216 protein-coding genes, 3 tRNA genes and 2 pseudogenes (1 of these 221 cut by a window edge) are annotated in these 230,686 nt (G+C 32.9%); 119 read left to right on the forward strand and 102 right to left on the reverse strand.

Going from position 1 to position 230,686, the window contains the following annotated elements; genetic code table 11:
• Positions 1 to 142 (forward strand): annotated as a pseudogene (locus EB819_RS09990) (SanA/YdcF family protein) (it extends 501 nt beyond the left edge of the window).
• 42 nt (positions 143 to 184) lie between these two features.
• Here EB819_RS09990 and EB819_RS09995 read toward each other — a convergent pair.
• On the reverse strand, positions 185 to 859 hold the full coding sequence (locus EB819_RS09995) for an NYN domain-containing protein (protein ID WP_069800245.1): 675 nt from the start codon (positions 857 to 859) through the stop codon (positions 185 to 187).
• A gap of 397 nt (positions 860 to 1,256) precedes the next feature.
• Between EB819_RS09995 and trpS the strand changes: the two genes are divergently transcribed.
• Positions 1,257 to 2,225: a tryptophan--tRNA ligase gene (gene trpS, locus EB819_RS10000; protein WP_069800494.1), complete on the forward strand. Its 969-nt coding sequence runs from the start codon at positions 1,257 to 1,259 to the stop codon at positions 2,223 to 2,225.
• A gap of 54 nt (positions 2,226 to 2,279) precedes the next feature.
• Here trpS and EB819_RS10005 read toward each other — a convergent pair whose 3' ends face one another.
• The 6 genes from EB819_RS10005 to EB819_RS10025 form a co-directional block, all read right to left on the reverse strand.
• Positions 2,280 to 2,978 (reverse strand): YjjG family noncanonical pyrimidine nucleotidase, encoded by a 699-nt coding sequence (locus EB819_RS10005; RefSeq protein WP_069800247.1) that lies wholly within the window; start codon positions 2,976 to 2,978, stop codon positions 2,280 to 2,282.
• Positions 2,979 to 3,011: 33 nt separating this feature from the next.
• On the reverse strand, positions 3,012 to 3,146 hold the full coding sequence (locus tag EB819_RS12940; protein ID WP_260199818.1) for a hypothetical protein: 135 nt from the start codon (positions 3,144 to 3,146) through the stop codon (positions 3,012 to 3,014).
• A 55-nt stretch (positions 3,147 to 3,201) separates the two neighbouring features.
• Entirely contained in the window at positions 3,202 to 3,792 is a 591-nt protein-coding gene (locus tag EB819_RS10010) for an RNA polymerase sigma factor (protein WP_069800249.1), read from the reverse strand.
• A 175-nt stretch (positions 3,793 to 3,967) separates the two neighbouring features.
• Positions 3,968 to 4,462 carry a hypothetical protein gene (locus tag EB819_RS10015; RefSeq protein ID WP_069800496.1) on the reverse strand — a complete coding sequence of 165 codons (495 nt, stop codon included), beginning with the start codon at positions 4,460 to 4,462 and terminating at the stop codon, positions 3,968 to 3,970.
• Positions 4,463 to 4,516: 54 nt separating this feature from the next.
• On the reverse strand, positions 4,517 to 5,794 hold the full coding sequence (metK, locus tag EB819_RS10020) for a methionine adenosyltransferase (protein ID WP_069800251.1): 1,278 nt from the start codon (positions 5,792 to 5,794) through the stop codon (positions 4,517 to 4,519).
• Between the two features lie 219 nt (positions 5,795 to 6,013).
• The gene (locus EB819_RS10025) at positions 6,014 to 6,967 is read right to left on the reverse strand and encodes a hydrogen peroxide-inducible genes activator (protein WP_069800253.1); all 954 of its coding nucleotides are present in this window, start codon (positions 6,965 to 6,967) and stop codon (positions 6,014 to 6,016) included.
• 194 nt (positions 6,968 to 7,161) lie between these two features.
• On the opposite strand from EB819_RS10025, the gene EB819_RS10030 reads away from it, so the two are divergent.
• The 5 genes from EB819_RS10030 to EB819_RS10050 all read left to right on the forward strand — a co-directional run bounded on the left by EB819_RS10030 (position 7,162) and on the right by EB819_RS10050 (position 11,475).
• Entirely contained in the window at positions 7,162 to 8,646 is a 1,485-nt protein-coding gene (locus tag EB819_RS10030) for a catalase (RefSeq protein WP_221403291.1), read from the forward strand.
• Between the two features lie 123 nt (positions 8,647 to 8,769).
• On the forward strand, positions 8,770 to 9,537 hold the full coding sequence (locus tag EB819_RS10035; protein ID WP_069800255.1) for an enoyl-CoA hydratase-related protein: 768 nt from the start codon (positions 8,770 to 8,772) through the stop codon (positions 9,535 to 9,537).
• A gap of 40 nt (positions 9,538 to 9,577) precedes the next feature.
• The gene (locus EB819_RS10040) at positions 9,578 to 10,003 is read left to right on the forward strand and encodes a deoxycytidylate deaminase (protein WP_069800257.1); all 426 of its coding nucleotides are present in this window, start codon (positions 9,578 to 9,580) and stop codon (positions 10,001 to 10,003) included.
• 63 nt (positions 10,004 to 10,066) lie between these two features.
• Entirely contained in the window at positions 10,067 to 10,969 is a 903-nt protein-coding gene (gene xerD / locus EB819_RS10045; RefSeq protein ID WP_069800259.1) for a site-specific tyrosine recombinase XerD, read from the forward strand.
• Complete coding sequence (locus tag EB819_RS10050; RefSeq protein WP_069800261.1) at positions 10,966 to 11,475, forward strand: NUDIX hydrolase; 510 nt, start codon at positions 10,966 to 10,968, stop codon at positions 11,473 to 11,475. Before xerD ends, EB819_RS10050 begins: the two co-directional genes overlap by 4 nt.
• 31 nt (positions 11,476 to 11,506) lie before the next feature.
• Here EB819_RS10050 and EB819_RS10055 read toward each other — a convergent pair whose 3' ends face one another.
• The 9 genes and pseudogenes from EB819_RS10055 to EB819_RS13045 form a co-directional block, all read right to left on the reverse strand.
• A complete protein-coding gene (locus EB819_RS10055; RefSeq protein WP_069800263.1) occupies positions 11,507 to 11,956 on the reverse strand; it encodes a heme-binding domain-containing protein in 450 nt (149 codons plus the stop codon).
• A gap of 43 nt (positions 11,957 to 11,999) precedes the next feature.
• The gene (locus EB819_RS10060) at positions 12,000 to 13,619 is read right to left on the reverse strand and encodes an Ig-like domain-containing domain (protein WP_069800264.1); all 1,620 of its coding nucleotides are present in this window, start codon (positions 13,617 to 13,619) and stop codon (positions 12,000 to 12,002) included.
• 37 nt (positions 13,620 to 13,656) lie between these two features.
• The gene (locus EB819_RS10065) at positions 13,657 to 14,910 is read right to left on the reverse strand and encodes a serine hydrolase domain-containing protein (protein WP_069800266.1); all 1,254 of its coding nucleotides are present in this window, start codon (positions 14,908 to 14,910) and stop codon (positions 13,657 to 13,659) included.
• An 81-nt stretch (positions 14,911 to 14,991) separates the two neighbouring features.
• Complete coding sequence (locus tag EB819_RS10070) at positions 14,992 to 15,942, reverse strand: 2-hydroxyacid dehydrogenase (RefSeq protein WP_069800268.1); 951 nt, start codon at positions 15,940 to 15,942, stop codon at positions 14,992 to 14,994.
• A 128-nt stretch (positions 15,943 to 16,070) separates the two neighbouring features.
• Positions 16,071 to 16,585 (reverse strand): annotated as a pseudogene (locus EB819_RS10075) (acyl-CoA thioesterase).
• A gap of 5 nt (positions 16,586 to 16,590) precedes the next feature.
• Positions 16,591 to 17,277, reverse strand: a complete 687-nt coding sequence (locus tag EB819_RS10080) for a hypothetical protein (RefSeq protein WP_069800272.1) — start codon at positions 17,275 to 17,277, stop codon at positions 16,591 to 16,593.
• An 89-nt stretch (positions 17,278 to 17,366) separates the two neighbouring features.
• Positions 17,367 to 18,485, reverse strand: a complete 1,119-nt coding sequence (locus EB819_RS10085; protein ID WP_069800274.1) for a T9SS type A sorting domain-containing protein — start codon at positions 18,483 to 18,485, stop codon at positions 17,367 to 17,369.
• Between the two features lie 208 nt (positions 18,486 to 18,693).
• Complete coding sequence (locus tag EB819_RS10090; RefSeq protein ID WP_069800276.1) at positions 18,694 to 20,799, reverse strand: TonB-dependent receptor; 2,106 nt, start codon at positions 20,797 to 20,799, stop codon at positions 18,694 to 18,696.
• Positions 20,800 to 20,961: 162 nt separating this feature from the next.
• A complete protein-coding gene (locus EB819_RS13045; protein ID WP_069800278.1) occupies positions 20,962 to 21,330 on the reverse strand; it encodes a DUF2752 domain-containing protein in 369 nt (122 codons plus the stop codon).
• A gap of 208 nt (positions 21,331 to 21,538) precedes the next feature.
• Here EB819_RS13045 and EB819_RS10100 point away from each other — a divergent pair, with 208 nt between their 5' ends.
• The 8 genes from EB819_RS10100 (at position 21,539) to EB819_RS10135 (ending at position 32,678) form a co-directional block, all read left to right on the forward strand.
• The gene (locus EB819_RS10100; protein WP_124878754.1) at positions 21,539 to 24,322 is read left to right on the forward strand and encodes a bifunctional aconitate hydratase 2/2-methylisocitrate dehydratase; all 2,784 of its coding nucleotides are present in this window, start codon (positions 21,539 to 21,541) and stop codon (positions 24,320 to 24,322) included.
• A gap of 291 nt (positions 24,323 to 24,613) precedes the next feature.
• Complete coding sequence (locus EB819_RS10105) at positions 24,614 to 26,887, forward strand: aconitate hydratase (RefSeq protein ID WP_069800283.1); 2,274 nt, start codon at positions 24,614 to 24,616, stop codon at positions 26,885 to 26,887.
• 187 nt (positions 26,888 to 27,074) lie between these two features.
• Complete coding sequence (locus tag EB819_RS10110; RefSeq protein ID WP_069800500.1) at positions 27,075 to 29,291, forward strand: TonB-dependent receptor domain-containing protein; 2,217 nt, start codon at positions 27,075 to 27,077, stop codon at positions 29,289 to 29,291.
• A gap of 95 nt (positions 29,292 to 29,386) precedes the next feature.
• A complete protein-coding gene (locus EB819_RS10115; RefSeq protein ID WP_069800285.1) occupies positions 29,387 to 29,797 on the forward strand; it encodes a hypothetical protein in 411 nt (136 codons plus the stop codon).
• A 4-nt stretch (positions 29,798 to 29,801) separates the two neighbouring features.
• The gene (locus EB819_RS10120) at positions 29,802 to 30,212 is read left to right on the forward strand and encodes a hypothetical protein (RefSeq protein ID WP_069800287.1); all 411 of its coding nucleotides are present in this window, start codon (positions 29,802 to 29,804) and stop codon (positions 30,210 to 30,212) included.
• 33 nt (positions 30,213 to 30,245) lie between these two features.
• Entirely contained in the window at positions 30,246 to 30,791 is a 546-nt protein-coding gene (locus EB819_RS10125) for an RNA polymerase sigma factor (RefSeq protein WP_069800289.1), read from the forward strand.
• A complete protein-coding gene (locus EB819_RS10130; RefSeq protein WP_069800291.1) occupies positions 30,781 to 32,235 on the forward strand; it encodes a hypothetical protein in 1,455 nt (484 codons plus the stop codon). The genes EB819_RS10125 and EB819_RS10130 overlap by 11 nt, the downstream gene beginning before the upstream one ends.
• Before the next feature lie 11 nt (positions 32,236 to 32,246).
• Positions 32,247 to 32,678: a hypothetical protein gene (locus EB819_RS10135; RefSeq protein ID WP_069800293.1), complete on the forward strand. Its 432-nt coding sequence runs from the start codon at positions 32,247 to 32,249 to the stop codon at positions 32,676 to 32,678.
• Here EB819_RS10135 and EB819_RS10140 read toward each other — a convergent pair.
• The 3 genes from EB819_RS10140 to EB819_RS10150 form a co-directional block, all read right to left on the reverse strand.
• Positions 32,642 to 33,340: an RluA family pseudouridine synthase gene (locus tag EB819_RS10140; protein ID WP_069800295.1), complete on the reverse strand. Its 699-nt coding sequence runs from the start codon at positions 33,338 to 33,340 to the stop codon at positions 32,642 to 32,644. The genes EB819_RS10135 and EB819_RS10140 overlap by 37 nt on opposite strands.
• Positions 33,341 to 33,407: 67 nt before the next feature.
• Positions 33,408 to 34,223, reverse strand: coding sequence for a 3-methyl-2-oxobutanoate hydroxymethyltransferase (panB, locus tag EB819_RS10145; RefSeq protein ID WP_069800297.1), 816 nt, complete (start codon positions 34,221 to 34,223; stop codon positions 33,408 to 33,410).
• Positions 34,224 to 34,287: 64 nt separating this feature from the next.
• Positions 34,288 to 35,001, reverse strand: coding sequence for a Crp/Fnr family transcriptional regulator (locus EB819_RS10150; protein WP_074650861.1), 714 nt, complete (start codon positions 34,999 to 35,001; stop codon positions 34,288 to 34,290).
• Positions 35,002 to 35,098: 97 nt separating this feature from the next.
• Between EB819_RS10150 and EB819_RS10155 the strand changes: the two genes are divergently transcribed.
• The 8 genes from EB819_RS10155 (at position 35,099) to EB819_RS10195 (ending at position 44,704) form a co-directional block, all read left to right on the forward strand.
• Complete coding sequence (locus EB819_RS10155; RefSeq protein ID WP_069800301.1) at positions 35,099 to 37,477, forward strand: heavy metal translocating P-type ATPase; 2,379 nt, start codon at positions 35,099 to 35,101, stop codon at positions 37,475 to 37,477.
• A 122-nt stretch (positions 37,478 to 37,599) separates the two neighbouring features.
• Positions 37,600 to 37,779, forward strand: a complete 180-nt coding sequence (gene ccoS, locus EB819_RS10160) for a cbb3-type cytochrome oxidase assembly protein CcoS (RefSeq protein ID WP_069800303.1) — start codon at positions 37,600 to 37,602, stop codon at positions 37,777 to 37,779.
• A 14-nt stretch (positions 37,780 to 37,793) separates the two neighbouring features.
• Positions 37,794 to 40,067, forward strand: coding sequence for a cytochrome-c oxidase, cbb3-type subunit I (ccoN, locus tag EB819_RS10165; RefSeq protein WP_069800305.1), 2,274 nt, complete (start codon positions 37,794 to 37,796; stop codon positions 40,065 to 40,067).
• A 231-nt stretch (positions 40,068 to 40,298) separates the two neighbouring features.
• Positions 40,299 to 41,168: a cbb3-type cytochrome c oxidase N-terminal domain-containing protein gene (locus EB819_RS10175; RefSeq protein ID WP_069800307.1), complete on the forward strand. Its 870-nt coding sequence runs from the start codon at positions 40,299 to 40,301 to the stop codon at positions 41,166 to 41,168.
• 70 nt (positions 41,169 to 41,238) lie between these two features.
• On the forward strand, positions 41,239 to 42,684 hold the full coding sequence (gene ccoG, locus EB819_RS10180; RefSeq protein WP_069800309.1) for a cytochrome c oxidase accessory protein CcoG: 1,446 nt from the start codon (positions 41,239 to 41,241) through the stop codon (positions 42,682 to 42,684).
• A gap of 20 nt (positions 42,685 to 42,704) precedes the next feature.
• Positions 42,705 to 43,154: a FixH family protein gene (locus EB819_RS10185; protein ID WP_069800310.1), complete on the forward strand. Its 450-nt coding sequence runs from the start codon at positions 42,705 to 42,707 to the stop codon at positions 43,152 to 43,154.
• The gene (locus EB819_RS10190) at positions 43,145 to 43,879 is read left to right on the forward strand and encodes a sulfite exporter TauE/SafE family protein (protein WP_069800312.1); all 735 of its coding nucleotides are present in this window, start codon (positions 43,145 to 43,147) and stop codon (positions 43,877 to 43,879) included. Before EB819_RS10185 ends, EB819_RS10190 begins: the two co-directional genes overlap by 10 nt.
• Before the next feature lie 39 nt (positions 43,880 to 43,918).
• A complete protein-coding gene (locus EB819_RS10195; RefSeq protein WP_069800314.1) occupies positions 43,919 to 44,704 on the forward strand; it encodes a hypothetical protein in 786 nt (261 codons plus the stop codon).
• 67 nt (positions 44,705 to 44,771) lie between these two features.
• On the opposite strand, the gene serS is transcribed toward EB819_RS10195, so the two are convergent.
• The 10 genes from serS to EB819_RS10245 form a co-directional block, all read right to left on the reverse strand.
• The gene (gene serS / locus EB819_RS10200; protein ID WP_069800316.1) at positions 44,772 to 46,040 is read right to left on the reverse strand and encodes a serine--tRNA ligase; all 1,269 of its coding nucleotides are present in this window, start codon (positions 46,038 to 46,040) and stop codon (positions 44,772 to 44,774) included.
• A 74-nt stretch (positions 46,041 to 46,114) separates the two neighbouring features.
• The gene (locus EB819_RS10205) at positions 46,115 to 46,621 is read right to left on the reverse strand and encodes a hypothetical protein (protein WP_069800318.1); all 507 of its coding nucleotides are present in this window, start codon (positions 46,619 to 46,621) and stop codon (positions 46,115 to 46,117) included.
• Positions 46,622 to 46,639: 18 nt separating this feature from the next.
• Complete coding sequence (locus tag EB819_RS10210) at positions 46,640 to 47,884, reverse strand: oligosaccharide flippase family protein (RefSeq protein WP_069800319.1); 1,245 nt, start codon at positions 47,882 to 47,884, stop codon at positions 46,640 to 46,642.
• The gene (locus EB819_RS10215; RefSeq protein ID WP_069800321.1) at positions 47,885 to 49,534 is read right to left on the reverse strand and encodes an asparagine synthase-related protein; all 1,650 of its coding nucleotides are present in this window, start codon (positions 49,532 to 49,534) and stop codon (positions 47,885 to 47,887) included.
• A complete protein-coding gene (locus EB819_RS10220) occupies positions 49,531 to 50,667 on the reverse strand; it encodes a glycosyltransferase (protein WP_069800323.1) in 1,137 nt (378 codons plus the stop codon). Before EB819_RS10220 ends, EB819_RS10215 begins: the two co-directional genes overlap by 4 nt.
• Before the next feature lie 112 nt (positions 50,668 to 50,779).
• Positions 50,780 to 51,268: a hypothetical protein gene (locus tag EB819_RS10225; RefSeq protein WP_069800325.1), complete on the reverse strand. Its 489-nt coding sequence runs from the start codon at positions 51,266 to 51,268 to the stop codon at positions 50,780 to 50,782.
• Positions 51,269 to 51,347: 79 nt separating this feature from the next.
• Positions 51,348 to 52,133, reverse strand: coding sequence for a (Fe-S)-binding protein (locus EB819_RS10230; protein WP_069800327.1), 786 nt, complete (start codon positions 52,131 to 52,133; stop codon positions 51,348 to 51,350).
• Positions 52,134 to 52,205: 72 nt separating this feature from the next.
• Positions 52,206 to 53,537 carry a 4Fe-4S dicluster domain-containing protein gene (locus EB819_RS10235; protein WP_069800329.1) on the reverse strand — a complete coding sequence of 444 codons (1,332 nt, stop codon included), beginning with the start codon at positions 53,535 to 53,537 and terminating at the stop codon, positions 52,206 to 52,208.
• Positions 53,538 to 53,571: 34 nt separating this feature from the next.
• On the reverse strand, positions 53,572 to 54,516 hold the full coding sequence (locus tag EB819_RS10240) for an MlaD family protein (protein ID WP_069800331.1): 945 nt from the start codon (positions 54,514 to 54,516) through the stop codon (positions 53,572 to 53,574).
• Positions 54,517 to 54,645: 129 nt separating this feature from the next.
• On the reverse strand, positions 54,646 to 56,787 hold the full coding sequence (locus tag EB819_RS10245) for a peptidylprolyl isomerase (RefSeq protein ID WP_069800333.1): 2,142 nt from the start codon (positions 56,785 to 56,787) through the stop codon (positions 54,646 to 54,648).
• A gap of 331 nt (positions 56,788 to 57,118) precedes the next feature.
• On the opposite strand from EB819_RS10245, the gene lon reads away from it, so the two are divergent.
• From lon to EB819_RS10265, 4 genes are all read left to right on the forward strand, one after another.
• Positions 57,119 to 59,509, forward strand: coding sequence for an endopeptidase La (gene lon, locus EB819_RS10250; RefSeq protein WP_069800335.1), 2,391 nt, complete (start codon positions 57,119 to 57,121; stop codon positions 59,507 to 59,509).
• 99 nt (positions 59,510 to 59,608) lie between these two features.
• Positions 59,609 to 59,842 carry a hypothetical protein gene (locus EB819_RS10255; RefSeq protein WP_069800337.1) on the forward strand — a complete coding sequence of 78 codons (234 nt, stop codon included), beginning with the start codon at positions 59,609 to 59,611 and terminating at the stop codon, positions 59,840 to 59,842.
• Positions 59,827 to 60,123: a type II toxin-antitoxin system RelE/ParE family toxin gene (locus EB819_RS10260; protein WP_245993137.1), complete on the forward strand. Its 297-nt coding sequence runs from the start codon at positions 59,827 to 59,829 to the stop codon at positions 60,121 to 60,123. Before EB819_RS10255 ends, EB819_RS10260 begins: the two co-directional genes overlap by 16 nt.
• Positions 60,124 to 60,314: 191 nt before the next feature.
• Positions 60,315 to 61,244, forward strand: coding sequence for a DUF4349 domain-containing protein (locus EB819_RS10265; RefSeq protein WP_069800341.1), 930 nt, complete (start codon positions 60,315 to 60,317; stop codon positions 61,242 to 61,244).
• 2 nt (positions 61,245 to 61,246) lie between these two features.
• On the opposite strand, the gene EB819_RS12760 is transcribed toward EB819_RS10265, so the two are convergent.
• Positions 61,247 to 61,411, reverse strand: coding sequence for a hypothetical protein (locus EB819_RS12760; protein WP_158005965.1), 165 nt, complete (start codon positions 61,409 to 61,411; stop codon positions 61,247 to 61,249).
• Between the two features lie 414 nt (positions 61,412 to 61,825).
• Between EB819_RS12760 and pgi the strand changes: the two genes are divergently transcribed.
• The 7 genes from pgi to EB819_RS10300 are packed head-to-tail and all read left to right on the forward strand — an operon-like array spanning position 61,826 to position 68,667.
• Positions 61,826 to 63,466 carry a glucose-6-phosphate isomerase gene (gene pgi, locus EB819_RS10270; RefSeq protein ID WP_069800345.1) on the forward strand — a complete coding sequence of 547 codons (1,641 nt, stop codon included), beginning with the start codon at positions 61,826 to 61,828 and terminating at the stop codon, positions 63,464 to 63,466.
• A gap of 38 nt (positions 63,467 to 63,504) precedes the next feature.
• The gene (gene folD / locus EB819_RS10275; RefSeq protein WP_069800347.1) at positions 63,505 to 64,389 is read left to right on the forward strand and encodes a bifunctional methylenetetrahydrofolate dehydrogenase/methenyltetrahydrofolate cyclohydrolase FolD; all 885 of its coding nucleotides are present in this window, start codon (positions 63,505 to 63,507) and stop codon (positions 64,387 to 64,389) included.
• A gap of 42 nt (positions 64,390 to 64,431) precedes the next feature.
• The gene (locus EB819_RS10280; RefSeq protein ID WP_185097653.1) at positions 64,432 to 65,022 is read left to right on the forward strand and encodes a 7-carboxy-7-deazaguanine synthase QueE; all 591 of its coding nucleotides are present in this window, start codon (positions 64,432 to 64,434) and stop codon (positions 65,020 to 65,022) included.
• A 37-nt stretch (positions 65,023 to 65,059) separates the two neighbouring features.
• On the forward strand, positions 65,060 to 66,427 hold the full coding sequence (locus tag EB819_RS10285) for an exopolysaccharide biosynthesis polyprenyl glycosylphosphotransferase (RefSeq protein WP_069800351.1): 1,368 nt from the start codon (positions 65,060 to 65,062) through the stop codon (positions 66,425 to 66,427).
• 59 nt (positions 66,428 to 66,486) lie between these two features.
• On the forward strand, positions 66,487 to 67,236 hold the full coding sequence (locus tag EB819_RS10290; protein WP_069800353.1) for an MlaE family ABC transporter permease: 750 nt from the start codon (positions 66,487 to 66,489) through the stop codon (positions 67,234 to 67,236).
• Positions 67,236 to 68,060, forward strand: coding sequence for an ABC transporter ATP-binding protein (locus EB819_RS10295; protein WP_069800355.1), 825 nt, complete (start codon positions 67,236 to 67,238; stop codon positions 68,058 to 68,060). Before EB819_RS10290 ends, EB819_RS10295 begins: the two co-directional genes overlap by 1 nt.
• Complete coding sequence (locus EB819_RS10300) at positions 68,035 to 68,667, forward strand: porin family protein (RefSeq protein ID WP_245993139.1); 633 nt, start codon at positions 68,035 to 68,037, stop codon at positions 68,665 to 68,667. The genes EB819_RS10295 and EB819_RS10300 overlap by 26 nt, the downstream gene beginning before the upstream one ends.
• A 64-nt stretch (positions 68,668 to 68,731) precedes the next feature.
• Here the strand turns inward: EB819_RS10300 and EB819_RS10305 are convergent, their stop codons facing one another.
• Positions 68,732 to 69,046, reverse strand: a complete 315-nt coding sequence (locus EB819_RS10305) for a hypothetical protein (RefSeq protein ID WP_069800357.1) — start codon at positions 69,044 to 69,046, stop codon at positions 68,732 to 68,734.
• 76 nt (positions 69,047 to 69,122) lie between these two features.
• Complete coding sequence (locus EB819_RS10310) at positions 69,123 to 69,932, reverse strand: M48 family metallopeptidase (RefSeq protein ID WP_069800359.1); 810 nt, start codon at positions 69,930 to 69,932, stop codon at positions 69,123 to 69,125.
• Between the two features lie 151 nt (positions 69,933 to 70,083).
• Here EB819_RS10310 and EB819_RS10315 point away from each other — a divergent pair, with 151 nt between their 5' ends.
• On the forward strand, positions 70,084 to 70,614 hold the full coding sequence (locus EB819_RS10315) for a DUF4251 domain-containing protein (RefSeq protein WP_069800361.1): 531 nt from the start codon (positions 70,084 to 70,086) through the stop codon (positions 70,612 to 70,614).
• 1 nt (position 70,615) lies between these two features.
• On the opposite strand, the gene meaB is transcribed toward EB819_RS10315, so the two are convergent.
• The 3 genes from meaB to scpA all read right to left on the reverse strand — a co-directional run bounded on the left by meaB (position 70,616) and on the right by scpA (position 74,332).
• Positions 70,616 to 71,602 carry a methylmalonyl Co-A mutase-associated GTPase MeaB gene (meaB, locus tag EB819_RS10320; protein WP_069800363.1) on the reverse strand — a complete coding sequence of 329 codons (987 nt, stop codon included), beginning with the start codon at positions 71,600 to 71,602 and terminating at the stop codon, positions 70,616 to 70,618.
• A 180-nt stretch (positions 71,603 to 71,782) separates the two neighbouring features.
• Positions 71,783 to 71,995: a DUF2281 domain-containing protein gene (locus tag EB819_RS10325; RefSeq protein ID WP_069800367.1), complete on the reverse strand. Its 213-nt coding sequence runs from the start codon at positions 71,993 to 71,995 to the stop codon at positions 71,783 to 71,785.
• Positions 71,996 to 72,208: 213 nt separating this feature from the next.
• Positions 72,209 to 74,332, reverse strand: coding sequence for a methylmalonyl-CoA mutase (gene scpA / locus EB819_RS10330; RefSeq protein ID WP_069800369.1), 2,124 nt, complete (start codon positions 74,330 to 74,332; stop codon positions 72,209 to 72,211).
• A 416-nt stretch (positions 74,333 to 74,748) separates the two neighbouring features.
• Between scpA and pflB the strand changes: the two genes are divergently transcribed.
• Together pflB and pflA are read left to right on the forward strand one after the other, a co-directional pair.
• A complete protein-coding gene (pflB, locus tag EB819_RS10335; protein WP_069800371.1) occupies positions 74,749 to 76,974 on the forward strand; it encodes a formate C-acetyltransferase in 2,226 nt (741 codons plus the stop codon).
• Between the two features lie 230 nt (positions 76,975 to 77,204).
• On the forward strand, positions 77,205 to 77,942 hold the full coding sequence (pflA, locus tag EB819_RS10340) for a pyruvate formate-lyase-activating protein (protein WP_069800373.1): 738 nt from the start codon (positions 77,205 to 77,207) through the stop codon (positions 77,940 to 77,942).
• 59 nt (positions 77,943 to 78,001) lie between these two features.
• Here the strand turns inward: pflA and prfA are convergent, their stop codons facing one another.
• The 11 genes from prfA to EB819_RS10395 form a co-directional block, all read right to left on the reverse strand.
• A complete protein-coding gene (gene prfA / locus EB819_RS10345; RefSeq protein WP_069800375.1) occupies positions 78,002 to 79,084 on the reverse strand; it encodes a peptide chain release factor 1 in 1,083 nt (360 codons plus the stop codon).
• Between the two features lie 372 nt (positions 79,085 to 79,456).
• Complete coding sequence (locus EB819_RS10350) at positions 79,457 to 79,729, reverse strand: hypothetical protein (RefSeq protein ID WP_069800377.1); 273 nt, start codon at positions 79,727 to 79,729, stop codon at positions 79,457 to 79,459.
• A gap of 111 nt (positions 79,730 to 79,840) precedes the next feature.
• Positions 79,841 to 81,448, reverse strand: coding sequence for a fumarate hydratase (locus EB819_RS10355; protein ID WP_069800379.1), 1,608 nt, complete (start codon positions 81,446 to 81,448; stop codon positions 79,841 to 79,843).
• 202 nt (positions 81,449 to 81,650) lie between these two features.
• Positions 81,651 to 82,358 carry an ABC transporter ATP-binding protein gene (locus EB819_RS10360; RefSeq protein ID WP_069800381.1) on the reverse strand — a complete coding sequence of 236 codons (708 nt, stop codon included), beginning with the start codon at positions 82,356 to 82,358 and terminating at the stop codon, positions 81,651 to 81,653.
• A gap of 195 nt (positions 82,359 to 82,553) precedes the next feature.
• Positions 82,554 to 84,014, reverse strand: a complete 1,461-nt coding sequence (locus EB819_RS10365) for a DUF5687 family protein (RefSeq protein WP_069800383.1) — start codon at positions 84,012 to 84,014, stop codon at positions 82,554 to 82,556.
• 49 nt (positions 84,015 to 84,063) lie between these two features.
• Complete coding sequence (gene recN, locus EB819_RS10370) at positions 84,064 to 85,713, reverse strand: DNA repair protein RecN (RefSeq protein WP_069800385.1); 1,650 nt, start codon at positions 85,711 to 85,713, stop codon at positions 84,064 to 84,066.
• Between the two features lie 100 nt (positions 85,714 to 85,813).
• Positions 85,814 to 86,716 (reverse strand): type IX secretion system protein PorD, encoded by a 903-nt coding sequence (gene porD / locus EB819_RS10375; protein ID WP_069800387.1) that lies wholly within the window; start codon positions 86,714 to 86,716, stop codon positions 85,814 to 85,816.
• 27 nt (positions 86,717 to 86,743) lie between these two features.
• Positions 86,744 to 87,952, reverse strand: coding sequence for a bifunctional phosphopantothenoylcysteine decarboxylase/phosphopantothenate--cysteine ligase CoaBC (coaBC, locus tag EB819_RS10380; protein WP_069800389.1), 1,209 nt, complete (start codon positions 87,950 to 87,952; stop codon positions 86,744 to 86,746).
• Positions 87,953 to 88,060: 108 nt separating this feature from the next.
• Positions 88,061 to 88,381: a DNA-directed RNA polymerase subunit omega gene (locus tag EB819_RS10385; RefSeq protein ID WP_069800390.1), complete on the reverse strand. Its 321-nt coding sequence runs from the start codon at positions 88,379 to 88,381 to the stop codon at positions 88,061 to 88,063.
• Between the two features lie 38 nt (positions 88,382 to 88,419).
• The gene (locus tag EB819_RS10390) at positions 88,420 to 89,394 is read right to left on the reverse strand and encodes an outer membrane protein assembly factor BamD (RefSeq protein ID WP_069800392.1); all 975 of its coding nucleotides are present in this window, start codon (positions 89,392 to 89,394) and stop codon (positions 88,420 to 88,422) included.
• Positions 89,395 to 89,500: 106 nt separating this feature from the next.
• Positions 89,501 to 90,124, reverse strand: a complete 624-nt coding sequence (locus EB819_RS10395) for a TetR/AcrR family transcriptional regulator (protein WP_069800394.1) — start codon at positions 90,122 to 90,124, stop codon at positions 89,501 to 89,503.
• Positions 90,125 to 90,225: 101 nt separating this feature from the next.
• On the opposite strand from EB819_RS10395, the gene EB819_RS10400 reads away from it, so the two are divergent.
• From EB819_RS10400 to EB819_RS10415, 4 genes are read left to right on the forward strand one after another with little or no spacing between them, the layout of a single operon-like run.
• Positions 90,226 to 90,855, forward strand: a complete 630-nt coding sequence (locus EB819_RS10400) for a TatD family hydrolase (protein ID WP_069800396.1) — start codon at positions 90,226 to 90,228, stop codon at positions 90,853 to 90,855.
• A 54-nt stretch (positions 90,856 to 90,909) separates the two neighbouring features.
• A complete protein-coding gene (locus EB819_RS10405) occupies positions 90,910 to 91,656 on the forward strand; it encodes a tRNA threonylcarbamoyladenosine dehydratase (RefSeq protein ID WP_069800398.1) in 747 nt (248 codons plus the stop codon).
• Positions 91,657 to 91,672: 16 nt separating this feature from the next.
• On the forward strand, positions 91,673 to 92,041 hold the full coding sequence (gene rnpA / locus EB819_RS10410) for a ribonuclease P protein component (protein WP_069800400.1): 369 nt from the start codon (positions 91,673 to 91,675) through the stop codon (positions 92,039 to 92,041).
• A gap of 58 nt (positions 92,042 to 92,099) precedes the next feature.
• Positions 92,100 to 92,708, forward strand: a complete 609-nt coding sequence (locus EB819_RS10415; RefSeq protein ID WP_069800402.1) for a DUF4126 domain-containing protein — start codon at positions 92,100 to 92,102, stop codon at positions 92,706 to 92,708.
• Positions 92,709 to 92,765: 57 nt separating this feature from the next.
• On the opposite strand, the gene EB819_RS10420 is transcribed toward EB819_RS10415, so the two are convergent.
• The 9 genes from EB819_RS10420 to EB819_RS10460 form a co-directional block, all read right to left on the reverse strand.
• Positions 92,766 to 94,433, reverse strand: a complete 1,668-nt coding sequence (locus EB819_RS10420; protein WP_069800404.1) for a DUF8458 domain-containing protein — start codon at positions 94,431 to 94,433, stop codon at positions 92,766 to 92,768.
• Between the two features lie 3 nt (positions 94,434 to 94,436).
• Positions 94,437 to 95,018, reverse strand: coding sequence for an LptE family protein (locus tag EB819_RS10425; protein WP_083250200.1), 582 nt, complete (start codon positions 95,016 to 95,018; stop codon positions 94,437 to 94,439).
• Between the two features lie 9 nt (positions 95,019 to 95,027).
• Positions 95,028 to 96,311, reverse strand: a complete 1,284-nt coding sequence (locus tag EB819_RS10430) for a sigma-54 interaction domain-containing protein (protein ID WP_069800406.1) — start codon at positions 96,309 to 96,311, stop codon at positions 95,028 to 95,030.
• 56 nt (positions 96,312 to 96,367) lie between these two features.
• A complete protein-coding gene (miaB, locus tag EB819_RS10435; protein WP_069800408.1) occupies positions 96,368 to 97,801 on the reverse strand; it encodes a tRNA (N6-isopentenyl adenosine(37)-C2)-methylthiotransferase MiaB in 1,434 nt (477 codons plus the stop codon).
• 48 nt (positions 97,802 to 97,849) lie between these two features.
• Positions 97,850 to 98,563: an energy transducer TonB gene (locus EB819_RS10440; RefSeq protein ID WP_069800410.1), complete on the reverse strand. Its 714-nt coding sequence runs from the start codon at positions 98,561 to 98,563 to the stop codon at positions 97,850 to 97,852.
• 64 nt (positions 98,564 to 98,627) lie between these two features.
• Positions 98,628 to 99,116: a hypothetical protein gene (locus EB819_RS10445; RefSeq protein ID WP_069800412.1), complete on the reverse strand. Its 489-nt coding sequence runs from the start codon at positions 99,114 to 99,116 to the stop codon at positions 98,628 to 98,630.
• A gap of 67 nt (positions 99,117 to 99,183) precedes the next feature.
• Positions 99,184 to 100,383, reverse strand: a complete 1,200-nt coding sequence (lysA, locus tag EB819_RS10450) for a diaminopimelate decarboxylase (RefSeq protein ID WP_185097650.1) — start codon at positions 100,381 to 100,383, stop codon at positions 99,184 to 99,186.
• A gap of 98 nt (positions 100,384 to 100,481) precedes the next feature.
• Positions 100,482 to 101,702: a 3'-5' exonuclease gene (locus EB819_RS10455; RefSeq protein ID WP_069800415.1), complete on the reverse strand. Its 1,221-nt coding sequence runs from the start codon at positions 101,700 to 101,702 to the stop codon at positions 100,482 to 100,484.
• Between the two features lie 70 nt (positions 101,703 to 101,772).
• On the reverse strand, positions 101,773 to 103,308 hold the full coding sequence (locus EB819_RS10460; protein ID WP_069800417.1) for a helicase HerA-like domain-containing protein: 1,536 nt from the start codon (positions 103,306 to 103,308) through the stop codon (positions 101,773 to 101,775).
• 132 nt (positions 103,309 to 103,440) lie between these two features.
• Between EB819_RS10460 and EB819_RS10465 the strand changes: the two genes are divergently transcribed.
• The 16 genes from EB819_RS10465 (at position 103,441) to EB819_RS10540 (ending at position 114,389) form a co-directional block, all read left to right on the forward strand.
• Entirely contained in the window at positions 103,441 to 103,809 is a 369-nt protein-coding gene (locus EB819_RS10465; RefSeq protein ID WP_069800419.1) for a hypothetical protein, read from the forward strand.
• 92 nt (positions 103,810 to 103,901) lie between these two features.
• Positions 103,902 to 105,902 carry a TonB-dependent receptor domain-containing protein gene (locus EB819_RS10470; RefSeq protein WP_069800421.1) on the forward strand — a complete coding sequence of 667 codons (2,001 nt, stop codon included), beginning with the start codon at positions 103,902 to 103,904 and terminating at the stop codon, positions 105,900 to 105,902.
• A 182-nt stretch (positions 105,903 to 106,084) separates the two neighbouring features.
• Complete coding sequence (locus tag EB819_RS10475; protein ID WP_069800506.1) at positions 106,085 to 106,528, forward strand: hypothetical protein; 444 nt, start codon at positions 106,085 to 106,087, stop codon at positions 106,526 to 106,528.
• A complete protein-coding gene (locus EB819_RS10480) occupies positions 106,529 to 107,146 on the forward strand; it encodes a Crp/Fnr family transcriptional regulator (protein ID WP_069800423.1) in 618 nt (205 codons plus the stop codon).
• Positions 107,147 to 107,208: 62 nt separating this feature from the next.
• Positions 107,209 to 107,994, forward strand: coding sequence for a sulfite exporter TauE/SafE family protein (locus EB819_RS10485; protein ID WP_069800425.1), 786 nt, complete (start codon positions 107,209 to 107,211; stop codon positions 107,992 to 107,994).
• Positions 107,995 to 108,148: 154 nt separating this feature from the next.
• Positions 108,149 to 109,561, forward strand: a complete 1,413-nt coding sequence (locus EB819_RS10490; RefSeq protein ID WP_069800427.1) for an MBL fold metallo-hydrolase — start codon at positions 108,149 to 108,151, stop codon at positions 109,559 to 109,561.
• Positions 109,561 to 109,857, forward strand: coding sequence for a cupin domain-containing protein (locus EB819_RS10495; RefSeq protein ID WP_069800429.1), 297 nt, complete (start codon positions 109,561 to 109,563; stop codon positions 109,855 to 109,857). The genes EB819_RS10490 and EB819_RS10495 overlap by 1 nt, the downstream gene beginning before the upstream one ends.
• A 2-nt stretch (positions 109,858 to 109,859) precedes the next feature.
• Positions 109,860 to 110,441, forward strand: a complete 582-nt coding sequence (locus EB819_RS10500; protein ID WP_069800431.1) for a methyltransferase — start codon at positions 109,860 to 109,862, stop codon at positions 110,439 to 110,441.
• Between the two features lie 22 nt (positions 110,442 to 110,463).
• Positions 110,464 to 110,667 (forward strand): YgaP family membrane protein, encoded by a 204-nt coding sequence (locus tag EB819_RS10505; RefSeq protein WP_069800433.1) that lies wholly within the window; start codon positions 110,464 to 110,466, stop codon positions 110,665 to 110,667.
• A gap of 59 nt (positions 110,668 to 110,726) precedes the next feature.
• A complete protein-coding gene (locus EB819_RS10510) occupies positions 110,727 to 110,930 on the forward strand; it encodes a DUF6132 family protein (protein WP_069800435.1) in 204 nt (67 codons plus the stop codon).
• Positions 110,931 to 110,934: 4 nt separating this feature from the next.
• Complete coding sequence (locus EB819_RS10515; RefSeq protein WP_069800437.1) at positions 110,935 to 111,246, forward strand: rhodanese-like domain-containing protein; 312 nt, start codon at positions 110,935 to 110,937, stop codon at positions 111,244 to 111,246.
• A 1-nt stretch (position 111,247) separates the two neighbouring features.
• Positions 111,248 to 111,445: a hypothetical protein gene (locus EB819_RS10520; protein ID WP_069800439.1), complete on the forward strand. Its 198-nt coding sequence runs from the start codon at positions 111,248 to 111,250 to the stop codon at positions 111,443 to 111,445.
• 54 nt (positions 111,446 to 111,499) lie between these two features.
• Positions 111,500 to 111,799 (forward strand): thioredoxin family protein, encoded by a 300-nt coding sequence (locus EB819_RS10525; RefSeq protein ID WP_069800441.1) that lies wholly within the window; start codon positions 111,500 to 111,502, stop codon positions 111,797 to 111,799.
• A gap of 8 nt (positions 111,800 to 111,807) precedes the next feature.
• On the forward strand, positions 111,808 to 112,689 hold the full coding sequence (locus EB819_RS10530) for a helix-turn-helix domain-containing protein (protein WP_069800443.1): 882 nt from the start codon (positions 111,808 to 111,810) through the stop codon (positions 112,687 to 112,689).
• A gap of 283 nt (positions 112,690 to 112,972) precedes the next feature.
• A complete protein-coding gene (locus EB819_RS10535) occupies positions 112,973 to 113,878 on the forward strand; it encodes a proline and serine-rich protein 1 family protein (RefSeq protein ID WP_083250201.1) in 906 nt (301 codons plus the stop codon).
• Positions 113,859 to 114,389, forward strand: a complete 531-nt coding sequence (locus EB819_RS10540; protein WP_221403292.1) for a YybH family protein — start codon at positions 113,859 to 113,861, stop codon at positions 114,387 to 114,389. The genes EB819_RS10535 and EB819_RS10540 overlap by 20 nt, the downstream gene beginning before the upstream one ends.
• A gap of 42 nt (positions 114,390 to 114,431) precedes the next feature.
• On the opposite strand, the gene EB819_RS10545 is transcribed toward EB819_RS10540, so the two are convergent.
• The gene (locus EB819_RS10545; RefSeq protein ID WP_069800445.1) at positions 114,432 to 115,187 is read right to left on the reverse strand and encodes a nitrilase-related carbon-nitrogen hydrolase; all 756 of its coding nucleotides are present in this window, start codon (positions 115,185 to 115,187) and stop codon (positions 114,432 to 114,434) included.
• A 131-nt stretch (positions 115,188 to 115,318) separates the two neighbouring features.
• Here EB819_RS10545 and EB819_RS10550 point away from each other — a divergent pair, with 131 nt between their 5' ends.
• From EB819_RS10550 to menD, 4 genes are all read left to right on the forward strand, one after another.
• Entirely contained in the window at positions 115,319 to 115,759 is a 441-nt protein-coding gene (locus EB819_RS10550; RefSeq protein WP_069800447.1) for a DUF6646 family protein, read from the forward strand.
• A 118-nt stretch (positions 115,760 to 115,877) separates the two neighbouring features.
• Positions 115,878 to 117,221 (forward strand): RIP metalloprotease RseP, encoded by a 1,344-nt coding sequence (rseP, locus tag EB819_RS10555; RefSeq protein WP_069800449.1) that lies wholly within the window; start codon positions 115,878 to 115,880, stop codon positions 117,219 to 117,221.
• 77 nt (positions 117,222 to 117,298) lie between these two features.
• Positions 117,299 to 117,375 (forward strand) — tRNA-Asn (locus EB819_RS10560).
• Positions 117,376 to 117,632: 257 nt separating this feature from the next.
• Positions 117,633 to 119,300: a 2-succinyl-5-enolpyruvyl-6-hydroxy-3-cyclohexene-1-carboxylic-acid synthase gene (menD, locus tag EB819_RS10565; RefSeq protein WP_069800450.1), complete on the forward strand. Its 1,668-nt coding sequence runs from the start codon at positions 117,633 to 117,635 to the stop codon at positions 119,298 to 119,300.
• Positions 119,301 to 119,988: 688 nt separating this feature from the next.
• On the opposite strand, the gene EB819_RS10570 is transcribed toward menD, so the two are convergent.
• Positions 119,989 to 120,615 carry an aminotransferase class IV gene (locus tag EB819_RS10570; RefSeq protein ID WP_069800453.1) on the reverse strand — a complete coding sequence of 209 codons (627 nt, stop codon included), beginning with the start codon at positions 120,613 to 120,615 and terminating at the stop codon, positions 119,989 to 119,991.
• Positions 120,599 to 121,576, reverse strand: a complete 978-nt coding sequence (locus EB819_RS10575; protein WP_069800455.1) for an aminodeoxychorismate synthase component I — start codon at positions 121,574 to 121,576, stop codon at positions 120,599 to 120,601. The genes EB819_RS10570 and EB819_RS10575 overlap by 17 nt, the downstream gene beginning before the upstream one ends.
• Positions 121,577 to 121,694: 118 nt before the next feature.
• On the opposite strand from EB819_RS10575, the gene EB819_RS10580 reads away from it, so the two are divergent.
• The 5 genes from EB819_RS10580 to EB819_RS10600 all read left to right on the forward strand — a co-directional run bounded on the left by EB819_RS10580 (position 121,695) and on the right by EB819_RS10600 (position 125,200).
• Positions 121,695 to 122,426 (forward strand): YciC family protein, encoded by a 732-nt coding sequence (locus EB819_RS10580; RefSeq protein WP_069800457.1) that lies wholly within the window; start codon positions 121,695 to 121,697, stop codon positions 122,424 to 122,426.
• A gap of 59 nt (positions 122,427 to 122,485) precedes the next feature.
• The gene (locus EB819_RS10585; RefSeq protein WP_069800459.1) at positions 122,486 to 123,271 is read left to right on the forward strand and encodes a DUF2189 domain-containing protein; all 786 of its coding nucleotides are present in this window, start codon (positions 122,486 to 122,488) and stop codon (positions 123,269 to 123,271) included.
• 77 nt (positions 123,272 to 123,348) lie between these two features.
• On the forward strand, positions 123,349 to 124,440 hold the full coding sequence (locus EB819_RS10590) for an AI-2E family transporter (RefSeq protein WP_124878756.1): 1,092 nt from the start codon (positions 123,349 to 123,351) through the stop codon (positions 124,438 to 124,440).
• Between the two features lie 13 nt (positions 124,441 to 124,453).
• Positions 124,454 to 124,705 carry a DUF3820 family protein gene (locus EB819_RS10595; protein ID WP_069800511.1) on the forward strand — a complete coding sequence of 84 codons (252 nt, stop codon included), beginning with the start codon at positions 124,454 to 124,456 and terminating at the stop codon, positions 124,703 to 124,705.
• 3 nt (positions 124,706 to 124,708) lie between these two features.
• Complete coding sequence (locus EB819_RS10600; protein WP_069800463.1) at positions 124,709 to 125,200, forward strand: hypothetical protein; 492 nt, start codon at positions 124,709 to 124,711, stop codon at positions 125,198 to 125,200.
• Here the strand turns inward: EB819_RS10600 and uvrB are convergent.
• From uvrB to EB819_RS10620, 4 genes are all read right to left on the reverse strand, one after another.
• Complete coding sequence (uvrB, locus tag EB819_RS10605) at positions 125,197 to 127,188, reverse strand: excinuclease ABC subunit UvrB (protein ID WP_069800465.1); 1,992 nt, start codon at positions 127,186 to 127,188, stop codon at positions 125,197 to 125,199. The two genes, EB819_RS10600 and uvrB, sit on opposite strands and share 4 nt — an antisense overlap.
• A gap of 72 nt (positions 127,189 to 127,260) precedes the next feature.
• Entirely contained in the window at positions 127,261 to 128,637 is a 1,377-nt protein-coding gene (locus EB819_RS10610; RefSeq protein WP_069800468.1) for a M56 family metallopeptidase, read from the reverse strand.
• Entirely contained in the window at positions 128,637 to 129,011 is a 375-nt protein-coding gene (locus EB819_RS10615; protein WP_069800469.1) for a BlaI/MecI/CopY family transcriptional regulator, read from the reverse strand. The genes EB819_RS10610 and EB819_RS10615 overlap by 1 nt, the downstream gene beginning before the upstream one ends.
• Before the next feature lie 126 nt (positions 129,012 to 129,137).
• Entirely contained in the window at positions 129,138 to 130,619 is a 1,482-nt protein-coding gene (locus EB819_RS10620) for a S41 family peptidase (RefSeq protein WP_069800471.1), read from the reverse strand.
• Positions 130,620 to 130,658: 39 nt separating this feature from the next.
• Between EB819_RS10620 and EB819_RS10625 the strand changes: the two genes are divergently transcribed.
• Both EB819_RS10625 and EB819_RS10630 read left to right on the forward strand, forming a co-directional pair.
• Positions 130,659 to 131,033 (forward strand): hypothetical protein, encoded by a 375-nt coding sequence (locus EB819_RS10625; protein ID WP_069800473.1) that lies wholly within the window; start codon positions 130,659 to 130,661, stop codon positions 131,031 to 131,033.
• Between the two features lie 44 nt (positions 131,034 to 131,077).
• Positions 131,078 to 131,584: a DUF6646 family protein gene (locus EB819_RS10630; protein ID WP_069800475.1), complete on the forward strand. Its 507-nt coding sequence runs from the start codon at positions 131,078 to 131,080 to the stop codon at positions 131,582 to 131,584.
• 48 nt (positions 131,585 to 131,632) lie between these two features.
• Here EB819_RS10630 and EB819_RS10635 read toward each other — a convergent pair whose 3' ends face one another.
• The gene (locus EB819_RS10635) at positions 131,633 to 133,009 is read right to left on the reverse strand and encodes a tryptophanase TnaA (RefSeq protein WP_069800477.1); all 1,377 of its coding nucleotides are present in this window, start codon (positions 133,007 to 133,009) and stop codon (positions 131,633 to 131,635) included.
• A 92-nt stretch (positions 133,010 to 133,101) separates the two neighbouring features.
• The gene (locus tag EB819_RS10640; protein WP_069800513.1) at positions 133,102 to 133,731 is read right to left on the reverse strand and encodes a DUF502 domain-containing protein; all 630 of its coding nucleotides are present in this window, start codon (positions 133,729 to 133,731) and stop codon (positions 133,102 to 133,104) included.
• 135 nt (positions 133,732 to 133,866) lie between these two features.
• On the opposite strand from EB819_RS10640, the gene EB819_RS10645 reads away from it, so the two are divergent.
• Positions 133,867 to 134,073: a hypothetical protein gene (locus EB819_RS10645; protein ID WP_124878758.1), complete on the forward strand. Its 207-nt coding sequence runs from the start codon at positions 133,867 to 133,869 to the stop codon at positions 134,071 to 134,073.
• Positions 134,074 to 134,126: 53 nt separating this feature from the next.
• On the opposite strand, the gene miaE is transcribed toward EB819_RS10645, so the two are convergent.
• Positions 134,127 to 134,705, reverse strand: coding sequence for a MiaE family protein (miaE, locus tag EB819_RS10650; protein ID WP_069800481.1), 579 nt, complete (start codon positions 134,703 to 134,705; stop codon positions 134,127 to 134,129).
• A 28-nt stretch (positions 134,706 to 134,733) separates the two neighbouring features.
• A complete protein-coding gene (locus tag EB819_RS10655; RefSeq protein ID WP_069800484.1) occupies positions 134,734 to 135,846 on the reverse strand; it encodes an acyltransferase family protein in 1,113 nt (370 codons plus the stop codon).
• 126 nt (positions 135,847 to 135,972) lie between these two features.
• On the opposite strand from EB819_RS10655, the gene rplU reads away from it, so the two are divergent.
• From rplU to EB819_RS10670, 3 genes are all read left to right on the forward strand, one after another.
• Positions 135,973 to 136,401, forward strand: coding sequence for a 50S ribosomal protein L21 (gene rplU / locus EB819_RS10660; protein ID WP_069800486.1), 429 nt, complete (start codon positions 135,973 to 135,975; stop codon positions 136,399 to 136,401).
• 29 nt (positions 136,402 to 136,430) lie between these two features.
• Positions 136,431 to 136,688, forward strand: a complete 258-nt coding sequence (gene rpmA, locus EB819_RS10665; protein WP_069800488.1) for a 50S ribosomal protein L27 — start codon at positions 136,431 to 136,433, stop codon at positions 136,686 to 136,688.
• A 131-nt stretch (positions 136,689 to 136,819) separates the two neighbouring features.
• A complete protein-coding gene (locus tag EB819_RS10670) occupies positions 136,820 to 137,998 on the forward strand; it encodes a T9SS type A sorting domain-containing protein (protein ID WP_069800490.1) in 1,179 nt (392 codons plus the stop codon).
• 218 nt (positions 137,999 to 138,216) lie between these two features.
• Here EB819_RS10670 and EB819_RS10675 read toward each other — a convergent pair whose 3' ends face one another.
• Both EB819_RS10675 and EB819_RS10680 read right to left on the reverse strand, forming a co-directional pair.
• Positions 138,217 to 139,119, reverse strand: coding sequence for an IS3 family transposase (locus tag EB819_RS10675; protein ID WP_069798746.1), 903 nt, complete (start codon positions 139,117 to 139,119; stop codon positions 138,217 to 138,219).
• A 2-nt stretch (positions 139,120 to 139,121) separates the two neighbouring features.
• Positions 139,122 to 139,664, reverse strand: a complete 543-nt coding sequence (locus EB819_RS10680) for a helix-turn-helix domain-containing protein (RefSeq protein ID WP_083250170.1) — start codon at positions 139,662 to 139,664, stop codon at positions 139,122 to 139,124.
• Here EB819_RS10680 and EB819_RS10685 point away from each other — a divergent pair.
• A complete protein-coding gene (locus EB819_RS10685) occupies positions 139,655 to 141,748 on the forward strand; it encodes a prolyl oligopeptidase family serine peptidase (protein ID WP_069797438.1) in 2,094 nt (697 codons plus the stop codon). The two genes, EB819_RS10680 and EB819_RS10685, sit on opposite strands and share 10 nt — an antisense overlap.
• 42 nt (positions 141,749 to 141,790) lie before the next feature.
• On the opposite strand, the gene EB819_RS10690 is transcribed toward EB819_RS10685, so the two are convergent.
• Both EB819_RS10690 and EB819_RS10695 read right to left on the reverse strand, forming a co-directional pair.
• Complete coding sequence (locus EB819_RS10690) at positions 141,791 to 143,908, reverse strand: hypothetical protein (RefSeq protein ID WP_069797359.1); 2,118 nt, start codon at positions 143,906 to 143,908, stop codon at positions 141,791 to 141,793.
• 87 nt (positions 143,909 to 143,995) lie between these two features.
• Positions 143,996 to 144,790 carry a DUF2797 domain-containing protein gene (locus tag EB819_RS10695; protein ID WP_069797361.1) on the reverse strand — a complete coding sequence of 265 codons (795 nt, stop codon included), beginning with the start codon at positions 144,788 to 144,790 and terminating at the stop codon, positions 143,996 to 143,998.
• A 178-nt stretch (positions 144,791 to 144,968) separates the two neighbouring features.
• On the opposite strand from EB819_RS10695, the gene EB819_RS10700 reads away from it, so the two are divergent.
• From EB819_RS10700 to msrA, 5 genes are all read left to right on the forward strand, one after another.
• The gene (locus EB819_RS10700; RefSeq protein WP_069797363.1) at positions 144,969 to 145,994 is read left to right on the forward strand and encodes a GDP-mannose 4,6-dehydratase; all 1,026 of its coding nucleotides are present in this window, start codon (positions 144,969 to 144,971) and stop codon (positions 145,992 to 145,994) included.
• A 120-nt stretch (positions 145,995 to 146,114) separates the two neighbouring features.
• On the forward strand, positions 146,115 to 146,336 hold the full coding sequence (locus EB819_RS10705) for a DUF2795 domain-containing protein (RefSeq protein ID WP_002662059.1): 222 nt from the start codon (positions 146,115 to 146,117) through the stop codon (positions 146,334 to 146,336).
• Positions 146,337 to 146,443: 107 nt separating this feature from the next.
• A complete protein-coding gene (gene secA, locus EB819_RS10710; protein WP_069797365.1) occupies positions 146,444 to 149,518 on the forward strand; it encodes a preprotein translocase subunit SecA in 3,075 nt (1,024 codons plus the stop codon).
• A gap of 127 nt (positions 149,519 to 149,645) precedes the next feature.
• Positions 149,646 to 150,149 carry a DUF3575 domain-containing protein gene (locus EB819_RS10715; protein ID WP_069797367.1) on the forward strand — a complete coding sequence of 168 codons (504 nt, stop codon included), beginning with the start codon at positions 149,646 to 149,648 and terminating at the stop codon, positions 150,147 to 150,149.
• A 42-nt stretch (positions 150,150 to 150,191) separates the two neighbouring features.
• Complete coding sequence (msrA, locus tag EB819_RS10720) at positions 150,192 to 150,830, forward strand: peptide-methionine (S)-S-oxide reductase MsrA (protein WP_069797369.1); 639 nt, start codon at positions 150,192 to 150,194, stop codon at positions 150,828 to 150,830.
• Positions 150,831 to 150,856: 26 nt separating this feature from the next.
• Here msrA and EB819_RS10725 read toward each other — a convergent pair whose 3' ends face one another.
• A complete protein-coding gene (locus EB819_RS10725; protein ID WP_124878760.1) occupies positions 150,857 to 151,771 on the reverse strand; it encodes a hypothetical protein in 915 nt (304 codons plus the stop codon).
• 387 nt (positions 151,772 to 152,158) lie between these two features.
• Here EB819_RS10725 and EB819_RS12765 point away from each other — a divergent pair, with 387 nt between their 5' ends.
• The 4 genes from EB819_RS12765 to EB819_RS10740 all read left to right on the forward strand — a co-directional run bounded on the left by EB819_RS12765 (position 152,159) and on the right by EB819_RS10740 (position 155,050).
• On the forward strand, positions 152,159 to 152,329 hold the full coding sequence (locus tag EB819_RS12765) for a hypothetical protein (protein WP_158005946.1): 171 nt from the start codon (positions 152,159 to 152,161) through the stop codon (positions 152,327 to 152,329).
• 60 nt (positions 152,330 to 152,389) lie between these two features.
• Positions 152,390 to 154,033, forward strand: a complete 1,644-nt coding sequence (locus EB819_RS10730) for a tetratricopeptide repeat-containing sensor histidine kinase (protein WP_083250143.1) — start codon at positions 152,390 to 152,392, stop codon at positions 154,031 to 154,033.
• Positions 154,034 to 154,036: 3 nt separating this feature from the next.
• Positions 154,037 to 154,702 carry a response regulator gene (locus tag EB819_RS10735; RefSeq protein WP_245993142.1) on the forward strand — a complete coding sequence of 222 codons (666 nt, stop codon included), beginning with the start codon at positions 154,037 to 154,039 and terminating at the stop codon, positions 154,700 to 154,702.
• Between the two features lie 135 nt (positions 154,703 to 154,837).
• On the forward strand, positions 154,838 to 155,050 hold the full coding sequence (locus tag EB819_RS10740) for a hypothetical protein (protein ID WP_069797375.1): 213 nt from the start codon (positions 154,838 to 154,840) through the stop codon (positions 155,048 to 155,050).
• A 318-nt stretch (positions 155,051 to 155,368) separates the two neighbouring features.
• Here EB819_RS10740 and EB819_RS10745 read toward each other — a convergent pair whose 3' ends face one another.
• From EB819_RS10745 to EB819_RS10755, 3 genes are read right to left on the reverse strand one after another with little or no spacing between them, the layout of a single operon-like run.
• Complete coding sequence (locus tag EB819_RS10745; protein ID WP_069797377.1) at positions 155,369 to 155,818, reverse strand: GNAT family N-acetyltransferase; 450 nt, start codon at positions 155,816 to 155,818, stop codon at positions 155,369 to 155,371.
• Between the two features lie 33 nt (positions 155,819 to 155,851).
• Positions 155,852 to 156,472 (reverse strand): ribosome biogenesis GTP-binding protein YihA/YsxC, encoded by a 621-nt coding sequence (yihA, locus tag EB819_RS10750; protein WP_069797379.1) that lies wholly within the window; start codon positions 156,470 to 156,472, stop codon positions 155,852 to 155,854.
• Between the two features lie 51 nt (positions 156,473 to 156,523).
• The gene (locus tag EB819_RS10755) at positions 156,524 to 157,285 is read right to left on the reverse strand and encodes an alpha/beta fold hydrolase (RefSeq protein ID WP_069797381.1); all 762 of its coding nucleotides are present in this window, start codon (positions 157,283 to 157,285) and stop codon (positions 156,524 to 156,526) included.
• A 245-nt stretch (positions 157,286 to 157,530) separates the two neighbouring features.
• Between EB819_RS10755 and mraZ the strand changes: the two genes are divergently transcribed.
• The 19 genes from mraZ (at position 157,531) to EB819_RS10850 (ending at position 177,773) form a co-directional block, all read left to right on the forward strand.
• Entirely contained in the window at positions 157,531 to 157,995 is a 465-nt protein-coding gene (gene mraZ, locus EB819_RS10760) for a division/cell wall cluster transcriptional repressor MraZ (RefSeq protein WP_069797383.1), read from the forward strand.
• A 41-nt stretch (positions 157,996 to 158,036) separates the two neighbouring features.
• Entirely contained in the window at positions 158,037 to 158,930 is an 894-nt protein-coding gene (rsmH, locus tag EB819_RS10765) for a 16S rRNA (cytosine(1402)-N(4))-methyltransferase RsmH (protein ID WP_069797385.1), read from the forward strand.
• Between the two features lie 20 nt (positions 158,931 to 158,950).
• Positions 158,951 to 159,319, forward strand: a complete 369-nt coding sequence (locus tag EB819_RS10770; protein ID WP_069797387.1) for an FtsL-like putative cell division protein — start codon at positions 158,951 to 158,953, stop codon at positions 159,317 to 159,319.
• Entirely contained in the window at positions 159,306 to 161,321 is a 2,016-nt protein-coding gene (locus EB819_RS10775) for a penicillin-binding transpeptidase domain-containing protein (protein WP_069797389.1), read from the forward strand. Before EB819_RS10770 ends, EB819_RS10775 begins: the two co-directional genes overlap by 14 nt.
• A 1-nt stretch (position 161,322) precedes the next feature.
• Positions 161,323 to 162,783, forward strand: coding sequence for a UDP-N-acetylmuramoyl-L-alanyl-D-glutamate--2,6-diaminopimelate ligase (locus EB819_RS10780; RefSeq protein ID WP_069797391.1), 1,461 nt, complete (start codon positions 161,323 to 161,325; stop codon positions 162,781 to 162,783).
• Between the two features lie 69 nt (positions 162,784 to 162,852).
• The gene (mraY, locus tag EB819_RS10785) at positions 162,853 to 164,091 is read left to right on the forward strand and encodes a phospho-N-acetylmuramoyl-pentapeptide-transferase (RefSeq protein WP_069797393.1); all 1,239 of its coding nucleotides are present in this window, start codon (positions 162,853 to 162,855) and stop codon (positions 164,089 to 164,091) included.
• 92 nt (positions 164,092 to 164,183) lie between these two features.
• Positions 164,184 to 165,515 carry a UDP-N-acetylmuramoyl-L-alanine--D-glutamate ligase gene (gene murD / locus EB819_RS10790; protein WP_069797441.1) on the forward strand — a complete coding sequence of 444 codons (1,332 nt, stop codon included), beginning with the start codon at positions 164,184 to 164,186 and terminating at the stop codon, positions 165,513 to 165,515.
• A gap of 60 nt (positions 165,516 to 165,575) precedes the next feature.
• Positions 165,576 to 166,805, forward strand: a complete 1,230-nt coding sequence (locus EB819_RS10795; protein WP_069797395.1) for an FtsW/RodA/SpoVE family cell cycle protein — start codon at positions 165,576 to 165,578, stop codon at positions 166,803 to 166,805.
• Positions 166,806 to 166,841: 36 nt separating this feature from the next.
• Positions 166,842 to 167,954 carry an undecaprenyldiphospho-muramoylpentapeptide beta-N-acetylglucosaminyltransferase gene (murG, locus tag EB819_RS10800; protein ID WP_069797397.1) on the forward strand — a complete coding sequence of 371 codons (1,113 nt, stop codon included), beginning with the start codon at positions 166,842 to 166,844 and terminating at the stop codon, positions 167,952 to 167,954.
• A 105-nt stretch (positions 167,955 to 168,059) separates the two neighbouring features.
• Positions 168,060 to 169,412: a UDP-N-acetylmuramate--L-alanine ligase gene (murC, locus tag EB819_RS10805; RefSeq protein ID WP_069797399.1), complete on the forward strand. Its 1,353-nt coding sequence runs from the start codon at positions 168,060 to 168,062 to the stop codon at positions 169,410 to 169,412.
• Positions 169,388 to 170,260 carry a cell division protein FtsQ/DivIB gene (locus EB819_RS10810; RefSeq protein ID WP_245993143.1) on the forward strand — a complete coding sequence of 291 codons (873 nt, stop codon included), beginning with the start codon at positions 169,388 to 169,390 and terminating at the stop codon, positions 170,258 to 170,260. The genes murC and EB819_RS10810 overlap by 25 nt, the downstream gene beginning before the upstream one ends.
• Before the next feature lie 19 nt (positions 170,261 to 170,279).
• Positions 170,280 to 171,635, forward strand: a complete 1,356-nt coding sequence (gene ftsA / locus EB819_RS10815; protein ID WP_069797401.1) for a cell division protein FtsA — start codon at positions 170,280 to 170,282, stop codon at positions 171,633 to 171,635.
• A 52-nt stretch (positions 171,636 to 171,687) separates the two neighbouring features.
• Positions 171,688 to 173,607 (forward strand): cell division protein FtsZ, encoded by a 1,920-nt coding sequence (ftsZ, locus tag EB819_RS10820; RefSeq protein ID WP_069797403.1) that lies wholly within the window; start codon positions 171,688 to 171,690, stop codon positions 173,605 to 173,607.
• A 22-nt stretch (positions 173,608 to 173,629) separates the two neighbouring features.
• On the forward strand, positions 173,630 to 174,076 hold the full coding sequence (locus EB819_RS10825; protein WP_069797405.1) for a GatB/YqeY domain-containing protein: 447 nt from the start codon (positions 173,630 to 173,632) through the stop codon (positions 174,074 to 174,076).
• 192 nt (positions 174,077 to 174,268) lie between these two features.
• Complete coding sequence (locus EB819_RS10830) at positions 174,269 to 174,679, forward strand: BrxA/BrxB family bacilliredoxin (protein WP_069797407.1); 411 nt, start codon at positions 174,269 to 174,271, stop codon at positions 174,677 to 174,679.
• A 101-nt stretch (positions 174,680 to 174,780) separates the two neighbouring features.
• Positions 174,781 to 176,298, forward strand: a complete 1,518-nt coding sequence (locus EB819_RS10835) for a GH3 auxin-responsive promoter family protein (protein ID WP_069797409.1) — start codon at positions 174,781 to 174,783, stop codon at positions 176,296 to 176,298.
• A gap of 177 nt (positions 176,299 to 176,475) precedes the next feature.
• Positions 176,476 to 176,721, forward strand: coding sequence for an AbrB/MazE/SpoVT family DNA-binding domain-containing protein (locus tag EB819_RS10840; RefSeq protein WP_069797411.1), 246 nt, complete (start codon positions 176,476 to 176,478; stop codon positions 176,719 to 176,721).
• Complete coding sequence (locus tag EB819_RS10845; protein ID WP_069797413.1) at positions 176,712 to 177,035, forward strand: type II toxin-antitoxin system PemK/MazF family toxin; 324 nt, start codon at positions 176,712 to 176,714, stop codon at positions 177,033 to 177,035. The genes EB819_RS10840 and EB819_RS10845 overlap by 10 nt, the downstream gene beginning before the upstream one ends.
• Positions 177,036 to 177,140: 105 nt before the next feature.
• Positions 177,141 to 177,773 (forward strand): nitroreductase family protein, encoded by a 633-nt coding sequence (locus tag EB819_RS10850; RefSeq protein ID WP_069797415.1) that lies wholly within the window; start codon positions 177,141 to 177,143, stop codon positions 177,771 to 177,773.
• A gap of 54 nt (positions 177,774 to 177,827) precedes the next feature.
• On the opposite strand, the gene hemE is transcribed toward EB819_RS10850, so the two are convergent.
• The 5 genes from hemE to EB819_RS10875 all read right to left on the reverse strand — a co-directional run bounded on the left by hemE (position 177,828) and on the right by EB819_RS10875 (position 182,389).
• Positions 177,828 to 178,853, reverse strand: coding sequence for a uroporphyrinogen decarboxylase (hemE, locus tag EB819_RS10855; protein WP_069797417.1), 1,026 nt, complete (start codon positions 178,851 to 178,853; stop codon positions 177,828 to 177,830).
• Between the two features lie 130 nt (positions 178,854 to 178,983).
• Positions 178,984 to 179,655 (reverse strand): uroporphyrinogen-III synthase, encoded by a 672-nt coding sequence (locus tag EB819_RS10860; RefSeq protein WP_069797420.1) that lies wholly within the window; start codon positions 179,653 to 179,655, stop codon positions 178,984 to 178,986.
• 7 nt (positions 179,656 to 179,662) lie between these two features.
• Positions 179,663 to 180,571, reverse strand: a complete 909-nt coding sequence (hemC, locus tag EB819_RS10865) for a hydroxymethylbilane synthase (protein WP_069797422.1) — start codon at positions 180,569 to 180,571, stop codon at positions 179,663 to 179,665.
• 55 nt (positions 180,572 to 180,626) lie between these two features.
• Positions 180,627 to 181,904: a glutamyl-tRNA reductase gene (hemA, locus tag EB819_RS10870; protein WP_069797424.1), complete on the reverse strand. Its 1,278-nt coding sequence runs from the start codon at positions 181,902 to 181,904 to the stop codon at positions 180,627 to 180,629.
• Positions 181,905 to 181,972: 68 nt separating this feature from the next.
• Positions 181,973 to 182,389, reverse strand: a complete 417-nt coding sequence (locus EB819_RS10875; RefSeq protein WP_069797426.1) for a GNAT family N-acetyltransferase — start codon at positions 182,387 to 182,389, stop codon at positions 181,973 to 181,975.
• 201 nt (positions 182,390 to 182,590) lie between these two features.
• Here EB819_RS10875 and EB819_RS10880 point away from each other — a divergent pair, with 201 nt between their 5' ends.
• The 6 genes from EB819_RS10880 to EB819_RS10905 all read left to right on the forward strand — a co-directional run bounded on the left by EB819_RS10880 (position 182,591) and on the right by EB819_RS10905 (position 189,560).
• Positions 182,591 to 183,616, forward strand: coding sequence for a rod shape-determining protein (locus tag EB819_RS10880; protein ID WP_069797428.1), 1,026 nt, complete (start codon positions 182,591 to 182,593; stop codon positions 183,614 to 183,616).
• A 19-nt stretch (positions 183,617 to 183,635) separates the two neighbouring features.
• Positions 183,636 to 184,487 (forward strand): rod shape-determining protein MreC, encoded by an 852-nt coding sequence (mreC, locus tag EB819_RS10885; protein ID WP_069797430.1) that lies wholly within the window; start codon positions 183,636 to 183,638, stop codon positions 184,485 to 184,487.
• A complete protein-coding gene (locus EB819_RS10890) occupies positions 184,477 to 184,983 on the forward strand; it encodes a rod shape-determining protein MreD (RefSeq protein ID WP_069797432.1) in 507 nt (168 codons plus the stop codon). Before mreC ends, EB819_RS10890 begins: the two co-directional genes overlap by 11 nt.
• On the forward strand, positions 184,980 to 186,977 hold the full coding sequence (locus EB819_RS10895; protein WP_069797434.1) for a peptidoglycan D,D-transpeptidase FtsI family protein: 1,998 nt from the start codon (positions 184,980 to 184,982) through the stop codon (positions 186,975 to 186,977). The genes EB819_RS10890 and EB819_RS10895 overlap by 4 nt, the downstream gene beginning before the upstream one ends.
• Before the next feature lie 3 nt (positions 186,978 to 186,980).
• A complete protein-coding gene (gene rodA / locus EB819_RS10900; protein WP_069797436.1) occupies positions 186,981 to 188,210 on the forward strand; it encodes a rod shape-determining protein RodA in 1,230 nt (409 codons plus the stop codon).
• Positions 188,211 to 188,292: 82 nt separating this feature from the next.
• Positions 188,293 to 189,560, forward strand: a protein-coding gene (locus EB819_RS10905) for an IS3 family transposase (RefSeq protein WP_124878729.1) whose coding sequence is annotated in 2 segments (ribosomal slippage) — positions 188,293 to 188,632 and positions 188,632 to 189,560 — 1,269 coding nt in all. Because the reading frame shifts where the segments join, the coding sequence is not laid out codon by codon here.
• Positions 189,561 to 189,629: 69 nt separating this feature from the next.
• Here EB819_RS10905 and EB819_RS10910 read toward each other — a convergent pair.
• The 3 genes from EB819_RS10910 to EB819_RS10920 form a co-directional block, all read right to left on the reverse strand.
• Entirely contained in the window at positions 189,630 to 190,292 is a 663-nt protein-coding gene (locus tag EB819_RS10910; protein ID WP_069797488.1) for a C40 family peptidase, read from the reverse strand.
• A gap of 304 nt (positions 190,293 to 190,596) precedes the next feature.
• On the reverse strand, positions 190,597 to 191,055 hold the full coding sequence (locus EB819_RS10915) for a GNAT family N-acetyltransferase (protein ID WP_069797478.1): 459 nt from the start codon (positions 191,053 to 191,055) through the stop codon (positions 190,597 to 190,599).
• Positions 191,056 to 191,104: 49 nt separating this feature from the next.
• A complete protein-coding gene (locus tag EB819_RS10920) occupies positions 191,105 to 193,300 on the reverse strand; it encodes a glutamine synthetase III family protein (protein WP_069797486.1) in 2,196 nt (731 codons plus the stop codon).
• Positions 193,301 to 193,606: 306 nt separating this feature from the next.
• Between EB819_RS10920 and EB819_RS10925 the strand changes: the two genes are divergently transcribed.
• The 5 genes from EB819_RS10925 to EB819_RS10945 all read left to right on the forward strand — a co-directional run bounded on the left by EB819_RS10925 (position 193,607) and on the right by EB819_RS10945 (position 201,581).
• A complete protein-coding gene (locus EB819_RS10925; RefSeq protein WP_069797476.1) occupies positions 193,607 to 195,295 on the forward strand; it encodes a DUF6909 family protein in 1,689 nt (562 codons plus the stop codon).
• 88 nt (positions 195,296 to 195,383) lie between these two features.
• Positions 195,384 to 198,551, forward strand: coding sequence for an N-6 DNA methylase (locus EB819_RS10930; RefSeq protein WP_069797474.1), 3,168 nt, complete (start codon positions 195,384 to 195,386; stop codon positions 198,549 to 198,551).
• Complete coding sequence (locus tag EB819_RS10935) at positions 198,544 to 198,798, forward strand: hypothetical protein (protein ID WP_069797472.1); 255 nt, start codon at positions 198,544 to 198,546, stop codon at positions 198,796 to 198,798. The genes EB819_RS10930 and EB819_RS10935 overlap by 8 nt, the downstream gene beginning before the upstream one ends.
• A 107-nt stretch (positions 198,799 to 198,905) precedes the next feature.
• Positions 198,906 to 200,747: a M1 family metallopeptidase gene (locus EB819_RS10940; protein WP_069797470.1), complete on the forward strand. Its 1,842-nt coding sequence runs from the start codon at positions 198,906 to 198,908 to the stop codon at positions 200,745 to 200,747.
• A 75-nt stretch (positions 200,748 to 200,822) separates the two neighbouring features.
• Complete coding sequence (locus EB819_RS10945; RefSeq protein WP_069797468.1) at positions 200,823 to 201,581, forward strand: type III pantothenate kinase; 759 nt, start codon at positions 200,823 to 200,825, stop codon at positions 201,579 to 201,581.
• Between the two features lie 143 nt (positions 201,582 to 201,724).
• On the opposite strand, the gene EB819_RS10950 is transcribed toward EB819_RS10945, so the two are convergent.
• The 15 genes from EB819_RS10950 to EB819_RS11020 all read right to left on the reverse strand — a co-directional run bounded on the left by EB819_RS10950 (position 201,725) and on the right by EB819_RS11020 (position 213,911).
• Entirely contained in the window at positions 201,725 to 202,156 is a 432-nt protein-coding gene (locus EB819_RS10950; RefSeq protein WP_069797466.1) for a nucleoside deaminase, read from the reverse strand.
• Positions 202,156 to 202,758, reverse strand: a complete 603-nt coding sequence (locus EB819_RS10955; protein ID WP_124878762.1) for a hypothetical protein — start codon at positions 202,756 to 202,758, stop codon at positions 202,156 to 202,158. The genes EB819_RS10950 and EB819_RS10955 overlap by 1 nt, the downstream gene beginning before the upstream one ends.
• A 5-nt stretch (positions 202,759 to 202,763) precedes the next feature.
• On the reverse strand, positions 202,764 to 203,372 hold the full coding sequence (locus tag EB819_RS10960) for a hypothetical protein (RefSeq protein ID WP_069797462.1): 609 nt from the start codon (positions 203,370 to 203,372) through the stop codon (positions 202,764 to 202,766).
• Positions 203,373 to 203,461: 89 nt separating this feature from the next.
• Positions 203,462 to 204,370: an AEC family transporter gene (locus EB819_RS10965; protein WP_069797461.1), complete on the reverse strand. Its 909-nt coding sequence runs from the start codon at positions 204,368 to 204,370 to the stop codon at positions 203,462 to 203,464.
• Positions 204,371 to 204,483: 113 nt separating this feature from the next.
• A tRNA-Val gene (locus EB819_RS10970) sits at positions 204,484 to 204,558 on the reverse strand.
• 113 nt (positions 204,559 to 204,671) lie between these two features.
• Positions 204,672 to 204,746: transfer RNA gene (locus tag EB819_RS10975), tRNA-Val, on the reverse strand.
• Positions 204,747 to 204,799: 53 nt separating this feature from the next.
• Positions 204,800 to 205,984, reverse strand: a complete 1,185-nt coding sequence (locus tag EB819_RS10980) for a bifunctional folylpolyglutamate synthase/dihydrofolate synthase (protein ID WP_069797484.1) — start codon at positions 205,982 to 205,984, stop codon at positions 204,800 to 204,802.
• Positions 205,985 to 206,237: 253 nt separating this feature from the next.
• Positions 206,238 to 207,107: a ferric siderophore ABC transporter substrate-binding protein gene (locus tag EB819_RS10985; RefSeq protein WP_124878764.1), complete on the reverse strand. Its 870-nt coding sequence runs from the start codon at positions 207,105 to 207,107 to the stop codon at positions 206,238 to 206,240.
• A 60-nt stretch (positions 207,108 to 207,167) separates the two neighbouring features.
• Positions 207,168 to 207,563, reverse strand: coding sequence for an ExbD/TolR family protein (locus EB819_RS10990; RefSeq protein ID WP_069797459.1), 396 nt, complete (start codon positions 207,561 to 207,563; stop codon positions 207,168 to 207,170).
• Positions 207,564 to 207,596: 33 nt separating this feature from the next.
• On the reverse strand, positions 207,597 to 208,280 hold the full coding sequence (locus EB819_RS10995) for a MotA/TolQ/ExbB proton channel family protein (protein WP_069797457.1): 684 nt from the start codon (positions 208,278 to 208,280) through the stop codon (positions 207,597 to 207,599).
• Positions 208,281 to 208,441: 161 nt separating this feature from the next.
• The gene (locus EB819_RS11000; protein ID WP_069797455.1) at positions 208,442 to 208,900 is read right to left on the reverse strand and encodes a hypothetical protein; all 459 of its coding nucleotides are present in this window, start codon (positions 208,898 to 208,900) and stop codon (positions 208,442 to 208,444) included.
• Positions 208,901 to 209,054: 154 nt separating this feature from the next.
• The gene (locus EB819_RS11005; protein WP_069797452.1) at positions 209,055 to 211,748 is read right to left on the reverse strand and encodes a TonB-dependent receptor; all 2,694 of its coding nucleotides are present in this window, start codon (positions 211,746 to 211,748) and stop codon (positions 209,055 to 209,057) included.
• A 284-nt stretch (positions 211,749 to 212,032) separates the two neighbouring features.
• Complete coding sequence (locus EB819_RS11010; RefSeq protein ID WP_074650979.1) at positions 212,033 to 212,893, reverse strand: GLPGLI family protein; 861 nt, start codon at positions 212,891 to 212,893, stop codon at positions 212,033 to 212,035.
• Entirely contained in the window at positions 212,862 to 213,605 is a 744-nt protein-coding gene (locus EB819_RS11015) for a GLPGLI family protein (RefSeq protein ID WP_069797449.1), read from the reverse strand. The genes EB819_RS11010 and EB819_RS11015 overlap by 32 nt, the downstream gene beginning before the upstream one ends.
• An 84-nt stretch (positions 213,606 to 213,689) precedes the next feature.
• Positions 213,690 to 213,911, reverse strand: coding sequence for a hypothetical protein (locus EB819_RS11020; RefSeq protein WP_069797447.1), 222 nt, complete (start codon positions 213,909 to 213,911; stop codon positions 213,690 to 213,692).
• Between the two features lie 344 nt (positions 213,912 to 214,255).
• Here EB819_RS11020 and glmM point away from each other — a divergent pair, with 344 nt between their 5' ends.
• The 3 genes from glmM to EB819_RS13050 all read left to right on the forward strand — a co-directional run bounded on the left by glmM (position 214,256) and on the right by EB819_RS13050 (position 218,626).
• Positions 214,256 to 215,656, forward strand: a complete 1,401-nt coding sequence (gene glmM / locus EB819_RS11025; protein ID WP_069797445.1) for a phosphoglucosamine mutase — start codon at positions 214,256 to 214,258, stop codon at positions 215,654 to 215,656.
• Positions 215,657 to 215,842: 186 nt separating this feature from the next.
• Positions 215,843 to 217,213, forward strand: a complete 1,371-nt coding sequence (locus EB819_RS11030) for a tetratricopeptide repeat protein (protein ID WP_069797480.1) — start codon at positions 215,843 to 215,845, stop codon at positions 217,211 to 217,213.
• Positions 217,214 to 217,271: 58 nt separating this feature from the next.
• Positions 217,272 to 218,626, forward strand: a protein-coding gene (locus tag EB819_RS13050; protein WP_394337960.1) for an IS3 family transposase whose coding sequence is annotated in 2 segments (ribosomal slippage) — positions 217,272 to 217,746 and positions 217,746 to 218,626 — 1,356 coding nt in all. Because the reading frame shifts where the segments join, the coding sequence is not laid out codon by codon here.
• A gap of 45 nt (positions 218,627 to 218,671) precedes the next feature.
• On the opposite strand, the gene EB819_RS11045 is transcribed toward EB819_RS13050, so the two are convergent.
• The 5 genes from EB819_RS11045 to EB819_RS11065 form a co-directional block, all read right to left on the reverse strand.
• Positions 218,672 to 219,937, reverse strand: a complete 1,266-nt coding sequence (locus EB819_RS11045) for a DUF6080 domain-containing protein (protein ID WP_069799943.1) — start codon at positions 219,935 to 219,937, stop codon at positions 218,672 to 218,674.
• A 167-nt stretch (positions 219,938 to 220,104) separates the two neighbouring features.
• Positions 220,105 to 221,649: a protein adenylyltransferase SelO gene (locus tag EB819_RS11050; protein WP_069799941.1), complete on the reverse strand. Its 1,545-nt coding sequence runs from the start codon at positions 221,647 to 221,649 to the stop codon at positions 220,105 to 220,107.
• 65 nt (positions 221,650 to 221,714) lie between these two features.
• Positions 221,715 to 224,078: a penicillin-binding protein 1A gene (locus tag EB819_RS11055; protein ID WP_069799939.1), complete on the reverse strand. Its 2,364-nt coding sequence runs from the start codon at positions 224,076 to 224,078 to the stop codon at positions 221,715 to 221,717.
• A 7-nt stretch (positions 224,079 to 224,085) separates the two neighbouring features.
• A complete protein-coding gene (locus EB819_RS11060; RefSeq protein ID WP_069799937.1) occupies positions 224,086 to 224,553 on the reverse strand; it encodes a gliding motility lipoprotein GldH in 468 nt (155 codons plus the stop codon).
• On the reverse strand, positions 224,546 to 225,805 hold the full coding sequence (locus EB819_RS11065; protein WP_069799934.1) for a PSP1 domain-containing protein: 1,260 nt from the start codon (positions 225,803 to 225,805) through the stop codon (positions 224,546 to 224,548). The genes EB819_RS11060 and EB819_RS11065 overlap by 8 nt, the downstream gene beginning before the upstream one ends.
• Positions 225,806 to 226,212: 407 nt before the next feature.
• On the opposite strand from EB819_RS11065, the gene EB819_RS11070 reads away from it, so the two are divergent.
• The 4 genes from EB819_RS11070 (at position 226,213) to EB819_RS11085 (ending at position 230,664) form a co-directional block, all read left to right on the forward strand.
• Positions 226,213 to 227,454, forward strand: a complete 1,242-nt coding sequence (locus tag EB819_RS11070) for an OmpP1/FadL family transporter (RefSeq protein ID WP_069799932.1) — start codon at positions 226,213 to 226,215, stop codon at positions 227,452 to 227,454.
• A gap of 11 nt (positions 227,455 to 227,465) precedes the next feature.
• Positions 227,466 to 228,941 (forward strand): SGNH/GDSL hydrolase family protein, encoded by a 1,476-nt coding sequence (locus EB819_RS11075; RefSeq protein WP_069799930.1) that lies wholly within the window; start codon positions 227,466 to 227,468, stop codon positions 228,939 to 228,941.
• Positions 228,942 to 229,028: 87 nt separating this feature from the next.
• Positions 229,029 to 229,967, forward strand: coding sequence for a ribose-phosphate pyrophosphokinase (locus EB819_RS11080; protein ID WP_069799928.1), 939 nt, complete (start codon positions 229,029 to 229,031; stop codon positions 229,965 to 229,967).
• A gap of 55 nt (positions 229,968 to 230,022) precedes the next feature.
• Positions 230,023 to 230,664, forward strand: coding sequence for a 50S ribosomal protein L25/general stress protein Ctc (locus tag EB819_RS11085; RefSeq protein ID WP_069799926.1), 642 nt, complete (start codon positions 230,023 to 230,025; stop codon positions 230,662 to 230,664).
• The last annotated feature ends 22 nt before the right edge of the window (positions 230,665 to 230,686 follow it).

The raw sequence follows: 230,686 nt of genomic DNA on the forward strand, positions 1-230,686 counted from the left end.
TGGTTTTAATGCAAAAGATGTGAATAAATACTTCGGTTTTAAAACTAAAGTAAGAGAATATTTTGCCAGAGCTAAAGTTTTTGTAGATTTTCTTTTAGGAGTAGAACCTAAATTTGGTGGGGAGAAAGTGGAGATTTCTTGAAAATCTAAATTAACAATTTATTTTTTACCCCGAATATTATAATTATTTTTTTGTTGATTTATACTGTTTAAATGTTGAATGTAATCCATCAATATGTTCAAAAAGATGTGGTTTGATTGGATTCCACATCGGATCAAGTAAAAAATCAATCCCCTCTCGTCTTGCTAATTTAGCTGCAGGAACAAAATCACTATCCCCAGCTATTAAGATAATTTGATCAACTTGTTTTTTTAATGTAATTGATGCAATGTCCAATCCGATTTTCATATCAACCATCTTTTGAGTAAAATCAAATTGAACATCGTTTTCAGTTAAGTCACTTATTACAATTTTTCCATTCAAAAGGTCTTTAGTTTTAGATGGCTTAATTATCCACTTATTTTTATCTTCTAAAACACCTAATCTTAAAGCTACTTTCCTTTTTTTTCTAAGTTCTTCAAAAAAAGCGACTTGAAATTTATATTGGTCAGTCTTAGAGAAGTCTAAAGCTTTTCCAGTAACAGGATTGTGTTGTTTTTTATCATATGGCAAACAATCATAATAAAATATTCTATATAAATCATACTTCTCACTTTTTGCTTGCTCTAAATGTTTTATACACATTGTCCATAAATCATTCGCGGTTCTAATAGGGTCTAAACTCGTGGCTCTAATAATACTTCTGTATCTTTTAATAAAAAATCCACCATCTACTAAAATTGCTGTTTTCTTTTTCATAAATTAAACTATAAAAAAAGCTCTAGGGTAGGCATTCTCGCTATATGTTTGAAAATGAGAATACTTTGCCAAGAGCACTATTATATTTACAAATTTACAACTTGTTTTTAAATTTGCAAATTTCTTGCCATCTTTTTTGTTTAATTAAGTAAATACTTGTTAATGATTTTAAAAATCAACATGTGCAAATATATTGCCAGAACAATAATTTTTCTTAAACTAGCTTTCCGTAAAAAGCCAAAACACCAAAAATCTTTAGAAAGAATGTAATGATTTTCTAAGCTGGAAAACCATTTCTTTTCCGTATTTTTGCAAAACTTTGTCAAAGATTCCTTTGCTTCACAAAAACTTTGACAAAGTAATCATTTATCAATCATCATTTATCAATCATAGAAAAATGTCAAGAATTTTAACCGGAATACAAGCAACAGGAACTCCACATTTAGGAAATCTTTTGGGAGCCATCATTCCTGCTATAGAATTATCTAAAAAATCTGAAAACGAATCGTTTTTGTTTATCGCAAACATGCACTCTTTAACGCAGATTAAAAATGCAGAAGAACTTAGACAAAACACTTACGAAATCGCAGCAGCGTGGTTAGCTTGTGGTTTAGACACCGAAAAAACTTATTTCTATAGACAAAGTGATATTCCTGAAGTTTGTGAACTTTCTTGGTATTTATCTTGCTTTTTTCCTTTTTCCAGATTGCAATTAGCGCATTCTTTCAAAGATAAAGCAGACCGTTTAGAAGATGTAAATGCAGGACTTTTCACCTATCCTATGTTGATGGCGGCAGATATTTTATTGTATGACGCAGAAATCGTTCCTGTAGGAAAAGACCAGTTACAGCATTTGGAAATGGCGAGAGATGTAGGTGCGAGATTCAACAATCAAATGGGAGAAATTTTCGTACTTCCACAAGCTGAATTGCAAGAAAACACGAAATACGTTCCGGGAATTGACGGACATAAAATGTCTAAATCTAGAGGAAATATCATCAATATTTTCCTTCCAGAAAAGCAATTAAAAAAACAAGTGATGGCTATCGAAACGGATTCTACTCCTCTAGAAGAGCCGAAAAACCCTGACACTTGTAAAGTTTTTGCCATTTATTCTTTACTCACAAATGAAACGCAAATCGCAGAAATGCGTGCTAAATATTTGGCAGGAAATTACGGTTATGGTCATGCTAAAACAGAATTACTCAATCTAATTCTAGAAAATTTCAAAACGGAAAGAGAGAAATTCGATTATTACATGAACAATCTTTCTGAATTGGACGCTAAATTGCAAGAAGGCGCAGAAAAAACCAGAAAAATTGCCGCAGAAACTTTAAAAAGAGTAAGATTAAGCTTAGGAATGTAATTTCTAATGAATCATAAATTAAAAAACCTTTCAGAAGTCTGAAAGGTTTTTGTTTTATAAATAGTTTTTAATTTCCTCCAAATTTTGAATGGTTTTCAGACCTTCCTCAGATTTATCTTCTTTTAGCGCATCAAAGAAAATAATATCTAAACCAAAATTCTGAGCTCCTTTTACATCTGCCACCCAATCATCGCCAATAAATATTGACTCAGATTTCTCTGCATTGGCTAAATTCAAGGAATATTCGAAAATTCTTTCATCTGGTTTCATGGCATGAGCATCTTCAGCGCTCGTTACCGTTTCAAAATATTTTTTAAGTCCAGATTTTTCTACTTTTCTGTTCGTCACTTCATGGAAACCGTTAGAAACTACGTGAAGTTGATAACCTTTCTCTTTTAAATATTCTAAAACTTCAATAGTTTGCGGAATCAATTCATTGAAATTGATGATTTCGTCTAAGAAATGCTTTTCAAAATATTGCGCTAACTGTTCGTCATCTATTCCGAAATGTAGAAAAGTATCATAAAATCTATGTTTTCTTAGGAAATCTTTATCTATTATTCCGTCTCTAATTTTCACCCATAAATCTTCATTGATTTCATCATATTTAGCATGAAATTCGTGAAAAAGGATGTTGTATTTTTCTGAAATTTCTTTTCTTTGGAACAATTCTTCTAAGGTAAGAACTGCATTTTTGCGGTGATCCCAAAGTGTATTATCGAGGTCAAAAAAAATGTGCCTTATGTTTTTCATAGGGCACAAATTTAAGTAAAATAAGCGGTTTATTTAATTTTTAGAAATGATAAATTTCTTTTCATTTGAAGTTAAAACTGCTATACTTTTAGAATAATTTAATAAAAAATTTACTGTTGATTTTTTAGGATTCAAAACAGGTGTTTTAAGAGAGTAATTATTTTTCATAGGCTAAAAAAGTTTGTATTTTTAATCAAAACGAAACCTTTTTAGCTTTATTGTATTACCTCGTTAAAATTATTTGATTTTCTTCCATAATTTTCCTCATGTTAATCAGTGCATAACGCACTCTACCTAGCGTAGTATTGATACTCGTATTGGTTTGCTCTGCAATTTCTTTGAAACTTAATCCATCAAAAAATCTTAATTTGATGACTTCTTGTTGGTTTTCGGGTAAGAAAACGAGCATTTTCATCAGGTCATCATAAATTTGATTTGTAATTAACCTTTCTTCTATGTTTTCCTCTGTTTCTTTAAGCAAATCAAAAATAGAAAACTCTTCGTTTTCATAAGTTGTTTCAGAAACTTTTATGTGCTTAGATTTAAGTCGATAATGGTCTATAATAAGATTGTGCGAAATTCTTTTTGCCCAAAGAATAAATTTACCATCATCATTATATCTTCCTTCTTTTAGGGAAACAATGATTTTCATGAAGGTATCTTGAAAAACATCATTAGCGAGTTCTTCATCCATCAATTTATAGAAAATAAAAGAGAAAAGTTCTTTTTGGTGTCTTGAAATAAGAATAGAAAGTGCGTTTTCGTCGCCTTTTTGATATCTCGAAATCAGCAAACTATCAGTATGTGTTTCCATAACTTTAACTTCATTATTATGAAACAGACTAACAAAAGCTAGCTATTTCTGGTTTTTACAGTTTATTAAATGAAGTAAAGTTTGCTCAATAGGCGATTCGATTTACGTTTTGTATGACAAATTTATAAAAAATGTTAAATATTCAAAATAATTTTTCAAAAAAATCGTTATTTGATTATTTATTTTTCTTTGATTTACTGAAAACAACTAACGGAATATTAACCGTGAAATTTAAATTAAGTCCTTCCATTACTCTATCATTCAACTGGCTATTTCCTAGCTTAAATGCGTAACCACCAGTAAAATCTATAATTCCGAAAAGGGAGATTCCTGCTTTTGGTGCAACAAATTGAGGCGTAATTTCTGTACCTGCAAGAAAATAATAAGAATGCTGTATATCTACGTTTTTTTCGAAGTTCAATAAAATATCTCCTTGAAACTTAGGCAAAATCGCAAATTCACCGTTTACTTTTCCCATCAAAGCAGAACCAGAAACTCTGTAAAGAACATTATCGTTCTTTAGAAAAATGAATCTTGCTCCAACTTCTCCAAAGTTTGAGTTTTGATATTCGTAACCTGCAAAAACCATAGGATGAACCGTAACCTGCGATTGCGCACGAAATCCAATGAAGAAAATACCGAAGAAAAATATATGTTTAAGAGCTTTCATTCTGAAAATTTTTGTAAAAATAAGAAAACCGTTCATTTCTGAACGGTTTATTGATTATAAGTTGAAGGCTTTCTTAATATCTTCTACTCTGTCTAGCTTTTCCCAAGTAAAGAATTCTAGATTATCGAGTGTAATTTCATTTTTTTGACCTTTATTGAAAGTCTTGCTTCCTACGTAGTAATCTCTTCCCATGTGTCCGTAAGCTGCAGTTTCTTGATAGATTGGATTTCTCAACTTCAAGTTATGCTCAATTGCGTAAGGTCTTAAATCAAATAATTCTTGAACTTTTTTTGCTAATTCACCATCATTGACTCCTACTTTAGAAGTTCCGTAAGTATTAATAAACAAACCACAAGGTTCTGCTACACCAATTGCGTAAGAAACCTGAACCAAAACTTCATCTGCGACTCCTGCAGCTACTAAGTTTTTAGCAATGTGTCTTGTTGCATAAGCAGCACTTCTGTCTACTTTTGATGGATCTTTTCCAGAAAAAGCACCACCACCGTGAGCTCCTTTTCCGCCGTATGTATCTACGATAATTTTTCTACCAGTTAAACCAGTGTCACCGTGAGGTCCACCAATTACAAATTTTCCAGTTGGGTTAATGTGGTATTTAATTTGGTCATTAAACAATGCTTGGATTTCTGGCTTTTGTTGAGCGATTACTCTAGGCATTAGAATTTCGATGATATCTTTTCTAATTTTCGCTAACATTTCTTCATCTTCTGCAAAATCATCATGCTGTGTAGAAACTACAATAGCGTCTATTCTTTGTGGTTTATGATCATCTGAATATTCAATTGTTACTTGAGACTTCGCGTCTGGACGAAGATATTTAATCTCTGTTCCTTCCCTTCTGATTGCTGAAAGTTCTCTTAAAATAGAATGTGCTAAATCTAATGCAAGTGGCATATAATTTTCGGTTTCATTGGTTGCATAACCGAACATCATTCCTTGGTCTCCTGCTCCTTGAGCATTTGCTTTTTCTTCAAAAGATTCTCCAGATTTTCTATCAACTCCTTGATTAATATCTGAAGATTGCTCGTGAATTGCAGAAATTACACCACAAGAATCACCATTAAACATATATTCACCTTTGGTATAACCTATTCCATTGATGACTTCTCTAGCGATGGTCTGTACATCTAGATAAGCTTCTGATTTCACTTCTCCTGCTAGTACAACTTGTCCTGTAGTGACTAAAGTTTCACAAGCGACCTTAGAATTTCTATCATGAGCTAAAAAATTATCAATAAGCGCATCAGAAATTTGGTCTGCTACTTTGTCTGGATGTCCTTCTGAAACAGATTCAGATGTAAATAAATAAGGCATATTATTATTTTCTTTTTAAGGATTAAAATAGAAAAAAATGGAAGGCAAACCTTATGAGAACTAAAAAGAAGAAATCTGTTTTAGCATTTTTTATTGAGGTTGCAATCAGTCCAAATTTTTCCTCTAAAATTTGTTGGGCAAAATTACAGAGTATTTTATTAATATCAAAATACTTAGAAAAAAAGCTCCTCAAAAATTTGAAGAGCTTCTTGACAAAAATTATTGTGGTTTTATTTTTACAAAATCTTGTGGGAATTGGGTATAATTCAGCTTCGGTTCTAGTGAAGTTTTAATAGATTTCACCAATTCGTCTAGAATTTTTTGTTTGTAAGTAGGTTTGTAATAAATCATGCTGATTTCTCTACTTGGGAAAGGCTTTTTGAAACGGTGAATTTTATCTTTTTGATTTTCCTGAAGCTGTGATACTGCTAATTCTGGTAAAACGGTTAAACCGCCTACTTTATCTACCATTTGCACTAAAGTATTAATGTTAGAGGCCATGAAATCAAGATTTTTAGGCTTCAGAGAGTTTTCTTTAAGGTTGCAGATATTTTCGAATTGTGTTCTTAAGCAGTTTCCTTCTTCTAAAAGCCAAACTTTATTCACATCTACATCTTCTGGCAAGATGAATTCATCTTTATTATCATTCGCAATTTTATCCGCTGAATACACCATCAACTCTTCATTGAACAAAAAGTCGCTGAAAAACTCTTCTGCATCAGAATAAGGTGTAGAAATAATTCCCGCGTCTAATTCTCCTGATTTCAGTGCTTTAATAATGTTTTCAGTGGTCATTTCTTTTACATTCAACTCAATTTTTGGGTTTTTAGAAAGAAAATCAAAAATTTCTGTTGGCAAAATAAAACTTGAAACGGTAGGAATAATCCCTAAATTAATTCTCCCAGCAAGAACATTGTTTAAAATACTTGCTTTGTTTTTCAGTTCCATTACAGAATCTACTACTACTTTTGCTTGATCTATGATTTGCGCACCAATATCTGTAGTTCTAATAGGATGGGTAGTTCTATCAAAGATTTTTACTTCCATCTCATCTTCAAACTTCTGAATCATTGCACTTAAAGTAGGTTGGGTAATAAAACAAGCTTGAGCAGCTTTTCCGAAGTGTTTATATTTATCTACTGCGATAAGATATTCTAATTGTTGAATATTCATATGTAGGGTACTTATTTATAAATTCTATTACAAATATAGAGAAGATATGCGAGAAAAAATAATATTTCTGCATGATAGACGTCATGTGTTGGATTCTAATTTTTAATTGATGTTATATATAATTAGACTTGAAATTTTTCGCTCTAAAATTTAATTTTTATTTGTTACTTTGTTATCCAGAAAAAACAACCATCATGAGTAAGAAGCTAACCAATTCATCAGGAATACCGTATTTTGAACATCAAGATTCTCAAACGGTTGGAGCAAGAGGACCTGTTTTGCTGCAAGATTTTATTCTACAAGAGAATCTAGCGCATTTTGTAAGAGAAAGAATTCCAGAAAGAATCGTTCACGCAAAAGGAACAGGCGCTTACGGAAAATTTACCGTAACTCACGATATTACTAAATATACCAGAGCCAAATTATTCTCTAAAGTAGGAAACACATGTAGAATGTTTGCTAGATTTTCTACTGTAGGCGGAGAAAAAGGAAGCGCAGATACAGCAAGAGATCCTAGAGGTTTTGCACTAAAATTTTATACAGAAGATGGAAATTGGGATTTGGTAGGAAATAACACACCGGTATTTTTCATCAAAGACGCTAAAAAATTCCCAGATTTTATTCATACTCAAAAAAGACACCCAAAAACCAACTTGAAATCTCATACCATGATGTGGGATTTTTGGAGCTTAAATCCAGAAAGTTTACATCAAGTTTTGATTTTAATGAGCGACAGAGGAACTCCTTATGGTTACAGACACATGCACGGTTTTGGCTCTCATACTTTTTCGATGATTAACGATAAGAATGAGAGAATTTGGGTGAAATTTCATCTAAAAACTAAACAAGGCATTAAAAACTTCACCGATGCAGAGGCAACTCAAATGGCAGGAGAAAATCCAGATTTTGCACAAGAAGATCTTTGCAATGCTATAGAAAATGGAGATTTCCCGAAATGGACCATGTACATCCAAGTAATGACCGAAGAAGAATCTAGAGAATTTAAATGGAATCCTTTTGACATTACTAAAGTTTGGCCTCAATCAGAATTTCCACTGATTGAAGTCGGTGAAATGGAACTCAATGAAATTCCAAAAAATTATTTTGCACATGTAGAACAATCTACTTTTTCGCCAAGTAATTTGGTTGATGGAATTAGTTTTTCGCCTGATAAAATGCTTCAAGGAAGATTATTTTCTTATCCAGATGCTCACAGATATAGAGTGGGCGTAAATGCACATCAACTAGAAGTTAACAGATGTCCTTTTGCAACTCATAATTATCAAAGAGACGGATTTATGGCAGATTCTAGAGACTATGAAGACGCACCGAACTACCATCCTAATAGTTTTGACGAAATAAAACCAGACCCTTCTTACAAAAAATTTGAAGAGGAACTAGACAGCAATCGTGTAGCGCATTTCGATAGAAATGAAAATGATAACGACCATTATACACAGCCAGGCCTACTCTACACCAAAGCGATGAACCAAGAAGACAGAACCAATTTGGTGAATAACATCATTGGTCACATGAAAAAAATTGACGGACCGAAAAGAGATGAAATCATCAACAGACAATTGTGTCATTTCTTTAGAGCGAATGTAGAAATGGGAATGAGAATTGTGGCAGGACTTCAAGTAAAACTAGACGATGGAATTATGAACCACGCCAAATAAAAACAAACTTATACCAAACTTAAAAGAGTCAAGCATATAAGTGCTTGGCTTTTTTGTATTTTAGGCCAAAAATTAGTTATTTTGCACTTATCCTTAAAATCGTAAAATTAATACTACTCTACCATGAATTTCCAAAATATTCTCTTAGAAAACGAAGGTCAGATTTCTACAATTACCATTAATAGACCACAGAGTTTAAACGCTTTAAATGGCGCTACCATCAGTGAATTGAGCGAAGCTTTATCTCAGCTAGAACAAGATTCTAATTGCAGAGTCATCATCATTACAGGAAGTGGCGAAAAATCATTTGTAGCAGGAGCAGACATTAAAGAATTTTCTGATTTCGGTCAAGACAAAGCAGAAGAATTAGCCAGAAACGGACAAAATTCACTATTCAATAAAATCGAAAATTTAAGAAAACCCGTTATTGCCGCTGTAAATGGATTTGCATTGGGTGGTGGTTTAGAACTTGCGATGGCTTGTCACATAAGATATGCTTCAGAAAACGCAAAGTTAGGTTTGCCAGAAGTTACTTTAGGTCTTATTCCAGGATATGGAGGCACGCAAAGACTACCAAAATTAGTAGGAAAAGGACTTGCAAATGAATTGATTTTCTCTGCTAAAATGATTTCGGCGGCTAGAGCAAAAGAAATTGGTTTGGTAAACGAAGTTTTTAGTTTAGAAGAATTATTATCAAAAACTAAAGAATTAGCAACCCTTATTTCTAAAAATTCACCGCAAGGAATTTCTAAAGCAATTGCTGCGGTGAATGCATCAGATTCTGCTGAGGGTTATGAATTAGAAATCAAATCTTTCGGAAAATTATTCGAAATGGAAGATAAAAAAGAAGGCGTTTCTGCATTTTTAGAAAAAAGAAAGCCTAATTTCTAAAAACTTAGAAAGAGTAAGAAGCTAATTTTAAAATTTTAAAATGAATCACAATAAATTTGACTTAGCCTATCTTAAAATGGCTAAAGAATGGGCAAAACTTTCTTACTGCGAAAGAAAAAAAGTAGGAGCACTCATTGTAAAAGACAGAATGATTATTTCTGACGGATATAACGGAACTCCTTCTGGTGCAGAAAATTGTTGTGAAGACGAAGACGGAAAAACGCATTGGTACGTGCTTCATGCAGAAGCAAATGCCATTTTAAAATTAGCTTCTAGCACCCAGTCTGCAAAAGGAGCTACTCTTTACCTTACACTTTCGCCGTGTAAAGAATGCAGCAAACTTATATTACAATCTGGCATCAAAAGGCTCGTTTATATAGACCAATACTCAGATACAGAAGGATTAGAATTTTTAGAAAATTCTCAAGTAGAAGTTCTTCAAATCTCTGAGGAAAATCTAAAATAAGACAGTTTAGCATGATATTTGCATGCTCATCTGCACTTAAAAACACAATAAAAACAAACACAAATGACTTGGAATGAAACGATTGAGAATTTTTCACATTTTCTCAAATTCGAGAGGAATTTCTCTGATAATACTTTAGATGCATACATACGAGATGTGAAGAAACTAAAAGCTTTCTCAGAGGAGAAACTAGACAACACTACTCCCGACAAAATAACTTTTGAAAACTTACAAGAATTTCTCCTTTATCTTACCAGAGAAAAAATAAGCGAAAGAACTCAAGCAAGAGGTATATCCTCTATTAAATCTTTTTTTAAATATCTTATCGAAGAAGAAATTAGAGAAGACAATCCTTCCACACTTCTTGAAGGTCCAAAATTAGGATTATATTTACCTGATACGCTAAGCTTCGAAGATGTAGAAAAAATCATTAAAGCCATCGATTTAAGCACTGATTTAGGCGTGAGAAATCACTGCATCATAGAAGTATTGTATGGTTGCGGTCTTAGAGTTTCTGAATTAATAGAACTTAAAATTTCTGATATTAATTTCAAAGAAAATTTCATAAAAGTAGAGGGAAAAGGTAAAAAGGTGAGATACGTTCCGCTTGCTAATTACACGGCAAATCTTATTTTGAACTACATCAATAACGTAAGAGCCAATAATAAAATAGGCAAAAAATATGAAGACCACATTTTCCTAAACAGTAGAGGTTCTTCAATGTCTAGAGTGATTGTATTTATCATCATCAAAGAATTGGTAGAAAAAGCGGGAATCAGAAAAAGCATTTCTCCTCACACTTTCCGTCATTCTTTTGCTACGCATCTTTTGCAAAACGGTGTAGATTTAAGGTTTATCCAAGAAATGTTGGGACATTCTAGCATTACCACCACAGAAATTTATACCCATTTAAAAACCGAAGAATTGCATGATGTAATTCTGAAATACCACCCAAGAAACAAATGAAACACTTAAAATATTGCCCAAAGTGCGGCCAAGAAACGCTCATTTTTGATGGAGAAAAGAAATTTTCTTGTTCACAATGTGATTTTGTGATGTATCATAATTGCGCCGCCGCAGTTGCAGTATTAATAAGATGCGAAGATGAATTATTATTGACCAAGAGAAACCAAAATCCTAAAATCGGGAAATTAGATTTAGCTGGCGGTTTCACAGACCCAAAAGAAAGCGCCGAAGAAACTTGTGCTAGAGAATTAAAAGAAGAATTGGGAATAGAAATAGACCTCAAAAATTTAAAATTCGTAGGAAGTCTGCCCAATGTTTATCATTACAAAGAAGTAGACTATAATACTTTGGACTTATTCTTTGAATATCAAGTAGAAGAAAAAATAGCAATCAAAAAACTAGAAGCTCACGAAATTTCAGAAACCATTTGGGTGAAAATTTCCGAACTCAATCTTGAAGAAATTGCTTTCGATTCGCAAAGAAAATTTTTAGAAAATTATCAATAAAAAAAGCTCCTTTTCGGAGCTTTTTTAGTTTTTAGTACTGACCAGATTTTTGTAATCCTTTAAAATAATCAATCAATATTTTTCTTTGAGCATCAGTAAGGTCTGCTTCTGGATGCATCGGAATATAGCCTTTAAATGGCATTTCTTTACGCTCTATCGTTTCGATGACCTCATCTAAAACATGCTCTTTTTGGTCTTTATTATACGTCATCCATTCAGAGAAATTCACATTTTCTTTGCCTTCATTTACGTGATGCTTAATCGACCAAGAAATAGGAGCAATGTAAGCATAACTAGGATATTTCACCTCGTTGCTATGACAATCGTAACACGCATTTTTCAGCATTTCGGTTACATCTTTCGGAGTTTTGAGCACCTCTACAAAATTCTGTTTCGGGTCTACAGGTTTATTGGTTCTGTCGATAGGAATAAGTTGTATTAAAACCAAGAAAACAACGATTCCGATGAGTACTTTTTTCATTTGAATATATTTATGAGTTCAAAATATTCTAAAATTTTACTTTTTAACGATTGGTAAGTTCCCAATCTTCTTTTATTTCCCAAAGTGGTCTTACATTAATTTCTTTCTCAAAAATGTATACATCTTCGGCAGCGATATTTTGCGCAAAATCTGCTTCGTCCCAGAATCCATTTCCATTATTGTCTACTCTAATTCTGGCAATATAAGTCGCTGGTTTCAAATTTTTAAAGGAAACTTCTGAGGCATTGGTGAACTGAGAATACAAGATTTCGCCTTTTTCATTGGTCAATTCTACCCAAAATTTAGCCGTAGGTTTATTTTTAATCACAGCCGTGAAAGAACCATAATTTTCTGGTTTATCAATCTCAAATTGAAATTGGAACGACTTATCATTACTGCTGTAATAAGAAGAAACGGTTTCTTTTGGTATGGTTAAAACATATTTTTTCGTCGGTTTAAAACTAGAATTCACTAGAATTTTAAACGGATTTTTCTCTGAAATTTTCGCAGTGAAATCTTGTGCAATGCTATCGCTTTCCAATTTCCAAGAAAAAGTGTTAAGATTTTCTATGGGCAACGATGTGTTAATCACAAAATTATTTTCTGGCGCGATTAAATTCCCGGCTTCATTAGAGAGTTTAAACTCATCTTTCACTGCTTTATAACTCACGGAAATGGTATCGCTAATCGTAGGCGTGAAATAACTTAATTTCACTTGCTTAGAAATATTCCCGCCCAAATTACTTTTTTCTGCATCAAACCATATATTCACAGAATCCGAACGTTTTGCATGTGTCACCTTGAAATCTTTCAGTTCTTCTGAAAGTGATTTTACATCTACCGTTTCTGGATTTCCTTCAAAAGTCATCAACAAACCGCCATTAATGGCTTTACTTTCTTTATATTTTACCACTTTTTTAGAAGGGTAAAGTTTCAATTTTAGACCTCTAACACTCGTGCTGTCTAAAGTGATTTTTTCTTTCAAAAAAGAGACTTTTTCTTTTCCTGCATCGTAAACAGAGTTTTGATTTTCGTCATCAAAAGCTATAATTACAAATTCCCCTTTTGGTAAAAAATTGAGTTCAAAATAATTTTCTTCGTCTACTTTGGTAATATAATCGGGTTTCTGTTTGTAGTCTAGATTTTCGCCTGCTTTATAGAGTCCCACTACCATTTTATTGTCTTTTGCCGTTTGATTTTCTTTGATGAGCGTCATGGCATCTTTCACGGTTCCGCTCACGAAAAGGTCATCTATTTTATCTCCAGTAGAAAACGCAAAATTAAAATAAGGCAAAGGATTAGACTCATTATTGTCTACAATGGCATTTCCAAAATTAAAATTATAGGTAGTATTCGCTTGAAGCGTATCTTCCCACTGTATCAAAACATATTTATTCGCCAGATTAGAAGGAATGACTTTTTTAATTTTCTTAATCGGTGGCGATACATTGAAATTTTTATTAAAATCCTTCAGCATCACGTATTCATCAAAATCCAGTCTCAATTCTTTTACCGTTCTAGAAACATTTAATCGAGTAGTATCTATATTAGAGCCTAAAAATTTAGGAGCCAAAGAATCTCTAGTACCGCCATTTGGTGCGCCAACTCTAGCACACGAAAAAAGCAAAAGGTTAAGCAAAAGGAGAAAAATTATTTTTTTCATTGATGAAATTTGAGCAAAATTAAGAAATATGCGTTAATTATTCGGTAGATTCTGCCGCAGCATCGTGATTCTCTTTTGTAGTGTCTATTTCCTTGTTCATGAGTTTATTCAATTTCTCTCTTTCTAAAGGAAAATCTTCAAACAATGAAGAAAGCGTGAGAGCAGAATACACTCTTCTAGAAAATTTATTTCCAAGAGCAATAATCGTGACTTTAGATTTTTGTAAATGAACAAAAGCGGTATTGCTTCCATGCCACCAACCATTATGAAACGTAAGTTTTTCTCCATTGTCAAAAACTTTCATTCTAAAACCAATTCCATAATTGTTTACACCTCTTCTTTCATTGCTGTAAGGTGTAAAAATAGAATCTTTAAGGCTTTTTCTCAAGAAATTTTCGGCGTACATCGCTTTTGAAAACTTAAATAAATCTCTTGGCGTGGTGTAGCAGTTTTTGTCACCATAAATCCCATCTAATTTATCTGTAGGATACAATCTGCTTCCTTGATAGTAAAAAGATTGAGCAGCTCTGAGAGAATCTTTTTGCTGAAAAATATACGTATGCTCCATACCCAAAGGTTTGAAAACGATTTTCTGCATCGCCAAAGGAAAAGGATGTGCGGTAACTTTTTCTACAATCAGTGCAAGAAGCGCATAATTGGTATTGCAATACATAAAGCCAGTGTTGGTATTTCTTGCCAAATCTGGTTTGTACTGGATAAGCAAATCGAGAACTTCTTGGTTGGTAAAATATTTATTTTGGGGTTTAAGCCCTAGTTTTTCGATGAAATATTCATATTTCGGTAACCCACTTCTGTGATTAAGCAAGTGAATCACTTCTACTTCTTTGTAAGGGAATTTCGGAAAAAAATGGGTGACTTTATCGTGAAGATTTATTTTTCTGGCTTCTACCAATTTAAGAACTGCCATCGCAGTAAGCGATTTAGAAATAGAAGCGATATGAAGCGGAACATCTTTATTGATGGGAACTTGATTATTTTCTTTGGCAAAACCTCTATAGCTTTCGAAGAGAATTTTATCACCTTTTGCTACGAGAAAACCACCACTTAAATCCCCTTTTTCCCAAACTTTATCATAGTATTGCTGAATGGTATTAACTACATTTTGTTTATCTTGAAGCTTAGAATCTTCTGCAGTAAAGACATTTTCTACATCTACATTTCCGTAATTAGGCAAACCATTTTCATTCTCTTGCTGAAAAAAATTAAATTCTTTTTTACAAGAAATCAAAGTCAATAAAAGGATAAGAATTACTACAATTTTCTGCTTCATCTTCTGATTAATTATTTAGGCGGGGCAATTTAGCATTTTTTTGAAGCAGTGTTTTATGATTGCGTTAACATTAAGATTTTTTTAACAGAATTGCTGTACGATTTTATCTACGATAAATTGCGCCAGTTTTTCCTTGCTTTGATGCGTCCAACCTGCAATGTGCGGTGTAACAATGACTTGATTTGATTCCAAAAGAAATTGCAAATCTTCTTTGTTTCTTGCGCTGAGCGAAGTCGAAGTATCTAGGTTTTCGAAGGAAGATTTTTCGTATTCTAAAACGTCTAATGCTGCGGCTTTTACTTTGCCAGATTTCAGCGCATCTACTATTGCAGAAGTTTTCACATTTTTTCCTCTTGCCGTATTGACCAAATAGAAATTTTTCTTCATCTTCGAGATGAAATTTTCATCAACTAAATATTCCGTTGAAGCATCTAAAGGAATATGCAAACTAAGAATATCTGCGCGTTCTTGCAATTCTTCTAAGGAAACTTGTTTGGCAAACTCATCTTCTAAATTCGGTAAAATATCATAGAAAATAACTTCCACTCCAAAACCAGAAAGTCTTTTGGCCGTTGCTTTTCCCATGTTTCCGTAGCCAATAATTCCAAACGTTTTTCCTAATAATTCATCACCTCTGTTTTCCTCACGTTTCCAGACTCCGTTTTTCACCTCTTCTGAGGCAATGAACAGACGATTCATGAGAATCAATAACATCGCCACTACATGTTCTGCTACTGCATCTCTATTTCCTTCTGGGGAATTAATCAAAGAAATTCCTAGATTTTTGGCGGTTTCTAGGTCTATGTTTTCCATTCCTGCTCCTACTCTCGCAATGAATTTGAGATTTTGGGCATTTTCTAGAAAATTTTTGTTGAGAGGAATTCTGCTCCTGATGATAATTCCATCATATTGATTGATTTTCTGCAAAACCTCATCATAAGACGAAGTAAAATCTTCTTCCAAAACAAAACCTTTTGCTAAAAGTTGCTCGGTTATTAATGGATGATTGCTATCGAGAAGGAGAATTTTCATTTTTTTGAAATGGTAAAATTGTTGATTTGTAAACCGTAAAATCGCTTATTGCCAAATTCTTAAAAACTTTAAAACTGCAATTTCACAGTTTTACAACTTAACGAATCAACGACTTTACAATAAATATTCTAACCAAATAACTTTTTAAGTTCTATAGAATCTTGAGCTTTCATTTTCCCAGAAAGAATTAGAGAAAGTTCTTTTCTACGAAGTGCCGCATCAAATCTTGCTTTTTCAACATCAGATTGCGGAATAAGCTCAGGAATAGGAACTGGATGGTTATTTTTATCTACCGCTACGAAAGTATAAATTCCTTCGTTGGTATGAATTTTTTCTTTGGTGATGGGGTTATCTAACCACACATCGCAATAAATTTCCATAGACGTAGAAAACGCTCTAGAAACTTTAGCTTCTACCACTACCACTCCACCTTGTGGAATAGGATATTTAAACGAAACATGGTTTACAGAAGCGGTAACAACGGTAGATTCACTATGTCTTTGCGCAGCAATAGCAGCAGCTCTGTCCATTCTAGAAAGAAGTTCACCACCAAACATATTTCCTAATGCATTGGTTTCATTGGAAGTACAATATTGGTCATAATAGTCCTGGTTTCTGCAGGAGTTTTCGCATTTTTTTCCATAGAAATTATTTAGAAATTCTTGATGAATCTTTTTTTGAAGTTTGTAATGAATCTTTTTGTATAGTAGGATTTACCTTTGGCTTTTCAGGAATTCTATGGGTAGAAGTTTTCACTGAAATATCATCAAAAGACTTTTTTCCAAAAATTTGGTCTTGATAATTAATCGCCAAATAAATGATGGCTCCTACAGGTAAAATGAATAGGAAAATCCAAAGAATAGAGTTATTAAAAACGTATTGATTGTCTGATTCTGGTAAGTCTTCAGAGTTTTCACTATTTTGAATTTGCTCTAAACTAATTTCTTCGAGGCCAAAAAATTTAGGTGTATTGGTGTATTTTTTTTGATCTAAAAGCTTTATAACATTTTCCTCTTGTGAAAATTCACCTATTTCGTCTATTGTAATTTTTTGTTCTGCAGACAATGTTTCCAGCCAAGAAGAAACTTCTTCTTTTATTAGAGACTGCACTACAAATAAATTTTCGCCTGTTTTTTCAAAAATATATTTAGCAAAATCTGCATTGAAAACATTTTTATTTTCTACGAAAGAAATTTCATAGGTTGGTGGCAAGATTTTAGAGGATTGCTCATCTAAAGTAGCCGATTTTTTCTTGAGGGTAAAAACGCCAAAACCAGGAAGTTCTGCACTTCCTTTTTCTTGCAAATAATTGTATAGATGTAATCCTAAATTCATTTGGCACAAATTTAATATTTTTTGTTGAGTTGAGTTACAAAAAAAGGTTGCTAAAAAGCAACCTTCTATAAAAACATTTTTTCTTTTGATTAATAGGCGAATTTAATGACCTCATCATTAAGTTTAAGAATATAATTTCCTTTTTTTGGAAGATTTAGTTCTATACCATTGCTAGAAGCTTTTGCCGAAATAGTTTTAATCACTCTTCCAGAGTAATCTACTACTTGTACGCTTAGATTTCCTTGTTTATTGGTATACAATTTCCCTTCAGAAACGAATGATTTTGCTTTCTTAACAGTTTCGCCAGTTGCTAAAGTACTGACTGTAAATGCATATTCTCCTGTTAAACGGTTAAAAGTCACATCATAGGTTCCTGGAGTTGTAGGAATATTATTATTACTATTTAAAGCACCTGTTCCTGAAGGGAAGGTTGTGCCACCCCAACTCGTTACCCAAGCATTATTTACTCTAAACTTAACTCCTCCTGTAACAAGTTGCAATCCAGATTTAGTAAAAGTTTTACCTCCGTCTGTAGAAGTAAGAGCCACATCTGTTGTCCAACTACCACCAGAAATACCATTTCCAATTAAAGTAACAGGAGCTACTTGAAATGAATAAGCAAGAGTATTTTTGTTAAAGGTTATATTGTAATATCCTGATGTCAAAGGAATATCACCTCCATTTTCTACAGCAGTACCAGAAGGAAAAGTAGTTCCTCCCCATGTTGTAATTGGAGCATTTGACTTATAAAACTTAACATTAGCAGCATTGAAATAAAAATCAGTTTTAGAATAAGTAATACCGTCTGGTGTAGAAAGAGATTCACCTGGAGTTGCATTGCTATTAAACCCTCCATAGAAACTAATATTATCAGAAACAATAGTTGATGCGAAATTATAGGCACCTGTTGTTCTATTAAAAGTGATATTGTATGTCCCTGGAGTAACTGGTATATTTGATCCATTTTGAGTACCTGTTCCACTAGGAAAAGCGTTTGCCCCCCAGCTCGTAGTCCAATTGCCATTTTGTCTAAACTTCACTCCTCCATTTGCAGTAAAAGTATGAGTAAGAGTATAATTTACATTATCTGTAGTAGCCATAACTACATCTCCTGACCACGAATTAAAGTCACCAATCAGACCAATTGATTGCGAACTAAATAGGCCAAAAACAACGGAAAATAAGAAAGAAAATAAAAGTTTTTTCATAATAATTTTTTTTAGGATTAATAACTTAAAATTAACAAAAATTTAAAATAAAAAAATTTTTTTTCAAAAAAAAATCAAAATTCATTGATTTTCAATTAATTACCAACCTGAAATAATTTTTATTTTCTCATTTATAAGACAATACAAATTACTGATTAACAGTATTTTAAACAAAATTGAGAAAAATCAGGGAATTCACTAATAATCACTAATTTATCCTAAAATTAAGCCCTAACATAAAATTTCTGCCAGCTTGTGCATAATAGTAAGGTCCATTATATACAAACCCATTATTTACATACTTTTTGTCAAAAATATTATTCAGCAAAAATTGTAAACTCACCTCTTGTTTTGCAATTTTAAACTCATATTGTGCATTAAAATCAGTCAAGAAATAATCATTCAGTTGTAGTGATTGGGTTTCTGTGTTGTCCAAATATTGCTTTCCAATATATTGATTATTAAGATTTAACTGTAAATTTTTAATAGGCTTATACTGAATTATAGCATTGGCAATAATATTAGGAGAGAATGAAATGTCGGTATTGCCCAAATTGGTTACTGTAGAATTTTCTTCAATTTTGAAATCTACATTTTTATTTTGGCTCAGAGTAATATTTCCTAATACGTTCAGTTTTTCTGAAACTTTAGCCAAAGTTCCAAATTCTAAACCTAATCTGTAAGATTTTCCAGAATTAATTTTAATGAATTCTCCCACCATATTGATTTCTCCACTTAGTACCAATTGATTCACATAATTCATGTAATAAGCGTTTGCAGTAAAAGAAACATTACCAAACGTTTTTTCTAAACCGAGTTCAAAATCATGTAATTTTTCTGGCTTCGTATTAGGATTGGCAAATAAATCATCACGGTTGGGTTCTCTGTGAGCATGAGCATAAGAGAAAAATAATTTTCCGTTTTCTATCTGATAATTCACCCCGAATTTTGGATTAAAAAACGTCCATTTCTGACTTAAATCTGCTCCTTCTTCTGCATTTTCATCTAAAATATATGTTTTATAGTCAATGTTTCTAAGTTGTAAATCTCCAAAAAATTCAAGTTTTTCCATTTTGTAAATGGCTTTCGCAAAACCTGAAACTTCATTTTTCAAAGCATTATTTCTGTAGTATTCATGCTCGAAAATATCAGTATATTTCACTCCCGTCACGTTCCCAAAATGTCTCCCGAAATATTGATTGGCAGCCACTCCGAAATTCAAATTCACATTTTCAAAATTCCCATAAAGACTAGAAACTACGCCGTAAAAATCATTATCTAGCCATTTTTTTCTAATGAAATCTGTTCTGGTAATGGTATTTCCGTTTTCTACGATATTGGGCAAATCATATTTTGAAAATTTAGCATCTTGCTTATAATTTTCATAGTAACCTTCTCCGTGAGTAAGATGAAAAGTGGTTTCTAGATTCCAAATTTTACCGAGTTTTTGTTCCCAAAGTAAATGATAATGGTTTTGTCGGTAATTATCGGTTTCATTATCATAAAAACCAATAATATTTTCCCAACTAGCATCATAAATTGCTCCAGAATAATTAAATTTCGGGTTAGATTCATAGGTAGCTTTATCAATTCCATTCCACGCTTGATACGTTTTTTCTTTACCACCGAAAGTTAAAAATCTCAGTTTCGTATTGCCTTTTTCGAAGAGCGCATTGATATTGTAAGAATTGAGTTTAGAAAAAGCTCTATCAATGTAACCATCTGAATTAATGATAGAATATCTTGCCGAAACCGACAGTAAATTGTTCAAAAATTTTCCTGTTCCTGCTTCAAAGGAATGTTTAAAGGTGTTAAAACTTCCTGCGCTTTGATTGGTCAAAAAATAAGGTTTCTCCTCTGGATTCTTGGTCAAAATATTCACACTTGCTCCGAAACTTGCTGTTCCATTGCTAGAAGTTCCTACTCCTCTCTGGATGACAATCTGCGATGCAGAACTTGCCATGTCTGGAATATTCACAAAAAAAGTTCCCTGACTTTCTGAATCGTTATACGGAACACCATTCAGCATTACATTAATACTTGTTCCAGCGCTTCCTCTAATCCTAAAACCAGTGTAACCCACTCCGTTTCCAGCATCGGAAGTCGCGACTACAGACATTTGATTTTTGAGCAAAATAGGCAAATCCTGACCTAGATTTTTAGCTCCTAAATCTTTTTGTACGTTAATAATTTCTTTGGAAACTGGCAGCCTTTTCGTAAAGCTAACCTCTTGAATTTCTTTTACTTGCGCCGTATCTATTTGCGCAGAGAGAACAGAGCTCATTCCTAGCCCTAAAATAATAAATCCTTTCATTCTGATGTTGTAAAAAATTAAACAAATCGAATAAAAGGATGCCACGTGTGAAAAATACATCAAAGACGTTTCCATAAACAGCATTACCTGTTCTATGTTCTTTGGGTATAATCTCAGCTTTTTACAGCACCCCTTTTTCTTGAGTGCAAATGTATAAAATTTTTATAAATTTCTAAAAATCCCGAAAAGAATTATGAAAATGAACAAAATTAGTATTGTTTTCTTGCCGATGAGAAACTGTCTTAGCTTAGCAAATTTTTCTTGGCAAAAACTGGTAAAGAAAATCAATGAAAAATAAGGAATTCCTAATAGTACAAGTGCATTTTGGTGAAACGCTTCTTCGAAGTTCAGATGTAAAATTTCGTGAAATGCTCTTTGTGAACCACAACCTGAACACTGGTAACCCGAAATCTTATAAAAGGGACAAGAAATAAAAAAATACTCTTGTTCATAAGGATTTAGAAAAAAATAATAACCTGTTATAAGCAGTATTATAACTACAAAAATCCATTTTTTTTCACCCTTGTACATAAAACAAATGTAATTCTAAACTTTATATTTTACAAGATTGATTTAAATAATATGCTTCATCTATAAAATTTTAAAAAAAGATATCCTCTGCAAATTAAATTTTCTTACTTTTGAGCATCATTATAAAAAGATTGATGATTATAAAAATTTTAACTACTAAAGTACAGTAAATCATCTAATTATTAAGTTTAAAAAGACTTCAAAAATTATGAATATTTATCAGGATTACATCCAGGAAATCGAAGAAAGAAAAGCACAGGGGCTTCACCCAAAACCTATTGACAGTGCAGAATTGCTAAGCGCAATTATTGAGCAAATTAAAGATACAGCAAATGAGTACAGAGCTGATTCTCTTAACTTTTTCATCTATAATATTTTACCAGGCACAACTAGTGCAGCTGGTGTAAAAGCTAAGTTTTTAAAGGAAATAATCCTTGGTGAATCTATAGTGGCAGAAATCACTCCTACTTTCGCTTTTGAATTGCTATCTCACATGAAAGGAGGTCCTTCAATCGAAGTTCTTCTTGATTTGGCTTTAGGAAATAATGAAGCTATCGCAAAACAAGCTGCTGAAGTTCTTAAAACTCAGGTTTTCTTGTACGATGCTGATACAGCGCGTTTAAAAGAAGCTTATGAAACGGGAAATGTAATCGCTAAGGATATTTTGGAAAGCTATGCAAAAGCAGAGTTTTTTACTAAACTTCCAGAAGTTCCAGAAGAAATTAAAGTTGTGACTTATATCGCTGCAGAAGGTGATATTTCAACTGATTTATTATCTCCGGGAAATCAGGCACACTCACGTTCTGACCGTGAATTGCACGGAAAATGTATGATGTCTCCTGCTCAGCAGGAAGAAATAAAGGCTTTACAGGCTCAACATCCTGATGCAAGCGTGATGTTGATCGCTGAAAAAGGAACAATGGGAGTTGGTTCTTCTCGTATGTCGGGTGTAAATAACGTTGCACTTTGGACTGGGAAACAAGCAAGTCCTTACGTACCATTCGTAAACATCGCTCCAATTGTAGCAGGAACAAACGGTATTTCTCCAATTTTCTTAACTACAGTTGATGTAACCGGTGGTATCGGAATCGACCTTCAAAACTGGGTAAAAAAAGTGGACGAAAACGGAAACCCTGTTAGAAATGAAAATGGCGATATTGTTTTAGAAGAAAAATATTCAGTTGCTACAGGAACTGTTCTTACCATCAATACGAAAGAGAAAAAATTATACAATGGAGATGTTGAATTGAAAGATATTTCAAAATCATTTACTCCGCAAAAATTAGAATTTATAAGAGCTGGTGGTTCTTACGCCATCGTTTTTGGTAAAAAAATCCAAACTTTCGCTGCTAAAACTTTAGGAATTACAGCTCCTACAGTCTTTGCGCCTTCTAAAGAAATTTCTATTGAAGGACAAGGACTTACCGCTGTTGAAAAAATCTTCAACAGAAATGCAGTAGGCGTTCCAGATGGTAAATTGTTACACGCTGGTTCTGATGTGAGAGTTGAAGTAAACATCGTTGGTTCTCAGGACACAACAGGTTTGATGACCGCTCAAGAACTAGAATCTATGGCAGCAACCGTGATTTCTCCAATCGTAGATGGAGCGTATCAGTCAGGTTGTCACACCGCATCAGTTTGGGATAAAAAAGCGCAGGCTAATATTCCTAAATTAATGAAATTTATGAACGATTTCGGGGTTATCACAGCTCGTGACCCGAAAGGTGAATACCACGCCATGACCGATGTTATTCACAAAGTTCTGAATGACATTACCGTGGACGAGTGGGCCATTATTATTGGAGGAGATTCGCACACAAGGATGTCTAAAGGTGTTGCTTTCGGTGCCGACTCTGGAACTGTAGCATTGGCTTTGGCAACAGGTGAAGCGTCTATGCCAATTCCTGAATCTGTAAAAGTGACTTTCAAAGGCGAAATGAAAAAGCATATGGATTTCCGTGATGTAGTTCACGCAACTCAGGCTCAGATGTTGAAGCAATTTGACGGAGAAAACGTTTTCCAAGGTAGAATTATTGAGGTTCATATCGGAACGCTTCCTGCCGACCAAGCATTTACCTTTACAGACTGGACTGCAGAAATGAAAGCTAAAGCTTCAATTTGTATCTCAGAAGACGATACTTTGATTGAATCATTGGAAATTGCAAAAAGCAGAATCCAGATTATGATTGATAAAGGAATGGACAATAAAAATCACGTTCTACAAGGTTTAATCAACAAAGCAAATAAGAGAATTGAGGAAATCAGAACGGGTGACAAACCAGCTTTAACTCCAGATGCTAATGCTAAATATTACGCTGAAGTTGTGGTAGATTTAGATCAAATCGTTGAACCAATGATTGCAGACCCAGATGTAAACAACGAAGACGTTTCTAAAAGATATACGCACGATACCATAAGAGACCTTACTTATTATGGAGGTGAGAAAAAAGTTGACCTTGGTTTCGTAGGTTCTTGTATGGTTCACAAAGGTGACCTTAAAATCGTTTCTCAAATGTTGAGAAATCTTGAAAAACAAAATGGTAAAGTAGAATTCCAAGCGCCATTGGTTGTAGCTGCTCCTACTTATAACATCATCGATGAATTAAAAGCTGAAGGTGACTGGGAATTACTTGAAAAATATTCAGGTTTTGAATTTAACGATGCAGCTCCAAAAAGCGAAGCTCGTACACAGTATGAAAATATGATGTACTTAGAGCGCCCAGGTTGTAATCTTTGTATGGGTAACCAAGAAAAAGCGGAAAAAGGAGACACTGTTTTGGCAACTTCCACCCGTCTTTTCCAAGGAAGAGTAGTTGAAGATTCTGATCGTAAAAAAGGAGAATCTCTATTGGCTTCTACTCCAGTCGTAGTATTGTCTGCAATCTTAGGTCGTATTCCAAGTATTGACGAGTACAAAACAGCTGTTGAAGGAATCAACTTAACTACTTTCGTTCCATCTATTAAAGAACTGGTAACTGTTGGTCATTTTTAATACATTGTAAACTAAAGTCGAAAGGCTTTTTAAATATAAATTGGAAGATTTCTTGAGAAGTCTTCCAATTTTTTTTATCATAAAATATTACATTTCATAAAATAATATTAATTTTAGCCTTACATAAAATTCAATTTCAAAAATGGATTAATAGGTATTAAAAATTCAAAACATAGACTATTTTAATATCTTATCAATCATGTAGGAATAGAATTTGATGGAGAATAATAACATCATTATCCTATCATTTGATTCCCAAATGCAAACTTTAAACAAAAAAATAAAATAGATATGACATTCGACATTAACATGATCAAAAAAGTGTATGAGCGCTACCCTGAAAGAATTGCTGCGGCAAGACAAGTAGTACAAAAACCTCTTACACTCGCTGAAAAAATTCTTTACGCTCATCTTTGGCAAGGTAATGCTACAGAAGCTTACGAAAGAGGAAATTCTTATGTAGATTTCGCTCCGGATAGAGTTGCAATGCAAGATGCAACTGCGCAAATGGCACTTTTACAGTTTATGCAAGCAGGAAAAGCTAAAGTTGCAGTTCCTTCAACAGTTCACGCAGATCACTTAATTCAAGCTAAAATTGGCGCTGATAAAGATTTACAAGAAGCACTGAATAAAAATAACGAAGTTTTCAACTTCCTTTCTTCTATTTGTAACAAATATGGTATCGGTTTCTGGAAACCAGGAGCAGGTATTATTCACCAAGTAGTTTTAGAAAATTATGCTTTCCCTGGTGGAATGATGATTGGTACCGACTCTCACACTGTAAATGCAGGTGGATTAGGAATGGTGGCAGTTGGAGTTGGAGGAGCAGATGCTGTTGACGTAATGGCAGGAATGGCTTGGGAATTAAAAATGCCAAAACTAATTGGTGTTAAATTAACTGGTAAGCTAAACGGTTGGACTTCAGCAAAAGATGTAATCCTAAAAGTCGCAGGAATTCTTACTGTAAAAGGTGGAACTGGTGCTATTGTAGAATATTTCGGAGAAGGAGCGGTATCCCTTTCTGCAACAGGAAAAGGAACTATTTGTAACATGGGTGCAGAAATTGGTGCTACCACGTCTACTTTCGGTTATGATGATTCTATGAGAAGATATCTTGCTGCAACAGGAAGACAAGAAGTAGTAGATGCTGCTGATAAAATTGCTGAACACTTAACTGGTGATGCTGAAGTGTACGCAGAACCAGAAAAATATTTCGACCAAGTAATTGAAATTAATTTAGACGAATTAACTCCACACCTTAATGGACCTTTCACTCCAGACTTAGCAACTCCAGTTGCTGAAATGAGAGATAAAGCTATTGCAAATGATTGGCCTCTAGATATAGAATGGGCATTAATTGGTTCTTGTACCAACTCTTCTTATGAAGATTTATCTAGAGCCGCTTCTATTGTAGAAGACGCGGTAGCAAAAGGGGTAAAACCAAAAGCTATTTTAGGAATTAACCCAGGTTCTGAACAAGTAAGATATACTGCAGAGAGAGACGGATTGATAGACACTTTCAAAAAATTTGAAAATGCGAGAATCTTTACCAACGCTTGTGGACCATGTATCGGACAATGGGACAGAGAAGGCGCTGAAAAACAAGAGAAAAACTCTATCATTCACTCATTCAATAGAAACTTTGCAAAAAGAGCAGATGGTAATCCAAATACTCACGCATTCGTAGCTTCTCCTGAGATGGTAGCTGCTGTAGCAATTTCTGGAAGATTAGATTTCAACCCAATTACTGATACATTAACCAACCAAAATGGTGAACAAGTAAAACTAGACGAACCTAAAGGTTCTGAACTTCCAGCAAAAGGATTTGACGTAGAAGATAACGGCTACCAAGCTCCTGCAGAAGACGGTTCTGCTGTTCAAGTAATTGTTTCTCCTACTTCAGACAGATTACAATTATTAGAACCTTTCTCACCTTGGGATGGTAAAAATATTACGGGCGCTAAACTTCTCATTAAAGCGGAAGGAAAATGTACTACTGACCACATTTCTATGGCTGGTCCTTGGTTAAAATACAGAGGTCACTTAGATAATATTTCTAACAACATGTTAATAGGTGCTGTAAACTTCTTTAACAAAGAAACCAACAGAGTTAAAAACCAATTAACTGGAGAATACGGTGAAGTTCCTGCAGTACAAAGAGTTTACAAAGCAGCAGGCGTTCCTTCAATTGTAGTAGGAGACCAAAACTACGGTGAAGGTTCTTCTAGAGAACATGCTGCAATGGAACCAAGACATCTTGGTGTAAAAGCAGTTTTAGTAAAATCTTTCGCGAGAATTCACGAAACGAACCTTAAGAAACAAGGTATGCTTGCATTAACTTTCGTAAATGCTGAGGATTATGATAAAATCCAAGAAGATGATACTTTTGATTTCTTAAACCTTGATAGTTTCGCACCGAATACTCCACTTCAAATTTTAATAACACACGCAGATGGAACTACGGATACTATTCTTGCTAATCACACGTATAATGAACAGCAAATCGGATGGTTTAGAGCTGGTTCTGCGCTTAATCTAATCGCTGAAGAAGCTAAAAAAGCATAAGCTTTTTTTCATAAATACTAAAAAACCACTCGAAAATTCGGGTGGTTTTCTTATTTGGTTAAAATTTAAAAAATGTTTAAAAAACTTACTTATCGCAAATTTAATTAAAGTTCATTTTCTTTATTTATAACAACTTTTGTAACAAAATAAAGTTTAGGCAGTCTTATAGAAGAATTTAAAAATGAATATGAAAAAAAATTATATCATCGCTATTGGATTTCTTTTTACCACAACTTTCGTTTTTTCTCAAAACACTAAAAATGAAACACTAAAAGAGAAACAAATAGACGGTGTAACCCTTACCAAAACCAAAAAAGCAGTAGAACAGAAAGCAGACAGAACTATTTTTGATTTTTCAGAACAAGCTCATCTCAATACTGGTAATGTAAGTGAAGGCCTCAAAAAATTGCCAGGTCTTATCGTTTCTGATGTTGCAGGGATGATGTACCAAGGGAAGCAATTAGATGTTTATATGGACGGAAGACCGCTAAATATTGGCGGTAATCAGTTGCAAGCTTTTCTCGAAGGAATGCCTGCCAATTCTGTAGAACGTGTAGAAATTGTAACGCAACCAGGTTCTGAATTTCCTGCCACTTCTGGTGGTGCAATCATTAACATTATCACCAATAAAAACGCACAAAAATATCTTTCTGCAACTTACACCGGGAGATACGCTTTCACTAATTACGAAAAATACAGAAACAGAACCAATAATTCTATTTTGTTAAATGCCAAAAATAAATATTTCGGGTGGCAATTAAATTTCGGGCAAAATTATAGAGAAGCTTACAGAGAATCAATCATAGACAAGGTTTCTAACGTATTTTCGGAGCAAGTGAATAGAGGTTATTTTGTGAAATCTGCACTTACTTTTAACATTGGGAAAGATAGATTATTGGTAAATTATGACATCAACCATAATAATAATGACACCGAAAATAGCAGTTCTGGTTTCATAGCCAATAGAACGGGAACCGCGCCTAATTACATTTACAGTATAGACGATTACACAACCAAAGATTTCGGGGAGACAGAAAACTGGAGAAAAGATTTAAGCGCAACGTATCAAATAAAATTTGACGATAAAAACAAAAAATTAGATTTGAACGCCAGTTATAACACTTTTGATTCAAACTATAATCTTGATGGTAAAAAATTCATCAACTCTACTACTCAAAACAATAACATAGAAACCACTTCTCATCAAAACGTAGCGACCTTCAGAATTGATTATTCGCAACCTATTAAAATTTTAGACGAAGGGAAAATTTCTTTCGGTGGTTTGTTTGAAAAATTAAACTACGACACAGATTTTTTCGGCATTACCAATTTAGAATACCAAAGACAAACTACTTCTACGTATGCAGAACTTCAAGCAAAGAAAAAGAATTTTGATTTTATTTTAGGAACCAGAGCAGAAGCGTATGATATTTCTGGAAAAACCATAGATTTAACCACCGGAAAACTTACTAAAGATCTAATTCCTTTTAAAAAATTCAGCCTTTTCCCGAATGCAAGCATTCAATATAACTTTGGGAAACAAGTCTATTTTGCACTGAATTACAACAGAAAAATTCAACTGCCTAATATTTCTTGGCTTAACCCAAATAACACCAATTACCAAAACGGAAACATCAGTTTCGGAGGAAATCCTAATCTACAACCTACTATTTTTAATAATCTCGAAGCAAAATTTTCAGTCTTTGATTATGCTTTTATTGGCTATAATCTAAGTATCGCCGAAAATCAATCTATACAATTTGCAGAAAAGAAATATTTCTTTGCAGAGAAACCCATCATAGAAAATAGAGAAGCTTATGGAGTAAGTAATGGTTTTATAAACGTTTCTTCTATGAAAGTTCATAATTTTAATTTCGGTTTACCTATTCCTTTTATGCTTTTTACTAAAGGATTAAAGGAAACAATGAAATTTAATATCAATCCAGATAAAATGAACTTCTTATACGTTTACACAGGTTATCAACTTCATCAGTTGCCAGATAATGACAATAAAGGATTCTGGATTTTTAACATCATGGCTCAATTTATTTTGCCAAAAGACATTAAACTAGTTGCTAATTACGGAACCATGACCAAAGGAAACTGGTACTACTACAGAATGGAAAAACCTTGGATGAATAGCTTTGACCTTACTGCTACTAAAAAATTCTTGAATGATAGACTTACCGTATCTGTTTTTGCAAATGACTTGTTTAGAAGCAACGTAAATGCGGTAACCTCGCTTTATAACAATTCTAATCTTTATTTAGGAAATAATTTTGATTCTCAAAATTTTGGAATTTCTATCAATTATAAACTTCCTACTAAGAATAAATTGGTAAAAGAAGATCCGAACTTATTGAAACAAGACAAAAAAGAAGATTCTGGATTACCGAATCAGTAAATACGAAAAAGATTTCTAAAATTTAGAAATCTTTTTTTGTTTTAAGACGCAACCAATTGAATGTTTTTACCTCTTAATAGTAAAATATAAAAATTATGAAACTTTTAAAACTCATTTTATTGGTTATCTTGTTTATTGGTTGCAGACAAGACTTAGATGAAACCAATATCATCGGAACATGGAAACTAAGTGCACAATTAATGGATCCAGGCGATGGAAGTGGTAAATTCTTACCTGTTAACAGTAGCAGAACTGTAACTTTTAGAAATGATGGAACATATATCTCTAACGGAAGTTTTTGTAACATGAATATTGAAGCCAATCAAAACACAGACGGAAATTATATTTATTCTTCTACAGAAAAAAAATTAACGCCAAAATGTTTTACCATAGGATTGTTATTACCTACCGTTTTATCAATAAATATTGAAAACGGCAACCTCATTATTTCTAATTATGGTTGTGACGAACCTTGTGCACAAAAATTTACCAAAATAAAAGATTAAGATTATGAAAAAATTATTTTTTACTACAATGGCTTTATGCACTCTTGGATTTCTATTTTCTTGTGATACTAGAGAAGAAAACAACATTAGTATTTCTAGAATTAAAATAGATAGTGTGAAAATCCCTCAAGAGAAGATGGATTTATTTACTACTCAAACCATTAAAACTTACTCTACTTATGCTTCTGGTTGTGATAGATTTTATGATTATGATTATAGAATTGATAATCTGAATAGATTTGTAACTTCTTACACCTACAAAGAAAATAATGCTTGCACACAAGCTACTTATGTAGGTGCTAATCAATTTAACTTTAAACCTGTAGAAAAAGGAACCTACACTTTTAAGTTTTGGAACGGAAAAGACAATGCTGGAAATGATTTATGGATTACTAAAACCATAGTTGTAGAATAAAATCACTATTTTCGGTATTGTAAGTTGTATTACATGAATTTTAAAGAACTAATCTCTTCTTGTTTACAAAAAAACGCACAATCACAACGTGAATTGTATGATTATCTTGCACCAAGACTTTTTGGTACTTGTTTAAAATACGCTCAAAATCAAGATGATGCCAAAGATTATTTTCAGGAAAGTTTTATTTTAATTTTCAAAAATTTACATCAATTTAACTTTAAAAGTGATTTGTTTTTTTGGGCAAAAAAAATCACTATTAATCATTGTATTTCTCAACTCAAAAAAAACAAGAATTTAGCTTTTACAGACTTAGAAACTATAGAAACCCATGAAGAAATAAATGAAGAAGAGGAATTCTCTATAGACCAACTTCTAAAATTGGTACAAGAACTACCTACTCAATACAAAATGGTGTTTAATCTCTATGTTTTAGACCATTATAGCCATCGTGAAATCGCAGAAATGCTTAATATTTCTGAAGGAACCAGCAAATCTAATTTGAGCAGAGCCAAAATGATTTTGAAACAAAAAATTACATCACAACAGAAAAATACGCTTTATTACCATGAAAAATAAAAAAGATATAGAGCACATTTTTCAGGAAAAACTCGGAGATTTTGAAGCCAATCCGCCACAAGAATCTTGGGATTTTATTTCCGAAAAAATTAATGAAAAAGAAGAGAAAAGAAGGATAATTCCTCTATTTTGGTTGAAATCTGCAATTGTTTCTACAAGTGTAGCTGCGATTTTATTGATAAGTTATTTCTTATTTAATGATAAGATTGACAGCAATTTACCAAAAAACAACACCGAAATCGCTCATCAAAGTCCTGAAATTCAGAATCAAAAAATTACAGAAAACAACTTACATAATCATTCAAAAATAGATGCAAAGACTGCTGAAATCATTAACCATCAAAACAATATTACTGATTCTAAAAACACAAATTTTTCTGTTAATACAATTACTAAAGAAAGTTCTTTGCCTAAAAGCAATACTTCAAAAAATATAAAATTAACAAACAATACCCTAAATTCTGTAGAAAAAAATAAGACAAATCTTGAAAATCCATCTTCAGAGGAAAAAAACTTGGCGAAAAATCTTCAACCAGAAATTACACCAAATCAACAAAATATAGAAGAAAAATCGCCAATTGTTTTAGCTGAAAACAATCTCGAAAATTCGGCTAAAAAAGAACAAGAAGTTTTGAAAAAAGAAGAAAATATTTTAGCTCAAAATAATTCAGAAGAAAGTATTTTTAAAACAAAACTAGAAAAAGAAACACAAAAAGAAACGCAAAAAAAATCTAAAAAACTATCCGTTTTTGCTAATTATACTCCACTTTTTGCTTCTTCTACAAAAGGTTCTGCGATAAGTAATTCCTTTGATAACAATACTAAAACTTTTGATGATAATAACAGCTTTGGAGCAGGAATTCAGTATGCTATTAATGATAAAATTTCTGTAAGAACGGGTGTAAGCAATTATAGCCTTAGTCATAAAACCGAAAATGTAATTTTCTTTAAAGCCAACAGTACGGCTTCTATTAGTTACAACAATAGCTACAAAACGTTGTCTTTAAATGAAAACGGACAGAATATGGTTATCCTTAATAATAATGCTTCTTTTTACAATGCATATGTAGTAGGTTCTGTAAATTCAGGGACACTGAACCAAGAGATGAGTTTTATAGAAATTCCTATTGAACTTTCGTACAATTTACTCAATAAAAAATTGAAAATCAACACTATAACAGGTTTCAGTTCTGTCATTTTAAATAAAAATGCAGTTTCCGTTTCATCTAATAATACGAAAACAGAAATAGGTAAGTCTAACAATATCAACGATGTACATTTTACAGGAAATGTAGGACTCGGTTTTTCTTATCCTTTTTCTAAAAATTTAGACTTGAAATTAGAACCTACTTTTAAATATCATTTTAATACATTCAAAGACAAACAAAACTCGTTTTCGCCATATTTCATTGGCGTTTATACTGGTTTTGTTTATAAATTTTAAATTAAATCACCATGAAAAAATTATTTTTACTTCTAGTTCTTGTTTGGGCAATATCATGCGAAAGACAAGATGAAAATTCTGCTAAAGAATCATTAATAGGAAACTGGGAATGGATTTCTTCTACAGGTGGAATTGATGGCAGAACAGAAACGCCTGCTTCTACAGGAAAACAAGTGAAAATTGTCATAACAAAAGATTCTGTAAAAGTTTATGAGAATAGCGTTTTAAAACAAAAAAACAGTTATAAAATTTCACGAGAAAAATCTGTTCTCGACAATAAAATTAAAGACATGATTATTTACAATAGTGGTTTTAGAGACAGTTTTATGATAGATTCACAAAACCAACTGCATCTAATTGGTGATTGTTTTGATTGTTTTGCAAGTCTTTATAAAAAAGCAGAAAATCAACCTTCGCAAGCACGCCAAATTGCATCATTCTGAGGAACTGGAGCTGTAATTTCTATATTTTCTTTAGTTACTGGGTGAATAAATTCTAATTTTCTGGCGTGTAAATGAATTCCACCATCAGGATTAGAACGTGGCGAACCGTATTTTAAATCTCCTTTTATGGGCGTTCCGTTTTTAGATAATTGTGCTCTGATTTGGTGATGTCTTCCCGTTTCCAAATCGATTTCTAAAAGAAGATAATTATCTAAAGATTTAACAATATTATAAGTAAGAATCGCTTCTTTTGCACCTTCAGTTGGTTTTGGGAAAACAATTGCTTTGTTATTTTTCTCATTTTTTTTGAGATAATGAACCAATCTTTGAGAAGGCGGAATCATTTCCTTGGCTACCACTGCCCAATATGTTTTCTTAATCTCACGATTTTTCACCATTTGTGTGAGACGAGAAAGCGCTTTAGAAGTTTTGGCATAAATCACCAAACCAGAAGTAGGCCTATCAATTCTATGAACCAAACCTAGAAAAACATTTCCAGGTTTATTATCTCTTATTTTGATAAAATTTTTAATGGAATCTAGCAGAGATTCGTCGCCAGTTTTATCACCTTGAACCAATTGTCCCACTTTTTTATTGATGACTAAAAGGTGATTGTCTTCATAGATGATTTGAGAAGCGATATTTGAGTTTATGTTTTGCATTTTCAGTTGAAAGTTGCAAAGTTAGAAAATAAAAAAAGTTGAGCAAAAAACTCAACTTTTTATTTATCTAGTAACTTTCGTTCTTATTCGGGAAGGAAACGTCTTTCACATCTTTTACATATTGTGAAACGGCGCCTGTAATTTCTGTATAAAGGTCTAAATATCTTCTTAAAAATTTCGGCGAAAATCCTTTATTCATTCCTACCATATCATGATAAACCAGAACTTGACCATCACAATCTGGTCCCGCTCCAATTCCTATCGTTGGGATAGAAATACTTTCTGAAACTTTCTTCGCTAAGTCAGCAGGAATTTTTTCTAAAACTAAAGCAAAACAACCCAGTTCTTCTAAAATTTTAGCGTCTTTTATTAGTTTTTCGGCTTCTGCATCTTCTTTAGCACGAACTTTATAAGTTCCAAATTGATAAATAGATTGGGGTGTTAAACCTAAATGTCCCATTACTGGAATTCCTGCATTAATTAATCTAGAAACAGAATCTGCGATTTCTTCGCCACCTTCTATTTTCACAGCATGCGCTCCAGATTCTTTCATCATTCTTACCCCAGATTCTAACGCTTTTTGTGGGTCTGACTGATACGTTCCGAATGGTAAATCTGCAACTACTAATGCTCTATCTACTCCTCTTACTACGCACTGAGCGTGATAAATCATTTGATCTAAAGTAATAGGCAAAGTAGTTTCGTGACCTGCCATTACATTCGCCGCCGAATCTCCTATTAAAATAGCATCTACTCCACCTGCATCTACCATTTTGGCAGTGGTATAATCATAAGCAGTAAGCATTGTGATTTTTTCCTTATCGAATTTCATTTTTCGTAAGGTTTCGGTCGTTACTTTTTTAATTTCGGAATGTACTGACATGGGAATAAATTTTAAAAAGTAAATGTATAAAAAAATGCCGACTCGCGGTCGACATTTTTAATTTTTATAAAACTACGTGTCCTAATTTTCTTAGTTTTTCGTGGTTTAAGATTTTTAAGTTTCTTCCTTCCACTTCTATGTAGTTGTCTTGTTTAAATTCTGAGATTAATCTGATGGCACTTTCTGTAGCAGTTCCGATTAAGTTAGCAATTTCTTCTCTTGTTAAAGAAATTTTGATAAAACCTTCTGGGTCTGTTCCTAATTTCTGCTCTAGAAGAAGAAGCACTTCTGCTAATCTTTCTCTTACTGTTTTTTGAGCCAAGAAAGTTACTGTATTAGAACTTTCGCCCAATTCAAAAGAGATTTTTTGAAGCATTGCAAAAGACAATTGAGGATCTACTTCTAGCAAATGAAGAAACACATCTGCAGGAATATAAGTCGCTTGTAAATCGCTCATCGCTTCAGCAGTTGCTTGATAAGCTTCACCAATTAACAGCGCTCTATAACCAATAATATCACCTTCTTTGATGAATCTTAAGATTTGTTCTTTTCTATTAAAACCTAGTTTATAAAGTTTTGCTGTACCACTTTCTATAAAAAAAACACCTTCTACATTTCTTCCTTCCTCGAAAAGAGATTCTCCTTTATTAAAGAAAAGAGTTTGCTTCGCATTGATATATTTAGTGTAATCTTCTTTAGATAGAATTTCCTTAAAAGCCTTGTCATTAAAAACACTTAGAAACTTGTTTTCAATAAAAATTTGTTTTTCTAAAGACATAGATGAATTTTTATGATTTTCGTCAGCAAAATTATCATTTTTTTCTTATTAATCATAAAGAATTTTTGTATTATTTTTGCACATTTAATAAAAACAGATGGCAGAAAATTGTTTCCATTGTGGACAAGAAATAGATAAAGATAGAATTTTCTTCGATGAGAAGGCATTTTGTTGTAACGGATGCAAATCTGTTTATGAAATTCTTAATGCAAATAATCTCGGAAATTTTTATGAATTAAATAAAAATTCTGGAATTAGACCAGACGAAAATCTTTCTCAGTTTGATTATTTAGATACTCCAGAAATTTTCGAAAAAGTAGTAGATTTTTCTGAAGGGAATACCAGTGTAGTCACCTTTAAAATCCCAGTGATTCACTGTAGCTCTTGTATTTGGTTATTAGAGAGTTTACAAGATTTGAATAACAATATTAGATATTCACAGGTAAATTTCACCAAGAAAACATTACAAGTTTCTTTTAACCAAAATGAATTACCTCTAAGTGAATTGGCAAAATTCTTGACGAATCTTGGTTATAAACCCGTGATTTCATTAGAAACGGCAGACAAAAAAGAAGCTGCAGTAGACAGAAGTCTCACCATAAAAGTGGCAGTTGCAGGATTTGCCTTCGGAAATGCGATGATGTTTGCGTTCCCAGAATATTTAAACACGGGTTCTTCCGTAGATTTCTGGTTAGAAGAGTTTGCACCGTTTTTCAGATTTTTAACCTTCTTACTTTCCATTCCAGTGGTAGTGTATTCTGCATCAGATTATTACAAATCTGCATGGTTTGGCTTGAAAAATAAAATTGTAAATATAGACGTCCCGATTGTCTTAGGAATTCTCGTTTTATTTTTCAGAAGTGTCTACGAAATCGCAACCAATTACGGTCCTGGATATTTTGATACGCTTTGTGGATTATTATTCTTCATGTTGTTGGGTAAAATTTTCCAAAAGAGAACTTATTCTGCACTTTCGTATGATAGAGATTACAAATCTTTTTATCCAATTGCTGTAACCAAAGTAGATTTTGGGGGACGACAACAAAATATTTTACTTTCTGATATTAAAATTGGCGATAGAATTTTAGTTAGAAACCAAGAAATTATTCCTGTAGATGCGGTTTTAATTAATGGTGAAGGAAACATAGACAATAGTTTCATTACTGGTGAAAGTGCTACGATTACCAAAAATCCTGGGGATAAAATCTTTGCAGGAGGGAAACAAATTGGTTCCATTTTGGAACTAGAAGTCATCAAAACTGTGAACCAAAGTTATTTAACTCAACTTTGGAATAAAGAAGCCTTCAGAAAAGAAGAATTAGGACTCGATACTTTGGTGAATCAAATTTCAAAATATTTCACTTTTATCATTTTAGGAATTACGCTTCTCGCTGGAATTTATTGGTATCAAATAGATTTTGAAAAAATGTTCCAAGTGGTTTCTGCGATTTTGATTGTGGCTTGTCCTTGTGCATTAGCGCTTTCTACTCCATTTACGATGGGACACATCATGAGAATTTTGGGCAGAAACAAAATGTATGTGAAAGATGCTCACACCATTGAAAAAATGGCAAAAATTGACACTTTGGTTTTCGATAAAACAGGAACAATTACTTATAACAAAAAAGCCAACATCAGTTTTGAAGGTCAAGAGATCGCTGAATTTGATTTAAAAAACATAAAATCTTTACTCAAAAATTCTAATCATCCGCTTTCTAAATCGCTTTACGAATTTTTAGAAGTACAAGACGAATATTTACCAATTGAAAACTTCAAAGAAACTGCCGGAAAAGGTTACGAAGCCACAGTAAGAGGAAAAGTTTACAAAATTGGTTCTGCAAAATTCACGAATCAAGAAGCTAAATCACTAGAAACTGCCGTTTACATAGAAAGAGATGGTGAGTTTTTAGGAAAATATATCTTCAAAAACGAATATAGAGATGGTTTAGCTGAAATGGCAACAGAATTGAAAGATTATAAAATCCATGTATTAAGTGGAGATAATTCTTCAGAAGAACAAACACTTAAAAATCTTATTCCAAATATTACTGAAATGAGATTTAGTCAATCGCCGGAAGATAAATTAGAGTATATCAAGCATTTACAAGATCAAGGTAAAAAAGTTGCCATGCTTGGAGATGGATTAAATGATGCAGGTGCTCTGAAACAAAGTAACATAGGAATTGCGATTGCAGATGACACCAATTCTTTCACGCCGAGTTCAGATGTGATCATGAATGGAGGTGTTTTGACAAAGTTGCATGACTATTTTGCACTCACAAAAGATGCCATGATCATTGTGAAATTAACATTTGGGATTAGTTTTCTATATAATGTGGTAGGTTTAACTGCAGCAGTTCTAGGCGAGATGTCTCCTTTGTTTGCTGCAATTTTGATGCCTTTAAGCTCGATAAGTGTAGTTGCATTTACCTCATTATCAACATGGTTAAGATCAAGGAAATACTTCAAATTTTAATAATAAGATAAAAAAATCTTATTTAGAATATTTTTAAATTAACGTTTTTTTAACAGACCATGATGAAAGTCATTAAAAAACATTAATTTTGAAGCGCAAATTCATTTTATATTTGTAAAATCGTGGAAATTCTCTATTTAATGATCATCTGCAGCGTCTCTATAGCTGTAATTTTTCTAATAGTATTTATTATTAGTGCCAAGAATGGTCAGTTTGACGATGACGAATCTCCCGCTGTAAGAATCCTTCTTGAAGACAAGAAGCAAGAAACAGAAAACAAAGAAGAAACAGAAAAAAATTAAAGTGATTAGTTAATATGGAAACACAAAAGTTTAGTTATGACAACAGCATTGTGCGCGCATTTCTTTACGCAATGGTAGTCTTCGGTGTAGTAGGCTTCTTGGTAGGGTTAATCGTAGCAACATTGCTCTTCTTCCCTTCACTTCCGGAATATATTTTCGGTACAGATGATGTTACTATTAGTGCAAATAGTAATATTATGGGATTAGTAAAAACTCAAGGCGCATTTGGTTTCGGTAGATTGAGAATGCTTCACACCAGTGCAGTAATTTTCGCATTCGTAGGAAACTGTATTTTCGCAGGAGTTTATTATTCTATTCAGAGATTATTAAAAGCAAGAATGTTCAGTGATGTTCTTTCTTGGATTAATTTCTGGGGTTGGCAATTAATTATCGTTACTGTGGTAGTTACTTTCCTTATGGGAATTAACACTTCTAAAGAGTACGCAGAACACGAATGGCCAATCGATATTATGATTGCTCTAGTATGGGTAGTATTCGGTATCAATATGTTTGGTACTATTGCCAAGAGAAGAGTAAGACACCTTTACGTAGCGATTTGGTTCTACATCGCAGGATGGATAGGAATCACAATGTTACACATTTTCAACAACTTAGAAGTTCCATTATCATTTGCAGGATGGAAATCTTATTCAGCTTATGCTGGTGTAAAAGATGCTTTAGTACAATGGTGGTATGGTCACAATGCAGTAGCATTCTTCCTTACAACTCCAGTACTTGGTTTAATGTATTATTTCATGCCAAAAGCTGCTGATAGACCTGTATTCTCATACAAATTATCTATCATTCACTTCTGGTCATTAATTTTCATTTATATCTGGGCTGGTCCTCACCACCTGCTTTACACAGCATTACCAGGTTGGGCTCAAGCTTTAGGTACTACATTCTCTATTGCTCTTATCGCACCATCTTGGGGAGGTATGCTTAATGGTTTATTAACTTTAAGAGGAGCATGGGATAAAGTGAGAGAAAATCCTGTTCTTAAATTCTTCGTAGTAGCTGTTACTTGTTATGGTATGGCAACTTTCGAAGGACCACTTTTAGCAACAAAAACTTTAAATAAAATCGGTCACTATACAGACTGGGTAATTGGTCACGTTCACGTAGGTGCATTAGGATGGAATGGTTTCATTGCATTTGGTATGCTTTACTATTTATTACCAATCCTTTGGAGAACAAAACTTTGGTCTGTAAAATTGGCTAACTGGCATTTCTGGTTAGGTACATTAGGTATTATTTTCTATGCAATTCCTTTATACGTTGCTGGATTTACACAAGGTCTAATGTGGAAACAATTTAACCCAGACGGAACATTAGTTTACAAAAACTTCTTAGATACAGTTACTGCAATTATTCCTCACTACCAAATGAGATTTGTAGGTGGATTATTATACATCTCTGGTTCTATTTTAATGGTAATTAACCTTATTGCAACAGTAAGACAAGGTTCATTCGAAAAAGATGTTCCAGTAGAAGCTCCTGCATTAGCTAAAATTTCTGACGCTAGAAAAGAAGGAGAAGGAAAACACCTTTGGTTAGAAAGAATGCCATTATATTTAACCCTATTATCTTTCGTGGCATTAGCAATTGGAGGTATGGTAGAAATTATCCCTACATTAACTGTAAAAGATAATGTTCCTACTATCGCATCTGTAAAACCTTATACTCCACTAGAATTAGAAGGTAGAGATTTATACATCAGAGAAGGATGTAACGCTTGTCACTCACAAATGATTAGACCTTTTAGAGATGAAGTTGTACGTTACAATGGTAAAAACGGACAGTACTCTAAAGCTGGTGAATATGTTTATGACAGACCATTCTTATGGGGTTCTAAAAGAACAGGACCAGATTTACACAGAGAAGGTGGTAAAAACCCAGATACTTGGCATTTCAAACACATGCTAAACCCAAGAGTAACTTCTCCAGGTTCTATCATGCCAAGATATCCATGGTTAATCTATAACGAACTAGACAGAACTAAAACTAAGGATAAATTAGTATTATTGAAAAATGTATTCGGTCACCCTTATACAGATGAAGAAATCAATAATGTAGACAAATTAGTAGACGAACAAGCTGCTAAAATTGTAGAAGGAATCTATTCTGGAGATGCTGAAATCAAAAAAGCATTTGATGCTCAAAAAGCTCAGCAAGGTGCAGCATTCGTTCCTGTAGAAAAGAGAGAAATCGTTGCTTTAATTGCTTATTTACAAAGATTAGGTACAGACATTAAAACTACCGAAGTAAAAACAGCAAGCAATAATTAATAATCTAATAAAGGAGTTGTTTCAATATGATACCAAGTAATATAAAAGATATCTTAGCAAATATAGATAATGCAGGAATCTACCAAACATTGTCTATGATTATCTTTATCATATTTTTCATCAGCACTGTGTTATACGTTCTTTCTAGACCGAAAAAACACTACAGCGAAGTTGAAAGAGCTCCTTTAGAAGATGATCATAACAATTAAAAAGTTCTAAAAAACAAGAGTCATGAAACATAGAACACCCGTACTTGTAAACATTGTAGTAATATTATTTATTTTAGTATTATTATTCTATATGTTTATACAAAATACCTCTTTCTTATCTTCTCCTTATTTCTGGGGAACCATAGTAATTGGTATTGTTTTAGCATACATTTTCAATGCAATCGGTGCATTAGCTGAAAACGAAAGATTCAAGCAAATGACAGATGCAGAAAAAGCAACTTTCTTAAAAGAAAAAGAAATACCATTCTTCAAAAGATTATATGACAGTGGTTTCAAAAAACAATCAGATGTTGAAGAAAAAGACATCCTTATTGACCACGGTTTTGATGGCATCAAAGAATTAGATAATCAATTACCAAAATGGTGGTTAGGTCTATTTTACTTTGGCGTAATTTATGCAGTAGTTTATTTAATTGCATACTCAGTTTCAGATTTTGCTCACCCAGACAAAGAATATGAAGCAGAGCACAAACAGCAATTAGCAGATATCGCAGCTTATGACGCTGTTACTCCTAAAGCGACTATCGAAACTGCAAAATACAATGCAGATAATATTGCAGAAGGTGAACAAATCTTCAAGACCAACTGTGTATCATGTCACAGTGAAGGTGGAAAAGGAGGAATTGGACCAAACTTAACAGATGATTTCTGGATCAATCAACCAGAAAAAACATTATTCAAAAATGTATTCCACATGGTTGAAAATGGTAGTCCAAACAATCCTGCAATGCAAGCTTTCGGTAAAAATGGAGTTCTTAACGGTAACGACATCGAAAAAGTAGCTGCATACATCTACCACATTAACCAAGAAATGCCAGATGCTGCTGGTGGAGCTGCTCCACAAGGAACCAAGGCAAATTGGGAAAAATAAATTAAAAAAATTATATTTGTTATAAAAGAAAATATGAAAAGTTAGTTTTTATAATAAATAACATACAAAAATGGCTAATAAAGAAGAACAAATTGGCGCTGGTCAAGTAATTCATGCAGAAACCTTCAGAGATTCTGTATCAACTATAGAACAATCAGGTTCTAGAAAATGGGTATATCCTAAAAAACCAAAAGGGAAATTTACCAATTACAGAGATATTGTCACGTTCATTTTATTAGCCATTTTCTTTATTACTCCATTTCTTAAAATAAATGGAAATGCAATGCTCAAAATAAATATTATCGATAGAGAATTTTTTATTTTCGGGCAACCATTCTATCCGCAAGACTTCTTTATTCTTGCATTAGGAGCAATTACTTCTCTTGTTTTCATTATTCTTTTTACCGTAATCTTCGGAAGAATTTTCTGTGGTTGGATTTGTCCACAAACTATTTTTATGGAAGGTGTTTTCCGTAAAATAGAATTTTGGATTGAAGGAGATAGAAACAAACAAATTAGATTAGCCAGTCAACCTTGGAATGCAGAAAAAATATGGAAAAAAGGATTGAAATGGTCTGTTTATGTAGTAATCTCACTTATCATTACTCACTGGATGTTTATGTACATCGTAGGTGTAGAAGACACGCTTAAAATTATGAGAGGAGGACCGGTAGAATACCCTACTAATTTCATTGTAATGGTAATTTTCACTGGATTATTTTACTTCGTTTTTGCTTGGTTCAGAGAGCAAGTGTGTACACTTGTTTGTCCTTATGGCAGATTACAAGGTGTATTGATTGACAAAGAAACCGTAAACGTTTTCTACGATTATAAAAGAGGTGAGAACAGAGCAAAATGGAGAAAAGGTGAAGACAGAAAAGCTGCAGGAAAAGGAGATTGTATCGATTGTAATCAGTGCGTAGTCGTTTGTCCTACTGGTATTGACATCAGAAATGGTCAACAGTTAGAATGTATCAACTGTACCATGTGTATTGATGCTTGTGATGAAGTAATGATCAAAACAGGTTTACCTACAGGTCTTATTCGTTACGCTACAGAAGACGAAATCGAAAAAGAAGAAAAATTCAAATTTACAAATAGAATGAAAGCGTACTCGCTTGTTCTATTAGCATTAGTTGGTGTTTTAGGTTTTTTATTAAACAACAGAGGTGGTTTAGAAGCTAAATTCATAAAACCAGCGGGAAGTTCTTTCTATGTGAAAGACGGAAAAATTAATAATACCTACAATTACACCTTCCTAAACAAAACTAATGATGATAAACTTGTTACCATAAAAGTAATTGAACCAAAACATGGTGAAGTTATTTTCAGTGGAAACAGTACTATCGCTCTAAAACGTGACAAAATCACCAAAGGAACTGTAAATGTAAGTTTCCCTGAAAAAGAAGTGAACCAACCAAAATTAATTGTTACTTTTGGCGTTTATGATTCTAAAGGAAAACTTTTAGACACTTTCGAAACTAATTTTGAAGGTCCATTTAAGTTACAATTCTAATTTTTTAAAAAATATTTTTAATGAAATTCACTTGGGGACATGGTATAGTAGTCGCTTTAGGACTTTTTATATCCTTTATTTTGTATTTAATTTTCATTTTTCCAATTGGTAAACAGAATTCTGAATTGGTTACCGAAAATTATTATGAAGACGAATTATCTTATCAAAAAGTGATCGATGCTAAAAATAATGCCGCAACCTTAACTGCAAAACCTCAATATGCACAGTTGCCTTACGGAATTAGAATTGCTTTCCCTAAAGATATCAACAATGAAAATGCTAAAATAGAGTACTATTTATACAGAACCAATGACAAAACACAAGACAAAACAGGTTCTGTGCAACTAGATGCAGATAATAGCTTTTTAATCCCTAAGAATTTTATGATTCCAGGTTCATATACACTAAAAGTTTTGTGGACTAAAGATGGAAAAGATTATCAAGTAGATTATGATGTAGAATGGAAATAACCCTTATTTTAGCGGCTCTAGGCTTAGGTTTTGCAAGCGGATTCCACTGTATAGGAATGTGCGGTCCCATTGCGCTTTCACTAGGATTGTCTAAAAAACAACAAGTTAATTTCCATCTTCAAAATCTTACTTATCAATTCGGCAGAATTCTCACTTATTCTATTTTAGGAGCCATTGTAGGAATTGTTGGCGAAGGTTTTCAGCTCGCAGGAATTCAGCAATACATCAGCATTTTTGCAGGAGTTTTATTGATGATTATGGCACTTTTCTCTTTCGGAGGAGATTTTGCCTCAAAAATTCCAGCCATTAATAATGCTTTGCTCAAAGTTAAAATCAATCTCGGAAAATTTTTACAAAAATCTGATTATTCCTCTCGATTTTTAACAGGATTATTAAACGGACTTCTTCCTTGTGGAATGGTTTATATGGCACTTACTGCCAGTTTAGCAGCAGGCGGAATTTGGCAAAGCGCAAGTTTTATGGCTATTTTCGGTTTGGGAACATTTCCGTTCATGTTTGCCACTGTTCTTTTCGGAAATCTAATTAACACGGCTCTTCGAATCAAAATCCTTAAGATTGTACCGATTATCATGCTCATTTTAGGAGGTTTATTCATTCTAAGAGGTCTAGAATTAGGTATTCCTTACATCTCTCCTAAAAAGGAAGCTTTGAAGGTAGAAAAGAAAATGAACTCAGAGAAAACTTCAGACGAAAACTGTCACTAATTTTTCTTACTTTTAGCTCAGAATTTTAAAATCAAATCTATGCTTAAAAAATTTACTTTTTGGCTAATTCCACTATTGGCTATTATTCTCCAAGCTTGTGCTGTAGATTCTGTTACCACTTATCATCAAGATAAAACCACCAGCATTTTAATGAATATTAACATGAAAGAATTGTTGGGAATGGCAAAAAACATGGGTGGCGATTCTGCAAATTCTGATAATAAATTTAAGAATTTTGAACTTTTCCCAAAAAATTGGAAAAACATGTACGAAATCATGCAAGAAGATTCAGAAAAAAAGGGAATCGCGATGACTAAAGACAAAGACAGCATTCAATTAATCAAAAAAATGTTTGTAAAATCTAATTTTGAAAATAATGAAATGACGGGAATTGCTTTTAAAATGGATAGATTAACTCCAGAGGAAATCAAAAATTTCTCTAGAACATCTAAAAAAAGCAATTTTATAAGCGCCACAAGTTCTGACAATACCATTTGGGACGGAAAAACATTAACATTAGATACAGAATATTTTAATCCTCAAACTTTTTCTGAAACCTTAAAAAAAGAAATGACTTTAGAAGCTAAAACGGATTCAGCTAAAGCAGAAGCAGAATCTGCACTTGCTATGATGAAGATGTTTAATACTAAATTCAACAACAAAATTAAGTTTGAAACCAAAATAAAATCCATCCAAGGAAAACACGATTGGGTAAAGAAAATAGACGATTATACCATTGATATGTCTTTCTCTTTTGAAGAACTTCTTGACGAAAGTTTAAAACTCAACGAAAAGGACAAAAAAGTAATCATCATTACAGAATAAAACAAAAACCACCGAAATTTCGGTGGTTTTTTATGCTGAAAGCTAATTGCTGAATGCAAAAAGCATATTAATCTATCATTTCAAATCTAGCGTATTCCGCTACTTTTTTCGGTAACTTAATTCCGCCTTCTACTTGATTATTTTCTAATAAAGCTGCCATAATTCTCGGTAAAGCCATTGCGGAACCGTTTAATGTATGGGCTAATTGCGTTCTTCCGTCTCCTTTGAATCTGCATTTTAAACGATTCGCCTGGAAAGTTTCAAAATTAGAAACAGAAGAAACTTCTAACCATTTTTCTTGTGCTGCACTCCAAACTTCGAAATCATAAGTCATCGCAGAAGTAAACCCTTGATCACCACCACAAAGTCTTAAAATTCTGAAAGGCAATTCTAAATCTTCTAAAATAGATTTTACATGAGCTACCATTTCTTCTAAAGCTGCATAAGAATTTTCTGGCTTTTCTATTCTTACAATTTCTACTTTTTCGAATTGGTGTAATCTGTTCAAACCACGAACATGAGCACCATAACTTCCCGCTTCTCTTCTATAACATTGTGAGAAAGCAGTATTCTTAATTGGCAAATCTTTTTCTTCTAAAATAACATCTCTGTAAATATTCGTTACGGGAACTTCCGCAGTCGGAATTAAATATAAATCATCAATTCCTACGTGATACATTTGACCTTCTTTGTCAGGCAATTGTCCGGTTCCATAACCAGAAGCTTCATTCACAACATGAGGCGGATTTACTTCAAGATAACCAGCATCTGTATTTTTATCTAAGAAATATTGAACTAAAGCTCTTTGTAATCTCGCACCTTTTCCTAAATAAACTGGGAAACCAGCTCCTGCGATTTTTACACCTAATTCAAAATCAATCAAATTGTATTTTTTTGCCAATTCCCAATGCGGAATAGCACCTTCTCCCAATCCATGAACTTCGTGAGATTGATAAACGATTTCGTTATCATCAGCAGAAACGCCCGGTTTTACCAAATGGTAAGGAATATTTGGAATTTGGTATAAAATATTAAGCAACGAAGTTTCTATTTCCGAAAGTTTTGTAGTAAGTTCTTTGGAAGACTCTTTGTATTGCGCAGTTTTAGATTTAGCAGCTTCGGCTTCTTCTTTTTTTCCTTCTCTCATTAAAATTCCTATTTCTTTAGAAATTTTATTGATTTCAGCCAATTGCGAGTCTAATTCTTGTTGTGTTTTTTTACGTTCGTCATCTAATTGGATCGCTTCATCTACCAATTCTAATTGCTTAAAATTTCTTTTTTTAAGACCTTCTAAAACGCGTTCTTTTTCTTCGCGCAAAAAACTTACTTGTAACATCTTATTTGGTTTGAGAGTTAAGATTTGAGTCTAAATAAAACTCAAATTTTAATGATTTATGCAAATTTACGGAATTATTTTACGATATGAATGATGTTTGGCTGTCCTTCCACTTTAGAAAATGAAAGTTTATTGTTATACCAAACTTTGGAAACTTGAAACAAGTTAGGAGACCAATTGTACACTACTTTTACTGTGTCTACATCTGTTACCGTTTCTTTATTTACTATTTTAGAAAGATTGATGTAAAAATCAGACTGATACGTTTTTTGACTTGGCGAAATAGAATCCTTCAAAATTCTAACTGCACCAGTTGTGTAATCTACATAAGCTATCGTGTCTTGGTCTTTTTTTACAGAAATTCCTGTAATATCTTGCAAAGTTCTATCTGCATTTAAATCCTGGGCTCTCACAGCGGTAAAACCTCCAGGAATATTAGTATTGAGCAAATCTTTTCCCGCAGCGTTTTTGATGTAAATATTAAGAACTTGGTCTATTTTCTGCAAGTCACTTTCATCTTCTCCTCTACAAGAGCTAAGAAAAATTAGAATCCCTAAAATGATTAATCTGCTGAACTTCATATTGCAAAGATAATTTTTCTAAGCTAATTTTTTAAAATACTTCCAGAAAAAAAACATCCCAAGAAATCCCGAAAAAGTCATCGCTAAAAAAACACTGATTCCCATTCCTAAAATTTGAAATTTTGGAACTAAAATAAAAGCTGAAATACCCAAAACAATCAACGAAAATATAGAAATGATAGTGTTTTTCTTCATTTCTCCCACTGCAGAAAGTAAATTCCCGAATAAATTTCTAAATAACATATTCATTAAAAATGTTATGACCAAAATTAAAAACACTTGGGTTTCAGGAGCATATTGAGATGAGAAAAATAACGTTAAAATTTCTTTGGCAAAGAAAAATGATATTCCAAAAATAACTAAACAAATCGGTATGAAAATTTTATAGTAATTCGAAATGTAATCTTTTACAAATAATTGATTATGAGCGTTTTTAGCAATTTTTGGAAAATCTGCTTGTAACATAGATACTGCCAAAAAGGTAAGATTGGAAGGCAAAATAATCGCCACTTTATAATCTGCTACCGCATTTTCGTTTAGTAAAAATCCTAAAAGTAAAATATCTAAAGAAAATAATAAATCTGATAAAAAAGCAGTAAAAACTGCATGAAATGAATAACTCCAAAGTTCTTTTTTTTGAAGTTTTGTTCTTTTAAAGTTTAGAATTTTATATTTAAAAAACCAGAATAAAGATAAAAATGGAGCAAGTGAAATAGCCAATAAATAACCTTTTAACCCGAAAAAGTAAGTTAAAATAATAATTAAAATCAGTCCAAAAACATTAACCACATTATTCACTCGAGCAAAGTTCTTGTTATCATGATACACTCTAAAGTAAGACTGTATGTGATTGAAAAAATAAAAACCAATCAGACGAATGGTAAAAAATATAAAAATCAGCAAAACATCTCCGTATTTCTGAACGAAAAAAAAGCTCGAAAGAATAAACAGAACAGAAAGAATTAAATGATATAAAAATCCTTGAAGAAAAAAATGCTGATGAAGTTTTTCTTTTTCTTCTGCTTGTTCTGCAATGGCACCGAATCTTAGAAATCCTTGCGCAGAACCAAATCCACTAAAAGTCACAAAAACTGCAAAAACAGAAGCCACAATCGTCATGATTCCAAAATCACTTTGCGGAAGCATTCTTACCACCGCAATAGACGAAATAAATCCACAGATTTTTGCAATCAATAATGAAAAAAATACATATTGACCTTTATTTTTAAAAAAATTCTGCAAAAATTCTTGAAGACTCTTCATTTACGACAAATAATATTTAAAAATTGCTAAAATATTGACTGCAGAAGATTTGGAGAAGAAATCTTTATGATGATATAACTCTAAAATGTCTTTTTGAAGTTCTTTATAATCGTCTAAAAGCCCAATATTTGATTGGAAATAATCGTTATAAAAAGACTGAATTTCTGGACTTGAATCAAAATAATATTGATACGGATACATGCTTATTTTATATTCCTTTCCGAAAATTTTATTGTAAAAAACATTCACCAATCTTTTGTTAAAATGATCTCCAAGAGTCGTTTTCCAATGAGCATCGGGTTTCATCATGGTTCGTTCCCATTTAAACAGAGTCGCCTCTTTACAATGTTCTTTAATCCATTCTAAGTAAAATCGATGATTAAATTTCCATTTTTCCGGCAAACTTATAGCAAAACTCATAAAATCTTTGGTCATAAAAGGAGAAGTCTGATACGAGAACTGTTGGAACACTTGACCTCCAAAAACCGCCCTGTTAAAAGCTATATTCCTGAGATAAAAAAGCTCTTCTCTCTCATATTGAGATTTTATTTTTTCTAGATTTTCAGAAACTTTTGGTAAAAAATGACTATTGACTACTATTTTCTTGTTGGTAGGTTTTTGTACATCAGGAATCATGTTAAATCCACCTAAAACGCCATCACCAATTTGCCCAGAATGAATAAGGCCAAATTGTTCCTGATAAAACTGTTGCATTGCAAAATCTACATGAATAGAACCCGTATATAAAACCATTCCTTCAGAAATAAAAACCATTTTATCTATATTTTTCAGGAAAATTCCTCCATCTAATGGAGCAAAATGGTAATCAAAATTAAATTTCTCGGCAATTTTTCTAGAAATGGTTTCGTCTAAATAATTGCTCTGCGAAAAACAAAACATTTTATCGGGATTTAGCTGCAATTTTTCTGCATATAAAACCGCAATTCTACTGTCTAAACCTCCGCTTAAAAGAGAAAAATGTTCTTTGCCGAGTTCATTATCTTTTTCATATTCTAGAGCGACAGATTTTGAGAAAATTTCATCAATGGTATTAATTGCCACTTTTTTACTTCCTGAAAACCGCTCTGCTTCTACATTAAAATATTGCTCTTCTTTTATAGATAAATTTTCTGCATCTACTTTTATATATGATGCGTCATAAATTTTGAAAATATCCTTAATCGGTGTTTTATTTTCAATGATATTGGTAAAAGCCAACATTTGGTATATACTTTCTACATCTATAGAAAAAGGAATTTTATTGGATTGTAAATCCTCCACAATATTTTTAATAGAAGTATCTATGATGATTAAATCCGTTGAACGATAATAAAAAACTTTTTGTGTAGAAGTAACATTGGTAAAAGCAAACACTGTTTTTTCACTTTTATCAATAATGAATCCTGAAAATTCACCTTCCAAAAGCGCAAAAAAATGTTGTCTTTTTTGTTTGAATAAATTAAGAACTAAGTCTTTAAAATTTATTGAAGCAAATTCTTGGCAAAGTGATTTCTTATTGAGAATTACACCTTCCATTGCAATGAGAAAACTTTCATTTTCTACCATCACATTATCAAATGAACCTTCTTGAAATCTACAAAAAGATTCTATTTCTCCATTGAAAATTCTTACCGAAAATCCCTTTCTCATGATAAAACTTGATTATAAATTTCAGAAAATTTTTCGGCGATTACGGACTTAGAGAAATTTTCTACCACGTATTTTCTTAAATTTTCAGAAGATTCTAATACTACATTTTTCTCTAAAATATTTTTCATAGCTTCTAATAATTCTTGACCATCTTTTTTCTCTATTAAAACACCTCTTTTTTCATCTAATAATTCAGAAATCCCTCCCACTTTTGTAGCAATAACGGGAATTCCAGAAGCTAAACTTTCTAAAATTACACATGGCTGATTTTCATAATCACTGAAAAGTACAAAACAATTCGCATCATTCATTTTCTCTGAAACCTGTTCTAAATTAAGCATCCCGAAAGTTTTAATATAACTTTCTGCATTATTCAGGTGAATCATTTTTTGTAAAGGCTTCAAATCGCCATCACCACCAATTTGTAATTCAAAATTCTGATTTATTTGGCGTAAATGTATCGCTGTTTTGATGATTTTTTCAGGATTTTTTAGCGAAATAAGATTAGAAATATGTAGAAAAGTGAACTTTTCTGACTTTTCAAATTTTGGCGAAAATAATTCTGTGTCTACCACATTTCCTACCACTTTCATAGGAGTATTAATTCCTAATTTTTGGAAACCCGAAATTAAATTTTCGGTAACAGGAAGAATGAAAGATGCTTTTTCTGCGATTTTTTTTGCTAAAAAACGAGCCGATTTAGAAATTTTACGATGATTTTGCTCTTGAAAAACCGACCAATGCTCTGAAATCACAAACGGAATTCCGTATTTTCTTTTTAGGGAGACTGCAAAAAGCATGTTGTTATGAAGAACATTTCCGTGAACCAAATGTGGCTTTTGCATTTTTTTGAAACCCAATTGATAAGCTCTCATTCTTCTCAAAAAATTCTGCAAAGGGTTCTTGGAATTTTTGTAATACACAATCAACGTTCTGATTCCATTGATAATTTGATCATCAAAAACGAATTTCTCTTTTTGGTTAAAATCGCCAATCGCATGAAGAACTTCCACATCATGAAGCAAAGAAACGGCTTCTGCATGACGCTGCACAAAGTTTCCATTCGTAGGTTCAAGTTTATTAGGAAACCAAGACGAAATGAAGAGAATTTTATGTCGTTTATGAATGTTCAAACAGATAGTTTTATACAAATTTAAAGAAAACTTTCTAGGAAATAGATTTTGACTAAAGTCAAATTGTAGTTTGAAATAAAAAAGTCGGACTAAAGTCCGACTCTATTGAATTTTATTTGATAAAACCAGCCCAACTTCGCTTAAAAGGAAGTAAAAAGTCTGATAAATAATTTACGTAAGTGTCTTTAGAAAAATCAAAAACTTCTACTTCTTCTGAAATTTCACCATTTCTAACCGCAGTTCTAAAATCTGTCAGTTTCATGGTTTTCACTTCGTCATTTTCCTTGTAACAAGCTTTCATTCTGTCAAAAATTCCTAATTGGTATTCTGCTTCTATTTCTCTCATTACACCATTTAGAGAATCCATAGAACAGCCAGAAGCTTGCACTTTTTCTTCGTCTACTGTAATGATAATGAATTGTTTGTGGTCTATTTTAAAAGAAGATGTTAATCCTTTTCCATGTGCATTCCAAGAAGGTAGAAAATCATACAATTTCTCCGTGATTTCCTTTACTTCTTTTGCAGTTAACGCTCTAGAAGCAGGATAAATAATGACTTTGAAGTCATTGGTTTCTACTATGGTTGATTCTTCTATTTTCATAATTTTAGATATGAGATTTGAGATTTCAGAGGTAAGATTTTAAATTCTGGAATCTATTATCCGAAATCTGATGTCTAATTTACAAATCATCTGCTTCAGCAATTAATTCTACGATGTCTTTTACTTCTACTTCTTCATTTTTGTTGAAGTGTTTTACACCATCGGTCATCATCGTGTTACAGAATGGGCAACCTGTTGCTACAATTTTTGGATTAAGTGCAAGAGCTTCTTCTGTTCTTTCAATATTGATGTCTTTATTTCCTTTTTCTGGTTCTTTAAACATTTGTGCACCTCCAGCTCCACAACATAAACCGTTGGTTTTACAACGCTTCATTTCTACCAATTCTGCATCTAATTTTTCTAAAAGAACTCTTGGAGCTTCGTACTCATCATTCGCTCTTCCTAGATAACAAGGATCGTGGAAAGTGATTTTTTTACCTTTGAAAGCGCCACCTTCTATTTTTAGTCTTCCTTGTTCCATCAATTGCTGAAGCAATTGTGTATGGTGCATTACTTCGTAATTTCCACCTAAACTAGGATATTCGTTTTTTAAAGTATTGAAGCAATGCGGACAAGCCGTTACGATTTTCTTTACTTCGTAGGCGTTTAAAACTTCTATGTTCGTTAATGCCATCATCTGGAAAATAAATTCATTTCCGGCACGTTTTGCAGGGTCGCCAGTACAAGATTCTTCTTGACCAAGAACTGCAAATTCTACTCCTACTTTATTTAAAATTTTAGCAAATGCTTTGGTAATTTTTTTGGCTCTATCATCAAAACTTCCTGCACAACCTACCCAAAAAAGAACTTCTGGAGATTTTCCTTCGGCAGCATATTCTGCCATTGTTTTTATAGTGAAATCCATATTGTAAATATGCTAATTTGTTAATTTGCTGATGTGTTAATTTTCGCATCAACACATCATCTCATTGTCACATTAATTTTCGTTTGCCCAGTTTAATCTGTCTGCTTGATTGTATTGCCAAGGTGCAGCATTGTTTTCGATATTGGTCATCATCATATTCAATTCTTGTGGCGCTGCAGATTGTTCCATCACCATAAATCTACGCATTTCAAAAATTATAGAAAGTGGATCTATAAGAACTGGACAAGCTTCAACACAAGCATTACAACTTGTACAAGCCCATAATTCTTCTTTGGTGATGTAATCGTTTAAGAGTTTTTTACCATCATCTACAAATTTTCCGTTTTTGTTGATGTTTTTGCCCACTTCTTCAATTCTGTCTCTGGTAGACATCATAATTTTACGTGGCGAAAGTTTTTTACCTGTAATATTTGCTGGACAAACCGCAGTACATCTACCACATTCTGTACAAGAATAGGCATTCAGTAACTGAACTTGATTCAAATCAAAAATATCTTCAGCGCCAAATTTTGCTGGAGGTTCTGCTCCTTCTGGTTGCGCTGCATAAGGATCTGCATTAGGATCCATCATTAATTTGATTTCTTGAGTTACAGATTCTAAATTATTGAATTTACCTTTTTTCTCCAAATTAGCATACCAAGTATTCGGGAATGCAAAAATGATGTGAAGGTGTTTAGAATAATATAAATAGTTCATGAAGAACAAAATTCCTACGAAATGGAACCACCAAGCTCCTCTTTCTATGAAATGTAAAAACCCATCACTGAAACCGAAAGATTGAAAAATCGGTGCAATAAGGTTAGATGAAACTGGGAAACTTCCGTGTGCTGCTAAAACGCCGTTTTGCTGAAGCAACCAATCTGCCGCATTCATTTTGAAAAACGCCATCATTAAGCAGAATTCTATCACCAAAATCCAATTGGCATCATTTTTTGGCCAACCTTTTAGGTCGATAGAAGATAATCTAGGAATTTTAAGACCATTTCTTCTGATGAAGAATGCTACTACAGCAATCACTACTAATGCAGCTAAAACTTCTAATGTAGCAGTGAAAATTCCATAAAGTGTATCTCCAAAAATAGAAGCTAAGAAACGGTGTGTTCCGAAAATTCCATCTACAATGATTTCAATCAATTCAATGTTGATAATCACGAAACCTACATAAACAATCATGTGCAAGAATGCTGCAACTGGGCGTTTTTTCATTTTGCTTTGCCCGAGAGCAACAGTTGCCATTGTTTTCCATCTTTCTGAAGGGTTATCAGAACGATTGATTTCTCTTCCTAGTTTTATATTTCGGTAAATCTCTTTTAAACTTTTAAAAAACAGACCGAAACCAGCAATGAGTAAAACAAGGAATAAAATATTGTCTAAATATTGCATAGTTATTTTTTTCTCTTTTTCAAAAATACGTTAATTATTTCTTACCAAAAACAGAAATATTTATGTATCGCTTAGGATTTTCTTTAAGGTCTAAAATTAGACTATTAAGGTTCTGAGAAGTTTTATTGAGGTTATTGTATAATTCTTCGTCTTTAGCTAGTTTACCAAGGCTTCCTTCTCCATTATTAATCCCAGAAATTACCTGATTGAGTTTATTAGAAACTTCCGAAAGTCTTTCTACTGTTTGATTGAGCTGTTTTGTATCAATACTTTCCGCAACTCTACCATATTTTTCTACTGCAGCATTGGCAGAAATCATGGTTTTATTAGCATTATCAAGTACATTCTCTACTCTACCTTGACTTGAAGCCAATAATTTATTGGTTTGGTCAGAAGTATTTTTGAAAGAAGCAACTGTTTGGTTGAGACTTGCCAAAAGTATTTTAATTTCTCTTCTGTTTTGTTCGTCTACAATTTTATTAGTCGCTGCCATTGTAGAATCTAGTTTAGTTAAAACACTTTGTACTTGGTCTTTTACAGGACCAACCTGCGAAGATAAACTTGCCATCAAAGAAGATTGAAAAGTTCCTCTTAAAGTGTCTCCATCTTTAGCAAAAGGTGCTTTATCATAAACCAAATGAATTCGTGCTTGTTTACCAGACATAATTCCCGGTTCAAAGATTTCTACAGTAGAATTTTTAGAAAAATTAAAACCTTTATCCACTAAAACTTTTACCACAAAATAAATAGTTCCGTCTTTGGCTGTTTGCGGAAGAATTTTATCTACCTGTCCTACTTTCAAACCGTTAATAGAAACTGGATTAGACTGTTCTAAACCGTCTACATTGTCAAATTTTGCGTAGTAAATATTATCTGATGTAAAGAAACTTTTCCCCTTCATAAACTGGAAAAGAATAACGAATCCTACAATAGCTAAAAGTGCTATTAAACCTGCTTTTATTTCTTTAGTGTATTTCACAATTTTATGAATTTTTATGCGCAAATATACTACTTTTTGAAGTAATGGTAGTTTCAATATTTCTGCATAATGTTATAAAAAAAGCGACTTTTTCTAGAAAAAGTCGCTTTTAAATATTTTTGAGAAGAATTATTGAGCTTGAGAAGTTTTATCCCATACTTCAATTCTGTAATCTTCTATCTTAGCATTGTCTTGTAAACTCTTCATTAATGATTGGCTAAACATTTGAGCACCTTGCTGTTGAATTGCCTGCATAATTTGTTTAGCGTCTCCTGGTTGTTTGTTTAGGGTAACCGCTTTTTGAGTCACTACAAAAACACCAGTTGCACCTTCTACTGGTTTAGAGATTTTACCTTTTTTAACACCAAATGCAGCTCCGGCAACTTTAGCTTCCATAGCACCTCCTACAAATGGAGAGAATAAACTTACTTGCGAAGATTGTTTAGTGGTTCCAAATAATTTTGCGATAGCATCTAAATTTGTTGCTTTACTTGCAGTAATTTTTTCGCTAATTTTTTTCGCTAATAATTGATTTCTTACAATTGGTTCTACTTGTTCTCTTACAGATTCTGGATCTGCAATTCCCGCTTCTTGTTTACCGTTTAAGTACACTACGATGTAGTCACCATTACCAGTAGTAAAGATATTGGTTTCTCCTTTTTCTCTTTCTTTATTGAAAGCCCAAGCTAAAATTTCTTCATCCTTATCTGTACCTAAGCCTTGGATTTGACCTTGGAATCTTTTTACAGATTTAGGATTTTGGAAATTGAAATTTTTCTTTTTCGCTCCGTTTGCAAAATCATTGAAAGATTTTCCTTGAACTGATTGAATGAAAGTATTTGCTTCTGTATATACTTTGTTTTCGGTTTCTTTAGAAGCTCTGATGTCTTTTGCTAAGTTTGCAATTTTGTAAACTGGCATTTTATTTTCGTTAACAATAATATGATAACCGAAATCAGTTTCTACTACACCTACAGCTCCTTTTGCGTTTCCTTTTACCCAATCACCGAAAGGTTTTGCGTAGTTGTTATCATTATCTAAAATCCAACTTAACATACCTCCTCTTTGCGCAGCACCTGGCTCATCAGACATTTGTACATATTCGTTGAATTTCAACGGATCAGCTTTTACTAATGCACCAATGCTGTCTGCTAATTTTTTAGCTGCTTCTTTGGTTCTAGTTTGCTTTTCATCTGCTCTCATTGCACCCTTGTATGCAAACAAAATGTGTTTAGGCATTGTAGCGCTGCTTTTTCCTACTAATTTGGTCACGTAATATTTATCACCAGATTTATAAGGTCCAAAAAATTGTCCTACAGAAGCACCTTTTACAAAAGCTTGCGCTTCTTGAGGAATTTCTTGGTCAGAAACAAATGAATATTTAATTTGTGCTTCAGAGTTTAATTCTACAAACATAGAATCGTTCGGAGTATTTTTGAAACTTTCTAAGCCATTTCCATTATCTACACCTTCGTTGTAAAGTTTGTTAATTTCTTTAAGAGCTAAAGCATCATCTGCTGCACTAGGTTTTGCAGGAAAATATACGATCCCTAAGTTTCTAGCAGCTTCAGATTTAAACATCACAGGATGTTTTTTGATATAGTTTGCTAAATCTTCAGTAGTAACTTTCACTGGATTTTTAGCAGCAAAAGCAGCATAATCTACTTTCACGAAGTCTATATCAGCAACTTCGTCTCTTTGCTTCATTAGTTCAGCAGCTTCTTTTTTGTTGGCTGTAATTCCTGCAGTAACGTTTGCAAAAAGCTGTCTTGCCATCATTCTGTATTCGATAGCCTTTTTAGCTTTTAACCATTCGTTATATTGATTTACGTCGCCATTATTTTTAAGTTCTTCGATTTGCTTTTTAATTTCAGCAACTTTGAAGTTTCCTTTTTCGTCAAAATTCTGTGGATTCTGTTCTTTAGAAAACATTGGGTCAAATTGTAATTGATTCCAAAAAATTTCATCTGTAATTTTTAACCCCATTTTATCAAACTGTTGTTCAATTAATTTAGACTGTACCAAAATTTGCCAAGCTTGTTCTTCTAAGCCTTGCTGTGGTTGTCCTTGAGATTGTTGTTGTAACAAACTTAATTGGTCATTAAATTCATCACGAGTGATTTCTTCACCATTTACCTTTCCCAAAATATTTGGATTTTGACCAAACATTTTATCCATGCTGTCAGGATTAATTAAAAATGCTAAAAGTGCAATAATAATCATTCCTAATAATAGCCAAGGTCTCTTTCTTATTGAAGCTGTAATTGACATTTTATATATAAGTATTTAAAATCAGTGTGCGAAAATACATAATTTTAAGATAATAGAGAAATTTTATCACTCATTTTCATTCGTTTATATTTATTTTTTTAAAGGACTTTACAGAAGTCTATCTGGCAAATATTTCATAATGCATCACCACTTTGAAAATCAGTTCAGTTTTCTAGAATAAAAAAAGGAAAATTTGTCCATAAAAACTCTTGGCATAGCTATTGCGAATATTACAATACTCTTTATTTTAGGCAAGAAAATTTCGAATCTTGTCTTGGTAATTAATTTATATACTTTAAAAATGACAAATTGTCATTCTAATTTTTAGATTATGATTGAAATAGAAGATATCGCTTTTGAAAATTTTTTAGACGAAAATTTTAGTATCGTGGCAAACGAAGAAAAACAAACCAAAGAAGAAAAAGCGCAAGAGATTTTCCCGATTCTACCTGTTAGAAATATGGTGATGTTTCCGAAAGTGGTTATCCCCATAACTGCGGGAAGAGAAAAGTCTATTAAATTATTAGAAGAAGCACAAAAAAATGGTCAACTAATCGGAATTTTGAGCCAAAAACTCTCTCAACAAGAAAATCCCACCGAAAAAGATCTTTACCAAATAGGAACTATTGCTAAAATCATAAAAATCATCAAACTTCCTGATGGTAATATTTCTGCAATCACGAGAGGAGTTCAGCGTTTCAAAGTGAAAAATTTCATTGAAACCGAACCGTATTTCACCGCAGAAATAGAAAAATTAAAGGATTCTTCTACCAAAAAGAAAGAAGAATATGAAGCTTTGATTGATAACATCAAGGATTTAGCAATTAAAATTATAGAAATAGACCCTAATATTCCTGGCGCAGCTAATTTTGCCATCAGAAATATTGAAGGACAAGAAGATTTACTGAATTTCATCTGCGTAAATGCAAATTTTTCTTCAGAAAACAAACAAAAACTTCTGGAAGAAAAATCATTGATGAAGCGCGCAGAATTATGCTATGAACTGATGCATGATGATTTCAGAAGATTAGAATTGAAAAATCAAATTCATCAAAAAACTTCTCGCGATTTAGACAAACAACAGAGAGAATATTTCCTGAGCCAACAAATTAAAACCATTCAGGAAGAATTAGGTGGTGGAACCGAGACCGATGTAGATGAACTAAAGAAAAAAGCAGAAAAAATTTCTTGGAAACCAGAAATTCAGGAACATTTCGAAAAAGAACTGAAAAGACTTCAGCGCCATAATCCTAATTCGCCAGATTACAACGTACAGAGAAATTATCTAGATTTCTTCACAGATTTACCTTGGAATTCTTATTCTAAAGACATTTTTGATATTCCAAAAGCGGAAAAAATCTTAAATAAAGACCATTTCGGTTTAGAAGACATCAAAAAAAGAATTTTAGAACACATGGCAGTTCTGAAATTAAAAAACGACATGAAATCTCCTATTTTGTGTTTAGTTGGTCCTCCTGGAGTCGGTAAAACTTCCCTCGGAAAATCTATTGCAGATGCTCTTGGCAGAAAATATGTAAGAATGAGTTTAGGAGGTTTGCATGACGAATCAGAAATCCGTGGACACAGAAAAACTTACATCGGCGCAATGGCAGGAAGATTATTGCAAGCCATCAAAAAAGCAGGAACATCTAATCCAGTTATCGTGTTAGACGAAATAGATAAACTTGGACAAGGAATTCACGGCGACCCTAGTTCTGCACTTTTGGAAGTTCTAGATCCAGAACAAAACCACAGTTTTTATGATAATTTCTTAGAAATTGGGTACGATTTGTCAAAAGTAATGTTCATTGCTACAGCCAATTCGCTTTCTACCATTCAAACGCCATTGTTAGACAGGATGGAAATTATTCAACTTTCGGGTTATACCATTGAAGAAAAAGTAGAAATTGCAAAACGCCATTTGATTAAAAAACAAATGGAAGAAACTGGCCTACAAAAAGACGCTTATAAACTAGGAAATAAAGAAATTGCACACATAGTAGAAGCTTTCACCAGAGAAAGCGGTGTAAGAAATTTAGAAAAACAAATCGCCAAAATTTCTCGTTGGGTTGCGCTACAAATTACCATGAATAAAGAATACGACCCGAAAATTTCTATTCAAAAAATTGATGAAATTTTAGGTGTTCCGATGTCTAAAAACTTCTCAGAAATGATGGATGTTCCAGGTGTAGTTACAGGCTTAGCTTGGACTTCGGTTGGCGGCGATATCTTATTCATAGAGAGCATTTTAAGCAAAGGAAAAGGCAATCTTACCATGACGGGAAATCTAGGAAATGTGATGAAAGAATCTGCAACCATTTCGCTAGAATACATCAAAGCAAAACACGAAAGTTTAGGCATTTCTTTAGAAGATATTGAAAATAAAAACATCCACGTTCACGTTCCAGAAGGCGCCACTCCGAAAGATGGACCAAGTGCAGGAATTGCAATGCTAACGAGTATGGTTTCTAGTTATTTGAATAAAAAAGTAAAACCACATTTAGCAATGACTGGCGAAATTACTTTAAGAGGAAAAGTGCTTCCAGTTGGTGGAATTAAAGAAAAATTGTTGGCCGCAGTAAGAGCCGAAATTAAGGAAGTAATTTTGTGTGAAGAAAACAGAAAAGACGTTTTAGAAATCAACCAAAATTATCTTAAAAATCTAAAAGTTCATTACGTGAAAACCATGAAAGAAGTGGTAGATTTGGCGATTGAAAAATAGAATATTTTGCCACCAATTCACAAATCATTTTTAATTTTATAAAAAATTGTGGATTCGTGGCAATATTTTTTTTAATTTTGATATTATAAATTTCTAAAAATGAGCACTGCTGAATTAAAATTAAATTTAATCAATCAAATTGCAGGTATTACTGATAAAGTAAGACTTAAAGAAATTATGCAATTACTTAAATTTCAAGCAGATGAGTCTCTTTACATTACTAATAAAGAAGAAAAAGAGGCTGTAAAAGAAGCCCAAAATCAGATTAAAAACGGAGATGGAATTTCTAATGAAGATGTTCAAAAAGAAATTACATCATGGCTGGAGAAATAATTTGGTCACCTAAAGCAAAATCTGAACTTATAGAAATTCTTGAATATTGGGTAAACAGAAATAAATCAAACATTTACAGTTTAAAACTCAATCAATTAATCCAAGAACAACTCATTTTTATTTTAGAATTCCCAAAAATTGGTAGAAAAACGGATATCAAAAACGTTTATGTTAAAATTATCAGAGATTATCTACTTTATTATGAAATAGAAAAAGGAAATCTTCATGTTTTGACAATAAGACACGGAAAAAAGAATCCTAAAACTTTAGCTTTGAAATAAAATCAGATAGATTTTAAAAAAACTTAAATGATAAGACCCGCAAATTTGCGGGTTGTTTTTTTTTACAAAATTCTGAAATTCTGCAACTTATATTGCAAACCAAGTTTACAAAAACAAAAAATCGCTTTTACAAACTTTACAAGAATCTTGTGCTCAATTTTGAGGAAGTCTAACTACAAAAACCTTAAACAATGAACACAAAATTTCAAAAACTAGTTTTCGCAACCTTTATTTTAGCAGGATTATTTTCTTGTCAAAAATCAGAAAGTGTAGATTCTCAATACGAAAGTGCTGTTGCAACCGCAGACTCTACTACTATTCAAAAAGATGAAGTTTCTTACGCCGCTTCTCAACAAATTCTAGACAAAAAATTTGTAAAAACTGCAGAAGTCAGCATGGAAGTAAAAGATGTTTATGAAGCCACAGTACATATAGAAAATGCACTGAAAAATCTCGGCGGATTTGTTACCAAAAGCGAATTACAAAGTCAAGTTATCGAAGAAGAAACCTATAACACTTCTGACCAAAATGCGGTTTTACTCAGAAAATTTAACTCTTACAATAAGATGCAAGTAAGAGTTCCTTCGGAAAAATTAGGCGCATTTCTCACTTCTGTAAATGACCGAAAATTTTTCTTGAACACCAGAATTATTTCGGCTGAAGATGTTACCAACAATGCAAAAATTGCAGAACTTGAATTGAAAAAAATCAATAAAACGGGCGAAGTGATTTCTCAAATGAAAAACAATGAAAAGAAAGCAAACCTCACCGAAGAAAACGAAGAGAAAAACAACACCCAACAAATTGAAAATCTGAATCTTGCAGATAATATCAAATACAGTACTGTAGACATTTACATTAAAGAACCAAAAGTAAGAATTGCGGAAATTGCCATTACTAACACCCAATTTTACGACAATAAATACCAAGTCAATTTCTTCTATGAAGCAAAATCTTCTCTACTTAACGGATTTTATTTCGTTCAAAAATTTTTCGTTTTCTTACTGAATTTTTGGCCTTTATTCGTGGGAATTTTAATCGTAATTTATTTTGTAAAGTATAACCTTACGACTATTATCTTCTCGAAAAAAATTTCAAAATCTGAGAATGTCGAAAAGTGATACTAATGAATGTTTTCTGTAATTTTAGGAACCCAAATTATTAAGATTTGATAAAAGACAATCATCACTAAAAAGAAAGCAAAAGCATATTCTTTTAGTTTTTTGAAATGAGTATATAAGTGTTGTAATCCTTTATTTTCATTATTATTCTCCTTGAAATTTTTCATTCTAAACTCCATAATTTTTCTCATGAAAAATAAAATGGGAACTGCAAAAGAAAACATTAAAATCAATGCAAACTTGAAAGCTGGAAATTCTTGCTGAAAATTTTCAAAAAATAAAAAACACAAAACAGTCAAAAAAAGTAAGCCTAGAGAAAGATAGAAATAATTTTTTTTGAAGTCAATCAATCTTGTAAAATAGGAAAAAGAGGTAAAACCTAAAGAGATTACTGTAAAAGATAAAAGTATTTGAAAAATCACGTTATTAATTTCCTCAAAGATAACAAAATTCATAAAATCTTAAAGCCCTGAAATTTTTCAGGGCTTTTATTTTTCCGTAAATTTGCACGGACTTTGTCCGTTTTATGAAGATGAATAAAACTGTAAATTTTAGTTGTTAAACCTTAAACCAAAAGAATTATGTTACCAAAAATAAATCCAGAAAACACACAAGCTTGGAAATCACTCAACGAACATTTTGCACAAAATGATTTTGACCTAAGAACACTTTTTCAAGAAAACACTGATCGTTTCCAACAGTTTTCAGTAAAAAAAGAAAATTATCTTTTTGATTTTTCTAAAAATTTAATTGACCAAAAAGCATTTGATTTATTGCTTCAATTGGCAGAAGAAACACAATTGAAAGCTGCCATCAATGCTATGTTTTCTGGCGAAAAAATAAATGAAACCGAAAAAAGAGCAGTTCTTCACACTGCTTTGAGAGATTTTTCTGACAAAGAAATTCTTGTAGACGGCGAAAACATAAAACCAGGAATTAAAAAAGTTCTTAACCACATGAAAGCTTTCTCCGAAAAAGTAATTTCTGGAGCGCACAAAGGTTTCAGCGGAAAAGAAATTACTGATGTAGTAAACATCGGAATTGGTGGTTCAGATTTAGGACCTGTAATGGTAGTTTCGGCGCTTAAACACTTCAAAACCAGATTAAATGTACATTTCGTTTCAAACGTAGACGGAAATCACATGGCAGAAGTAGTGAAAAACTTAAATCCAGAGACTACACTTTTCATCGTAGCTTCTAAAACGTTTACCACTCAAGAAACTATGACCAATGCAAATTCCGCAAAATCTTGGTTCTTAAAAGCTGGAAAAGAAGAAGATGTAGCGAAACACTTTGTAGCTTTATCTACTAATATTCAAGCAGTTAAAGCATTCGGAATTGCAGAAGAAAACATTTTCGAGTTCTGGGATTGGGTTGGCGGAAGATATTCACTTTGGAGCGCTATTGGTTTAAGCATCGTTCTAGCGGTAGGTTATGAAAATTTTGAAAATTTATTGAAAGGAGCTTACGAAACCGATGTGCATTTCCAAACGGCAGATTTCAAAGAAAACATTCCTGTTTTAATGGGACTTTTGGGAATTTGGTACAGAAATTTCTTTGACGCAAGTTCTTATGCTATTTTACCGTACTCTCAATATTTAGATAGATTTGCAGCGTATCTTCAACAAGGAGATATGGAATCTAACGGAAAATCAGTAGACAGAAATGGGGAATATGTAACTTATCAAACTGGCCCAATTATTTGGGGAGAACCAGGAACGAATGGTCAACATGCTTTCTATCAATTGATTCACCAAGGAACAGAACTCATTCCTGCAGATTTTATCGCTTATGTAAAATCTTGCAACAAAGTTTCTGACCATCAAGAAAAACTATTGGCGAACTTTTTCGCTCAAACTGAGGCACTTGCATTCGGAAAAAGCGAAGACGAAGCAAGAGCAGAATTGGTAAAAGAAGGAAAATCTGAAGAAGAAATTGAAAAATTAGTAAAATTCAAAACCTTCATGGGAAATACACCTACTAATTCATTCTTTATCAATGAACTAACTCCATTTTCACTAGGACAACTCATCGCACTTTATGAACACAAAATCTTCGTACAAGGTGTGATTTGGAACGTGTTTAGTTTTGACCAATTTGGTGTAGAATTAGGAAAAGTGTTAGCAGGAAAAATTTTACCAGAACTTACTGATAATGAGAAAGTAAGCTCTCACGATTCTTCTACTAATGGTTTGATTAATTACTTCAAAGAAAATAAGTAAATTTGAAAAATAAATCTAAAAAAAAATAAAAAGTAAAAATGGCTCAAATCTTAGACGGACTAAAAATTTCTAACGAAATAAAGCAGGAAATAAAAACCGAAGTTGATAAAATAAAAGCTTCTGGAAAAAGAATTCCTCATTTGTCTGCAATTTTAGTTGGAAACAACGGCGCTAGCAAAGCGTATGTAAACAGTAAAGTGAAAGACTGTGCAGAAGTAGGCTTCGAATCTTCTTTGTATAAATTTCCTAGCACGGCTTCGGAAGCAGAACTTTTAGAAAAAATTGAAGAGCTAAATAACGACCCAAATGTAGATGGTTTCATCGTGCAATTGCCTCTTCCTAAGCAAATGGATCAGGAAAAAATTATTATGGCAATTAATCCTAGAAAAGACGTAGATGGTTTTCACCCAGAAAATTTTGGAAGAATGGCATTAGAAATGGATACTTTTTTGCCCGCAACTCCGTTTGGAATTTTAACTCTTTTAGAAAGATACAATATTGAGACCAAAGGAAAACACTGTGTAATCATCGGCAGAAGTAGAATTGTAGGAAGACCAATGTCTATTTTGATGGGAAGAAAAGATTTCCCTGGAAATTCTACCGTTACACTTACGCACAGTTATACTCCTCATATAGAAGAATTTACAAAAAATGCAGATATTGTAATTACAGCACTAGGCGACCCTCATTTCTTAAAAGGAGAAATGATAAAAGACGGTGCAGTAGTAATAGATGTAGGAATTACAAGAGTAGAAGATAATACCGAAAAAGGATATCATTTGGCAGGAGATGTAGATTTTGACAGTTGTGCAGAAAAAGCAAGTTGGATTACGCCAGTTCCAGGAGGAGTAGGACCAATGACCAGAGCAATGCTGATGAAAAATACACTTTTAGCGTATAAACATACAATTTATAAAGATTAAGAATTGGATTTAACAGAAGAAATATTATTAAAAGAAGGAAAAATGCTCCCAGTGATGGAGCATTTTTATACTTTACAAGGAGAAGGTCACCACACTGGAAAAGCTGCTTATTTTATAAGATTGGGCGGTTGTGATGTAGGTTGTCATTGGTGTGATGTGAAGGAAAGTTGGGATCCAGAATTACATCCTTTGATGGATACCGTAGAAATTGCAGAAATTGCAGCAAGCTATTGTAAAACCATTGTTCTAACAGGTGGAGAACCACTGATGTGGAATTTAGAAATTTTGACCAAAAGATTAAAAGAATTGGGTTGTCAAATTCACATCGAAACTTCTGGAGCTTATGATATGAGCGGAACACTTGATTGGATTACGCTTTCTCCTAAGAAAACAGGCTTACCAAAAGAAGGAATTTACAAAGTAGCTAATGAATTGAAAATCATAGTTTTTAACAACCACGACTTCACCTTCGCTGAAGAACAAGCTGCAAAAGTTTCTGAAAATTGTAAACTGTATCTACAAAGTGAATGGAGCAAAAGAAACGAAATGTATCCTAAGATTACCGATTTTATTTTGGCAAATCCTAAATGGCAAGCTTCGGTACAAACACATAAATATCTTAATATTCCATAAAATTTAGCAACTTTGTAAGGACTTTATTTTCTAAAACATGCAGAAATTAAGATACTCTAGATATTTTAAAAGCGCTATCATCATCCTCGATATTTTAATCGTGGCTGCTGTTTTTGTGTTCTTTTTTCTGATGAAACACGAATATGTTTTAGAAAAAGCTAGAACAGAAGAAAACGTTTTGTCACTTCTGCTATTAAGTCTTTTTTGGATTCTTTTAAGTGGAAGAACAAAATTATATTCTATTCCCAGAAACCTTACGTACACACTTTATGTAGAGCGTATTGTTACTCATATTTTTATCTTTTTATTGGGAATTGTACTTTTAGCCAGAGTGAGTAATAATGAATTTTTGAAGTATGAAAGATTCTGGATTACGTTTACGCTTTTCATTATTTTATTTTTAGTTAAGTCATTCATTTTCTTTACCTTAAAGTACATTAGAGCACAAGGTGGAAACTACAGAAATGTAATGTTTATCGCAGAAAATTCATCTTCTGAAATTTTAAAAGATATTGTTACGCAACGTAAAGATTATGGTTACAGAGTTTATGAATTCCCCAATGAAGAAATTAACATTTCGGAGCTTCAAAATTTTTGGAGAGAAAAAGAAATCCATACCGTTTTTATTCCTACTCAAAATCATTTAAGTAAAAAACTGCTTGAAGAAATCAATAGAGAAGCAGAAAATGATAAGATTAAAATTTCATTAATTCCAAGTGCTATTCAAAATGAGTTTTTCCAGTATGATTTGGGATATATAGAAACTCAACCGATTTTAACGCCTTCGAAATTTCCTTTGCATTATTATAGTAATGCGATTATCAAGAGAAGTTTTGATATTTTATTCTCGCTTTTGGTTTTAATTTTTATTGCGACTTGGCTATTTCCTATCATTGCTATATTAATTAAATTAGACAGTAAAGGCAGTGTATTCTTTAAACAAAAAAGATATGGATTTCATGATGAAGTTTTTGAATGTCTCAAATTCAGAACTATGATTGAAAATGAAGAATCTGCGACCAAAACTACTTCACAAAACGATAGCAGAATAACAAAAATTGGTAGATTTTTAAGAAAAACCAGTTTAGACGAAATGCCTCAATTCATTAATGTTTTAAGAGGAGATATGTCTGTAGTAGGACCTAGACCTCACATGTTATTAATTGATGAATTTTACAAGGCAAAAATTGGTAGATATTCGGTGAGAAGCTTGGTAAAACCTGGCATTACGGGACTTGCACAAGTAAGCGGTTTGCGTGGTGACACTGGCGAAATGGAAATAGAAATGAAAAAGAGAATTTTGGCAGATTCATTCTATGTAAAAAATTGGAGCCTTACTCTAGACATTGTTATCATCCTGAAAACCATCTTATTAGTAATAAAAGGCGACCAAAAAGCCATTTAGAACAATAAATTGAAATTCTATAAAATTATTAAACCTAAAAAATGTAACTTCGCACGGTTATGTTAAAACTTTTAAGCGCAATAGGACAATACTTTTTACTATTAGGAAAAGTAATTCAAAAACCTCAAAAAAGGCAAGTTTTTTTTAAACTTCTCATGAGAGAAATCAATGACTTGGGAGTAAATTCTTTTGGACTCACTTTATTTACCTCAATATTTGTAGGAGCTGTAATCGCAATACAGATGTATAATAATTTTAGAAATTCTTCTATACCCATTCCCGCTCCTTTTATTGGTTATGCTACCAAAGTTGTTTTAATTCTAGAATTTGCCCCTACAATTATTTCTGTAATTCTAGCCGGTAAAGTAGGCTCTTATATTACTTCGAGTATTGGAACAATGAGAGTTACAGAGCAAATAGACGCTTTAGATATTATGGGAGTAAATTCTGCAAATTTCTTGATTTTACCAAAAATTTTAGCAAGTGTAATTTTCAATCCATTGTTAATTGCTATAAGTATGGTTTTCGGAATATGGGGAGGTCATCTTGCAGGTATTGCGACAGGAAATTGGTCTAGAGCAGACTATATTTCAGGAATTCAAATGTATATGCCACCATTTTATATTTGGTATGCATTTTTAAAAACAGCTGTATTTGCATTTCTTATTGCTACCATCCCTGCTTTTTTTGGCTATAAAGTAAGTGGAGGATCTTTAGAAGTAGGTAGGGCAAGTACACAAGCTGTAGTTTGGACTATAGTAGCCATCATCATTGCTAACTTAGTATTAACACAAATGTTCTTAAGCTAATGATAGAAGTAAAAGATTTAAGAAAAAGTTTTGATGGTGTAGAAGTTCTGAAAGGAATTACCACCACTTTCGAAACTGGAAAGGTAAACTTAGTGATAGGACAGTCTGGTTCTGGAAAAACGGTCTTCCTAAAAAGTTTACTGAATGTTTTTGAACCAACTAGCGGACATATTTTGTTCGACGGTAGAGATATTGTAGGCATGTCTCGTCAAGAAAAAGAGGCACTGAGAGCAGAAATAGGAACCGTATTTCAAGGAAGCGCATTGTTTGATTCCTTGACGGTTCAAGACAATATTATGTTTCCTCTAGATATGTTTACCAACCTTACTTTTACTGAAAAGAAAAAACGAGTGAAAGAAGTAATTGGTAGAGTTCACTTAGAAAATGCAGAAAAAAAATTTCCATCTGAGATTTCAGGAGGAATGCAAAAAAGAGTAGCGATTGCGAGAGCAATTGTTAATAACCCAAGATATTTGTTTTGTGACGAGCCCAACTCTGGGCTAGACCCTTTTACCGCAAACATAATTGATGATTTAATTGCAGAAATCACCGAAGAATATAATACCACTACGATTATAAATACTCACGATATGAATTCTGTAATGACAATTGGCGAGAAAATTGTATACTTAAGAAAAGGAATTAAAGAATGGGAAGGAACAAAAGATATTTTAATCACCTCAGACAATAATTACCTGATAGATTTCGTTTATTCTTCAGAATTATTTAAAGAATTAAGAGAATATCTTATCAAAATCAATAAAACAAGTATAGATAACATTATAACAACAATAGAAAATGAAACAGATCAAGAAAATATTTAGCACATTATTTGTAACGGCATCATTGCTGTCTTTCTCGCAGGTAACTTTCGGAGCGAAAGCCAATGTTATTTACCAAACTGGTGATCCTACTTGGGAAAATATAAAAAATGGAACTGTAGAGGCATACGAAGACAAAGGAAAGAATAACGTAGGCTATAACGCAGGTATTTCACTAAAAATTGATACACCTCTTGGAATTTTTATTCAACCAGAATTGTATTACACTACTTTTAGTAAAGAATTCACAGTAGATGGAACGAATACAACAATTACTGTTAAAAACAACAGAGCAGATTTACCTGTTTTAGTAGGGTATAATGTATTAGGAAAAACATTAGGTATTTATGCAGGACCGGTAGCTTCTTACAATCTTTCTACAGATAATCAATATAATGATTTTAAAGAAAATGCTACGAAAGAATTTACTTTAGGCTATCAATTCGGCGCACAAGTTACTATTTCTAAATTGGTAGTTTCTGCAAGATACGAAGGTGCATTTAGCAATGACCAAAGAGAATATATCAACACGAATGTATCTTCTAACGAGGTGATTAGATATGATAACAGACCGAGTTTATTAATGTTCGGAATTGGTTTAAATTTCTAAAAATTAAGGAAATTCATTAAAACATAAAAAAATCTCGGCTGCTTCGCAGCCGAGATTTTTTATTTTATAGATTACTATTTTCAGAATTATTAGGATTTGGATTTACATTTTGTTGAGCTAACTCAGCAGCTTGTTGTTCTATTTCTATCTTTTCTTGCTGTAATCTTTGCCATTCTTTTCTTTTTTGTTCAGCTTTTATAGAAGAGCCTTTACTTACATATCCTACAATTCCCCCTATAATTAAACCAATTCCTACGCCACCCATTATTCCCATAAAATGAGAAAGTGTAAATTCTTCTACTTCTAAATTGGTGGTCAAATAAAACAGCAATCCAGAAATGCCTAAAAGAAGAATTCCTATAATTGTTAAATTTTTCATTTTAATGTGTTTTTAAAATAAAACCTTCTCAAATTTAAAAAAATTTAAGAAGGTTTTTATTATTATTTCAAATTATTTACATTTTTCCACCAGCTTGTTTATAATATTCAAGCGCTTTGGTCATATGTTTATTTAAGTCTGATCTTCTAGTATCTGGACTTGGGTGAGTTGACAAAAATTCTGGTGGTCTTTGCGAATTGGCAGCTTGAGCTTCCATTCTTTCCCAGAAAGGTAGTGATTGTCTTGGGTCATATCCAGCCATTGCCATGATATATAATCCCATTTGATCTGCTTCTAACTCTTGACTTCTTCCATATTTAAGAAGAGCAACTTGCGCTCCAATTGGATACGCAACTTTAAAAATTTGTTGTAATTTATCATTAGAAATTACGCCACCTGCAATCGCACCACCATATTGTGCAATCATAGCTTGAGAAATTCTTTCGTTTCCGTGACCAGCAAGAGCATGAGAAACTTCGTGTCCCATTACTACAGCAATACCCGTTTCGTCTTTACAAACAGGCATAATTCCTGTATAGAAGGCTACTTTTCCACCAGGCATACACCAAGCGTTTAATTGCTTGTCTTCCAATAAATTAAACTCCCAGTTATAACCTTGCAAATCTGCTTCTCTACCAATGCTTTTATAATAATTAGTCGCAGCATTTTTTATTCTAATTCCTACATTTTTTACTCGAGTTGCATCAGTAGTATTGGTGACAACTTTAGCTTTAGAAAGCGCAGTTTGATATTCTTGCACTCCCATTGCAGAAAGTTGGTCATTTCCTACAATTTGTACAGATTTTCTACCTGTAATTGGATTGGTAACACAAGCAACTAATGCTAAAGAAACGGCTCCGGTAGCGATAATAGTTTTTATTTTCATTTTTATGTGATTTAATATTTAAACAAATTTAAAACAAAATTTATTCCATTCATAATTATGTAGAAATTATATAAAAAAGAAATCAAATCGTGATAGTTTTGCATTAAATTTGTATTGATAATTAATAGTTTAACTCAACACCCTATATATAATGAAAAAATTAATCTATTTAAGTTTCTTTGGACTACTCTCTTTTTTATATTCGTGTTCTTCACAAATTAATATAGACCCCAAAACTTTAGAGGAAATTACAACTTCTAATCAGTTTACTTTTATGGCAGAAAGAGCCAATCCAACCAACTATGATGTTATCAATGTGATGAATTCTATGCCAAATGGAAATTCGTCAAGAATGCTAGATTTAGATTATGGTTATACCGTGGTTTTGAAAGAAAAAGAGCTAGATGTAACTTTGCCATACTTTGGCAGAATGTTTAATCCAAGTTATGATACTTCTAAAAACAGTTACCGATTTACTTCTAAAGATTTTACCCTGAGTAAAATTCTAAACAAAAAAGGAAACTTAGTGTATACCATTTCTCCTAAAGATGTAGACCATGTAAGAGTAATTTACATAGAAGTTTATAAAAACGGAAATGCCTATGTGTCTATAGATTCTAACGACAGACAACCCATTTCTTATAATGGCTACTTGATGAAAAATAAAATTTCTAAGAAATAGTTTAGAGTTTTTTAATCAATAAACTTTCTACAAAAATTTTAGCTTCAGAACTTGGATTAGATTTCAATTCTGAAGCATTTTTTTTGTGGCTTTCGAACTGATTTTCAAGTTCGTGGGTAGATTTAGTTGCACTTAAAATATATTGATGAACCCAATATTCAAAACGTTTTTCGGCTTGAATTTTTCTTACTTCTTCTAGCCTTCCTGTTTTTATTTTTAAGGAAATGAAATCACTTATTTTCTCGTAAACCTCATCTAAACCTTCGTTATGAAGAGCGGAACCTAACATAACTGGCACTTTCCAATCTTTTTCTTTCGGGTGCTGAAACTGCAATGCATGAATCAGCTCTGAACGGTGCATTCTGGCCTCTTTTAGATTTTCTTCATGTACTTTATTGATGAAAATAACATCTACCATTTCCATCAAACCTCTTTTGATGCCTTGCAATTCATCTCCAGTTCCTACAACTTTGAGCAACAAAATCACATCCGAAATATCCGCAACCAAAACTTCTGATTGACCAACTCCTACCGTTTCTATCAAAATATAATCGTAACCAGCAGCTTCGCAAATAAGCATAGTTTCAAAAGTAGTATTGGCAACTCCGCCTAGAAATCCAGAACTTGGACTAGGGCGAATAAATGCGTTTTCGTCTTTTGCCAATTCTTCCATTCTGGTTTTATCTCCTAGAATAGAACCTTTATTAACCGAAGAACTTGGGTCAATGGCTAAAACCGCCACTTTTTTGCCTTGAGAAATTGCAAATTTTCCGAAACTTTCAATAAATGTAGATTTCCCTGCTCCAGGAACTCCAGTAATTCCTATTCTTACAGATTTTCCGGCATAAGGCAGGATTTTTTTCAGCAGTTCTTCAGCCAAAACTCTATGCTCTGGCTTTTTACTTTCGATTAAAGTAATGGCTTTCCCAAGAATTCTTTTGTCTTGGGCTAATATTCCTTGTAAAAGTTCTTCTGTAGAAAATTTCATCTTAACAAAATTAAGAAAGTATTTCAAACTATTTTCTAAAAATTTGAAATTGCTAAAAGAAAATCAAAATAGAATTTCTACAATTTTTTCTGGTAGAATTTTAGAAAAATGCCATAACGAAAAAGGCTTCAGAAACCTGAAGCTTTAATGAAAAAAAATTTGATTTGATATGAAGAACTTTTACTCTGTCTCTGTAATTTCATTCAAATGACTTCTGCCATACTTTATATCTTCTAGACCTCTCAGTATTACTCTTTTTTGTTCGTCACTTAAATCTTCGTCTTTGTGAAATTTATATACCAAGTATTCTATATACTCCAATAATTCCTCTGCTAAATAATCTGGCAAATCTTTTATCAGATTATTAATTTTTTGTAATGTGGTAAATTCCATTTCAATTGGGTTTTTAGGCTTTTTTTGGTGTTATAAAGGTACGCCAATCCGCTTAACACACCTCATAAAGTGATATGAATGATTTCAGTGATTTTTGTTAGGTTTTTAAATAAAAAAAGGAAACCAAAAAATGATTTCCTTATATAAGTTATTTTAAATTTTTAGATTTCAGAAAAACTTCCTGCTTCCTACATCACGCATCCAACAAAATTTTTATCTCAAAAACTTCTCTAAAATCTCCACCGCAGATTTCGGTAAATTCGTTCCAGGACCGAAGATAAAATCTGCACCATTTGCATACAAGAAATCATAATCTTGCTGTGGAATTACACCACCTACTACAATTGTGATATCATCTGCACCTAATTTTTTGAGTTCTTCTACCACTTGCGGAACCAATGTTTTATGGCCTGCCGCTAAAGAAGAAACGCCCAAAATATGAATATCATTTTCTACGGCTTGTTTCGCTACTTCTTCTGGCGTTTGGAAGAGCGGGGCAACATCTACATCAAATCCCATATCTGCGAAAGCCGTTGCTACTACTTTTGCACCACGATCGTGACCGTCTTGTCCCATTTTGGCAACCATAATTCTTGGTCTACGACCTTCTTGGTCTTCAAATTTTTGAGTAAGCGCAACCGCTTTTTCAAAATATTCATTTTTATTGGCATTCATAGCATATACACCTGAAATGGTTTTGATATTGGCTTTATATCTTCCGAAATTATTTTCTAAAGCATCTGAAATTTCACCAAGAGTTACTCTTCTTCTCGCAGCTTCTATACTTAGTGCCAAAAGATTTTTGTCTCTATTTTTAGCCGCTTCACGAATTTCTGTTAAAATTTCTTCTACTTTTTCTGCGTTTCGTTCTGCTTTTATTTTTTCTAATCTTTCGATTTGTTTTCTTCGAACTTCCGTATTGTCAATGTCTAGAATTTCAAATTCTGGCTGCTTTTGATTGGTTTTAAAAGAATTTACACCAATGATAAATTCTTCACCACTATCAATTTTAGCTTGTTTTCTGGCAGCCGCTTCTTCTATTCTCATTTTCGGAATTCCCGCTTCTATTGCTTTCGTCATTCCGCCTTCTTGTTCTACTTCGTCGATATATTTCTGAGCTTCCTCAATCATTTGTTGAGTCAATGCTTCTACGAGATGACTTCCTCCCATCGGATCGACAACATCACAAATCCCAGATTCTTGTTGAAGAATAATTTGAGTATTTCTCGCAATTTTTGCAGAATAATCTGTTGGCAAAGCAATGGCTTCGTCTAAAGCATTGGTATGAAGAGATTGTGTTCCACCTAAAGCGGAAGAAAGTGCTTCAATAGCAGTTCTGGTAATATTATTGAAAGGTTCTTGCTCCGTCAAAGACCAACCCGAAGTTTGCGAGTGCGTTCTTAGTGCTATAGATTTTTGATTTTGAGGATTAAATTGCGTCAAAAGATTTGCCCAAATATAACGAGCGGCTCTCATTTTGGCAATTTCCATGAAATGATTCATTCCGATTGCCCAGAAAAATGACAATCTCGGCGCGAAATCATCCACATTCATTCCCGCTTTTATCCCCGTTCTTACATATTCTAAACCATCGGCAAGTGTATAAGCCATTTCCAAAACTGGAGTTGCTCCTGCTTCTTGCATGTGATAACCTGAAATAGAAATAGAGTTGAATTTCGGGATATTTTGAGAAGTATATTCGAAAATATCTGCGATAATTTTCATAGAAGGTTCTGGTGGATAGATGTAAGTATTTCTCACCATAAATTCCTTCAAAATATCATTTTGGATAGTTCCCGAAAGTTGTTCCTGAGAAACACCTTGTTCTTCTGCGGCTACAATATAAAATGCCAAAATCGGTAAAACTGCTCCATTCATGGTCATAGAAACCGATATTTGATCCAATGGAATTTCATTGAACAAAATCTTCATATCTTCCACAGAATCGATTGCAACTCCTGCTTTTCCTACATCTCCTACAACTCTAGGATGGTCAGAATCATAACCTCTGTGTGTTGCCAAATCGAAGGCTACAGAAAGTCCTTTTTGTCCTGCCGCAAGGTTTCTTCTGTAAAAAGCATTGGATTCTTCCGCGGTAGAAAAACCTGCATACTGACGAATCGTCCAAGGTTTTTGAACGTACATCGTAGAATATGGTCCTCTTAAATAAGGAGCAATTCCTGCGCTGTAACCTTTTGATTTTAAAGCTTCTGAATCTTCAGAAGTGTAAGAAGATTTTAGTTGAAGTCCATCTTTTTCAAAAGAATAGTTTTCTGTATTGGAAGTAAATCCAAAATTATTAAAATCAGGATTTACGTTTTGAATTTTCGTTCTCATTTTATGAAATTTCGATGAGTAAATTTACGATATTTTTAATTTTAAAAAAAAGTGAAACTTTAGGCGATTTGGGCTCCTTGATAGCAAAAAATGTAAAATTCAATTTTCAACAAACATATCTAGATTTTTTTGCCGAATTCTTATTAGTTTTATTCGAAATTAAAAATTATTTTCATTTTAATTAAATTTATTAACTTCTAATCAAAATAACTCACTTACATTACTTATTTGGTCTATCGAAGTGCTATTTTTCTATTCAAAAAATCAAATGAAACCCTAATTTATATCATGATTAATCGTTGTTCTAGGGCAAAATATCTTCCTAACTTTGCTTCGCTTTTTTAACCTATTGATGACTAAAATTTCAAGGAAAATAAGCCCAAAATACAATTAGAAACAAACAAAAAATTAACATTATGGAAGCAACTATTGGTTTTAAACCCGGAGTTTGGCAAAAGGAAATTAACGTAAGTGATTTTATTAGAAACAATTACACAGAATATACCGGAGACGAAAGCTTCTTAACTCCTGCTACTGAAGCAACCAATCAACTTTGGGCAGAACTATCTGAAATGTTCAAAGCAGAGAGAGAAAAAGGAATTTATGATGCTGAAACGAAAAAACCATCTCAGATTGATGCTTATGGAGCTGGTTATATCAATAAAAATTTAGAAAAAATCGTAGGAATTCAAACTGATAAGCCTCTAAAAAGAGCTATTTTCCCAAATGGCGGAATTAGAATGGTAGAAGACGGCTTAAAAGCATACGGTTATGAATTAGACGAAGCAACTAAAGAAATTTATACTAAATATAGAGTGACTCATAATGAAGGTGTTTTCTCTGCTTACAATTCACCGATTAGAAAAGCTAGAAATTCTGGAATCGTAACTGGTTTACCAGACGCTTACGGAAGAGGTAGAATTATTGGTGATTACAGAAGAGTTCCTTTATATGGTGTTGACTTCTTAATTAAAGACCGTCAAGACTATTTCGAAAACATGGATTGTGATGGGATGAACGAAGAAATCGTAAGACTTCGTGAAGAAATCACTATGCAAATTAATGCGTTGAAAGCACTTAAAAAAATGGCAGAATCTTATGGTTTTGACATTTCTAAACCTGCAACCAATGCTAAAGAAGCTATCCAATGGTTATATTTCGCTTATTTAGCAGCTACTAAAGACCAAAACGGTGCTGCAATGTCTATTGGTAGAGTTTCTACTTTCCTAGATATTTACATTGAAAGAGATATTAAAAGAGGCGTTCTTACAGAAATTGAAGCTCAGGAATTAATTGACCATTTTGTAATGAAACTAAGAATCATCAGATTCTTGAGAACTCCAGAATACGATTCACTTTTCTCTGGTGATCCAGTTTGGGTAACAGAATCAATTGGTGGTTTAAATAAAGACGGCGGTTCTTATGTAACCAAAAACTCTTTCAGATTATTACACACTTTATACAATTTAGGTGCATCTCCAGAACCAAACTTAACTGTTCTTTGGAGCGAACAATTACCAGAAAACTGGAAAAAATATTGTGCAAAAGTTTCTATCGACACTTCATCTCTTCAATACGAAAATGATGATTTAATGAGAGATTGCTTTAATGATGATTATGGAATCGCTTGTTGTGTTTCTCCGATGACTTTAGGAAAACAAATGCAATATTTCGGAGCGAGAGCTAATTTGCCTAAAGCTTTATTATATGCCATTAATGGTGGTATTGACGAATTAACCAAAGTTCAAGTAACTCCAGAAATGCCAAAAGTAGAAGGAGAATATCTTGATTTCGATGATGTTTGGAATAAGTTTGATAAAATGATGGATTGGTTAGCAGAAACTTACATCCAAGCATTGAACATTATTCACTACATGCACGATAAATATTCTTACGAAGCTTATGAAATGGCACTTCACGATGTAAATGTTATCAGAACTCAAGCTTGTGGAATTGCAGGAATCTCTATAGTTGCCGATTCATTTGCAGCGATGAAATACGGAAAAGTAAGAGTGATAAGAGACGAAAACGGAATCGCAGTAGATTATGTGGTAGAAAAACCTTACGTTCCTTACGGAAATAACGATGATAATACTGATAAAATCGCAGCAGAAATTGTAGAAATTTTCATGAACAAAGTAAGAAAACAAAAAACTTACAGAAATGCAATTCCTACACAATCTGTTCTTACCATTACTTCAAACGTAGTTTACGGTAAAAAAACAGGAAATACACCAGACGGAAGAAGAGAAGGTGAACCTTACGGACCAGGAGCAAATCCTATGCACGGAAGAGATACAAAAGGTGCAGTAGCTTCACTCGCTTCTGTAGCTAAATTACCTTTCGAACATGCTCAAGATGGCATTTCTTATACTTTTGCAATAACGCCTGAAACTTTAGGAAAAACTTTAGACGAAAAACAAGGAAATTTAGTTGGACTTTTAGACGGATATTTCAACCAAAAAGGTCACCACTTAAATGTAAATGTTTTCAATCGTTCATTGTTAGAAGATGCGATGCAACATCCAGAAAAATATCCTCAATTAACGATTAGAGTTTCTGGTTATGCAGTGAATTTCATCAAGTTGACTAAAGAACAGCAATTAGATGTCATCAACAGAACCATCACAGAATGTTTCTAATTTATATATAACATCAATTATCTTGAAGAAGAGTTAAGAAATTTCTTAACTCTTTTTTTAAGAATATGCTTCGACTCCGCTCAGCATGACAATGCTGAAAATTTACAGTTTTTATTAAAGTTGTCACGCTGAGCGGAGCCGAAGCGTTTTTTAATTAGAGTTATTAATCATTATCTTTGGTTTATAATTTAGATTCATAAAATCAAAAACAAAAAGACAAAAATATACTCATGTCAAATCACGGATTTATCCATTCATACGAAACTTTCGGCACCAAAGACGGCCCAGGAATTAGATTTGTTTATTTTCTGCAAGGTTGTCATTTGCGTTGCCTCTATTGTCATAACGCTGATACTTGGAACAAAGGCGAAAAAACCAAAATGTCCGTAGATGAAGCTTTCCACGAGATAGAAAAAGTAAAAGGCTTTATAAAATCTGGAGGCGTTACCGTTTCTGGTGGTGAACCTTTGATGCAAGCCAACTTTGTGCTGGAATTATTCAAAAAATGTAAAGAAAACGGAATTCACACTTGTGTAGATACCAATGGTTATTTGTTCAGTGAAGAAATCAAAGAAGTTTTAGATATTACAGATTTGGTGCTTCTAGACATTAAACACATAGACCCAGAAAAATATCTGAAATTAACGGAAGTAGAACTAGAACCTACGCTTCAATTTATGCAATATTTGTCTGAAATCAACAAACCAACTTGGCTAAGATACGTTCTCGTTCCTGATTATACCGATGATGCGCAAGATTTAGAAAATTGGGCGAAATATGTTTCTCAGTTCAATAATATAGAACGGGTAGATATTTTACCATTTCACCAAATGGGCGCACACAAATGGAAAGAAATAGGCAGAGCTTATCCTCTAGAAAATTGCCGACCAGCCGATATGGAAGATGTAAAAAAAGCAGTGGAGATTTTTAGAAAATACCATTTGCCTTTGCCAGACAATCAAAAATAAAAGTCGAGAAATGATCTCGACTTTTTTGTTATTTATTCTATAAATTAGGTTTATAAAGGTTAAATTTCCTCTTGACCTTTCATTTTCTCTGCATTTTCTGCCATAATCACAGCATCCATCATTTCTTGGATGTCGCCATTCATGTAAGCATCTAGATTGTAGATAGATTTATTAATTCTGTGGTCGGTAACTCTACCTTGAGGATAATTGTAGGTTTTAATTTTTGCAGAACGGTCACCAGTAGAAACCATCGTTTTACGTTGAGCTGCAATATCTCCTACCACTTCCTGTAATTTAATGTCATACAATTTCGCACGAAGCATTTCCATCGCTAACTCTCTGTTTGCCAACTGAGAACGCGCTTGTTGACAAACCACCACAATTCCTGAAGGTTTGTGTGTTAACTGAACTTTTGTCTCAACTTTGTTTACGTTTTGTCCACCAGCTCCACCAGAACGAGAAGTTTGCATCTCAATATCTGCTGGGTTAATTTCCACATCTACTTCTTCCGCTTCAGGTAAAACCGCAATCGTAATCGCCGAAGTGTGCACTCTACCTTGAGATTCTGTCTCTGGAACTCTCTGAACACGGTGAACTCCAGATTCAAATTTCATAATTCCGTAAACGCCTTCTCCTTCTACTTTCATCACCAGTTCTTTGTAACCTTTAGATGCTTCAGAAGAATCGGTAACTTCGTGTCTCCAACCTTTGGTTTTGAAATACATGGTGTACATTCTGTACATATCTTCCACGAAAATCGCAGCTTCGTCACCACCAGTTCCGGCTCGCATTTCTAGGATAATGTTTTTATCATCTGCTGGATCTTTTGGGATTAAAAGAACTTTTAATTCTTCTTCCAAACCTGGGATTTTTTCTAAAGCTTCGTTTTTTTCGATTTTTGCTAATTCTACAAAATCTTTATCAGAACCATCTGCAATGATTTCATCTGATTCTTCAATCGTGTTAAGCGCTTGCATGTAGTCATCAAAAACCTTCACGATTTTTCCTAAATCGCTGTATTCTTTGTTGAGCTGACCGTATCTTTTTTGGTCAGTAATCACATCTGGTTGTATAATTAAATCAGCAACCTCATTATAACGTTGCTTAATTGCTTGAAGTTTTGGGATTAAACTTTTTGACATTGTCTAAAATTATTTGGGTGCAAAGATACAAAAAAGTCGGGAGTTGGAAGATGGAAGTCGGAAGTTGAAAGACAAAAGAATAACTGAAAGTGTTTTATAGCCCCGATTGAAGTGGAAATCCTTTTTTGTCACATTGAGCGGAGTCGAAATGTGAACAAAAAAGGTTACAGCGGAAATCGGGACTGAAGTTTCAAAAAAATTCAAATTTTCCTGCTCTTAAAGAAACACTCCGTCAAATTAAAGATTTGACGCCCCTCTAAAAGAGGGGAATAAAAAAAATCTGCCCAGAAAACTGAACAGATTTTAAATATATTTTGTTTTGCTTTGATATTACTTTTCTCAAATTCAGGGAGAAAAGCAATGTCACCTCAATTAATGATGACCAGCGTGTAAATAAGGGCCGTCTCCTTTTGGTTGGTTGTAGATTACTTCTACACCTTCTTGTTCTGCAAGCGTTTTTCTTCTGATATCTTCTGGATTAAATTTCTTGGTTTTCCCGAAATATTCAGCTAAACCTTCAGTTAACCACATTGGAATCACTACTCCAAAGAACATGAAAATACACCAAAATCCTATGAGGAACATTACGATAAAATAAACGGTCCAAAGGAACTGATAAACTGGCCAAAATCCTGCTAAAAACATAATTTCTATTATTTTAGGCAAAAATATAACATTTTTTTAATCGACAAAAGTTTTTTTATTGAATTTTGTCGCATACTGCTAAATCTCCACCGAATATTTACATTTTCTTCATTAATGAGCCAAAGCTGCAAAGAAATCATTGCCCTTATCATCTGTAATAATAAACGCGGGGAAATCTTTCACTTCAATTTTTCTTACGGCTTCCATTCCTAATTCTGGGAAATCTACCACTTCTACAGAAAGAATATTTTCTTTCGCCAAAATTGCAGCAGGACCACCAATAGAGCCTAGATAGAAACCTCCGTATTTTGCGCAAGCGTTGGTTACATCTTTGCTTCTGTTTCCTTTGGCAAGCATAATCATACTTCCTCCATTGGCTTGGAATTCATCTACATACACATCCATTCTTCCTGCAGTTGTAGGCCCGAAACTTCCACTTGGCATTCCTTCTGGAGTTTTGGCAGGACCAGCGTAATAAATCGGGTGATTTTTAAAATATTCTGGCATTGGTTTACCAGCGTCTAATAATTCTTTGATTTTTGCGTGAGCAATATCTCTTGCAACAATCAACGTTCCGTTTAGTTTTAAACGAGTTTTGATAGGATATTTAGACAATTCAGCCAAAATTTCTGGCATTGGTTTATTCAAATCTATTTCCACAGCTGGTTCTAAATGTGGAGCTGTTTCAGGTAAATATTGCGCTGGATTGGTTTCTAATTGTTCTAAGAAAATTCCTTCTTTGGTGATTTTTCCTTTGATATTTCTATCAGCAGAACAAGAAACGCCCATTCCAACAGGACAAGAAGCTGCGTGTCTCGGCAATCTGATTACTCGAACATCGTGTGTTAAGTATTTTCCACCAAATTGCGCCCCGATTGCAGATTCCTGACAAATTTCTTGCACTCTTTTCTCCCATTCTAAATCTCTGAACGCTTGACCAGCCATATTTCCTTCTGTAGGAAGGTTGTCATAATATTTAGCAGATGCTTTTTTCACCGCTGCTAAATTGGCTTCGGCAGAAGTTCCTCCAATAACTAATGCTAAGTGATAAGGCGGACAAGCTGCAGTTCCTAAATCCATAATTTTTTCTCGGATAAATTCTTCTAAAGATTTATCGTTCAAAAGAGATTTTGTTTTTTGGTATAAGAAAGTTTTATTCGCAGAACCTCCTCCTTTTGTTAAGAATAAAAATTCATAGTAATTTCCTTTTTTTGCATAAATATCAATTTGTGCAGGAAGATTAGAACCAGAATTTTTCTCTTCAAACATGCTCAAAGGAACAATCTGAGAATATCTTAAGTTTCTATTTTTATAAGTGTTATAAATTCCTCGGCTTAAAAATTCTCCGTCATCTACTCCAGTGTAAACATTTTCTCCTTTTTTTGCTACCACAATTGCAGTTCCTGTGTCTTGACAAGAAGGCAATGCTCCTTCTACCGCAACCGCAGCATTTTGTAATAAATTATAAGCTACAAAGCGGTCATTATCAGTGGCTTCTGGATCATCTATAATTCTGCGAAGACTTGCCAAATGCTCAGAACGAAGCATAAAAGAAACATCTTCCATTGCTTTTTCTGCCAAAAGTTCTAAACCTTTTGGGTCCACGGTTAAGATTTCTCTATCACCTAATTGTTCTACTTTTACGTAGTCTGAAGTGAGTTTTTTATAAACAGTGTCATCCTTTAGAATTGGATACGGATCTTGGTAAATAAAGTCCATTTTATATTTGATTTACGATTTTTGATTTACGATTTTTGAAGCTAAAAACCTTCTCTTTCATCTTCAAAATTGAAGTGTAAATTTACGAAATAAATCAAATAGAGGAAAGATAATATTGCGAGTATTAAAACAAAAAACCCTTTCTGCGTTCTATGCAAAAACAAAAAAAGCAAAAAGGGTTGTTTCTTAAAAAAAAGCTAGTCTATAAACTTACTTGACTGGCAAAATATTCTTCTAATTCTTTTAAGGTCTCAGAATTGGTAGAAATATCTTTTACCACGACTCCTTTATTGATAGCTACAATTCGGTTGCAAACTTCTGTAGTGTGCGCCAAATCATGGCTAGAAATCAAGAAGGTGACTTCTGCATTTTGAGAAAGCACTTTAATCAAATTTTTTAGTTTAATCTGTGTAGAAGGATCCAAATTCGCGAAAGGTTCATCTAAAACAATGATTTCTGGATTTCCAATTAAAGCGCCTACAATTCCTACTTTTTTCTGATTTCCTTTCGATAAATCTCTGATGTATTTTCTAGCATTGAGAATTTCGCCATTGAATAAATCTTCGAATTGTTTTAGAAATTCGTCTACAGAAGCTTTGTTTTGTCCGCGCAACTCGCCTAAAAAGTAAAAATATTCTTCTGGAGTAAGATAACCAATTAAGAAACTGTCATCTATAAATGCAGAAACTTTATTTTTCCAATTTTCTGACTTATTTACTTGAATTCCATCAATTTGAATGCTTCCTGAACTGGGTTCAATTAAATCTAAAAGCAAGCTAAAGAGCGTAGTTTTTCCTGCTCCGTTATTTCCTACCAAACCGAAAGTTTCGCCTTTGGGAATAGTAAGTTCTTGTATGTTAAGCACTTTTGCGGTTCCGTAAATTTTAGAAATATTTTGAATGTTTATCATGATAGTAATTGGTAGTTAGTAATTAGTAGTTAGTAATTGGTAATTGGTAATTGGTATATTTATTTTGGTTGTGATTTTGCGTGAGGGCGAAACTGGAAATCCTTTTTTGCAAAAAAAGATTGGAAGTGTAGACCGACTTTTTTGCTTTGGCTCTGTAAGAAAGCTTGGAAAAAAGGCACGCCCAAATTTTAATCATTATTTTTTAAAAGCCGCGATGGTAGAATATTTTTCAGTTCTGTAGATTTTTACAATGAGGTTGAAAATTTTATCTCGAAGCAGAAACCCTATCAATCCTAAAATCCCTAAACTCATTACAGCCGGAGTCATTCCGAAGAAATATTTCATCGCTCCGAAAACAGCCATTGGTAAAACCATTTGTGGCAATAAAAGAACAAGAATTTTAATATTGAAATTGTTTTGTCCGCTGGTGAAACCTTTTGAAGCAGAGTTTAAATCAATCGGTTTTTTATTGTAAGCTCCCGCCAATAAAGTTAGATAAGAGTTTACCCCTAAATTATATAAACCTGCCGCAAAAATGGTAAAATAAAACTCCCAACTGATGAATGCATAACCGACTGCTAAAATCATTGAAACCGAAATGGCAATCACAAAAAGCGCCCATTTTGCTTTGAGAAAATCTTTGTAAGGAACATTTTGCGTCATCATCAGTGGATAATAAGAACTGTCCCAAGCTGGAACTCTTTGCCCGAACATAAAATTAAAACCGCCTGTTACAAAAATCCCAAGAAAAACTTGCATGAAACTGGTGTTATAACCTTTGCTAAAGAAAAGTAACCCATAAAAAAGGAATAAAACACCGCCAATTAAAGCACTTCTCGCCGCTTTACTTCTTTTAATCAATCGAATATCATTATTGATAAAAGTTCCTAATGTACCGTATTTATTGAGGAAAGCAATGTTTTCGGTTTTCCCTGCCGCTTTTTTCATTTCTAAACCTCTGTCCAAATACAAATTCTTTTTGATGAAAGAAAAAGTATAAATCGCCAAAACCAGCAATACAACAATCGGAATAATAAAGAAGCCAATATTTTGATACAATCCGTAGAAAACACGCTCAGAAATCGCCAAAACATCTATGATTTCAAAGTAATGCAATCCACCAATAATCGCCATCAATCCGAAAAGGCTGTACATCAACTTATCACTTTTATTGATAATGGTGTTGACAAACGTATTGATAAAAACTATGGAAATACACGCTGCGAAATAGAGCAAAACAGTTACTGCATTTAGATTTCCTTTAAAAATTAAGAGCGCTGCAAATGGAATCGCAAAAAGTAAAAACGCCCAACTGAAAAACGAAACTAAAATTTTCACCAAAGTGTAACCTGCCACTTGATTTTTAGAAATTCTCAAGGTGAGAAAGGGCTTGATGTTTTCCGCAGGAAGTTGCTGCATAAAATACTTCAACAACAAATCAATGGCAATGTAGACTAAGAAAATTCTGCTGAAAAGTTGAATCGGTTCATAAGCTACTTTTTTCGCTCCGAAATACACACCAATAGCTCCGCCAACAAAAATAAGCGCCAAATATGCGTACATAAACAGCATTCCTATTTTCATTAAGATTCCCGCAGCAAATTGCGGACTTCTCACAAAACTTTTGAGTTCAAGTTGTAGAAATTTTAGAAACATAATCGTTTTTCAATCATTAGTTTCTAAAACTATATTTTCGTTACAAAATTTATTGCATGAGTTCTTTTGCCTGAAGAATAGCGGCATCTGTAATCTTGCTTCCAGAAAGCAATTGCGCAATTTCTGTAAGTTTTTCTTCTTGATTAAGTGGGAAAATTCTGGTTTGCGTTTTCCCGTCAATATCAGATTTTTGCACTTTATAATTGTCATTTCCTTTCGCTGCAACTTGCGCAAGGTGAGTAATGACAATTAACTGCATATTTTCAGCCATTTCTTGCATTACATTGCCCATTTCATCGGCAATTCTACCAGAAACACCCGTGTCTATTTCGTCTAAAATAAGCGTAGGAAGCTCTGCATTTTCTGCCATGAGTTTTTTAATTGAAAGCATCACTCTGCTTCTTTCACCACCAGAAATAGCATTTTGAATCGGTTTCAAGGCAAATCCAGCATTCGCTTGGAATAGCAATTGGATTTTCTCCGTTCCAAATTTACCGAATTCTTTCGTTGAAGAGAGCTCTACTTCTACTTTAGCTTTTTCTAATCCTAATTGATGTAAAAGTGATTCTACTTTTTCTACAAAAATTGGAGCCGTTTTTTTTCTATTTTTAGATAAAATATCAGCTTTTTTCAGCAAAGACTGAGAAGCTTCAGCAATTTCTTTTTCTAATTGAGCAATTTTATTTTCAATGTCTTCAAAAGAATTCTTTTCTAAAGAAAGTTCTTCTTTGATTTTCAACAAATCTTCTATATCTGAAACCTTGTGCTTTAGAAAAAGTGCATTGATTTTATCATTTTGCTCTTGTAAAACCAATAAATCTTCAGGATTTGCATCTAGTTTTTCGGCTTCATTCTGCAACTGAAAGAGAATATCTTTGAATTCTACATAATTTTCTTCTAATCTTGCATTGAGCTCAGAAAACTGCAAAGACAAGTCTGCGACTCTGCTCAATTTGTTTTTCACATCATAGAAACCATCGAACAAACCTACTTCTTCTTGGTCTGTTCTGGCAAAAATTTGAGCGAGCAATTCAGAAATCGCACCTTTATTTTCAGCTAAAGAAATCTGGCTCTGTAGCAATTCATAATTTACCGTCTCTAATTGCGCTGCTTCTAATTCCTCCAACAAAAACAACTTGTAATCGCTCTCTTTATTCCCTTCGGAAAGTGTATTTTTTAGTTTTTCTAGTTCTCTTTGCTTTCTTTGAAATTCAAGATAATCACTTTGATAAGATTCAATCAAATTTTTGTTTTCAGAAAGCCCATCGATGATTTTAAACTGATATTCTTCGCTAAACAATTGAGAAGTTTCAAACTGAGAATGTATATCAATCAATCTTTCGGAAAGTTCTTTCAAAACATCTAAAGTTACTGGAACATCATTTACAAAAGCTCTGGATTTCCCCGAAGGCAAGATTTCTCTTCGGATAATGGTATCTTTTTCAAAATCTAAATCATTTTCCTCAAAGAAAATTTTCAAAGATTCAGAAATTTTAAATTCTGCTTCAACTACACTTTTCGTTGAGAAGTCAGAAATACTTTTAGAATCTGCTCTTTCTCCTAAAATAAGTCTCAAAGCACCCAAAATAATAGATTTGCCAGCGCCAGTTTCGCCGGTAATCACTTGTAAACCTTTCTTAAAATTGATTTCAAGTTGGTCTATCAATGCAAAATTTTGGATATAAATTCTTGATAACATTATTTAAAGAATACTTATTTTGAGTTGCGTTTTCGAGCCTGTAAAAATAGTGTAAATTTCAGAAAATTCAAACCACAAAAGCGTAGCTCTAAGATTCATTTTACTTCCATTTATTCCACTTCGTGTCCATATCTTTTGGAGAGAATAAACTCATCAAATTTTTGAGCTGATTCATGTCTACACCTCCATTATTATTGGAATCGAAAATGTTATAAATTTCGTCTTTTTTGCTTTCTACAAAGAGATTAAAAGGATAATTCATCTGGAAGTTGCTTTCGTAGAACTTAAGTCTCAAAATTTCATTTGCAATGGTTTGTTTCGTAGAAAATTGGTCTTGTTTACCTAAATTATCTAAGCCCATTCTGTGATAATTATAGTAGAAATTTCTAAGCGTAGAATTTTGTTCAGACAAAATCGTAGCAATGAGCGCTCCTCTATTTCTTGGACTTTCTAATTGAGACCAACCCATATAGTTTTGATTTTGAGAGTTTTGAGTAATCTGCATCGCTTTATCAAACCACGGAGTTCCACCTTTCATTTGATACGTATCTGCATCGTAACCTAAAATAAGGTAGACATAAAAACTCATCACATCAATCAAATTTTTCCCCGAAAATTGTCTTTCGTTAAAAACCATATTCTGATTTTCTAAATATTCAAAAGAAAAATTGGTATCATTAACATTAAGAATCGGCGTTTCGTATTGCGTTCCATAAACAGGACGCACCGACTGAACCACCAAAGTTCCTTTATAATTATTTCCGCTTTTTTCGGCAAGAATGATAGAAAAATTACATTTTATTTTTTCGTAGTTCTGAAATTTTTTGCCAGTCCAACTGGTTTTATTGATGAAGTCTTTCAGACTTTTCTCCATTGTTCTGAATAATTGCACGTTACTTCCGCCAATTTGTTGGTAATTTATCTGAACTTGAGCATTCAGCTCTTGTGCAAAACTAAATTGAGAAAGCAGTAAAAGTGCAAATATGTAAAGTAGTTTTTTCATTGAATTCTAAACGAATTTTTAAAAAATTTATTTCTTAAGTTGAGTTTCTACAAAATCTAAAATGTCTTTTGCCACTTCATCTTTAGATTTCAGAGAAAATTCTTTTTGTTCTGAATGCGTTAAAATTTTAACCTTATTCGTATCTTTTTGGAAACCAGCACCTTCATCACGAAGTGAATTAAGCACAATCATATCCAGATTTTTTTTCTGCAATTTGCTTTTGGCATTTTCTTCTTCATTCTGAGTTTCTAAGGCAAAACCTACCAAAAACTGATGCGTTTTCTTCTCGCCCATCGTTTTCAAAATATCTGGATTTTTCACCAATTCTATGGCAAACTCTTCTTCAGATTTTTTTATTTTTTCTTTGGCAACGATTTTTGGGGCATAATCCGCAACAGCAGCACTTGCGATAGCAATATCTACCTTTTCATAGTATTTAAAAACCTCATCGTACATTTCTTTCGCCGAGGTTATTCTATGAATTTCAATATTTTTAGTGCTCGTTTTTTGTGAAGTAGGACCAGAAATTAAAATCACTTTTGCGCCACGTTTTACCGCTTCTTCAGCAAGCGAAAATCCCATTTTCCCCGAAGAATGATTGCCAATAAAACGAACAGGGTCTATTGCTTCATAGGTAGGTCCTGCTGTGATGAGAACGGTTTTTCCATCTAAAGAATGAGACTGAGGCAAAGGTTGAGTAAAAAAATCTTCTATTTTTTGTAAAATAGTTTCTGGCTCTGCTAATCTTCCCTGACCTTCTAAACCAGAAGCCAATTCGCCAAATTCTGCTGGAATAATATGATAACCAAATCTTTCTGCTTTTTCTAAATTTTCTTTGGTGGAAGGATGTGCATACATATCCAAATCCATTGCTGGAGCAATGAAAACGGGACATTTAGCTGACATATAAGTAGCAATAACCAAATTATCACATATCCCATGAACCATTTTAGCCAAAGTATTTGCAGTACAAGGCGCTACCAATAATACATCGGCCCAAAGTGCGAGTTCTACATGAGAATTCCATGTTCCGTTTTGGTCATAAAAATCAGAATACACTGCATTTTTAGAAAGCGTAGAAAGGGTGACTTTTGTAACGAAATTTTCAGCAGAAGGTGTTAAAATAACTTTTACTTCTGCACCTTTTTTTACAAAATCTCTTACAAGGTAATTCATTTTGTAGGCTGCAATTCCGCCAGAAATTGCCAATAGAATTTTTTTACCTTTTAGAGCCATATGATTAGAATTTTAACTGAACGAATTTATGGTTTTTTTTTGAATTTTTAGAAAAATAAAAAGCCACAGAAATTCTGTGACTTTGTTTTTCATCCTAACGAATATCGTTTATTTTTCTTCAGTTCTACGGAAGTAAATTTCGTCATCTAACCATTCTCTAATGGCAATAGATGTAGGCTTCGGTAATCTTTCGTAGTTTTTAGAAATTTCAATTTGCTCTCTGTTTTCGAAAACTTCTTCCAAAGTAGAATTGTGCACCGCAAATTCGTCTAATTTTTGGTGAAGTTCAGTTCTAATTTCAGCATTAATTTGTTCTGCTCTTTTTCCCATAATTACGATAGCTTCGTAGATAGAACCTACTTTTTCTTCGATTTTATCTCTATCGTAAGTAATGGTGTTTACTTCTGCTTTTGTATCTTTTACGCTCATTTTGAGTGATTTATTTTTATTTTAGTTTGCAAAGATAATTAATTTCTTCTAATCTTGAAAGTAGCACCTGGTTCTGGTGTGCTAATTTTTGCACTATCGATTTTAATTTTATTCGCTTCTTGCTGATCTTTAACTTGTTTTTTAGCATCTTCTTTAGCTTCAGCTGCTTTTTGTTTTTCTGTAAATTCAGCTTTTCTAGCTTCTACTTCTTTTTGAAGTTTCGCAAATTCTACAACTTCTTTTTCTAGTTTTGCTCTTATATCAAGAGCTTCTTTGCTTAAATCTGAGTTTGGATATTCTCTTTCTACCTGTCTGGTAAATGCGATAGCGCTTTCTAATCTTTCTTTTTTAAGGTCATAAATAGAGTTGATTCCCAATTCTGATTTAGATTTTAAAATATAAGCGTAGATTTTAGATTTCAGCTTAGTTGCAGGAAAATCATTTAAAACGTTTTCAAAAGCAATGGTAGCTGCTTTGTAATCTGCCATTTTAAAATATTGTCTTGCATTTTCATAAGCCTTGAACTCTAATTTATAGTTCAGTTCATCAATTAAATCATTGATGTTTTTTGCTTTTTCTGAATTTGGATAATTATTTAAAAATTCTTGTAATTCATTAATCGCCGAAGTTGTATTGCTCTGGTCTAAGTTATAATCCATAGAACCTTCATAGTAACACAATGCAGACATATAAGCTGCTTCTTCTTTTCTAGGATCATTGGTAAACGTAACCGAGAAATTCTTGAATTGGTGTGCCGCAAGTTTATAGTTTTTGTCGTAATAATTAGCATACGCAGATTTATAAACTACTTCTGGAGCATCATCTGTTCCTGCCACGAGATTGGTTAATCTTTCGTAAAGCGCAAGAGCGTCTGTCCATTTCTTTTTTTCGTATTTTTCATTGGCAACTTTCATGATAAAATCTTTATCAGCAGATTTCATTGCCAAATCATATTGTTTGTTACAAGACAAAAGCAAAAAAGCGATTGCGAATAATGAGAATATTTTTTTCATAAATAAAAGTAAGGAAATCTTTCTATAATGTTCCCTTTATCAGTTTGCAAAAATAAAACTTTTTTTGTCAAAAGATTTATTTTAAGATACTTTAACGCAAATAAGGTTAAATTTGATATCCTAAAAGCGAGAAAACACAAAGATTGAGATGGTTTTTCAGTTTTTTTTCGGCATTAGCTAGGTAATCTTCGTCGTTACCTTTTAAATAAATTTCGTAATAATTTTTATTTCTAATGGTAAATACGATGGTTCCAATGATGGTAGAAACTATATCTTCTGATTTTGCAGCTCTTTTAAAAACGCCACTTACAATACCTTTCTGCACTACATCTTCCAGAACTTTGGTAAACGTTTGGTAAAACTCTAGCAATGTATCTTTCACTCTATCTTGATGTCTGAGTTCTTGCGTCACAAAAGCATGAAAATAATTGAATTTAAATAACTGTTTAGTTACGAAATTAATAATTTCTTTGAGTTGCATCTCTGGTTTTCCGTCTTTTATGGTTTGGGTAAATTCAGCAAAAGTTTCTCTGGTTTTCTGTACTCTATATTGGTAAAGATTTACCATCATTTTCTCTTTAGAGCCGAAGTAATAAGAAATCATCGCCACGTTGATATTCGCTTTAGCAGAGATATCACGAACGGAAGTCCCTTCAAAACCTTTCTGCGCAATAAGCTCTTCCGCGATGTCTAGAATATGAATTTGCTTTTCGGTAAATTTTTTCTTCATTCTCTAATTTGTTGAAAAGTAAAGATATAAAAAACTTTTTCTCAAACAAACAAATGTTTAATACTTTGTTTAATTTTTTAATCGATTTCATATCTTTGAATATGATTTTTTTCAACTTCCATCATCACAATCCAAAAATCTCTTACGGAATTTATAATTCTACACCAGAAGAAAAGATTCCAGAGCATTATTTTTCGGTGGGAATTCATCCACAAAACATTGATGAACAATGGGAAAATGATTTAGAAAACCTAAAAATCATTTCTCAAAATCCAAAATGTTTAGCCATTGGTGAATGTGGTTTGGATGCTTTGGTAAACGTCGATGAAAATCTTCAGAAAAAAGTTTTCGAAGCGCAAATTATTTGGGCAAATTCTATTCAAAAACCGGTTATCATTCATTGTATAAAGAGATTTCAAGAATTAATTCCTTTTCAAAAAATTGCAAAAGTTCCATTGATTATTCATGGTTTTAATAAGAAAAAAGCAATTGCTGATGAAATGTTGAAACATGGTTTTTATCTAAGTTTTGGAAAATCTGTACTTCACAACTTATCTTTGCAAACTACTTTGAAAGAAATTCCTTTAGAAAAAATATTTTTAGAAACGGATGATGCAGATTTTGACATTGCAGAATTGTATCAAAAAGCAGCCGAAATCAAGGAAATTTCTGTAGAAAAATTACAAGAACAGATTTCTAAAAATTTAGAAATTTTAAACATTCAGTTTTAATTAAGTGATTAAGAAAATCTTTGCGCTCTTTGCGTGAAAAAATAAAATTAGAAAATGACAGATTGGTTACAACGTTCGGAACTGCTCGTAAAAAAAGAAGGCTTAGAAACTTTGAAAAACGCTAAAGTCTTAGTCGTAGGATTAGGAGGAGTAGGCTCTTTTGCAGCAGAATTTTTGGCAAGAGCTGGAGTAGGAAACATGACGATTGTAGATGGAGACATTGTAGATATCACCAACATAAACAGACAGTTACCTGCTTTACATTCTACTGTAGGAAAGGATAAAGTAGAAATCGTTGCCGAAAGAATTTTAGACATCAATCCTGAAATGAATTTGGTTAAAATTAATGAATTTCTGTCGCCAGAAAGAATGGGCGAAATTCTAGAAGAACATCAATTTGATTACGTATTAGATTGCATAGACAGTGTTTCGCCGAAATTAGCCTTGATTAAAGCTTGTAGAAGAAGAAAAATAAAACTGGTTTCATCAATGGGAGCTGGTGGAAAAACCGACCCAAGTAAAGTTTTGGTAAGAGATTTAAGCAAAACCAATAATTGTTACCTTGCCAAGCAAATCAGAAAAAGATTGAAAAAAGAAGGAATTACCAAAGGTTTCAGATGTGTTTTTTCTACAGAAATTCAAAAAGAAGAAAGTCTAAAACTCACCGATGGAAGCAATTTTAAAAAATCTTTTTACGGAACCATCAGTTTTATGCCTGCACTTTTTGGCTTAAACGCTGCTGCAGAAGTGATTAATTATTTGTTGAAAGAGCCAAGTAAAAAGAATCAAGAGCAAAATTAATTTTATACTTAACATTTTGAACTACAAATATCCCAGAGAAGAAAAACTCAAGCAAAAAAATGATATTTCCTTACTTTTTGAGAAAGGAAAATGGAAAACTTGTGGAAATTTGAGAGTGATTTCTTACCAAATAGATGCTTCGACTTCGCTCAGCATGACAACTCAACATAAAGTTGGCGTTTCTGTTTCTAAGAGATATTTTAAAAAAGCAGTTCACAGAAATAGAATCAAAAGACTTTTGCGCGAAGTTTATAGACTCAATAAAGCTCAGTTTTTAGAAAAATTTGGCGAAAATTCCTTAACCATGTTGTTCTACGTTTCACCTACTCTTCCGAAAAACTATCAAGAGATAGAAGAAGAATTTTTAAAACTTCTCAAAAAATAAAAATCATTAGCATGTTTTTTGTAATTTAGTTTGCACAAATAATAAACTATTACACAAAATGTTAGACAACATTCCTTATCTTCCTTACTTCATCAGTGCATTTATCGGCATTGGTTTAGCTGCAGCTTCTGGCTTTAGAGTTTTCTTGCCTATGTTTGCAGTAAGTCTAGCTTCTTATATGGGTTGGATTCCCATGAACGAAAATTTTCAATGGTTGGCTGGTTTACCTACGCTTATCACTACAGGAATTGCCACTGTGGTAGAAATTTTAGCATATTACATTCCTTATGTTGACCATTTATTAGACACCGCTTCTGTTCCATTAGCTACAATTGCAGGTTCTATCATGTTTGCCGCGCAATTTACAGATTTAGGAACGTTTCCAACTTGGGCACTTGCATTAATTGCAGGTGGTGGAACTGCTGCCGCAATTAGTTCAGGATTTGCAGGAACACGAGCCGCTTCTACTGCTACAACTGGTGGACTCGGAAATTCTGTAGTTGCCACCACCGAAACAGCAGGAGCAGGAATGATGACTTTTTTAGCTTTAGCAGCTCCCGTAATTGCGTTTTTGGTAGCGATTGCCCTTGTTATTGTGGTTTTTATTTTAGGAAGAAAAATCTGGAATAAATTAAGAGGAAATCTGAAATCTGAAGAAACTTTATGATCTAATCATTAGTCTAATTCAATAAAAAAACTCCAAGAAATTCTTGGAGTTTTTGTTTTATTTACCTTGTTTTAAATCTTTGATTTCTTGAATTTTAGCCTTGAAATCTTCGGCTTTTTCTGGATGCTTATTTTGAAGAATTTCGTAAGCTTTAATTGCTTTGGTATACAATCTTTGTTCGGTATAAAGTTTTGCTAAAGTTTCGGTCATCAAGTGTGAGATGTCGTCATTTTTTTCTTTTACTACAAAATTCACTTCTTCTTTTAACTGAGAAATTTTAGGATTTTCTTCAATGAATTTATCGATGATTTCTGCTTTTTTCTCAATGACTTTTACTGCAATATTTTCAGGAGTTTTAATTCCGGAACGGTCAATTTTAAGCCAACTTTGCCAAGTATTTACAAAACCTGGAACATTGCTATTATTTTCTTCCGCCGAAAGTTTTTCCACTTGATTTTCAATAGTTTGAACAGAAGTTTCTTGAACGTTAGTTTTTAAGAAAGAAGTATTTAGAATAGATTTTTCAATAGGTTTTTCTTCAATTTTAACTTCTTCTAACACCTCTTTTTTCAATTCGATTGGTGCAACTTCTTCTACCATTTTCTTCTCTTCTGTGGTTGCAATTTCTGGTTTTACCTCAACTGGTTTTTCGGTAGGTTTCGGTTGAGAAACTGCTGGTTTTTGAATCATAGAATCCAGTGGATTCATCACAAAATTCATCGGTTTCCAATCGGTATGAATTTCTTCTACAATTTCTTCTTTTTCTTCCTTCAAAATAGGAGTATTAATTACTTGAGGCTCTTCTTTTTCAATCGTCATTTCCGTATTTTCCTCTATAATCTCTGTTTTCTCTGGTGCTGAAATGTTGAATTCTGGAGTTTTTTCAGATGGAACTTCTGCAGGTTTTGTTTCTTCTTCAGTTGGTTTTTTTTCAATAATTGTTGCAGGAATTTCTGCTGTTGGTTCAGATTTCGGTTCTTCTTTTGGAGTAGAAGGAACAGTGAATTTTACGTTTGGCAAGAAACTTTCGAAACCATTAAAACTAATATCCGAAGGTTTTACCGAAGTAATTTCCTTATCTTCCGATTGATCAATATGCTCTAAAACCGTTTCTTTACTGAAATTAAGGTCTTCTTCTCTCGTTTTGAACGCAATTTCTGCATTTTCCTCTTCCGCTTTCTCTTGCTCAAGCAATTGATTTTCAATCTCTAAAATCTCCAATTCTTTCAGAACTTCGAATTCATTTTCTTTTTTATCAAGAATCGGCGCTTCTAATTCGGTATCACCTACTACACTTTTCGGATGCGTAACTACAGGTTTTTCTGCCTCTATTTTTTCTACCGTTTCGGTTAAATTTTCAGAAGAATTCTCAGTGATATTTTGCTCTGGAACCTCAACGATTTTTACAGGTTCTTCAGTGGTTTTTTCAACTTCATGTTCAGTTTTAGCGAGTACGATTTTCTTGAATTTCGTCAATTCTTTTTTCTCTTCTTCCTTCTTTTTATTGATGAAAGTGTAGAGAATTTTTTTATCCGTAGTATACGCTGCGGTTTTGGTTAGTTCTTTTTGGTAATTTTCAGCATCGAAATTAAAAATCGCCGAAAGATGCAAAGTTCTGATACTCTGCATATAAGGGAATTTAGAAATTTCATTCTGAAGAAGCAAAATGTCTTCTTTAGAAATATTTTCTGGGCGCTGAAGCAATTCTAAAACTCGTGCATTCATCTTTTACCAATTGGCTACAATATCGTTAAAAATTTTATTGATAATCCTTTCGTTTACCAATTTCACTTGAGAAGTTTCTATGGCATTAATATCTAAATCACTACTGAAAACCGCTTCGTCTGAATACGTTCTATCAAAACTTGCTTCTGGAAACTTACTGTTTTCGTAATGAACTTTTACCGTAATGGTGAGTTTATTTTGTGCTGCTTGAATATTTCCACCGTCTGTAGTAACTGGTGTAGAAATAGTGGTAGGCGAAATGCTGTAATCTGTAATTTCTCCTTCTATAAGAACATCAGGATTTTCCGTAGTCCCCTTTAAACCAGACCTTTGCAAAAATCTATTTTGAAGAGCAATAGAAAATTCTTGACTTAAATTAGCATTCACCAAAGCTGCATTATTAGGAAAGTTCTTAATCTGAATCGTTTTTTCGTCGTGATTCAGAGAATTTCCTGTAAAATTATAAACTTCACATGAATTTAGACAAAAGAGAAAAGACAAAAGAGAAAAGACAAAAATATTTTGCTTTTCAAAAACATTTATTTTTCCTAAGTAATTGCTCTTTATTCTTTGTTCTTTATTCATTATTCTATGTTAATCTTCTAAATTATATTGTTTTATTTTTCTGTAAAGCGTTCTCTGAGAAATTCCCAATTCATCGGCAGCTTTATTTCTTCTGCCTTTGTGTTTTTCGAGGGCTTTTACAATTAAATCTCTCTCATTATTGATTAAGGAAAGAGACTCTTCTTTTGGTTCTTCTTCTAAATCTATATCTTCTACTCCATTTTCGTACTCCTCGGTATCATTGTAGAAATTAGGAGTTGGCGCAGCTGGTTGATCTTCGTAATACAAAATAGAACTTGTATTAACCGGTTGGGTTTCAGTTTTAAAAACTCTACCAATTAAATCCTGTTCGTGATGTGAAAAACTTTGATTTCCTCTATTCTTAATCAGTTCCGAAGTTAAGGATTTTAAATCATTTAAATCATTTCTCATGTCAAAAAGAATTTTGTACATGATTTCTCTTTCTGAACCGAAATCCGCTCCTGAATTCCCTGAATTTCCACCTCTGGAAACCACAGCAGGAAGCTGAGCATTCATCGGAATATATTCTGCTAATTTTGTTGAATTGATGGTTCTATTTTGTTCTACCACCGTCATTTGCTCCACTAAATTTCTCAGCTGACGAATATTTCCCGGGAAAGTATAATTTTCTAAATATTTAACGCCATCATCTGTCAATTGCAACTCTGGCATTCTGTATTTTTCGGCAAAATCAATAGCGAATTTTCTGAAAAGCAAATGAATATCTCCTTTTCTTTCTCTCAAAGGTGGCATATCAATCTGAACCGTATTGAGACGATAGTACAAATCTTCTCTGAATCTGCCATCTTCAATCGCTTTCATCATGTTCACATTAGTCGCAGCTACGATTCTCACATTGGTTTTTTGAACCTGAGAAGAACCCACTTTCATAAATTCTCCACTTTCTAAAACTCTGAGAAGTCTTACTTGAGTTTGCAAAGGCAATTCCCCAACTTCATCTAAGAAAATCGTTCCACCATCTGCTACTTCAAAGTATCCTTTTCTGGTAGAAGTAGCGCCTGTAAAAGCTCCTTTTTCGTGCCCAAAAAGCTCTGAATCTATGGTTCCTTCTGGAATTGCACCACAGTTTACCACAATATAGGGTTGATGTTTTCTGCGAGATTCGCTATGAATAATTTTCGGGATATGTTCTTTACCAACTCCAGATTCTCCGATAACCAAAACGGAAATATCTGTAGGCGCCACCTGAATTGCTTTTTCTATGGCACGGTTAAGTGCGGGAAAATTCCCTATAATTCCGAAACGGTTTTTTATGGATTGTAAGTCGCTCATAATTTTGAGTTTGTGGTTTAGTGTTTTTAAAAATTTTAGAAAACTTTACGATTTCCTTAAATCGCTTTCCCCAAAAGTGTGCCTTGAGTGCTGTCATGAACAAAAACAGTCACAAAGTCACCAATATTGTGTCCTTCTACTTTATCAAAAACTACTACTGCATTCTGAGAAGTTCTTCCTTTCCATTGATTTTTATCTTTTTTAGATTCTCCTTCAATTAGAACTTCGTAGTTTTTGCCAACGTAAGATTTCATTCTTTTTCTGGATAGTTCTCCTTGTAACGCAATGATTTCGGCTAATCTTCTTTGCTTCACATCTGCAGGAACATCATCTTCCATTTTTTTATGAGCTGGAGTTCCTGGTCTTTCAGAATACGCAAACATATAACCGTAATCGTATTCTACTTGTCTCATTAAATCAAGAGTTAATTGATGATCTTCTTCGGTTTCGCCACAGAAACCAGCAATCATATCTTGAGAAAAAGCAATTTCTGGAACTATTTCCTTCGCTTTTTTAATCAAATCTAAATATTCCTGACGCGTATGTTGACGATTCATTTTTTGTAAAATTCTGTCACTTCCACTTTGTACAGGAAGGTGAATGTATTTACAAACGTTATCGTATTTAGCAATCACACGGAAAACCTCTTCCGTCATTTCGTGCGGATTAGAAGTAGAAAAACGAATTCTCATTGCAGGAACTGCTTTTGCTACCATTTCTAACAATTGAGCAAAATTTACCGCAGTTGCTTTTTGCATTTCCGAAGCTTTATCAAAATCTTTTTTAGGACCTCCTCCATACCAAAGATATGAGTCCACATTTTGCCCAAGAAGCGTAATTTCTTTGTAACCATTTTCAGCCAAAGCTTTGCATTCTTCAATAATAGAATGCGGATCACGACTTCTTTCTCTACCTCTGGTAAAAGGAACTACGCAAAAGGTACACATATTATCACAACCTCTGGTAATGGTTACGAATGCGGTAACACCATTTCCACCCAAACGAACTGGATTAATATCTGCGTACGTTTCTTCTTTAGATAAAATAACATTGATGGCATCTCTTCCGTCTTCTGTTTCTTTTAATAAATTTGGTAAATCTCTGTAAGCATCTGGACCAACTACTAAGTCTACCAATTGTTCTTCTTCTAAAAATTTAGTTTTAAGACGTTCTGCCATACAACCAAGAACACCAACAGTAAGGTTAGGCCTTTCTTTTTTCAAATTTTTGAATTGTGAAAGTCGCATTCTCACCGTTTGTTCTGCTCTTTCTCTGATAGAGCAAGTATTCAGCAAAATTAAATCTGCTTCTTCTACTTTCATGGTGGTATTATAACCTTGTTCGTTAAGAATAGAGGCTACGATTTCTGAGTCTGAGAAGTTCATTTGGCAACCGTAACTTTCTAAAAACAATTTTTTAGAATTTTCTGGTTTTTCAGCAATAGCAAAAGCTTCGCCTTGTTTAGTTTCGTCTATATATTTTTCTTGCACTTTTCAAATATTTTGAGTGCAAAGATAAGGAAAAATTGTGACAGAATGTCAGTCGAAATTTACACTAAATGGAATTTTATATCTCTGTCTTACAGGATTACCATATACTTTAGCAGGCTCCCATTTCTTTTTGACATGTTTTAATGCATAAACAAATCTATCATCAAATTCTTTCAAACCAGAACTCTTTTCTACTGCAACATCTGTTACCGAACCATCTACATCTACAACAAATTTTATAATAACTGTTATTTTACCTCTTCCATTAAACCCACTTAAGTCTACTTTTTTAGCCACCTCATCTCTAAATGAACTTAATCCATTAGGAGGGAAATCAGCATCTGCATTTAATTTTTTAGGATCATAACCTTCTTTGTAATTATCAAACAAATCATCAGGAAAAAAAGCAAACAAACTTCTTGCGGTAATATTATTACTATCTTTTTGAACTGGAGTCCAATTTTTCAATTCAGGCAAAATTTGATCTAACAAATCACTTGCACATTTATTAACATTATATACATTTGGAGAGTTTTCTATTTTTTTAAACTCTCCTTCGTTGGTAACAATAAATTCTTGATGATATAGAGCTTCCTTCTTGTCACAAGGCGCTAGTTTTTTTTCTATAATCACTTGATGTGCTTCTTTATAGAAATTTACAAATCCTCCTTTATAAAATAAATCATTATTATAAAAAGGAATAGATTCTTGAGCTTTAAAAAAAGAAATAAAAAATAAAAAAATAAATGTAATAGTTCTCATGTTTATTAGTTTTGTGCTTCAAAGATAAATAAAAAAGTCGCTTGAGAAAAGCGACTTTTATTTTTTACATATCGAATAAATCTGTCCTGAAATTGACTTTCAGTCTTATTTTAGAATCTACTTTTGCGCCATCGCAAGTTGCAGGCAACCATTTTTGATTCATGGCTTTTACCGCATTCTTAATGTCTGTTTGCAAAAGATTACTATTCGGAACTTCTGGTTTTAGTGCAAAATCCTTTAAATTCCCTTCTTTATCAATGTAGAAAATGAAATCAAAAGTTCCATTTACAGAATATAAATTGTTAGAAAGACTGGCTTTTAGATTTTTAAATAATTTGTCTTTAAAACCATTTTCCCCGCCAATATATTGCGCATAAGTAGCATTCGCACATTTTAGTCTATAAAATTCTAGCGGATTATTCATGTCTAATGAAATATCTGCTCTACCAAATTCTTTAGAATTTTCTGTAATATCATTGTCTTCTACCAAATATTGTGCACTCACAAAACCGAAAGAAAACGTCATCATCACTAATAATAAAAACTTTTTCATGTCTTAAAATTTGATAGTAAATTTACAAAAAAAGGTTGTAAACGAATTACAACCTCTGATTTAAAATTTATAAAACTTCGATTTGATTTTTCAATAAATCATCGAATTCTTCTCTTTTTCTGATGAGATGCGCTTTTCCATCTAAGAATAAAACTTCGGCTGGTTTCAATCTAGAATTGAAATTAGAACTCATTTCGAAACCATAAGCTCCTGCATTTCTGAAGACTAAAATATCTCCTTCTCTAACTTCGTGTAATTTTCTGTCCCAAGCAAACGTATCGGTTTCACAGATATTTCCCACAACCGTATAAATTCTTTCAGTTCCTTTAGGATTGGTTAGATTTTCAATGACGTGATATGAATCATAGAACATCGGTCTGATTAAATGGTTAAATCCAGAATTTACGCCTACAAAAACGGTAGCAGTAGTTTGTTTAATCACGTTAGATTTTACCAAAAAATGTCCAGATTTAGAAACCAAATACTTCCCTGGTTCAAACCACAATTCAAATTCTTTTCCAGTTTCTTTTTTGAACTGAGCCACTGCTTTTTCTACTTTTTTACCTAATGCTTTCACATCAGTTTCTAATTCACCTTTTTGGTAAGGAACTTTGAAACCGCTTCCCATATCAATATATTTAAGATTAGGGAAACTTTCTGAAAGTTCAAACATAATTTCTAAACCTTGCAAGAAAACTTCTGGGTCTTTAATCTCGCTACCAGTATGCATGTGCAAACCTTCAATATTAAGATTAGTAGATTTCATCACGCGTTCTATATGACGCATTTGGTGAATAGAAATTCCAAATTTAGAATCAATGTGTCCTGTAGAAATTTTATAATTTCCTCCTGCAAAAATATGTGGATTAATTCTTAGAAAAACTGGGTAAGAATCACCATATTTAGTCCCGAATTGCTCTAAAATAGAGATGTTATCAATATTAATATGAACGTTTAGAGCCATCGCTTCTTCTATTTCGGCAAGGTCTACACAATTGGGCGTAAATAAAATTCTCTCTGCCGAAAAACCAGCTTTCAAGCCTAATTTTACTTCGTTTATAGAAACACAATCAAGATTCGCTCCTAATTTTTCTACATATTTTAGGATGTTGATATTGGTGAGTGATTTACAAGCGTAGAAAAACTTAGTGCTCTCTGCAAAAGAAGTGGTGAGTTTCTCGTACTGAGATTTTATAGAATCGGCGTCATAAACATAAACCGGCGTTCCGAATTCTTCTGCAATCTGAAGCAAATCTTGATTTGTCATAATAAAAATTTTACTGCAAAAATATAAATTTTAGATTTTAAAACCAAACAATAATTTTATTTAGTAAAAATTATCTATTTAGAGTCTATTTTTTAGATTTATTTAGGTAATTTTTCTATTTTATACTCGTTTTTTAGTAAAGATAGTTTTAAATCGTTGATGATTTCTGGCGAAACTTTCTTCACTTCTATCTGCAATTTATTTAATTTCTTCCTAGATTGAATCTGATGGAACAATTCATAATACCCAAATGAAATCAATTTTCCTTCTTCTATAATGAGAAAAGATTTTTCACCAAGATTTCTGCCTTTTCCAATCCAAAGTTCATTTCTACCTTTCAGCGTAATGAGATCTTTCAGCGTTTTATAATCGCTAAGCGATTCATTTTCGGTGATATAATGCTTCACTTTACTGCCTTGAGAAAAATTTTTGAATTTCAATAATGGCTTTTCTGAGTGATTAGAGTTTTTTTCAACCTTAAATTTTCCATCAATGTAGAACAAACCGTAAGGTAAAAACTGCTTCTTCGATTTATTCTGATTCAGCAAAATCAATCTCGCAATCGTATCTGTTCCAGTAAGTTCGTAATTAATTTGCGTTACTTCTTCCTGAATGCTTTGCCATTTAACAGATTTAGAATTGAATAATTTTTTAGAAACTCTAAAAATATCATCCACATAATCTTCAAAAAGAATTGCTCCAGAAGCATTTTGAAAATACACAAAACCTTTCTCCGAAGGTAAATCTTGCGTAAGTTCTTTTATTTTGTTGATATAAGATTTTGCGTTGCTTTCTTCGTGATGTTGCTGAATAATTTCGTGGCTGTTGTCTTTGGTTTTTAACAATTTAAAAAGTTCCAAAGTAGCTCTCGCATCACCAGAAGCTCTGTGTTCATCAACCAAAGGAATTCCGATAGATTTACATAATTTCCCCAGAGAATAACTTTTTTCATGAGGAATCAGTTTTTTCGTCAAAGGAATCGTGTCTAAAGTATTGATTTTAAAATCAAAACCTAACCTTTTAAAACTTTGACGAAGCATTCTGTAATCAAAATCTATATTGTGCCCTACTAAAATGGTTCCTTCTGTAATTTCTATGATTCTTTTCGCGATTTCATGAAATTTTGGGGCGGTTTTTACCATTTTTTGGGTAATTCCTGTCAGTTTTTGTACAAATGGAGATATATCACTTTCTGGATTAACAAGTGAAATAAATTGGTCTGTGATAACGTGGCCATCATATCTGAAAATCGCAATTTCTATAATGCTTTCTTTTCTATAAGGCGCTCCGTTTCCTTCTATGTCTATTATGGTATACAAAACGAAAAATAAATATCCCACAAATTTACGGTTTATAAATTGGTGGGATTTATAAAATTATAAGATTTTTTTACCTTCTCATCTTCAAACCAAACATTCCGAGGACAAATTTGGCGCCTTCTCTGGCTAAAGTTGTGGTGAATGTTCTTCCCGCTCTGGATTTCATGACTTGCTCGAACATTCCTGGTTCTTCTTTGGGTTGTCTTGCCGTAGATTTTTCTTGTGTTACTTCTTTTTCTACTTCCGCAGCTTGTTCCATGCGTTTCGCTAAAATTTCGTAGGCAGATTCTTTATCAACATCATTTTTATATTTTTTAACCAAATCAGAAGAATTAACCAAATCATCTATCTCTTCAGAAGTCAAAACATCCATTCTAGATTCTGGAGAAATCAAATAAGTATGAACCAACGGTGTTGGAATTCCCTTCTCGTCAAGCGCCGTGACGAAAGCTTCCCCAATTCCTAAATTCTGAATTAAATTGGCTGCGTCATAATATTCGGTAATAGGATAATTTTCTACTGCCTTATCAATTTCTTTTCTGTCTTTTGCTGTGAAACCACGCAAAGCGTGCTGAATTTTAAGCCCTAACTGAGAAAGTACATTTTCTGGAACATCTCCCGGAATTTGAGTAATAAAATAAATTCCTACTCCTTTTGAACGGATGAGTTTCACCATCGTTTCTATCTGCGAAAGTAAAGCTTTACTCGCTTCATTGAAAATCAAATGCGCTTCGTCTATAAAAAGAACTAATTTTGGTTTTCCGCTGTCTCCTTCTTCTGGAAAAGTCATGTAAATTTCTGCAAAAAGCGAAAGCATAAATGTAGAAAACAATTGTGGCTGGTTTTGAATATCTGCAACTCTCAAAACGTTTACCACGCCTTTTCCGCCTCTGGTTTGCAGTAAATCTTCTACATCAAAACTTGGTTCACCGAAAAAACTCGTTGCTCCTTGTTGCTCCATCGCTACAATCGAACGAAGAATTGCACCTAAAGAAGCTGGAGAAATAGAACCATAATTATCTGCTAATTCTTTTTTACCTTCTGCGTTATCGGTTACATATTGCAAAACTTTCTTCAAATCATCTAAATCAATGAGCGGCAATGCTTTGTCATCTGCATATTTGAAAACGATAGACATAATACTTGACTGCGTTTCATTCAATCCTAAAATTTTAGAAAGTAAAACTGGACCAAATTCTGTAACGGTAGCTCTCAGTTTCAAACCTTTTTCCGCAGAAATAGTCATGAGTTCTACTGGAAAAGATTGCGGTTGATATGGCAATTGCGTTTTTGAATATCTTTCGTTGATTTTATCATTTTGTTCGCCTTCCACTGCAATACCAGAAAGGTCACCTTTGATATCCATCACCAAAGTTGGAATACCTTTATGCGAAAGTTGTTCTACAAAAACTTGTAGCGTTTTGGTCTTTCCTGTACCTGTTGCTCCTGCAATCAGACCATGTCTATTGACTGTTTTTAGAGGAACGGTAACATCTACTTCAGTAATTACTTCTCCGTCTAACATTCCCTTTCCTAGAACGATATACTCTCCTTTTGGTTGATATCTAGAGTTAAGTTCTTCTATAAATTTTGATTTTTCTGCCATTATTTTCTTTTTTTTCAACCTTTAAATTTAAAAAATTTAGAAATACTTCTGCGAATTATTTTTTAAATGTATTTTTGCCCTGATTAAAATCATTTGCATAATAAGACAAAATTGTCCTATTTTTGTAATGCAATGAAAAGTGCTATTTCTCTCATATTATCTTATATCATATTTCTGGCAAGTTTCCAGAACTCACTTTTCTATGTAGATTATCAAATTAATACAGAATTCTACGAAACCTACTGTATCAACAAACAAAAACCAGAGTTAGACTGTAACGGTAAATGTCAGGTTAAAAAAGCAACGGAGCAATCTCAAAATCCAGCTTCGCAAATTAAATATGCTTTTGAACTGAACATTCTCCCTTCAAAACCAATAGAAATTGAAATCAAAAATCCTTTTTCTTTGGAACTAAAAACTAAAAAGTTTTCATATAACCCTATTTTCACTTTAGATGGTTATACACATATTCTCCCGGATCCTCCGAAAAATTTAGCTTAAATCTAATCACTTTTTTCGCTCAGAACATTCTCTTTATCATCTTTTGATGAAGTGTAGTGACACATGATTATTTAATCTAAATTTTAAAAACAATGAATATTAAACTTTATAGCATTGCTGCAATATTTTTTGCAACAACACATTCTTTATTCGCTCAACAAGAACAAGACAGCACTTACCGAAATATAGAAGTAGTAAAAATTACCAAAGTTTTACCTAAATCACAAAACAAACAAAACTTAGAAACAAAACAATCTGATTTACTGAATCACGATGCGGGAAAATTCCTGAATTCTATCCCAGAAATTAACGGAATTAAAAAAGCAGGAAACTATGCTACTGATCCTGTTTTGAGAGGTTTCAAATATGAGCAGTTGAATATTGTTATTGACGGTGCTGCTCATGACGTAAATGCGTGCCCAAGTAGAATGGATCCTGCAGTTTCTCAAGTGAATATGAACATGGTTCAAGAAGCTGAAATTTACAAGGGACCTTATCATTTTCGATACGGAAATTCTTTCGGAGGAACTATTAATTTCGTAACCCTTGCTCCAGAATTTACAGAAAAATTAAAACTAGGCGGTAGAATTTCTTCTGGCTACGAAAGCAATGGAAACGTTTTTAGAAATGAATTGTTTTCTCAACTTTCACACCAAAAAATTGTTTGGAATTTATTCGGTTCTTATCAAAAAGGAGACCGCTACAAAGACGGAAACGGTGACGAAGTGCGTTCTGCTTTTCTAAGATACAATATGGGAACCAAAGGAAATTTCAAATGGAATGACCAAAATGTAACCACATTACAAATCAACACAAACCAAGGAAGAGATGTAGAATTTGCTGCACTTAACATGGATTTAATCTATGATAAAACATGGATGTTCCAGTTAAAACATTTGGCAGAATTCAACCAAAAATATTTAAAACACTTAGATTTTAATTCTTACTACTCTTTCGTAGACCATTCTATGGGAACTCCTGATAGAAAAATGGTTTCTGACGTACAATCTACCACTTATGGAGCCCGATTAGAATCTAAATTCGCTTTTGGAAAAAACACTTTCTACACTGGTTTAGATTACAAACATGAAGGCGCGGAAAATATCAGAATGATTATGCCTGCAATGATGCCAATGAGAGATGGAACTTCTTGGCAAGATTCTTCTATTGAACAAATCGGATGGTTTAATGAATATCAAATGAATTTTAAAAATTCAAAATTAGTCGCTTCTCTTCGTTTAGATTACAATAAAGGTGATGCGAAAGCCCTTTCTAATCTATTCAAAACACTTTACGGAGACGGAAAAGCAGAAAATTTGAACCACAGCTTAAGTTTAGGATACAATAAAAACTTGTGCAACCATAATCAGTTGGGAATTTGGCTAGGAAGAGCACAACGCAGCGGAAGTTTAACCGAAAGATATATCAATAGATTTGCTGTAGGAATCGATGCTTACGAATTAGTAGGAAATCCTGATTTAAAACCTGAAACCAACAATCAAATCGACCTTATTTTCACCCATAAAAAAGATAATATTTTCTTTCAAGCAGATGTTTTCTATTCTTACTTAGAAAATTATATTTCTGGAGTGATTGTTCCCATCAAACCATATTCTATGACGGCACCAGGAACCAGACAAATCCAAAATATAGAAAAAGCCTTCAAAACAGGAGTCGAAACCAGATTTAATTGGCAATTTTCACCAAAATTCCGCACAGAATTAGCAGCAGCTTATACCTATGCAGAAGATATTGACACCAATAATCCTTTGCCAGAAATCGCTCCGCTAGATTTCCGCTGGAATGTGTTAGCAGATTTTTCGCCAGTAAGTTTAGGACTTCATTATAGATATTCAGCAAAACAAAGCAGAATCAATCCTACTTTTGGTGAATTTACTACTCCAGAATTTTCTGTGTTTGATTTCACCTCAAAATACAATGTTTTCAAAAATGCTACTTTAAGCTTTGATGTTTTAAACATTTTTGACCGTGCTTATGCAGAACATTTAAACAGAACACTTTCTACCAACAAAAAACAAAGAATTTTAGCTGTTGGTAGAAGCTTCAACATTGGTTTTAGCTATAATTTTTAATACTTTTTTATCTTTTGTGTCTAAAACATTTTAGGCACAAAAGTTTTATTTTTTAGTCTAAGAGAGCCTAGCGAATTTCCCTAGGCTTTACTTTTAGAAGATTGACAAACCTCATCTCTTTTCACACATAGGAATGTCAATATTTTTGCTTAAATTTGTTAATCATCAAAAATAAAAAAATCATGGATAAAGCATTTATTTTATCTAGCATTATAGATGAGTATCAAAAAGTTATTGATAACCTAAAAGCTTCTGTGGAACGTTATAAGCATGAATCTGATATTGACGAAGATAACACGTTAGACCCAGAAGATTACGCCAGACAAACAGAAGCTAAAGACATGCAACTTCGCTTTGAAAAAATGCTGAACGAGGCCAAACAAAATCTGAAATTCTTAGAAGATTCTAAATCAGAAAATAAGGAAATTACAGAAGCTGGTGCTGTATTAGAGACCGATAAGAATTATCTATTCATAGGAGTTTCTGTTCCAGCATTTAAATTGGGAGACAAGGATGTAATTTCGTTCTCAGAAGAGGCTCCTATTTACCAAAATGTAAAAGGCAAAACATCAGGCGAAACCATAGAAATGGGAAGTAATAACTTTGAAATTAAAAATATTTTTTAAATGTCAAAAACTACAGAATTTAGCGCAACACCAGAACTTTTAAAACAGTTATACGAATACAGCATTATAAAAAATTACGAAGCTGGCGATGTTATTTTAGACGAAAACGCAAGAATTCGTTCTATTCCTATCGTTACCAAAGGGAGTATAAAAGTAATGCGTACCGAAGAAGATGGTAGAGAAATTTTACTTTATTATATAAAAGCTGGCGAAAGTTGCGTAATGTCTTTCCTTGGCGGTTTACACGGAGAAACCTCTAAAGTAAAAGCCGAAGTAGAAGAAGATGCAGAAATATTGTTCTTGCCCACAGAAAAAGTTGCGCAACTCATCAAAACGCATCCAGAATGGTTGGATTATATTTTCAAATTATACCATAAACGTTTTGAAGAATTGCTAGAAATGGTAAATGAAGTAACTTTCAAAAAAGTGGATGATAGACTGCTCTCTTTGCTTCAAAAAAAATCAGAACTTACCGATTCTAAAATTATTCATAGCACACACGAACAATTAGCCAATGAATTAGGAACAGCCAGAGTAGTGGTTTCCAGACTACTAAAATCGCTGGAAGAAGATGGCAAACTAAAATTAGGAAGAAATAAAATTGAACTTTTATCATAAAAATGCAACTTAAGTTGCATTTTTTTATTTTTACAAAACAGAACTTTGCAAAAATTTCATTAATGGAAATCTTAGGATACTTTTTCGCACTTATCATCGGGTTAATTATGGGAATAATTGGCGGTGGTGGCAGTATTTTAGGCGTTCCTATTTTTGTCTATCTGTTTGACATGAACGCTCTAACCGCAACTACTCTTTCTCTTTTTGTAGTGGGAGTTGCGAGTGCAGTTGGCGCTACAGGAAACGCCAAACAAGGAAATGTAGATTTTAAAACTGCTCTATTATTCGGGATTCCTTCTGTATTGTCTGTGATTTTTGTTCGCAAAATCATTTTACCTCATCTTCCTGACCCTCTTTTTAGCATAGGAACATTTCCTATTGAAAAAAATCTATTCATTTTAGTTCTATTTGCTGCTTTAATGCTTATTTCTTCCATTAAAATGATTGTGGGAAACCAAAAAATAGAAACTACTAATCAAAGTCCGCATTATCCAATGTTGGTTACCCAAGGAATTGCTGTAGGAATGATTACAGGAATGATTGGAGCTGGCGGTGGTTTTCTCATTGTTCCTGCTTTAGTTATGCTGCTTAATTTAGAAATGAAAAAAGCCATCGGAACTTCTATGATGATTATTTCTATGAATTCTCTTTTAGGTTTTTTAAGTTCTCAAAAAACAGAAATCAATTGGCAATTTCTTTTGATTTTCACTTCAATTGCTGTCATTGGAATGCTCATTGGAATTCAGTTAGCCAAAAAAATAGATGGCAAAAAACTTAAACCTATTTTCGGTTGGTTTGTTTTGATGATGGGAATTTATATCATCATCAAAGAAGTCTTTTTTCACTAAATCTCTTTAATAGTGATTCTCTATCGAACTATGTGATTTTTGTTACAGAAATCTATTAAAATTTACCCCATTTTTGTACTACAAATTGCGAAGAAAAAAAGTCATAGATTTTTTGTTGTAACTTCGTAGTGTAATAACATATAAAAATATTAAAATGAAAATAGAACAAATTTATACCGGTTGTTTAGCTCAAGGAGCTTATTACATTGTTTCTGAAGGAGAAGCAGCCATCATTGATCCATTAAGAGAGGTACAACCTTATCTTGATCGATTGGAAAAAGATAATGTAAAACTCAAGTACATTTTTGAGACCCATTTTCATGCAGATTTTGTATCTGGTCACGTAGATTTATCTAAAAAAACTGGAGCTCCTATTATATATGGACCAACTGCTGCGCCAGAATTTGAAGCCATCGTAGCAGAAGACAATCAAGTTTTCGAAATTGGAAAAATAAAAATCAAAGTTCTTCACACTCCAGGTCATACCATGGAAAGTTCTACTTATTTATTGATAGACGAAAATGGAAAAAACCATGCAATCTTCTCTGGTGACACTTTATTTTTAGGAGATGTAGGAAGACCTGATTTAGCTCAAAAAGCAGCAAATCTTACACAAGAAGAATTAGCAGGTTTGCTTTATGATTCACTGTACCACAAAATTCTTCCTTTAGAAGATGATATTACCGTTTATCCAGCTCATGGTGCTGGTTCTGCATGTGGAAAAAACATGCAAAAAGAAACAGTAGACACTTTAGGAAATCAAAAACAAACCAATTACGCTCTAAAACAAACCTCTAAAGAAAGTTTTATTGCTGCAGTTTTAGACGGTTTAACCGCTCCACCGAAATATTTCGGTATGAATGTAGCAATGAACAAAAAAGGCTATACCAGTTTTGATGAAGTTTTAGCAAAAGGTAAAACCGCACTTTCAGTAGATGAATTTGAAACTGCTGCCGAAGAAACTGGAGCACTCATTTTAGACACCAGAAATGCTGCAGAATTTTATAAAGGATTTATTCCTCAATCGATTAATATCGGGTTGAAAGGAGATTTTGCACCTTGGGTTGGAAGCATGATTGTAGATGTTCAACAGCCTATTCTTTTGGTTTGTGATGATTGCACCGAAGAAGAAACCATTACTAGACTTTCTAGAGTGGGATTTGATAATGTTTTAGGATACTTAAAAGGTGGCTTTGAAAGTTGGAAAAATTCAGGAAAAGAAATTGATACCGTTCATAGAATTTCGCCAGAAGAATTTGCAGAAAAATTCAATGAAAATAGTAAGGTTATAGACGTAAGAAAAGAAGGAGAATATGCCGCAGAACACGTAAATGATGCTTATAGTAAACCTTTAGCATACATTAATGATTGGGTAGGAAACATCAATCCAGATGAACATTTCTTCTTGCATTGTGCAGGTGGCTACAGAAGCATGATTGCTGCAAGTATTTTACAAGCAAGAGGTTATAGAAATTTCACAGAAGTAGAAGGTGGTTTTAACGGAATTAAAAAAACAGAAAAAGTTCCTACTACAGATTTTGTGTGTCAAAGTAAAACTGCATTATAATGAATATTTTCGAAAAAACAGACTTCACAGGAGATAAACCTTCTGTGGTAAGCATCAAAAAATCTGAAAAAGTCAACCTTTTTACCGTAGGCTTATCAGAAAAGCAAGTGTTAGCTAAGCATATCACAACTATTCCTGCGACTTTAGTTTTGCTAAGAGGAAAAGTAGACTTTAACATCTCTGGAGAAACGGTTGTTTTAAGAGAAGGAGATGTTTACGAAATCCCAGTAAATGTAGAACATGAAGTGGTAGGAAGAGATATAGAAAATGTATTCTTAATTGTAAAAGAGTTATAAAATTGAATCAATTCGATCAAAATTTTTGGAATTCTCGTTGGGAAAATGGCGAAACAGGTTGGGACATAGGCGAAGCCTCTTCACCTATTGCAGAGTATTTTTTGCAAGTAGAAGATAAAGAGGTAAAAATATTAATTCCCGGCTGCGGAAATGCTCACGAAGCAGAATTGCTTTTAGAAGAAGGTTTTACAAACATCATGCTTCTAGACATTGCTCAGAAAGCTTGTGAAGTGATTTCTCAGAAGTTTTCTCATCATGAAGTAGAAGTCATCTGCGAAGATTTTTTCGAACACCAAGGAAAATATGACATCATTGTAGAACAAACTTTTTTCTGCGCACTTGATCCAATTCTAAGAGCAAAATATGTAGAAAAAATGCACGATTTACTTACCGAAAATGGCAAAATCATTGGTGTAATGTTCAATAAAGATTTTGGGAATCCATTCCCACCATTTGGTGGAAATATTGAGGAATATAAATCACTTTTTAGCGAAAAATTCGAGATTAAAACATTAGAAAACTGCTACAACAGTATAAAACCGAGACAAAACACCGAAGTTTTTATTAACTTCACTAAAAAATAAAACTCACCATAAAACAAAAAATATGAAAAAAAACATGGGACCAACAGACAAGTACATCAGACTTTTCGTTGCATTAATTTTAGCCGTTTTGGTTTACCTTAAAGTAATAGAAGGAACTTGGGGAATCGCAGCAACTGCAGTTGCATTCGTTTTTCTATTAACTGGAGCCATCGGCTTTTGTCCGCTTTATACTTTATTTGGCATTAACACTTGCAAAAAAGAGTAAAAATTAAAATTTTGCCAAAGTTGAGTTTCTAAAAACTTTGGCAAAATTCATCAAAAATTATGGAAATTTTTATCAAAAAATACAAATTAGGACTCATCGGAATCGTATTAGGCGGAATTTTAGGTTACGCTTATTACCATTTTATTGGGTGCAATACAGGAACTTGTGCCATTACGTCTAAACCTATCAACAGTTCGGTTTATGGTATGGTGATGGGTTACCTTATTCTTTCAACTTTCGAAAAAACAAAAGAAAATAAATAAAAACATGTTAGGATTTTTAAAAAACTTATTTGGCGGTAAAAGTGTAGATTACGCAGAATTGGTAAAAAATGGAGCTCAAATTATAGACGTAAGAACGCCTGCAGAATTTAATGGTGGTCATGTAAAAGGTGCTAAAAACATTCCGCTACAATCGCTAAGTCAAAATTTAGGAAAAATCAATAAAAACAAACCTGTAATCACATGTTGTGCAAGTGGCGCAAGAAGTGCTGCCGCAAAAAGCATTTTACAAAACAGTGGATTTACAGAAGTTTATAACGGCGGCGGTTGGATGAGTCTTAAAAACAAATTATCATAAAATGAGAAATTTCTTTAGTGATTGGAATTTGAGAAGAATCGTCTATTTGATTGGTGGAATATGGATTGTAGCGCAATCTGTAATGGATAAAATGTGGATTCTCATTCCATTTGGGTTGTATTTTGTTGCCATGTCTGTGTTTAAATTTGGTTGCGCTTCAGGAAATTGTACTGTCACAAATCATAAAAACCTACCATAGTTTCTCTGTCTTTTTTTAGTAAATTTGTTTTAACTTTTTATAAAACAAAGAGATATGTCACAAAAATTTCAAGAAATCATCAGTTCTGAAAAACCAGTATTAATAGACTTTTTTGCAGTGTGGTGTCAACCGTGCAGAGTACAATCTTCTGTATTAGTCACTGTAAAAGAACAAGTAGGAGACAATGCCAGAATTATAAAAATAGATGTAGACCAATATCCTGATATTGCAGCTCAATATAACGTGAGAGGCGTTCCTACCCTTGCTCTTTTCAAAAAAGGTGAAATGCTTTGGAGAGAAAGTGGCGTACATGATGTAAATACTTTGGTGAATCTCATCAATCAACACAAATAATCTCATTCATGAGTAATTTTCCTGTTTATAGCGCTTGCGATTTAATTTCTACTGAAAATTCAGAAAGTGAAATCGTAGTTCATGAATTGCAAGATTTATTGACAGAAAAAAGTTTTATTCCAGAAAAACCTCATCGTCACACTTTTCACCAGATTCTGTACGTAGAAGAAGGCGCTGGAATTCATAAAATAGATTTTGAAGATTATTCTATAGATTCGCCCATCATCTATTTCATTTCTGCGGGACAAGTACATGATTTGAATTTCAAAAAACAAGTGACCAAAGGTTATTTGATTAATTTCAATGCAGAATTTTTTACTTCATTTCTCGCAAAATCTCATTGTATAGATAAATTGCCATTTTTCAGAATTAATGGAAACTTCACTTCATACCAAATCAAAAAAGACAAAGCTGAAGAACTCAAAGAAATTTTTGACAAAATTAATTTCGAATACAAACAACAAAAAAGAAAATCCGAAGATTTAATCAGAATTTATCTTCTCGAATTGTTTTACTTCATTTTAAACGACGAAGAAAACACAGACGAAAACATAAATATTACCAATCAAAGAATTTTAATCAATAAATTCCAAAAGCTGGTAGAAGAAAACTATACCGCTGAACATTATCCCAAATTTTATGCAGATAAGCTCGCGATTACTGCTAATTACCTCAATTTCGTATGTAGAACTTTTGCAGGCAAAAAGGCTGGAGAAATCATTAGAAACAGGATTATTTTAGAAGCCAAAAGATTGCTCATCAACTCAGAATTAAGCATTTCTCAGATTTCATTTCATTTAGGTTTTGAAGACAATTCGTATTTTACCAAGTTTTTCAAAACCCACGCTAGAATTTCGCCTTCTGAATTCAGACAACATCTTAATAAATAAAAACTACCATTTCCCGAAGATTTTTTACAAGAATTTATTGCAATTCTTAGCATACCTTTGTATTGTAAAATTACATACAGAACAAACGCAAAACTTTTCATATTTTTTATAAAAAACGCAACTAAAATCATAAAATTTTGTTGCGTTTTTCCTTTATAAAGCCTTTCCAGAAAGCGTTTTCTGACTTTGGCACGGAAATAGAATATCTCACAAGAGCAACCCTAAGTTTTTCGAGGCAAGACTTTAGAAGCAGCCAAGAAAAACTTATTTAAATAAATATAATATGAGAAAATTTTATTTTTTATTAGCCGCATTCATCGCATTAGAATTTAGTGCACAAGAAGCAGGAAAAGCTGGAGAATTATTAAAAAACGAAGCGAGCAAAACCGAAACTTCTGCAAAAAAAGAAGTTTTTGGCAGAAATAACTCTCAAGATAAATCTTCAGTTTTTAGAAACGATAATGGTTTTAGAAATTCTACAGAAAAATCAAGACCTAATTATAATTGGAACCAAAACTACGCTTATGGTTACGCCGAAGTTTTCTTAAGAATTCCAGAGCAAGGTTACTTTAGCATAGAAATTGGCGACCAAAAAATTTCTAACGCGTCAGGTAAATTTAGATTTTTTGACTTGACGCCAGGAAACAACGTTATTTCTATCTATGAAAGAAATTTCCTAGTGTACAGAACTAGAATCAACATTAAAAACAACACCAGATTGGTTTTAGACTATTTTACACATCAAGGTTTATATCTTCTAGGAACTTACAACCTAAGAAACAACTACGGAAATGTATGGAATGACACTTGGAACAGCCCTTACGGAAATGGAAACGGAAATTCTTGGGATCCTTATGATGATTATCAAAACGATTACGGATACGGAGATGCTTACGGAAATGTAATGAGCGACAGAGAATTCTCTTCTTTCTTACAAATGCTAAAAAAACAGAGTTTTGATGACAGAAGATTAGATTTCTTAAAAAGCCAACTCAATAGAACTGATTTCAACACGAGACAAATCAAATCTATTATGAAAGAGTTTAGTTTTGACAAAAACAGATTAGAATTTGCTAAGATGGCGTATAGAAATTGTGTAGACAAAAGAAACTATTTCGAATTGTATGACGCATTTGACTTCGAAAGTTACGCCAGAGAATTGAACAAATTTGTTCAAAACCAAAGATAACCCAATCATTCATTTATATATACAAAAAGTCGGCTTCAGGATTTCTGAAACCGACTTTCTATTTTGTGGAAATTTCTTATTTTTAACAAAAATATATCATGAAAAAATCGTCATCCTTATTTATATTTTAATTTTTGGAGTTTCTTTCGCTCAAGAAAAAGATATTTTGAAAGTTTTGCATGAACAACAAACCGCTTGGAATAATGGCGATATTGAAAATTTCATGAAAGGATACTGGAAAGATGATTCACTTCTTTTTATCGGTTCAAAAGGACCAACTTACGGTTGGCAAAAAACGCTAGACAATTATAAAAAAACTTATCCCAACAAAGAAATGATGGGCATTCTAGAATTTTCTGACATTCAAGTGAAAATGCTAGGCAAAAAACACGCTTATGTTTTCGGAAAGTGGAAACTTATCCGTGCTAATGACACTCCGAATGGAATTTACACCTTGGTTTTTCAGAAATTTAATGATGGTTGGAAAATTATTTCAGACCATACAAATTAGTTGTAGAATGGTACAGTTAAAGAGAAAAAAACATCTGTTATTCTATAATTCTACTATTTTAAAATCATCTGCATCGTTCAAAAAAGGAAACTCTTTTCTGAAAGCTTCTAATTTTTGCAAATCTAATTCTGCAAAGATTAAATCTCCATTTTTAATAGAAACATCTGTTCCATCTGCAAAAAAACAATGACTACTTTCTTGATATTTCAAGTTATTCCCGTCTTCGCCAGTTCTATTTAAAGCAAAAACATAGGCTTGATTTTCGATTGCCCTTGCTCTATTTAATGTTTCCCAAGCCAATACTCTGGCTTCTGGCCAATTTGCGACATTTAGAATGACATCATAATCTTTTCTGTTTCTAGCAAAAACTGGAAATCTCGCATCAAAACAAACCTGTAATAAAAATCTGAATCCCAGATATTCCACCACTGCTCTTTCTGTTCCTGCAGTGTATACTTTATCTTCGCCAGTGTAAGAAAAAAGATGCCTTTTGTCATATTGATGGTAAGTTCCGTCTGGTTTTACAAAATAAAATCGGTTATAGAATTTGCCATTATCCTTTACAGAAACGCTTCCTCCAATTGCAGCATTTTTAGTTTTGGCAAAATTCTTCATCCAAGACAATGCAAGTTCTTCTTCATCTGCTACTTCCTGAGCTTTCATATAGAAACCTGTAGTAAACATCTCAGGAAGTAAAAACAAATCTGCTTCTAAATCCTTGAATTTTTCTTCTATCAAAAGAAAATTTTCATGTTTTTCTTTCCAAATAATATTTTGACTTAAACCGATGATTTTCATAATGCTTAGGTTTCAGAATTTTTAAAATGTTTTACAAAATTACCACAAAAGTCTCTTGGTTAGGCAACATTAGTATAAATTTGTCGTTAGAAAAACAGAAATTCAAATAAAACTTAAAAATAAATATTCTTATGAAAAAATTAGTATTAGCATGCACAATGTTGTTCGCAGGACAATTAGCATTTGCACAAGCATGGCAAGGTAAAGGCGACCAAAAATTACAAGTAGGTTTTAACGGTTACGGAAACGGAACTGGTGTTACAGCAACGTACGATTATGGAGTTTCTAATGTAGTTTCTTTAGGAGCAGGAGCAAATTTCTATTTCGACGGGTACAGAGACAATAATGAAGACAATAACGTTTTTGTTTTTGGTAGAGTTAATTTCCACCTTCAAGATGCACTTAACATGCCGAGCAAATGGGATTTATATCCTGGTTTAGACGTAGGTTTATTAGGAAATACATTCGGATTAGGTGCACACTTAGGTGTAAGATATTTCTTCAACAATAATGTAGGTGCATTTATAGAAGCTGGTAACAATGGTAGCATAGGTTTATCATTTAACTTCTAATAAAAAAATCAACAATATTTAATGGAAAAGACGCTTTTTGGCGTCTTTTTTTGTTTGGTTTCGTTTTAGTGGAGCAGAATTATTACATTTGCATAACTTTAAAAAAAATTAAAATTTAATGGAATTAGCAACACAGATATTTCAGTTTGTATTAAGTATATCTATTCTGGTAACATTACATGAATTGGGACATTATTTACCAGCAAAATGGTTTAAATGTAGAGTAGAAAAATTTTACCTTTTCTTTGATCCTTGGTTTTCTCTAGCCAAGAAAAAAATAGGAGAAACAGAATACGGAATTGGCTGGATTCCTTTTGGTGGTTATGTAAAAATTGCTGGAATGGTAGACGAAAGTATGGATACAGAACAACTGAAACAACCAGCTCAACCGTGGGAATTCCGAAGTAAACCAGCTTGGCAAAGACTCATCATTATGTTGGGTGGTATTTTTGTAAATGTTCTTTTAGCTTGGGGAATATATACCTGTCTTAATTTATTTACTGGCGAAAAATACCATGATTTAGCAAAATTCGAGAATGGAATTGCAGTTTCTGAAGAAGGTGCAAAAATGGGATTGATGAACGGCGACAAAATCTTAAAAATCGATGGAAAACCTGCCGTAAGAATGGAAAATTCTATGATTAATATGCTTCTTGCCAATGAAATCACGGTACTTAGAAACGGTAAAGAAGTTTCTTTCGCACCAAAAGAAGACGGAATTGCTCATATTTTAGGCTCAAAAACGGCTAAATTATACATCACCAATAGATTTGCACCAGTAGTAGATTCTTTAACAGAAGGGCCTGCAAAAAAAACTGGATTACAAAAAGGAGATAAAATTGTAGCTCTTAATGGTAAAACGATTAGATTTTTTGATGAATTTTCTGATGGACTAGCTGGAAAGAAAAACCAACCGATTACTGTAGACGTTTTTCGAAATAATGAATTAAAAAGATTTACTTTCAATACAAACAAAGAAGGAAAAATAGGTTTCAGACCAGATTTTAAAGAAGCTGAAGCTGCTTTCAACAATACAGTAACCAATCAAGAATACAGCTTTTTACCAGCAATTGGCAGAGGTTTTGAGAGAACTGTAGAATCTCTTACCATGCAGATTAAGCAGTTTAAATTAATGTTCAACAAAAAAATCAAAGGTTACAAAAATGTTGGCGGACCAATTGCAATTGTGAAAATGATGCCTAAAGAAATCGACTGGGTTGCATTTTGGAGTTTTACGGCTATGTTTTCTGCTTGGTTAGCGTTCCTTAACTTGTTACCAATTCCAGGATTAGATGGAGGTCATGCCTTATTTACGACTTGGGAACTCATCACAGGCAAGCCAGTTCCGCAAAAAGTTTTAGAAAATGCACAAATGATTGGAGTAATCTTTTTAATGGGATTAATGCTATTAATCTTTGGATCAGATATTTACAAATTTATCATTTCACCATTTTTAAAATAATGTAAATTTTTTCAAAAAATATTTTGCGCAAATAGAAAAAACGTATTATATTTGCACCACTCAAAACAACAAGAGTAGCCTTTTTAGCTCAGTCGGTTAGAGCATCTGACTGTTAATCAGAGGGTCGCTGGTTCGAGCCCAGCAAAAGGCGCCAAAACCATCACAGTAATGTGGTGGTTTTTTGTTTTTATTTCATTCTCAATATTTTATAAAAGTTATTCCACTAGAATTTCTCAAGTAAGTGGTCTTTTTGGTTAAAAAAGGCATACTTTTCGGCAAACTCTATATAGTTTTTAAAAATCATATTCCTTTCTAGAATTTGATGAAATTAAAATGAGATATATCAAATATCATCTCCCGAACTTATTCTGAAATTTAAAAAACTCCAAAAAATCTCATACCTTTGTATTTATGAAACAATTCTCATCAAAACGCAGTATTCAGATTTTAGGACACGTTCTTCAGCAATATGGAATAGACAAAATGGTGATTTCACCAGGAAGCAGAAATGCTCCACTTGCTATTCATTTTTCAGAGCTAGATTCTTTTGAATGTTTCAGCATCATAGATGAAAGAAGCGCTGCTTTTGTAGCGATGGGAATGGCAAAATCTCTTAAGCAACCCGTTGCGATTTCTTGTACCTCTGGTTCTGCTGCTACCAATTATTATCCAGCTGTAGTAGAAGCGTTTTATCAAAACGTTCCGCTTTTGGTACTTACCGCAGACAGACCTACAGATTTTGTAGATTTATTTGACGGACAAACCATTCGTCAAAAAGACTTGTTTCAACAGCATTCCTACGGAGATTTTCAACTTTTGGAAGACGACAAAGAAAATGCAGAAGAAGAGAACTTAAAAATCGTAAAAACAGCGATAGAATTGTGTTTCGAGAAACAAGGTCCAGTTCATATCAATATTCCGCTTACAGAACCTTTATACCAATACGCTACGGAATTGCCAGTTTTCCCTAGCATTGAGAAAACCATTCAGAAAAGAGATTTCGAGATTTCTTCTACTCTAGTTTCTGAATTTAACGTGGCTAAAAGAATTTTGATTTTAGCAGGAACGCTAGACAAAAATCCTGAACTCCTAAGTTTATTGTCGCAATTCGTGAAAAATCATTCGGTGGTTGTGCTTACAGAAGCGAATTCTAACCTCTATCACGACAAGTTTTTCAATCATATTGACCGATATGTTTTTAATTTCACCGAAGAAGATTTTAGAACCTACGCTCCAGATTTACTCATCACGATTGGTCAAAACGTAGTTTCTAAAAAAGTGAAAGAATTTTTGAGAAAAGCAAAACCTCAAAATCATTGGCATATTGATGAATTTTGGCAACCCAACACTTATTTTGCATTAACTCAAGAAATCAAAACAAAACCAGAGATTTTCTTTAGTCAATTGTTGAAATTTGCCAAATTAGAACCATCAGCTTATTTTAATCTTTGGGATATTCTTCGTGATAAAAAAGACGCAAAACACGATGAATATTGTAAGACAATAGATTTTTCGGATTTTAAAATTTTCCAGATTTTAGAACAAAAAATTCCGAGTAACTATAACATTCATATTTCTAATTCTTCGGCGATTCGCTATGCAGAATTGTTCCCATATTCACAAAATCACAACATTTATTGCAACCGTGGAACCAGCGGAATAGACGGCTCTACTTCTACTGCGATGGGTTTTGCGATGATGAACGAAAATCCTACAATTTTGATTTCTGGCGAACTTGGATTTTTCTATGACATTAATGGACTTTGGAACAATTACATTCCGCCGTACACTAGAATTATCGTGATGAATAACGGTGAAGGAAATATTTTTAGAATTATTCCTGGACCTACCACTTCTAATGCAATAGACGAATTTATCGCGACCAAACATCAGAAAAACTGCGAAAATCTAGCCAAACATTTCGGTTTTGGATATTTTAAAGTGGAAGACGAAGATACGCTGTTAAGAGTTTTAGACAATTTCTTCAAGCCAGAAGCTAAACCCAAAATTTTAGAAATCAACACGGCTGACATTCAAAACGCAGAAGTTTTGAAAGAATACTTTAAGTTTTTGAAGTAGATATTTTTTAAAAATTTTTCTCGCAGATTTTGCTGATTGAGCAGATTTTGTGACAATTTAAAATTTTACGCTCAGTTTATCATTCTCTAATCTTTGATTTTCAAAAAAACAAAGATTTTATAACAACAAAAAACGTATAAAAACATTGTGCTCCTACGGAATGATGTTTTTAGATTACTTCTAATTCTACACACATGAAATTCCCACGGAATAAAGTTTACTATAAAAGGTTCCGTAGGAACCCAATATGTGTAGTAATATTTCGTCATAAAAAAAGGCGTTCCGTAGGAACGCTATCTGAAAAATTGCTTTATTAAGTTTACTCTCAAAGTTTATAATTTACATTTTCTAATCTTTGACTGCAGATGAAATCTAAATTTATTATTAATCTCTTTTATAAAAAATTAATCTTAAAAGAAGATAAAAAACGTTTATAATCAAAACTGTCATTAAAAAATTAAAATTCACCCAAATACTCTTTTTCAATAAATCAATATTCTTAAGCGTCAATGAATATTCATATGATTTATAAAAATTGAACATTGAAAATAAATCTATCAGTAAAACTAAGATAGTTAAAATAGGAAAAAGGTATTTTTTAAATTTATTCATATTAGTTTAGATTCCTACGGAAATCGAAGATTCGACGAAGTCAATGACAAAGTTTATGCTTATTATTTTCCAGTAACTAAACTCCCAAATAATCAGAACTTTCTGGTAAATTTACAATTCTCTCGATAGGATAAATAAACATATCATCGAAATCATTCATGGCATTAATTAACTGAAAATGAGAAAAATCCTTAATATTTTGAAGCGTAATTTCGGTTTCTTTTATTTTCTTTTCGTGAAGCAAATATTGGCGCATCACACCGTTTAACAGATAAGTAGTCGGCGTAAACCATTCTTTGCCTTTCAAGAATAGAATATTGGTATAAGAAGTATCCGTAATGTGATTGTTTTTCACCACAATGATTTCTTCTGTTTTGGCTTTGGTTTTCATGCGTTCAAATTCCTTTCTATCCTCGAACTTAAAAGAATAATCGTAAGAATTATTTTCCACCAACTGAAAATTTTCAATTTCTGGAATCGCATAAGGAATGAGTTGTGTAGTGAATTTTTTATCTAAATCATACACGATGCGCAGTTTGTACAAACCATCTTCATCATGCTCTAAATTTTTAAAAATTTTAGCCAAATCTATAGAACCTTCTTTGCCAAAATGAGCAAAAGTTTGGTTCACTCGTTTTTGATGTAAGTCTAGCAAAAAGGCTTTTTGGTCTTCTATTTTAATGCTTTCAATGAATCGGGACATAAATTTTGTTTTTCATTTCTTGGTATTCATCTGCTAATTTACTCAAATGTGTAATTCCACCGCCACTTCGGAATGTTAAATTTTCACCGTTTTGTTGAATAAACCGAATCATCACACAAGAATCTAAATTTTCTCCATCAAAATAACCGCAAACTCCTGTATAAAAGCCTCTTTCATAAGTTTCCGCTTCTAAGATAATTTCTAAGGTTTTGGGTTTTGGAGCGCCCAAAATACTTCCTGCAGGAAGCAAAGTTTTCATTAATCTTCCTATTTTATTTTGAAACTCTGGTTTTACTTTTCCTGAAATTTCAGAACTCATCGCATAGAGATTTTTGTTTCGGGTTTTTAAGAAATCTATTCTTTGGAATTCATCTAATTTTACCCAATCTGCAACCATGCTCAAGTCATTTCTGAGCAAATCTACTACCGTGTAATGTTCTGCTTTTTCCTTCACCGAATTTTTTAGTTCATCTATCGCATTTGGAACAGACGCTTCGATAGTTCCTTTCATAGGATGCGTAAAAATCTCTTGATTTTTAATTTCTACAAAAGTTTCTGGTGAAAAAAAAGTAAAATTCTCTGGGAGTAAAACTTTATATTTTGCTTCAGATTGATAAAAAATTTCTTCTAAAGAAAGATTAGTTTCTATGAGCGTTTCGCAAGTGTAATTGATTAAATAAGAATCTCCCAATTTCAAATGATTTTGCACGATTTCAAAACCTTTTTGGTAATCTTCTTTGGATTGAGGGAAAGATTTCCAAGTTACTCCTTTCGTTTCAAACGTAAATGGTTGAACATTTTTAAAATTTGGAAAATCAACCAATATTTTTTGCGCTTCTAAATCTTCTTGACTGAAAATGAGCACATTTTCCATTAAAAAATCAATCACAAAAAAGAAAGGAACTTTCTGCAGAGAAAGCTCGTCCATTTCTAAAAATTTCTGTTCGTTGATTTTTAACATCGCGTAAATTTACAAATTTAGATGAGAGTTTCACATCGCAAAATCCTACTGTGATTTATAAAACAAATCACTATCTTACGGTTTAGTAAATTAGCATTAAAAACATTACTTTTGCAGCATGAATCAAGAAAATTTACCAAAGGCAAAAATTACTTTAGACGAAGTAATCAATCAGTCTTTTAAATATTGGAAAGCTACGCTTTCGTTTCAGTTTGTGGTGACCGTTTTATATTTTGGGATAATTTTTATTTCAGGATTTCAGTTAGTGCAGTATTATTTTGGAGATAAATTATATATTTTCACGCCAGAGCTTTTACAAGATCCGATAAAATTTAATTTAAAAATAAGAGAACTTCTCGCTACGGAGAACGGAAGTTATTTCCAAATTGTTTTGTCATTATTAAAAGCATCACTTTTTCCTTTATTCATTGGTCTTTTCAGAGTTTATACTTTAATTGATGAAGGCAAAAAACCTAACCTGTCAGAAGTTTTAGATGGATATAAAGGAAGTAACTTCTTCAAACTTTGGGGTTATGCAATTTTCTGGAATGTAATTTTCAGTTTCGGGATGTCATTCTTTTTCATCCCAGGTGTTTTATGGGTGTTTCTTACTGTTTTTGTAGGTCCGTTATTGTATTTCACCCCTATGAGAATGCTAGAAGCCATCAATATCAGCGCAAAAGTAGCTTGGGCAAATTGGAAAATTGTTTTACCATGTGCTATCATCGCATTTTTATTCAGTTATAGCGGATTTATCTTATTTTTTGTAGGATTTTTATTCACTTATCCTTTTTGGAATGCTATTATTTATACGCTGTTCAAAAAATTCTTCAGCATTAAATTTGTATAAAATGTAACGAAACTTTGAGAAAAAATAACTAATTTTGGTAGAACTCAATTGAAAAAATTATGGAAAATTTTACCGAAGTAAACCAACCTATTACACCCAAAAAGGAAATAGGAAGTATTCTTTCTCATGCATTCGAAAATTTTACGGGAACTTTTTTATATGCATTAGTCTTTGTAGTCATTTACCTTTTAGCGTATTTCATCTTTAATGGTCTGTTGTCTTTCTTGATTCCAGGCGGTGGAGATTATCAAAATGAAGTCATGAGAGTCATGAATGATTTTGTAGAAGACAAAAAGTATGACCTTAATGCTATTACAGAATTACAAAACAGTTTAGAAGCGGCCAGAACTACTGCCGTAATGATTTCTGAAGTGATTTCTAAAAGTATTACTTCGGCGTTATTGGCTCCATTAGTGGTAGGAATTATTTACATTTCTTATCAGTTCAGCGCTAAGAAAGAGGTAGAATTCGGTGATTTATTCATTGGTTTCAGACAAAATACCGCACAAATCATTATTTACGGATTCATTACTACAGTGCTTATTCAAGCTGGCTTAGAAATCAATATGCTGATTGGCATGTATCTTTCTTTTGCTTTTTTTATAGGATTACCGATTGTATTTTTTGAAAATACCTCAGCAATAGAAGGCATTAGAAAATCATTTTCTTTGGTTCATGCTAATTTTATCACGGTATTAGTATTGTGGCTTTTAGCAGGAATTATTGCTTGTGCAGGATTTTTATTTTGCTTAGTTGGAGTTCTATTTACCTTTCCGTTTTTCTTTACCGCAAGATATTCTATCTATTCGGCGATTTGCGGAGCACCTTACGAAGTAAAATCTTAAAATTTTATAAACAATTTACAGAAAGCAACAGATTTTACTGTTGCTTTTTTTATTAAATTCGCATTAAAACAAAACAGATGCACCCAGACCAAATCAGCAATAACAAAATCCGTCAAGTTTTGATGTTGGCGGTTATTATCATTCTTTCAGCGATAATATTATACAATCTCAGTGATTTTTTGCCTTCCTTGTTGGGAGCCATCACGTTATATATTATTTCTAGAAGTTGGAATTTTAAACTCGTCGAAGAAAAAGGCTGGAAACCTTGGGTTGCAGCATTGGTCATTATTTTAATTTGTCTGGTCATCATTGTGATTCCCACGTATTTCACCATTGAAGTTTTAGTCAATAAAATAAGTGATGCTAAAGCTTATACAGAGAGTATTACTCAATTTTTTGAAAAAATAGAAACTTATATTCGTGCCAAAACAGGGTTTGAAATTTTAAGTAACGGAAATTTAGAAAAAATCACAGGATTTGCAACACAAGCTTCCACTGCTATTCTGAATACTACAGTGAATATGATTAGTGTAATTGTGGGCATGTTTTTTATCTTGTACTTTATGCTTACCAAAGGAAGATTATTCGAAAGAATTCTTACTTCAATTTCTCCTCTAAAGAAAGCGAATGACCAAAAAATTGGAGAAAAATTCAGAAAAATGGTTATTGCCAATGCAGTAGGAATTCCCGTAGTTGCTCTTGGGCAAGCGATTATTGCGGTAATTGGTTATTTTATTTTCGGTGCACCAAGTCCTTTATTATTGTTTATCCTTACTTTTATTGGCAGTATGATTCCAATTGTCGGAGCTGCTATCATTTATGTTCCGGTTGGTTTATTTATGCTCGCAAGTGGCGACACTTTTGGTGGATTAGGTGTTCTAGGCTTCGGATTTATTATTGTAGGATTGGTAGACAATATTTTTAGGTTTACTTTTTTGAAAAAATTAGAAAACATCCATCCTCTTAATACTGTTTTTGGAATTATTTTAGGGTTAAAGATTTTTGGATTTTTAGGTTTAATTTTCGGACCAATTTTAGTTTCTATCACTATTCTGTTGATGCAAATTTATGGAGACGAATTTTCTGAAGAAACAGAAGATTCTCCGAACGACATTGTTCTTCCCGAAAGTGAAACGCCACTTCAGCCAAAAATTGACATTGAAATTTAAAAAAATGCAAGGAATCAATCCCGAAATACTAAAAGAAATCTGCGAGGTAAAAATGCCTTTCGGAAAACATGCTGGAATTGTTTTAGCAGATTTGCCTATTTCTTACTTAGAATGGTTTCACCGACAAGGAATGCCAAAAGGAAAACTCGGCATGCAACTTTCTACCATTTATGAAATAAAAATCAATGGTTTAATGGATTTACTCACTCCAATTCGTGGCGAAGTGAATTATGAAAAACCTAAGAAAAGGGTTTATAAGTTTTAGGACATGAAATTATTATTTTTTTTAAGCAGTACTTTTTTAAGAAAAGAGATTGCATACGTTTTTATATTTCTTTCTATTGTATTTGGAATTTTATATTTAATTAAATTCATTTATAATTCATTCAGAACCGTTAAACATAGCAACAATGTTGATTATCTTCTAAAAAATGGTAAAAAAATTGAAATTGATTTAACAACATCTGTGATAAGCATTACAGAGGATAAAAAAATCACAGAATTTAATGAATCAGCAACTTTTGATAAATTTGTTGAAAATGGTTTTGTTGATATTAAAGAAAAAAGGCAAGAAACGGATTACATTTCTTTTGTTAAATTAGTCTATACAGTTGATGGGGGAAATTATCTACATGATATAAAATTACCAATGAGCATGAAAAGCGTGGAAATACTTTTCGATTTTCATAAAAAAACCACACTAATTTATGATCCTAAAAACCCTGAAAATTGTATTATAGATTTGGGATTTATAACCTAGCCTTTCAATGCTACAATCTCATCTCTCAATTTTGCAGCGGTGATGAAATCTAGATTTTTCGCAGCGGCTTCCATTGCTTTTTGTTTTTCGGCGATGAGTTTTTCTACATCTACGCTTCCGTAAGTTTCGCGTTCTTCCGCAACTTGACGCATGATTTCTTTCTGCGTGTATTGAGAATCTGGGAAATCTTTGCTTCTTCCCACTAAATTTTCAGAAATTTTCTTATTGAGCGGAGTAGGAACTTTATTGTGTTCTAAATTGTACTGCGTTTGTTTTTCGCGACGATAATTGGTTTCATCAATCGCTTTTTGCATAGAATTGGTGATTTTATCTGCGTACATAATTGCTTTTCCGTTCACGTTTCTCGCAGCTCTACCAATGGTTTGAACCAAAGAACGACGAGAACGCAACATTCCTTCTTTATCTGCGTCAAGAATTGCTACCAGCGAAACTTCTGGTAAATCTAAACCTTCTCTCAAAAGATTTACACCCACCAAAACATCAAATAATCCCGTTCTTAGATCTTGCATAATTTGAATACGCTCCAAAGTTTCTACATCTGAGTGAATATAACGAGTTCTAATACCAAATCTGGTAAAATATTTGGTCAATTCTTCTGCCATTTTTTTGGTTAAAGTCGTCACCAAAACACGTTCGTCTTCTTCTACCCTTTTTTGAATTTCTTCAATTAAATCATCGATTTGATTCATGGTAGGTCTTACTTCGATAATTGGGTCAAGAAGTCCAGTTGGTCTGATAATTTGTTCTGTGTAAATTCCGCCAGATTTTTCTAATTCGTAATCAGCTGGAGTCGCCGAAACGTAAATCACTTGATTTTGCATTTCCTCAAATTCTGGAAATTTCAGCGGTCTGTTATCCATCGCAGCAGGAAGTCTGAAACCGTATTCTACCAAAGCTTCTTTTCTACTTCTATCACCACCATACATTGCATGAACTTGCGGAATGGTAACGTGAGATTCATCAATCACCATCAAATAATCTTTCGGAAAATAATCGAGTAAACAGAAAGGTCTAGAACCAGGCATTCTTCCGTCCATATAACGAGAATAATTCTCAATTCCAGAGCAATAACCGAGTTCTTTTATCATTTCTAAATCTAATTCAGTACGTTCTTGTAAACGCTTGGCTTCAATTGGTTTTTCAATAGAATTAAAAAAGTCAACTTGTTTCACCAAATCATCTTGAATTTCTCTAATCGCTCCGTTTAAAGTTTCTTTAGAGGTCACAAATAAATTGGCAGGATAAATATTAATTCGGTCAAAACTAGAAGTTACGTTTCCAGAAATAACATCAAAACTTTGAATTTTTTCAATTTCATCTCCGAAAAATTGTACTCTAATTCCGTTATCAGCATAAGCTGGATATACATCTATCACATCTCCTTTTACTCGAAATGCACCTCTCGCAAATTCGTTTACACTCCTAGAGTACAATGCATTTACCAACTTATGAAGAAAAGCCGTTCTAGAAATTTTAGAATTAACTTCTAGCTCAATCAAAGATTTATTAAACTCTGTAGGATTTCCGATACCGTAAATACATGAAACTGAAGCCACAATTAAAACGTCTCTTCTTCCGGAAAGTAAACTTGCCGTAGCCGAAAGTCTTAGTTTTTCTACTTCTTCATTGATAGACAAATCTTTTTCTATATACGTTCCAGACGAAGCAATGTAAGCTTCTGGCTGATAATAATCGTAATAAGAAACGAAATATTCTACTGCATTATCTGGGAAAAACTCCTTGAATTCCATAAAAAGTTGAGCCGCCAAAGTTTTATTATGCGCTAAAACTAAAGTCGGTTTTTGAACTTTTTCTACCACATTTGCAATGGTAAAAGTCTTACCAGAACCAGTAACACCTAGCAAAGTCTGATATTTCTCTCCGTTTTGTAAACCTTCTGAGAGTTTTTCTATAGCTGTAGGTTGATCACCAGTTGGCGCAAATTCTGAATGGAGTTTGAAATTCATATTTTAAAATAAAGAACAAAGATAAAAGAATAAAGACAAAAAAAAGAGCAGAAATTTCTGCTCTTCAATGATTTAATTAAAATTCATGGTTATTGGCATTTTAAATTGAGATGCGACTGGCTTTCCATTTAGCGTACCTGGCTTCCACTCGACTCCTTTTAAGGTTTTTTCTAGAGCATCTTTGGCTGCTGTTTTGAAATTTTCATCATCAAATTGATAATTAGCATTATAACTTTTCCCATCTTCAGAAACAATTATTATAAGGACACCTTTTAATGTTCCTTTAGAATTTTTCATTTTACTCACATCAAAATTTTCAGCTAATTTATTTCTTAATGCTGCAAGTCCTCCAGGAAATTCTGGTTCTGTTTGTGAAGAAATTTCTTTTACAGGAGGTGGAGGTGGAATCATTTCTGTATTTTCTTCCTTAACTTTTTCTACCTTTTGCTTTTTAGGTTTAATGGTATCTTTTTTTATTGAGATCATTTCATTTTTAAATGCGCTTTTTTCAATATTTGAAACTTGAGTTCCTGAAAATTGTGTCTCTTCTTTTTTAACAATTTTTTGAAGAGACTTGTTTACTGTATTTTCAATTTTAGCAGGCACTTTTTCTACAAAAGCAAAAAATAATAATGCTGATATTGGTAAAGTCAAGTAAGACTTCATTTTGGCTATTTTAGTTAATTTATTGGTCATCATAACGATTCTTTTTTTAGTGTTGTGTAAATTAAATGGATGTGTAAATAATATTTTCTCTGAAATAAGTTCGTTCAGTATGAGCTTTTGGTAACTAATTATATCTTTATTTTGGCTTAAAACCGCTTCATCTGCCAGAAATTCATGATTGGTAACAATTGCTTTTCTATAAAAAAAGAATGCAGGATTGAACCAAAATACGCAAAGCATAATTTCTATAAAAATTACATCAATGCTGTGTTTTTGATTCACATGAGCTTTCTCGTGAAGAATAATTTTATAATCTATTTGCCCTTCTAAAAAATCACTTTTATTAAGAAAAATAGAGTTCCAAAAACTGTAAGGTGTAAATTTATTTTGCTTTAAAATGAATTGATAATGGTCTTGTTTTATTTTTTCTGAAAATTTAATTTCTTTTATAAGTTTAAAAATTCCCCAAGAAAATTTTAGAAACAGAAGTGAAAATCCTAAAATATAAATTCCCAAAACTAGGCTTTCTAGGGTAAAAACGGTGGTTTCTACCAATTTGGTTTCTGGTAAAATTAGGAGTTCAGAATTATTTTGATTAATATTCCCTACCACTTCAATAGTTCCGTAATTAATTGATATTAAGGGAACTAATATAGAAAACAAAGCACTGCTTAAAAGATAAAACCTTTTGAAATGATGATTTTTTTCTTTTTCTAAAAAAACAAAATACAGTAAAATGAAAATTGCAGAAAGTGCAATCATTATATAAATATAAGTTTCCATTAGTCTTTCTTTTTCTGAATTTCTGCTTCTATAATTTTCTTTATTTCAATCAGTTCTTTTTCGCTTAATTTAGAATTAGCTGTAAAGAACGACGCAAATTGCGTTACAGAATTATTGAAAAATTTACCAATCATACCTTGCATTTCATTGGCAAAATAATTTCCTTTTTCTACCAAAGGAAAATATTCTCTAGAGTTGCCAAAAGTTTTATAATCTATCAAATTTTTATTTTGCATCCTTTTGAGCAAAGTTGCAATGGTAGTTGTCGCAGGTTTTGGTTCTGGGAAAGCTTCTATAATATCTTTCATAAAAGCTTTTTCTTTGTCCCAAAGTATTTCCATTAATTCTTTTTCGGCTTCGGTTAACTTATTCATTTATACAAAAATAAAATTTACTCTACAAATGTAGAATAAATTTTCAAACACACAAACTTTTCACAAAAAAAATCGCTAAAAATTTTAGCGATTCTGTATAATCAAATTATTTTTTACTCAAAAGCTCTATCTAAAATTCTGAAAATCTTGAATATAAAGTCCTTTTGCAGCATTCGTAGGATTGAATTTTTGCAGATTTTTATTTTCAAAACTGCTAGTAGAAGTATTACCCATTCTGAAAGACTGACCTGTAATAAGCTCTAAAGCCTTTTTCAAAAACGGGTCTCTTACATCGCCAAAAGCAGTTAAATTATTGAAAATAGAATAAGGATTTATTTCATAATTCGGAGCAATAAATTCTGGATTCACATCTTTATCTTTGTTGTAATAAGAAAAAGTAATCGGTTGTAATTGCCAGTTATGCTTCGTATTTCTATTAGTATACGAAGTGTAATCTTGAGCTGGAGAATCATACAAAGTGATAGAACCTACAAATTTCCCTACTGTATCATAACCAATCGTTACCACATTTACATATTTTTTAAGACACTGAACCGTAAGTTCACTTGCCGAAGCAGTTTGGAAATTTACCAAAACATAAACTTTAGTCAGATTAAGACTATTAATGGTTTGTGTTCCAGATTTTTCGGGTCTGTTATTCACTAAACTGTAAGTATTCATTTGATTGCTCAGATAATCAAAGCCGTCTTCACTATTATGTTTATTATTAAAATCTAAAAAAACATACGGACTTCCGCTATAACTGTCGTTAATCATTCCTGCCAAAGCAACTGCCGTTTCCAGAGAACCACCTCCGTTATATCTTAAATCTAAAACCAATTCATTGATTCCATCTGCTTTCATTTGAGCAAAAGCAGCATTTAACTCATCATTATAATCTGCTTTGAAAGCATTAAATACCAAATATCCAATATTTTTAGTTCCGTACACTTTTTTCTCATAATAAGCGATTGGATTTTCGTCTATATCTGCTTGAGTAATCGAAATAGAAGAAGTTTTATCTGTGGTAATAAGTCCTGCACTCGTTAATTGTACCGTTGCAGCAAGAGTAACAGTAACTTGATTGTTATACAATAAGTCAGAATTATTAAGCGTCAAAGGAGAACCATTTACTTTAGTGATTACATCGCCACGTTTTAAACCTGCCAAAGCTGCAGGAGAATTAGGAACCACATAATTTACAAGAGCAACTGCGGTAGTATTGGTATTGTCTTTCGGATAAATTCCTATATCAAAACCTCCACTTTTTTCAACTTCGGCAATTTTAGAAGAATATACTACTTCATTATTGTTTTCAATCCATGAAAATCTATCAATGGTACCTCTTTGATAAAGCAAAGAATAGAAAAGCTTGTCTGGAGTTTTTCCATTTAAAAAATTAGCGTACGTGGTTTGATTATCATCAAAAGCATCTGCCAAATTAGGTACATTCGGTTGCCAATAATACCAAGAATTCATGGCCTTCCAAACAAAATTATTGATTTCATCAGGCTTAGTGGTAGAACCAGAATCATTATTGTCATCTCTAGAACAAGAGATAAATACTAATGTTAAAAATAGTGCGTTAAATAGATATTTAAGTTTCATTTTTTTGAATAGATTTGTAATAAACTTAACGATAAATTTATGAAAATTAGTATAATAAAATCATTTTTGGGAGCAATCTTTATGGCAAGTTTCGCAATTTCTTGTCAATCAAACGTTTTACCAAAGGTAAAAAACGCCACTTATTCTTCTTATTCTAATGCTGACCAAAAAGGATATTGGGTAGAATTTGAACTAAGTCATGATTCTATTGCACCAAAATCTGTTGTGCTCAATAATATTTTACAAGAAATTACTCCAGAAAATAAAACCGATAAAAAATATAAAATCAATGTAATAGCTCAATCTACCGCAATTTTCGGATTCAAACCGAAGTTGGTAGAGAAAGAAAATGGCATTTATTTTGTTACAGATACGGCAGATGTTTTCAGGGCTGTAGATTTCAAATTAAAATAAATTTTATCTTTGCGCCCGTTTTATAACGTTATAAAAATATAATTATGAAAAAAATTTTTGCAAGCGCAATGATATTTGCCGTAGGTTTTGCAAGCGCTCAAACGGTTGCTTATAAAGGAGCAGGTGATGTAAAAGTAAATTTAGGTGCTAATTTACAAGATGGAGGAACAGGTATTGTTTCTTCTGTAGATTATGGTTTAGGTGAGAGTTTCTCAATTGGTGCACAAGCTGGATATCTTCTTGGCGTAAAAGAAATTGGTGGAGAAATTCCAAAATTCGGAGATAGATTTGACTTAAAAGTAAGATTAAATGCTAATCTTGGAAGCGTTTTGAAACTTCCTTCAAATGTAGATGTATATCCTGGATTAAACCTTGGACTTAAAAATTTCGGTGGACATCTTGGAGCAAGATATTTCTTTGATAAAGGTTTTGGACTCTATACAGAAATGCAATTCCCAATCGCGAAATACAAAAAATCTGAAATTGCTTTTGACGATTTAAACAATCAATTTGCAGTAAATATTGGAGTGTCTTTTGATATCGACAACTAAAAAACTTTATAAAAAAATAAAAATGCCGAGAAAAATCTCGGCATTTTTTTATGCTTGCTCTAACTTTACTGTAAAATGTCTTAAAATTTCTGACTCCCAAGTGATTTTGTAACCTTTTGTAATTTCATCACTTCGGTCAAAAACATTTTTAAGCGCTGCTGCGATATAGCGAATATGATTATCCGTATAGGTTCTTCTTGGCAAAGCCAATCTCACCAATTCCAGCTTCGGATAACGATTTTCTCTGGTTTCTGGATCTCTATCTGCCAAAATAGTTCCTATTTCCACCCCTCTAATTCCCGCTTCTTTATAAATTTCTAAAGCCAATGTTTGCGCAGGAAATTCTTCTCTTTTGATATTGGGTAAAAATTTAAGCGCATCTAAGAAAACAGCGTGACCGCCAATTGGTTTCTGAACAGGAATTCCGTATTCTATCAAGAGATTTCCCAAAAGTTCTACTTGAGAAATTCTGCTTTCTAAGTAAGGAAATTCGGTTGCTTCGTCTAAACCTTGTGCAAGTGCAGCCATATCTCTTCCAGCCATTCCTCCGTAAGTGATAAAACCTTCATAAATAATAGTGAAATTAGACGCTTTTCTGAAAATTTTCTCGTCATTTAAAGCGATAAAACCACCAATATTTACCAAACCATCTTTTTTAGAACTCATGGTCATCCCGATTCCGTAAGAAAACATTTCTTTACAGATTTCTTTGATGCTCCAATTTTTGTAATTTTCTTCTCTTTGTTTGATGAAATAAGCATTTTCGGCAAATCTCGCAGCGTCAAAAATCACTGGAATTCCGTATTGATCCGAAAGATTTTTAACCGCTTTTATATTTTCTAAAGAAACAGGTTGTCCACCAGAAGTATTACAAGTAATGGTAATTAAACAAAACGGAATTTGTTTTTTTGGATAAGACTGATAAACTTTTTCTAATTTTTGAATATCTAAATTTCCTTTGAAAGGATGAAGATTTTCTATATCAAAAGCTTCATCAATCGTACAATCTACTGCATGAGCTTTTCTGAATTCTATATGACCTTTAGTCGTGTCAAAATGAGAATTTCCGGGAATGATATCATTTTCTTTAATCATCGTAGAAAAAAGCACATTTTCTGCAGCTCTTCCTTGATGAACAGGTAAAAGAAACTGAAATCCAGTTAATTTTTCGACTTGTTTTTGGAGTTTTTCGAAGGAGCGAGAACCTGCATAAGATTCATCTCCCATCATAAGTTCTCCCCATTGTTTATCACTCATTGCTCCCGTTCCTGAATCGGTAAGCAAATCGATAAAAACCTGAGAGGATTTTAAATTAAATAAGTTATAGTGCGCTTCTTGAAGCCAAATTTCTCTTTGTTCGCGTGTAGATTGCGAAATTTCTTCCACCATTTTTATGCGGAAGGGTTCTGCGTAAGGAAGTTTCACTTTAGATTAAGATTAAGGTTAAGGTTGAGTGAATTACACTACCATTTTTTGACAAAATTTTAAATTTCTAAACCTTTGTCTTTACCTAAATCTCATTCCGGTGCTTTGAAAACGTTTTTATCACTGTGGAAACCTGCTACTCCGCCAGAAACTGCAAATTTCATGGCTTCGGCAGCGTTCATTCCCACTACAGGTTTTATGTTTTTTTCTTCGGTGACAATTACCCAACCAGAAATAGCATAAGAATGAGGCAAATACACCGCCGCGAAATTGTGTTTTTCTACTTCGCCCATTTCTTTTTGGGTCAAAAATCCTATTCTCCAGATTTCTGGATTTTCATTGGTTTTTACCCAAACTGGCGTGTTAAATTTCTTTTTATCTCCTACAAATGAAGACATTACATCTTTAGTAGGTGTGTAAATATGTTTTACTCCTGGTGTTTTTTCTAAAAAATGGTCTAAACTCTCGAAAACAACTTTCCCAAAAACAAATTTGTTAAAGAAATAACCTACTCCAGAAATAAATAAAATCAAAGACAAAAAACCAACTCCTGTTCTATTGAGGAAAGGAAAGAATTTTTCAAACGGAATAATGTTATCAATGGTGTCAAAAACCAAAAAAATGAGATACAAAGTCGCCGCGATAGGACCAATGATAATCAGTCCTTTCAAGAAAGATTTCACGAAAAGATTTAAGTAGTCTTCGGGTTTTGGCTTTTTAATTCTCACTTTCTTAAAAATATCGCAGTAAAGATAATAATTTCATAAACTTTCTGATAAAAAATGTAAACTAAATTTTAATGTTTCATTCTACTTTTACCACACCAAAATATTAACAACTATTAAATCACAAGACCTATGAAAAATTTACAGAAAATGAGTGCAAGTTTATTTGCATTTTTGGTAAGCTTTTTAGCATTTGCACAAGAAAAAGCAGTAGAAGTAACCACTTCTACTACTACCACCACAGAAGAATGGTACACTAATCCGCTTTATTGGGTTATAGGAGCAGTAGCTCTTATTGCAATTATTGCGATTGTATCAAGAAGTGGCAACAAAGATTAACCCCCTTTAATTTTACCAAAAAGCTCATCAAAATTTGATGAGCTTTTTTATTTTTAACCATGAATGGTTTCTTTATTTCCGTAAGATTTTATGATTTCGCCTTCATATTCTAACCATTCTTCCCAGCGTTTGTTTACTTTTTCTGGGTCTCCTAATTGTCTTGCGAAACCTATGAAAGTAGTGTAATGATTGGCTTCAGAAATCATGAGCTCTTTGTAGAATTCTTTGAGTTCTTCGTCTTTTATGTTTTCTGTCAAAACTTTAAAACGCTCACAACTTCTCGCTTCAATCATCGCTGCAAAAAGCATTTTGTCTATAATTAAATCTTCTCTACTTCCTTGAATAATGAATTTAAAAAGTTGATTTACATAATCGTCTTTTCTGGTTCTCCCTAAAATATAACCTCTCTTTTTGATGATTTCGTGAACTTGATTGAAATGGTCCATTTCTTCTTGTGCTATTGCCAAAAGTTCGGTCACAATTTCTGTATGTTCAGGAATCATAGTGATTAAACCAATCGCATTAGTGGCAGCTTTTTGTTCGCACCAAGCGTGATCTGTAAGGATTTCTTCTAAATTTCCTTCTGCTATATTTGCCCAACGTGGATCTGTAGGTAATTTTAATTTGAACATTTTATTTCTAATTTTTTGCAAATTTACATTAATTCTCGGCAGTTTTCTTTCTTAGAAATTCTAAAATTTTCCAGCCGTAATCGTCTACTTTTTTCAAAACTTCTGCGAAAAGGATGGCTAAAATCACATTCAAAACATATACAATCACCATCAAAACCCAAATATTTATGCTGTCTTTAAGAGGCGGAATTAAAAAATACACTACTGAAGAGCTCATTCCTTGCGCAAAATAATAGAAAATGGCGTTTTTCCCGATGTAGTTAATGAAATTGTCTTTGGTGATTTTCAATCGGTTATACAATACAAAAATGGTCACCAAAGAAAGTAAACTCCAAACGATGTAAGGAATTTTTGGCGGAAATTTTTGCTTATTAAATTTATAGAAAACTTCGTTACCGAAATACCAGAAAACCAAAACCAAACTCAAAGCTACCAATCCATACAAAACAGGAACAAAAACATTTTTAATTCTTTTTCCTTTTAATTGAGTGGCGATTAAGAAAATGGCAAGATAAAAAGCAACATAACCAACTTGTCCGCTCGGATAATATGGTGCAAAGTTTTTCATTACATCATTATCAATATTGAAATAAATCGTGAGCGCTAAACAAACTCCTATTAACCATTTGATGTGTTTTGGGAAAAATTTCAAAGCTAAAACTCCAAAAACAGTTACGATGTAATAGACTTTAAGATACCAAAAACTTCCCATCACTACAGGAAAACTATCACAATTGCTATAACTGTGAAGCCACCAATTCCCGAGCATATCCCAATTAAATGCTGAGTCTAGATTAGGTACACCATATTTAGTTCCGAAAACCGTATAATAGGATTGCATTCCTTCTTCTCCAAAAATATTGAAGATACCGAGTTTCATAAATCCATCAAGGAAAAACAAGAACGTCACGAAAATCATATACGTCACTTGAAGTTTCAGCAATCTATACAGGGTTTTCTCTACATTATTCCCAGAAGTTAAGCCACTTAAAGCAAAAAACACAGGAACATCTATGAGTAAACTCAACGTTCTCACTTCCGAAGGAAGATAAAGTTGACCACTCCAAAAAGCGGTATGAATAAAAATAATAGAAAGAGTAGCCAAGCCTTTGGCAAAATCAATGTAGAGGTCTCGTTTCATATAGTTTATTAAGTAATTTCAAAAGTACAGATTTTCAGTTCAAATAAAAAATTTTAGCATTATTGTGGATAACTCAAAAATATTTCTTACTTTTGCACCCTGAATTAACTAAAAAAATTATAAACAATGTTAGCAATCGTAGAGATAGCAGGGCTTCAATACAAAGTTGAGCAAAACCAAAAGTTGTTTGTAAACCGTTTAAAAGGAGAAAAAGGAGATAAAGTTTCTTTTGAAAAAGTTCTTCTTACTATTGACGGAGCAATCACTGTAGGTGCCCCAGCTGTAGAGGGTGTTTCTGTACAAGCAGAAATCCTAGACCATGTACAAGCAGATAAAGTAATCGTTTTCAAAAAGAAAAGAAGAAAAGGTTACAAAGTGAAAAATGGTCACAGACAACAATTAACTCAAATTCAAATTGTATCAATTGGTGGTGCAGATGCTCCAAAAGCTAAAAAAGCTACCAAAAAAGAAACAACTGAAGAAGTAGTAGCAGAAGAAAAAACAGCTAAAAAACCAGCTGCTAAAAAAACTGCAAAAAAAGACACTGAAGATTAATTTTAAAAACCAAAAAACCTTAAAATAAAATGGCACACAAGAAAGGAGTTGGTAGTTCCAAAAACGGTAGAGAATCTCACTCTAAAAGATTAGGTGTGAAGATTTTCGGTGGACAAAGCGCTATTGCTGGTAATATTATTGTAAGACAAAGAGGTACACAACACCACCCAGGTGAAAACGTGGGAATGGGTAAAGACCACACTTTGCATGCATTAGTAGACGGTAAAGTAGTTTTTACTAAGAAAGCAAACAACAGATCTTTTGTATCTGTAGAACCAAACGCATAATTTAAGCGTTATAAAATCTTAAAACCTCAGCTTTTCGCTGAGGTTTTTTATGTTATTATTCATCAAAAAAATTCTTTGTCATTGCCTTGAAAATCTGTAACTTCGCTTCCCTTTTTATAGCAAGTTTATTTATGAAAAAAATATTATCCGTTTTTACCTTAATTTTATTTTTATCAAGCAATGCCCAAACCAAAATTTTATTTGATGCCACAAAAGCCGAAATGGCAGGAAACGCAGATTGGGTAATTGATGCAGATTCTAAATCTGGTGGAGAATCTAATCCACAAAGAATTCCTACTCCCGCACAAAGCGGAATTACCGCTTCTACCTCAGAAACTTATTGGAACGGTGGAATAAGTGCGTGGGCAATTGATTTAGTAAAACAAGGATACTACGTAGAAACACTCCCAAGAACAGGAGGTGTAATTTCTTATGGAAATCCAAATAACGACCAAGATTTATCTAATTACAAAGTATTTATCGTTACCGAGCCAAATAGCCAATTTACGATGGCAGAAAAAGACGCTATTATTAATTTCGTGAAAAACGGAGGCGGACTTTATATGATTGCCGACCATGACAATAGCGATAGAAATGGTGACGGTTGGGATTCTCCAGCTATTTGGAATGATTTAGTTTCTACCAATTCTGTAGTTGCCAATCCTTTCGGAATTACCTTTGACGTAGTGACTTTTTCACAAACCACTACTAATTTTGCAAATATTCCTTCTAATACTATTTTAAATGGAAGCGCTGGAACTCCTAGAGCTATGCAGTTTTCTGCGGGCGCAAGTATGACGCTTAATAAAACCGCTAATCCTTCTGTTCAAGGTTTGGTTTTTAAAACGGGAGCTTCAACCACAGGAACCACTAATGTAATGTTTGCTACTGCAACTTACGGAGCTGGAAAAGTTTGTGCATTAGGAGACAGTTCCGTTCCTGATGATGGAACAGGAGACACTGGAGACAATTTATATGATGGCTATTTTGCAGATGCTTCGGGAAATCATAGACCTCTTTTAATTAATTCTGTAATTTGGTTGGCTACCTCTTCAGGATTAGCCACAGATGACATTATGAAACCAGAACTTTCGGTAAATATTTACCCTAATCCAAGTAGTGATTTTGTGTATGTACAGAGCAAAACCTCAGAAAAATATCACTTAACCTTAATGGACTCCTCTGGAAAAGTTTTGCAAAGTATTCCTAATACAGACAAGATTAGCATAACTTCTTATCCTAAAGGAATTTACTACTTGGTCATCAAAAACGATAAAGGTTTTAAAAACTTTAAAGTCGAAAAAAAATAATTCCACTCCAACCGAAGAACTTCTTCGGTTTTTTTTATTTATTTTTGAGGAAATTCTCAACAAATGAAAATCAATACATTCACTATGGCATTAGCAGGATTATTCCTTGCCTCGTGCTCATCACAAGTTATGAAAATGTGTCGTCCTAAAATAACTATACAGGTTATTTAATAAATCCTATTTTAGTTATACAAATATAATTCTTAATCCTAAATTTACTATACCATTGTTTTTTTATCATTAAATTTTTTATTGTATTTTTTCCATCTTTTCTTTAATTGTTCAGATTTTAGATGGGCTTGATGAGGGGTTAAATAATCACAACTTGCATGAGGCCTGAGTTGGTTATATGACAAAATGCTTGCATTCACCTGTCTCTTCGTTTGTTCAAAACCTAATGCGCTTGTATAAAGATTAAATTCTTTCTTTATAATGCCATTTACTCTTTCTGCTAATGCGTTTTCATAAGGATTACCATTTTCTGTCATACTGATGGCAATATTATTTTTTAATAATAAATCTACATAATTCTGGGAACAGTATTGCGAACCTCTATCGGAATGATGTATGAGAGGATGATGATACAATCGATTATGAAGTGCCATTTTCAAAGCATCAATACATCCTTCTGCCGATAGGTCTTGACGAAAACTGTAGCCCATAATTTTTCGAGAATAGGCATCGGTAATTAAACTCAAATAGCCCCATTGATGGGTTAATCGGATATAGGTAATATCACTTACCCATACTTGTTCTGGCCGATTTATGACCATTCCTTTGATGAGATTACTGTATTTTCGCATCCAATGTCTTGAATCTGTTGTTATGACTTTACGTTTCCGTTTTCTAATCAACAATTGATGCGCTGCCAATAAATCAAATAAATAGTCTCTGCCAAAACTGATGGCATGAGATTTTAGTTGATTTTGAAGCATATAGTGTAGTTTACGGGTCCCTACTTGTGGCAGATCCCGACGAATAGTACGAACTTCTTGAAGGATTATGTCTTCTTTTATCAGACTGTTTTCTTTTCGCCAAAGCCCATCGTAATAGGCATGTCTTGTTTTGCCAAACAATCTACACAAGAACCCTATTCCCAATTTAGGATAGAATTCTTTCATTGTTATGACTGCTTGGCACCAGACTTTTTTCTAATATCTATTTTGAGCTGTTCTTCGGCTACATCAATAAGCGTATTGAGGGCTTTAATTTTAAGCTCCGCTTCTTTTAATGCTTTCTCCAAAGACTCTTTTTCTGGTTCTTTCCTAGGTGTGGTTTTATTTCCCATTATAGAACTATTTCCAATACAAAGTTCGACTTTTTCTGATTTGTACTGTGTTATCCAATTACGAATTACTTTGTCTGTCTTTATGTTATAGGCTATCTTGGCTTCTTGTATCGTTAATAGACCTTGTTCTATCGCTGTAACTATTGTACGTTTTTCTAGTCCTGTGTACGTTCGACGTTTCAAATTTTCTAGGTAGTTAGGCGAACCAAAATCTCGCATCCAACTATCTAAGGTGGATTGGCCTAAATTATAGAGCCGAATCGCCTCCTTTCTCGGTAATCCTGATTCTACCTCTTGAACAATTTGTTTTTTTAATCGTTTGTCGTAATGACTCTGTTTACTCTCGCGAGCTAAAAATCTCTCTTCTTTTGATTGCATATACTCTATTTTTGTGTATAGCTATTTCAGGACAAGACAAAAATTCATTGAACTATCCTGAAACCAAAAAAGTAGAACATACGGACGAATATTTTGGGACTAAAGTAGCAGATCCTTATCGTTGGTTAGAAGACGATCGTGCTGAAGATACTAAAGATTGGGTTCAGCGTGAAGTGGCTTTTACACAAAATTATCTTAATCAAATTCCGTTTCGTGAAGAAATTCGTGCACAGTTAAAAAACATTTGGAACTACGAGAAAATTTCTGCTCCATTTAAAGAAGGAGACTACACCTATTTCTACAAAAATGACGGCTTACAAGCACAATCTGTACTCTACAGAACAGATAAAAATGGCAACACCGAAGTTTTCCTTGACCCGAATAAATTTTCAGAAAAAGGAACTACTTCTATGTCTGGCTTGTCTTTTAACAAAAAAGGAACGCTTGCTGCCTACAATATTTCTGAAGGAGGAAGTGATTGGCAAAAAATTGTCATCATCAATGCAATTACCAAACAAAAAATAGACGAAACCATTACCGATGTTAAATTCTCTGGCGCTTCTTGGTTGGGAGACGAAGGTTTTTTCTACTCTAGTTACGGAAAAGTACAAGGTTCAGAACTTTCTGTAAAAACAGACATGCACAAAGTTTATTTCCATAAATTAGGAACCAAGCAATCCGAAGACAAACATATCATCGGAGATGAAAATTTCAAACGCAGATACATGAACATTGGCGTTTCAGACGACGAAAGATTTTTGATTCTAAGTGCTGCAACTGCAACCAACGGAAATGAATTGTACGTGAAAGACCTTAAAAACAATACCGATTGGATTGCTATTCAAAAAGGATATGATTACAATACCGATGTTTTAGACACCAAAGGAGATTTTATCTACATCATGACCGATAAAAATGCTCCAAACATGAAATTGCAGAAATTTGACATTAAAAACCCTTCTGTTTGGACAGACGTTATTCCAGAAACTGAAAACGTGTTAAGCGCTTCAACTGGTGGTGGTTATATCTTCGCAAAATACATGAAAGATGCTGTCTCTTACATGAAACAGTTCGATTACAACGGTAAATTAATCAGAGAAATCACTCTTCCTGGAATTGGAACCGCTTCTAATATTGGTGGTAAAGAAACTGCAAAAGAATTGTATTACTCTTTCAGCAATTATATCACGCCGGGAACTACTTATAAATTTAATGTAGAAACTGGAACTTCTGAAATTTACCAAAAACCAAACGTAAAATTCAATCCAGAAGATTATGTTTCTGAGCAAGTATTTTTCACTTCAAAAGATGGAACAAAAGTGCCGATGATGATTTCTTATAAAAAAGGACTTAAACTAAACGGTAAAAATCCAACTATTTTATATGGTTACGGCGGTTTCAATATTTCTGTAACCCCAAATTTCTCCGTAGTGAATGCAATCTGGATGGAAAACGGCGGAATTTATGCCGTTCCGAATCTTAGAGGAGGCGGTGAATACGGCAAAAAATGGCATGTTGCAGGAACACAAATGCAAAAGAAAAACGTTTTTGAAGATTTTATAGCTGCAGGTGAATATTTACAGAAAAACGGTTACACTTCGCCAGAATTTATGGCACTTTCTGGCCGTTCAAACGGTGGTTTATTAGTTGGCGCAACCATGACGATGAGACCTGACTTAGCGAAAGTAGCTTTTCCCGGAGTTGGTGTTCTTGATATGTTGAGATACAATAAATTTACTGCAGGAGCTGGTTGGTCATTCGATTACGGAACAGCGGAAGATTCAAAAGAAATGTTCGAATATTTGAAATCATACTCACCAGTTCACAATGTGAGAAAAGGCGTTTGTTATCCTTCTACGATGATTATCACAAGTGATCATGATGATAGAGTAGTTCCGGCGCACTCTTTTAAATTCGGGGCAGAATTACAAGAAAAACAAAGTTGTAACAACCCTGCTTTAATCAGAATCGAAGTAAATGCAGGACATGGAGCTGGTAGAAGTACAGACCAAGTCATCGGAGAAAACACAGATTTGATGAGTTTTGCACTCTATGAAATGGGAATTAAAGAATTGAAAAAATAATTACTAATCTATCATAAATCAAACCGCAGAAATTTCTGCGGTTTATTTTTTGAATAAATTTTTAAAAAATCCTTTTTCTTTTTTAGGCTTTTCTTTTTGATCTACAGAATTTTGCAAGCCTAAATTTTGCTTTACCTGTTTTACCGTTTTCTCAGTTTTTTCTACATTTTTACCCACCAAAGTTTTCTTCAAACCTTCTTCTACTCCTCTCCAAAGCAAATTAAAAAATGATTTCGTAGGATTTCTAGTGGTGTGAACTACTACATTTTCTGTTTCGGATTTAGAATTGGTTCGGACGATTAAATTTGTAACGGCACTCATCAATTTCTTCTCTTTTTTTGTTTTTTCATCTAAAACTTTCACTTTCACATTTTCATGTTTCATCGTGTAATTTCCAGAAATTTCATTTCTGTTTCCTTTGAAATTAAATCGCAGTTCGTGAATATTCCCTTCTACTTTTTTATGAGAATAGGGCGTAACAAAAGCGTTAATACTTTCGGCTGGTAAATCATTAATTTGCCCTGAAATCGAAAAGTCATCCTGAAGATTTGCCGTATCAAAACTCCAGTTTACTTTCATAGGCGCTACATTCATAAATTGTGTGTGAATTTTAATCGGAACAACCGTTTTTTTGAAACCTTTATTTGAATTAAGATTCTGTGCATTTAAATTAAATTGGCTGAAAGTTAGTTTCCCAGGTTTATTTCCATTCGGTAAATCCTCTTCATAAATTAAATTTGAATTTCTGATGTTCAAATTTTTCACCAAAAGAGGAAATTTTATGGAACGGAGCAATTCACTGTAAAGTTTTTTCCTAGTCAAATCATCTTTAGGACTTTTACTTCTATAAATTTGAACTTGCAAATTGTTAATCAACACATTACCAATATTAATTTTCGGTTGACTATCTTTTAATTTCCAATGAAAATCAGTAATTCTCGTTTGTGCAATTTTCACATTATACCAATCTTTTTCGGTAGAAATTTTGGAAGTAAACTGCGTTTTAGTAAACTTGGGTTGCAAATGTAATCCTCTTAAATCCATAGAATTTTTCTGAAAATCAGCATTCTTAATGAAAAACTGATAGAATTTTCCAGCATCTAAAAAAATATTTCTTCCCGAAATTTGGTAATTTTTATACTGAAAAGGCAATTCGTTTTTGGGATTTTTTTCATCTAAAACCAATTGTTCAAAATGTGCATTCACATTGTCTACGGAAAATTTGTTTTGTCCGTTTTTGATAATATTTGCTTTTCCATTTTCAAAGAAAACATTTTGTAATTCAACAATATAAATAAAAGGTTTATTTTTGTTTTTATTCTGATTTTCAGAAGAATACACCGTTAAATGAGGCTCAGAAAACCGAACTTCAGACAAACTAATCTTGTTCTTTTTCAGCACAATATCTTTGAATTTCATTTTTTGAGAAGAAATATCAAGAAGTGATTTTCTAGGGAATTTTCTTGAAAATTCAGAAAAATTCATCAAAGGTTTCATTGAAAAATCTGTAACAGACATTTGTCCATTTTCTGTATTAATTTCGGCAGCTGAAATGTGATACACTTCATCTGGATAAAAATGAAATGCTTTACTTTTTATAGAATATTGATCAAAAACTATTGGCAATTTACGCGTAACATTTTTCTCTGTAAGTTTCAGATTTTCAACATTTAGACTTAAATTTTCAATTGACAAAAATTTACTTTTATCAAATCTTAAGATTTCAACATTTCCGTCTTTAATGATCAAATTTTTAGTAATCAAAGGTTGCTTATTGTTCTTATGAGCATCTTGATTTTCTGGCAGAATAATCTGAAGATTTGGGCGAAAAAGCTTTACATATTTAGCATTGATTTTCTTATTTAGAATGGCATCATAAATCCCAAGATTTGAAATAAAAAGAGAATCTATAGTTCCGTTAAGCTGTAAAACGTTTTGATTATCTATATGTTTTGGAGTAATTTTAACTTTACTTGCAGAAATATTTCCGCTTACAAATTCTATGTTTAAATTCTGATAATGAATATGATACGGAGATTTATTTTCGATGTACTGCGGCAAATGATGCCGCAACCAATAATGGAAATACAGATTTGCCGAAACCAAAAGCACAGCAAACCCAAAAATAACGGAAAATAGAATTCGTAAAGCTCTCTTCATAGAGCAAAAGTATTTGGTTATTAGCTATTTGGGTTACAAGATTACAGCATTTTCTTGTTTTATTTTAAGTTTTATAATTCAGTTATATTATTGAATATCAAGTTCAATCACATAACCTTCGTGGCTTCTCACATTGATAAAATCTCCTTCATTGAAATACAAATACTGTCCTTTAATTCCTTTTAAAACCCCTTCAAACTCTGGTTTAGAATCTAGTGTGAATGAATTAATTTTCGCAGGTGCTTCATACGGAAAGTCTAAACGCACCATTTCTTGACCATCAATCGCAAAATTTTTAAAATCTTTAGGAAAAAGTTCTGCAATCTTGTTGCGAAAATCCAATAAATCTACATCGCTTTCTCTGTCGTCTTGAAGCATTTTTCTCCAATTGGTTTTATCTGCTATATGTTTTTTGAGCTCTACTTCTATCATTCCCGCTTCATAGCGGTTTTCAGTTTTTGCAATCGGCAAGGCAAAAGTCGCTCCTTGATCAATCCAACGTGTAGGAACTTGACTTTCACGAGTTACCCCAACTTTTACATCACCTGTGTATGCCAAATAAACAATGTGCGGCTGCAATTGTATCTCTTTTTCTATTTCTAAATCACGCTCTTCAATGCCGAGATGCGCTGTAGAAAGTTCTGGCTTCAAAATCGTATCACTTGCATAAGGACTTTCGAAAAAACATTTTTTACAAAATCCCATTCTATAGATTTTTTCATCTTTACCACATTCTACACACTGATAACCAACATGTTTTATGTTGAAATTTTTACCAAATAGCTGATTCATAGAAATTAAATCTCCTGAAAGATTGAGGTAATACTGAATTGGATTTCCGAGAACGGAAGACATTTTAAGAATTTGTCCTTTAAATTGCATTGCGAAAAATTTTGAGTAAAAATAAGGAAAAAGATATTAAATGTTTCGCTGATTTTATTGATTGAGCATATTTATAAGGAATCAGCCTAATTTGCTCAATCTGCACGAAAATTTATTTTATATTTGACCATAATCATTTCCAAATTCTTAAATTTGCTATTCTTTGTAAAACGCACAAATGAATTATTTAGTAACAGGCGGTTCTGGATTTATTGGTTCACATTTGGTAGAACATTTGTTGAAAGATGGACATTTTGTCATTAACGTTGACAATTTTGATGATTTCTATGATTATCAGGTTAAAATCAAAAATACTCTAGAATCGGTTCAACAATCTACTGATTTTGAATTTTCCGATAAAGAAAATGACATTAAAAAACTTGTAAATCAAACTAAATCAGAAAATTACATTCTTTACTATACCGACATTCGTGACAAAGAAGCTTTAGCTCAAATTTTTAAAAATCAGAAAATAGATGTTTTAGTTCATCTTGCAGCTTTGGCTGGAGTTCGTCCTTCTATAGAAAGACCTATAGATTATGAAGAAGTGAATATAAAAGGTACCATGCATCTTTGGGAATTGTGCAAAGAATTTGGCGTAAAGAAAAACGTAATCGCATCATCATCAAGTGTTTATGGCAACAATGAGAAAATTCCCTTTTCTGAAACCGATAATGTAGACAGACCTATTTCGCCTTATGCTGCCACTAAAAAATGTACAGAAATTCTAGGTCATGTTTATCATCATTTATACGGAATAGACATGATTTTCTTGAGATTTTTCACGGTTTTCGGTCCAAGACAAAGACCAGATTTAGCCATTCATAAATTCACAAAATTGATTTCTGAAAACCAAGAAATTCCTTTCTACGGCGATGGTTCTACCGCTAGAGATTATACTTTTATAGAAGACATCATCGATGGCGTGGTAAAATCTGTAAAATATGTAGAAGACCATCATAACATATACGAAACCATCAACTTAGGCGAAAGCGAAGTGGTAAATCTAAACGAAATGGTGACAGGAATAGAGCAAGAACTCGGAAAATCTGCCATCAAAAAAAATCTTCCAATGCAGCCTGGAGATGTAGAAAAAACCAACGCAGATATACAAAAAGCGAAAAACCTCATCAACTATTCCCCAAAAACAAAATACCAAAATGGCATAAAAATTTTTGTGGAATGGTTTTTGAGAAACAGATAAAACAATTATATTAGAACATTATTAAAAATTAAGTTTAGATTTTATAAATCTGTTGAAAATCAGATAGAAAAATTTTGAAATCTCACCTAATTTTATACTTTTGCAAAAAATTTAAATATTATGTATTGGACATTAGAATTAGCTTCATATTTAAGCGACGCACCTTGGCCGATGACTAAAGCAGAGCTTATCGATTATGCTATTAGAACAGGTGCACCAATGGAAGTAGTAGAAAATCTTCAAGCCATTGAAGACGAAGGAGAAATCTATGAAAGCATAGAAGAAGTCTGGAGTGATTATCCTACAGACGAAGACTTCCTCTGGAACGAAGACGAATACTAAAAAATGCAGTCGGCTGTCGGCAATCGGCAATCGGCTTTTTTTTGAATTTTTATAAATTTAACGTTAATATGGCTGAAGCATTATGCTACTAGCCAAAAGCAATTATTATGAGTTTTTTAAATAAAGTTCTTCAAGGATTCTTGGGCGACAAAAACGCTAAAGACCTCAAAGAAATCAAAAAGGTTGTAGACAAAATTAAGAAAGTAGAGCCAGCAATTGCCGAGCTTTCGGATGATGAATTGAGAGCAAAAACTCAAGAATTCAAAGATAAAATTGATGCAGCTACAGAACACATTACCAATCAAGTAGTAGAAGTTCATGAGCAAATTGCAAAATCTTCTGACGTAGACGAAAAAGAAAAACTTTTTGGGCAAATTGAAACGCTGAAAAAGGATTCTTATCAAATTGAAGAAAAAGTTTTAAATGACATTCTTCCAGAAGCTTTTGCGGTTATCAAAGAAACTGCAAGAAGATTGGCTCAAAATGGTGGACTTACTGTTACCGCAACTGAGCATGACCAAGAATTAGCTGCTGCTAAAGATTTTGTAGAAATTAAAGGAGACAAAGCTTTCTGGAAAAATAAATGGGATGCTGCTGGTAAAGAAGTAGTTTGGGACATGGTTCACTATGACACCCAATTTATCGGTGGGGTTGTACTTCACAGTGGTAGAATCGCCGAAATGGCAACTGGAGAAGGTAAAACTTTAGTAGGAACGCTACCTATTTACTTAAATGCACTTCCTGGTCGTGGTGTTCACGTAGTTACGGTAAATGATTATTTGGCAAAAAGAGACTCGGCTTGGATGGGCCCAATTTATCAGTTCCACGGTTTAAGCATCGATTGTATCGATTTGCATCAACCGAATACTGATGCGAGAAGAAAAGCTTATCAAGCAGATATCACTTATGGAACCAATAATGAGTTCGGTTTTGACTATTTAAGAGACAACATGGTTTCTTCGCCTGAAGAATTAGTTCAAGGTGAATTAAATTTTGCAATTGTAGACGAAGTAGACTCAGTATTAATCGATGATGCTAGAACTCCACTCATTATTTCTGGACCAATTCCTCAAGGTGACAGACAAGAATTCGATGTTTTAAAGCCATCTGTAGACAGAATTGTAGCCGTTCAGAAACAAATCGTTTCTAATTTATTAACCGAAGCGAAGAAATTAATCGCAGCAGGTAATAAAACAGACGGTGGTTTTAAACTTTTGCAAGCTTACAGAGGTTTACCTAAAAACAAACACCTCATCAAATTCCTTTCAGAAGAAGGAATAAGAGTGCTTTTACAAAAAACAGAAGGGGAATATATGCAAGACAATAGCAAGAGAATGCGTATTGTAGACAAAGACCTTTATTTTGTAATCGACGAGAAAAATAATCAAATAGACCTTACAGACAAAGGTGTAGAATATATGTCTCAAGGTAACCAAGATTCTAACTTCTTCGTTTTAGAAGACATCGGAACCTTGATTGCTGAATTAGAGGCAAAAAATCTTACTAAAGAAGAAGAATTTGCTCAAAAAGAAGAGCTTTTCAGAAATTATGCTGTAAAATCTGAAAGAATTCACACTTTAAATCAACTATTAAAAGCATATACATTATTTGAAAAAGATGATGAATATGTAGTCATCGACGGTGAAGTAAAAATTGTAGACGAGCAAACTGGACGTATCATGGAAGGAAGACGTTATTCTGACGGACTTCACCAAGCGATTGAAGCTAAAGAAAATGTAAAAATCGAAGCTGCTACTCAAACTTTCGCTACCATTACGTTACAGAACTACTTCAGAATGTATAATAAATTAGCTGGGATGACAGGTACTGCAGAAACGGAAGCAGGAGAATTCTGGCAAATTTATAAATTAGACGTAGTAGTAATTCCTACCAACAGACCTATCATCAGAGACGACAGACAAGATTTAGTTTATAAAACCAACAGAGAAAAATTCAATGCAGTAATTGACGAAATCGAAAGACTTACCGCGGCAGGAAGACCCGTACTCGTTGGTACAACTTCTGTAGAAATATCTCAGTTCTTGTCAAAAGCGCTTCAATTAAGAAAAATTCCGCATAATGTATTGAATGCGAAATTGCACAAAAAAGAAGCAGACATCGTAGCTGAAGCTGGTAGAGCTGGTGTAGTAACCATTGCTACCAACATGGCTGGTCGTGGTACCGATATTAAATTGCAAGGTGATGTAAAAGCAAACGGAGGTTTAGCAATTATAGGTACAGAAAGACACGATTCTAGACGTGTAGACAGACAGTTAAGAGGTAGAGCTGGTAGACAAGGAGACCCAGGAAGTTCGCAATTCTATGTTTCTCTGGAAGATAACTTAATGAGACTTTTCGGTTCTGAAAGAATCGCAAAAATGATGGATAAAATGGGACACAAAGAAGGCGAAGTTATTCAGCACTCTATGATTACCAAATCTATCGAAAGAGCTCAGAAAAAAGTAGAAGAAAACAACTTCGGTATCAGAAAAAGATTGCTAGAATATGATGATGTAATGAACAAACAACGTGATGTAATCTACAAACGTAGAAAAAATGCATTGTTTGGCGACCATTTAAAATATGACATCATTAATACCATTTATGATGTAGCAGCATCTATCGTAAGCAATACAAAAGGAGGCAACCAATTCAAAGAATTTGAATACGAAATCATCAAATTCTTCACGATGGAAGCTCCACTTACTGAAGCTGAATTCAAAGCAAAAACTGAAAGAGAAATCACAGATATCGTTTTCAAAAAAGCAGAAGAAGATTATAAAAACAGATTGGTTTTATTGAAAGAAAACTCTTTCCCAATCATAGAAAATGTGTTCAAACAACAAGGTCACATGTTCAAAAACGTACAAGTACCTTTCTCTGACGGAACCAAAACACTTACCATCGTTACTGATCTTAAGCAAGCTTATGAAACTCAGTGCGAATCTATGATTAATGATTTTGAGAAGAATATCTGTTTAACCATTATAGACGAAAACTGGAAACATCACCTTAAAGAAATGGATGACTTACGTAAATCTTCACAAGGTGCAGTTTATGAGCAAAAAGACCCATTGGTAATTTACAAACAAGAGTCTTTCCATTTGTTCAGCGAAATGATGGATAAAGTAAACAAAGAAATTATTTCTTTCTTATTCAAAGGAGAAATTCCTACTTCTTAAGACTTAAAATCCTTATATTTATAAAAAACCGAAGAAATTCTTCGGATTTTTTTAGTTAAATAATGTTAATCATTAGTCTAGATGATGATAAAAGTAATATTTTTGTTTTAATCAAAATCAATAAAACATGAAAAAACTAACAACTATTTTTGCGCTCGCTATATGCGCTCTTGCGTTCTCTCAATCACAAAAAAATGAAATCAAACTCAATCTTTTAAACTCTATTATTGGTGCTCCTGAAATTACGTACGAAAGATTACTTCAAAACAATCAATCAGTAGGTATTTCTGCAGCAGTTTCTCTTGATTCTAAGGAAAACCTTTATTTCAATTATGGTTTTGCACCTTATTACAGAATTTATTTTGGCAAAAAAGAAAATGCAGGGTTCTTTGTAGAAGCCAATACTTCTCTTACCAATTATCATTACGAGAATTATGATAACAATAATTACCAAATACTTGGTTGGAAAAACGAAACCAATTTTGGTTTTGGAGCAGCCATTGGTTTTAAATTATTGACCAGCAATAATTTAGTTGGCGAAGTTTTTGGCGGTTTAGGAAGAAGATTTAGTGTAAAAAATACAGATGATGCCTTCCCAAGAATTGGCATCTCTATTGGTAAAAGATTTTAACTATTACTGTAATAAAAATAAAAACTTCTTCGTTATTAGTAAATGAAGAAGTTTTTTTTATTTTTGATGAGTATTTTACTGATTTCTTGTAACGGACAAGAAAATAAAGTTTCAAAGAAAAAAAATCTTAAAATGGAAAACAAAAATCTAGAATATGCTACGTTTGGTGGCGGTTGTTTTTGGTGTGTAGAAGCATGTTTTGATATGCTGAAAGGTGTAGAATCTGTAACTTCTGGCTATTCTGGCGGTCATAAAGAAAACCCTACTTACGAAGAAGTTTGCACAGGAGAAACTGGTCATGCAGAAGTGGTACAAATCGCCTTTGATCCTTCTGTCATTTCTTTTTCGCAATTGTTAGAATCTTTTTGGTTCTTGCACGATCCTACCCAATTAAACAGACAAGGTGAAGACATCGGCACACAATACCGTTCAGTAATTTTCTATCATTCTGAAAAACAAAAAGAAGAAGCACAAATATCTATGGAAAATTCAGAAAAATCTGGGAAATGGAACGGAAAATATGTTACTCAAATCGTTCCTTTTGAAAAATTCTGGGGCGCAGAAAAATATCACCAAAACTATTTTGAAATCAATCCTAATCAGCCTTATTGCAGCGCTGTAGTAGGTCCAAAAGTAGCCAAATTCAAAAAACATTTCGGCGAACTTGGGTTATTGAAATAAAAAATAAACCTCAGCGAAAGTTGAGGTTATTTTTTTGCATACTTTTCTAATATATGAGATGTCACTTCTTTGAGTGTCTTACCATTTTCAGGATGTTTACCGTAATGTGTAAAAAATTCTACATGATTATTAGATTTATCATACCAAACTTTTCCTTGTGAATTTTCTTCGGTTAAAGTATCTGGTCTAGTAATTTTTCTCAACAATTTCGCTTCTTCATTTAATCCTAATACCTCAGCTCCTTCAATCTTTTCACCACAAAAAACCTCTACATAAATTTCTCCATTCCAATACATACATTCTTTTTTCCTTTCTAGATTTTTTTCTTCAGGAATAGCCAAAATTTGTTTTGGAACATTTACAAATTGGGCTGGAGTTGGTTCTAGTTTTGATAGATTATTTTTCTGAACAATCACTGAATCTATCTCTTGAATTCTCTTTTCTTCTTTTTCTCCTGAAAAAAAATCACCTTTCTTAAGAATAAATCCTGAGACTAAAAAAATCCCTATTAAACCAAAACTATTACTGTGCTTGGTAATAAATTCCGGCAAAGTAAAAACGGGACTATTGGTAATATTGATGATTATATCCGAAAAACTTTTGGTTTCTTTTACAGATTCTTTTCCATCAATGCTTATTTTGATTTTAGAATTTTTAATTGGATTTTGGCCTGTAAAATCTTTGAAATCTGCATATCCTAAATATGTACTCAAATCATTAAGAATAGTTGTTTTAATTTTATAATCCTCATTATTCTCAACCAAAATTTTATAATAGGTTTCAAATGTCTTATAACTTAATGGGATTCCAAAATCTTCGAGCAATACTAATTCTAAATTTTTCGAAATTCCACTAAATGAACTTTCTGTAGTAGACTTTTTAGCTTTCTCATAAACTTGAAAAACCAATTCTCTTTTTTGTAAAAAAAATTCTGACATCATTCTGGGAAACTTAAATGATTAAAATAAGGCATGAAGATAACTGCTTTTTTACGATAAAAATTATGGTTTTCCGTAAAATCATAAAACTAATTTTTTCCAAAAACTTTCCAAAAACTTTCTAACACCTTCATCATAATTCGTAGTTAATTTGCCTCATAAATCAGTGATTAATAAATCATTACTAAACAAATTTACAAAACTGATTTTAATTAATAGCGAAATGAAACGTTGATTTTTTTGAACTGGGAAGCAAAATTATTCTTCGTTTCTTTTTCGCTAATACTTCCCAAAATTTAAGAAGCGCTTCTTTTCTAAAAACGTGTAACACCACTTGCAATCGGTTTTGCAAGGAAGAACACTATTGTCCATTTTTTTAAAATTATAACAATGTTAGAAATTATTCTTATGCTTTTGGGATTAGCATTTCCTAATAGTGACACCAATACAGTAACCAGTGATGACCCAAACCAAACAACTATAGAAAATACACAGTCAGTAGATGATGGTTCTGGTGGAACAGGAGGAAACGGTGCTCAAAATCCACCTAAAACTCCTTAATTTTTTAAAAGAGCAGATTTTCTGCTCTTTTTTTGTAATTTAGAGTAAAAATTTTTCCCGTTGAAAAAACTAATTCCACTTTTATTTTTAACCATTATATTTTCGTGCACTAAAAACGCTGTAGAATCTGATTCTGCAAAAAATAAAACATATTTAAAAGCCGCAAACTATAGAGATGCAGGCGAAAAAGACTCGGCTTATATTTATTATGCATTAGCAAAAGATGAATTTTTAAAAATTAACGATTCACTTTTCATGGCAAAATGCCTGATTAACATGGCAATTATCCAGACCGATCAAGGTGATCATTTTGGAGGAATAGAAACTTCATTAGAAGCCGAAAAAATGCTGAAAAAAAATGACAGCATCACTAAACAACTGAAATCATCAAATTATAACAACTTGGCATTAGCAAGTGCAAAACAAGAAAACTATAAAAATGCCGAAAAATATTATGATTTAGCTCTTCAAAATTCATCAGAGCCAGAATCTCAATACATTTATTATAATAATATTGCGAATAACTATTTAGATTTAAAAGATTTCGGTAAAGCAAAAGAATTTTACAAAAAAGCCCTAAAAACTGAAGACAGTATTGCATATGCAAGAACATTGAATAATTTTGGGAGATGCTTATTTGCCGAAAATAAAAACATAAATGTTTTAAATTATTTTCTGCAATCTCTCAAAATCAGAGAATCAAAACAAGATTATTGGGGACTGAATTCTAGTTATGCTACTCTCGCTGATTATTACAAAGAAAAAGAGCCTCAAAAAGCACTGTTCTATGCAGGAAAAATGTATAACATCGCTCAAAAAATAGAAAGTCCAGACGATAGATTAGAAGCGCTAGAAAAATTAATCACTTTAGAAAAATCAGACCATTCTAAAAAATATTTTTCCGAATATCAAAAGCTGAATGACAGCTTGCAAACAGCAAGAGCAAAAGCCAGAAACCAATTTGCACTGATTCGCTACGAAACCGAAAAAGCCAAAACCGAAAACATAGAAAAGGAAAATTATATCTTTAGACAAAAAGTAGCGATTGCATTTCTATTTACTGGTTTATTGGTTGGTTTATTTTGGTATTTAAGAAGAAAAAAAAGACTGGAACAAGAAAAAGAAATTGAGGTAAAAAACACTCAAATTAAATATTCTAAAAAAATACATGATGTAGTAGCCAATGGTTTATACCAAACTATGGTAGAAGTAGAAAATCAAGAAGAACTGGACAAAGAAAAACTCCTTGATAAACTCGAAAAAATGTATGAAGAATCAAGAGACATTGCTCATGAAGACCTTAATGAACAATTAGAAAAAGAATTTTCGGTTAAGCTTTTTGAAATGATTTCTTCTTATTCTTCACCTCAGCAAAAAGTTTTAGTCATAGGAAACGAGCAGAATATTTGGCAAAATGTATCTCAGAATATACAATCAGAAATTTTCTATGCGCTTAGAGAACTCATGATTAACATGAAAAAACACAGTCAAGCTACATTGGTTTTGGTAAAATTTGAAAAAATTGAAAATATTTTAAAAATAAAATACACCGATAATGGCCTTGGAATGGGCAATGCAGAAAATAAAAAACTTTCTGGAATCAAAAATACGGAAAACCGTATTGAGAACATTGGCGGAGATATTAATTTTGAAAAAAATCTACAAAAAGGATTACAAGTAAACATGTCTATTCCAATTCATTAAAAAATGATGTTTAATAAAGTACTAATAGCCGAAGACCACGAAATCAGAAATCTAGGAGTCATCAAAACTCTAGAAGAATTGCAAATTACAGATTATGAGTTTGTAAGTTATTGTGATGATGCCGTTTCTAAACTAAAAACTGCCATTTCAGAAGAAAAACCTTATGATTTACTCATTACGGATTTATCTTTTGACACCGATTTCCGTGAGCAAAAATTGAGTTCTGGACAAGAACTCATCGCAGAAGTGAGACAATTGCAACCCAATATTAAAATCATCGCTTTTTCTATTGAGAAAAAACCTTCTATTATTGATGAACTTTTTAAAAAACATCACATCAATGGTTTTGTAAGCAAAGGCAGAAATGATGGGAAAGAACTGAAAAGTGCCATCAAAAAAGTTTTTGAAAACAAAATTGTGATTCCTCAAGAAATCATTAATTCCATCAGAAATAACTCATTTGAATTTACCAATTATGATGTGTATTTGGTAGAACTTTTGGCTAAAGGTTGGCGTCAACAAGAAATAGAAGACCATTTTAAAAACACCAATATAAAACCAGACAGCAGAAGTTCTATAGAAAAGAGATTAAGTGAACTCCGCGAAAGTTTAAGCGCCAAAAACAATACGGAAATGGTGGTGCTTTGTAAAGATTTGGGGATTATTTAAAATGAATTAAATCAACTTATAAAAACTCATTTGGAATAATTTTTGGAAGAGTTTTCCTGTTTTACGGTTTTCCGTAAGGAAATGAATTCACCCTATCGTAAATTTACCAAACAGATAAACTAAAAACCAATGATTATGAATCTTTATAACAAATCTACGCTTAAAACATTGGCAACTTGCAGTTATATTTTATTATTTGCTGCTAATTTCCTTCTGGTAACGGAAATCATTTTATATGTGCTGAAAGTTCAGAAAAATTTTCAAGAAAATATTTTGTATTTCTTTTTTATGAGCCTTATTATCACATTTTTTATGATTAAAATGTATTTAAAATCAGAAGAAATCTAGTCAAATTTCATAAATTTTGTAATATAAAAACAAAAAATAAAACCCAATTACGGAAAACCGTAATGAAACAAATTTTTATCAGTATACATTTGCAGAAGTAATCTTCTTCATACTCGATTTTTAGCAGATGCAAGTATAAAAAATTTTTATTAGACTAATAACTTTTTATATAACAACACACTTGCATCAAGAGTAGAGTAAGTTTTAAACGGGGAATGGTGAGAGAAATCTCACCATTTATTTTTATCAGTACTTTTAAAATTATAGATTTTTTAAATCAAAGAAGAAAACACAAGCGAAAACATGAATGGCGAGAAATTATTTTCTCGCCATTTCTGTATGTGGAATATCATCTTCCAGATATTTTTTCCCAGTGTCTTGAAACCCAAAATCACTGTAAAATTTAATGAGGTAATCTTGTGCAGAAATTCTACATTCAGTGGTGTTAAATCTGGTTTTTATAGCTTCTAAAGCAAATTGGATAAGAGTTTTTCCTAATTTTAAATTTCTAAAATCAGGATGGGTAAGAACTCTTCCGATAGAAGTTTCTGGATATTTTACGCCTTCTGGAAAAATCCTACAATACGCTACTACTTTCCCTTCTTTTTCTGCAAAAAGATGAAGGGCTTTCTGATCATAATCATCTGCGTCTAAGTAATAACAAGTTTGCTCTACCACGAAAACCTCTTGTCTCACTTTCAAAATCTCATACAATTCATGAATTGATAGCTCTTCGAATGATTTTATTTTCCAGATAATGTCTTTCATTTTAATAGAAATCTTTAAGCTTAAAAAAGTTTTTTAGGAGAACTTCACTTTATTTTTAACCAAATAAGCATTGGTTTTTTCAATAAATTTCAGAATTTCATTGCCACCCATTTTCTTTTCGGCAGAAGTAATATAAATATCAGGTAAATCTTCCCAAGTTTCTAGAAGTTTGGTTTTATATACTTCTACATTTCTGTCTGCAGCTCCAGGTTTTAGTTTATCTTGCTTGGTAAAAACAATAGAAAACGGCACCCCATTTTCTCCGCACCATTCCATAAATTCTAAATCTATTTTTTGAGGAGTGTGTCTTATATCAACTAAAACAAAAAGGTTTACCAAATTTTTTCTATTCAGAATATAATTGGTGATGAGTTTTTCAAAATCTTTTCTCAAACTTTTAGAAACCTTAGCATAACCATAGCCAGGCAAATCGGTGAGATACCAATTTTCATTCACCAAAAAATGATTAATCAATTGTGTTTTACCAGGAGTTTGCGAAGTTTTTGCCAAATCTTTATGATTCATAATGGTATTGATTAACGAAGATTTCCCCACGTTACTTCTCCCGATAAAAGCATATTCAGGAATCGTAGGTTCTGGGCATTCTTGCCATTTCCCACTAGATTTTACAAAGTTTACAGTCTTTACTATCATATTCAAAAAATGGAAGCTTTTCAACTTCCATCATTATTTTTCTTCTTAATTCTAAATTTTATCTTTTAACCAGTTGTAAAGAATTTCATTAAACTCTTCTGGCTTTTCCATCATCGCAGCGTGACCGCATTCATCTAACCAGAACAAATCTGAATTAGGAATTTGTCTATCCATTTCTTCTGCTACATCTGGTGGAGTCACTCCGTCTTGTTTCCCCCAAATAATACAAGTTGGTTGTTTTATTTTTTGCAAATCATGCAACATGTTATGTTTAATGGCACTTTTCGCTAAAAGCACTGTTTTAATGCCTTTCATTCTATCATTTACCACTGCGAATACCTCATCTACTAATTCATCTGTAGCTACTTTCGGGTCAAAGAAAACTTCTTCTGTTTTCTTTTTGATATAGTCTCTGTCTCCTCTTCTTGGGAAAGTTTCTCCAAAACTTTTTTCGTACAAACCAGAACTTCCTGTTAAAACTAAAGAATGCACTAACTCTGGATTAGCTAATGTTAGAATAAGGCCAATATGACCACCCATAGAATTCCCCATTAAAGTTACAGGTTGTCCTATTTTATCTTTTATAAATCTTGCCACATATTTTGCGATGCTGGTAAGATTAGTATTCAGCACTGGCAAATCATAAATAGGAAGTTGCGGAACATAAACTTTATAGCCTCTTTCTGAGAAATAAGTAATCATTTTATCAAAATTACTTAAGCCTCCCATCAATCCATGTAGAAGTACCATAGGATGACCTTCTCCGCTTTCTATAAATGTATATTTCTTCTCCTTTTTGGTATTAAAAATCATATAACGTATCTGTCAAACGCAAAAATACAAAAAAAATGGAATTTTGACCGGTTTTTGTTATGTTAATTTCATTTAAAGTATGTCAATTGGGCATACATCTACCCTCATATCACACACATTTATTAACATTTTATTAATCAGCAAGTTAGCTACATAAAGCTCTACAGGTAAAAAGTTATCAACATTAAGTTAAAAAGTGGGAAAAAGTGGGAAATTTTAGAAAATAATAAATAAATTTGCTCCAAATGATTCATTTCTACGAAACATACGAATGCAAGATTGATGACAAAGGCAGAATAAAGCTTCCTTCGTCATTAGTAAAACTACTGCAAAGTTCTGAGGATAAGAACTTTGTAATTAAGCGTGCTGTGTTTCAGAATTGCTTAGAAGTTTACCCGATGCAGCCTTGGGAAAAACTGATGAAAAAGATAAACGGACTTAACCGTTTCGTGAAAAAGAATGCAGATTTCATCAGAATGTTTACCGCCGGTGTAAAAAACGTAGAGCTGGATTCTTCTGAGAGAATTCTTATTCCAAAAGATTTGAAACAATTTGCCAATCTTCATAAAGAAATCGTGATTTCTGGAGCGGGTGAACTGTTTGAAATTTGGGACAAAGAAGCGTATGAAAAAGTAATTGCTACTAACGAAGTTGATTTCGGGAAACTAACCGAAGAAGTGATGGGCGACATCAATTTTGACAAAGAATAATCTTTACACCTCAATTTTTATAATTTTTTAAATCTAATAGAATGTATCACAATCCTGTATTATTAAAGGAAAGTATAGACGCTCTCATCACTAATCCTGATGGAGTTTATGTAGATGTAACTTTCGGTGGAGGTGGTCATTCTCGTGAAATATTAAAAAGACTTTCCAGCAAAGGAAAACTATACAGTTTTGACCAAGATTTAGACGCTCTCAACAACTCTATTGATGATGAGAGATTTACATTAATCAATCAGAATTTTAGATTTTTAGAAAATTCTCTTTTGATGTACGGCGTAACTGAAGTAGACGGAATTTTAGGAGATTTAGGCGTTTCTTCTCATCAATTCGATGCTGCAGAACGTGGCTTTTCCACCAGAAGTGATGCGCCTCTAGACATGAGAATGAACGTGATGCAACATCTAGACGCGAGAAAAGTAGTGAATGAATATGAAGAAGAACATTTGGCCGATATTTTCTACTACTATGGCGAAATAAGAGAAGCCAGAAAACTGGCTAGAGAAATTGTTCATGCTAGGAAATCAAAGGAAATTGTAACCACCGAAGATTTGAAAAAAGTCTTTAGTTATATTCCACAATTTAAGCAGAATAAATTTTTTGCACAGTTGTTCCAAGCGATTAGAATAGAGGTAAACCAAGAGCTAGAAGTTTTAAAAGAAATGCTGCTACAATCTTATAAAATCTTAAAAAAAGAAGGAAGATTAGTCGTAATTTCTTATCATTCTTTAGAAGACAGATTGGTAAAACGTTTCCTAAAAAACGGAATGTTCGAAGGAGAACCAGAACGAGACATTTATGGAAATTATGCTAAAGCTTTTGAATTGTTAAAAAGCAAAGCCATCATTCCAACAGAAGAAGAAATAGAAGAAAATTCCAGAGCAAGAAGCGCAAAAATGCGTATAGGAATAAAAATATAATTAAAAATCAGACAAAGTCTGTGGCAAAAAGAGTAACATATAATAAAAAACCGAAGAAACTTACTTTCATGGATATCATGAAGGGGAATTTCTTAAATCGTGATGAAGTAAAAGTTCATTACAAATATTTTTTACTCATTTTTTCCTTGTTGATGATTATGATTTACAGCAATCACTTGGTCAACAAAAAAATAGAAACCGTAAACCAACTTAAAGAACAGGCAGAAGAATATAAATCTAGAAATGCTTACGCACAGAGCAGGCTGATTAAAGTAAGAATGGAAAGTGAATTGAGCAAAGAAATGGAAGGTGATTCTTTGATGTCTTTAGAAAATCATCCACATAAACTTTTAATAAAAGTAGACAGTTTAGAAAATGGCGATAAATAGTAATGAATATGATATCAAACGCGGTAAAGCGTTAAAATGGGGTTACCTTTTTGCAGGGGTAGCTTTCATCGTATTTATTATGTTTTTGGCGAGAATTCTTTTTCTACAAAATACCAATGTAGAAGAATTTGAAGACAATTATATCAGTAAAAATTACAGAGAAGCCACTTTAAAAGCTGCTCGTGGAAACCTTTTTGCATCAGATGGTTCTATTTTAGCAACTACCGTAATGAGATACGATGCGTATATCGATTTTAAAACCATCAAAGATTCTGTTTACGACAATAATATTGGCGCATTGACTGATTCATTGAGCCAAATGTTTGGCAAACCAAGAGTTCATTACAGAAAAATCTTTGACGAACAAAAAAAGAAAAAAAATCAATATTTTTCATTGGTAAGAGGTTTAGACTTCGACCAATATGACAGAATTAAAAAATTCCCAATTTTCAGTAAAAAAGATAAAAAAACAGGGAAATTTAAGAAAAATAGATGTCTCATTATCGATAGAAAATTCCGAAGAGAACTGGCAACAGCTCAAATTGGTGCTGGAACCATAGGAATGGATAACGAGATTGGAAAATCTGGCCTTGAAGGCGCCTTTTCTAAATATCTTACCGGAACAGATGGCAAAAGATTAGAGCAAAGAATCAATTCATCTCAGTGGAAACCAATTGATTACTGGAAAGTTCAAGACCCAATTGACGGTCAAGACGTATATACTACTATTGATTTAAGAATTCAAGATATTGCCCATTCTGCTTTAGAAAAACAACTGCTACATTTCGAAGCAGATCATGGTTCTGTTCTCGTGATGGAAACCGCTACAGGAAAAGTAAGAGCTATGGTAAACCTTAGAAGAAATGAAGAAGGAAATTATATAGATGCTTACAATTACGCATTGAAAGATGCTACAGAACCAGGCTCTACATTTAAAACGGTTTCGCTTTTAGCTGCAATGGACGATGGCTTCATAGATGAAAATACCAAAATAAACATTGGTGGAATCTCTTGGACTTATTACAGTCAAAAAATTACAGATTCTCACGCAGGTGGAACGTATGACATCAGTGATATTTTAGCACAATCAAGTAACATTGGTGCAGCAAAAATCATTACACAGCATTATGCAGATAAGCCAGATGTTTTCTTAAAGCATCTAAAAAGATGGAAACTTTTTGAAAAATTAGAAATCGAACTTCCAGGTGTTACTAAACCTTCAATTGTAACGCCAGAAAATAAAAGATGGAACAAAGCTACATTGGCTTCTCTAGGATATGGTTATAGTGTGAGCCTCAATTTATTACAGCTCACTACATTCTATAACGGAATTGCCAACAAAGGAAAAATGGTGAAACCGCTTTTCATAGAAAAAATCATGAAAGACGGTAAAACTTCATACGAAGCGGAACCTCAAGTTTTGGTAGACAAAATGGCTTCAACTGAGGCGATCAATCTAATGACTGCGATGCTTACCAAAGCGGTAGAAAAAGGAACCGCAAAAAGTATTTTTACGCCAAACATCAAATTGGCAGGAAAAACTGGAACCGCAAGATTTGAATATTGGAAACCAGGACCTACGAAATATCAGGCGAGTTTTGCAGGATTTTTCCCTGCAGATAATCCTAAATATACTTGTATTGTGATGGTAAACCAACCAAAAACATCAAAAGGATATTATGGTTCAGTAGTTTCGGCGCCAGTTTTTAAAGAAATTGCAGGAAAAGTGTTCCTTAAAACACCACTTAATGTAGAAAAAGAGCTTTTAGTTGATAAAAAGGTGAACCTTAATAAAATGCTAGAACCCAATGTAAAGGTAAACGTGAAAAACGGAGTTCTACCAAATCTAAAAGGTTTAATGGGCAAAAACATTATTCCACAATTAGAAAACCAAGGTTACCGAGTTGATTATAAAGGTGTTGGAAAAATAAAAAATCAGTTCCCGATGGCTGGAACTGTCATTAATAAAAACCAAAGAATTTATTTGGAATTACAGAATTAAAATGATTTTATCAGAATTATTACATAAAATTCCCGTTTTAGAAACTTTTGGAAATCTCAGTTCGGAAGTTTCAGAAATCGTTTTCGATAGCAGAAAAGTTACCGAAGGTTCACTTTATGTTGCTATAAAAGGAACAGTTTCAGACGGACATTCGTATATTTCTTCGGCAATCGAAAAGGGAGCAAAAACCATTGTTTGTGAAGTTTTACCAGAAAATTTAGTTGAAGTAATTAATTATATTCAAGTTAAAAATTCATCTAAAACTTTAGGCAAACTCGCTGCTAATTTTTATGGAAATCCTTCTGAAAATCTGAAATTAATCGGGATTACAGGAACCAACGGAAAAACCACCGCTTCTACTCTACTTTTTGATATTTTCAAAAATTTAGGTTATCAAAGTGCGCTGATTTCTACCGTAGAATACAGAGTTGGTGATGAAATTATTCATTCAACTCACACCACTCCAGATGTAATCCGATTGAATCAAATGTTGGCAAAAGCTGTAGAAAGCGGTTGCGAATATGCTTTTATGGAAGTTTCTTCTCACGGAATTCACCAAGACAGAATTGAAGGTTTACACTTTGCTGTAGCGGGTTTCACCAATCTTACGCATGATCATTTAGACTATCATAAAACGTTTGAAGAATACCTGAAAACCAAAAAAAGATTCTTTGACGAACTACCAGAAACTGCGGTAGCTATTACCAATGCTGATGATAAAAATGGTGATGTAATGCTACAAAATACCAAAGCGAAAAAGAAAGATTACGCTTTGAAAACTTTGGCAGATTATCACGGGAAAATATTAGAAGTAGACTTCAATGGAATGCTTCTGAATTTTAATGGAAAAGAATTCTGGACGACTTTAACTGGGAAATTCAATGTTTACAATTTGCTTTTGGCTTTTGCAATTGCGGTAGAATTAGGATTTAATGAAGAAGAAGTTTTACAAGCGATTTCAACGCTAAAAAGAGTGAAAGGCAGATTTGAAACCATAAAATCTGATGGCGGAATTTTCTTCATCGTAGATTATGCGCACACTCCAGATGCATTGGAAAATGTATTGGATTCCATCAACGAAATTAGAACCAAAAACGAAAGATTAATCACTGTTTTCGGTTGTGGTGGAGACAGAGACCACGCAAAAAGACCAGAAATGGGAAAAATTGCCACCAGAAAATCTACTTTGGCCATCATTACCACAGATAATCCGAGAACTGAAAATCCTCAAGAGATTATCAAAGAAATTGAAGCAGGTGTAGAACCGCAGAATTTCAGCAAATACACTTCTATTCCAGACAGAAGAGAAGCGATAAAGATGGCAATAAAATTCGCTGAGCCAAAAGATATTGTTCTCGTTGCAGGAAAAGGTCACGAAACGTATCAGGAAATCAATGGAGTGAGACATCATTTTGATGATAAAGAAACGATTATAGAACTATATAAATTGATGAGTAAATAATTTTTGATGAAGATTTTTCTTGTATTAAAACATCTAAAATCCGAAATCTAAAATCTAAAATTAGAAAATATGTTGTACTATCTATACGAATATCTTACCAATCACGGAATTCACATTCCTGGATTAAACTTACTGAAATACATCTCTTTCAGAGCGGCTTTTGCTGTGCTTTTGTCATTGCTGATTGCTCTGGTTTATGGTAAAAAAATAATCAATTATCTGCGCAACAAACAGATGGGCGAATTGGTAAGAGATCTCGGGTTAGAAGGACAAAAACAAAAAGAAGGAACGCCAACTATGGGAGGTTTAATCATCATTTTTGCCACCATTATTCCTGTTCTTTTATTTACAAAATTTAATATTTATGTTCTTCTGTTAATAGTTTCTATGCTTTGGATGGGCGCCATCGGTTTCATAGACGATTATCTCAAAAAAATAAAGAAAAATAAAGACGGTTTAAGCGGAATTTTTAAAATTATTGGTCAAGTTGGTTTAGGGCTAATCGTAGGAGTTACCATGTATTTTCACCCAGACATTACCATCAAAAGAAAATATGCTGATGCTCACGAAATCAATAGAACCAGCGTTTCTCAAAACTTCGCTCCAGCAGAAAGAGAAACAATTTCTACCGTTCCATTTATGAAAAATAATGAATTTGACTACAGCAAAATTCTTTTCTGGATGGACGAATCTTCGCAAGAAGAATGGGCTTGGATTATTTTTATTCCACTGGTAATTTTCATTGTGACCGCTGTTTCTAATGGAGCCAATATTACAGACGGAATTGATGGACTTGCTGCAGGAACGAGTGTGGTAATTTTAGGAACACTTGCCTTTTTTGCCTACCTCTCAGGAAACATCATTTTCGCTGATTATCTGAATATTATGTTCCTTCCGAACATGGGAGAAACCACCATTTTCGCAGTTGCTCTAATTGGAGCAACCATAGGATTTTTTTGGTATAATACTTATCCAGCTCAAGTTTTTATGGGCGACACTGGTAGTTTGATGTTAGGAGGTGTAATTGCTGTTTTGGCAATTATTTTAAGAAAAGAATTATTGATTCCAGTTTTATGTGGGATTTTCTTAATCGAAAATCTTTCAGTAATGCTGCAAGTAGCAGTTTTTAAATACAGAAAGAAAAAGTACGGATTAGAGTACGCTCAGAATAACAGATTGTTTAAAATGTCTCCACTTCATCACCATTATCAGAAAAGTGGTTTCCATGAAAGCAAAATTGTTAACAGAATGATTATTATAGGAGTTATGTTGGCGATTGTTTGTTTAATAACACTGAAAATTAGATAAAAACTAAGTTCCAAAGGAACAAAAGATATGAGAACGTTGGTTTTTAATCCAACAAAATAAATAGGTTTGAAATAAAAATCGAAATGGAAAAAATGAAAGTCGTAATTCTAGGAGGAGGAGAAAGTGGAGTGGGCGCTGCAATTTTGGCTAAAACTAAAGGTTTGGAAGTTTTTCTTTCAGACAAAGGCGAAATTAAAGAGAATTACAAAAAAGTTTTGGTAGAAAACGGAATCGAGTTTGAAGAAAAAAACCACGATGAAGAAAGAATTCTTGCTGCAGATTGGGTCATAAAATCTCCAGGAGTTCCTAAGAAAGCTGAAATGGTTCAAAAAATCAAAGCAAAAGGAATCAGACTATCTTCGGAGATAGAATTCGGTGCAGAATTTACCAATGCCAAAATCATCGCCATCACAGGAAGTAATGGGAAAACCACTACTACATCGCTCATTTATCACATTCTGAAAAATGACAATTTAAATGTAGGTTTAGGTGGGAACATCGGCAAAAGTTTCGCAATGCAAGTTGCGCAAGAGAATTTTGATTATTATGTACTGGAAGTTAGTAGCTTCCAACTGGATGATATTCAGAATTTTAGACCATATATTTCTTTATTGTTGAATTTGAGTCCAGATCATCTTGACCAATACAATTACAACTACGAAGAATATGCTTTGGCAAAATTTAGAATTGCCGAAAATCAAGAAAATGACAATTATTTCATCTACAATAAAGACGATGAAATGAGTCAAAAACTGCTTCAAGAATTAGATTTGCGAGTGAAGCAAATTCCTTTCTCTATGAAGGAAAAACTAGAGGAAGGTGGTTTTACAGAAGAGGAAAAAATTGTGGTAAAACTTCACGATGAGTTTTCTATGAAAATTGAAGATTTATCTCTGATGGGAACGCATAATGTTGCGAATAGTTTAGCTGCCTCTATTGCTAGTAAACTGTTGAATATCAGCAATGAAAGCATTAGAAATTCTCTGATGACTTTCCAAGCAGTAGAACACAGATTAGAAGGTGTAGCCGAAATTAATGGTGTAAAATTCATTAACGATTCTAAAGCAACCAATGTAAACGCTACCTACTATGCTTTAGAAAGCATGAAAACACCAACGGTTTGGATTGTTGGTGGAACAGACAAAGGAAATGATTATACGGAAATAGAAGATTTAGTAAAAAGAAAAGTAAAAGCGATTGTTTGTCTTGGATTGGATAATTCTAAAATTATAGAATTTTTCAAAGACAAAAAAGACATTATCGTAGATACTTCTAGCATGGAAGAAGCGGTGAAAACTGCAAAATCTTTAGCAGAAAAAGGCGACACAGTTTTACTTTCTCCTTGTTGTGCAAGTTTTGATTTATTCAATAACTATGAACATAGAGGACAATTATTTAAAGAAGAAGTTTTAAAAAATAATTAAAAAAGAGCCACGAAGTGGCGATAAGAAATAAAATAGGATTTCAATCCTATGAAATAAAGAATGGAACAACAAGAAAACAAATTTGAACTTTTAAAAGGCGACAAAGTGCTTTGGATGGTGATTATTTTAATCTCCTTCTTTTCCGTGTTCCCTGTATATTCTGCAAGTTCTAACTTAGAATACATTGTGCAGAATGGTACAACTACGGGACACGTTATCAAGCATATGTTTTTTGTTTTCTTAGGTTTAGCCATTATGAGAGCTGTAGGAACAGTAAAATACGAACACATCGGAAAACTGAGCAGTATCCTTCTCGGAATTATGGTGATTTTACTTTTTGTAACCATGTTTACGGGACAAAAAATCGACGGAGCGTCTGCTTCTCGTTGGTTAAAAATCCCTGGAACCCCTATTTCTTTTCAGCCTTCAAGTTTTGCATACCTCATGTTAATTATCTATTTGTGCAGATATTTAACTAAAAAAATTAAAAGAGAAAGACTTCCGATAGAAAACATATTTTACATTTTCGGACCAGTTTTATTGGTTTTCATTTTGGTTGCAAAAGACAATGGTTCTACTGCTTTGATGATTCTAATAGTTTCATTAGCAGTAATGTTGGTTGGTCAACTTTCCTCCAAATACATCCTTGGATTTTTAGGAATTTCAGGACTTTTTGTGGGAATTTTCTTGTTTTTGGCTTTAAAAACAGATTTAATTGGCAGCAATCGTGTTCATACTTGGGTAAGTAGAATAGAAACTTTTGCCAATTCTAAGAAAAATGCCAATGTAGAAGACGAAACTGTAAAAGCAAAAAATTACCAAGTCAACCAAGCAAAAGCAGCCATAGTTCATGGCGGAATTACAGGAATGGGACCAGGAAAATCTGCATTGAAACAGATGCTTCCACAGTCTGCTTCGGATTTTATTTTCGCCATTATTGTAGAAGAATATGGTTTTTTTGGAGCATTCGCACTCATCACTTTATACATGATTATGATGATTAGAATCGTGATGATTGCCAGTAAAATGCGGGCATTTTTCGGGAGTTTATTGGTGCTGAGTTTAGGAATTATGATTTTCGTGCAACTCGCAGTAAATATTGCTGTAGCGGTAAATCTTATTCCAGTAACAGGACAACCGTTGCCTTTAATAAGTTACGGTGGAACATCAATGCTCGTAACTTATCTTCAATTAGGAATTATTCTGAATGTAAGTTCAAGAATTCTCACCTTCGAAGAAGAAGGAATGGGCAAAAAACAGAATGTAGAAGAAATTAATGATATAGCGTAGTGACAAGTCGAGACTTGTCAAAAAAATGATAAAGATATGAGCAAAAAATTAAAAGTTTTAATGAGTGGTGGTGGAACAGGTGGTCACATCTTTCCTGCTGTTGCCATTGCGCAGGAAATACAAAAACGTTTTCCTGATGCAGAATTTTTGTTCATGGGTGCCAATGGAAAAATGGAGATGGAAAAAGTTCCGCAAGCTGGCTTCAAAATTGAAGGATTAAACATTGCAGGCTTTGACAGAGGTAATCTTTTGGCTAATGTTAATTTGCCATTCAAAGTGATTTCTAGTTTGCTTAAAGCTAGAAAAATCATCAAAGAATTCCAACCAGATTTTGCGGTAGGAACAGGAGGTTTTGCAAGTGGACCAGCATTATTCATTGCTGCGAGAATGGGAATCCCTACTTTTATTCAAGAGCAGAATTCTCTTCCTGGGAAAACCAATATTTTCAATGCTAAAAAAGCAAAAACCGTTTTCACCTCTTATCCAAATATGGAAAAATTCTTCCACGGAACGAAAACGTTATTTTTAGGAAATCCTATCAGAAAAAACATTATTACTGATATCATTGACAGCGATTTAGCCAAAGAAAAATTAGGTTTAGAAAAAGGGAAATTAACGATACTTTCAGTAGGCGGTTCTTTAGGTTCTAGAACTTTGAACAACGGCTGGAAAGAAAACATTAATCAAGTTTTAGAAAAAAATTACCAACTCATTTGGCAAACTGGTAAACTAGATTATAAAAATATTTTAGAAGAAACGAAAGACATTCACAGCAGAAACATTCAAATTGTAGAATTTATTAAAAACATGGAAATGGCTTATTCTGCGGCAGATGTAATTGTTTCTAGAGCTGGAGCGATTGCGATTTCTGAATTAGCCATTGCTAAAAAGCCAGTTTTGCTGGTTCCTTTTCCTTTTGCGGCAGAAGATCATCAAACCAAAAACGCTCAGACTTTGGTGGACAAAAACGCTGCTAAAATGGTGAAAGACACAGAGATGAAAGAGAAATTCTGGAACACGCTTTCAGAAATTTGCGAAAACGAAGGTTTGAGAAAAGAAATGGCTCAAAATTTAGATTTTTTTGCAAAACCAAAAGCGACAGAAGAAATTGTAGATGAGATTTTTAAGAATTTGAATATTAAAGAGTAAACGTCTGTCATTCTGAGCGAAACAAAGTGTAGTGAAGAATCTATTTAAAGATTTTTCATTCCGTTTCACTCCATTCAAAATGACAAAACGTAAAACATAAAAGAAATGAAAAACTATCAAAACTTTTACTTCGTAGGAATCGGTGGAATCGGGATGTCTGCTTTGGCAAGATATTTCCATGCTGCTGGGAAAAATGTTTTGGGTTATGATAAAACCGAAACCAAACTCACTACAGAACTTCAAAAGGAAGGAATTTCTATCACTTTTGAAGATGTGGTAGATGAGAAAATTTCGTCTTTGAAGAAAGAAGAAACATTAGTGATTTATACACCTGCGATTAAAGTTTTGGGAATTTTAGATTATTTTAATGAAAATGGTTTTGAAGTTTTAAAACGTGCAAAAGTTCTCGGTATGATTACCGAAGATACCAATTGTATCGCAGTAGCAGGAACGCATGGCAAAACTACTACTTCAAGTTTGGTAGCACATCTTTGCAAAGTGGCGAATCTTCCATTTTCAGGATTTTTAGGTGGAATTGCAGAAAATTACAAGTCAAATTTCATCTTTAACGGGACAGAAATGTCTGTTTTAGAAGCTGATGAATATGACAGAAGTTTCCTCAATCTTTCACCAGATTGGGCAATTATTACTTCTATTGATGCAGACCATCTTGATATTTATGGAGATACTGAAACCATAGAACAAGGATTTAGAGATTTTGCAGATTTAGTGCCAGAAAACGACCAACTTTTTGTGAGAAAAGGCGTAAATATTGGCAGACCTTGTAAAACGTATGCAGTAAATGAAGAAGCTGATTATTATTCTGATAATCTGCACATTGTAGACGGTTGGATGATGTTTGATTTTCATGCGGGCGAACAAACCGTAGAATTTGCATGGCAAATTCCGGGAACGCATAATGTAGAAAATGCAACGGCTGCGATTGCAGTTTTGCACAATTTGGGAGCAGATTTTTCGGCAATTCAAGAAGGAATTTCTAGTTTCAAAGGAATTAAAAGACGTTATACCAAACATACTTTTGAAAATGGTAAGATTTATGTAGATGATTATGCGCACCACCCAACAGAACTGAATGCGGTAATTGGTTCCATCAGAACTTTTAACCCAAATAAAAAACTGTTGGTAGCGTTTCAGCCACATTTATTCAGCAGAACCAGAGATTTTGCAGATGGTTTTGCAGAAAGTTTAGCGGCAGCAGATGAATTGTTATTATTAGACATTTATCCAGCAAGAGAATTACAAAAAGATTTTGAAGGGGTAACTTCTGATTGGTTGCTAGAAAAAGTACAGTTAGAGAAAAAAGAAGTGTGCAGTTTAAGCGAAGCCTTTGACAAAATCAAAGAAAAAGATTTTGACATTTTGCTTACAGTAGGCGCAGGAAATATAGACACTTTGTATGATCCAATTATGAATTGGATTGGTACATTGAAAAATTAAAATTAGAAAAACTCGGACGTAAGTTTATGAAAAACAAGTGGAGAATTCTCAAAATTTTTGTCACAGTAGTCATCTTCGGATTTCTATTGAGCTTCTCTTTGAAGAGATTCAATGACCGAAAAATTGATGAGCAATCTATCATCGTAAAATTAAATGATAGCTCCTCTCCTGTTTATTTTGTAGACGAAAAAGACATTAGAACCATTGTAGAAAGGTATAATTCTACAAAAAAAGTGGGCGATGTAGATATCCCGAGTTTAGAAAAAAAATTAAACGAATTGCCTGCTGTAGATAGCGCAAACGTTTATTTGAATTTAAATGGAAAACTGAATGTTGACATCAAACAAAGAGTTCCCGTTTTTAGATTAAATAATGGAGGAAAAGGATTTTATGTAGACAAAAAAGGAATAGAATTCCCAATTTCTAAAACATACTCTCATCCTTGCATGCTGGTTTCTGGCGACGTGAAGAAGAAAGAGTATAAAAAACTCATTGAGTTAATAGAAAAAATAAACAAAGACAGTTTCTGCAAAAATTTCTTTGTAGGCATTACAAAAGAAAACGGAAACTTCAATCTTGCAACCAGCGACGGAAACTATAAAGTAGAAATCGGTGATTTAGATAGAATAGATTTTAAAGTAAAAGGTTTTAAAACATTTGTAGAAAAATATTTGGTTTATCAAGCTCCAGAAAAATATTCTAAAATTTCTGTGAAATATGATAACCAAATCGTAACCACGCTTAATTCTGGCTATAAACCCGAAGAAGATAGTTTACAAACAAATGAACAAACCCTAATAAACACCGTAACAGGAACACAAAAAACCGAAGAAAAAACAATTAATTAAAAAAAGAGAACAGCAATATATGGAAACACATGATTATTCAGTAGGTTTAGACATTGGTACCACGAAAATTGTTGCCATTGTAGGCAGAAAAAATGCCCACGGAAAAATTGAAGTTTTAGGCGTAGGTAAAGCCAAAAGTTTGGGCGTTCACAAAGGAATTGTGAACAATATTTCTCAAACGATAAGCTCTATCAAAGCTGCTATTTCAGAAGCAGAAAAATCTTCAGGAGTTCCTATTCATAGAGTAACCGTAGGTATCGCAGGCAAACACATTCGTAGTCTGCAACACTCAGATTACATCATGAGAGAAAACCCAGATAAATATATCACAGATGAAGATATAGAAATCTTAAAAGACCAAGTAAAAAAACTGGTCATGCTTCCTGGTGAAGAAATCATACACGTGCTTCCACAAGAGTACAAAGTAGATTCTGAAGGCGAAATCCAAGAACCAATCGGTATGCACGGAAAACGTCTAGAAGCAAATTTCCACGTAGTTGTTGGTCAAATGGGAAGCATCAGAAATATCGCGCGTTGCGTTCGCGAAGCTGGTTTAGAAATGGAAGCGCTTACTCTAGAACCTCTTGCCTCTTCAGAAGCTGTTCTTACTACTGAAGAAAAAGAAGCGGGAGTTGCCATCGTAGACATCGGTGGTGGTACTACAGATATTGCTATTTTTAAAGATAACATCATTCGTCATACTTGCGTCATTCCTTATGGTGGCGGAATTATCACAGATGATATTAAAGAAGGCTGTTCAATCATAGAAAAACATGCAGAGCAACTGAAAGTAAAATTCGGGTCTGCCGTTCCAGATTTAGAAAAAGACTCTACGTTTGTTACCATTCCAGGTTTACACGGAAGACCAGACAAAGAAATTTCTCTAAAATCTTTGGCAAGTATTATCAATGCAAGAGTAGAAGAAATTCTCGAAATGGTAAATACAGAATTAAAAGCCTATGGAGCTTATGAACAAAAACGTAAACTCATCGCGGGAATTGTTTTAACCGGTGGCGGTTCTAATCTTAAAAACCTTCGTCAGTTAGCCAATTATGTAACAGGATTTGATGCGAGAATTGGTTTTGCCAATGAATATATTGCCAATGACAAAAACCAATATCTAAAATCTCCAGAATTTGCTACTTCAATTGGTTTATTGATGGAAAGTTTAAAAATTCATGATAAAAAACCTGTAGAAAAACCTGTAGAAGAGCCAAAAGTAATAGAAGTTCCTCAAGCAGAAAATACAGTAGAAGAAGTAAAAACTGAGGAGCAAGAAATTACACAACACATCGAGGAAGTGAAGAAGAACAAACCTACTTTTGGACAATCCATCCTTGAAAAAGTAAAAAAATTCTTCGAAGAAGTAGAATAATTAAAACGAATAACACTAAAATAAGTAAGTAACTTTTATACATCGAAAATATATGGAAAATACATTAAATACAGGGTTTTCATTCGATTTACCAAAAGGAAATTCATCTATCATAAAAGTAATTGGTGTAGGTGGTGGAGGTAACAATGCGTTGAAACACATGTACGAGAAAGGAATTCATGGAGTAGATTTTATCATTTGTAACACCGATGCACAAACACTAGATAATAACCCAATTTCTACAAAAGTTCAGTTAGGAGCTGCCATTACAGAAGGTTTAGGAGCTGGAGCAGATCCAGAAGTTGGAGAAAAATCTGCCTTAGAAAGTATTGATGAAATCAAAGCTGTTCTAGGTCATAATACCAAAATGGTTTTCATAACCGCAGGAATGGGTGGCGGAACTGGTACTGGTGCTGCTCCTGTTATTGCAAAAATTGCCAAAGAAATGGGAATTTTAACCATTGGTATTGTTACCGTTCCTTTTAGTTTTGAAGGAAAAAGAAGACTAGAACAAGCCGAAAATGGTTTAGAAAAACTTCGCAATAATGTAGATTCCTTAATTGTTATTAATAACGATAAACTTCGTCAACAGTTCGGTAACCTTGGCTTCAAATCTGGTTTTGCTAAGGCAGATGAAGTGTTAGCCAATGCTGCTAAAGGTATGGCAGAAGTGATTACTGGTTATTTCGATGTAAATATAGACTTCCGTGATGCGCGTTCAGTTTTACAAAATTCAGGAACTGCTCTCATGTCTACAGGAACCGCTTCTGGTGAAAACAAAGCAGAAGAAGCAGTGAAAAAAGCACTCGATTCTCCATTATTAAACGATAATAAAATCACAGGCGCTAAAAACGTTCTTCTCCTTATCAGAAGTGGAAACGAAGAAGCTACAATGGACGAAATCGGCTTAATTAATGACCACATTCAGCGCGAAGCAGGAAACACTGCAGATATTATTTTCGGTGTAGGAACAGATGCAGAATTGGGAGATTCTATCAGCGTATTGGTTATTGCCACTGGTTTTGCAGCGGATGATCAAAAATATGCAGGTCCAACCGAAAAAATTAGATATTCATTAGAAGATACTCCTTCTTCTCCAAAAGTGAAGAGAGAATCTCCATTTGGCAGAACTTCTACTGAAAAATCTCAAGAAAATCCAATGCAAAATTCATCAAAAAGCATGTTTTTCTTAGATGATTCTAATGAGAGCAACACTCCAGACTTCCCTAGCAATTCTGTGAATCAATTTGCAGAAACACAAGCGGCAGTAATGGAAGAAAGAATAGAAGAACTTAGATTTTTTGAAGACGAAAGTTTAAGCATCGAAAGCAGTTATCAAACTTTTGAAGTAGAAGAACAAGAAAATAATGTTTTAGAATTATTTTCATTTGATGATGAAGACGTTTTAGAATCTCAATCTTTCACTTTTGAAACAGAAGAAAAGAAAACGACTATTATTGAAGAAACTCAGTTTAATGCTGCACAAGAAGTAGAAAATGTGAAACTTTCTGTGGAAGAAACCAAAGAAGAAATTTCTTTCATTGTAGAGGAAAAAACGGTAGAAACGTATAAACCAAAAGCAGAAACGAAAACTTTAGTTGAAGAAAAACCTATTGAATTTACCTTCAAAATTGCAGAAGAAATAGAAGAAGTAAAAACCGTTTTTGAAAATCACACTGAAGAAAAAATCACTTTTACAGAAACTAAAATTGAAGAGGAATTTAAATTTATTGAAAAAAATACTGCTACAGAAAAAGTTCAGGCAAGAAGAGATAAGTTGAAAGAGTTCAACTCTCGTTATCAGACGATAGAAAACGAAAATGAATTCGAAAACATTCCTGCTTTCAGAAGAAAAAACATCAATATAGGTCACGAAAATGCTTCTCAACAGCAAATTTCTAGTTTCCTTTCTGAAAACAACGGAAGAGTACAACTCAGAGAGAACAAGTTTTTAAACAAAGACGTAGATTAAAATTTTTAAAATTTAGAAAAAAATGAGTTTAGAACTTACCATAAACGAAGCGATTAAAACCGCAATGAGAGAAAAAGACAAAGTTGCTCTTGACTCTCTAAGAGCCGTAAAATCTCAAATTCTCCTGCTCAAAACTGAAGCAAAAGGAGCTGATGTTTCTGCAGAACAAGAAATTGCCATTCTCCAAAGAATGATTAAGCAAAGAAAAGATTCTTACGAACAATTTGTTGCTCAAAATAGAAATGATTTGGCAGAGGTAGAATTGGCACAAATGAAAGTGATTGAACAATTTTTACCTGCTCAACTTTCTGCGGAAGAATTGGAAGCAGAAATTAAAAAAATTATTACCGAAGTAGGCGCAGAATCTCTAAAAGACTTAGGAAAAGTTATGGGAACTGCTTCTAAAACTTTGGCAGGAAAATCAGATGGAAAATCTATCTCTGAAATGGTGAAAAAACTATTATCATAATTAAATTTTCATATTAACGATAAAGAGCCGATGAAAAATTCATCGGCTTTTTTCATTAAAAAGGAGTCATTTTGTCTTAATAGATTTTTGGCATATTTTTGATAATAGAATTAAATAGAATTTTCCAAATTTTAATTATAAATTTGCACTACAAAATCTTGAATTTTCTAATCATTAAATAAAATATATATTATGTATCCAGCAGATTTAGTAATGCCAATGAAGGCAGAACTCACAGATAAAGGTTTCCAAGACCTTACCTCAGCAGAACAAGTAAATGATGCACTTAAACAACCGGGAACTACCCTAGTTATGGTAAATTCGGTTTGTGGTTGCGCAGCAGGAGCAGCAAGACCAGGCGTTATTTATTCTTTAACTGGTGATAAAAAACCAGACCATTTGACTACTGTTTTTGCAGGTTTTGACACAGAAGCGGTAGCAGAAGCTAGAAAACATTTTGCACCATTCCCACCAAGTTCACCTTGTGTTGCGCTTTTCAAAGATGGCGAATTGGTTCACATGTTAGAAAGACACCACATCGAAGGAAATCCTGCAGGTGCTATTGCGGCGAATTTACAAGCAGCTTACGAAGAATTTTGCTAAAATTTTCTCTAAAATAATCCTCAATCCGTTCTAAATTTTTAGAGCGGATTTTTGTTGCATTCTAATTACAAAATTCTCAAAAAATTTATTAAATTTGAGCAATGGCAACAAAGGCTCTCTTCAATATGGCTGTAAATTGGTTTATTCGACAAAGAATAGACCAAATTCAGAATTTTATGAAACATCCTATTGAAACTCAAAACGGAGTTTTATTTTCTCAGCTTTTTCATGCAGAAGAAACAGAATACGGCAAAAAATTCGGTTTCAAAGACATTTCTTCTTACCGAGATTTTCAGCAACAAGTTCCTATCGTAAACTATGAAGAATTCGAGCCTTACATAGAAAAAGCAAGACAAGGGCAAAAAGATATTTCTTGGCCAGGAGTTATTCGCCAATTTGCTAAATCTTCTGGAACGACCAATGCCAAAAGCAAATTCATCCCTATTTCAGACGAAAGTTTAGAAGAGTGTCATTACAAAGCAGGAAAGGATTTAATTTCTATTTATGCAAACAATCATCCTGATAATAAATTATTTCTTAATAAAAATTTAAGATTAGGCGGAAGTGCAGAATTGTACGAAAGTTTCAATACTAAGTTCGGAGATTTATCTGCTATTTTGATAGAAAATCTTCCTTTTTGGGTAGAAATTACAACGGTTCCCAGCAAAAAAACTTCCCTAATGTCAGAATGGGAAACCAAACTGAAAGCCATCGTTTCAGAAGTTAAAAACCAAGATGTAGGAAGTTTAACCGGCGTACCAAGTTGGATGATGGTTTTGCTTCAAAGAATTTTAACCGAAACAGGAAAAGGCAATATTTCTGAAATTTTCCCAAATTTAGAAGTGTTTTTCCACGGTGGAATCAGTTTTAAACCGTACAGAGAACAGTATAAAAAAATCATCGGCAAAAACATTAATTACTACGAAATTTACAACGCTTCTGAAGGTTTCTTTGGAATTCAAGACAGAAGTGGTAGTGATGAAATGCTTCTGATGCTGGATTACGGAATTTTCTACGAATTTATTCCGATGGATAAATTTGACCGCAATAATCTTCAAGCGATTCCTTTGGAAGAAGTAGAACTCGGCAAAAATTATGCAGTGGTTATTTCTACCAATGGTGGACTTTGGCGTTATTTAATCGGTGATACCGTAAAATTTACATCTCTTTCTCCGCATCGAATTCAGATTTCTGGCAGAACCAAACATTACATCAATGCTTTTGGCGAAGAATTAATGATAGACAATGTAGAAACTGCGCTTAAAAAAGCATGTGATGCCACAGAAGCTCACGTTTTAGATTATACAGGAGCGCCCGTTTTTATGAGCGAAGGAAAATCTGGAGCGCATGAATGGTTGATTGAATTTGCCAAACATCCTAATAATTTTGAGGCGTTTTCTAAAATTTTTGATGATACTTTGAAATCTATCAATTCTGATTACGAAGCGAAACGTTACCTCAACATGACGCTGAATCCGCCAATTATTCACATGGCAAAAGAAAAACTTTTCTATCAATGGATGGAATCTAGAGGAAAACTGGGCGGACAAAACAAAGTGCCACGATTGAGCAACGACAGAGAATACATTGATCCTCTTTTGGAGTTGAATAAAAACTAAAAATATAACTATGGAAATATCAGAATTTAGTTCTGGTTTGTTCTTAACACAAACTTTAATTTTTGTTTTAATTGCCTTTTTAATTTTTCTTGCTTTCAAAATTTATAAAAAATATAATCAATAATTTTTGGAAAGGAATGATTTTTGTTATTACTTTGTAATTACAAAATTTAGCTCATGGAACTATCAATCATCAACATAGGAAATTCTAAAGGAATAAGACTTTCAAAAACTATTCTAGAGAAATATAATATTCAAGATAAAATAGAACTCATTTTAGAAAAAGGCTTCATTGTTTTAAAACCTAAAGCAGAACCTAGGAAAAATTGGGAAAAAGCCTTCCAAGAAATGCACAAAAATGGCGATGACCAATTGCTTATTGATGATGTTTTTGACGATGAAAATTTTGAAGAATGGAACTAAATCAATACGAAATTGTTTTGGTAAATCTAGATCCTACAATCGGAAGCGAGATTAAAAAAACCAGACCTTGCCTTATCATTTCACCCAACGAAATGAATAAATTTCTCCAAACTTTAATTATTGCACCAATAACAAGTACATCTAAAGCTTATCCTACAAGAATTGAAATAAAAGGAAAAGAAACAAAAGGTTGGGTAGTGATAGACCAAATAAGAACTGTCGATAAGAGAAGAATTACCAAAATTTTTGGTAAAATTTCTGAAAATGAAATTTTAAAAATAAAGGAGGTTATAAAAGAAACTTTCGTAGATTAAAACCGTTCAATTTCTTGAGCGGTTTATTTTTTCTATGCTTTTCTTAACATAAATCAATGACAAAACCGCTCATCATAACTTATCTTTGTAAAATTTTTTTTTAAAATGGAATTATTAGATAAATTAAAGTGGAGATACGCTGCAAAAGCGATGAACGGAGAAAAAGTAAGCGATGAAAAACTTGAAAGAATTTTAGAAGCAGCACGTCTTGCTCCTACTTCTAGCGGTTTACAGCCTTTCGAAATTTTCGTGGTGTCTAATCAAGAGGTTAAAAATCAATTGAAAGAAGCAGCAAGTAATCAACCGCAAGTTGCAGATGCTTCTCATGTTTTGGTTTTCGCAGCTTGGGATACTTACACTGCAGAAAGAATCAACTATATGTTTGATTTAACGAACGAAGTAAGAGGTTTTACTAATGATGGTTGGGAAAACTACAGACAATTTTTATTGAACACTTATGTTCCTAAATCTGCTGAAGAAAACTTCGTACATACTGCAAAACAAGCGTACATTGCATTCGGTGCTGCAATTATTGCAGCTGCTTTCGAAGGTGTAGACGCTACTCCAATGGAAGGTTTCAGCCCAGAAAAAGTAGACGAAATTCTTGGTTTAAGAGAAAAAGGATTAAGAAGTGTTTTACTTTTACCTCTTGGTTACAGAGACACTGAAAAAGACTGGTTAGAAAAACTTGAAAAAGTAAGAAAACCAAAAGATAAATTTATCACAGAAGTGAAATAATACAAAAATCCTCAGAAAATTCTGAGGATTTTTAATTTATATAAAGATGGGTTTTTAACCCTTCCATTCTACCACTGCTCTAATAAAAGCTTCGGCGTTTTCTAAAGGAATGTTTGGCAAAATTCCGTGACCTAGATTAGCAATGTATTTGTCTTTGCCAAATCTATCAATCATTTCATGAACCATTTTTCTAATGACTTCTGGCGAAGAATGTAATCTTGCAGGATCAAAATTCCCTTGAAGGGTTATAGAATTATTGGTAAATTTTCTTGCCAATTCTGGTGTAATCGTCCAATCTACACCAAGAGCAGAAACTTTAGATTTAGTCATTTCTTCTAAAGCATACCAACAACCTTTCGCAAAAACTACAACGTGAGCTTCTGGAGCTAAAGCTTCTACAATTTGATTGATATATTTCCAAGAAAACTCTTGATAATCTTCAGGAGAAAGCATTCCGCCCCAAGAATCAAAAATCTGTACCGCAGAAACTCCGCTTTGTACTTTTCTCTTTAAATAAGCGATGGTTACATCTGTAATTTTTTGTAAAAGCAAATGCGCTGCTTCTGGTTGAGTAAAGCAAAACGACTTCGCAATATCAAAAGATTTAGAACCTTTTCCTTCTACTGCATAACAAAGAAGTGTCCAAGGTGAACCAGCAAAACCAATCAAAGGAATTTCGTTTTCTAATTTCTGTAAAGTGATGTCAATTGCATCATAAACATATTTCAGATTTTCTTCTGCTCCTTCTACTTGAAGATTTTGTACTTGTTCTAAGCTTCTAATTGGTGTATCTAGCCATGGTCCAACTGATTCTTTCATTTTGAAATCAATTCCCATCGCTTGTGGAACTACCAAAATATCAGAAAATAAAATCGCTGCATCTAGCGGAAATCTTCTAATCGGTTGAACAGTAATTTCTGCTGCCAATTCTGGAGTTTGACAACGCGTGAAGAAATCATATTGGTCACGAAGTGCAATGAATTCTGGCAAATATCTTCCTGCTTGTCTCATCATCCAAACCGGTGGTCTTTCTACAGTTTCGCCTCGTAATGCTCTTAAATATAGGTCGTTTTTTATCATTTTTATTATTTTGCTTCTCACAGATTACACAGATTTTCACAGAAAATAAATTCAAGATTTCTATTTCTTAGTCTTTAACTGATTTAATTTCAATCAATGAAAGAATTAAATTTTAAATTAAAAATCTGTGCTATCTGTGAGACATTATTATTTTAATTAAATCTTCTAAATTGCTTTCTTTACTGGTAAAAATTTTATTTTGTGTAAATTTTCTCAGCTCCTTTTCTGTCGTTTGTCCGATAGAAAAGATTTTCAAATTTTCTAAGGAATTAAACTTCGCAAAACTACGAACTCCACTTGGACTAAAAAAAACTACAGCCTCATATTTTTCATGAATTTTTGGGTAGAGAATTTTAGTATGGTAAAGCACTACTTTTTTGTAAGAAATATTCTGCAGTGGTAATGCTTTATCTAAAATATCAAGCGCTAAATTTCCACAGAAGTGAATAAAATTTTCTTTTTGACTATGCTTGAGAATAAATTCAGACAAATCATTAAGATGTTTCTTCACTTTAAAGGTTCCAAAACCGTTATTTCTCAATTCTTTTTTGGTTTTAAGACCTACTGCGTAGATTTTATTATAATGTACTTCTTGAAAGTTTTCATTCGGCTGAAAGCCATTTTCAAAGAAAGATTTTACAGCATTTACACTCGTGAAAATAAGTGAAGAATTCTTAAGTGGAAAAGGTTTGGTTTTAATTTTTTCAATCGCTATAAAATCCTTAAAATCACAAGAAAAACCGGTTTCTAATTTCTCTGAAACCTCATGTTCGATTCCGGTTTTGGTGAAAAGGATTTTCATGACGACTCTATTCCTTTATTTGTTTCTTAATTTCTTCCATCATTTCTTTTCCTCCGTTTTTTAGCACAAATTCTGCAAATTTTTTACCGTAATTTTCAGAATCATCATATTCAAATTCTTCAACTACATTTATCGTTTTACTTCCATCTAAAGAATTTAATCTTCCCGAAAATTTGATTTTATTTTCTTCAAAAACTGCGATGGCTCCAATTGGCGCAGTACAGCCACCTTCTAAAGTTCTGAGGAAATTACGTTCTATTTCAACGCAAATTTGAGTGGTTTTATGATTGATTTTTTGCAAAATTGCTTTGGTTTCTACATCATCTACTCTACTGGAAATCGCTACAACTCCTTGACTAGGCGCAGAAATCATAAAATCTAGCATTTCATATTCCAACTCCATTTCCATTCTTTTAATACCTGCCAAAGAAAAAAGCGTAGCATCAAAATCTCCTTCTTCTAATTTCTTTAGACGCGTCTGAACATTTCCTCTGATATCTGAAAACTGAGTGTTCGGGAATTTTTCTGACCAAAAAGCTCTTCTTCTCAAACTGCTGGTTGCGATTTTAAGTTCTGCTAAATCTTTATTTTTAGAAGAAGATTTTCTCACCAAAACATCTTGCGGAAAATCTCTTTCTAGAACGGCAGAAACTTCTATATTTTGAGGTAAAATGGTAGGAACATCTTTCAGAGAATGTACTGCAATATCTATTTCATTATTGAGTAAAGCGATGTCCAAATCTTTGGTAAAAACGCCCGTAATTCCTAGAGAATAAAGTGGTTGATTAAGATTTTTATCACCAGAAGAAAGCACAGGAACCAGCACTGTTTCGTAGCCTAAATTTTGTAATTTTTGTTCTACTTCTTTTGCTTGCCACATTGCAAGAGGCGAATTTCTGGTACCTATTCTAATCATTATAAAAATTTATTTTCTTGAAAACTTCGTAAATCCTAAATCGTAAATTCTAAAATTACTGATGTTTTTTGTTGAACTCTTCTTTAGGTTGTTCTACCAAAATTTCGTTCATCAACTTAGTAACTTCTTCAGCACGAAGCGGATTTTCGATGATATATTTCGCAAATCTATTGGTGATTTTTTGAATCAATTTTTCGGTGAGTTCCATGTCTTCTATATCCACATATCTGTGTTTTCTGTGGAAATTATGCATTTCATGGTCTTCGATATGTTTCAGCGCAGCTTTGAACTGATGAATATTCGGTGCGAATTTTCTTTTTCTTTCCCAAGCCAAAAATTCTTTGGTCATTTCCTTGATGATTTTCTCCGCTTTAGGAATTTCTTTCTTGCGTTGCTCGATGGTTTCTTGAATATGCTTAGACAATTCGTCTACGTCTACCAATTGCACCGCTTTACTTTCCGCTACTTTTTTATCTACATTATTTGGAATAGAAAGGTCTATCACCAATGTTTCTTTTCCATTTGGAAAATGTTTTTGGTGAATAATCGGATGAGAAGCGCCAGTTGCAACGATAAGAATATCTGTAGATTTCAGTTCTTCTTCAAAATTTTCAAAAGCAATTTGCGGAATACTATACTTTTCTGCAATTTTCTCAGCTTTTTCATAAGAACGGTTGGCGATTTTTACTTTTGGCTGATAAACATGTTTCACCAAATTTTCTACAGTATTTTGACCGATTTCGCCAGTTCCTAAAAGGAGAATATTCTTTTCTGAAATCTGTTTTTGAGTTTTTAAGATATAATGAACCGCTGCATAAGAAACAGAAGCTGCTCCGTTTGAAAGTGCGGTTTCGTTTTTAATTCTTTTAGAAATTTGAATCGCCGAATTGATGGCTCTCTCTAAGTAAGGATTGCTAAAACTTTTGTGTTTTTTGAATCGATGGTAAGCATTTTTTATCTGACCAATAATTTCGAAGTCTCCTAAAATCTGACTTTCTAAGCCTGCAGAAACCCTGAATAGATGATAAAGCGCTTCTTCGTTTTTCATCACATTTACAAACTGCATGAAATCCATCAAACTTACGTCTACACTCTTGCAATACATCTCTGCAATCGCAATATAATTATGAGAAGTAGTGTAGATTTCGGTTCTGTTACAAGTAGAAACTACAAATGCATCACCAAGTTTCTTTTCATGAATTTCTTTTACGAACTGTTTTACGTGTTCATCAAAAAACGCAAATTTACCTCTGATTTCGGCATTGGCTTTTTCAAAACTAATGCTTAAAACAGTGAAGTTCTGTGTATTATATGTCTTCGCAAGAGAATTCATTTCAAGTTTGCAAATTTAATCATTATTATGATATAAAATTTCTAATTTTCATCATATTTTAATAGATGTTATGAATTGAAATATTTGGTCATTACATAATGAAACCCGATAGGTTTTATGTTAAACAATTCACCTTCAATTTTATACCCTAATTTTTGGTAAAATTCCGCAGCTGTTTCTCTGGCATTCATCCAAATTTTTTGAATTTGTGCTTCTCTCAAAATTTCCTCAGCCATTTCTACCAATTTTTTCCCTATACCTTTTCCTTGATAATCTTCTGAAACTGCCATTCCTCTAATTTGAGCAATTTCTCCATTTTGCAAGACCGTGATAATCCCCACAATTCTATCTTCCACAAAATAACCTAGATGAAAAGTTTGGTCATCAAAATCACCATTAAATTCATGAGATTCTTGAGGAAGATTTTTTCTAAGGATTTCTCGTCTAAGAAGATAGGTCTCTTGTGGGCTAATTCTTTTAATCATTTGAAAATCTGAATATTAAATTATTTTAAGAATTGAAATTCATTAAATTCTCAACAGAGAAAAATAATTTTTAAAGTTTCGAGTTTAAAGTTACAACAAGCATTTAAAAATTTATAAAATTTTAACGATATTTTTTGTTTTTCATTATTTTTAAATGCTCTGAAATTTATATCTTTGTCACTTAAAAATTTATAGAAGAAAATGGGGTTATTTGATATGTTCACGCAAGAAATTGCGATAGACTTAGGAACAGCGAACACACTTATCATACATAATAATAAAATCGTGATTGACCAGCCGTCAATCGTGGCTATCGAGCGTTCATCTGGAAAAGCAATTGCCGTAGGAGAACAAGCGAAACACATGCAAGGAAAAACGCACGAAGATATTAAAACGATTCGTCCGCTAAAAGATGGTGTAATTGCAGATTTTGCTGCATCTGAACACATGATTAAGGAATTTATTAAACAAATTCCTGGTATCAAAGGAAAATTAATTCAGCCTTCTCTTAGAATTGTAATTTGTATTCCTTCTGGTATTACAGAAGTAGAAAAAAGAGCGGTAAGAGATTCTGCTCAAAAAGTTAATGCTAAAGAAGTAAGATTAATTTATGAACCAATGGCTGCAGCAATAGGTGTAGGAATTGATGTACAAAAACCTGAAGGTAACATGATTATCGATATAGGTGGTGGTACTACAGAAATTGCAGTAGTGGCTCTTGGTGGTATTGTTTGTGATAAATCTGTGAAAATTGCAGGTGATGTTTTCACGAATGATATTGCTTATTATTTAAGAACGCATCATAATTTATACATCGGAGAAAGAACAGCAGAAAGAGTGAAAATAGAAGTAGGTTCTGCAGTAGAAGAATTAGATGTAGATGTAGAAGATATTCCAGTACAAGGTAGAGATTTAATTACCGGTAAACCAAAAGAAATTATGGTAGGTTATAAAGAAATCGCAAGAGCTCTAGATAAATCTATCATCAGAATAGAAGATGCAGTAATGGAAACGCTTTCTCTTACTCCGCCAGAATTAGCAGCAGATATTTACAAAACTGGTATTTATTTAGCTGGTGGTGGTGCTTTATTAAGAGGTTTAGCAGACAGACTTCACAAGAAAACAGGATTACCAGTTTTCGTAGCAGAAGACCCATTAAGAGCAGTTGTTCGTGGAACAGGTATTGCTCTTAAAAACATGGATAAATTTAATTTCCTTATAAAATAAGTAAAAACCTAGTTATAGAATGGGGTTTTTGATAAGATTATTTAGCAAGAACGGATTATTTCTGTTCTTTCTTTTTTTACAAATAATTGCCGTAACATTGATTTTCAGTAGAAACTCAATGCAACAATCTTTTATTGCAGCACAAACTACCGCGTTTAATGCTTGGGTTTCTGGTTACATAGACGAAGGAACCAGCTACTTAAAACTGAAGCAAATTAATGAAGAATTAGTTGCTCAGAATAAAACGCTGATGCAAGAATTATACGGTAAAGAAAAAATTAAAAATCCTAGTTTTGTAAGAGTTACCGACACGATTGGTGGTGGACAGATTTACACTTTCGTAGATGGTGAAATTGTAAATAATTCTATCATTAGAAAAGACAATTATTTTACCATCAACAGAGGAAAAAGACATGGTGTTTTCCCTAAAATGGGTGTAATTGCACCACAAGGAATTGCAGGAATTGTGATCAATACCACTAATAATTATGCATTAGTACAATCTGTACTCAGCATGAACAAAATTAGAATTAATGCTTCTCTTAAAGATTCTGGATTTTTCGGAACGCTTACCTGGAGAGGCGAAAATTCTAGAACCATGCATTTATCAGACATTCCTAAATATGTGCCGATAAAAGTTGGCGACACCGTAGTTACAGATGGCAAATCTGCAATTTTCCCACAAGGAATTATGATTGGTAGAGTTGCTGGCTACGAAGTAGATTCTAAAACGGGATATTGGGATATTTCTGTAGAACTTAGCCAAAAAATGGGACAACTTAACAAAGTTTATGTTGTAAGAAATTTAAAAAAATTAGAAGTAAAACAAATTCAAGATACCCTTGATGCCACGATAAACAATGATCAGTAGAAATTTATTTACAGATGTTTTATTAATCGCAATGTTAGTCACATTGCAAATATTTTTATTTAACAGAATAGATATTGCTGGTAAATATACTCCTGTCATCTACATTATTTTTGTTTTGTTTTATCCTTTTTACAGGAATCTCTATATTTTCCTATCGGCGAGTTTTATTTTAGGATTATCTATAGACGCATTTTTAGGAACTTGGGGTATCAATGCATTTGCCACTACACTTATCGCCTATTTTAGAACCATTATTTTCAAAACTTCCACAGAAGTCTCTTCGGATGTATTTTCTTTCCATAATCTTCAGTGGTCGCAGTTTCTATTTTATATTTTTTCAAGTATTTTTGTGCATCAACTATTAGTTCAGAGTATAGAATTTTTTAAATTCGACAGGTTTTTTGAAGTAATACTTAATATTTTAGTAACCAGTGTTATTTCTATAATATTTGTACTCCTCTATTCGTTAGCATTTAAAATCAAAGAAAAAGTTTGAAAACAGCCTATTATAAAATTACCTTATTTCTCTTTCTCATTGCCGCAATTTTTGTGGCAAGATTGGTCTATTTACAGTTGCTTACAGATAGATATGCGCTCAATGCCGCCAATACTTCTATCAAAATAGACTATGTCATTCCTCAACGTGGAATAATCTTTGACCGAAACGGAAAAATTTTAGTAGGTAACCAGCCTTCTTATGAAATTTCTTTTACCCAAAGTCAAATGACGCCAGATTTTGACACTTTGGGTTTTTGTAATTTATTAAAAATCAACAAAAAAGATTTCATCAAAAAAATAGAGTCCATTAAAAAGGAAAAATATTACTCTAAGCTCACTCCTATGACTTTCAAAAGTGATATGAGCAGAGAGGAAATCGCTAGAATTCAAGAAATTATCTTCAAATATCCAGCTTTTAACATTGTAGAAAGACCTCAACGTAAGTATGAAGTTTCTACTTCAGGAAATTTACTTGGCTATACCAATCAGGTCAACGAAAATTACATCAAAAAAGATTCTCTTTATTATTTGCCTGGTGATATTGCTGGGATTACAGGAATAGAGCGCGCCTACGAAAAACAATTGCGTGGCGAAAAAGGAATGCGCTACATTCAGAAAGACATTAAACTGAGAAATGTAGGTCCTTATAAAAACGGTGAGTTAGATAAAGAAGTGGTTTCTGGTAAAGATTTAACGCTTACCATAGACTATGATTTGCAAAGAATTGCAGAAGAAATGCTCGTGAATAAGCATGGTGCAATTGTAGCACTTGACCCAAATAATGGAGAAATTTTAGCGCTCGCAACTGGGCCAGACATAGACCCAAATCTTTTTACAGGGCCTAACAAAAAAAGAAATATTTATAGATTGGCAAACGACACCATCTATGATAACAAACCTACTTATGACCGTTCAGTTCAGGCAGCTTATCCTCCAGGTTCGCCTTTTAAATTATTGACTGCACTAGCTGGCTATCAGATGAAAGTCATCAGTGATTCTACAAAATTTACATGTAGACATGGCTATAGAATGGGAAGACATACCATCGGTTGTCACTGTGGAACTTTTTGGCCAATCGGAATGGAAAAAGCCATAGAAAAATCTTGCAACAATTATTTTTCTAGTGTTTATTATAAAATCACCGAAAAATACGGCCCAAAAGGAAGAAACAGAGCCATAGATGAATGGAAAGAAATCATGAATAGCTTCGGTTTAGGAGAATTTATGAATAATGACTTGGCAGTTGGTGCAAAAGGAAAAATTCCATCTGGAGAATTTTATACCAAAAGATTAGGGGAAAAATGGCATCCGTATGAATCTGCTATTTTTAATGGAATGGGACAAGGAGACGTTCTACTTACTCCGCTTCAAATGGCAAATTTTACTGCCGCTATTGTTAATAGAGGTTGGTATTTTACACCACATATTGTGAAATCTATTGACGGAAAACCTAATCCAGACGAAAGATTTAAGAAAAAACATGTGACCAAAGTAGAACCTAGATATTTTGATGTGGTTCTAAAAGGTATGAAAGATGTTTTCATTGGCGGAACAGCTAGAGGACTTGCTTCTAAAGAATTCACACAACTCGGAAAAACAGGAACTGCACAGGTTCCTGGAGGAAAAGATAATTCAATTTTTGTAATGGCAGCACCTGCTGATAAACCAAAAATTGTAGTAGTTGCAGTAATAGAACACGCTGGTTTTGGTGCAACTTGGGCAGGTCCAGCTTCTACCATCATCGCTGAAAAATATTTGTTAGGAGATATTAAGAGACCTCATCTTTATGATAGAATGATAAAATCTAGTTTCATGGGAGAGTACAAGCGAATGTACATCAATCATCTTACCAAAAAAGGTTGGTATACCGCGCCAAAACCAGACCCTATTCAATTGAAAAAACTAGAAGACAGCCTAAGATTACTCAATGAAAAGAAGGCAGCACAAAACCCTAAAAAATTAAAAGACACCACTAAAAATAATAAAACGTAAAAGATGAAATGGGCAGAAGGAATTGATAAACTTGGCATTTTTCTATACTTGGCTATTTCACTTTTTGCAATAGCAAATATTTATAGTGTAGACGAAGGATTAGGAACCAAACAATTTATATTTTTTGGAATTTCACTCGTGGTAGGACTTGTAATTTTCACCATGAGAACAAAGTTTTTTGAAAACTTTGCAGGAATTTTTTTCATATTGGGCGTCCTTTCATTAGCAGGTTTACATGTTTTTGGAACTGAAATTTTAGGTCAAAAAAACTGGTACAAGTTTGGCGGATTTACCATGCAACCCGTTGAATTCGCAAAAATCGGAACAGCACTTATGCTCGCCAATTACGTTTCTGGACCTGATTTTAATCTGAAAATGAGAAAATCACAGTTGACGGTTTTAGCGATTATTGGAGTGCCAGCTTTAGTTGTTTTATCCATTCCAGATGTAGGTTCATTATTAGTATTTACTGCATTTGCAATTGCTTTATACAGAGAAGGTTTAAATGGCTGGCTATTTATAGTAGGGTTTGTTTTAGCCGCTGTTTTTCTTTTGTCGATTGCGTTTAATCCTCTTTACATTACTGGAGTTCTAGTAGGTTTAGTCCTCATTTTCATTCTCTTTAATTATCAAAAAATTCATTGGAGCGTTCCTACGATAGTCACCATTGTCGGAAGTTTGGGAATTTTAGCCGGCATCAGTTTTGGAACTCCAAAAATCATGGAAAAACTACCAAAGCATCAGCGAGAAAGAATAGAAGTTCTCTACAAAGGTGAAAAAGCTTTCCGAGACACTTCTGGTTATAACTTATTGTATTCTAAAACGGCTATTGGTTCTGGCGGATTTTGGGGAAAAGGTTATAAACAAGGTTCTGTAACTCAAGGGAAATTCGTTCCTGAACAAGAAACAGACTATATTTTCTGTACAGTGGGAGAAGAATGGGGCTTCTTCGGAAGTTTTCTTTTGGTGCTATTTTATGCTATTTATATTGGCAGAATATTTTACTTAGCCGAGACTCAAAAAAATACTTTTAATCGAGTTTTCGGTTATTGTTTTGCTGGAATATTACTCATGCACTTTTCCATCAATTTAGGAATGGTAATGGGACTATTTCCTACAGTGGGAATTCCATTACCTTACTTCAGTTACGGAGGAAGTTCGTTTTTAGCATTCTCTATTATGACCGCTATTTTCTTTAAATTAAATTACGCAGATAAGAATTCACTCGTATAAATAAAAAAACCTCCGCAACGATTTGCGGAGGTTTTTTATCACTTGTCTTGTCCTGAAAAAAGTTGACTAAAAATTAGATAATATGTCAACAAAAAAGAAAATTTCAAAAATTCCAAGTGCCCCACAAATTTATAGCGAAGCATTTAAACGTCAAGTTGTAAGTGAATTTGAGAGGGGTTTATTTACTAAAGCAGAACTTCGAAGACGTTACAATATTCTAGGCAATAGTTGTCTACCAAGATGGTTAAAAAAATATGGTAAATTTACCTATGAAGATAAATTAACTATTGGTCGTCCTATGAAAGATCCTCAACAACAGCGTATAAAAGAGCTAGAAGCTCAATTAGCAAAAAAAGAAGAAGAATTAAAAGTATTCAAACGATTTATTGAAATAGCTGAACGTGAACTTAAAATTGATATTGTAAAAAAGTCTGGTTCCAAGCAGTCGAAGAAATAAATGTAAATAGTTCATTGGCCACTTATGAATTATGCGAACTGTTTGGATACACAAAACAAGCATTTTACAAGCGAAAGAAAAACGTTAGAACACCTAAATACAACTCAGAATTATTACGAAGTTTAGTAGTTACTATTCGTAAGCAATTACCACGAACAGGTGGCAAGAAACTTTATGTAATGTTACAAGATGAATTTATAAAACATCATATATCAATTGGTCGGGATAATTTTTTAGATTTTTTAAAAGCAGAATATTTAAAAGTACCTAAAGTTCGAAGATATTACAAAACAACAAACTCAAGACATTGGATGAAACGCTATCCAAATTTAATTAGCAATTTAGTACTTAACAGGCCTGATCAAGTTTGGGTTGCTGATATAACTTATTTACGAACAAAAGAGAAAACATACTATTTGCATTTACTCACTGATGCTTGTTCCAAGAAAATCGTTGGTTATCAACTGTCAGATAATTTAATGAGTTCAACTACAGTAAAAGCTTTAGAAATGGCTTTGATTAACAGGGAAACAAAAAATCAACTTATACACCATTCTGATAGAGGTTTACAATATTGCAGTAAAGAATATACCGATTTGTTAAAGAAAAACAATATTTTAATTAGTATGACGCAAGAAAACGACCCATATGAAAATGCAGTAGCAGAAAGAGTAAATGGAATTTTAAAAGAAGAATTTGGTTTACATGAAATATTTGAAAACTATCAAAATTTAAACAAACAAGTTACACAAGCCATAACTTTATACAACAATTTTAGAATACATATGTCAATTAATATGATAACTCCAAACCAAGCGCATCAACAAACAATAATACATTTAAAACAATGGAAAAAAATAAATCGTAACAGAATTAATTCTGCTACGATTTAACTATATTTGAATTATTAACGAGTCAACCTTTTTTAGGACAACTCAACTATTTAATTTAATTAATCTATATTAATTCGTTGCTTCTGCAGTAGCAATATTTTGATCTTCTTTTAGAATTCTTTTGGCAAATCTATATTTTGGTCCCCAATAAGAATCATTAAGTGAAGAAACCATAACGCCTCTAGAAGTAGCTGCATGAATAAATTTAATTTCTCCTTCTGGTGTAACTTCTTGTACTATTCCTACGTGAGAGATTCTCCTGTTGTGCGCAAAGAAAACTAAATCTCCTTTTTGCAATTGCTGTCTCTCTACTCTTTCTCCTAGCTCAGCTTGTTCTGCCGCTACTCTTGGCAATTCTAAACCTGTAGTTTCTTCGTAAACATTTAAAACGAATGCTGAACAATCTATTCCACTTCTGGTAGAACCACCAAATCTGTAAGGAGTTCCAAGATATGTATTCGCTTCACTTAGAATATCATCAATCGTTTTAGCGTGAGAAATCGCTCCTGTAATCAAAGCAGCCATTTCTGATTTTTTTGCCATTTCAAAAGAGGCATTATAACTATCATAAGAACTTTTACTTGCAGAGTTCATATTTCTAGTATTAATTTTCTCTAAGTTGGTACTAGATTTGTACTTAGTAGGTGTAGAAACAACATAGTTTGTAACACAAGATTGCAACGAGAAGATGGAAATAATTGCAACCAAACTTAGCAAAACTCTTTTCTTCATATTTATTTGATTATCTGAGTAGATTTCTTTTTTAGACAAGACAAAAGTATATCATCCAAGTTTTTTAGGACTTGATAATTGTCAGCTAATCAAAAATTTTAACAATTTTTAACATTTGTCTTTCATTTGTTAAAAAAAAAATACCGCGAGGCTCCTATTTTGGAAATCCTGCGGAATTTTTTTTTAAGACTTTTTAACAAAATATTGTCAAAATCTATAAATTATATAACGCTAGTCTATAATGATGTAAACTTTAACGAAGGAAATTCTTTATTATTAAATTTATTATGTAAATTTCTTAAAATCAATACACTAACTGTTTTAGAAAACAAATGCTATTTTCTACATTTTCATAAGGTTCATAATTAGGAATACGTGAATAGCCGGACTTTTCATAAAGATGAACCGCCGAAACTTGCTGAACTCCAGTTTCTAAAACAGAAAAATTGTAACCTTCTTCTTTTGCCCATTTTTCTAAAAGCAAAAGCACCATTTTAGCATAGCCTTTTCCTCTATATTTTTCTTTGGTAAACATTCTCTTAACTTCGATGGTTTGGTCATCATATTTTTTATAAGCACCACAAGCAATGGGTTCTTTGTCTAAATAAATAATAATACAGTTTTTTATAGCATCTAGCTTATTATATTGAGCATAAAAAGAATGGTCTTCTCCATCTATTTCTGCAAGATAAAGATCTAATTCGTAGACTAATTTTTGGAAATCTTTGTGATGGGATTCGGTTTTTAGGATATCTATTTTCATATTAATTATTAAAAAAAAATCCCTCTCGAAAAGGAGAGGGAAGTTGTGATTATCTAGTGAATAATAATTCTCTGTATTTTGTGAGTGGCCAAAGCTCATCATCTACCATCATTTCTAATGCGTCTGATGCTTCCCTAATTTTATCAAACAATGGCTTCACTTCGTTACAATAGGCTTCTGCCTGTTTCTGCGAGTTGGTAGTAGATTTTGCTTTATCTTTTGCTTTTAACAACTCTTCTACTCCTAACTTAATAATAGAAACGTTTTCAGAAATCTGAGTAATTAAACTCATTTGTTCTTTTGCTAAAGCCTTGAATTCTTTATCTCCGAAAATTTCTTTTAATCCTTTCACATTGTCTATCAATCTGTTCTGATAGTTTAATGCAGCTGGAATGATGTGATTTCTAGCAATATCTGCCAAAACTCTAGCTTCAATATCAATTACTGTAGAATATTTTTCTAACTTAATTTCGTTTCTAGCTTCTACTTCTACATGAGAGAAAACGCCCATTTCTTCGTAAAGTTTCACGAACTTTTTGTCCATTTCTCTTTCCAAAGCTTCTGGAGTAGTTTTAAGGTTAGATAAACCTCTTTTCTGCGCTTCTTTTGCCCAGTCATCAGAATATCCATCTCCTTCGAACATGATGTTTTTCGATTGTTTGATGTATTCTCTTAACACATTGAAAATAGCTTCATCTTTTTTAAGACCTTTTTCAATTAAAGCATCTACTTCTTTTTTGAATTCTTTTAATTGTTTTGCAGCGATGGTGTTCATTACCGTCATAGATTCTGCACAATTTGCAGAAGAACCTACCGCTCTAATCTCAAATTTATTTCCTGTAAATGCAAAAGGCGAAGTTCTGTTTCTATCTGTATTGTCTAATAAAATTTCTGGAATTTTACCTACTACATTTAGTTTTAATTCTGTCTTTTCTTCTGGAGAAAGTTTTCCATTAGTTACTTTTTCTAATTCAGAAAGTACACTATATAATTGAGAACCGATGAAAACAGAAATAATTGCTGGTGGCGCTTCGTTAGCTCCTAATCTGTGGTCATTACTTGCAGAAGCAATGCTTGCTCTTAATAAATCTGCATATTCATGAACTGCTTTAATCGTATTCACGAAGAAAGTCAAAAACTGTAAGTTTTTCTTAGGATTTTTCCCTGGGCTTAGTAAATTTTCGCCAGTATCTGTAGAAAGTGACCAGTTATTGTGTTTTCCACTTCCGTTTACTCCAGCAAATGGTTTTTCGTGTAATAAAATATGGAAATGATGTTTGTGAGCTACTCTTGCCATTACATCCATTAATAATGAATTGTGGTCTACAGCTACGTTTGCTTCTTCAAACATTGGAGCCAACTCAAATTGATTTGGAGCAACTTCATTATGTCTAGTTGTAACAGGAATTCCTAATTTCATACATTCTATTTCTAGCTCCTTCATAAAATTCATCACTCTAGTAGGAATAGAACCGAAATAATGATCATCTAACTGTTGACCTTTTGCTGGAGAATGTCCTAACAATGTTTTACCAGTTAATACTAAGTCTGGTCTTGATTGATATAATGCAGAATCAACTAAAAAGTATTCTTGTTCCCAACCTAGAGTAGGAACCACCTTCGTTACATTTTTGTCAAAATATTGCATTACTTCTGTTGCGGCTTCGTCTACAGCATGTAAAGCTCTTAATAATGGTGCTTTGTAATCTAATGTTTCACCAGTATAAGAAATGAAAATAGAAGGAATACAAAGTGTAGTTCCCATAATAAAAGCTGGAGAAGTAGGATCCCAAGCGGTATAACCTCTCGCTTCGAAAGTATTTCTAATTCCACCATTTGGGAAAGAAGAAGCGTCTGGTTCTTGCTGAATAAGCATTCCACCGTTAAATCTTTCGATAGCTCTTCCCCCTTCAATTGGAGTAAAAAATGAATCGTGCTTTTCTGCAGTAGCTCCAGTTAATGGCTGAAACCAGTGAGTGTAGTGAGTCACTCCTTTAGACAAAGCCCAATCTTTCATTGCTACAGCAACCTGATCTGCGATATGTCTTTGGATTTTTGTTCCTTTTCTTATAGCATCTAAGATAGACTGAAATGCTTCTTTGGTTAAATATTCTCTCATGGTTTCTTCAGAGAAAACATTTTCGCAATACAATTCTGATAATTTTGCAGGAACATCTACATGATTATCTTTTCTAAAGTTTTTAAAAGGAAGCGTTTCTAACGCTTTAAATCTTAATGTTGACATATAGGTGTTAAAATTTTCAGCAAATTTAAGTAAAAAATCGAAACTTTTATAAAATACCCCTAAAATTTTAAGGGTAATCATAAATTTTATATAGATTTTAAATTAGAAAATTAGTAAAACCGATAACTTAAATCTATTTTAATGTAAAATTAATCTTTGTTTGTGCTTTTGTTCATACTTTAGAGAAACAAAATCATTTGAAAAAAAAATAACTTAAACACCTCAAAATCAATACAATTAAGTACTTTATCTTAAATTCAAAATAAAAATTGTATCTTTGTAGACTTTTTTAAAAACAAAATATATATGGCAAATTCTAGAGCAAGAGAAACAACAGAAGCAATCGAAAGAATTTATGTCTCTATGAGACATTTGTTTTACAGAGGATTTTTTAAACCTTCAGGAGTTTCGGGTGATAGCATTAGAAGCCTTCTAAAAATCATCAATCCAGAAATCTACGGAACCATGAATGTTCCTAATAAAGTAGAACTAGATGGTTTATTATATGTATTAGACAGATTACCAGAAGGTATAGAAGAATGCGCATTTATTCACCTTACTTCAGACGAAGGTTTTGACAAAGGAAGTTTTGAACCTATAGTTCCTAAAAAACGTAGAAGAAATTGCTATAGAATAGATGAACACCAAATGAACATAGAAGTTCTACTTGGTCGTTCAGAAATTTATGATATTCTAACTCACCTTACCTTTTTATATATAGAAGCAGACAAAATAAGAAACATTGCTTTCTTAATTGATGAAGACGGAGAACCAAAACGTTCTTGGAAAATTATAGAACAAGTTGCAAAAGGTGAGAAAAAATTCAGCAGAAAAGAAAAAGAAGTAGCTCTTATTCATCTTTCTTCGCTTTTGGGAAGAACTTTCGAAGAAACGCTTAATGCTTATAATAATTTCGGCGAAGACCATAATCCTGATAGACTTTTCAAAATTATTTATCACTTAGGAAAAGTAAGTTTTGACGACTTGAAACAAGTGAGAGAAAGAGAAATTCATTTCAGTGCTATTCTAAAAGAAAGAGTTGGTCACCACTATTTCGGTGAAAAATGGGCAAATCACGTAAAACAAGTTCTAGGAGATAACAATTTATTAAACAGACCTTTACATATTATTTCTGCGAATATGCACTCGGTAAAAAACATGCTTTTTGCCAATGACGCATTGAAGAAAAAGAATACTAAAGATGTAGATTATTCACTTTACGAAGAAATTTCTAACAAAAAGGAACTTAGAGATAAAGTTCTGGAATATGCAATTTCTAAAGAAATGATTTACATAGACGATAATTCTGGTAGTAATATAGATGTACAGTTAATTGATTTATCAAAAGTAGACCTCAAAAACTCTCCATTTGCCAATTCTGGATACAAAGGAGATGATGTTTTAATGGTTTTTGATTACGCTTTTGGTGAACAGGCTTTTGAAGTGATGGATGAGTTATTAAGACCATTCGAATACGAAGGAAATGTGTACACCATGAATGTAAAATCTGTTTCCATTATGGGGAAAGCAGGTATTTTAACGGGCGAAAAAGGTGATATTATGATTCCTACGTCACATATTTTTGAAGGAACTGCAGATAACTACCCTTTTGAAAACGCTCTTAAATTAGAAGATTTTGTGGATGATGAACTTAGAGCCTTTGAAGGCAGTATGATTACCGTTCTTGGAACTTCTTTACAAAATAAAGATATTCTTACTTATTTCATGACTACTTCTTGGAAATCAATCGGGTTAGAAATGGAAGGCGCGCATTATCAAAAGGCAATACAAGTGGCTTCTAAAATCAGAAAACACATTTCAGAAGATTTATTTGTAATGTATGCGTACTATGCTTCTGATAATCCACTAGAAACAGGTTCCACCCTTTCTTCTGGCGGTTTGGGATTAACGGGCGTAAAACCAACGTACCTCATCACGCTAAGAATTTTAGAAAAGATTTTACAGTCTTCTACTAAAAACAAAACAAAGAAATAATATTAATAATATTTTAGTTCCTATATTTTTTAGGAACTTTTTTTGTTATTTTTGTAGATTATGTATATTCTTTTTTTAGAATCAAAAAATGAGCGAGGAACTGAACCAAAGAGATTTAATCAATAATCCCGAAAAGATTGGGAAATATGACTTCCGAAATATTGGAAGCACTTCGCTTTTGCAATTAAAAAAAGCAGGAATTATTCACGGAAAAGATTATAAAGGTTTTGAAAAAAGAAAACCAGATGCCATTATTTCGATTCCAGAAGTTGTAAAATCTAAAGTAAAAACTACATTAGGAATTGTAGAAAATAAATCTACCTCACAATTCAAAACTAAAAAGCAAAAAGAATCTGCATTAAAGCAAGGTTTAGAAGTAGCAGAAGTTTTAGAGGCTAAATTTGTAGTAATTACAGACACTATTGATACCATTTGGGCAAATGCTAAAAATGGAGAATTAATTTTAGATGAAAAAGGCAGAGAAATTAAAACACCCTTTGACCCTAAAAATCCAGATTTAGAGAAATTAATTGAAAAAATTGTTGAAAGTGTTGATGAAAATAATTCCCAATTAATTGAACCTCGTTTAAAAGACCCTACAAAGTTAGCAAAAAGCATTTGGCAAGATTTGTGGATGGCAGCTGGTGCAACTCCTGAAAATTGTCTATATTCTTTTGTTGAATTATTCATTTTCAAATATTTAAGTGATTTAAACGTACTGCCTAATCATTTAAGTTATGATAATTTAATGAATATTTATAAATCTAATGATAATGCCGAAGAAACATTAAATTATTATGCAGGAACAATTAGAAAAGAAATTAAAAAACTTTTCAAAGCTTCCGATAAAGATAACACCACCATAATAAATGGAACTATTTTCGTAAGTAAAGACGAGGAAGCTGTAAAAGGATACGGCACAGTTTTTATTAAAATTCTCAAAAAATTTGGTGATGAAAAAGAAGGTGGTGGCGAATTAAAAAATATTGACAGAGATTTTAAAAGCAAATTATTTGAAACTTTTCTTAAAGAAAGTATCAGTAAGAAAAACTGGGGACAATATTTCACTCCTCTTAAAGTGGTAAGAGCAGTTGCAAAAATGGCACAAAGTGATATTAAACCAAATATTACAATGTGTGATCCAGCTTGTGGTGTTGGTAAGTTTTTACTAGAACCGCTTTTAATAAACAATGAAATTGAAGATTTTTTCCCTGTTGAAAATGGAGTTTTAAAGCCGAAAATTAAACTGATAGGAATTGATAAAGGGTTTGATAAGGAAGAACAAAAAACCATTATTCTTGCCAAAGCCAATATGCTAATTTATTTGTCTGACCAAATCAGAAAAAATGCAGGAATTACCAATCAATTTGCCGATGTCTTTAATGAAACTTTTGAATTAAAAACTAAAAATATTTTAGGAACACTTCGTGATACAAAATATGAAAATAGTATAGATTTAATCCTAACCAATCCACCCTATGTAACAACAGGAAGCAGTAACTTAAAAGAAGAAATTAGCAAAGTTCAAGAACTAAAAGATTTCTACAAGATTAATGCGATGGGAGTGGAAGGTTTATTTATGGAATGGATTATTCGTTCTTTAAAACCTGGTGGAAAAGCTTTTATTGTGGTGCCTGATGGAATTTTTAACAGGCAAAATGATAAAAATCTTCGTCAGTTTATGTTAGACGAATGTTTGATAGATGGTATTATTTCTTTACCGTTAAATACATTTTTTACAACTAATAAGAAGACATATATACTTGCAATAACTAAAAAGAAAAATAAAACTGAAAAACAGTCTGAACCTGTTTTTGGGTATTTGGTGAGTGAAATAGGAGAAAGTAGAGATATTTACCGTTTTGATATTGAACAAAATGATTTAGATGATGCTGTTGAATATTTCAATATTTTTAAGGGAAATAAAAAAGGGTTTGAAAAAGTAAACAATCAAAATAGATGTAAAACTTTTGATATTCAAAAGTTTATTGAAAGCGTAGATGTTCCAAATGGTTGGGTTATTGATAAATGGTGGTCTGATGAAGAGAAAATAAATCTTGGTATTTTAGATAAAAAAGAAAAAATATCTGTATTAGATTTTGCATTACTAATTGAAGATGTAGCTAACACAATTAAAGGATTTGAAGATGAGCTAAAAGAAGTTGCTGATAAAAAAAAAAATGATTTAAATACAAAATCTTTTATATTATCAGAAATCTTTAAAATTGAAAAGGGCAAGTCTAAATATACTAGAAATTTTGGAAATTCAAATAAAGGAGAATTTCCAGTATATTCTGCTTCTAATTTTGAGCCGTTGACTCATATAAATACTTTTGATTATGACGGTGTATATTTAACTTGGGCAACCAATGGTTTTGCAGGTTATATAAAACTAATCGAGGGAAAGTTTTCTATAAATGGCGATAGAGGTTTACTTGTTCCAAAAATTGAGGGATTAAATCTTAAAGTTATAAAAGAATTGCTTCAACCTACATTTAGAAATCTTGCAAAAGGTAGAAAAGGAGAAAATGGAGAAGATGAATTCACAAAAGTATATCCTTCAATGATAGAGAATATTGAAATTCAATTACCAATAAATTCAGAAGGGAATATTGATATTAATTCATTAAAAATAATTGAGGAACAAATTAATACTGTTAATGAAATAAAATCTAAAATATCAGTTTATAAAAAACAAATTGAAGAATTGAATGTTGAGATAATAAATAATTATAGTAACAAGGATTACAAAATTGATGAAATATTAGAAATAATAGGTGAAGACAATATCACGAAGGCATATATAGAACAAAATAAGGGAGAATACCCTGTTTATTCTGGACAATTAGAAAACGAAGGCATCTTTGGATATATAAATTATTACAAATATGACGAAACTCTACTAACTTGGGTTACTTATGGTAATTCAGGAAGAATAAAAAAAGTTACTGGTAAATTTAATATTGGAAGAAATAATTGTGGATTAAGACCAAAGTCTGATAAAATAGACTTGGATTACATAATGTATATTGTTGAACCAATTTTTGTAGAAAATGTGAAAGGAGAGAAACAAAAAAGTTTACCTCAATCCATTGTGAAAAATTTATCAATCCCAATCCCAATCAACACAAAAGGCGAATTTGATTTAGAAGCACAAAAAGAAATTGCAGAAAAATATCGCAAAATAGAACAAATCAAAAAAAGCATTTCAGCAGAATTAGATAAAATTGCTAATATTGAAATAGATTATGAGTAAGCTCCAAACCAAAATCCTTACCGCACTAAAAACCAACAAACTTAATCCTACCAAATTAGGAGAAAGAAAATGGTATAAATATTTTATTTCTATTAATGAATTAGTTTGGGCAAGAAATTTTGTAGACTGCTATTTGATTCATATTTATTCCGATGATTATAAAACTAAACATTTAGCAACTTTTATACTAACTTATGATTTTATAAAAAATGAAAATATTTTAGATGTAACTTATGAAAGTTTTTAAAAATAAATAAATTTCAAAATCCTCTAAAAGTCTATTCTTCTAGAGGATTTTTTTTATAAACCCCCTTCAAAAAATTTAAAAATTATATATTTGAAAAAATTTATGATATGAAGAATAGACTCGTTGCTATATTTTCTTTAATCGTAGGATTAATTACAGCACAACAACAAGCTTATTACCAACAAGAAGCTTCTTACAAAATGGAAATCGATGTAGATGCTGCTAATTACTCTTATCACGGTAACCAAGAAATAAAATATACCAATAATTCTCCTGATGAACTTTCAGTAGTGTACTTCCACTTGTATTGGAATGCTTTTAAACCCAATTCTTTGATGGATCAAAGAGTGCAAAACCAAGGAAAAAATGCAGACGGAAGATTAACTGAATTCGGAAGTTCTAAATTAGCTTCTATTCCTAAAAACGAAGAAGGTTCACAAACCGTAAACTGGATTAAACAAAACGGAAAACTTCTAAAATTTGAAGTTCAAGAAACCATTATGAAGGTTTACCTCAACGAAAAAATAAAACCAAACTCTACCACCACTTTTACGATGGATTGGGATTCTGTAGTTCCTAAACAAATCCGTAGAAGTGGTAGAAACAACAGAGAAGGTGTAGACATGACTATGACGCAATGGTTCCCAAAACTAGCAGAATATGATTATGACGGTTGGGCAACTTTTGATTATGTAGGTAGAGAATTTCATGCTCCTTTTGCTGATTTTGATGTAACCATTAAAATTGATAAAGATTACGTAATAGGCGCAGGTGGAATTTTAGAAAATCCCTCAGAAGTAAAGGGTTACACCGAAAATCCTACGATAAAAACAGATAAAAACGACAAGGCAACTTGGCGTTTTACCGCAAAAAATATTTTAGATTTTGCTTGGGCTGCAGATAAAGACTATTCCGTAGAAACCTTCATCGTTCCAGATGGACCAAAAGTGAATTTTGTCTACCAAAAATCTGAAAAAACACAATTTTGGAGCGAAGCACAACCTTACATTACCAAATATTTCCAACTGATGAATGCCACTTTTGGCAGATACGTTTATCCTACCTACAGTTTTGTACAAGGTGGAGATGGCGGAATGGAATATGGAATGTGTACCATGATTCTGGGCGAAGCGAGAAGTTTGGAAGGTTTATTAGGATTGATGATTCATGAAGGAGCGCACTCTTGGTACCAGCAAATGCTTGCCACTAACGAAAGCACAAAACCTTGGTTAGATGAAGGATTTACCAGTTATGCAGAAGATTTCGTGATGAATGCACTTTTCCCTAAAGATGATATGCCAAATCCTTTTTACAATGCAATTCAGTCTTATGTAAGATTCGTAAAATCTGGCAAAGAAGAACCAGCAGTTTGGTTAGCAGACCATCACGATAATGGAACGGCTTACACTGTAGCTTCTTACACCAAAGGCGAATTATTCTTAGTAGAATTAGGCTACATTGTGGGTGAAGAAAATTTATCTAAAATTTTGAAAAAATATTACCAAGACTGGAACCTTAAACATCCTACAGATAGAGATTTTCTCCACATTGCACAGCAAATTTCTGGTATGGATTTGAAATGGTTCCATCACTATTGGATTAACACGACCAAAACCATAGATTACGCCATAAAAGATGTAAAATACAATGATGATTCTACTACGATTACGCTCGTAAATAACGGTGAAGTTCCTATGCCCATTGATTTTAGCATTTTTACAAAAGACAAAAAAACGGTGAACTATCACATTCCGCTGAATATGATGAGAACTCCTAAAACCAAAGATTATTTTGGAGATTTCCAAACCTTAAACTATTGGAATTGGACTACCAAAGAATACACTTTGACCATTCCTTACAAAAAATCTGATTTACAAATTTTAGGAATAGATTTCTCACAAAGATTGGCAGATGTAAACCCCGAAAATAATTTTTTAGAAGTGAAATAAAAGTTGAGAAATTTCTCAACTTTTTTTATGCAGAAAATGCTTAACTTTCGGCTCTAATTTTTCTTTTAAAAATCAATGACGAGCATTGTAATAAACATTGGCAACACCAATATTAGATTTGGCCATTTTATTGATGGTAAATGTGATGTTACTTGGATTATTAACACCAAACCTTACGGAACTAGAGACGAACTTTTCGCCCAATTTTCTATGCTGTACCAAACGTACAATGTAGATGTAGAAAAAGTAGATAAAATCATTATTGGTTCTGTGGTACCTCAGCTTACACACATTATCAGCAGTGCTTTGTATAAAATTCACGGAATAGAATCCATAGTGGTAGATAGAAAAACGCACTCTCCTATTCATCACAAGTCTAATCAAATGGGAACTGATATTTTTGCCAATTTAGTGGCAGCTCATTTTCTCTATCCCAACAAAAAGAAAATTATTTTAGATTTCGGAACTGCGCTTACTGCAAGTTGTGTAGCCGAAGATGGAGAAGTTTTGGGAGTAATCATCGCTCCAGGAATTATCACTTCTCTTAATTCTTTGGTGAAACAAACCGCACAACTTCCTGAAATAGAACTCACTAAACCAAAATCTGTTTTGGGACATGATACGGTTTCTTGTATGACTTCGGGGATGGTTTATGGATTTTTAGGAATGGTAGAAGGTTTTATTGACCGTATAAACGAAGAAGTAAACGATAAATGTTTCGTGATTGCAACAGGTGGCGTTTCTCATGTTTATCAACCTTTGACCAATAAAATAGACATCGCGGATAAATTACACACTCTAAAAGGTCTTTATTTCCTAGGGAAAGACAAATAATTTCAAAAAAATTGTAGAATTTTCTTTTGAGGAAAACTGTATTTCTTAGACGAAATCTCGCAGCCCGACTTGAGTGAAGCTCTTTTTACGAAACGTAGTGAAGTAAAAAAGCGGGAACGGAAGGCGGAAAAGCTGCCCAAAAATTATCTTTTATTTTTAAAGAAATTTTTCACGATTTCTGAGCATTCATTTTCTAAAATTCCCGAAACAATTTCTGTTTTAGGATGAAGTTTCACATTTTGATTGATGAAGCCCCGGTTTTCATCTCTCGCACCGATGACAACTTTTGAAATCTGTGACCAAGTTAGAGCTCCCGCACACATTACGCAAGGTTCTAGCGTAACATACAGGGTACAATCTTTTAAATATTTTCCACCCAAAAAATTAGCTGCAGAGGTAATTGCCTGCATTTCTGCGTGCGCAGTCACGTCATTTAATTGTTCTGTAAGATTATGACCTCTCGCGATAATTCTATCTTTGAAAACAATGACGCAACCAATAGGAACTTCGTCTTTTTCTTTGGCAATTTCGGCTTCTTGCAAAGCCTGTTTCATAAAATATTCTGGTGTAAACATTACTCTTCTACTACAAATTTTACAGGCAAGACAAATTTAGATTTTACATTCATTCCTCTTTGAAAAGCACTTTCCCATTTTCCAGTGGTCATTAAAAATGCCAGCAAAGCTAAATCGTTAAATTCTTTCTCCGATCCTTCAACTTTTTCTATGTAAAGTGAATGGTCATTTTGAACAATGAAATGGATTTTAGCAGATTTGGTAAAATATTCATCTAATCTATCTTGATATCGATTTTTGATAAAATCATGCACTTCTTTATATAGAGCGGGAAAACCTTGAGAATAATTCGCTGTTTTATCTGGAATTTCTTGTTGGGCTGCTTCTTGACTTGGGCCAATCAATTTTTGAGATTCTAAATACGTTTGAACCGCCGAAAAATAATGGTTAAAACGTTCTCTATTATTTTTTCTTCTGCTGAGTAGATTTTGGTAATAAATTTCGCTTATTTCAGACTCAGATTTTCCTTTAATTTCTTCCTGATATTTTAGCTTCAGTTGATTTTCTATGCTGTCATGCTTTGTTTTTAGAGTTTTTAAAGATTCTAATTGTTGAGCATTTATCCCACATGTAAAAAGAAGAAAGAAAAAGATTTTTAGCATAATCATTATTCGAATTTAATACTCAAAGGCATTCTGAAAGCATATTTTACAGCATTTCCTTTTTGAAGAGCAGGCTTAGTAAATTTTTCTGAAATAAGATACATGGCAATTTCTGCTTGTTTATTAAAACTTATGTTCTCACCTTCTGCTTTGATATCTGTAATTGAACCATTTTCATCTACCACAAAACTCACGGTAGTATTGAGTTCATTTTTACAATATTCAATTCCTTTTGAATAAAATAAAGAAGCTACTTTTTCTCTCAAAGCATCTATTCCATTGGGGAATTCTGGTGTTTGTACATTTTGAAATTCAATTTCTTCATTTTTAGCATTGATATTTTTAAGACCTTCGTTATTCTTAACTCTAATTAAAGCACCAAGATAAGCCACATTTCGAACGCTGTCTATTTTTTGAATAAAATAATTATAATCTTTTTTCAAATTTTCTTTAACAAAAAGATTGGTTTCAGAATTGTACTTTTTTTGAAATTCTGTATTTATAAGTTGTTTCTGTGAGTCAAAATACATTTTAACTCTTTTAAATTCATCATTCTGCTGCGAAAATCCAAAGCTAAAAATCACTAAAAAAATGGTAACAGAAATTGTTTTCATTTGCTAAAATTGAGTAATGGTAAAGTTAATGATTTTAAATAAATAGAAAAATTTTCTAAAAAAAACCATTAAAACATTGCAAAAAGCACTTAAAACAAAGCTTCTATAACAAAATACCAAAAACCTACTGTTGCAAAACCTACAATAATGCTAATCCCAATAATAAGATTAGTCAATTTCGTATTGAGTCTAAATTGTTCTGCAATAATACTAGAAGTAATAAGTGTTGGCATTGCTGCTTCAAAAACGCTTATTTTGGCAACATTTCCTTTAATTCCCAAAGCAAAAACCACCAAAAGAACAATAAGTGGTGCCAAAAGTAATTTGTATAACATAGACATAGAAATCTGAGGAATAAGTTTTCTCCAACCACTAAATTTCAATTGTAAACCAACGGAAAATAATGCCAAAGGAGCTACCGTTCCTGCCAATTTATCAAACAAAGGTTCTGCAAAGTCCAAATTTATAAACTGAGAAATTACCAAAGCACTAATACATCCTATAAACGGAGGAAAAGTAAATAATCTTTTCAAAATGAACTTTGTACTAACGCTACCACTCTTACTTCCTCCTTTTAAAGCAGAGATAATTCCTAATGTAGACAATGTAAGAAACATGGTTTGGTCTGAAATAATGGCTATACTTAATAACTTTTCGTTATAAAAAGCAGCAATAAGAGGAAACCCAATGAAAGAAGTATTGCTGTATCCACTTGCGATTTCTAATGTACTTCTAGACCTTCTGGAGTAATTTTTTGCTTGAGAATAGTATTTCATGAAAAACAAACTTCCCACTGCAATTAAAACCGTAGAAAAAATAGGAAAAAGCATTTCTAAAGACCATTCTACTTTCGGTAAATACTTAAAAGAAACGGCTGGAAGTGCCAAATAAAGAATCCAAGTATTTATCCCTTTGTGAGCATCTGGATGAATAGATTTGGTAGATTTAAATATCATTCCCGCCAATACACACAATCCAATCAACACAAAATTTACCATAACCTAAATTTTAAAATGCAAATTTATGAAATTCTATTAAGAAAAATCTTACCGTATGTTATCATTTATAAACAAAAAAAAAATCTCACATTTCTGTGAGATTTCTATTTCTGTGGGTCCTGAGGGATTCGAACCCCCGACCCTCTGGGTGTAAACCAGATGCTCTGAACCAACTGAGCTAAGAACCCTAATTTTTTTTGAGGGATTAGTTACCCCCGACTCTCCCGATGATCAATCGGGATGCTCTGAACCAACTGAGCTAAGAACCCGAATTTTTTGAAAAGGTTTCGTTCCTTTTTTGTGGGTCCTGAGGGATTCGAACCCCCGACCCTCTGGGTGTAAACCAGATGCTCTGAACCAACTGAGCTAAGAACCCTCTTTCACGATTTCTCGTTTTGAGTGGTGCAAATATACAACTTATTGCGATTTCTACAAATTTTTTTCTAAAAATTCTCCCACCACAAAGTTACTTCCACCCACAAAAATCATTTCTTCTGTTTTACATTTTATTTTAGCTGCCTGAAAACCAGCATCTACTGTTTCAAAAATTTGAAAATCTATTTTTGCAGAAATTAGTAAATCTTCATACTCTTTTGGGTTTCTTCCTCTGCTAATAGACGGTTTTACAAAGTAATATTGAGCATTTTTGGGTAAAATTTTCAATACCTCATCTATTTTTTTATCATTCACAAAACCAAGGACAATGTGTTTATATTTGTCAATGGCATTCAATTGGGCAAAAACCATTTCTAAACCAGCTTGATTATGAGCGGTGTCACAAATAATCAACGGATTTTCTGAAAACTGAAACCATCTTCCAATAAACTTGGTGTTTTGGTGAACTTTCATCAAGCCATTTTCAACAGCACTTTCAGAAATTTTTATGTTTTGTTTCCTCAACTCATCTACCAAAGCCAGAACTACTCTTATATTTTTCTTTTGATAATTTCCCTTCAAATCGGTTTCTAAATCAGTAGAAATTCTGGTGGCATCTATAAATTCCGAATGATTTTCGATGGCTTTTTGTTGAATAATATTTTTCACCAAATCTCTTTCGTCGCCAGAAATAATGGGAATATTATTCTTTACAATCCCTGCTTTTTCTGTGGCAATTTCTTCCAGAGTTTCGCCTAAAATATTCTGATGATCTAAATCTACATTGGTAATAGCAGAAACTAAAGGTTTTATAATATTGGTAGAATCTAATCTACCGCCCAAACCGACTTCAATAATGGCAAAATCTACCTTTTTTTGATAGAAATATTCAAATGACATAATCGTGGTAAATTCAAAAAAAGAAGGAAGAATTTCTTCTGGAATATTCCTCAATTTTTGAATAAAATCAAAGACAAATTCTTTCTTACAATTATTTCCATTAATTTTAATTCTCTCCGTAAAATCAATTAAATGAGGGGAATTATACAAACCAACGATGTATCCTTGTTCTTGTAAAACTGAAGCCAACATATTACTGGTAGAGCCTTTTCCATTAGTTCCACCAATATGAATCATCTTCAGTTTTTCCTGAGAATTCCCGAAAAAATCACAAAGTTTTGTAATATTTTCTAAACCTGGTTTATACGCTTTTTGACCGTCAATTTGGTAATTAGGCATTTGTACAAAAAGCCAATCTAGTGCTTCTTGATAAGCTTCTTGAGTAAAAGAAATTGGAGTATTTTTTGACACAAAAAAATTTTTTCAAAGATAAAAGGAAATGTAGAATTTTAAAAATTTGATTTAAGCAAAACCCGTGTTTCCGTTGCAGAATTGCGCCCCGAGTTGAGCGGAAATCCTTTTTTGCGCGGCAGCTTCGCTGCCGCGCAAAAAAGATTGGGAGCGGAACGAGGAATTTGGCGCCCAAAAAAATCTAAAAAGTAATTTTATATGTTCCGGTAGAATTGGTAGAGGCTTTTTCGGCTTTTACATATTTTTTTACCCAAATTACCGCAGCAGTAACGACACATGGATCAGAAATTCCACTGCTTCTGCGCGCTGAAATCACGTTTCCAGCTTTGTCAACCGTATAAGAAATGGTAATGGTTCCGTTTGCTGTACAGTTATGAGAGGGCTGTTCTCCGCCTTTTCCCATGGTTCCGGGAATGTAAGAAATAAGTTTTCGGTCTAAGCCAATTTTGCTGTCACCATCTCCTTTTCCACCAAGAGGATCGCCAGAATTCCCAACGGTTCCATCAGTTCCTTGCGTTCCAGTCTTCGTTCCTCTTCCTTTGATAAGATTGCCAATTGCGGCGGTTCCTTGTCCGTCACCTTGAGCATTTTTGGCAGTGGTATTGCTGGTGGATGATGTTTTAGAGGTGGTAGATTTGGAAGCTGTAGTTTCCGAAGATTTAGTAGATTTTTTTTCTGTTTTCTCTGTTTTTACGGCAGTAGTTTTTTCGGATTTTCCTGTGATGATTTTTTCTGCAGGTTTTTCTACAGCTTTTGGAGTTTCTACAATTTCTTGAGGCTGTGGTTCAGGAGTTTTTAATTCTTCAGGGATATAGATATCTGCCGAAGCTAAACTTCCTTCTTGATTAGCAGGTTCTTCAGCTCCATTTCCGTTTCTATTGTCGCCGAAATTAATCAGCATAGTGGTTACTTTCTCTTCTTTTGGGATTTCTCTCACGAATTGGTAATAAAAAATCAACAAAAACAACAATGCCGAAATCAGCGCAGTAAGTGTTGCGCTTTTTAGCTTGTCAATTTTTTCGTCTCGTTTATGTTGAGTTATCGTTTCCAATATAAGTTTGGCTAAATTTGATTTTAATTTCTATAAATGGACTTAGTCCATTCCAATTGACTATTCTTGAACCGTAGCAATCGCTAAACCATATTTGTGTTTTTCGGCGATTTCCATGGCATAAACTACGTCTTTATGCTTGCAATTTTCGTCTGCTCTAATCGTGAAAGTAGGATTAGGCGAACCTTCTACCAATTTTACAATATTTTGTTCTAGTTGTTCTTTTGGCGTCTCTAAATCATTTACAAAATACTTGCCATCTGCATTTATTGTAACGGTTGTAGGGTCTGTAACACTAGGATCTTGAGCGGCAGCTTTTGGCAAATTCACATCTATTGCGCTTTGACTAATTGCTGAACTGGTAATCATAAAGAATATCAATAACAGAAAGATAATATCTGTCATCGAAGCCATACTGAACTCGGCGCTTACTCTATTTCTTCTTTTCAATTCCATACTTAAAAAGTTTGAGGTTAGGTTTTAGAAGAATTAAAGTGGTTTGTTTAGTGTATCTAAAAACTCATTCACGTGAGTTTGAATTTTTAGCACCAATCTATCTACATTGGTCACCAAAATATTATAGAAAAAATAGGCTGGAATTCCCACAAATAAACCAACTGCCGTAGTTGCCATCGCAGTATAAATTCCCGATGCTAATAGTTTCGGTGAAACTGCTCCCGTAACATTAGAAATTTCGAAAAACGCCATAATCATTCCGACTACCGTTCCCAAGAAACCTAACATAGGTGCAGCTCCAGAAGCTGAAGCAAGAATATTTAGGTTTTTCTCTAGTTTAGAAACTTCTAATTGACCTTGGTTTTGCATTGCATTTGAAATATCAGAAATAGGTCTTCCTATTCTGGTTAAGCCTTTTTCTATCATTCTGGCTTCTGGCGAATCTGTTCTTCTGCATAAATCGATAGCAGATTGTATTCTTCCGTCATGAATGCAGTCTTTAATGTTTTCTAAAAAATTAGGAGTTTCTTTAGAAGCTCTTTTGATGAAAAAATATCTTTCGAAAAAAACATATAATGCTAAAATTCCCAAAAGGAAAATAGCAATCATAATGGTATTTCCTATAATTCCTCCGCTGAAAAGTACATCCCAAAGTGAAAATACTTGTTTCTCTGTCACTTTATTGTTAATGATAGTAGTCGTGGCTTGTAAAAACATAATGAAAAATGTTAAGTTCGAATTTCTAAACGATAAATTTAGTGAAAAATTGTAGAATTTCTCGTAGCAATGAATGTTTTTTGAAAAATACTTTTCAAAAAAAACTTTAAAAATAAAATAAGATTCTGATGGTTTTAAACGGGAAAGAAAACAGCAGAAAGTTACTCTTCTATTTCGATATCATCTGCTTTGAAATGACATTTCAATTTAAAAGGAATGGGTTCGTCAGAACCGGTATAGAAATCATCTATTTTCCCTTGCCAGAATAATTGTAGCACATCGTCTTCGTCTTTAGAAAAACTAAGTTCATTCTCGTAGAGATAGGCTTCTTCGTCGTCATAAAGGTCTACTTCTGTATAGGTTTCTTCGTCTGTATCTTCTATACGGAATGTTTTTCCTTCTAATTCATTAGAATCAATAGGAAATTCGAATACGTCTAAGGATAGCTGAGGAAAATTATATTGTAGAGAATCGTCTTCTACATGGTCTAAAGAATCATCTGTAATGATTTCTACTTCCAGAAAATTTTTTGAATTGAGATAAACCGCCTTGCAATATGTGCTAGAGATATGGTATTTAAGGGTTTCTTCTGGGTGATAGATTTTTAAAATCCCTTTCATGATGGTGTGTTAAAAAGAATGTTTGTTTTTAAGTTTAAAAAAAAAATGATTGTCTTTAACAAAGATAAAAAATTTATAAAACCATAAAAGGTTTTTCGTTAAAAATCATAAAAAACGCAGTAAAAAATTTACTGCGTTCGTTATTTTGAAAAATTTATTTGAAGTTAAACTTCAGCGTGAGTACCACTTGTCTCGGCCTAATGTTAACCGTGGTGTAAGAAGTCTGATTAAAGGTAGAGTTAAAAGTTACATTTTCGAATACATTATTATTGGTAATATTCAATACTTTTAGTTCTAAATCTATTTTTTCTTCGGACATAGAATATTGGTAAGAAAGGTCAAAGAAAGCATTTTTAGCCGTTCTTTCTCTGTTGCTAGAATGCAATTCATCCCAAGTAAATCCTAATGTGTGATTTTTGAAAGGATAAACATATGCAGAAAGTGCGTGGTTAAATAAATTGGTTTTGTTATTAAACCTTGCATCGTCTGGAGATTTTGTGTTATTAAAATTCCAATTAGCATTATAATCTACACTTAACCAAGAGAAATAATTGTTATTAAATTTAACACTTACGCCTTGATTTACGCCTTCTACATCTATAAAACTAGATTCTGTAGGTGTAGAATTGGCCGGTAATTGTTGGTAATTGTTCAATGAGTAATTATATCCTACGGAAGCATTGGTCTTAAACTTAGGAAAATATTTCCCGAGTTCTGTTCTTGCAGAATTGGTTTTACTGTTATTCTCTAAATTATATCCTTTGATGATAAACTGCTGACTTGCTTCATCTAATTCGTTTAGGAAAGTTACGTTATTGGTTCTATCATTAAAATTATAACTTACATTAAAGAAAATGTTATTTAATGGATTTCTGTATTCTAATCTTGACCCTACAAAATTAGACCTTGTTTGCTGAATATCAGTATTTCTAGAAGATAAATTTTTAGCAGACAAAAGAATAAAACCATTATAAACATCATTGATGCTTCCAAAAGAATTGGTAATTCCCGCGAAAGTTGAAAATTTCCAGAATGAGGTCAAATCATATCTCATAAACAATCTTGGTTCATAAGTCACTTTATTTAGAGTTTTATCTAAATTATTGGTTCCAGTTGCAGAAATATTATTAAAATTAACAGGGAAACTTAAATTCACATCTAAACCTTCTCTCTTGTAATTTACCATCATTTGTGCATAAGGTTTTAGATTTTTAAAGTTAATGTCATTTTCTAATGCATTTCCACTAAATTGGTAATCCTGAATAGAGTTTCCTGTAACGCCATTTACATCTGTAAGTAGTTTGTTATTGGTATAATTAAGACCAACTTCTGGTGTAAAAGTCCAATTCTTTTTAGACAAACCAATAGATGCAGAATGTATCGCTTCGAAAGTTTTCAGATTAAGGAATTGATGTACCACTTCACTGTTATTTCCACCATCTACATTTTGTAAATTCACCACATAATTTGCTGGATTGATGAATAAATCTTGCTTGTCATCTCTATAACTGATGAAAGACATTGCGTTTACTAATCTTTCTTTCCAAGGAATAATAGCACTTAATGAGTTTTGGAAACTATTAGATGGCGTTTTTGTTCTTTGGTTTGAAGCGATATTGTTATTTTTAGTATTCGCTAAATCTCCGTTCCAAAGTCCGTTATAAGTAGTGGTATTTTTAAAGAAACTTTTGTTGGCGTTTTTAGAGAAAATAATTTCACCTTTTGCTTGGTTGGTATAGAAATTATTAGACACTAATGAAGTGTTGGTCAAATCATTATTCGCATTGAAGGTTTTTACCATGCTTTCTCTTTCTATGGCGTTATTGCTATAACTTGCATTAGCTTTTAATTCCCATTGCTTCGAAAGATTAGTCAAAACATTAGCAGATAAATAATGTACATTGTTCAATAAATATCTTTTTACAGGAACGTTTTGAGGAGTAGCCGCGTTTTCTACAGAAAGCCAAGAATTTTCAGAAAAATTTCTTCTCATTCCTTCAAATCTATTCCCAAAAGCCAGAATATTATTCTCTTTTTCTACTTCTTCTCCCATATTATTGGTTTTGTAATTCAAAACCCATTGGTATTTTTGAGTAAAAAGCATCGGAGAAAGTTTTACATTCCAAAGAGATGGCGCCACGCCAAGAGAAGTTTCTCCTCTTCCTGTCATGGTAATAGATTTTTTGAGCTGCACGTTAATCGCCGCATTTTCCGAAGAAAGTTTATCCTGAAGAATTTTTACAGGTTGGTGATTTTCAAGCACTTCTACTTTTTGCACAGCATCTTTTGGGAGAGAATTATTGATTAAGCCGTAACTTCCTTCCATTAAATCTTTTCCGTTGACATAGAATTTGTTAATCGGTTCACCTTGATAGAGAATAGAACCATCTTTATTTACTTCAATCCCAGGAATTTTTTTCAAAACATCTGCTAAACTTCTATCTGCCTTACTTTCGAAAGATTTTAAATCATAAGAAATGGTGTCACCACGTTTGGTAATGAGTTTAGTTTTCAGTTTTACTTCTTTGATTTCTGTGGCTTTTTCTTGAAGCACAAAATTCAAAGTCTGAGTTGCGTTATTATAATTTTCGGTAATGGTTTGGTGGTTAAAAGCTTTTACTTTTACAAGAATTTTTTCGTCATTGCTTGTAAAAGTCACTTTATAATTTCCTTTGGCATCGGTAATTGCATATTCTAAAATGGCATTTTTGCCTATTTCTTCTATGGTTACACTTGCACTTGCAAGCGGTTTTCCGTCATCATTTTTTACGGTTCCAGAAATGGTTTTTTGAGCAAAAATTACAATTGAAAATAATAAAATAAAGGTAAATGAAAGTATTTTTTTCATGTTTAAAAGTTTATCACTAAAGTATTAGTAAAAGAAAAGGATATTGTGTTACAAAATTTTTAGAAATGAAATTTTCATCAACTCTAAAAGTTTAATTTTAAAATATTATGATAATCTAGTAATACTTTGAAAAATCAGAAAAAATCTATGGTTTTTACCTTTACTAAAAAAATCCTTGTTTCAGGTAAATTAAGTTAAGGATAAAAATTGAATATTTTGAAACTTGAATAAGTCTGACAATTCATTGAGTCCTTCAATAATATAAAATCTATCTTTGAGTATTTTTAGTTGTACAATGATAATTCAATAAAATTGTTACTTCTTTTAATTTTTTCATTCTCCTTTTCTTCTTGATGTCTAATCATATCCGAAGTTGAATAATCTTTACCATCATAATTTATTTTAATTCCGTGATTAGAATTAAAAATATTAAATTTCAAATCTCTTGCAGGGTCTTTTTTAAATAATTTCCATTCACTTTTAAATTCAGTATTATTCAATTTCTGCTCCTTTTTTGTTCTTGTTTTTAAAAATTCTAAGTAGCCATTTTTATTCTTTTCTATTCCAATAAATTTAAATTGGTGTTGGTTTTTAGTATCTGTGATTTCAATGATTAAACCAGGTAGACCCGAAAATTTATAGGGACCATCAAAAATAGGGATATCTTTAGCATACCAAGCTATCCAACTTCTATTTCCAAAATTTGAAATTGCTTTTTGAACTTCAATCCCATTTATTATTTTTTTTTCTTGTTCTAATTTCCAACTAATAGAAGGTTTATCTAAAACAGCATAATGAGTATATCCTAAGTTTGTGTGATAAATCACCTCAAAATTAGGATATTGTTTCTCAACAAAATAAGAAATTTTTGATTGATCTCCATTCAAAATATTCTCTCTTCTTCTATTTTTCTCAATTACTAATGAATCAAATTTATACTTTTTATAACTGTAAAATACAGAGCCTTCTTCGTGAATATCAAGTATCATTTCCTCATTTTCAATATTGTTAATATTAGTTGAATCACTTACAAAAGAATAATCATACATTACTCGATAATTTTGACATAACGCAGTAAATGATATCATAATAAACATTGATATGAATATTTTTTTATTCCCACTCATATATTTTTTCAATTTCATTTCTCTTTATTTTATGCCTTGTTATTATTGTTCCAGCTGGCGCCTTACTAACTATTTTATCAAAATCTTCTTCTTTCTTCTTTTCTTTAATCTCTAAAAAATCTCTTAGTTTAATTTTTATAGACTCCTTAATTTCAGGGATTTTATAATCATTTTTATAATTTGTATCAACTTTTATTGCAACCCATGAATTATATTCCAAATTTTCATTTTCTGAAATTTCTAAGATAAGTCCATCTAATCCATAAAATTTAAAAGGCCCAGTATTGTATTTTAAATCTTTTGTATAAAAAGCTGTTATTTTTGAGCCTCTAAACTCTGCAGTTGCTTTGTTACATAAAAATCCAGCTATATTTTTTGTTTCATTATAATTTGTACTCCATTTTATAACTGGTATATCATCCTCTACAAAATAAATAGTATCACCAATATAATCTTTAATAATAGTTTTATTCGGATTATTTTTATAATAAAAAATTTTATACAGTTTATCCTTGGTGAAAAAAATCGCCTGATTATTATTCATTGAATTTTTTTCATCAAATGTGTTTATTGTGATAGAATCTCTTATACTTACAATATTGTTTTTTGTTATGAACAAATCTTCTTGAAAAGTTGTAAATTTAGAATTCTTGTTCATATAAATAACTTTTATGTTTTGTGAATATAAAACTCCTGTCCAGAAAAATAATAACATTAGTATTGCTTTCATAATAAATAAGTATTAAAACCGTGATTAAATAATCACGGTTCATTTTAAATTAATTTGCTGTTAATTGTTCTAATCTATATTTAGCTAAATCTTGCAATTTTGGTAACTGTACGCCCAGTATTCTTCTGTCCATGAATACACTGCTTCTCCAGCAGAATTATACATAGTAAATGTTATAGTACACGTTCCAAGCAAATCATTGTAGGCAATGTTATTTCTTAGATTTGCATTTGCATTAAAATCCGCTGCAAAAGCAGATAAAGAAAAGAAAGTAGTCATTGCTACAGTAAACAATAATTTTTTCATAAAAAAGAAATTTAATGGTTAATAAATAATTAGTTTTTGATATATGAAAAAATTTCACGTCTAGAATAGAAATGTTTTCATGGTTATCTTCTACAAAAATGAAAAAAAAAAAAAAAAACTACGCAAGTTTTTTCTTGTAAAATTGATGATTTTCAAAAATCCCCTGTGATTTTTTATGAAAAGACTGTTATGAATTTATTTTTACAAAAATTATGTTAAATAAAAGAAGACAATATCTGTGTTTTGTAAAAAATAAACTTTTCCACAAGAAACGTATTCCTGTTGCTAAATTCAGTAATTTTGCAGAAATTTAATTTTCAAATAAAAATTTATCTCAACATCATATGTCTTTAATCAAAAGTATTTCAGGAATCCGTGGAACCATCGGTGGTAAAGTAGATGATAATCTTACACCTGTAGATGTAGTAAAATTTACTGCAGCTTTCGGAACTTGGCTTCAAAAAAATAAAAATAAAAAAGATTTAACCTTAGTCATTGGTCGTGATGCCAGAATTTCTGGTGCTATGGTTAATTCATTGGTTACCGCTACTTTACAAGGATTGGGAATTCATGTGGTAGATTTAGGACTTTCTACTACGCCAACTGTAGAAGTAATGGTTCCAGAACTCAATGCTGATGGCGGAATTATCTTAACCGCTTCTCACAACCCAAAACAATGGAACGCGCTGAAATTGCTCAACGAAAAAGGAGAATTTATCAGTGGTAAAGATGGCGCAGAAATGCTAGAAATCGCCGAAAAAGAAGATTTCAACTTTGCCGAAGTTGACGATTTAGGAAAATACGAAACTAGAACGGATGCTTTTGATATTCATATTCAGAAAATTCTAGATTTACCAATGGTAGATGTAGAAGCGGTGAAAGCTAAAAAATTCAAAGTCGTTCTTGATGCGGTAAATTCTACCGGTGGAATTTCGCTTCCGCCACTTTTAGAAAAATTAGGCTGTGAAGTCGTGAAGTTATATTGCGAACCAAACGGACAATTTCCGCACAATCCAGAACCTTTGAAAGAGCATTTGACAGACATTTGTGATTTAATTAAAAAAGAAGGTGCAGATTTAGGAATTGTAGTGGATCCAGATGTAGACAGATTGGCACTTATTGACGAAAATGGCGAAATGTTCGGCGAAGAATACACTTTGGTAGCTGTGGCAGACTATTTGCTGAGACATAAGAAAGGAGTTGCAATTTCTAATCTTTCTTCGAGCCGAGCTTTGAGAGATGTAGCTAGAAATCTAGATTCAGAATATTTTGCAAGTGCTGTAGGAGAAGTAAATGTGGTGACTTTAATGAAGGAGAAAAATGCAGTTATTGGTGGAGAAGGAAATGGTGGAATTATCTATCCAGATTTGCATTACGGAAGAGATTCTTTAGTAGGCGTTGCATTATTTTTGACACATTTGGCAAAAGAAAATAAAACAGTTTCGGAGCTTAGAGCAACATACCCAGCATATTACATGGGTAAAAAGAAGATAGAGCTTACTCCAGAAATTGATGTTGATGCACTTTTGGTAAAAATGCAGGAAGAATATAACATTTCGACTTCGCTCAATGTGGAAGAAATTTCTACGATAGACGGTGTGAAAATTGATTTCCCAGAAAATTGGGTACATTTAAGAAAATCTAATACCGAGCCAATTATTAGAATTTACACAGAAGCCTTTTCTCAGCAAGAAGCAGATGAACTGGCAGACAAAATGATAGCAAAAATTAAAAGTTTGATTTAATTGCTGGATGATGGAAGTCAGAAGATGGAAGTTTTAAAAATTATCTTTGAAATCCAAACACCTGACATATCAAATAAAGCACTGAAAATCAATTTAAAATATTAAAATTCATTCGATTTCTGAAACAAGAATTCAGACCAATAAAAGTCTAAAATCTTGAATCTAAAATCTCAAATCTTATATCATTTGGAAGAATTTTTTGAAAATGAGCTTGCTAAAAAGTTCGAAGACATGATAGAAAATAACGAACAATTCTACTTTGACACAGAAGAAGTAGAAGACATTGTTATTTTTTATTTAGAAATGGGAGACATTAATTTTGCAGAAATGGCTGTGAATTATGGCTTAAATCTTCATCCTAACTCTATCGAACTGAAAGTTAAGCAATTAGAAGTCTTTTTAGAACTTGAAAAATATGTTCAAGCTCGTCAATTAATTGAAGAGTTGAAACCTTCATGTTCAGAAAGCACCGACTTTTTGGTTTGTTGTGCCAAATATTATTCTAACAACGGAAATCCTAGAAAATCAATAGAATTTTGTGAAAAAGCATTAGAACTTGAAGAAGAAGAAAGCTTCTTACATAATTTCATTGCAGATGAATATTACAATCTTCAAGACCCTTTTAATGCATTGAAAAACTATAAATTAGCATTAAAACACGATCCTCAAGATGAGTATGCACTAGAAAGTGCGATGATGTGTTATGGCGAAATGACTCGTCATGCTGAAGCAGAAGAATTTTTGCAAAATTATATCAATCAGTTTCCTTTTTCAGAAACCGCTTGGTTTGAGATGGGACAATTCTATTTCAACCGAAAAAACTACGAAAAAGCAATTCAGTCTTTTGATTATCTATTAGCGATTAATTCTGATGCAGCTGGAGTTTATGCCAATAAAGCAGCGTGTTATGAAGCGATGGAACAATGGGAAAAAGCGATTGAGGTTTACGAAGAACAGCTTGAATTAGAATATACCAAAGCTTTTACTTTTTACAAAATTGGATTGTGCTACAAAGCTGCCAAAAAAAATATGGAAGCGCTTCGTGCTTTTCAGAAATCTTTAAGAGAAGACCCACAGTTTTATCTTTCGATGATGGAGCAGAGCGATCTTTATTTGGAAATGGGAAGCATGAAAGAAGCTTTACACTTTGCTAAAGAAGCAGTAGCGCTGAATGAAAATAACCTAGAATTTCAGAAGAAATTAGCCTTTCTTTACATAGATTCTGGCAGATTCGAAGAATCTCTTTCTTGTCTTAAAAAATTAGTAGATGTAGAGCCAAAAAGATTTTATAATTGGTACGCATACAGCGAAGTAATTATGCTTATCGGCGAATATGAAGACGCAATTACTGTTTTAGAACAAGCTACCAAAATTCACCAGAGAGCAGAATTGTATTATCAGCTCAGCAATTCTTATCTTCACTTAAATGATGAAGAAAACGGACAAAAAGCTTTGCAAAAAGCCCTAGAACTAGACGAAAGTCTTTCGAACGATATGCAAGAAAAATATCCTTTTATTAAGGAGCAAATTTCTAAAGAAAAGAGTAAAAATAAATAGCAAATCCCGAGAAATGGACTGCCCCCAAAAAGTTAGACACTTTTTAGGGGTATTTTTTATGGGAAAAAGTAAATATTCAGTAGACTTTAAATTAAAAGCTATAAAGAGATATCACAAAGGGGACATTGGAACAGACGATTTAGGAAAACGCATTGGAGTTTGTGGTTCCTTGGTTCGTAAATGGATAAAATTTTATGAACTTTATGGAGTTTCAGGACTTGTTCGGCTTTCCAATACGCATTACACAAAAGATTTTAAATTAAAGATTTTATCAGTAATTGAGAAAGAGAATTTAAGTTTAAAAGAAGCGTCGAGAAGGTTTAATATTCCTGCGGAGTCCAGTATTCTTAGTTGGCAGCGTAATTACAAAAAAAATGGTATTTTAGGTTTAGAAAACAGACCCAGAGGAAGACCTAAAACCATGAGTAATTACAAGCGAAAAAAAAAGAAAACAGGCAAACCCTTAACAAGGGAGGAAAAACTGTTGGAGAGGATTTATTATTTAGAAGCCGAGAACGCCATTTTAAAAAAGTTAGACGCCTTAATTCAGGAAAGGAAAAATCCAAAGCCATCGAAGAGTTAAGGCAGGACTTTGATTTAGCAGTACTGCTGCATTGTACATCGATGGCAAGAAGCAGTTTTTATTACTATCAAAAACGCTTTCAAATGAAAGATAAATATGCGGAAATAAAAGAAATGATTAATCAGATTTATCATCGTCACAAAGGAAGGTTGGGCTATAGAAGAATTACTTTGCTTTTGAAAGAAAAAGGAATTTTGATTAATCACAAAACTGTTTTACGACTTATGAAAACATTAGGATTAAAGAGTATTATCCGAGTGAAGAAATATAAATCTTACAAGGGAGAGCAAGGGAAAATTGCGCCCAATGTTCTACAGAGGAATTTCAAATCGGACACTCCTAATCAGAAATGGGCAACCGATGTTACAGAGTTTAATGTATCGGGTAATAAACTTTACCTATCTCCAATCATCGATTTATTTAATGGTGAAATTGTCAGTTTTGACTTATCTGAAAGACCTGTGTTTAGCCAAATCATCAGAATGCTAAAGAAATCATTCAGAAAAGTAAAATCTACACAAAACATCATTCTACATTCTGATCAAGGTTGGCAATATCAAATGAAACATTACCAAAACTTGTTAAAAGAAAAAGGTATTATTCAAAGTATGTCCCGAAAAGGAAACTGTTTGGACAATGCGGTGATAGAAAACTTTTTTGGAACGATAAAATCAGAAATGTTTTATACCAGAAAGTTTGGTTCCATTCAGGAACTTAAGATCGAAATAGTGAAGTACATTCACTATTACAACAATGATAGAATAAGACTCAATCTCAAAGGAAAGAGTCCGGTACAGTACCGAACTCTTTCCTTTGAGAATATTGTTTAATTTTGTCTAAACTTTTGGGTGCAGTCTAAAATTCTTGGGATTTTTTTATTTATAATTCTGTTCTAAAAACCAAAAGAACTCTTCCATTCTATACACATTATTCGCGACTAAGAAAACGAATAAAATTCCTAGAAAAACCGTCAGAAAAGAAAGCATTTTTGGAGAGTTTTTATACCCGAAAAATAACCAACCCAACATCATTGGAACTACAAAAATGAAATGTCCGCCGTAAATATAAGAAGTGTGTAACCCAAATTTCAACACGCAGTGAATAATGATATCTACGAAAAATGAAAGTATTAAAATCTGCACGAATTTGTTTTTGAAATTTTTAAAATAACTCCAAAAAACAAGAACCAGAACTGCGCCAACGAAAATATACGGAGCTACAGATGTGAAAACATCCATAAATAGCGCGTTGTAGTGAAATCCTTTTTTATTGTGATAATCTCTCACCACGAAATTAGAAAAAATCATATTTCCCCCGAAAAACCAAGACGAAATCATATCCCAAAGTGGCGTAACTTTCGGTTTTGAGAATTTCTCGTATTGTTCACCTGTTTTAGTGAAAATCCTCATGTAATCCCAATCTAATCGGTATAAAAATAACAACACGAAAACCGCTGCCGAAATCACAACTCTAATCGCGGCATTGAAAAAGTTTTTAAAATTCTTGAATAAGCCTTTCTCAAAAAGGATAGGAATGTAGACTTTTACAATATTCGTAATGGTTAAACCGCCTACTAAAACCGAAGCAAAAGTGAGCGGAAATAGAGAAATTTTCTTTTCTTTTTTGAGTTTTGCCGCTGCATAATAATTAAAAGCTACCAAAAACAGCAAAGTATAAGTATAAGTTTCTGGCGTGAACGAAAGCAGAATTGGAGTGGTGAAAAACGCGAAGAAAAATATAATTAAAACATTGATTTTCAATGGAATTCTCACAATATTTCTTAAATATTTGAATAATTGAACCAAAGCCAAACTCACGGCAAAATTACTGCACGAAGCCAAAACCAAACGGAAAATTTCGTTCTTTTTACCATCCGAAATCCAAAGTGCAAATTCTCTGATAAAATCGAAGAAATAATTAGAAAGCGGATGTCTCTCGAAACCACCACCTGTCATCACAATCGAACGATTATCAAAACTGAAATATGCATCCCAAGGAATTCTATCGTCAAATATAATTCTGTAATTCAGGGCGATATAGCTTCCTAAAATTCCGTAAGAAGTAAGAAAAATGATGAACAAAATCCATTCAATCCCATTGCTTGGAAAAATGAGTTTTAAAGTGTCTTTGAATTTTTTCAAGGATAATTTTTTTTGCAAAAATAATTTATTTTAACCACAAAAGAGACAAAAGATAAAAGACGTTTTTAAGTTATTCAATAGTAAAAAAAGCTAAAAACCCTTCCTTTTTGTACTTTTAAAATTCTTTTTTTTCAAACTATTCTTTTGTCTCTTTTGTGGTTAAATTCTTAGGAAGAACAAGAAAGCGAACTACAGCCAACTACGCCTTCATATTTTTCTGGTCTTTTTACAGAAAATTCTGGGTAGATTTCTTCGTAAGGTTTTTGCAAAGCATTCCAAAGTTTGTCAAAAAGTTCTGTTTTACCTTCTTCCATTTCTGCAATGCAATCATATAATAAATAGTTTCTCAAGACAAATTTAGGATTGACTTTTTGCATGATTTTTCGGCTTTCTTCTTTGGAAATTTGATTGTAAGAAAGTCTTTGTTTGTAATTTTCAACAAATTCAATCAGCAAAGTTTCTTGTTCTTTATTCAAGTTTTGATAGAAAGATTTTTTGAAATGTTCAACGATATCTGTACCTTCTTCAAGGCTTTCTAACAGATTGAAAAACAAAGTATAGTCTGTAGAAATTTCTTCCATCAATTTTTGCCAAGAAGTAAAGAAATCAGCATCATATCTTTCTAATTTTTCGAACCCGAATTTCTTCGCCATCATTTCATCATGCTTTTTCCAAAACATTTCACTGTAATCAATTAAGATTTTTTCCAGCGCAGCTTCATCTTTAATTAAAGGGAAAAGTGCATTCGCTAATTGAATTAAATTCCAATGAGCAATGTGCGCTTGTTTACCAAAAGCGTATCTTCTTCCTGGTAAATCAGTTGTATTGGAAGTAAAATTCAGATTATATTCATCTAAAAATGAAAATGGGCCGTAATCTATCGTATTTCCAATAATGCTCATGTTATCGGTATTCATTACGCCATGAGTAAATCCTACTCTAATCCATTCTACAATCATATCGGCGGTTTTTTCGCCCACTTTTTTGAAAAATTCCAGATATTTCTCTGTCGAATTTTTATCAATTTCAGGGAAATAATTTTCGATGGTAAAATCTGCGAGTTTTTGTAAAGTATCGAGTTCATTTCTTGCTGCTAACAACTCAAAATGCCCAAAACGAAGAAACGTTTCCGAAGTTCTAATAATCACCGCTCCTTGCTCGAAATCTACATTTCCGTTATACATGATATCTCGTGCCACTTTTTCTCCAGAAAGCGAAAGAGAAAGCGCTCTTGTAGTAGGAATTCCCAAGTGAAACATGGCTTCACTCATGAGATATTCTCTGATAGATGAACGCAAAACAGCTCTTCCATCTGCATGACGAGAGTATGGAGTCGCTCCAGCTCCTTTCCACTGAATTTCTGTAAAATTCCCGTTAGAATTTTCTATTTCTCCGGCATAAATGGCTCTTCCATCACCTAATTGACCAGCCCATTGTCCGAACTGATGACCTGCATAAGCGGTAGAAAAAGTTTTCACATTTTCTGGAAGTTTGGTAGCATTCAAAAAATCTGTATCCTCTTGGTTTTCAATTTTTCCAAAGCCTATTTCTTCGGATAAATTTTCGTTAAAGTGCAATAACTGTGCTTTTTTGAATCCATAAATGTCGGTAAGTGCAAAAAAGAAATTGGGCGTTTGTCTTTGTACAGGATTTCCTGAAAAATCTCCTGGAAAAAGGTCAAAATATCTCTGTGTGATTTTATCTAAATTCATTTTGCAAAGCTAAATGATTTTCAAGAAAAAACCGCTTCAAATAAGATTGAAACGGTTTATGAGTTTTATTGATTGAAATCTACTTCGTCTTTGTTCAGATTTTCGTTGAGATTTTCTTCTTTTGGTTTGTTGTTTTTAGGCTGATTGTCTTTCGGTTTAGGATTTTTGATTTGGTCAATGGTTTGTAAACCTCCATCGTCACCATAACCTCCCAATCCTTGTAAATCTGCACAATCACCCGTCCAATTAGAAGGTTTGGCAAATTTATCATCTGGTGTAATCCCGAGTTCTTTATCTGCCCAAATTTTCTTCATGAAAATTCCCCAAATTGGCAATGCCATTCTCGCACCTTGACCTTCACCTGTACTAAAGAAGTGTGTTGCTCTATCTTCCCAGCCTACCCAAACTCCAGTTGCTAGATTAGGCGTAATTCCCATGAACCAACCATCTGAGTTATTCTGAGTAGTACCTGTTTTACCAGCAATTTCTACAGTTTCTGGAATTCCCATTCTTCTTAGTTCACCAGAAGCTGTACCGAATCTTGTAACGCCTTTCATTAAATCTATCATGGTATAAGCGTACATTTCGTTCATGACTTCTTTGGTTTCGTTTTTCACTTCTTTAATTACTCTACCATTAGCATCTTCTATACGCCAAACCATTTCTGGTTTTATGTAATTTCCAAAATTTGCAAAAGAACTGTAAGCTCCCAACATTTCGTAAATGGTAATATCAGAAGAACCTAGAGCGATTGCATATTCATTTGGCATTTCTTCTGTTACTCCTAAATCTCTAGCCAATTGGATTACTTTTTTAGGACTTACAGATTCTATTAATCTTACCGCAACAGGGTTTTTAGAATGTGCTAAAGCATCTCTCAAAGTAAGATTACCACCTTTACCTTCTACTACCCAATCTCCTTTAGTATAAGTAGCATTAGAAACGGTAGAGCAAGGAGTCATTCCTAAATTCATAATCGCAGTAGCATAAACAAAAGGTTTAAATGTAGAACCTACTTGTCTTTTTCCTTGTTTTACGTGGTCATATTGAAAATGTTTCCAATCGATTCCTCCTACCCAAGCTTTGATATCACCAGTTGCAGGTTCCATAGACATTAATCCAGCTTGTGCAATTTGCTTGTGGTATCTGATAGAATCATACGGAGACATTTCGGTTTCTTTTTCTCCTTCCCAAGTAAAGATGGTGGTTTTGGTAGGTGTTTTGAAATCCATCATAATAGAATCTTCTGAAACTCCTTCTGCAGCCAATTGTTTATATCTGCCAGTTCTTTTCATAGCAGCTAGCATAATATCATCTATTTGCTTTTTCTTCAAGAAATAGAAAGGTCTATTAGGATTTCTGCGTTGTTCTGAATCAAAACTTTTCTGAAGATTGGTCATGTGTTCCTTAATGGCTTCTTCTGCATATTTCTGCATTTTAGAATCTAAGGTTACAAAGATTTTAAGACCATCTCTGTAAATATTTACATCTTTACCGGTCTCTTTTTCGTATTCTTCTAAATAGCTATTAATTTCTTTTCTCAAATAATGCTTATAATAAGCAGAATATCCTTCGTCTACAGATTCTACAGGATGGAAATCTACTACGATAGGTTCAGCCACCACTTTATCATAAGTAGCTTGGTCTATATAGTTGGTTTTAAGCATTTGCTCTAGAACCACATTTCTTCTTGCTTTTGCCTTTTCAGGATATTTTATCGGGTTATTTCTTACTGGATTTTCGAGCATTGCTACAAAAGTGGCTGCTTCTGAAAGCGTAAGTTCTTTGGTAGGTTTATTGAAATATATTCTAGAAGCGAGTTCTATTCCGTTTGCATTGTGCAAGAAATCAAACTTATTAAAATAGAGCGTGATGATTTCTTCTTTGGTATATCTTTTCTCCAAACTTACTGCAACAGACCATTCTTTTAGTTTTTGGAAAGCTCTTTGAAATTTATTTTGAGATGCTCCTTTAGTAAACAATAATTTTGCCAACTGCTGAGAAATAGTAGATCCACCACCTCTTTTCCCACCATAAGCTACCGCTCTTGCAAAAGCTTGTAAATCAATTCCTGAGTGCTCACGGAAACGTTCATCTTCTTTTGCCATTAATGCATACACCAAATGTGGTGGCAAATCTTTATAGGTAACCGGAATGGTTTTTTCTTTCTCAAATTTTCCTAAGGTAACTCCATCAGAAGAAATAATTTCTGAAGCTACGTAAATATCTGGATTTTCTAATTCATTTACATCTGGCATATCTCCCAAAAATCCTTGAGATACAGCAAAAAACAAAAATGCTGTTCCTAGAATTATTCCTCCTAAGCCAAGCCAAATGAATTTCACCCATTTTTTATAACCGAAGTTTTTTTGCTTTTTGGGTGGCAACGGAAAATTAAGTGTGCTGCCTTGTTTTACAGTTTTTTCCATATAATGATTATGGTTGTGTTGAATTTTCTAATTTTACGCCCAAATCTTCAATTCCTACTAGACTATTGGTTCTCATTCCTTGTTTTACACCAATAATGTATTTTCCTTTTTTTGGAAATTTATATTGGTTTTTATATTGAAATAATATTTCTTTAGTCTCTCCAAAACCTTTTCCTAACCATTCTCCATTAGGTTTTGCCATGATGTAGTTAAGCGTATCTATTTTAAAATTTTTCTCATTTTCAGCTTTGAGGTAAGTAATTAAAAACAGGTTACTATAAGGATAATCGTTATTATTTCTTACAACAAATATAATGTTTTTAGGAGTGCTGGTATCTTCTATATTCATAGTGAACAGCAGTTCCTTTTTCTTATCCCAAGTTCCGTTTACTTCATTCATAGAAACCACTTCATTATTATAGGAACATGAAATAAGCATTATAGAAACGAAAAATATCTTAAAATATTTAATCATTATTATTTCTTTTTGGAGGAAATCTTTTTTTGTTTTTATTAAACTTTTTAGGAGCGTTGGTTTTTTCAGGTTTAGTATTATCCTTTTGAGCTTCTGGCTCTTTGGTTACCTGCTCTGCTCTATTATTTCCTGTATTTTTATTTCTATGCTTGTTCGGTTTCTTTTTCTCAAACCTATCCAGATTATTCTCCTGAATTAAATCTACCGTTTCCACTTTATCTGCTCCTGTGAAGGATTTCAATTCTTCTAATGGAATTGATTTCTGACCTTTGCTATTGATTTTCATCATTTTTTTAACCTCAGCAACGTCTAAATCATACCAAGCCATAGAATTATCTACATAGGCAAACCACATTTTCTTTTTGAAAACGTCTATTTTAATGCAAAATGCTCTTCCTTTTTCGGTTTCTAGAATAGTATTAGAAGAAGGAAAATCTGATAATGCATCTACATAACTGTCTAATTCGAAGTTAAGACAGCATTTTAATTTACCACATTGTCCTGCTAATTTTAGCGGATTGATACTTAACTGCTGATATCTTGCCGCATTGGTATTTACTGAACGGAAGTCTGTAAGCCAAGTAGAACAGCATAATTCTCTACCACAAGAGCCTATTCCGCCTACTTTGGCAGATTCTTGTCTGTAGCCTATTTGCTTCATATCAATCTTTGTTTTGAAAGATGAAGCGTATTCTTTAATCAATTGACGGAAATCTACTCTACCTTCTGCGGTATAATAAAAAGTAGCTTTCGAGCCATCTCCTTGATATTCTACATCGGTGATTTTCATTTCCAAACCTAGGTTTTTAGCAATTTTTCTTGCCTGAATCTTTGTTTGATCTTCTTTTTTTCTGGCATCTTGCCAAATCTCTACATCTTTTTGTGTAGCGACTCTATAAATTTTGAGGGCAGCATCTTCAGAAAAATGTTTCTTTTTCATCTGAATTTTAACAAGTTCTCCTGTTAAACTTACTACACCTATATCGTGACCCGGATTAGATTCTACTGTAACTACGCTACCAATATGAAGTGGCAACTGGTTTACATTATTGTAATAGCATTTTCTATCATTCTTAAATCTCACTTCTACAAAATTGCACTTATTCTGTTTAGGTGCCTGTATTGTAGATAACCAATCAAAGACGCTTAATTTATAACTATTCCCACAGGTATTGACATTTTCGCAACCTGTAGCGCTCTTAGTAGCACAAGAATGTTTAGAATCTCCGGATGAATTACATCCACAACTCATAATAATATTTTAATTCTTGCAAATTTAGTATAATTTTTAAACAATATGACATAAAACAATAAGTCTATCATCAGGAAGTCTAAATTATCATATTTTTACATAAAAATCAATTTTTAACATAACATTAATAAATATTATACAATATTATTAAATTATTCATATTTTATTTTTTGAGCTTTACATGCAATACATAATTATTGTTTAAAAGTATTTTAATTAAACAATCGTTTAATAATTCTTTTTGAATAGTTTTCCAAATATTTGATAATCAAATATTTATTTTTTTCAATTCAAATAAAAAATGATAAAAAATAAATTAAATTTAATTTTTGTTTAATTTTTTTAATATAATTTTAACATTTATATATAAATAAATTCTATATTTGGCGCAATAATTATTAATTAACATGAAAAGAATTTTAATAACTACAGCTCTTTTAGCTGGCGTATTTTCTTACGCAGGAGGTTTTAGAGTATCATTACAAGGTGTAAAACAGCTTGCAATGGCTCACACTAGCGCGCATACTGAAGATGCGAGTGTAGCTTTTTTTAACCCTGCAGGTATCTCTTTTATTCCTAACAAATTGAGTGTTGCAGTGGGTGGTTTTGGTGCTATTTCTGAAGTAGAATACCAAAGTCTAGAAACTTTACAATCTTACAAGACAGAAAACCCTGTGGGAACACCACTATATGCAGCAATCGCATATAAAGTTACAAATAATGTTTCTGTAGGTTTAAGCGTTACTACACCATTCGGAAGTACAGTAAAATGGGCAGATGATTGGACCGGTAGAGAAATTGTACAAAAAATGGAACTAAAAAGCTTCTATTTCCAACCTATGGTTTCTTATAAATTTAATGATTGGGCTTCTATCGGTGTAAGCTATATCTATGCAAAAGGAATGGTAGATTGGGACAAAGCGGTTACCAACCTAGGAGGAACACTTAATATAAATGACGAAAAAGCAACAGGTTCTGGTTTTGGACTAGGTTTCTATCTTAAACCAAGCAGTAATTTAGATTTAAGTATTGCTTATCGTTCTGCTGTTATCATGAAAGCAGAAAATGGTATGGCTACATTTACAGGGGTTCCAGAAGCTGTACTTACTTCTCCACAATTAAATGTAGGAGCAGATGGTCAAGATGCATTTACAGCAGAATTACCACTTGTAGATGAGTATACAATTGGTCTTACTTATAAAATCACACCAAAATGGTTAGTTTCAGCTGATTTCAACTACCACGGTTGGGAAAGATACAGTAAATTAACGCTAGACTTCGAAAATGCTCTTGTAGGGAACCAAGCAGATAAAACGGTTTTAGTATCTCCTAAAAACTTCAAAAATGCTAAAACATTTAGAATTGGTACACAATATATGCTAACTGATAAATTAGCAGGTAGATTAGGATATTATTTCGATGAATCTCCTTATGAAGACAAATATTTCATCCCAGAAACTCCATCTTTTGACGCTAGCGTAGTAACAGCTGGTCTTGGATATAAATTTGGAAAGTTAGGAGTAGATTTAGCAGCTGCTTTATCATTCCCAGAAGCAAGAAAAGTAAACAACGATTTCTTAAGCTTCAGAGGACAGGCTAAAGCTAAAGCAATGTATCTAGGTTTAGGTTTCACTTACAATGCATTTTAATTTTAAAAATTATGAAAAAAATAATATTATCAGCTTTCGCAATTTCGGCTTTAACATTAGTAAGCTGTAATACAGATTTCGAAAGAGACGTAAATAACATGACTGTTTCTACAGGTAAAGCGGATTTCTCAAAATTTGTATCTGTAGGAAATTCATTAACATCTGGCTTCAGAGATGGTGCCCTATATCTTGACGGACAAAATGAATCATTCCCTTCAATGATTGCAAAACAAATGGGATTAGCAGGAGGTACACAAACTTTCACACAACCCTTAATGCCAAATAATGTAGGTGGATTTAAAGACTTATTTGCTGCCTCAGGAAATACCGAATTTTACGGAAAACTTACGCTAAGTCCAACTCTTTCACCTACTCCTTCAGCTCCAGGTGCTAACCTTGACGTTATTGGTGGAACTGGAAAATACTTTAACAATATGGGAGTACCTGGTGCTAAATCTTTCCATTTAGTAACACCTGGATATGGTAGTGCGGCTAACTTATCTGCTGGAAAAGCAAACCCTTATTTCGTAAGATTTGCAACATCTGCAACTACAACAGTTTTAGCTGATGCTGCTGCTCAAAAACCAAGTTTCTACACTTTATGGATTGGAAACAATGATGTTCTTTCTTATGCTACTTCTGGAGGTTCTGGTGTAGATAGAAAAGGAAACTTAGACCCATCTACTTACGGTTCTAATGATATTTCTGACCCTAATGTGGTTGCAAACGTTATTAAAACTGTCATTACAACTCTTAAAACTGCAAACGCAAATTCTAAAGGAGCAATTGCAAACATTCCTTACGTAACATCAATTCCATACTTTACAACAGTTCCTGCTAAACCTATTACCGGATTAACTGCTGCTCAAATCACACAATTAAACGGTGCATATGCAGCATATAACGCTGGCTTAGGTCAGGCAAAAGCTGCAAACTTAATTACTGAAGCAGAATTCAATCAAAGAAGAATCAACTTTAATAATGGGCTTAATGGTGCTGTTATTGTTGACAAAGACTTAACAAACCTTTCTGGATTAGGACTGCCTTCACTTAGACAAACTACAGCTAATGACTTAATACTATTGCCTGCATTAACTTTATTAAGAGATACAACTGTTAAAGGAGGAACTGCAACTCCACTTGTAGACAAATATGTATTAACTGAAAAAGAAGCTGCTAAAGTAATCGCTGCAACAGACGCTTACAACGCTTCAATTTCAAGTTTAGCTACAGCAAATGGTCTTGCTCTAGTAGATGCTAATGCAAAAATGAAAGAATTAGGCACAACTTCAGGGATCCAATATAACGGTGTAAAATATACTGCATCATTTATAACTGGAGGAACTTTTTCTCTTGATGGCGTTCACCCTAATGGAAGAGGATATGCAATTATTGCTAATACTTTTATTAAAGCGATTAATAATACTTATTTTTCAACTTTACCATTTGTAGATATCAATGCTTATTCTGGAGTAACTTTCCCATAATAATAAAAAATAATTTTTATAAAAACCACCTGATATTTTTCAGGTGGTTTTATTTTTTTTAAATTTGCCAAACCAAAAAAAGTAAAAATGGCTGATCAAGCAACCTATTTATTTTGCACCAGAACAAGTCGAGATTTAGCAGAAAAAATTGCAAATCACTATGGGCAAGAATTAGGGAAAATTAATTTCCAACAGTTTAGTGACGGGGAATTCGAACCCGTATTAGATCAATCTGTAAGAGGAGGAAGAGTTTTTCTTATCGGCTCTACCTTTCCACCAGCAGATAATCTTCTAGAACTTCTTTTAATGATTGATGCAGCAAAAAGAGCATCAGCAAAGAGTATTACCGTAGTGATTCCATATTTTGGATTAGCTAGACAAGACAGAAAAGATAAGCCTAGAGCACCAATCGGAGCAAAATTAGTAGCTAATCTTTTAACTGCAGCCGGCGCAACCAGAATCATGACTATTGATTTACACGCTGACCAAATTCAAGGCTTCTTCGAAATTCCTGTAGACCATCTTTATGCTTCTACCATCTTTGTAGACCACATTAAGTCTTTAAACTTAGACAATCTTACCATTGCTTCACCAGACATGGGTGGCGCAAAAAGAGCGAAAAATTACGCAGGATACCTAAGTGCAGAAGTAGTAATTGCCTATAAAGAAAGAAAAAAAGCAAATGTAGTAGAAGAAATGTTCTTGATAGGTGATGTAAAAGACAGAAATGTTATCCTCATTGATGATATGATAGACACAGCAGGAACACTTTGCAAAGCAGCAGAAATTTTGATGAAAAACGGAGCAAAATCAGTAAGAGCTATGGCAACTCACGCTGTTCTTTCTGGCAAAGCTTATGAAAATATAGAAAACTCTCAGATTAGCGAAGTTATTGTAACTGATACGATTCCAGTAAAATCAGAGCTTTCTTCTAAAATCAAGGTTTTATCTTGTGCAGCACTTTTTGCAGACGTAATGAAAATGGTACACGAGCACAAATCAATTAGTGATAAGTTTATTATATAATTTTTTTCACTATATTTGCAGCCTGAAAAATTTAACACACTTAAATATTTTTTAAATGAAATCTATTACAATTCAAGGTACAAAAAGAGAAAGCGTGGGCAAAAAGTCTACCAAAGCTCTACGTGATGCTGAATTAGTTCCTTGTGTTGTTTATGGAGGTGAGCAACCAATCAATTTCTCTTCTACTGAGAAATCTTTCAAAGACTTGGTTTACACTCCAGATGCACACACGGTAGTAATTGAGCTAGATGGTCAAAAAATTGATGCTGTTTTACAAGACATCCAATTTCACCCAATTACAGACAAAATTCTTCACGCAGACTTCTATCAATTAAGCGCTGATAAACCAGTAGTTATGGAAGTTCCTGTAAGAATTACCGGTCGTGCAAAAGGTGTTTTAGCGGGTGGTGTTTTAAGACAATCTTTCAGAAAATTAAGATTGAAAGCTATTCCTGCTAACTTACCAGACGAAATCGTAGTAGATGTAACTCCACTTAAAATTGGTAACAAATTATATGTAGGAGACATCAAAAACGATCAATACACTTTCTTACATCCAGATAACGCAGTAGTAGCTGCTGTGAAGATGTCTAGAAATGCTATGAAAAATGCTGGTGCAATGGTAGAAGATGATGAAGATGAAGAAGAAGTAGCAACTGATGCGGCTCCAGAAGCAGAAGCTCCTGCAGCAGAATAATTAGAGAATCTTTTTTCTACAT

It is taken from the genome of Cloacibacterium normanense, assembly GCF_003860565.1.
GTDB lineage: Bacteria > Bacteroidota > Bacteroidia > Flavobacteriales > Weeksellaceae > Cloacibacterium > Cloacibacterium normanense.

Excerpts from the sequence above, each read along its gene's own strand:
- EB819_RS10840 (WP_069797411.1), top strand. The coding sequence starts at position 176,476 with ATGGAACTATCAATCATCAACATAGGAAATTCTAAAGGAATAAGACTT.
- prfA (WP_069800375.1), bottom strand. The coding sequence starts at position 79,084 with ATGTCAAAAAGTTTAATCCCAAAACTTCAAGCAATTAAGCAACGTTAT.
- EB819_RS10745 (WP_069797377.1), bottom strand. The coding sequence starts at position 155,818 with ATGAAAGACATTATCTGGAAAATAAAATCATTCGAAGAGCTATCAATT.
- EB819_RS10630 (WP_069800475.1), top strand. The coding sequence starts at position 131,078 with ATGAAAAAAATTTTTGCAAGCGCAATGATATTTGCCGTAGGTTTTGCA.
- EB819_RS10035 (WP_069800255.1), top strand. The coding sequence starts at position 8,770 with ATGAATTTCCAAAATATTCTCTTAGAAAACGAAGGTCAGATTTCTACA.
- EB819_RS10960 (WP_069797462.1), bottom strand. The coding sequence starts at position 203,372 with ATGAAAACAATTTCTGTTACCATTTTTTTAGTGATTTTTAGCTTTGGA.
- EB819_RS10385 (WP_069800390.1), bottom strand. The coding sequence starts at position 88,381 with ATGAGCGTAAAAGATACAAAAGCAGAAGTAAACACCATTACTTACGAT.
- EB819_RS10205 (WP_069800318.1), bottom strand. The coding sequence starts at position 46,621 with ATGAAGTTCAGCAGATTAATCATTTTAGGGATTCTAATTTTTCTTAGC.
- EB819_RS10315 (WP_069800361.1), top strand. The coding sequence starts at position 70,084 with ATGAAAAAATTAATCTATTTAAGTTTCTTTGGACTACTCTCTTTTTTA.
- EB819_RS10910 (WP_069797488.1), bottom strand. The coding sequence starts at position 190,292 with ATGAAGAAAAGAGTTTTGCTAAGTTTGGTTGCAATTATTTCCATCTTC.
- EB819_RS10755 (WP_069797381.1), bottom strand. The coding sequence starts at position 157,285 with ATGATTTTTAATACCAAAAAGGAGAAGAAATATACATTTATAGAAAGC.
- EB819_RS10225 (WP_069800325.1), bottom strand. The coding sequence starts at position 51,268 with ATGAAAATAGAAGAATCAACCATAGTAGAAACCAATGACTTCAAAGTC.
- EB819_RS10350 (WP_069800377.1), bottom strand. The coding sequence starts at position 79,729 with ATGTTTTTAGCAGGATTTTGGCCAGTTTATCAGTTCCTTTGGACCGTT.
- xerD (WP_069800259.1), top strand. The coding sequence starts at position 10,067 with ATGACTTGGAATGAAACGATTGAGAATTTTTCACATTTTCTCAAATTC.
- EB819_RS11075 (WP_069799930.1), top strand. The coding sequence starts at position 227,466 with ATGAAAAAAATAATATTATCAGCTTTCGCAATTTCGGCTTTAACATTA.
- EB819_RS10995 (WP_069797457.1), bottom strand. The coding sequence starts at position 208,280 with ATGTTTTTACAAGCCACGACTACTATCATTAACAATAAAGTGACAGAG.
- EB819_RS10465 (WP_069800419.1), top strand. The coding sequence starts at position 103,441 with ATGAAAAGTGCTATTTCTCTCATATTATCTTATATCATATTTCTGGCA.
- EB819_RS10425 (WP_083250200.1), bottom strand. The coding sequence starts at position 95,018 with ATGAATAAAGAACAAAGAATAAAGAGCAATTACTTAGGAAAAATAAAT.
- porD (WP_069800387.1), bottom strand. The coding sequence starts at position 86,716 with ATGAAAAAACTACTTTACATATTTGCACTTTTACTGCTTTCTCAATTT.
- serS (WP_069800316.1), bottom strand. The coding sequence starts at position 46,040 with ATGTTACAAGTAAGTTTTTTGCGCGAAGAAAAAGAACGCGTTTTAGAA.
- EB819_RS10520 (WP_069800439.1), top strand. The coding sequence starts at position 111,248 with ATGAGAAATTTCTTTAGTGATTGGAATTTGAGAAGAATCGTCTATTTG.
- EB819_RS10735 (WP_245993142.1), top strand. The coding sequence starts at position 154,037 with ATGATGTTTAATAAAGTACTAATAGCCGAAGACCACGAAATCAGAAAT.
- EB819_RS10475 (WP_069800506.1), top strand. The coding sequence starts at position 106,085 with ATGGATAAAGCATTTATTTTATCTAGCATTATAGATGAGTATCAAAAA.
- EB819_RS10695 (WP_069797361.1), bottom strand. The coding sequence starts at position 144,790 with ATGCAATTTAAAGGACAAATTCTTAAAATGTCTTCCGTTCTCGGAAAT.
- EB819_RS10740 (WP_069797375.1), top strand. The coding sequence starts at position 154,838 with ATGAATCTTTATAACAAATCTACGCTTAAAACATTGGCAACTTGCAGT.
- EB819_RS10950 (WP_069797466.1), bottom strand. The coding sequence starts at position 202,156 with ATGTTTACACCAGAATATTTTATGAAACAGGCTTTGCAAGAAGCCGAA.
- EB819_RS10360 (WP_069800381.1), bottom strand. The coding sequence starts at position 82,358 with ATGATAAACATTCAAAATATTTCTAAAATTTACGGAACCGCAAAAGTG.
- EB819_RS10285 (WP_069800351.1), top strand. The coding sequence starts at position 65,060 with ATGCAGAAATTAAGATACTCTAGATATTTTAAAAGCGCTATCATCATC.
- EB819_RS10590 (WP_124878756.1), top strand. The coding sequence starts at position 123,349 with ATGCACCCAGACCAAATCAGCAATAACAAAATCCGTCAAGTTTTGATG.
- EB819_RS10875 (WP_069797426.1), bottom strand. The coding sequence starts at position 182,389 with ATGATTAAAAGAATTAGCCCACAAGAGACCTATCTTCTTAGACGAGAA.
- EB819_RS11010 (WP_074650979.1), bottom strand. The coding sequence starts at position 212,893 with ATGAAATTGAAAAAATATATGAGTGGGAATAAAAAAATATTCATATCA.
- EB819_RS10110 (WP_069800500.1), top strand. The coding sequence starts at position 27,075 with ATGAAAAAAAATTATATCATCGCTATTGGATTTCTTTTTACCACAACT.
- EB819_RS10150 (WP_074650861.1), bottom strand. The coding sequence starts at position 35,001 with ATGTCTTTAGAAAAACAAATTTTTATTGAAAACAAGTTTCTAAGTGTT.
- EB819_RS10515 (WP_069800437.1), top strand. The coding sequence starts at position 110,935 with ATGTTAGGATTTTTAAAAAACTTATTTGGCGGTAAAAGTGTAGATTAC.
- EB819_RS10090 (WP_069800276.1), bottom strand. The coding sequence starts at position 20,799 with ATGAAAGGATTTATTATTTTAGGGCTAGGAATGAGCTCTGTTCTCTCT.
- EB819_RS10530 (WP_069800443.1), top strand. The coding sequence starts at position 111,808 with ATGAGTAATTTTCCTGTTTATAGCGCTTGCGATTTAATTTCTACTGAA.
- EB819_RS10600 (WP_069800463.1), top strand. The coding sequence starts at position 124,709 with ATGAAATTATTATTTTTTTTAAGCAGTACTTTTTTAAGAAAAGAGATT.
- EB819_RS11015 (WP_069797449.1), bottom strand. The coding sequence starts at position 213,605 with ATGAAAGCAATACTAATGTTATTATTTTTCTGGACAGGAGTTTTATAT.
- murG (WP_069797397.1), top strand. The coding sequence starts at position 166,842 with ATGAGCAAAAAATTAAAAGTTTTAATGAGTGGTGGTGGAACAGGTGGT.
- mraY (WP_069797393.1), top strand. The coding sequence starts at position 162,853 with ATGTTGTACTATCTATACGAATATCTTACCAATCACGGAATTCACATT.
- EB819_RS10445 (WP_069800412.1), bottom strand. The coding sequence starts at position 99,116 with ATGAAAAAGTTTTTATTATTAGTGATGATGACGTTTTCTTTCGGTTTT.
- EB819_RS11020 (WP_069797447.1), bottom strand. The coding sequence starts at position 213,911 with ATGAAAAAATTATTGTTTACTGTAGCAATGACTACTTTCTTTTCTTTA.
- EB819_RS10070 (WP_069800268.1), bottom strand. The coding sequence starts at position 15,942 with ATGAAAATTCTCCTTCTCGATAGCAATCATCCATTAATAACCGAGCAA.
- EB819_RS10055 (WP_069800263.1), bottom strand. The coding sequence starts at position 11,956 with ATGAAAAAAGTACTCATCGGAATCGTTGTTTTCTTGGTTTTAATACAA.
- EB819_RS10495 (WP_069800429.1), top strand. The coding sequence starts at position 109,561 with ATGAATATTTTCGAAAAAACAGACTTCACAGGAGATAAACCTTCTGTG.
- rplU (WP_069800486.1), top strand. The coding sequence starts at position 135,973 with ATGTTAGCAATCGTAGAGATAGCAGGGCTTCAATACAAAGTTGAGCAA.
- EB819_RS10230 (WP_069800327.1), bottom strand. The coding sequence starts at position 52,133 with ATGGATTTCACTATAAAAACAATGGCAGAATATGCTGCCGAAGGAAAA.
- EB819_RS10280 (WP_185097653.1), top strand. The coding sequence starts at position 64,432 with ATGCTCCCAGTGATGGAGCATTTTTATACTTTACAAGGAGAAGGTCAC.
- EB819_RS10825 (WP_069797405.1), top strand. The coding sequence starts at position 173,630 with ATGAGTTTAGAACTTACCATAAACGAAGCGATTAAAACCGCAATGAGA.
- menD (WP_069800450.1), top strand. The coding sequence starts at position 117,633 with ATGAAACAATTCTCATCAAAACGCAGTATTCAGATTTTAGGACACGTT.
- EB819_RS10235 (WP_069800329.1), bottom strand. The coding sequence starts at position 53,537 with ATGCAATATTTAGACAATATTTTATTCCTTGTTTTACTCATTGCTGGT.
- EB819_RS10120 (WP_069800287.1), top strand. The coding sequence starts at position 29,802 with ATGAAAAAATTATTTTTTACTACAATGGCTTTATGCACTCTTGGATTT.
- hemE (WP_069797417.1), bottom strand. The coding sequence starts at position 178,853 with ATGATAAAAAACGACCTATATTTAAGAGCATTACGAGGCGAAACTGTA.
- EB819_RS10945 (WP_069797468.1), top strand. The coding sequence starts at position 200,823 with ATGACGAGCATTGTAATAAACATTGGCAACACCAATATTAGATTTGGC.
- trpS (WP_069800494.1), top strand. The coding sequence starts at position 1,257 with ATGTCAAGAATTTTAACCGGAATACAAGCAACAGGAACTCCACATTTA.
- mreC (WP_069797430.1), top strand. The coding sequence starts at position 183,636 with ATGGGGTTTTTGATAAGATTATTTAGCAAGAACGGATTATTTCTGTTC.
- EB819_RS10245 (WP_069800333.1), bottom strand. The coding sequence starts at position 56,787 with ATGTCAATTACAGCTTCAATAAGAAAGAGACCTTGGCTATTATTAGGA.
- rsmH (WP_069797385.1), top strand. The coding sequence starts at position 158,037 with ATGTATCACAATCCTGTATTATTAAAGGAAAGTATAGACGCTCTCATC.
- EB819_RS10570 (WP_069800453.1), bottom strand. The coding sequence starts at position 120,615 with ATGTCCCGATTCATTGAAAGCATTAAAATAGAAGACCAAAAAGCCTTT.
- EB819_RS10860 (WP_069797420.1), bottom strand. The coding sequence starts at position 179,655 with ATGAAAATCCTTTTCACCAAAACCGGAATCGAACATGAGGTTTCAGAG.
- meaB (WP_069800363.1), bottom strand. The coding sequence starts at position 71,602 with ATGAAATTTTCTACAGAAGAACTTTTACAAGGAATATTAGCCCAAGAC.
- glmM (WP_069797445.1), top strand. The coding sequence starts at position 214,256 with ATGTCTTTAATCAAAAGTATTTCAGGAATCCGTGGAACCATCGGTGGT.
- EB819_RS11065 (WP_069799934.1), bottom strand. The coding sequence starts at position 225,805 with ATGAGTTGTGGATGTAATTCATCCGGAGATTCTAAACATTCTTGTGCT.
- EB819_RS10850 (WP_069797415.1), top strand. The coding sequence starts at position 177,141 with ATGGAATTATTAGATAAATTAAAGTGGAGATACGCTGCAAAAGCGATG.
- pflB (WP_069800371.1), top strand. The coding sequence starts at position 74,749 with ATGGAAGCAACTATTGGTTTTAAACCCGGAGTTTGGCAAAAGGAAATT.
- coaBC (WP_069800389.1), bottom strand. The coding sequence starts at position 87,952 with ATGGCTCTAAAAGGTAAAAAAATTCTATTGGCAATTTCTGGCGGAATT.
- EB819_RS10980 (WP_069797484.1), bottom strand. The coding sequence starts at position 205,984 with ATGCCTAATTACCAAATTGACGGTCAAAAAGCGTATAAACCAGGTTTA.
- EB819_RS10715 (WP_069797367.1), top strand. The coding sequence starts at position 149,646 with ATGAAAAAACTAACAACTATTTTTGCGCTCGCTATATGCGCTCTTGCG.
- EB819_RS10310 (WP_069800359.1), bottom strand. The coding sequence starts at position 69,932 with ATGAAAATAAAAACTATTATCGCTACCGGAGCCGTTTCTTTAGCATTA.
- EB819_RS10690 (WP_069797359.1), bottom strand. The coding sequence starts at position 143,908 with ATGAAGAGAGCTTTACGAATTCTATTTTCCGTTATTTTTGGGTTTGCT.
- EB819_RS10125 (WP_069800289.1), top strand. The coding sequence starts at position 30,246 with ATGAATTTTAAAGAACTAATCTCTTCTTGTTTACAAAAAAACGCACAA.
- EB819_RS10940 (WP_069797470.1), top strand. The coding sequence starts at position 198,906 with ATGAAGAATAGACTCGTTGCTATATTTTCTTTAATCGTAGGATTAATT.
- murD (WP_069797441.1), top strand. The coding sequence starts at position 164,184 with ATGAAAGTCGTAATTCTAGGAGGAGGAGAAAGTGGAGTGGGCGCTGCA.
- EB819_RS10670 (WP_069800490.1), top strand. The coding sequence starts at position 136,820 with ATGAAAAAAATATTATCCGTTTTTACCTTAATTTTATTTTTATCAAGC.
- EB819_RS10305 (WP_069800357.1), bottom strand. The coding sequence starts at position 69,046 with ATGAAAAATTTAACAATTATAGGAATTCTTCTTTTAGGCATTTCTGGA.
- EB819_RS10795 (WP_069797395.1), top strand. The coding sequence starts at position 165,576 with ATGGAACAACAAGAAAACAAATTTGAACTTTTAAAAGGCGACAAAGTG.
- EB819_RS11060 (WP_069799937.1), bottom strand. The coding sequence starts at position 224,553 with ATGATTAAATATTTTAAGATATTTTTCGTTTCTATAATGCTTATTTCA.
- EB819_RS10835 (WP_069797409.1), top strand. The coding sequence starts at position 174,781 with ATGGCAACAAAGGCTCTCTTCAATATGGCTGTAAATTGGTTTATTCGA.
- EB819_RS10420 (WP_069800404.1), bottom strand. The coding sequence starts at position 94,433 with ATGAATGCACGAGTTTTAGAATTGCTTCAGCGCCCAGAAAATATTTCT.
- EB819_RS11085 (WP_069799926.1), top strand. The coding sequence starts at position 230,023 with ATGAAATCTATTACAATTCAAGGTACAAAAAGAGAAAGCGTGGGCAAA.
- EB819_RS10830 (WP_069797407.1), top strand. The coding sequence starts at position 174,269 with ATGTATCCAGCAGATTTAGTAATGCCAATGAAGGCAGAACTCACAGAT.
- EB819_RS10550 (WP_069800447.1), top strand. The coding sequence starts at position 115,319 with ATGAAAAAATTAGTATTAGCATGCACAATGTTGTTCGCAGGACAATTA.
- EB819_RS10575 (WP_069800455.1), bottom strand. The coding sequence starts at position 121,576 with ATGTTAAAAATCAACGAACAGAAATTTTTAGAAATGGACGAGCTTTCT.
- EB819_RS10580 (WP_069800457.1), top strand. The coding sequence starts at position 121,695 with ATGAATCAAGAAAATTTACCAAAGGCAAAAATTACTTTAGACGAAGTA.
- EB819_RS10325 (WP_069800367.1), bottom strand. The coding sequence starts at position 71,995 with ATGGAATTTACCACATTACAAAAAATTAATAATCTGATAAAAGATTTG.
- EB819_RS10175 (WP_069800307.1), top strand. The coding sequence starts at position 40,299 with ATGAAACATAGAACACCCGTACTTGTAAACATTGTAGTAATATTATTT.
- EB819_RS10460 (WP_069800417.1), bottom strand. The coding sequence starts at position 103,308 with ATGGCAGAAAAATCAAAATTTATAGAAGAACTTAACTCTAGATATCAA.
- scpA (WP_069800369.1), bottom strand. The coding sequence starts at position 74,332 with ATGAGAACGAAAATTCAAAACGTAAATCCTGATTTTAATAATTTTGGA.
- EB819_RS10015 (WP_069800496.1), bottom strand. The coding sequence starts at position 4,462 with ATGAAAGCTCTTAAACATATATTTTTCTTCGGTATTTTCTTCATTGGA.
- EB819_RS10105 (WP_069800283.1), top strand. The coding sequence starts at position 24,614 with ATGACATTCGACATTAACATGATCAAAAAAGTGTATGAGCGCTACCCT.
- EB819_RS10100 (WP_124878754.1), top strand. The coding sequence starts at position 21,539 with ATGAATATTTATCAGGATTACATCCAGGAAATCGAAGAAAGAAAAGCA.
- EB819_RS10680 (WP_083250170.1), bottom strand. The coding sequence starts at position 139,664 with ATGCAATCAAAAGAAGAGAGATTTTTAGCTCGCGAGAGTAAACAGAGT.
- EB819_RS10470 (WP_069800421.1), top strand. The coding sequence starts at position 103,902 with ATGAATATTAAACTTTATAGCATTGCTGCAATATTTTTTGCAACAACA.
- EB819_RS10010 (WP_069800249.1), bottom strand. The coding sequence starts at position 3,792 with ATGGAAACACATACTGATAGTTTGCTGATTTCGAGATATCAAAAAGGC.
- EB819_RS09995 (WP_069800245.1), bottom strand. The coding sequence starts at position 859 with ATGAAAAAGAAAACAGCAATTTTAGTAGATGGTGGATTTTTTATTAAA.
- folD (WP_069800347.1), top strand. The coding sequence starts at position 63,505 with ATGGCTCAAATCTTAGACGGACTAAAAATTTCTAACGAAATAAAGCAG.
- rpmA (WP_069800488.1), top strand. The coding sequence starts at position 136,431 with ATGGCACACAAGAAAGGAGTTGGTAGTTCCAAAAACGGTAGAGAATCT.
- EB819_RS10190 (WP_069800312.1), top strand. The coding sequence starts at position 43,145 with ATGGAAATAACCCTTATTTTAGCGGCTCTAGGCTTAGGTTTTGCAAGC.
- EB819_RS10415 (WP_069800402.1), top strand. The coding sequence starts at position 92,100 with ATGTTAGACAACATTCCTTATCTTCCTTACTTCATCAGTGCATTTATC.
- EB819_RS10265 (WP_069800341.1), top strand. The coding sequence starts at position 60,315 with ATGAACACAAAATTTCAAAAACTAGTTTTCGCAACCTTTATTTTAGCA.
- EB819_RS10295 (WP_069800355.1), top strand. The coding sequence starts at position 67,236 with ATGATAGAAGTAAAAGATTTAAGAAAAAGTTTTGATGGTGTAGAAGTT.
- EB819_RS10990 (WP_069797459.1), bottom strand. The coding sequence starts at position 207,563 with ATGGAATTGAAAAGAAGAAATAGAGTAAGCGCCGAGTTCAGTATGGCT.
- EB819_RS11070 (WP_069799932.1), top strand. The coding sequence starts at position 226,213 with ATGAAAAGAATTTTAATAACTACAGCTCTTTTAGCTGGCGTATTTTCT.
- ftsZ (WP_069797403.1), top strand. The coding sequence starts at position 171,688 with ATGGAAAATACATTAAATACAGGGTTTTCATTCGATTTACCAAAAGGA.
- EB819_RS11050 (WP_069799941.1), bottom strand. The coding sequence starts at position 221,649 with ATGAATTTAGATAAAATCACACAGAGATATTTTGACCTTTTTCCAGGA.
- lysA (WP_185097650.1), bottom strand. The coding sequence starts at position 100,383 with ATGACAAATCAAGATTTGCTTCAGATTGCAGAAGAATTCGGAACGCCG.
- EB819_RS10065 (WP_069800266.1), bottom strand. The coding sequence starts at position 14,910 with ATGAAGCAGAAAATTGTAGTAATTCTTATCCTTTTATTGACTTTGATT.
- EB819_RS10195 (WP_069800314.1), top strand. The coding sequence starts at position 43,919 with ATGCTTAAAAAATTTACTTTTTGGCTAATTCCACTATTGGCTATTATT.
- EB819_RS10610 (WP_069800468.1), bottom strand. The coding sequence starts at position 128,637 with ATGGAAACTTATATTTATATAATGATTGCACTTTCTGCAATTTTCATT.
- EB819_RS11000 (WP_069797455.1), bottom strand. The coding sequence starts at position 208,900 with ATGAAAGGGATTTTAAAAATCTATCACCCAGAAGAAACCCTTAAATAC.
- EB819_RS10615 (WP_069800469.1), bottom strand. The coding sequence starts at position 129,011 with ATGAATAAGTTAACCGAAGCCGAAAAAGAATTAATGGAAATACTTTGG.
- metK (WP_069800251.1), bottom strand. The coding sequence starts at position 5,794 with ATGCCTTATTTATTTACATCTGAATCTGTTTCAGAAGGACATCCAGAC.
- EB819_RS10040 (WP_069800257.1), top strand. The coding sequence starts at position 9,578 with ATGAATCACAATAAATTTGACTTAGCCTATCTTAAAATGGCTAAAGAA.
- EB819_RS10395 (WP_069800394.1), bottom strand. The coding sequence starts at position 90,124 with ATGAAGAAAAAATTTACCGAAAAGCAAATTCATATTCTAGACATCGCG.
- EB819_RS10645 (WP_124878758.1), top strand. The coding sequence starts at position 133,867 with ATGAAAAATTTACAGAAAATGAGTGCAAGTTTATTTGCATTTTTGGTA.
- ccoN (WP_069800305.1), top strand. The coding sequence starts at position 37,794 with ATGGAAACACAAAAGTTTAGTTATGACAACAGCATTGTGCGCGCATTT.
- EB819_RS10260 (WP_245993137.1), top strand. The coding sequence starts at position 59,827 with ATGGCTGGAGAAATAATTTGGTCACCTAAAGCAAAATCTGAACTTATA.
- EB819_RS10400 (WP_069800396.1), top strand. The coding sequence starts at position 90,226 with ATGATTTTTTTCAACTTCCATCATCACAATCCAAAAATCTCTTACGGA.
- EB819_RS10255 (WP_069800337.1), top strand. The coding sequence starts at position 59,609 with ATGAGCACTGCTGAATTAAAATTAAATTTAATCAATCAAATTGCAGGT.
- EB819_RS10585 (WP_069800459.1), top strand. The coding sequence starts at position 122,486 with ATGGAAAATTTTACCGAAGTAAACCAACCTATTACACCCAAAAAGGAA.
- EB819_RS10880 (WP_069797428.1), top strand. The coding sequence starts at position 182,591 with ATGGGGTTATTTGATATGTTCACGCAAGAAATTGCGATAGACTTAGGA.
- mraZ (WP_069797383.1), top strand. The coding sequence starts at position 157,531 with ATGATTCATTTCTACGAAACATACGAATGCAAGATTGATGACAAAGGC.
- pgi (WP_069800345.1), top strand. The coding sequence starts at position 61,826 with ATGTTACCAAAAATAAATCCAGAAAACACACAAGCTTGGAAATCACTC.
- lon (WP_069800335.1), top strand. The coding sequence starts at position 57,119 with ATGATTGAAATAGAAGATATCGCTTTTGAAAATTTTTTAGACGAAAAT.
- EB819_RS10925 (WP_069797476.1), top strand. The coding sequence starts at position 193,607 with ATGGCAAATTCTAGAGCAAGAGAAACAACAGAAGCAATCGAAAGAATT.
- EB819_RS10505 (WP_069800433.1), top strand. The coding sequence starts at position 110,464 with ATGAAAAAAAACATGGGACCAACAGACAAGTACATCAGACTTTTCGTT.
- EB819_RS10510 (WP_069800435.1), top strand. The coding sequence starts at position 110,727 with ATGGAAATTTTTATCAAAAAATACAAATTAGGACTCATCGGAATCGTA.
- EB819_RS10300 (WP_245993139.1), top strand. The coding sequence starts at position 68,035 with ATGAAACAGATCAAGAAAATATTTAGCACATTATTTGTAACGGCATCA.
- uvrB (WP_069800465.1), bottom strand. The coding sequence starts at position 127,188 with ATGAATTTCAAACTCCATTCAGAATTTGCGCCAACTGGTGATCAACCT.
- hemC (WP_069797422.1), bottom strand. The coding sequence starts at position 180,571 with ATGATTAGAATAGGTACCAGAAATTCGCCTCTTGCAATGTGGCAAGCA.
- EB819_RS10545 (WP_069800445.1), bottom strand. The coding sequence starts at position 115,187 with ATGAAAATCATCGGTTTAAGTCAAAATATTATTTGGAAAGAAAAACAT.
- pflA (WP_069800373.1), top strand. The coding sequence starts at position 77,205 with ATGTCAAATCACGGATTTATCCATTCATACGAAACTTTCGGCACCAAA.
- EB819_RS13045 (WP_069800278.1), bottom strand. The coding sequence starts at position 21,330 with ATGTACAAGGGTGAAAAAAAATGGATTTTTGTAGTTATAATACTGCTT.
- hemA (WP_069797424.1), bottom strand. The coding sequence starts at position 181,904 with ATGAATTCTCTTGCGAAGACATATAATACACAGAACTTCACTGTTTTA.
- EB819_RS11080 (WP_069799928.1), top strand. The coding sequence starts at position 229,029 with ATGGCTGATCAAGCAACCTATTTATTTTGCACCAGAACAAGTCGAGAT.
- EB819_RS10485 (WP_069800425.1), top strand. The coding sequence starts at position 107,209 with ATGGAAATCTTAGGATACTTTTTCGCACTTATCATCGGGTTAATTATG.
- EB819_RS10700 (WP_069797363.1), top strand. The coding sequence starts at position 144,969 with ATGAATTATTTAGTAACAGGCGGTTCTGGATTTATTGGTTCACATTTG.
- EB819_RS10705 (WP_002662059.1), top strand. The coding sequence starts at position 146,115 with ATGTATTGGACATTAGAATTAGCTTCATATTTAAGCGACGCACCTTGG.
- rseP (WP_069800449.1), top strand. The coding sequence starts at position 115,878 with ATGGAATTAGCAACACAGATATTTCAGTTTGTATTAAGTATATCTATT.
- EB819_RS12765 (WP_158005946.1), top strand. The coding sequence starts at position 152,159 with ATGTTAGAAATTATTCTTATGCTTTTGGGATTAGCATTTCCTAATAGT.
- EB819_RS10480 (WP_069800423.1), top strand. The coding sequence starts at position 106,529 with ATGTCAAAAACTACAGAATTTAGCGCAACACCAGAACTTTTAAAACAG.
- EB819_RS10525 (WP_069800441.1), top strand. The coding sequence starts at position 111,500 with ATGTCACAAAAATTTCAAGAAATCATCAGTTCTGAAAAACCAGTATTA.
- EB819_RS10355 (WP_069800379.1), bottom strand. The coding sequence starts at position 81,448 with ATGGACTTTATTTACCAAGATCCGTATCCAATTCTAAAGGATGACACT.
- EB819_RS10490 (WP_069800427.1), top strand. The coding sequence starts at position 108,149 with ATGAAAATAGAACAAATTTATACCGGTTGTTTAGCTCAAGGAGCTTAT.
- EB819_RS10155 (WP_069800301.1), top strand. The coding sequence starts at position 35,099 with ATGGCAGAAAATTGTTTCCATTGTGGACAAGAAATAGATAAAGATAGA.
- EB819_RS10655 (WP_069800484.1), bottom strand. The coding sequence starts at position 135,846 with ATGAAACGAGACCTCTACATTGATTTTGCCAAAGGCTTGGCTACTCTT.
- EB819_RS10060 (WP_069800264.1), bottom strand. The coding sequence starts at position 13,619 with ATGAAAAAAATAATTTTTCTCCTTTTGCTTAACCTTTTGCTTTTTTCG.
- ccoG (WP_069800309.1), top strand. The coding sequence starts at position 41,239 with ATGGCTAATAAAGAAGAACAAATTGGCGCTGGTCAAGTAATTCATGCA.
- EB819_RS10965 (WP_069797461.1), bottom strand. The coding sequence starts at position 204,370 with ATGGTAAATTTTGTGTTGATTGGATTGTGTGTATTGGCGGGAATGATA.
- recN (WP_069800385.1), bottom strand. The coding sequence starts at position 85,713 with ATGTTATCAAGAATTTATATCCAAAATTTTGCATTGATAGACCAACTT.
- EB819_RS10930 (WP_069797474.1), top strand. The coding sequence starts at position 195,384 with ATGAGCGAGGAACTGAACCAAAGAGATTTAATCAATAATCCCGAAAAG.
- miaE (WP_069800481.1), bottom strand. The coding sequence starts at position 134,705 with ATGTTCAAATTAAAATTACCTACAGATCCACGTTGGGCAAATATAGCA.
- EB819_RS10430 (WP_069800406.1), bottom strand. The coding sequence starts at position 96,311 with ATGAGCGACTTACAATCCATAAAAAACCGTTTCGGAATTATAGGGAAT.
- EB819_RS10955 (WP_124878762.1), bottom strand. The coding sequence starts at position 202,758 with ATGCTAAAAATCTTTTTCTTTCTTCTTTTTACATGTGGGATAAATGCT.
- EB819_RS10080 (WP_069800272.1), bottom strand. The coding sequence starts at position 17,277 with ATGAATTTAGGATTACATCTATACAATTATTTGCAAGAAAAAGGAAGT.
- EB819_RS10915 (WP_069797478.1), bottom strand. The coding sequence starts at position 191,055 with ATGAAAATAGATATCCTAAAAACCGAATCCCATCACAAAGATTTCCAA.
- EB819_RS10405 (WP_069800398.1), top strand. The coding sequence starts at position 90,910 with ATGACAGATTGGTTACAACGTTCGGAACTGCTCGTAAAAAAAGAAGGC.
- ftsA (WP_069797401.1), top strand. The coding sequence starts at position 170,280 with ATGGAAACACATGATTATTCAGTAGGTTTAGACATTGGTACCACGAAA.
- EB819_RS10115 (WP_069800285.1), top strand. The coding sequence starts at position 29,387 with ATGAAACTTTTAAAACTCATTTTATTGGTTATCTTGTTTATTGGTTGC.
- EB819_RS10780 (WP_069797391.1), top strand. The coding sequence starts at position 161,323 with ATGATTTTATCAGAATTATTACATAAAATTCCCGTTTTAGAAACTTTT.
- EB819_RS10625 (WP_069800473.1), top strand. The coding sequence starts at position 130,659 with ATGAAAATTAGTATAATAAAATCATTTTTGGGAGCAATCTTTATGGCA.
- EB819_RS11005 (WP_069797452.1), bottom strand. The coding sequence starts at position 211,748 with ATGAAAAAAATACTTTCATTTACCTTTATTTTATTATTTTCAATTGTA.
- EB819_RS10085 (WP_069800274.1), bottom strand. The coding sequence starts at position 18,485 with ATGAAAAAACTTTTATTTTCTTTCTTATTTTCCGTTGTTTTTGGCCTA.
- EB819_RS10130 (WP_069800291.1), top strand. The coding sequence starts at position 30,781 with ATGAAAAATAAAAAAGATATAGAGCACATTTTTCAGGAAAAACTCGGA.
- EB819_RS10845 (WP_069797413.1), top strand. The coding sequence starts at position 176,712 with ATGGAACTAAATCAATACGAAATTGTTTTGGTAAATCTAGATCCTACA.
- EB819_RS10935 (WP_069797472.1), top strand. The coding sequence starts at position 198,544 with ATGAGTAAGCTCCAAACCAAAATCCTTACCGCACTAAAAACCAACAAA.
- EB819_RS10210 (WP_069800319.1), bottom strand. The coding sequence starts at position 47,884 with ATGAAGAGTCTTCAAGAATTTTTGCAGAATTTTTTTAAAAATAAAGGT.
- panB (WP_069800297.1), bottom strand. The coding sequence starts at position 34,223 with ATGTCAGTACATTCCGAAATTAAAAAAGTAACGACCGAAACCTTACGA.
- EB819_RS10005 (WP_069800247.1), bottom strand. The coding sequence starts at position 2,978 with ATGAAAAACATAAGGCACATTTTTTTTGACCTCGATAATACACTTTGG.
- yihA (WP_069797379.1), bottom strand. The coding sequence starts at position 156,472 with ATGATAGTAAAGACTGTAAACTTTGTAAAATCTAGTGGGAAATGGCAA.
- EB819_RS10290 (WP_069800353.1), top strand. The coding sequence starts at position 66,487 with ATGTTAAAACTTTTAAGCGCAATAGGACAATACTTTTTACTATTAGGA.
- EB819_RS10050 (WP_069800261.1), top strand. The coding sequence starts at position 10,966 with ATGAAACACTTAAAATATTGCCCAAAGTGCGGCCAAGAAACGCTCATT.
- EB819_RS10440 (WP_069800410.1), bottom strand. The coding sequence starts at position 98,563 with ATGAGAACTATTACATTTATTTTTTTATTTTTTATTTCTTTTTTTAAA.
- EB819_RS10365 (WP_069800383.1), bottom strand. The coding sequence starts at position 84,014 with ATGTTTCTAAAATTTCTACAACTTGAACTCAAAAGTTTTGTGAGAAGT.
- EB819_RS10140 (WP_069800295.1), bottom strand. The coding sequence starts at position 33,340 with ATGCAAAACATAAACTCAAATATCGCTTCTCAAATCATCTATGAAGAC.
- secA (WP_069797365.1), top strand. The coding sequence starts at position 146,444 with ATGAGTTTTTTAAATAAAGTTCTTCAAGGATTCTTGGGCGACAAAAAC.
- EB819_RS10620 (WP_069800471.1), bottom strand. The coding sequence starts at position 130,619 with ATGAAACTTAAATATCTATTTAACGCACTATTTTTAACATTAGTATTT.
- EB819_RS10775 (WP_069797389.1), top strand. The coding sequence starts at position 159,306 with ATGGCGATAAATAGTAATGAATATGATATCAAACGCGGTAAAGCGTTA.
- EB819_RS12760 (WP_158005965.1), bottom strand. The coding sequence starts at position 61,411 with ATGAAAAATTTCAAGGAGAATAATAATGAAAATAAAGGATTACAACAC.
- EB819_RS12940 (WP_260199818.1), bottom strand. The coding sequence starts at position 3,146 with ATGAAAAATAATTACTCTCTTAAAACACCTGTTTTGAATCCTAAAAAA.
- EB819_RS10920 (WP_069797486.1), bottom strand. The coding sequence starts at position 193,300 with ATGTCAACATTAAGATTTAAAGCGTTAGAAACGCTTCCTTTTAAAAAC.
- EB819_RS10185 (WP_069800310.1), top strand. The coding sequence starts at position 42,705 with ATGAAATTCACTTGGGGACATGGTATAGTAGTCGCTTTAGGACTTTTT.
- EB819_RS10535 (WP_083250201.1), top strand. The coding sequence starts at position 112,973 with ATGAGAAAATTTTATTTTTTATTAGCCGCATTCATCGCATTAGAATTT.
- msrA (WP_069797369.1), top strand. The coding sequence starts at position 150,192 with ATGAAGAAGTTTTTTTTATTTTTGATGAGTATTTTACTGATTTCTTGT.
- EB819_RS10675 (WP_069798746.1), bottom strand. The coding sequence starts at position 139,119 with ATGAAAGAATTCTATCCTAAATTGGGAATAGGGTTCTTGTGTAGATTG.
- murC (WP_069797399.1), top strand. The coding sequence starts at position 168,060 with ATGAAAAACTATCAAAACTTTTACTTCGTAGGAATCGGTGGAATCGGG.
- rodA (WP_069797436.1), top strand. The coding sequence starts at position 186,981 with ATGAAATGGGCAGAAGGAATTGATAAACTTGGCATTTTTCTATACTTG.
- EB819_RS10025 (WP_069800253.1), bottom strand. The coding sequence starts at position 6,967 with ATGAATATTCAACAATTAGAATATCTTATCGCAGTAGATAAATATAAA.
- EB819_RS10030 (WP_221403291.1), top strand. The coding sequence starts at position 7,162 with ATGAGTAAGAAGCTAACCAATTCATCAGGAATACCGTATTTTGAACAT.
- EB819_RS10215 (WP_069800321.1), bottom strand. The coding sequence starts at position 49,534 with ATGAGAAAGGGATTTTCGGTAAGAATTTTCAATGGAGAAATAGAATCT.
- EB819_RS11055 (WP_069799939.1), bottom strand. The coding sequence starts at position 224,078 with ATGGAAAAAACTGTAAAACAAGGCAGCACACTTAATTTTCCGTTGCCA.
- EB819_RS10135 (WP_069800293.1), top strand. The coding sequence starts at position 32,247 with ATGAAAAAATTATTTTTACTTCTAGTTCTTGTTTGGGCAATATCATGC.
- EB819_RS10890 (WP_069797432.1), top strand. The coding sequence starts at position 184,477 with ATGATCAGTAGAAATTTATTTACAGATGTTTTATTAATCGCAATGTTA.
- EB819_RS10390 (WP_069800392.1), bottom strand. The coding sequence starts at position 89,394 with ATGAAAAAAATATTCTCATTATTCGCAATCGCTTTTTTGCTTTTGTCT.
- EB819_RS10725 (WP_124878760.1), bottom strand. The coding sequence starts at position 151,771 with ATGATGTCAGAATTTTTTTTACAAAAAAGAGAATTGGTTTTTCAAGTT.